Raw genomic sequence first — 230686 nt, forward strand, 5'->3', positions numbered from 1 at the left:
CTGTCGCCACGATCCTGGGCGTGCCGCTCGGCACCTTCATCGGCCAGCATCTCGGCTGGCGCGCCACCTTCTGGGCGGTCGCCGGCATCGGCCTCGTCGCGCTCGCCATCATCGCTACCCTCGTGCCGCGCGATGACACGCCGATCGAGGTGAGCGACTGGCGGGCCGACCTCGCCGCGATCCTGCGGTTGCCGGTTCTGCTCGGCCTCGCGACCACCGTTCTCGGCTATGCCGGTGTCTTCGCCGTCTTCACCTATATCGCGCCGATGCTGACGCGGATCAGCGGCTTCCCGGAGGCCGCGGTGTCGCCGATCCTGCTCGTCTTCGGCGGCGGGCTCGTCGCCGGCAATCTCCTCGGCGGCAAACTGGCCGATCGCTCGCTGGTGCCGACGGTGTTCGCGACCCTCGTCGCACTTGGCCTGGTGCTGATGTTGATGTCGCCCGGCCTCGCCTCGCCGATCGCCGCGGTCGTGCTGGTCGGCCTGCTCGGCGCGGCGGCCTTCGCGACCGTCGCCCCTTGCAGATGTGGGTGCTGTCGAAGACCGAAGGCGCCGGCCAGAGCCTCGCCTCGTCGTTCAACATCGCCGCCTTCAACCTCGGCAACGCCATCGGCGCCTGGGTGGGCGGCCTCGTCATCGATCACGGTCCCGGCCTTGCCGCCGTGCCGCTCACGGCCGCGCTGTTCCCGCTCGCCGCGATCCTCGTCGCCGGGCTCGCGGTCGCGCAAGACCGTAGCCTGCAGCGCGCGCCCTGCTGAAACGCTTGCCCCTCCAGCCCACGAAAGGACATCCCATGGAAACGCGCCTTCTCGGCCGCTCCGGCCTCAAGGTCCCGGTCCTCAGCTTCGGTGCCGGCACCTTCGGCGGCTCGGGCCCCCTCTTCGCCAACTGGGGCACCAGCGATGCCGTCGAGGCACGACTCCTCGTCGACATCTGCCTCGAGGCGGGCGTCAATCTCTTCGATACGGCCGACGTCTATTCGAACGGCGCATCAGAGGAAGTGCTCGGCGCGGCGATCAAGGGCCGGCGCGACGCGGTGCTGATCTCCACCAAGACCGGCCTGCCGATGGGCGACGGGCCGAACGACGCCGGCACCTCGCGCCTTCGCCTCACCCGTTCGGTCGAGGCGGCGCTGTCGCGGCTCGGCACTGACTACATCGATCTTCTGCAACTCCATGCCTTCGACGCCGGAACGCCGGTCGAGGAGGTTCTCTCGACGCTCGATGCGCTCGTGCGGGCCGGCAAGGTCCGTTACGTCGGCGTGTCGAACTTCGCCGGCTGGCAGATCATGAAGTCGCTCGCGGTCGCCGAAGCGCAAGGCTGGCCGCGTTATGTCGCCCATCAGGTCTACTATTCACTCGTTGGCCGCGACTACGAATGGGATCTGATGCCGCTCGGCGCCGATCAGGGTGTCGGCGCGCTCGTCTGGAGCCCGCTCGGTTGGGGACGGCTGACCGGCAAGATCCGGCGCGACGTGGCCCTGCCGGAAGGCAGCCGGCTGCACGAGACCGCCCAGTTCGGGCCGCCGGTCGACGAGGAACGGCTCTACCGTGTGATCGACATTCTCGACGACCTGGCCAGCGAGACCGGCAAGGCCGTACCGCAGATCGCGCTCAACTGGCTGATCCAGCGTCCGACGGTGTCGTCGGTCATCATCGGCGCGCGCAATGAAGCTCAGCTCCGCCAGAACCTGGGAGCCGTCGGCTGGGTGCTGACGCCGGACCAGATCGCCCGGCTCGACGCGGCGAGCACCGTGATGCCGCCCTACCCACACTTTCCGTATCGGATCCAGGACGGCTTTGCCCGACGCAATCCGCCGATCGTCAGTTGATGAAGGCGGAGACCTTCACGGTCGAAGGATCGATCCCAGCACCGCGCGGCTTGGGGCGGGGGGCGAGATCTGACGAGCCGAAAAGCGCCGCGTGTCGGGGACCGGCGCCTGACGCGGGGCACCGAATGTACATCGACTGCGCAAGCGACAGGCCAAGGCAAAACTCCCGAAGGTCCGGCGAGCGCGGCATAGGATTAGATCGCGCGTGCCGGATTTTCGAGATTTCAGCTAGTTATGAGGATGTGGCGATCGTTCGCGAAACGCTGCGAACGATCGTCTTTCATTCCCACTCGATTGTGCCCGGCGGCTTCGACGTCACGTCGTAGACCACACGGTTGACGCCGCGGACCTCGTTGATGATGCGGGTCGCGGCGCGGCCGAGGAAGTCCATGTCGAAGTGGAAGAAGTCCGCCGTCATGCCGTCGACCGAGGTCACGGCGCGCAGCGCCAGCACGTGCTCGTAGGTGCGGCCGTCGCCCATCACGCCGACGGTCTGCACCGGCAGAAGCACCGCGAAGGCCTGCCAGATCGCGTCGTAGAGACCGGCCTTGCGGATCTCGTCCAGATAGATCGCGTCGGCGCGGCGCAGGATGTCGAGCTTTTCGCGGGTCACACCGCCGGGGCAGCGGATCGCCAGGCCCGGGCCCGGGAACGGATGCCGGCCGACGAAGATCTCCGGCAGACCGAGTTCGCGGCCGAGGGCGCGGACCTCGTCCTTGAACAGCTCGCGCAGCGGCTCGACCAGCTTCAGCTTCATGTGGTCCGGCAGGCCGCCGACGTTGTGGTGCGACTTGATCGTCACCGACGGGCCGCCGACCGCGGAGACGCTCTCGATCACGTCCGGATAGAGCGTGCCCTGCGCGAGGAAGCCCGCGCCGCCGATCTTGGCCGCCTCGGCATCGAAGACCTCGATGAACAGGCGCCCGATCGTCTTGCGCTTCTTCTCCGGGTCGGTCTCGCCCTCGAGCGCGGTCAGGAACGTCTCGCTCGCGTCCACGTGGACGAGCGGGATGTTGTAATGGTTGCGGAACAGGCCGACGACCTGCTCGGCCTCGTTCATGCGCATTAAGCCGTGGTCGACGAAGATGCAGGTGAGCTGGTCGCCGATCGCCTCGTGGATCAGCACCGCCGCAACCGCCGAATCGACGCCGCCGGAGAGGCCGCAGATCACCTTCTCCGACCCGACCTGCGCGCGGATCTTCGCCTTCATCTCCTCGCGGAACGCCGCCATCGTCCAGTCGCCCGGCAGGCCGGCGACGTGATGGACGAAGTTCGAGATCAGCTTGGCGCCGTCCGGCGTATGCACCACCTCGGGGTGGAACATCACGCCGTAGAACTTGCGCTTCTCGTCGGCGATGTAGGCGTAGGGCGCGTTCTCGGAGGTGCCGATCACCTCGAAGCCCTTCGGCGGCCGGATCACGCGGTCGCCGTGGCTCATCCAGACCTGATGCCGGGTGCCGGCGTCCCACAGGCCGTCGGTCAGCGAGGTCTTGCCGGCGACCGTCACATAGGCGCGGCCGAATTCACGGTGGTCGGCGCTCTCGATCTCGCCGCCGAGCTGCTCGACCATGCACATCTGGCCGTAGCAGATGCCGAGCATCGGCACGCCGGCCTCGAACAGCGCCTGCGGCGCGCGCGGGCTGTTCGCCTCGGTGGTCGAGGCGGGACCGCCCGACAGGATGATCGCCTTGGGGCGCATCCGCTCGAAGGCCTCGCCGGCCTTCTGATAGGGCACGATCTCCGAGTAGACGCCGCACTCGCGCACGCGGCGCGCGATGAGCTGAGTGAACTGGGAGCCGAAGTCGACGATGAGGACGGTGTTCGTGTGCATGGGCGGGATTTACGGGAGTTGCGCGCCGGAGGCAAGGCGCCGGAACCCACCATTCCCGCCATTCTGGCCATGGCCGCTCTGCACCGGCCGCGTCTCCGAGCCGTGCCGTGAAGAGCGGCCGTGTCCGCGCTAGGCCATGCCGCGGCTCAGTTGCCCGACTTCGGCGGTCGCATCATGAGCACCCAGCGGTAGGGCTTGCCCTCGACGCCCCAGATCCGGCGCGCCAGCACGATCGGGCGCTCGATCAGGCCCGGTCCGAAGCGCTCCCTCGCCAGCGTCTGGCAGCGGTCTCCCGAGGCGCAGCAGACGATCGCCAGCCCTTCGCGATCGACGCGTCCGGGCGTGATCCAGGGCGAGCGGGCGTAGTCGAGTTCGACCATCTCCGACACCGGGCTCTTCGTATAGAAGACCACCGGATGCGCGTTGGAATCGAGGCCGCCGACCAGCCTCAGCGGTGTGCCGGTGGTCTCGGTCCAGATCCGACCGACCTCCTCGGCGAGCTCGCGCTCGGGCTTGAACAGGATCTTGCCTTGGGTCAACGCCTGCACGCCGTAGATCGCCGGCGTCGAGGCGATCAGCCCGGCGTAATAGATCACGACGATCGCGACCAGCCGGCGCAGGTTCACGTCGGCATCGACGATGCCGGGCACCGACAGGATCGCCCAGACGCTCAGGAACCAGAGCGGCAGCCCCCAGACCGACGAGAGTTCGGCCTTGGCGACGATGCCGAGGCCATAGGCGGCCAGGAACGGCACGATCCAGAGCACCAGCATCGCGCGGCGCGACGGATCGGCGAAGGAGAACACCTCCTTCAACGCGGCCCGTTTCTCGCGCGGCAGGATCGCCAGGATGGCCAGCAGCATCGGCAGCTGCCAGGCGAGCTGCGACAGCGGGAACTTCACGATGTAGAGCAGATAGCGCCCGGTCGTCGCTGCCCGGTGCTCGCCGGCATAGGCGAAGGGACCGAAATCGTGGTGGAACAGCCACCACAGATGCGGCCCGAACACCGCGAGGCCCGCGATCACCACGGCCACCGCCGCGGGCGACAGCAGGATGCGCCAGCGGTCCGGCCGCATCAGCACCACCACGGCGGCGGCGATCAGCAGCACGCCGGAGAAGTACTTGCCCATCATCGCCAGACCGGCGAGGACGCCGACCAGCGCACCGTTCACGATGGTCGGCCGCTCGATCGCCTTCAGGAAGACGAAGGCGAACCAGGGCCAGATCGCGAGCAGGATCGAATTGGCGTTGAACTTGATCGCCATGAAGCCGTAGAGCGGCGTGATGGCGAGCAGCAGGACCGATGCGATGCGGCGCGCGCCGCGATCGTAGAGGCCGACCAGCATATAGACGCCGAGCAGGCCGATCGCGGTATTCACCGCCGAAAGCAGGAAATAGGCCCAGTCCGCGCGCGGCAGGATCGTGAACCACGCGGCCGTCACCCAGGCGAACAGCGGCGGATGCTTGAAGTAGCCGAGCTGCCACTCGCGGCCCCAGGCGAAATTCTCCGCCATGTCGCCGGAGGTCGACAGGTTCTCCTGGGTCAGGACGGGGTAGATCGTCCAGACGAAGACGTGCGCCAGCAGCGCCACGGTGATCAGCGTGGTCGGGGACAGGCGTCCCAAGACCTCGCCGATCCGGAGTTCGAACCGTCGGAACGCGTCCGCAAATCTGTCAGTACCGGCCGTTTCGCTCAAACGCAATTATCACTCCGCCAACACCAAAACGGCCCGCGCGCGCCCCCGCGGCGACCGTACCATGCACTGGTGTTCGTCGATGCCGTCCGCGCCGCCTTCGGCCAACGGCTTTCCGCAACGCCCTCCCCCGAGGACGCGTCCGAGGGAATATACGATAGGCCACGGAAAGCAATGGCGCGCCTCACGATCGGCTCGGTATTTCAGGCATAAAGCGTCGAAGATGCGTGGAGACGCGCACGGCCGTGCGACACCGGTCCCAATTCGAGATCCTGGGACCAGCGCCCCCTTGATCAGCGCCCCCGTGATCAGGACGCGCGCTGCATCACGGCGGCGAAGAAGCCGTCGGTCCCCGAGCTCGCCGGCGAGAACCGCAGGACCGGACCGGGCGCGCCGTCCCGGCGCACGAAGCGGCCGAGGCGCTCCGCCGTCGCCGCATCGCTCGCCGCGATCCGCTCGAGCGGTTCGCCGAGGGCGAAGTCCGCGTGCCGTTCGAGGAAGGCGGCGACGCGGTCCTCGTCCTCCTCCGGCAGGATCGAACAGGTCACGTAGACGAGCCGACCGCCGGGCGCGACATGGCGGGCGGCCGTGTCGAGCACCTCGTCCTGCTCGCGCATGCGCATCTCGAGCGCATTGGGACGCAGCCGCCACTTGGCGTCCGGCCGGCGGCGCCAGGTGCCGGTACCGGTGCAGGGCGCATCGACGAGGACGAGATCCATGCGATCGCGCAGGTCGGCGAGCACGTCGTCGCGGCCGGGCGGACGCAACTGGATGTTGCGGGCCCCGGCGCGGCGGATACGATCGAGGATGTCGCCGAAGCGGCGCTTTCGGCGTCGTAGGCGTAGATCTGGCCCCGGTTCTCCATCAGCGCGGCGAAGGCGAGCGTCTTGCCGCCGGCACCGGCGCAGAGGTCGAGCACCTGCTCGTCGGGCGCGGGCGCGGCGATCAGGGCGGCGAGCTGCGAGCCCTCGTCCTGGATCTCGACCAGGCCCTTCAGATAGGCGAGCTCGTTCTCGACATTCGGCACCTTCGCAGCGCCCGTGCCGACCGCGACGCGCAGGCCGAGCGGCGACAGCGGCGTCGGCTCGGTACCGATGTCGGCGAGATCGGCGAGCGCCTTCTTGCGCGAACCGCGCAGCGTGTTGACGCGCAGATCGATCGGCGCGCGCGCGGCGAGCGCCGCCCCTCCTCCGCGGCACGATCGCCGAACGCGCGTTCGAACGAGGCCGTCAGCCACTCGGGGAAGTCGCCGCGCACGTGCACGGGCAGATCGGCCGCGAGATCAGCGCCGAGGCCGGCGCGCTCCGTATCGCTCAACGGCTCCGGCGCGTGCGGTTCGGCGAGCGCGGCTTCGAGACCGGCAACGCCCTTGCCCCAGGCGAGCGTGTACGCCGCCAGCGCCAGCGCGCGCGGCGTCTCGGCGCCGAGGCGGGCCGCGTAGCTCGCGCGGTGGCGCAACGCGTCATGGACGAGATTGCCGATCGCGGTCCGGTCGCCGGAGCCGGCGAAACGGTGCGACAGGCCCCAGTCCTTGAGGGCGTCGTTGACCGGCCGGTGCCGGGTCTCGATGTCGGCCAGAACCTCGATCGCCGCCTGGATGCGGCCGCCGTCGCGCATGATGGGCCTTCAGAACAGTCCGTTGGAAAGAATGGCGATCGCGAGCATCGCCAGCATCGCGATCAGCACCGCGACGCCGACCAGGAACGAGCCGCCGCGCAGCGGCAGCGTGTTGCGGCCGGTGTGGATGCGGTTATGGACGACGCGCGTCGCCACATAGATCCAGGCCAGCACCGCGAAGGGCAGGCTCGCGGCCTTGATCAACAGCGCGAGCAGCGCCAGCGCGTAGAACAGCACCGGCGTCTCGAACTGGTTGGCGAAGTTGTTCTGCACCTTGCGGACGTCGTCGGGCCAGCCCGACGAGTCCAGCAGCAGATTGCCCCTCGCCCGTCTGCCCTTGTAGGCGTCGTAACGCCGGGCGCCGAGCTGGAACAGCACCAGGATCGTCACGAGCACCTGCGCGAGCAGCGCGAGGGCGAGAAGCTTCTCCGCAAAGGTCATCGACCGTTCGCCCTCAGACGTTCGAGGGGTAGTTCGGGCTCTCGCGCGTGATGGTCACGTCATGGACGTGGCTCTCGCGCAGGCCGGCACCCGAAATGCGCACGAAGCGCGCCTTCTCGGACAGTTCGGCGACCGTGTGGGCGCCGACGTAGCCCATGGCGGCCTTGAGGCCGCCGGCGAGCTGGTGCAGCACCGCGGCGAGCGGGCCCTTGTAGGGCACTTGGCCCTCGATGCCCTCCGGCACGAGCTTCAGCTGGTCGCGCACTTCCGCCTGGAAGTAGCGGTCGGCCGAGCCGCGCGCCATGGCGCCGATCGAGCCCATGCCACGGTAGGCCTTGTAGCTGCGGCCCTGGTGCAGATAGACCTCGCCGGGGCTTTCTTCCGTACCGGCGAGCAGCGACCCGACCATGGCGATCGAGGCGCCGGCGGCGAGCGCCTTGGCGAGATCGCCCGAATACTTGATGCCGCCGTCGGCGACGATCGGGATGCCGGCGTCCTGCGCCGCCTCGACTGCATCCAGGATGGCGGTCAGCTGCGGCACGCCGACGCCGGCGACAACGCGGGTGGTGCAGATCGAGCCCGGGCCGATGCCGACCTTGACCGCATCGGCACCGGCGTCGATCAGCGCCTTGGTGCCGTCGGCGGTCGCGACGTTGCCGGCGACCACCTGCACGGTGTTCGACAGGCGCTTGACGCGGCCGACCATGTCGAGCACGCGCTGCGAATGGCCATGGGCGGTATCGACCACCAGGAGGTCGACGCCGGCGTCGATCAGGCGCTCGGCGCGCTCGAAGCCCGAATCGCCGACCGTGGTCGCCGCGGCGGCGCGCAGCCGCCCCTGCGCGTCCTTGGAGGCATTCGGGTTGAGCTGCGCCTTCTCCATGTCCTTGACGGTGATGAGGCCGATGCAGCGATACTGATCGTCGACGACGATCAGCTTCTCGATGCGGTGCTTGTGCAGCAGTTGCTTGGCCTCGGCCTGGCTGACCGTCTCGCGCACCGTGATCAGGTTCTCGCGCGTCATCAGCTCATAGACGCGCTGCTCCGGGTTGGAGGCGAAGCGGACGTCGCGGTTGGTCAGGATGCCGACCAGGCGGCCGAGGTGGTAGCCGCCGGTGCCGCCGCCGTCGACGACCGGGATGCCCGAGATCCGGTAGGCCTTCATCAGCGACAGTGCGTCGGCGAGGGTGGCATCCGGGCCGATCACGACCGGGTTCACGACCATGCCGCTCTCGAACTTCTTGACCTGGCGGACCTGCTCGGCCTGCTCTTCCGGCGTGAAGTTGCGGTGGATGACGCCGATGCCGCCGGCCTGCGCCATGGCGATGGCGAGGCGGGCCTCGGTCACTGTGTCCATGGCGGCGGAGATGATCGGCAGGTTGAGCTCGATCTCGCGCGTGACCCGCGACCGGAGATCGGTCTCGCCGGGCAGCACCTCCGAGTGGCCCGGCAGCAGCAGCACGTCGTCGAAGGTGAGCGCCTCGCGGCCCGTCCGAGGTTCGTAGAAGACCGGCATCGCCAACTCCCGCTGGTTCGAAAATGAGAAAGAAGGCCCTGTCCGCGGATCGGCTTTCCGGTCCGGCGGGGGTCTCATGGGATCGCTTATGAGTTGGCGCGGGTCAGTAACACGGAAATGTCGGTAGGGGAAGGGTCGGCCGGCCGTCCCCGAATGCATGGCGGCAGCGCAATGAGATCGGCACTGTCGGGAGGGGGCGCCTCACACCCCCTGCCCGATCGTATCCGCCATTTCCGCGCCGCGCCGGCCGAGCGGGCGCGGGCGGCCCTCGGTCGAGTCGCGGGCGGTCTGATGCTCGAGTTCGGAATTGAGTTCGGCGCCGATCAGCACCACCGTCACCGACAGCCAGACCCAGGTCATGAAGGCGATTGCCGCGCCGAGCGAGCCATAGGTCTCGTCGAAGCGGCCGAAATGCGCCGCGTAGTACGAGAACCCCATCGACAGCGCGACCCATAGCACCGAAGCGAGCGCGCTGCCCCAGCTCACCCAGCGCCATTTGGCGCGGCGGCGGCTCGGGCCGAAGCGGTACAGGAAGGCGAGCAGGGTCGCGACCACCGCGAACAGGATCGGCCAGCGGCCGAGCCGGATCAGCGTCTCGGTCCAGGGGCCGAGCCAGAGCCGATCGAGCACCAGCGGCAGCGCGACCACCGTGGCGATCGACACCGCCGCAAACACGATGCCGGCCAGCGTGAACACGAGCGATTCGAGGTTCAGCATGACGAGCGAGCGCTTCTCGTCCTCCTCGTAGACGACGTTCAGCGCCTCGAACATCGCCTTGATGCCGGCATTGGCGCTCCACAGCGACAGGACGAGCGACAGCGCGAAGGCCAGCGACAAGGTCGAATTGCCCTTCTCGGCGACACGCGTTACCTGCGCCCCGAGCACGTCGAGCGCACCGCCGGGCAGGATCCAGTCGAGCGAGGCGACATGGGAGGCGACCGTCGCACGGTCGGCGAACAGGCCGTAGATCGACACCATCGCCGCGATGGCCGGGAACACCGCCAGCGTGACGTAGAAGGTCACGGCGGCGGCCTGGGTCAGGACGTGGTCGCCGAGGAACTCGTTCCAGGTGCGCCAGAGCACGTCCTTCCACCCGGTTGGCGGGATCTCGTGGGGCGCCTCGGCCTCGCGGCCGCGCCCGGCCTCTGCCATCCGGGCGATATCGGCGGCGTCGGGACCGGAAATGCAGCGCGACGCGCCGCCGGAGGGCGCGGGGCGAAGGCGGGTGTGGGGCACGACTACGGAACCGTCGCGCCGGCGGCCGGCGAGCGACAGCGAGACCAGCGCGAGCGCGCCGAGGGCGAGGAGCGCCAGCACGTCGGAATTCGGATCGAGGCCACGGCGCGGTGCTGGCATGAGTTCCCCCTCGGCTACGGTCGGAGGGGGAAACGGAGACGCTGCGGCAGGGTTCCAGATCGACCGTCACGCGCTGTGGAGCAACGTCGCCGGAGCGCCGAGGAACGCGATCACGCCAGAAGCTCGGTCTCGACACCCAGTGCCGGCCCTGCGTCGGCCAATCGCCGATCGAGGGTCGAGACCCGCGCACCGTGATCCGATGCGGTTGCGAGATGGAGCGCATCGCCGGCCCTGAGGCCGAGACCGTGCTGATCGACGAAACGGGCCGCCGTGCGGAAGTGGCCGCCGGTCACCGGCAGGACGATCAGACTCTCCTGGACCAGCCGATGGAACATGGACAGCGCGGCGGCGCGCTGGGCCACGTCGATCTGCCCGGTTCTCAGTTTCAAGGCGAAGGCGGACGACAGTTCGGTGATGGTCCAGTCGCTGATCAGCAACGACGCATCCTGCGCGGCCAGCCAGTCATGGACGAATGCAGTCCGCGCCTCGTTCGAAAGCGCGGCGACCAGGACCGACGTGTCGAGGTAGCTCATCAGTAGCGGTCGCCGTCGCGCAGGGCGCGCACCAGATCGGCCGCGTCCTCCTGCTGACGCGGCATCGCTGCGGCGAGGGCCCGCAATCCGCCGATGTCGATCGGCTTGCGCGGCCCGACCGCCGCAACCAGACGCGCGATCGGCTTGCCGCGGCGGGTGATGTCGATTTCGTCGCCGGCTTCGACCCGGTCGACAAGTTCGCTCAGATGAGCCTTGGCGTCCGCCAGTGTGATCGCTGCCATGCCGCGCTCCTGACCATCTATATGGTCATATAAGCACGAGGAGGGACGAAATTCCACTTGAGCAGTTACCGATGCCGGGGCTTGCCGGTCGGGGCGTACGAAGAGCGCGCTACTCGTCGCCGTCCTCCGCCGCCTCCACCTGCACACCCCGAAACCCCCGCGCCACCACATACATCTCGACGCTCTCCTGCCTCGACGACGGCGGCTTCACATGGGCGACGCTCGCGTAGTCGCGCTTCAGGCCGGCGAGCAGTTCGTTCTCGGTGCCGCCACGAAACACCTTGGCGACGAAGGAGCCGCCGGGGCGCAGGACCTCGCGGGCGAATTCGGCTGCGACCTCGCAGAGGTGGATCGTGCGCAGGTGGTCGGTCTTGTGATGGCCGGTCGTCGGTGCCGCCATGTCGGAAAGCACCACGTCGGCCTTCTCGCCCTGCAGCGCGTCGAACAGCACCTGCGGCGCGTCCTCGTCGAGGAAGTCCTTCTTCAGGATGATCACGCCGGGGATCGGGTCGACGTCGAGATAGTCGATGCCGACCACGCGCGGATTGCCGTCGGCCGACTTCACGCGCTCGGCCGCGACCTGGCACCAGCCGCCCGGCGCGCAGCCGAGGTCGACGACGCGCTGGCCGGGCTTGAGGAGCTTGTACTTGTCGTCCATCTCGATGAGCTTGAACGCGGCGCGGCTGCGCCAGCCCTCGCGCCGGGCGCGGGCGACATAGGGGTCGTTCAGGTGGCGCTGCAGCCAGCGCGTCGAGGACGCGGTCCGCTTCTTGGCGGTCTTCACGCGCACCTTGAGCTGGCGGGGCGCTCCGCCGCCGCCGGATTTGTCGGTCATCGATCCACTCCGGTCATCGCCTGATCCGGCCGTCCGCGATCATCAGTTCGGTGAGAATGCCCTCGCGCAGACCTCTATCCGCGACCCGCAGCCGTTCGCAACGCCAACGGCGGCGGATCGCTTCCAGAATCGCACAGCCCGCGAGCACCAGATCGGCACGATCGGCGCCGATGCAAGGGTTGGCGACGCGGTCGTCGAAGCTCATGCCGAGCAGGAGGTCGATCATCTCGCCGACCTCGTCGTCATGCAGCCAGGTGCCGTCGACGCGGCGGCGATCGTAGCGCTTCAGGCCGAGGTGCACGCCGGCGAGCGTCGTCACCGTGCCCGAAGTGCCGAGCATGTGGTACTCGCCGCCGGCGATCGCCGCGGCGAGCGGCTCCCAGTCGGCGAGCGCGGCCAGATGGCTCTCGACGTCGTCGACCATGGCCTCGAACACGGTCGGATCGACCGAAACGCCGCCATGGCGCTCCGACAGCGTCACCACGCCGAGCGGCAGCGAGGTCCAGGCCCGGATGTGCCGGGTCGGGTCGCCGCCGCGCCGGGCCTCGGCGAAATCGAGCCAGACCAGTTCCGACGAGCCCCCGCCGATGTCGAACAGCACGACGCCGTCGGCGTCCCAGTCGACGAGGCTGGCGCAGCCGGCGACCGCGAGGCGCGCCTCGGTCTCGCGCGACAGCACCTCGAGCTCGAGGCCGGTCTCCTCGACGACGCGTTCGAGGAAATCGGCGCCGTTCTCGGCGATGCGGCAGGCCTCGGTCGCGACCAGCCGAGCGCGTTCGACGCCGCGGGCGTCGAGCTTGGCGCGGCAGATGCGCAGCGCCTCGACCGCGCGATCCATCGCCGCGTCGGAGAGACGACCGGTCATCGACACGCCCTCCCCGAGCCGGACGATGCGCGAAAACGCGTCGACCACGCGAAAGCTGCGATGCACCGGCTCGGCGATCAGCAGGCGGCAGTTGTTGGTGCCGAGATCGAGCGCGGCATAGAGCGGCGTCGAGGCGCCGCGCGGCTCGGCGGCGCCCGACCGCGACGGCGGATGGGAGCGTTCGGCCTGCGCCGCGTGAGCCCTCCGTGGAGCGGTGGCGTCGCCGCGCCGGTCGCCGGACGGTCCACTCGAAGACCCCTCGTAGCTGCGCCCTGAAGGCTGGGCGCCACGGGAACCGCGCCAGGGCCCGCGATCGGAGCCACCTCTATCGTGGCCCCCGCGATCCGCCCCCCGCGATCGGCAGCACCGCGATCAACCGCGCCGGCCGCACCGCGACCCTTCTGTCCCGGGCCGGCGTCGCCGTGAGGTGCCGCGCCCGAACGGTCGGCGGCGCGGGCGTCGTGTCGGTGATCGCCCGTCCGGACATTCGGTTTGCGCTGGTGTCTGTCGCGATCGTCATCACGCGCGTCGACGCCCCGGCCCGCCTGTTGCGACGACGGCGAAGCGCGCCCGTGATGAGGCGTGTTCACGGCGCGCTGGGGCGATGTCCTTGCGTCGTCGACGCCGGTCTCCGGACGCGTGGATTGAGGGCGCACCGAATCGGGGCGTGCCGAGTCCGGGCGCGCCGTATCGGAGCGGCCGCCCTTGACGTCGGGCGGTCGCCGATCCGCGCCGGAACGGTCCGAGCCTCCGCGGTCCGGACTCCCACGGTCCAGACCCGAGCGATCAGAACCAGTGCGCTCCGAGCCCTGACGGTCCGAGCCCTGACGCTCCGAGCCCTTACGCTCCGCGGCAGCCCGCTCCGAAGCCTTGCGTTCGGAGGCCAGCCGTTCGGGAGCGGGACGATCCGGAACCGAAGCCCAACGTTTACGTTTGCCCCGCCGTTTGCGCCGGCGGTGCTTGCCGGGCGCATCGGTCGATCCGGCCGGGGCACGACGATCCGCGACCGGCGGATCGTCACCTTGCCGAGCCAATGAGATGTCTCCGCGCCGGCGGCGCTTGATCGAGCGCGCGGCGCTTTAGAGTTCGAGTTGAGTCGATAGTAACAGCCGCCGGTCAGCTTACAAGGACCAATTGCTCCGTCGCGGAAGCCCTTCCAGGCATCGAAGAGCGCCCTGAAGGGGCTCATTTCAACGCGCGCGTCCAGAACAGCACCGCCGCCACGACCGCGACGAGCCCGCAGGCGATCGCGAAGCGGGTCCACAGCGTACGCGCCGCGTCGGGCTGGTGGAGAGGCGCGCGCGGCGGCTCGGCGCCCCCGCTCGGATGCAATCGTGCTTCGCTCGCGACCGGCACCTCGGCCGGTTCAAGCGCTTCCACCTCCATGACGCGCGGTCGCCTCCCAAGCAGCGCGGTGTCACCGGTCCGCTCCGCGTCGAGCGGGACCGCGATCGTTCCGGCGTAGTCGCCGAGCGGCACGGTCGTCGGCCGGTCGAGCCGCGCGCGATCCGGCGGCAGGTCGCGCTCGACCACGCGCACCAGGATGACGGAGGTATTGTCCTGCCGCTCGCGGCCCGCCGCCTCGACCGCGTCGAGCAGCGCGGCGACGATCCGCTCCGGCGGCTCGTCGCGATGCGCCTCGACGACGGCGCCGATCGTCGAATCGTCGAGCGTCTTCAACCCGTCGCTCGCCAGCAGCACGACGTCGCCGGGCGCGAGCGGATGGAAGCCGTCGAATTCCTCGAAATGGTCGAGCGGCTGACCGAGCAGCGCATGGAAGAGCTGGTTGCGGCGCCGGTCGGAGGCGGCGGCCTTGCGATCGATCAGCCCGCGCGCCGCCTGTTCGTCGAGATAAGCGCCGAAGGAATGGTCCTCGTTCAACCGTTCGAGCCGGCCGTCGCGAAAGAGATGCAGGCCGGAATCGCCGATCGAGACCCAGCCGAGCCCCGCATCGGTCATGACCGCGCCAACCAGCGTCGAGCCCATGCCGCCGAGTTCGGGGCGCGTCTCCGCCGCCTCGCGCAGCACGCCGTTGGCGCGTTCGAGCGCGGCGTCGAGCCGTGCGCCCCACTCGCCGACGGGCTGGGCGACCGCTTCGAGAAACGACTTCGAGACCAGATTGCTGGCGATCCGGCCGCCGACATGGCCGCCCATGCCGTCCGCCACCACCGTCACCAGCGAGGCGGCGATGCCGGCCCGGGCGAGTTCGCCGCCGGAGGCCCCCGCCCCGGCCGGACCGGGAACGAGAATGTCGACGGTGTCCTCCTGCGCGGAGCGACGACCCTGGATCTGGCCGGATGCGAACTCGAACAGCAACGTCCTCCCTCCGGCATCCGGGGCCCGACGGCCCTTCTCGCGCGATCCGCTGCACCGCCCCCACCGGGAACACCGGTCGCGCGACACTAGAACAGGAACCGTTCCGGTGGAAACACCTCAACGGCGTTTCCCCGCTCGCCGGTTTTGCCCCGACGGTCTTGCTTCCTTCCGCCGGACCGTTGCCGAACACGGGCGCGGGCGCCGTGTCGGGACGGACCCGCGGTGGAAATTTCGCTACGTCATCGTTTCCGCAGCATTGCGGGGCGGCGCGGCTCGTGCCATCCCCTTTCGGGAAACCACGAGGCCGCCGGATACGGACCCGGCGGCGCGGGTTCCATGCGACAGGCCGCCCCGCCGACGGGGCGGCGCGCCGAGGGTCGGGGATGCAGGACCGGAAATACCCGTTCGCGCTCCCGATCGGGACCGACATCAGCGGCTACGAGATCGAGCGGGTCATCGGCGCCGGCGGATTCGGCATCACCTATCGCGCGACCAATCCGGTCACCGGCGCCACGGTCGCGATCAAGGAGTTCTTCCCGCAGGGCCTCGCCAGCCGCGACGGCGAGACCGTGATCCTGCACGGCGACGTCTCCGAGGGATCCTACGAAGTCGCGCTGCAGAAGTTCCAGCAGGAAGCCGCCAAGCTCACCTCGAAATACCGGCACCCGCACATCGTGCAGGGCATCAATTTCCTGCGCGACAACAACACCGCCTATTTCGTCATGGACTTCGTGCCGGGCCTCGCGTTCGACCGCTGGCTGAACGCGCTCGGGCGGCCGCCGACGGAGGCAGAGCTTCGGGCCGCGACCGATCCGGTGCTCGACGCGGTCGACTACATCCACCGGCGCGACGGCATGCACCGCGACCTGACGCCGAAGAACATCATGATCCGCGACGACGGCCGGCCGGTGCTGGTCGATTTCGGCGCGAGCGGCGACGGGCTCGATGTCGAGCGGCATTCGGGCTCCTTCGCGCAGCCGAACTACGCGCCGCCCGAGCAGATCGCCTATGACGACGGCCGCATGCAGGGCCGGCACACCGATATCTTCTCGCTCGGCGGCGTGCTCTATCGTGCGGTGGCCGGCAAGCCGCCGGCCAAGCCGATGAAGCGGTCGCACGACACCGCGCTCGGCGGCCGCGAGGCCGATCCATATGTGCCGGCAGCGACCGCCGCGATCGATGCGAGCCTCTATACGCCGCGCTTTCTCGCCGGCATCGACCGGGCGCTGCGGCTCGATCCGAAGGACCGGCCACAGTCCATCCCCGACCTGCGCCAGGCACTCGGCTGGGACGACGACGATCGCACGGTGCAGGTCGAGCTGCCCACCGTGATGGTCGCCGCCGCAAGGCCGGATCCGGTCCGCGGCTCGGCCGGCGTGTCGGAGAGCCGGGCCACAGGCGCGGGCACGGGCACGGGCACGGGCAGCACCGCCGGTCCCCATGCCGGTTCGCAGGGCACGACCGCGGGGAGCGGCATGCGGGGACTCACCGGCAGCGGCACGCCCGCCGGCGATGCCGATGCGGAGCATACGCTCGCCCCGGTCGACGCCCCCGTCGCCACCACGACGGCGCTCCGGCGCGGTCGCCTCGCGGCCTGGGCCGCGGCGGCGCTGATCGGTCTTGCGGTCGCCGGCGGTGGCGTCTGGTACGGGCTCCAGCGCGCCGATCGCGGCGTCGAGCGCGCCAAGGAGCCGGAGATCCTCTCCGCCGACGCGGCCAAGAAGGCGCCCGCAAATCCGCCCATGGTGGTCGCGGCCGCGCCGGCGCCCGCCACTCCGCCGCAACCCGCTCCAGCGGCGCCTTCCGCGCCCGCCGCAGCGTCGACACCGTCCCCTGTCCCGCCCGCCCCCGCGACTACCGCAGCCGGGGCGCCTGCCGGCGCTCCGCAGGCAGCGGGCACCGCCCCCTCCCCCACCGAGGCGACAGCCGCCCCGTCGGCCGATGCGGCAAAGTCGGGTCCGGTCGCGCCCGCCTCGCCCTGGCGGCGGCTCGACGGCTTTGCGTTGAGCGGCGGCACGATCGCCGAGACCCCGGTCTCCGGCGACGACGACACGCCGTGCCGCGCGATCTGCGCCAAGGACGCCGCCTGTCTCGGCTTCACGCTCGCGCATGCGGTCTGCACGACCGCCGCCACGCCGGCCACGCTCGTGCCCGCGCCCGGCCGCAGCGCCGTGATCCGGACCGATACGGCAGCGGGCGAGGCCCTGCTCGGCGGCTTCGATCGCGCGTCCGGCCGGCTCGGCGACTTCCGTCGCGTAGAGGGTGTGGCGCTGCCGGGCGGCACGTTGGTGCCGGCGGCGACCGAACCCGAGGCCTGCGGTTTCGCCTGCGCCGGCGATCCGCTTTGCCGGGCCTGGAGCTTCGACACGGCACGGTCCGAATGCCGCGCGCATTATCTGATCCGTACCGGCGATGCCGAGAGCCGGCCGGGGCGGATCGCCGGCGTCGAGGACATGAACCAGACGCTGGTGCCGGCGCTGCTCAAGGCGGCGGTCGCCCGCGGCCGGGCCGTGACCGGCTTCGAGGATTTCGCGCTCGGCGGCGTGGTGATCGGCCGCGACGACAACAGCGATCGCGACCGCTGTCGTGCTGAATGCCTCGGCGACCGCGCCTGCGTCGCCGCCACGCTCGATCATGGCCTGTGCGAACGGTTCTCGCGCGTCGATGACGTGATCGCGCGGTCGGGGGCGGAGACCATGGTCGATGCCCGCGAGACGGCACTCGCCGGCCGGATCGAGGCGCTGCGCGCCAAGGGCCGCAAGGGCGAGGCCGACTTCCTCGCCGGCTTCGATCTCGCGGGAACCCCGCTCGCCGAGGATCGCACCCGCGAGGCGGTGACGGTCGCGGCGTGCCAGCAGCTCTGTCGCGACGCGAGCGCCTGCGTCGGCTACGCCTTCGGCGACCAGGAGCGGCAATGCACGCTGTTCTCGGCGGTCAGCGACGCCCTGCCGGATCCGGCCCGCTCCTCGGGCGTGTTCCGCGGCCTCGCCGCCGCTGTCGCCGACACCGCGCGGCAGAGGCTCGTGCAGTCGGAGGCGACGCGCGCCAACTACCGGGACCTGCCGCCGGATTGCGCGCCGGCGGGCATCGAGACGACCGTGGCGCTGGCCGGTCGGCCGACGCCGGAGCAATGCGCCTTCCTGTGCCGGTCCGCGGCCGACTGCCAGGGCTACATCTTCGACGGCGGCGACCGGTCCTGCCGGCTGGTCGCCGGTGTGACCCGCGCCAGGCACCGGCCGCTCACCCATGCGGGACTGTTCGACCCGATCGGCCGCCGGGTCGGCGAACTCGCCGCCCAATGCGGACCGTCGCGACCGCCGGCCGAACGCGCGCTCATCACCCCGCCGCCCGGCCCTGCCGGTCCGCCCGGACAACCGCCCCACGGCGCAGGTCCGGGTGGGCCGGGCGCCGAGTGCGACCGGCTGGCCGGCTATCTCTACGACCCGTCGCTGCCCCGCGACCTGCGCGCACACGAGTACGAGCTGATCGATCCGGAACGCGCGATCCCGGCCTGCGAGGCGGCGGTCCAGAAGCTGCCGAACGTCGAGCGCTTCAAGGTCCAGCTCGCGCGGGCCCTGCAGCGCGGGGCCAAGGCCACCGCGGCGCGCGCGATGCTCAAGGAGAGCGCCGACCGCGGCTATGCCCCGGCGGCCTTCGCCTTCGCGGTCATGGCCGAGAACGGCAGTGGCGGCGACGAGGATCCGGGCGTGGCGGAGACCTATTTCCGCAAGGCGCTCGACGGCGGCGTCGAGCGCGCGGCCCTGGGGCTTGGCGTGCTCTACGCGACCGTGGCGCAGTTCCAGAGCACCGTGCCGGAGACCCGGATCATCGAGCTGTTGACGCGGGCGGCGACGGGCGGCGACGGCCTCGCCATGTACCGGCTCGGCACGCTCTACGATCGCGGGCGGCTCTACAAGCGCACCATGCCGGCCGACAAGGCCAAGGCCGAAGACTGGTATCGGCGCGCCAACGCGGTGTTCATGCGCGACGCCGAGCACCGCGACATCGCCGCCTTGCGGTTCCTGAGCTTCCAGTACGATTTCGGCCGTGGCACGCCACAGAACACCGATCTCGCCGTGCGCACGCTCCTCGACTACTTGTCGGTGCTGTTCGGCCCGCAGAACGCCAACGCCCGCAAGCGCGGCTCGATCGGCGACTTTTCGTTCGACGACTGGTCGCTCGACACGCGCAAGGGCATGCAGGCCTTCCTCAAGACCGCCGCCGGGCTGGAGGACGAGTTGGACGGCAAAGTCGGACCGAAGACCCGCGAGGCGCTGGAGCGCTGGCTCGGCCTGCGCTGAACGGCGCGCGGCGCGCCGATCCCGTCCGAACGGACGATGCCGGCCGGCAACAATCTCACCCGGCCGCACCCCAGTCGAAGCCCGGTCCGCAGAAGGCGACGAACACCAGCGTGGTCGCGCCGATGCGGATCTCGTCGCGATCGGCGAGATCGCGGGCATCGGAGAGCAGGCGGCCGTTGACGCGCACCAGTTCGCGGCGCTTGCCGTCCTCGATGACGAAGCCGCGAGTCTCGTCGTCGTAGACGATGTAGGCGTGGCCGGACGGCGCGATGGCCGGGTCGCCGAAGTCGAGCCGGACCGTCGCCGCCTCGGACGAGCCGAGATTGTTGCGCCCCGGCCCGAGCGCGCGGAAGGCGCCGCGCCCCGGCCCCTTGGTCACAACCAGCCAGGCGACCACCGGCTCGGGCTCGACCTCGTTCGGCACCGAGGGCGGGGCCGGCGCCGGGGCAGATGCAGGCGCTTCGGGGTCCAGCACAACCGCCTCGGGCTCGGGCACGGGCTCAGGCGTGACGGGCGCGGGGCCCGACACATCGCCAGACTCGGTCGTTGCGGATGCGGATGCGGCTATCTCCGGCTCGACACGCGGCGGTGCTGCCGCGGCTGGCGCAGCCTGCACGGCTTCCGGAAGCGCGGGCGCGATCGGTGCTTGGTCGTCCGGGGTGCTTTCGAGATCGACGCTTTCGGATGCGGTGCTTTCTACAGCCGCACTAACGACTGAGGCCGGCTCCGCCGACACGGGCTCTTCAGACGCAAGCGCCGACGCCGGTTCTGCCTCGGCCTCGACGGCGACCGGCGGATCGGCTGGCAGAACGAGACGCGTCGCGACGCCGCCGGGGCCGACCGCGCGGGTCGGCCGCAGGTCCGCGGCCTCGTCGGGCTCGGCAATCGACGAAACCCCGCGCGGCGGGAACGGCGGCGCCGGCACGCGGCGGCGCGGCATCACCGCGGTCGGCCCCTCGTCGGCCGTATCGGCCTCCGGCGCAGATCCGGTGCCGGTCGCCTCGCCGAAGGACCGCGGCACGAAGCGCGTCTCTTCGTTGTCCGGCGTCGCAATCTCGAGATGCGGGATGCGTCGGTCGAACGGCGACAGGCGGGGCGGCGGGGCAGCGACCGGTGCGGGGCCGGCGGTTGCCGACGACGCAGCCGGACCCGAGGCGCGATCGTCCTGCGCGCGCGCACCCGGCGCCGCCGGCTCGGCGCGGCGCGGCATCGCCCGGGTCGGTTCGAGATCCTCGGGCGCAAGGCCGCCCGCGGGCTCGCGCGGCGCCGGACGCTCGGGCTCGGCGGCCGGCGCGCGCCGCACCGGCGGCTCCATGACGGGTCGCGAGCGCACCGGCGGCGCGATCTCGCCGGCGGCCGGCCGCTTGACCAGCCGGGTGATCTCGACGTCCGGATCCTCGGGGCGCCGCTTGTCGGACGGGGTCTCGACCTTGTCGTCGGGCATTGCGGGAAGGCTCCCTCCGGTTTCCGGATGTTCGGCGGCGGCGATCGCCCGATGCCGCGCCGCTTTTCATGGAATGACGGGCCGGTCGCCGCAGCGGTCGCCGCGCGGCGCCGGCCGGTCAGGCGTAGACGAAGCGGAACTTCACTTCGCCGAGTTCGACCAGATCGCCGTCGGCGAGACGCTGCTTCTCGACGAAGGCACCGTTGACGATCACACCGTTCGAGGTCTGCCGGTTGCGCGTGATGTCGGCGATCGAGAAGCGGCCGTCCGGCTCGCGCGTGATCACGGCATGATGACGGTGGACGCTGTCGTTGACGAAACGGATGTCGTTGTCGGAATGGCGGCCGATGCGCGTCGCCGCCGAGACGATCGGCCGGCGCGCGCCGTCGAGCGTGTCGAGGAAGGCGAGCGCCTTCTCCGGATGGCGCGCCCGGAGCGCGTACCAGACGCCGGCGCCGGCGCCGATCAGCGCCAGGACCAGCACGCCTGCGAGCAGGACGCGCTCCTTCTCCCAGAAGCCGCCGGTCGCCGGAGCCGCGGGGCCGCCGGACGGGACCGGGCCGGTGCCCGCCTCCGCCTTGCCGGCGTCAGCGCCGGGCGGCGGGATGACGTCGGCCTGCACGATGCCGGTCGCGCTGCGGCCGCCCTCGAACTGCACCGTCAACAGGTAGCGGCCGCGCGGCGACGATTTGTCGAGCGGAAAGGTCGCGGTACCGCCGCTGTCGAGATATTGCGAGAAGCGCGTGACCGTCTCCTCGTCGAAGCGGCCGGTCTGCGGATTGGTCTCCCAATAGGTACCGCCGGTATCCTCGGCGAGCTTGCGGAAAGCGGCGAGTTCGGGCTGATCCTGCTTCTCGCGATAGCCGAGCGCGACGACGACGGCCTTGGCCTCCTTCGCCGCCGCGACCAGATCCGCGGCGGTCGCGCTCGTGTCGTCGGAGCGCCCGTCGGAGGCGATCACCAGGATGCGCCGCTCGGCCTGGGCGAGGCCGAGCAGCTTCGCCGCGTCGACGCCGAAGCGGTAGAGCTCGCTCGACTGGCCTTCCGGCCTGACGACGCCGGTCGCGCGGACGGTCTCCTCGCGGGTGGCGCCGATCTGGGCGATGGTATCGAGACGGTCGGAGAAGGCGCCGAAGCCGAAGCGGTCGTTCGGGCCGGAGAGCCGCGCCGCCTCGAGCAGGCGCGCGGCGTCGGCGATCGAGGGCGTCAGCGTCTTGACCCGGCGGGTCGAGCGATCGACCAGATAGTAGACGGCCGAGCTCTTGCCCACCGTGGTGAAGCCGAGGAAATTCGCCTCCTGCGCCGCGCCCACGCCCTCCTTGGAGGCCTGCACGTGGACGATCCGGCCACCGGCCAGCGGCCCGAACTCGCAGATCGCGTGCGGCAGATTGTCGAGATTGGCGATCAGACACTGCGGCTGGAACGAAGGCAGATCCTCCGCCGCGACCGGTCCGACGGCGCCGGCCCACACGGCCGCGCCGGCGAAAATATACGTCGCTATGCCCCGCATCGTCCTCATCCGTTCCGACCGGCCCGCTGATGCCGTACCGATCTCTGTTCCATCGTCATCGTGTCTATCTCGAACGCCGGCTCGTCGTCGATGCCAGCCTCCGCCGCCTATTTATCACACCCGGCGAGCGGCGCGCCGCACAGGCGGCACACGCCGCGCCCGTCGGGATTGAGCCCCCGGCAGGACGGGATCTCGCACAGGATGACACCGGCGTCTTTCGGTCTGATTTCGATCCGGTGCCGATCGATTTCAATGAGGTCGAAGGGTTCGAGCGCCAGCGCGGTCTGGCTCAGCACGCTGCGATCGAGCATGAGCGGGTGGCCGGCGGGGTTCGAGACCACCGCACAGCAAGGTTCACCGGCGTCGAGGTAGAATACGAGCGCAAGCCGGCCGGCGAAGCGCTCTTGATCATAGGCGGCGAGTTCAGCGACCGGTTCCAGGATCATGCGCCCATCGGCGCGCTCGGTCGCGACGATGGAGCGGCCCGGCGCCAGGACCTCGAAGGCGGTCTCGCCGCCGCCGCGGCTCGCGAAGCCGAGGCCGACGACCGGTGCCGCGACCAGCGCGAGTTCGGTATCGAAGATCCGCACGGTCTGGCCCGGCGCGAGCACGACGCGCTCCTCGGCGCCGAGCGAACGGCCGTCCACGACCGTCGCCTTCGGGTTGCTCGCGCGGTTGATCAGCACGATCCGGCCGTCCTCCTCGACCAGTTCGAGATGGACGCGCGAGATCGCACGGTTTTCCGGATCGAGCTGCACACCGCAGTCGGCGCCGCGGCCGACCTTCAGCGGCAATGCGTGGATTTCGCAGGAACGCTCGGCCAGCCGGGGATTGACGACTTCGAGGGCGACGGTCGGCATGAAGGTTCAACAATCCGGGCTGACGGTGGCGACGAGTGTGCGTCGGGGCTCCGGCGCGCGTCAAGAATCGGCGCCGGCTCCGAACCTGATCGCGATTATCGCATCCTCCCCCGACGAATGCTGAAGCGGCCGTTCATCTCCGCGCCAGAAACGCGCCGCCCCCCGATCGGCGGGGACACCATTCAGAGACCGCGATCATCTTGACATTTTTAAATAGACGATCGCCAACTTTCGATTGCATGCCTTTCTCTATGGTACTCACCAGGCGTGGGCGAGAGATATTCCCTAGGGGAATTTCCCCCAGTATCATCTATTTCCAAGGCATATGCTTCGTATTTCAACGAAGCTAACCGCCGCGTTTACGAATCTTTATATCAGAAATATCAGCATTCCCTTGCGGCTCGATTCTAACCATGAAAACAGAAACCCCGCCGTGGAGGAATGGATGTCGTTCGCCAATCTGAAGGTCCGCACCAAGCTGCTCCTCCTCGTTGGGCCCAGATCAACGAGATCCAGGGTGCGACCGACGACTCGACCAAAGTCATCGCCACGATCGCCTCGACCATCGGCCAGATGAACGCGCTCGCCACCTCGATCGCCTCGGCGGTCGAGGAACAGGGCACCGCCACGGCCGAGATCGCGCGCAACGTCCAGGAGGCGGCGCGCGGCACCGCCGAGGTGTCGCTGAACATCACCGGCGTCACGCGGGCGGCGCAGGATTCCTCCGGCGCCTCGGTCTCGATCCTCGAACAGGCAGGCGACGTGCGCACCCGCGCCGAGCGCCTGCGCCAAGAGATATCCGGCTTCCTCAGCACGATCCGCGCCGCCTGATCCCTGGCACCTGCGGTCGTCTGATGAACCGGAACACCGGCGGCCCCGATCCCATCATCGGGGCCGTTCGGATTCCTGACCTTTCGAAAGACCTCGGGGCTCGGCCAACTCCGCTTGTGGCACGGCGCGGAACTTGCCGCTAAGCTCACGCCCGTCGCTGCGGTTCGCCGATGCTGAATCGGATCCGCCGCGACGCTTGCTCAACGATCTGTCCGGTTCGGGCCGCGCGCGACGCGGGGCTGCCGCCGGTCCCTGCCCGAGAGAGGCGATGCTCCGGAACGTCTCGTGCCTTCGCCCGTCGCGCCTCGCCCGTCGTGCGGCGCAGCCTGCCGTCCTCGCTCTCGCCCTGCTGGCCGTGGCGCCGGCGCACGCCGACGACCGGTCCGACCTCAAGGCGCTGGTCGCGGCCATGACGGTCGAGGAGAAGCTCGCGCTCGTGCGCGGGGCGCCGGACCCGGAGAACCTCGGCGGCGCCGGCTATCTGCCCGGCGTGCCGCGGCTCGGCATTCCGCCGCTGCGCTCGGCCGACGGGCCGGCCGGCATCGAGGTTCGCACCGAGGCGACCGCCCTGCCCGCGCCGGAGGCGGTTGCGGCCACGTTCGATCCCGCGCTGGCGGAGGCCTATGGCGGCGTGCTCGGTCGCGAGGCGCGGGCGCTCGGCATGGATGTCGTGCTGGCGCCGCACGTCAATATCGCGCGACTGCCGGTGTTTCATCGGGTGAAGGACGAGCATGGCGAGGACCCACTGCTCGCCGCCCGCATGGGTGCGGCCGAGATCCGCGGCATCCAGGCCGCCGGCGCCATGGCGGAAGTGAAGCATCTCGCCGCCAACGATCAGTTCCGCGGCCAGGACGTCTACGATTTCCGCATTCCCGAGCGCGCGCTCGCCGAGATCCACCTGCCGCCGTTCGAGGCCGCGGTGCGCGAGGCCGGCGTCGCCTCGGTGATGTGCGCCTATAACAGGGTCAACGGTCCTTTCTCCTGCGCGCAGAAGGAGTTGATGACCGGCTTCCTGCGCAAGCGCTGGGGGTTCGACGGGTTCGTCACCTCCGACTGGAACGGTGCCCGCTCCTTCGCGCTCGATGCCGGGCTCGATGTCGAGATGCCGGGCACCTACACGCCGTCCTGGTACGGCCGGCTGGCGGCCAAGAGCGCCCGCGACCCCGCCGCCTCCGCCAGGCTCGATCGCGCCGTGCTGCGCGTGCTCGGCCAGATGAAGCGCTTCGGCCTGCTCTCCGGCGCCTCGCCCACCGGCGGCACGGCCGTCGTGCCGCCGCGCCCGGTGCTCGAATTCGAAGCGGGCGCGGCCGTCGCGCGCAAGGTTGCGACCGCGGGCGCGGTGCTGCTCAAGAACGACGGCCTGCTGCCGATCGAGCCGGCCGAGACGCCGAAGACGGTGCTCCTGGTCGGACCAACCGCCGAGCGCCTCGCCGCCGGAGCCGGCGTCGAGCGCGCCTACGGCGTCAAGGCGCGCATGGTATCGCCGTTGGAGGCGCTGAAGGCGGCGCCGCCGGCCGGCTGGACCGTCGATCATCGCGTCGGCATCGATCTCGAAGGCACCGTCATCCCGACCGAGCACCTGAGCTGGACCGACGAGGAGGACGGCACGGCGCAGGGCGCGCAGGGCCACGGGCTCGTGCGCATGCCGACCAGCGATCCGAACGCCGAGGCCGACATCGACGCGACGCTCGACTTTACCGGCGGGCGGGCGCTTCCCGAAGGCAGCGATCTCACCTGGGCCGGGCTGATGACGGTACCGGAAACCGGGATCTATGACCTGATGCTCGAGATCGGCGGCGGCAGCGGCCGCATCCAGCTCGGCGAGCGGATCGTCGCCTCGGCCCGGATCGGTGCCAACGGCGGCGTGGTCTGGCCCTGGACCGGCATCGTCACAACCCGCGAGGGGCTCGACATCACGACGCTGCGCGTCAAACTCATCGCCGGCCACTCCTATCAGGTGAAGCTCTTCGCCAAGGCGCAGGAGCACATCCGGCTCTCGGTGCGCTTCGCCTGGGTCACCCCGGCGGCGCGCGCGGCGCATCTGGCGAGCGCCATCGCCGCCGCGCACAAGGCCGACCGCGTCGTCGTGTTCGCGCATGAGGACGGCCAGCCACCGGACCGTGAAACTCTGGCGCTGCCGGTCGACCAGGACGCGCTGATCCGCGCGCTCGCCGAAGCGAACCCGAACCTCGCGGTCGTGGTCACGGCCGGCCGGCCGGTGACCATGCCTTGGATCGACAAGGTCAAGGCCGTGCTGCTCGGCTGGTATCCGGGCCAGGAGGGCGGCGCGGCGCTCGCCGATCTGCTGACCGGCCGCGCCGAGCCGGGCGGCCGGCTGCCGCTGACCTTCCCCACGACCGATGACCAGACGCCGGCACGCGGCCATCCGGAGCGCTATCAGGGGCACGACGAGATCGTCGACTATTCCGAGGGGCTCGAGGTCGGCTACCGCTGGTACGACGCGCAAGGCGAGACGCCGCTGTTCCCGTTCGGCCACGGGCTCGGCTACACGCGGTTCTCCTGGCGCGATCCGCTGGTGGTGGCGGACGGCGACGGCGCGGTCGCGATCGTCACGGTGAAGAACGAGGGCGCGCGCGCCGGGTCGGACGTCGTGCAGGTCTATCTCGGCCGCGCGGCCGGTGCCGCGCCGGGCACGCCGCCGAAGGCACTGGCCGGCTTCACGCGCGTCCGGCTCGAGGCCGGCGCGGAGACGCGCGTGGCGGTGAAGCTCGCCCCGCGCGCCTTCGAGAGCTGGTCGGAGAAGGACCACGCCTGGCGGCGGGAGTCCGACGAGCGCCGCGTGCTGATCGCCGCCTCGTCGCGCGACATCCGCTTCGACCTGCCCTTGCGGCCGGCGACGACGGCGCAGACGGGCAACTGAGGGAGAGCACGCGGAAAGAAGGCGGAGCGGGCCCCGCCGCCTTCCCTTGCCTCGGGGCGCCGCTCAGGCAGCCAGCAGACGGCCGAGCGTCGCGGCGAAGCGTGCGGCGACGGCGTCGCGGTCGCGGTGGCGACCGTCGGCGACCACGCGCTCGCCCCGGACATAGACGCAGTCGACCAGCCGGTTGCCGGCCGCGAACACCCAGGCGTCGAGCGGCGCGTCGCCAACGCTCGCGGGATGGCGCGGATCATCGGCGCGGAGCGTGACGAGATCGGCCGAGGTGCCGACCATGAGGCCGGCCGCGGCGCCGGGCGTCAGCGCGGCGGTGCCGCCGGCGAGCGCCTGATCGAACAAGGTCCGGCCGGTCGAAGCGCCGGCACTCGCGATCACGTTGCGGGCACGATGGGCGAGGCGCTGGGAATATTCGAACTGCCTGAGTTCCGCGCCGACGCCGATTTCGACGTTCGAATCCGAGCCGATGCCCCAGGCACCGCCGGCCGCGACGAAGTCCGCGCCCGCGAAGATACCGTCGCCGAGGTTCGATTCCGTGATCGGGCAGAGGCCGGCGACGGCGCCCGTAGCGGCCATGCCGGCGACTTCGCTCGCATCCATATGGGTCGCGTGGATCAGGCACCAGCGGCGATCGACGGGCGCATGATCGAGCAGCCAGGCGACCGGCCGGGCGCCGGACCATGCGACGCAGTCTTCAACCTCCCGCACCTGCTCGGCGATGTGGATGTGGATCGGGCCATCGCCGGCGAGCGGGATCGTGGCGGCGAGTTCATCGGGTGTCACGGCGCGCAGCGAGTGCGGCGCGATGCCGGTGACGGCGCCGGGCACGCGCGCGGCGGCAGCGCGGGCGCCGTCGAGAAGTCGGGCATAGCGCTCGACATCGTTGATGAAGCGGCGCTGCCCTTCGGCCGGCGCGCCGCCGCCGAAGCCCGAGCGGGCGTAGAGCACCGGCAGCAGCGTCAGGCCGATGCCGGTCGCCGATGCGGCAGAAGCGATGCGCTCGGCCATCTCGGCAATGTTGGCATAGGGCCGGCCGTCGCGGTCGTGGTGCAGATAGTGGAACTCGCCGACGCGGGTGAAGCCCGCCTCCAGCATCTCGACATAGAGTTCGGCGGCGACCGCCTCGACGTCGTCCGGGCTCATAGTCAGCGCGAAGCGATACATGAGCTCGCGCCAGCTCCAGAAACTGTCGGCGGTCGGGCCGCGGGTCTCGGTCAGACCGGCCATGGCGCGCTGGAAGGCATGGCTGTGCAAGTTCGGCATGCCGGGGACGGCGATCGCGTGCCGCACATCCGCCGGCCCCGGCGCGGTGCCGGTCTCGATGCCGGCGATCCGGCCCTCGGCGATCGTCAGACGCACCGCGTCGCGCCAGCCCTCGGGCAGCAGCGCCCGGTCGAAGAACAGTGTCACCATGGTCTCGAACCACCTCGGAATCGCGGGCCGATGTTAGCCTGCGCGGCGTGGCGGGTGCGAGAGCCGGGGCGAAAATCCCCGCCGGTCCGCCTTCCCGACCGCTTGCGCGCCTGATGATTATGTCTATACTTATTCATATCCGATGACCAGCCCGATCGACGCGGGCCGTCATTGCACCAGGGTGATTCCATGACCGATCAGGCCCCGACCGATCTCGCCCCGACCGCGCCTGCTCCGCGCCGGATCTGGCGCAACGCGCGGCTCGCGACGATGCGCGCCGACCGGCCTGGGCTCGGCATCGTCGAGCGCGGCGCGATCGTCGCCGACCATGGCCTGATCGCCTATGCCGGTCCCGAGGCCGATCTGCCGTCGGATCTCGTCCGCGGCGGCGAGATCATCGATTGCGACGGCCGCTGGATCACGCCTGGGCTGATCGACTGCCACACCCATCTCGTCCATGGAGGCGACCGCGCCAACGAATTCGAGCTGCGGCTGAAGGGCGCCAGCTACGAGGAGATCGCGCGCGCCGGCGGCGGCATCGTCTCATCGGTCGCGGCGACGCGCGCGGCCTCGGAGGACGAGCTCGTTCGCCAGACCCTGCCGCGGCTCGACGCGCTGATCGCCGAGGGTGTCACGACCGTCGAGATCAAGTCCGGCTACGGCCTCGACACCGCGAGCGAACTGAAGTCGCTGCGCGCCGCCCGCGCGCTCGAGAAGGTCCGCGACGTGGCGATCGCCACGACCTTTCTCGGCGCCCATGCGCTGCCGCCGGAAGCCCAGGGCGACAAGGCGGCCTACATCGACCTGATCGTGCGTGACATGCTGCCGGCGGTCGCGGCCGAATGGCTCGCAGACGCGGTCGACGGTTTCTGCGAGGGCATCGCCTTCTCGCCCGATGAGATCGCACGCGTATTCGATGCCGCGAAGGGCTTCGGCCTGCCGGTCAAGCTGCATGCCGACCAGTTGTCGAACCTCGGCGGTGCGGCGCTGGCCGCGCGCTATGGTGCGCTGTCGGCCGACCATCTCGAACACACCGACGAAGCGGGAGCGGCGGCGATGGCGGCGGCCGGCACGGTCGCGGTGATCCTGCCGGGCGCGTTCTACTTCATCCGCGAGACCAAGCGGCCGCCGATCGAGCTGTTCCGCGCCCACGGCGTGCCGATGGCGGTCGCGACCGACTGCAATCCCGGCACCTCGCCGCTGACCTCGCTGCTTCTGACCATGAACATGGCCGCGACGCTGTTCCGCATGACCGTCGAGGAATGTCTCCTCGGCGTCACGCGCGAGGCGGCGCGCGCGCTCGGACGGCTCGGCGAGATCGGCACGATCGAGCCCGGCAAGGCCTGCGATCTGGCGATCTGGGACATCGAGCGGCCGGCCGAACTCGTCTATCGCATGGGCTTCAATCCGCTCCATGCGCGCATCCGGAGGGGACGATGACCACCACCATAACGATCGTGCCGGGCGCCGTGCCGCTCGCCGACTGGCGCGCGATCTGGCGCGGCGCGCCGATCGCGCTCGATCCGGCCGCGCGCCCGAAGATCGAGAGGAGCGCCGAGGCCGTGCGCCGGATCCTCGCCAAGGGCGAGCCGGTCTACGGCATCAACACCGGCTTCGGAAAGCTCGCGAGCGTCCGGATCGGCGACGCCGATCTCGGCACGCTCCAGCGCAACATCGTGCTCAGCCACGCAGCGGGCGTCGGCGCGCCGCTCAGCCGCCCGATCACGCGGCTCATGATGGTGCTGAAGCTCGCGAGCCTCGCGCAAGGCGCCTCCGGCGTGCGGCCGGAGACGCTGGATCTCCTGGAGGCGATGATCGCGCGGGATCTGATCCCGGTCGTGCCGTCTCAGGGCTCGGTCGGAGCCTCGGGCGACCTCGCGCCGCTGTCGCACATGACCGCGACCATGATCGGCGTCGGCGAGATCTTTATGCATGGTGCACGCCTGCCGGCAGCCGAGGCGCTCGCCGCGGCGGGCCTGAAGCCGATCGTGCTCGGCGCCAAGGAAGGGCTGGCGCTGCTGAACGGCACGCAGTTCTCGACCGCCAATGCGCTCGCAGGCCTGTTCGAGGCCGAGCGGCTGTTCCAGTCGGCGCTGATCGCCGGCGCCCTGTCGACCGACGCGGCGCGCGGCTCCGACACACCGTTCGATCCGCGCATCCATGCGCTGCGCAAGCATCGCGGCCAGATCGCGGTCGCCGATGCACTGCGCGGCCTGATGGCCGGCAGTGCGATCCGTGCTTCGCATCGGGTCGACGATCCGCGCGTGCAGGACCCCTACTGCCTGCGCTGCCAGCCGCAGGTGATGGGCGCCGCCCTCGACGTGCTCCGGCAGGCGGCCGAGACGCTGGAGACCGAGGCGAACGGCGTCTCCGACAATCCGCTGATCTTCGCCGAGGACGGCGAGGCGCTGTCGGGCGGCAACTTCCACGCCGAACCGGTCGCCTTCGCCGCCGACATGATCGCCATGGCGGTCTGCGAGATCGGTTCGATCTCCGAGCGGCGCATCGCCATGCTGGTCGATCCGGCGCTGTCGGGCATTCCGGCGTTCCTGACGCCGAAGCCGGGGCTCAACTCCGGCTTCATGATCCCGCAGGTGACCGCCGCCGCGCTCGTCTCCGAGAACAAGCAGATGGCGCATCCGGCGAGCGTCGACTCGATCCCGACCTCGGCCAACCAGGAGGATCACGTCTCCATGGCCGCGCATGGCGCGCGCCGCTTGGCCGCCATGGTCGAGAACGCGCTCAATGTGGTGGCGATCGAACTCCTCGCCGCTGCGCAGGGCTGCGACTTCCATGCGCCGCTCGCCTCGAGCCCGGCGCTGGAGGCTGTGCGGGGGCTCGTACGCGCCGAGGTTCCGCACCTCGACGACGATCGGCATTTCCATCCGGATCTGGTCGCCGCCGCCGACATGATCCGCTCCGGCGCGGTCGTCGCCGCGGCTGGTGCGAGCGCCCTGCCCGGCCTCGACCCTTCACGCACGCAGGGAGCCGCCGCATGAGCGCCCGTCCCGACTGGCTGAGCGTCACGCGCGGCGAGGCGCCGCTTCTGGTCTCCATCCCTCACACCGGCACGCTCATTCCGGAACCGATCGAAGCGCGGCTCGTGTCGCCCTGGCTCGCCCGCAAGGACGCGGACTGGTGGATCGACCGGCTCTACGGTTTTGCCGCCGATCTCGGCGCGACGGTCGTTCACACGGCGATCTCGCGCACGGTGATCGACGTCAACCGCGATCCCTCCGGCGTCTCGCTCTATCCGGGTCAGGCGACCACCGAACTCTGCCCGACCACGACCTTCGACGGCGAGGCGCTCTACCGGCCCGGCGCCGAGCCGAGCGCGGAAGAGATCGCCGAACGGCGCCGGATCTGGTTCGACCCCTATCACGCCGCTCTGGCCGCAGAGGTCGCGCGGCTGAAGGCGCGCCATCCGGCGATCGTCGTCTACGACTGTCATTCGATCCGCTCGGTGATCCCGCGCCTGTTCGACGGCGAACTGCCGCAGTTCAACATCGGCACCAATTCGGGCGCGGCCTGCGCGGTCGACTTGACCGCGCGTGTCGAGGCGATCTGCGCGGCGTCGGGCCTTTCGCATGTGACCAACGGCCGGTTCAAGGGCGGCTTCATCACCCGTAGCCTCGGACGCCCTGAGGCCGGCGTGCACGCGATCCAGATGGAGCTCGCCTGTCGCGGCTACATGGCCGATCCGGCCGGCGCCCTCGATCCCGACACCTGGCCCGCGCCGTGGGATCCGGCATTCGCCGCGCCGATCGCGGTCGATCTCGAACGCATCCTGCAGTCCGCCCTCGATTTCGCCTCTTGCCTCCGCCCGGAGTGACCCCGATGACCCGTATCGACAACGCCCGTTCGATCCGCGCGCCGCGCGGCACCGATCTCAACACCAAGAGCTGGCTGACCGAAGCGCCGCTCCGGATGCTGATGAACAATCTCGACGCCGAGGTCGCCGAGCGGCCGGGCGAGCTGGTCGTCTACGGCGGCATCGGCCGCGCGGCGCGCGACTGGGAGAGCTTCGATCGCATCGTCGAGACGCTGAAGCGGCTCGAGGCCGACCAGACGCTGCTGGTGCAGTCCGGCAAGCCCGTCGGTGTATTCCGCACGCATGCGGATGCGCCGCGCGTGATCCTGGCGAACTCTAACCTCGTGCCGCGCTGGGCGACCTGGGAGCACTTCCACGAGCTCGATCGCAAGGGGCTCATGATGTACGGCCAGATGACCGCCGGGTCCTGGATCTACATCGGCAGCCAGGGCATCGTGCAGGGCACCTACGAGACCTTCGTGGAGGTCGGTCGGCGCCATTACGGCGGCGACCTCGCCGGCCGCTGGATCCTGACCGCCGGTCTCGGCGGCATGGGCGGCGCGCAGCCGCTCGCCGCGACCATGGCCGGCGCCTCCTGCCTCGCGGTCGAGTGCCAGCCGTCGCGCATCGAGATGCGGCTGAAGACGCGCTACCTCGACGTCCAGGCCAAGGATCTCGACGAGGCGCTGGCGATCATCGAACAGTCCTGCCGGGACAAGAAGCCGATCTCGGTCGGCCTCCTCGGCAACGCCGCCGATGTCTTCCCCGAACTGGTCCGCCGCGGCATCCGCCCGGATGCCGTCACCGACCAGACCTCGGCGCATGATCCGATCAACGGCTACCTGCCCAAGGGCTGGACGCTCGCCGACTGGGAGGCGAAGCGCGAGAGCGATCCGAAGGCGGTCGACAAGGCGGCGCGGGCGTCGATGGCGACCCATGTCCGCGCCATGCTCGACTTCCATAAGATGGGCGTGCCGACGCTCGACTACGGCAACAACATCCGACAGATGGCCAAGGAAGAGGGCGTCGCCGACGCGTTCGACTTCCCCGGCTTCGTCCCGGCCTATATCCGGCCGCTGTTCTGCCGCGGCATCGGGCCGTTCCGCTGGGCGGCGCTGTCGGGCGATCCGGAGGACATTTATCGCACCGACCAGAAGGTCAAGGAGCTGATCCCCGACGACAAGCACCTGCACAACTGGCTCGACATGGCGCGCGAGCGCATCGCGTTCCAGGGCCTGCCGGCGCGCATCTGCTGGGTCGGCCTCGGCCAGCGGCACCGGCTCGGGCTCGCCTTCAACGAGATGGTGCGCAAGGGCGAACTCAAGGCGCCGATCGTCATCGGCCGCGATCATCTCGATTCCGGTTCGGTCGCCTCGCCGAACCGCGAGACCGAAGCCATGCAGGACGGATCGGATGCCGTCTCCGACTGGCCGCTGCTCAACGCGCTGCTGAATTGTGCCTCGGGCGCGACCTGGGTGTCGCTGCACCACGGCGGCGGCGTCGGCATGGGCTTCTCGCAGCATTCCGGCATGGTGATCTGCTGCGACGGCACCGAGGCGGCGGATCGGCGGCTCGAGCGCGTGCTCTGGAACGACCCGGCGACCGGCGTCATGCGCCACGCCGACGCCGGCTACGACATCGCGATCGACTGCGCGCGCGAGCACCAGCTCGACCTGCCGGGCATCCTCGGATGACCGGCGTCCGCCTGCTCCGCGCCACCGATCGCGCGCCGAAACCGTGGAAGAACGGCGGCGGCGTGACCACGGACGTGCTGGTCCGGCCCGAAGGGGCCGGACTGGACGATTTCGAGGCGCGGATCAGCATCGCGGAAGTGGCGGCGTCCGGGCCGTTCTCGGTGTTCCCCGGCATCGATCGCTCGACCGCGATCCTCGCCGGGGCCGGCATGGACCTGATGGTCGGCGACGCCGCGCCGGCGCGGCTCGCGCCCGGTGGCGCGCCGCATCGCTATCCGGGCGACGTGCCGACCAGCGCGACGCTGGTTGCGGGGCCGATCACCGATCTCAATGTCATGACCCGGCGCGGCGTCGTCGCTCATGAGATGCGCCGCATCGCGCTCGCACCGGGTTCGGTCGCGCCGTTCGATCTCGCCGATGCGGCGATGCTGTGGCAGAGCGGCGATGGCGTGATCGAGACGCCGGGAGGGACCGTCACGCCCGCCCCGCTCGATGCGATCACCTGCGCGACGCCGGGGCGCTGGCGTGTGACGACCACGACCGACGTCGTGCTGTTCGTGATCGGGTTCGTCCGCCGGACGTGAGCTTGGCCACCCGCAGCGGCCACGCTCGCAGCGGACGCCGATCTCAGCGTGATCCGGCTGTCGACGGCGTGAACCGCGCGACCAGCGTCTGGCGATCACCCGGATACCAGAGCTTCACCGCCGTGATCGACTGGTCCGAGCGCCAGGTCTGGCGCTCAACCACCAGACAGGCCATGCCGGCCGGAATATCCAGCAGGTCGGCGATGCGGGCGTCGGCGCTGGCGGCGGAGATCCGATGTTCGGCGCCGTGCCAGGGCTCGTGACGCAGGAGCCAGGTGCCCGGCGGCTCGGTCGAGAAATCGGTGGTCGCGGCTTCCGGCACGGTCGACAGCGCGATCACGCGGTTCTCAATCGCGTAGGGCCGGCCCTCGGCGAAATGCCGGCATTCGAGCGCCAGCACGGGCGCGCCCGGCTCCAGCCCGAGCATCTCGGCATCGGCGCGGGTCGCCTTGCGTTGCCGGCGCGAAAGGAGTTCGTAGGCATAGGCCTCGCCGCGCGCCTGCACCTCGGCGCGCACGTCGGGGATCTCCATCACCGCCGACTGCGCCACCGGCCGGCGCACGAAGCTGCCGGCGCGGCGGCGGCGCTCGATCAGGCCGGCCTCGACCAGGCTCGACATGACCTTGTTCACGGTCATGCGCGCGCAGCCATATTCGGCCATCAGCTCATGCTCGTAGGGCAGCCGGTCGCCCGGCTTCCATTCGCCCGAGACGATGCGGCCCTCGATGTCGGAGCGGATGCGCTGGTGGAGCGCCACGTCCTTCAGACGCGGCGCCGGTGCGGACGCGGTCAATGCCCATTCTCCCGAGCCGCCGGGCGATAGCCGCCGGCCGCCGATCGCGCGATGCGACCGGCCGGATCGAGGCCCTTTCGCGGTTCCGCGCAACGATCAACCTAGGCAGCACCACAGGAGTCGGCAAGCCGCGCGATGTCACGCATGCCGGCACCGCGGCCCGCACGCGCAGCCCGCCCTCACCGTCCCGAAACAGCGCCGCGACCGGTGCTCACGCCACCTTGTGGCAGGCCACCGCACGCCCCGGCGCGACCTCGCGCAGTTCCGGCCGGACCGAGCGGCAATGCTGATCGGCGAGCGGGCAGCGCGGGTGGAAGTGGCAGCCGGTCGGCGGCGACACCGGTGACGGCGGTTCGCCCTCCTGAAAACTCATCGCCACCGCGCGTGCCGGATCGGGCTCCGGCGAGGAAACCTTGAGCAGCTTGGTATAGGGGTGCAGCGGATCGACGAAGATCTCCGGCACCGGGCCGCTCTCGACCACGCGGCCGAGATACATGACGACGACGCGCTGGCAGAAGTAGCGCACGACGCCGAGGTCGTGGGAGATGAACACGAAGGCGAGGTTGCGCTCGCGCCGCAGCGTCTCGAGCAGCTTCAGGATCTGCGCCTGCACCGAGACGTCGAGTGCCGAGACCGGCTCGTCGGCGAAGATCAGGTCCGGCCCGAGCGCGAGCGCGCGGGCGATGCCGATACGTTGGCGCTGGCCGCCGGAGAACTCGTGCGGATAGCGGTCGAGCGCCGACTGCGGCAGGCCGACCTCGTCGAGCAGCTTGCCCACTTTGGCGCGCACGTCCGAGCGCGTCGCGAGCCCGTGCACGCGCAGCGGCTCGCCGATGGCGTCGATGATGTGCTGGCGGCCGTCGAGCGACGAGGCCGGGTCCTGAAACACCATCTGCATGCGTCGGCGCAGGAGCCGCAGGTCGCGCTTGAGGCGCCGAGCACATCGGCGCCGTCGAAGGTCACGGCGCCGCCGTCGGCCTCCTGCAGGCGCAGCGCGACGCGCGCGACCGTCGACTTGCCGCAGCCGGACTCGCCGACGACGCCGAGCGCCTCGCCTCGGCCGACCTGAAACGACACGCCGTCGAGCGCGCGCACCTCGGCCTTCTTGGGGATCGGCCAGCCGCGACGGACGATGTAAGTCTTGCGCAGGCCGTCGACATCGAGAAGCGGCTTGTCGGTCATGCGGCGGTCCTCGCCCAGCAGCGCACCAGATGGGAGGGATCGCCGGCGACCGGCGTCAGCGGCGGCAACGTCTTGCAGCGGTCGTGCACGAGCGGACAGCGCGAGGCGAAGCGGCAACCGGCCGGCATGTCGACGAGCGGCGGCACCTGGCCGGGGATCGGCTGCAACGGTTCGGTGCTCTCGATGCGCGGCATGGCGGCGAGCAGCGCGGTCGAATAGGGATGCGAGGGCCGCGCGAAAAAGGCGTCCACGGGGCCGCTCTCGACCACATCGCCGCCGTACATGACCATGACCCGGTCGGCGACCGAGGCGACCACGCCGAGATTGTGCGTGATCAGCAGCAGCGCGAGGCCTTCCTTCTCCTGGAGGTCGGCCATCAGCGCCAGCACCTGCGCCTGGATGGTCACGTCGAGCGCGGTCGTCGGCTCGTCGGCGATCAGCACCTTCGGATGACAGGCGAGCGCGAGCGCGATCATCACGCGCTGGCGCATGCCGCCGGAGAACTGGTGCGGATAGGCGTCGAGCCGCTCGGCCGCCGCCGGCACGCGCACCAGTTCGAGCAGCTCGCGCGCCCGCTCGCGCGCCTGCCGCTTGGAAAGGCCGCGGTGTAGGATCAGGCTCTCGGCGATTTGGTAGCCGATCGGCAGCACCGGATTGAGCGAGGTCATCGGCTCCTGGAACACCATGCCGATCCGGTCGCCGCGCATTGCCTCGCGCGTCGCCTCGTCGGCCGCGGTCATGTCGACGCCGTCGACGACGATGCGGCCGCGGGTCACCCGGCCGATCGGCGGCAGAAGGCCCATGACCGACAGCGCGGTCAGGCTCTTGCCGCAACCGGATTCACCGACGAGCGCAAGCGTTTCCTTCGGCCGGACCTCGAAGCCGATGCCGCGCACGGCCTCGTACCAGGCGTCCCCGACCTTGATCGAGGTGGTCAGGTCCTCGACGACGAGCGCCGGCGTCGCCCCGGCATCCACGGACGGCTGTTTCATCGCTGCGGTATCGGTCATTGCGGCGCCCTCGGATCGCTGGCGTCGCGCAGGCCGTCGCCGATCAGGTTGAGGCCGATCATCACGATCAGGATCGCGAGGCTCGGGAAGATCGACATCCAGGGCGCGTCGAGCAGGTTGTCGAAGCCCTCGCGCACGATACCGCCCCAGGTCGCGGTCGGCGGCGGCACCGAAAGGCCGATGAAGGCAAGCGTCGATTCCGTGCGGATCGCCGAGGCGAGCCAGAGCGAGGCCATGACGACCAGCTCGTCGAGGATGTTCGGCAGCACGTGCAGGAACATGATGCGCAGGTCGGAATAGCCGAGCGCCCGGCAGGCATCGACGAAGTCGCGTTCGCGCATGGTCAGCGTCGAGCCGCGCGCCATGCGGATGAAGGCCGGCACGGCGGTCACCGCGATGGCGATGATCAGGTTGGTCAGCGAGGCGCCGAGCACGGCGACGAGCAGCAGGCCCATGATCAGCTGCGGGAAGGACAACAGCACGTCGGTGATCGCCACGACGATGCGATCGACGATGCCGCCGTAGTAGCCCGAGACGAGGCCGATCACCGTGCCGACCACGACGCCGAGCAGCGTCGCGACGAAACCGACATAGAGCGAGATGCGCGAGCCCCAGAGCACGCGCGAGAGCACGTCGCGGCCGAAGGCGTCGGTGCCGAACCAGTGGGTGGTGCTCGGCTCGGCGAGCACGAGCAGCACGTCCTGATCGTCGGGTCCGAAGGGCGCGATCCAGGGCGCGGCGATCGCGGCGGCGATCATGACGACCACCACGACGATGCCGAGAAGCAGACCGCCGGAGCGGGTCGCGCGGGCGAACGCGCCGCGGCGGGCCGGCTTCGAAGTGGCGGGCGTCGGCGTGGTGGGTGGGGCGGCGGGTGCGGTCGCGCTCATGAGGTCTTCACCCGCGGGTCGACGAGGCCATAGGTCAGGTCGGTCAAGATGTTGGCGAGCACGATGGCGAAGGCCGAGACGACCATGAGCCCCTGCAGCAGCGAATAGTCGCGCTGATTGAGCGCGGTGACGATCAGCTTGCCGATGCCCGGCCGGTTGAACACGATCTCGGTCAGCACGGCATTGCCGATCAGCACGCCGAGATAGAGGCCGACGACCGTGACGATCGGCACCAGCACGTTGCGGAAGGCGTGGCGCCAGACCACGGTCCGGTACGGCAGGCCCTTGGCGCGGGCGGTGCGGATGTAATCCTCGCCGAGCGCCTTCAGCATGCCGGAGCGCGTGACGCGCGTGACGTAGGCGACCATCAGCAGACCGAGGTTCAGCGACGGCAGCACGAGCGCGTTGAGCCGCCCCCAGAAGTCGCCCTCCTTGGCGATCGAGATGACCGGGAACCAGCGCAGTTCGACCGCGAAGGCGATCAGCAGCAGGATGCCGGAGACGAAGGCCGGGAACGACACGCCGGCGAGCGAGAAGATGCGGGCGAACCAGTCGGCGAAGCCGTTGCGGTTCATCGCCGCGAGCACGCCGAGCGGCACGCCGAGCACCGTGCCGACGACCAGCGCGGCGAGCGTCAGTTCGATCGTGTAGGGCAGGACGGCGAGCACGTCGGTGGTGATCGGGCGGTTGGTCGAGAGCGAGCGGCCGAGGTCGCCGTGCAGGATCTGGCCCATGAAGTCGACGTACTGCATCAGGATCGGCTTGCCGAGGCCGAGCTTTTCGCGCAGTTCCGCGCGCGCCGCCTCGGAGGCCTGATCGCCGAGGATGGCGATGGTCGGGTCGCCGGGCACGACCCGGACCAGCACGAAGACCGTGGTCAGCACGGCCCACAGGGTCGGGATCGCGAGCAGCAGCCGCTTCAGCACGAAACGCAGCATCGAATGCCTCGTCGGGAGGGCCGGAAGATCCGGGGCGGAACCGGAGCGGGGGAACGGGCGGCGCGGACGCCGACCTCGAACGGGGAGACGGGCGGCGCGGACGCCGCCCGGGATCTGAGGGACGTCGCCGGCGGATGCACCACCGGCTCGCCGTCACTTCTTGGTGGTCGCCTCGGTGATCACCGGGCCGAGATGGATCGCGGCCTTGAAGGTGTAGCCGTAGTCGACGTTGTCGTGGCGGGCCCAGACCTGCAACTGTTCGAACAGCGGCACGGCACAGACGTCGTCGACGATCTTCTGCTGCGCGGTCGCCCACAGCTCCTTCTGCTTGGCGGCGTCGGTCGAGATCGCGGCGTCGTCGATCTCCTTGTCGGCCACGCTGCAGTGCGAGAAGTTGGTGACCGCCGTCGGCGTACCGACGATCGCGCGCGAGTGGAAGAACTGCTTCAGGTAGACGTCGGCGACGGGGAAGCGCGCGGCCGAATAGTAGTTGGCTTCCGACAGGTCCTTGCGGATCTGCGCATGCCACGACTGATGGTCGACCACTTCCATCTTCATGTCGATGCCGGCCTGCTTCAGCTGCGCCTGCACGATCTGCATCGAGTTCAGCATGGTCGGCAGGCTGGTCTGGATGACCTTGAGCTCGAGGCCGTTCGGATAGCCGGCCTCGGCTAGCAGCGCCTTGGCCTTGGCGACGTCATGCGGGTAGAGCTTGGCGTTGTAGGTGCCGAGATAGCCGACCGGCACGACCGACACCGGCGGAATGGCCGTCGCGGCGCCCTTGAAACCGACGATCTGCTTGCTGTCGATCGCCATGGCGATCGCCTTGCGCACGCGGATGTCGTCGAACGGCTTCTTCGACTGGTTGACGAACAGGAGCGCCAGCTCGGACGGCTGCACGACCTCGACGGCGATGCCCTTCTCCTTCTGGAAGCGCTCGACCCAGCGCTGGTCCTGGCGGCCGTAGACGACGTCGAGTTCGCCCGAGGTGAAGGCGAGATCGCGCGCTGCGTCGGCCGGGATGAAGCGGTAGAGGATCTTGTCGATCTTCGGCGCGCCGCGGAAATAGGCCTTGTTGGCGACCAGCGTCAGGCTCTCGTTCGACTTGTAGTCGGCGATCGCGAACGGTCCGGTGCCGACCGGCTTGATCTTGAAATCGGCGCCGAGGGCTTCGGCCGCCTTTTTCGAGACGATGTTGCCGCCATGATAGTTGGCGACGATGCCGAGCAGCGCCGGGATCGGCTGCTTCAGCACGATCTTGACCGTGTAGGGGTCCACAGCGTCGATCGAGGCGACCGGCGCATAGTCCGAGGCGAAGGAGGAGGTCTTGCTGTCGGCGGCGCGCTTCAGCGAGTAGACCACGTCCTCGGAGGTCATCTCGCCCCAGTCACCATGGAACTTCACGCCCTTGCGCAGGTGGAAGGTCCAGGTCAGGCCGTCGGCCGACTTGTCCCAGCTCTCGGCGAGATCCGGCTCGAGCTCCTCGAGGCTCGCAGAGCCCGGCTTGAAGCGGACGAGGCCGTTGAACATCCAGGAGACCACCGGCTTGTCCTGAGTGGTGGTCGCGCGGTGCGGGTCCAGCTGGCCGACATCGGCCGCGGCCATGCCGACGGTCAGCACCGTCTCGGCCGCCGCCGGGCCGAAGCCGGCGGCGAGCAGCGCCAGGGCCGTGGTCGCGGCAAGGATGTGTCGCTTCATCGTGGTGCTCTCCTCTCGTTATCGCGACCGTCGAGCGGTCGATCTTGCCCTCGCGCGGGAGGGGGTTCAGGGGATTGCGAAGCTCTTATGCCGAGGGCGGGAGGGCCCCCCGCCTGTCGGTGTTATCGATACGTTAGATCAGTGTTCGACATGCGTCACGGCCTCTCCGGGGCCGCCGGCCCAATCCTTGAAGCGCGTGATCGCGAAGGGCGCGATCGGGCTCTCTGTCCGGCCGTCCAGCACCAGTTCGGCGAGGATCATGCCGATCGCGGGCCCGAGTTGGAAACCGTGGCCGGAGAAACCGAACGCGTGGACCAGACCCGGCGTGGTCGACGACGGGCCGACGACCGGAATGTGATCCGGCATCTGGCCGTCGATGCCGCTCCAGCTGCGGATCACCTGCGCCTCGACGAGGCCCGGCACCAGATGCAGGGTCCGCGCCATGCCGCCGAGCGACTGCTCCGTCACCGGCCGCGCGAGGTCGGTCGCAGCGTCGCGCCATCCCGAGCCGCCGCCGAAAATGACATTGCCGCGCCGGATCTGGCGGACATAGACGTCGCCGCCGACGACGCCGATCGAGCGCTCGACGAAGTAAGGCAGCGGCTCGGTGACGAGCATGTTCGGCATCAGCGGCGAGACCGGCACCGGCTCGCCGAAGGCCGAGGCGACGAGACCGCCACCGGCGCCGGCGGCGTTGACCAGATAACGGGCATGGACCGTCACGCCCGCGGCCTCGACCACGAAGCCGTCGGCGGTCCTGGTCGCGCCGGTAACCGGCGTGTGCTCGCGCACGTCGACGCCGAGGCGGCGGGCGAGCCGGGCGTAGGCCGGGCCGACCAGCCGCGGGTTCGCCTGCCCGTCGGTCGGCGACAGCGAGGCGCCGACCACGCGCTCGCCGAGCCAGGGCAGCGCGTCATGCACCGCGTTCGGGCCGAGCATAGTCAGGTCGAGGCCCCATTCGCGCGCAGTCTCGGCGTAGCGCTCGAGTTCGGCGAGATCGGCTTCCGAACGCGCGAGCTTGATATGGCCGGTCGCCTCGAACTCGACGTCCTCGCCGAGGAATTTCGACAGCCCGTCCCAGAGCTTGCGTGAGCGCGCCGAGAGCGGCAGCTCGACGAACTCGCGGCCCTGCTGGCGCACGCCGCCGAAGTTGACGCCGCTCGCGCCCGCGCCGCACAGGCGCTTCTCCATCAGCACGACCGACAGGCCGGCCTTCTTCAGCGTAACGGCTGCGGACAGTGCCGCGACGCCGCCGCCGACGATCGCCACATCCGCCCGCACTGGGCCCGTCACGGTCGGGGCCGTCACGATCGCGCTCATCGGATCGCCTCCCGGATCGGGATCGGTTTGACCGGCGGATTGCCGCGCAGCCGGCCGACTGTCGCGACCTCGGCACCGCGCGCTGCCGCGAGCAGTTCCGCCGCCGCCTGGCCGCAGACGCGGCCCTGGCAGCGACCCATGCCAATGCGCGACAGCGCCTTCAGCCGGTTCATCTCATGAGCGTCGCGCCCGGTGGCGGTCGAACGCAGCAGGCCGACCGTGACACCCTCGCAGCGGCACACGATCTCGTCGTCCGATACCGCCGCGAGCAGGTGCGCCGGGAACGGATAGGCGCGTTCGAGCGCGGCCCGGAACCGCGCCTGCCGGGCGAGCCGGGCGTCGAGCCGGGCCACGCGCGCGGCATCGACCGGACGGCCCAGGTCCTGAAGCAGCGCCAGCGCGGCGCGTTCGCCCTGCAGCTCGGCCGCATCGGCGCCGCCGATGCCGGCACCGTCGCCGGCGACATAGACATCCGGCCGACTGGTGCGGCCGCTTTGATCGCGCTCCGGGATCCATTGGCGAGTCGTCGGCTCGAACCGCAGCTTCACGCCGGCGAGGTCGGCGAGCTGGCATTCGCTGCGCAGGCCGAACGAGGCGCCGACCGCGTCACAGGCGACCCGGTGTTCGCGACCCTTGGCATCCTGCCAGACGAGCGACGTCACCCTGCCCTCGCCTTCGACCCGGATCGCTCGCACGCCACTCACGATCCGCCGGCCGGCGAGCGCGTTCCGCGCCGTGTACCAGAGCCCCTTGGCGAGCGTCGCCGGCTCGTTCATGAGCCCCGGCAGCGCAGCGACCTTGGCGCCGAACGGCGTCACGTCGAGCGCGGCGACCACGGTCGCGCCGGCCTTCAGATATTGATGCACGACCAGCGGCAACAACGGTCCGGCGCCGACCAGCGCGACGCGCCGGCCGATCGCGGCGCCCTGCGCCTTCAACGCGATCTGGGCCGCGCCGAGCGTAAAGACGCCCGGCAGCGTCCAGCCCGGAAATGGCAGCACGCGGTCCATCGCGCCGGTGGCGAGCACGAGGCGATCGAAGTCGAGCGTCTCGAAGCCGCGCGCGGTCTTCAGATCCAGCCGGTCGCCGCCGATGTTCCAGACCAGCGTCTCGGGGCGGTAGTCGATGCTTTCCCCGAGCGCCGGCACCAGCGCATGCAGCACACGCGCCTTCGGCGCCTCGAGGCCATAGAGCGCTTCGGCCGGCCGTTCGGCCCCCGGGGGCGGCTGGCGATAGATCTGGCCGCCGGGGCGCGCCGCCTCGTCGATCAGCACGGGGCGCAAGCCGGCGGCGGCGAGGGTTTCGACCGCGCGCAAGCCCGCCGGGCCGGCGCCGACCACGGCGATCACCGGATCGTCGCCGTTCCGCCCAGCCGGTAGACCATGCTCGCTATGGCCATGCGCGTTCACGGGCGGCCTCCCGCGGTCTTCGCGGTCACCACCGCCATGCCCGGCTCGACCAGCACCGTGCAAGCGCGCAGGCGCCGGCCGTCGGCGAGGTCGACCCAGCAATCCTGGCAACCGCCCATCAGGCAGAAGCCGGCGCGCATCGCGTCGCCGAACTCGAAGCGCCGCACGGCGCCGCGGTTGACCAGGATGGCGGTGATCAGCAGGTCGCCGGCGCGCGCCGTCACCGGCTCGCCATCGATCGTGAAGGCGATCGGCGCGGCATCGGCGCGCGCGAGACGGCTGAATTGCGAGGCGGAGAGATCGGACGGCAGATCGGTCACAGCATATGCTCGTAGCGGCAATTGACGAGGAGTTCCGCGATCGCGGCGGTGTTGGGCAGGTCGACGACGGTGCCGACCAGACGGGCGAGGTCTTCCGGCCGCGTCATCGCCTCAGGGGCGATGTCGGGCACGCCGGCGGTCAGGTCGGTCGCGACATAGCCGGGGCAGAGCGCGGTGGCGCGGATGCCGTGCTCCCAGCCGAGCCGGCGCACGGCATGGGTCAGCGCGACCAGCGCGTGCTTGGCCATCTGGTAGCCGGCGTTGAGGCCCATGACGCGCTTGCCGGACAGCGAGGCGACGTTGACGACACGGCCCGCGCCGCTCGCCTTCAGCGCCGGCAGCGCGGCGCGAATGAGCAGGAACGGCGCCTTGACGTCGATCGCGAACAGCCGGTCCAGTTCCTCGACCGCGCCGTCCTCCAGACCGACGAAGGGCGCGATGCCGGCATTGTTGACCAGAACGTCGATGCGGCCGAAGCGGGCGAGCGTCGCGGCGACCCAGGCCTCGGCGGCGGCGGGATCGGCGGCATCGTAAGGCGCGACGAGCAGGTCGTCGGCGTCCGGGCCGAACACGGCGGCGGCAGCCTCGGGACGGCGGACGCCGAGCGACAAGGCATAGCCCCGGTCGCGCAGCTCGCGGGCAATGGCCGCGCCGATGCCGCGCGTCGCCCCCGACACCATCGCCACCCTGCGCTCACCGGCCATCACGCCCGCTCCGCTTCATGCCGCACCCCTTCATGACGGGGAGATGACCGCATTCGCCGACGCCGGAGTCAACAGCCACTTTCGCCATGCGAAAGAAAGTTGCCTCAAATTTCGATATACGATATTTGCCCAAAGTGCGATCAGACCGAATTCCGGATGAAGAAATGAGCAAGGACGCTGCTACGAGCCAGTCCGCAGCCGCAACGAGCCTGCAACGCGGTCTGCGCGTGCTGCGCTGTCTCGGCGGCGCGCCGGCCGAGGGCATGCGGCTCTCCGACCTCGCCAATGCGGCCGGCGAGACCGAGGCGACGACGCATCGGCTACTGAAGTCGCTGGTCGCCGAGGGTTTCGCGGAACGGACGCGCGACCGGCGCTACCGGGTCGGGCTCGACTTCTTCACGCTGGCAGCGACGGCGGAAAACACCAACAATCTGCGCGACATCTGCCGGCCGGCCCTGATCCGTCTCTCGGCGACCCTCAACGACACGGTGTTCCTGCTCGTGCGCAGCGGCTTTCACGCGGTCTGCCTCGACCGCGCCGATGGCCCGTTCCCGATCCGCAGCTTCACCGGCGACATCGGCGGGCGCATCCCGCTCGGGATCGGCCAGGGTTCGACCGTCATTCTCGCGCTCCTGCCCGAGGACGAGCGCGAGGAGGTGATCCGGTTCAACCTGCCGCGGCTCATCGACATGGGGCCGATCGACGAGGTCTTCCTGCGGACCGAGATCGAGAAGGTGCTGACGCACGGCTACTCGGCATCCGAGACCGGCATCCTGCCGGGCATGACCGGCGTCGCGGTGCCGATCTTCGACACCAACGGCCATGTCGTCGCCGCGCTGTCTATCGGCACGCTGTCGGAGCGCCTGACGCCGGCGCGGCGGGACAAGGTGGTCGAACTGCTGCGCAAGGAGGCCGAGGCGATCGGGCGGCGCGTCTCGCCGTTCGATCGCGCGCTGCGCCATCCGGCACGCTGGCTCGGCGGCGTGCGCGCGCCGGGCGGGTGACAGGCTGCCTGCGGACACAAAAAAGACGGCCCCGTTCGGGGGCCGTCCAGTTTCGCGCGGGTCGGCGACGCCGCCTTGGGAGCATGATGGACCCGTCAGCGGCTCTTGCGCCGGCGGAGTTGGTCGAAATAGACGATCACGATGATCAGGCCACCGGTGATGATGTACTGCCAGAACGAGTTCACGTTCAGCAGGTTGGCGCCGTTGCGAATGGTCGCCAGGATGAAGGCGCCGAGCAGCGGGCCCCAGATCGTGCCGACCGCGCCGAACAGCGAGGTGCCGCCGATCACCGAGGAGGCGATCGCCTGCAGTTCCCAGCCGTTGGCCTGGGTGGCATTGCCGGTGCCGGTGCGCGAGGCGAGCATCACCCCGACGATCGCCGCGCAGAGCGCCGACAGGATATAGGCCTGATAGATCACGCGATTGACGTTGACGCCCGACAGCCGCGCGGCCTCGGCGTTCGATCCGACCGCGAACAGGTAGCGGCCGTACTTGCTCATGTGCAGGTAGATGAAGCCCGGCACCGCGACCAGCACGACGATCCAGAACAGGTTCGGCACGCCGAGGAAATCGCCGCGCGAGAAGGTCGTGAACACGTCGTGGGTGATGTTGATGGTCGAACCGTTGGTGATCAGGAGCCCCGCGCCCTGCAGCGCGGTCAGCGTCGCCAGCGTGACGATGAAGGGCGGCAGGCCCATCCTCACGATGCCGAAGGCATGGAACGCGCCGATCAGGCCGCCGACGCCGAGCGTCAGGAGGATCGAGAGCCAGATCGGCACCTCGTTCTCGATCAAGAGCGCGCAGATCACGGTCGCGAAGCCGACGATCGAGCCGACCGACAGGTCGATGCCCGCGGTGATGATCACGAAGGTCTGGCCGACCGCGAGGATCGCGATCATCGCGCCCTGGCGGGCGAGGTTCGACAGGTTGTTCGGCGTCGCGAAGGTGTTGGTCGCGATCGCCAGCGCCACGAACATCGCGACCAGCACCAGCACCAGCGACAGGCCGAGCAGGTTGTGGAAGCCGAGCCCGCGCTTCGCGCCGATCCGGACCGGACCGCCGTCCCCCGCCTTGGGGCTCGTGGCTTGTGCGCTCATCGGGCAGATCTCCTCATCAGTCTTTCATCGCGGGGTCGGCGTCTTGCGGCGGACGTCAGACGCCGATCGCTTCGCTCAGGATCTGTTCGTGGGATGCGGTCTTGTGGCCGTGGGTCGCGACCTGCCGGCCGGCGCGGAAGACATGGAACTCGTCGGCGAGCTCATAGACTTCCGGCAGATAGGACGAGATCAGGATGATGCCGGCGCCGGCATCGAGCAGCGCCGAGAACAGCCGGTAGATCTCCGCCTTGGTGCCGACGTCGACACCGACCGTCGGCTCGTCGAAGATGAAAAGCTTGGCGCCGTGATTGAGCCACTTGCCGATCACGATCTTCTGCTGGTTGCCGCCCGACAGGCTCGAGGCCGGCGCGCCGCGGTGCGCGGTCTTGATGCGCAGGTCGCGGATCTGGCGATCGGCCTGGTCGCGCTCGTCGCGCCCGGAGATGGTCACGCCGTTGGACAAGCGGTGATAGACGGGCAGGTTCAGATTGTGGCCGACCGACAGGTTGAGGCACAGGCCCTGATCGCGCCGGCTCTCGGGCGCGAGCGCGATGCCGAGCGCGATCGCGTCGCGCTCGCTGCGGATCTTGACCGGCTTGCCCTCCCACAGGATCTCGCCGGACGAGACCGGATGGCGGCCGAACACGGTCGTCACGAATTCGCTGCGGCCGGCGCCGATCAGGCCGTAGAGGCCGACGATCTGGCCGGCATGGACGGTCAGCGACACGTCCTCGAAGCCGCGACCCGACAGGTGGCGCGTCTCGAGGATCGGCGCGCCCTTGTCGAAGGCGTCCTTGTGATAGACCTGCTCGATCGAGCGGTTGATCATCATGGTGATCAGCTCGGCCTCGTCGGTCGCGCCGATGTCGCGGGTGCCGACGAGTTGGCCGTCGCGCAGGACCGAGACGCGGTCGGCGAGCTCGAACACCTCTTCCATGCGATGGCTGATGTAGACGATCGTGACGCCTTCGGCCTTCAGGCGATCGATCAGCGCGAAGAGCTGCGCCGCTTCCTGCCGGGTCAGATAGGCGGTCGGCTCGTCGAAGATCAGGAAGCGCGTGCCGCGCGTCGCCGCGCGCGCGGTCGCGATGAGCTGCTGCTGGCCGATGGTCAGCTCGGAGAGCTTGACGTGGGCCGGCAGGCGGAAGCCGAGATCATCGAGGATCTTCTGCGCATCCTCGACCATGCGGCGCTGGCGCATGAGCCCGTAGTTCGTCTTCTCGTCGCCGAGGAACATGTTCGCCGCGACGCTCAGGTGCGGGCAGAGCACGACCTCCTGATGCACGGCGTTGATGCCGAGCGCGATCGCCTCGTGCGGGCTCGCCAGTGCGACCGGCCGGCCTTCCCAGCGGATTTCGCCGCCCGAGCGGACATAGACGCCGGTCAGGAGCTTGATCAGTGTCGACTTGCCCGCGCCGTTCTCGCCGACGATGGCGTGGACCTCGCCAGACCGGAACGTCAGATCGACATGCTTCAGCGCATGCGTGCCGGCGAAGCGCTTGTCGAGGCCGCGCAGTTCCAGGATCGGCGCGGTCTCGACCGCGGCGGCCGCCGGCCGGTCCATGACGTCGGTTGCGCTCATTGTGGTCCGCTCCTCGGGGCCCGTTTGGGCCGCATATCGGCTTCGGCGCCGGCCTGTCGGCAACCGGACGAGCGGCCGGCGGTGCTCGACCGCCGGCCGTCGGGATCGCAGGCTCAGGCGATCACTTCACCTTCGGATTCAAGAGCTCCTGCGACCGGGCGTCCTTCATGTTCGCGGTCGTGATCAGGTTGGCGCCGGTATCGACGAAGGGGGCGACCTTCTCGCCCTTGGAGGCGGCATAGGCGGTCTTGACGCCGTCATAGCCCATGCGGAACGGATCCTGGACCACGAGGGCCGAGATCACGCCGTCGCCGAGGAACTTCACCAGCTTGTCGTCGCTGTCGAAGCCGACCAGCTTGACCTTGTCCTGCGCCTTGTTCTCGGCCACGGCCTGACCGGCGCCCTGCGCCTGGATCAGGTTCGAGGCGAAGATGCCGCGCAGGTTCGGGAAGGCGGTCAGAAGGTCGGTGGTGATGTTCAGGCCACCGTTGGCCGTGCCGTCGGAGACCTTGTCGGCGACGAGCTTGAGGCCCGGATACTTGGCCGCGAGCTGCTCCTTGAAGCCCTTGGCGCGCTCGTCGAGCGAGCCGACACCCGGAAGGTGGGTGATCAGGGCGACTTCGCCCTCGGCCTTGCCGTACTTGGCGGTGATCGCCGCGGCGAGACCGTCGGCGGCGATGCGGCCGCCCTGGACGTTGTCGGTGGTCAGGAACGAGGTGAAGGCCTTGGAATCCGCGGCGCTATCGATGCCGATGATCTTGACCGACTTGGCGGCCTCGTCGATCGGCTTGCCGAGCGCGGCGCGCTGGGTCGGCGAGATCACGATCGCGGCCGGCTTGCCGGCGACGGCGTTCTCGAGGATCGAGATCTGGCCGTTGATGTCGGCCTCGGACTGCGCGCCGAGTTCCGGCACGTTGACGCCGAGTTCCTTGCCGGCCTTGCGGGCGCCGGCCAGCACGATCTGCCAATAGAAGGACGTGGTGTCCTTGACGATGATCGGGATCGTCTCGCCGGCGGCGCGCGCCGGGACGGTGGTGCCGAGACCGGCGACGGCGAGCACGGCCGCGCCCGCCAGAAGGCCGACACTGCGCCGGGTGAACGTCTCTTTTCCGAGCTTCATGAGTGCTTCCTTCCCTTTTGACCGGCGTCGTTCTTGTGGGTCTCGTTCCGAGGCGGTCCGCGCCGACGACCGTCCGGATGGATGCCGCCGGCCCCGCTCGGGGGTCGCGACGGCGAGAATGCATCGAGATGAAGGGGATCGGATCGCGCGGCTCACGGCGACGGCCGATGCTCGGCATCGGCTGCGTTCTGGTCCACTCACCGCACCGGCTTCGCGCCGGCTCGGCATGCCCGCAATCCATCGCCAGCGCCGGCCCGGACCTCTACCGTCCTGCCAGTCGCTCGCATGCGTCTGCCACGCAGACGCCACAGCGGCCTCCCTTCCGCCTCACGGCACGGCGGTCGTTCGTCGACCGTCCCATTCGCCGTCCGTCGCTTGCCGCGACGGCTGAAAAAAGAGCGTACTTTCCATTCCGCGTCAATTCAGAATTTTTATTCCTTTTTGACGCCGGCAAGCGTGCAAGGCGGTCGTCTCGCCACCGCGGAACCCCGCCTGCATACTTACATGCTAGCATTCTCATTCAAGAACGCTGCCGATGCAAGCCCCCGGACGCCCGCGCGGGACATGCGATTTTGGGCGAGAGCGATATCGAAATCGATATGCCCACACAGACCGACAGGGGTGGAAGGCCGACAAGAGGGCGAGGAGAGCGGCAGGTACGGCACCTCTTTTTTCTCAATCGGGGCCAACTTTCGGATGAACGTTGCCGATCACAGCGCTTCATCCGGATCGAAACGGTGGATTTTTCTGCCTATCCAATGCAGATGTTGTCTTGCAGAGCGCCCGGATCGTCTCGCTGCCATGCCTCAGCGGGCATCGGCCATTCGCGAAAGACGTTTGTGCGCGCGCGTTCGCGGGACTAGAGCAATCGGCCTCCCGGACGCGGCAGCAGGCCGCCGTGAATACGAGTATCCCCCGATGACCTCCTCCAGCAATTCGATGCCGCCGGTCAATTCCGCGCGGCGCGTGCTGTCGGCGAGCCTGATCGGCACCACGATCGAGTTCTTCGACTTCTACATCTACGCCACAGCTTCAGTGATCGTGTTCCCGAAGCTGTTCTTCCCGGCCTCCGATCCAACCTCGGCGGTGCTGCAGTCCTTCGCAACCTTCTCGATCGCCTTCTTCGCACGCCCGCTCGGCGCCGCGCTGTTCGGCCACTTCGGCGACCGCGTCGGCCGCAAGGCGACGCTGGTCGCGGCGCTGATGACCATGGGCCTGTCGACGATCCTGATCGGCCTCCTGCCGACCTACGCCTCCGTCGGCGTGCTGGCGCCGATCCTGCTCGCGGCCTGCCGCTTCGGCCAGGGCCTCGGCCTCGGCGGCGAATGGGGTGGCGCGGTGCTGCTCGCGACCGAGAACGCCCCGCCCGGCAAGCGGGCCTGGTACGGCATGTTCCCGCAGCTCGGCGCGCCGATCGGCTTCATCTGCTCGAACGGCGGCTTCCTCCTGATGGCGGCGCTGCTGACCGACCAGCAGTTCCTCGCCTGGGGCTGGCGCATCCCGTTCATCGCTTCCTCGCTCTTGGTGATCGTCGGCCTGTGGGTGCGGCTGAAACTAACCGAGACGCCGGACTTCCAGCGCGCCGTCGCGCGCCAGGAGCGGGTCGAGGTGCCGATCGGCAAGGTGTTCGCCGAGCACAAGGCGCTGCTGGCGCTCGGCACGCTCGGCGCGACCGCGACCTTCGTGCTGTTCTATCTGATGACGGTGTTCGCACTGAACTGGGGCACCACGGCGCTGCACTACACCAAGTCGGAGTTCCTGCCCCTGCAGCTCGTCGGCGTGGTGTTCTTCGGCCTGACCATCCCGCTGTCGGCCATCGTCGCGGACCGGATCGGCTATGTGCGCACGCTGATCCTGACCACGGCCGGCATCGTCGTGTTCGGCCTCGCGCTCGGCGCCATCTTCGGCGCCGGAACGACGACCGGCGTGCTCGCCTTCCTCGTCATCGGCTTCGCGCTGATGGGCTTCACCTACGGCCCGCTCGGCACGGCGCTCGCCGAGCCGTTCCCGACCGCGGTGCGCTACACCGGCGCTTCGCTCGCCTTCAACCTCGCCGGCATCCTGGGTGCCTCGCTCGCGCCCTACATCGCCACGACGCTCGCCACGAGCTACGGCCTCGCGGCTGTCGGCTGGTATCTGGCCGGCGCCGCGGCACTGACATTGCTGGCGCTGCTGGCGATGAACCGCGGCGACGACCGCGCCGCCACTTTCGTGCCGGACGAGGTCGTCTGAGCCAAAGGTGCCGCATCGAAACGCGCCTGCCCGAGCCGCCGTCCGAGACCGGACGGCGGCTCTTCTTTTTTGCCCTGGCCGAACTGATATCTTTGTCGATCTTCACTTTTCCCTGGAACCAACCGGCCACCCCGGCGTTGAAACGCGAACATTCTGCAGGGGGGCAGGAATGGGAACGGGTGGAATCCACGTCGACGGCGGCACGCGACGGCGCGCGCGTCGGTGTTTTCGCGTTTCAAGGCCCCTGGTCTCGCCTCGCGTCTCATGGATGAACGGTCGCGAGGTCGGCGGCCGATGAGCAACGGGACGGAAGGCAAGACCCCGGCAGACGGCGGCACTGGCGACGGCGGCACTGGCGACAGCTACGGCGGCGCTCCCGACATCCCGCAGATCCCCGAGCGCAGCGACAGCAACGGGCCGGACACGGCGCCGGCATCCCCCTCCGAAGCGCATACCCGCACGCCGATCGATCCCGATGCCCGGACCAACCGGTTCCTCGCCGGCGGCGGTGAACTCGGCGCGCTGATCCGCTCCTATCCCTGGGGCGAGACTCCCCTCGGCCCGCCGATGGACTGGCCGCAGAGCCTGAAGACCGCCGTCCGCATCATGCTGACCTCGCGCCAGCCGATCTGGATCGGCTGGGGCAAGGAACTGACCTATCTCTACAACGACGCCTACAAGTCGATCATCGGCGGCAAGCACCCGTGGGCGCTCGGCAAGGCGACCTCCGAGGTCTGGCGCGAGATCTGGCCCGAGATCGGCCCGATGCTGGCGACCGCGCTCGGCGGCGTCGAGGGCACCTATGTCGAGGAGCAGCTCCTGATCATGGAGCGCAACGGCTATCCGGAGGAGACCTACTACACCTTCTCCTATAGCCCGATCCCCGACGATCAGGGTGAGCCGAGCGGCATCATCTGCGCCAATTCCGACGACACCGCGCGCGTCATCGGCGACCGCCAGCTGAGTTCCTTGCGCGAACTCGCGGCGCGCACCGTCGATTCGCGCAACTGGCGAGAGGCCTGCGAACGCGGCATGGCCGCGCTCGCGACCAACCCGCACGATCTGCCTTTCGCCCTGCTCTACGTCTCCGATCCGCCCGGCGGCGACCGGCTCGAACTCGCCGGCCTCACGGGTCTCCATCCCGGACATGCCGCCGCGCCCGCGGTGCTGCACGACGACCACGTCTGGCCCCTCGCCCACGCCATGCAATCGGCCGAGACGATCGTGGTCGAGGATCTGGCGCAGCATTTCCCCGACGGGCTGCCGCAGGGCCCTGGCCGCAGGCGCCGAGCCGGGCCGTGCTGCTCCGGCTGCCCGTGACCGGCGAGGCCGGGCGCTCGGGCGTGCTGGTCGTCGGCCTCAACCCGTTCCGCCTGCTCGACGAGGGCTACCGTGGCTTCCTCGGGCTCGTCGTCGGCCAGATTGCCGCCGCGGTCGCCAGCGCCGACGCCTACGAGGAGGAACGCCGCCGTGCCGAGGCGCTGGCCGAGATCGACCGTGCGAAGACGGCATTCTTCTCCAATGTCAGCCACGAGTTCCGCACGCCGTTGACCCTGATGCTCGGCCCGCTCGACGATGTGCTCGCCGACGCCACGGTCTCAGGTGCCGTGCGCCAGAGCCTCGAACAGGCGCAGCGCAACGGCGGGCGGCTGCTCCGGCTCGTCAACAGTCTGCTCGACTTCTCCCGCATCGAGGCCGGCCGCGTCCGCGCGAGCTTCCAGCCGACCGATCTCGCCGCCTTCTCCGCCGAGATCGCCTCGACGTTCGAATCCGCCATGGCCAAGGCCGGGCTCGGCTTCGAGGTCGTCTGCACGGCGCTGCCGGAGCCGGTCTGGGTCGATCGCGAGATGTGGGAGAAGGTGCTGCTGAACCTCGTCTCCAACGCCTTCAAGTTCACGCTCGACGGCGATGTCGAGGTTCGGGTGAAGGTCTCCGACGACGGCAAGGCGGCGGAGACGATCGTCGCCGATACCGGCATCGGCATTCCGGAACACGAGCTGCCGCGTCTGTTCGAGCGCTTCCATCGCGTCGCCGGCGCCAAGGGGCGCAGCTTCGAGGGCAGCGGCATCGGCCTCGCCCTCGTCCACGAGCTGATCAAGCTGCACGGCGGCACCATCGACGCCACCAGCGCGCCGGGGGTCGGCACGATCTTCACGATCCGCCTGCCGTTCGGCCACCGCCACCTGCCGCCCGAGCAGGTCTACGACACGGCCGAACCGGCGGCCCCGGTGCGGGCCAACATCTTCGTCGAAGAAGCGCTGCAATGGCTGCCCGGCGCCGAGGCGAACGCGTCGGATCTCGAACTGGAGTCCACGGTCGGCGTCGCCGGTCCAATCGTGCCGGTCGGGCGCGGCAAGTCGATCCTGCTCGCCGACGACAATGCCGACATGCGGGCCTACGTGGCCCGGCTGCTGCGCGAGCAGGGCTACGCCGTGACCGCTGTCGAGAACGGCGCCCTCGCCTTCGCCGCGGCACGGACGAAGATGCCGGACCTGATCCTGACCGACGTCATGATGCCGGAAATGGACGGCTTCGAGTTGCTCAAGGCCGTACGCGGCAACCCGGCGCTCAGCGCCACGCCCGTGGTCATGCTCTCGGCGCGCGCCGGCGAGGAAGCCAAGGTCGAAGGCCTCGAAGCGGGCGCCGACGACTACCTGACCAAGCCCTTCGTCGCGCGCGAGCTGCTCGCGCGCGTCAACGCCAACATCCAGCTCGCCGACATGCGGCGGGAGGCCAACCGGGCGATCTTCCAGAGCGAGCAGCGCTACCTGCTCACGCAGGATCGCCTGTCGCTGGCGCTCTCGACCGGCCGGGTCGGCGTGTTCGAATGGGATACCGAAGAAGATCGCCTGATCGTTCTCGGGCCGCTCGCGCGATCCTTCGGTGTCCCCCCGGACGAGGCGGCCGGCGGCTTGCCGCTGTCGACCTTCCTCTCCGGGATCCATCCGGACGACCGTGATCCGGTCGTCGCCCTGCTCGCAGCCGCGATCGAGGCCGAAGGCGCGTACGAGGCGACCTACCGGACACTCGGCGACGCGGCCGAGCGGATCATCCTGGCGCGCGGTCGCATCGGGCGCACCGCGGCCGGACGCCTGCACATGGCCGGTGCGCTGATCGACGTCACCGAGGAGAAACAGGCCGAGGCCGAGAGCCGGCGCCGGCAGGTGGCGCTCGAAGAGCAGACCCATGCGCTCGAAGTGCTGAACCAGGCCGCCGCGGCGGTTTCCGGCGATCTCGACCTCGAACGGCTGGTCCAGACCGTCACGGACGCGGGCGTCGAGCTGACCGGCGCGGAGTTCGGCGCGTTCTTCTACAATCTGACCGGTCCCGAGGGCGACCGCTACACGCTTTATACGCTCTCCGGCGCATCGCGCGAGGCCTTCGCGCGCTTTCCCATGCCACGTAAGACCGCGGTGTTCGAGCCGACCTTCGAGGGCCTCGGCGTGGTGCGCTCGGCCGACATCACGGCCGATCCGCGCTATGGCCGGAGTGCGCCGCATTTCGGCATGCCGCGGGATCACTTGCCGGTGCGCAGCTATCTGGCGGTGCCGGTCAAGTCGCGCGACGGCAAGGTGCTCGGCGGGCTGATGTTCGGTCATTCGCGCCCGGACGTGTTCGGCGCGGCGGCGGAGAGCCGCATCATCGGTCTGGCGAGCCAGGCGGCGATCGCGATGGACAACGCGGCACTATTCGCCGCCGTCCAGCGCGAGCTCGCCGAACGCCGGCGCGCGGAAGAGCAGCTCCAGGCGCTGAACTCCGGCCTCGAGGAGAAGATCGCCGAGGAGATCGACCGCCGCATGCGCGCCGAGGAGGCGCTCCGGCAGGCGCAGAAGATGGAGGCGATCGGCCAGCTCACCGGCGGCGTCGCCCACGACTTCAACAACCTCCTGACCGTGATCATCGGCGGGCTCGACACGATCCGCCGCAGCAAGCCCGGCGACGAGGCGCGCATCCAGCGCGCCGTCGACATGGCGATCAAGGGCGCTCAACGTGCGGCGAGCCTGACCAGCCGTCTGCTCGCCTTCTCGCGCCGGCAGCCGCTCGATCCGAAGCCGCTCGATCTCAACCTCCTGGTCCGCGACATGACGGACCTCTTGCACCGGACACTCGGCGAACAGATCGAACTCGAAGGCGTGCTGGCGCCCCGACTCTGGCCGGTGGAGGTCGACCAGAACCAGCTCGAGAGCGCGATCCTGAACCTCGCCGTCAACGCCCGCGACGCCATGCCCGAGGGCGGCAAGCTCACCATCGAGACCGCCAACACGGCGCTCGACGAGAGCTACGTCGCGCTCGATTCCGAGGTGATCCCGGGTCAGTACGTGGTGGTCTGCGTCAGCGATACCGGCACCGGCATGTCGAAGGACGTGCTCGCCAAGGTGTTCGAGCCGTTCTTCACGACCAAGGAGGTCGGCCGCGGCACCGGGCTCGGCCTCAGCATGGTCTACGGCTTCGTCAAGCAGTCGGGCGGCCACATCACGATCTACAGCGAGGAAGGGCACGGCACGACGGTGAAGCTCTATTTCCCGCGCTATACCGGCAAGGAACAGAGCGGCGTGGAGGTGCCGGAGGCGACGATTCCGCGCGGCAGCGTCGGCGAGGTCGTGCTGCTGGTCGAGGACAACGAGGACGTCCGCGCCTACAGCGCCATGATCCTGCGCGAACTCGGCTACGCGGTGCTCGAGGTCGAGCATGCCGAGCCGGCGCTCGCGATCCTCAAGATGGAACAGCGGATCGATCTCCTGTTCACCGACGTGGTGCTGCCGGGCAAGAGCGGCCGCGAGCTTGCCGAGGCCGCGCTGGCGCTCCGGCCGAAGCTGAAGATCCTGTTCACGACCGGATATTCGCGCAACGCCATCGTCCACCACGGCCGGCTCGACGCGGGCGTCAATCTGATCTCGAAGCCCTTCACCTACGAACAGCTCGCCACCCGCGTCCGCGATCTGCTCGACCAGCCCTGAGCCGGCACCGCTCCGGTCCGCCGCCCTCTCGCCCGCTCCGCGCGGCGCGAGAGCGGGTGCAATTGCGCGCGCGAGCCTCTATCAAGGGCTCGGTTGGACCACGGCCGGGGAGCGCGCACTTGAGGACCGGACAGCGATGACGACAAAGGCGATCCTGATCGCGCTCGGCGTGGTCGCCGCGCTCTATGTCCTGGTCGGCCTGGCGATGTTCTTCGGCCAGCGGCACCTCTTGTTCCACCCGGCGCGCGAGACTGTCAGGCCCGAAGAGGTCGGTCTGGCGGAGACCGAAGACCTCGACGTCATGACGCAAGACGGCGAGCGGCTGCGTGGCTGGTGGCTCAAGGGCGAGGGCGACCGGGTCGCGCTGTTCTTCCACGGCAATGCCGGCTCGCTCGCCAACCGGGCCGCGCGGCTCGAGCATCTGCGATCGCTCGGTCTGTCGGTGCTGGCGATCGACTATCGCGGCTATGGCCGCTCGACCGGTACGCCGAGCGAAGCCGGCCTCCTGCGCGACGCGGCCGCCGCTCGCGCCCTCGCCGCCGCGCGCGGCTTCGACGACTGCCGGATGCTCTACGTCGGCGAGAGCCTCGGGAGCGGCGTCGCGCTCGCGCTGGCGCGCGCGCATCCGCCCGCCGGCGTGCTGCTCGACTCGGCCTATTCCGCGATCGTCGACATCGCGGCGGATCTCTATCCCTATCTGCCGGTCCGCCTGCTCATGCGCGACCGGTTCGATGCGGCGGCGTCCCTGCGCGCCGGGATCACGGCGCCGATCCTGATGCTCCACGGCGCGGACGACGAGGTCGTGCCGCTCGCCTATGCCCGACGGCTCGCCGCCGCCGGCGGCGCGAATGTCCGGCTGGCCGAGATCGCGGGCGCCGACCACATCGTGCTCGACACGCCGGAGGGCGATCGTCTCGCCCGCGACTGGCTCGCGGCGCTGCCGAGCCCGCAGAAGTGCCCGGCCAAGCCGATCGACACGCGGGCTCCGTAACGGCGCGACAGCACCGCCCACGCGCCACAGAAGTAAAGAATACGTCAACGCGGCGGCGTCGTGGTTTACGACTTATCAATACACAAAGTATTCCAAGCTTCCAATTAACCCGAAATAAACGATGATCCTATTCTCTGACCGGTGACAAAGCGGAGTACGCACGGCTGGCCTCGTTCTTGGACGATCGGCCATGGAGGTTTCGGTGCGGTTTGCGGGTCCCAGTCGAGAGTACCGGACCGGACGGGCGGAGCGATCCGTGGGCGCGTCGACCGCCGATCCGCGCCCCGTCGCGCCTCCCGTTTCGCCTTCCTCCGTGCTCGCGCGCGCCTCCCGTCTGGGCGGCCGGCTCTGCGCGGCAGTGCTGATCCTCGGCTGCGCGCCCCGGCCGGCCGGCGCCGACGACACGTTTCGCGCGGCGATCCAGCAGGCGATGCGCGACAATCCGACGATCTCGATCGACGACCAGCGTCAGGCGCTCGCCAAGGCGCAGATGCGCGGCGCGATCGACGCCTTCATGCCGACCGTGGCGATCGTCGGCGAACGCATCATCGACAGCAAGATCCGCTACAAGCCGGACATCCCGGTGCCGACCACGGGCGTCGACACGACCGCCCGGCGCGAGCCGAACATCACCGGCATCCAGGCGACGCTGCCGCTCTTCGACGGCTTCAAGCGCTGGAACGATCTCCAGGCGACGATCAAGAAGGTCGACGCCGGCCGGTATCTGTCGGTGGAGGCGCGCCAGCAGGCGCTGCTCGAAACCATCACCGCCTATCTGACCGTGGTGCGCGACCGCGGCATCGTCGAGAGCCGACGCCGCCAGGTCGCGGCCGTCTCCGCAATCGCCGGCCACACCGCCGTGAGCTTCGACACGCAGGACGCCACGCGCTCGGAAGTGGCGACGTCGCGATCGCGCGTCGAGGCGGCGCGGGCCGCGCTCGATCAGGCGCAGGCCGCGCTCGCGGCCTCCGAGATCGAATATGCCCGCATCGTCGGTGCCAAGCCGGGGCGCATGACGCCGCCGCCGCCGCCCGACGTCTTCCTGCCGCGCGATGTCGAGACGTTGCGGCGGCAGCTGCGCGAGGAGAGCCCGCGGCTCGCCGCGTCCCGGCTCAATGCGCAGGCGGCGCGCTACGAGGTCAAGTCGGCCTATGCGGATTTCGCGCCGCGGGTCGACCTGCAATTCACCCACGGTCTCCAGTCCGGTACCGCGCCCGGCTTCGACAGCACGCTCGACACCACGGTCAAGGTGGTCGCGCGCGTGCCGATCTATACGCCGGGCACGTTCCCGCGGCTCGAGGCGGCGCGGGTCGCCAGCAAGCGGGCGGAATACCAGATCGTGGACACCGAACGCCGGTCGCTGTCGTCGGCGGAGGCTCGGTTCACCGAGCGCAAGGGGCTGATTTCGGCGCTCGAACGGGCACGGAAGCGGCTGAGCACGATCCGCGAGGCGGTCGAGGCGCGCAAGATCGAGCAGCAGGCCGGCTTCGGCACGGTGATCGGCCGGCTCGACGCAGAATCCGAGGCGGCGGAAGCCGCGATCAGCGTGCAAAACCTGTCGTTCGAGGCCGATCGCGCCGGCTGGGAGATCGCCGCCGCGCTGGCGCGGATCGGTGACACGCCGGGCGCGACCAGGATCGCCGACGCGGCGGCGCCCCGGAAATAAGCACCTCCACCGCCGTACCGGTTCGGCCCGGGGCGCGACAGGCGCAGCGGTTTGCCGCCGCTCAGGTCGCGTGCGGCGCGCCGATGGGCGCCGATCAGGCCGCGCGCGGCGCGCCGATGGGTCCCGATCAGGCCCCGCGCGGCGCGGCCGGCTCGGCGATCAGGACCAGGGCGGCGACCGTCAGCGCGGGCTTCTCCGCTCCCTCGACCTCGAGCCGTGCGGAGAGCTTGATCGCCCGGCGCTCGGGTCCGACCGACGAGCGGCCGACCAGCGCGAAATGGGCGCGCACCCGCTTGCCCGTCTCGACCGGTCGCAAAAACCGCACGCCGTCGACGCTGAAATTGACCGCGACCCAGTCGGAGGGCAGTCGCACCACCTCGCTCGCGAGGCTCGCCAGCAGCGACAAGGTCAAAAATCCATGCGCGACCGTGCCGCCGAACGGGCCTTCGGCGGCGGCGCGGACCGGGTCGACATGGATGAACTGATGATCCCCGGTCGCCTCCGCGAACAGGTTCACGCGCGGCTGGTCGATCACCTGCCACAGCGACGCGCCGAGCTCGGCGCCGGGCTCGGCCGAGAGCAGATCGACTGCCGTCTCGGATCCGTCGCGCGCACTCATGCCGCGCTCCGCAGGCGCCGGAAGGCGAGCGAGGCGTTGAGCCCGCCGAAGGCGAAGGAGTTCGACAACGCCGCGTCGATGCGCATCGGCCGGGCCGCGCCGGGAATGCAATCGATCGGGCATTCCGGATCGGCTTCGAGGAAGCCGGCCGTCGGCGGCGCCAGATTGTTGCGCATGGCGAGCACCGTCGCGACCGCCTCCAGGCCGCCCGAGGCGCCGAGCGCGTGCCCATGCACACCCTTGGTCGAGGTGGTCGGCGGGCAGGCATCGGCGCCGAACACGGCCCTGAGCGCCTCGACCTCGGCGATGTCGTTGGCGCGCGTGGCGGTGCCGTGCGCGTTGATCCAGTCGATCGCCTGCGGTTCGATCCCGGCCGCCGCGAGCGCGTCGCGCATCGCCGCGGCCATGCCGTCCGGCGAGGGCGCGAACAGGTCGCGGGCATCGGCGCCGGCGGCCCAGCCGGCGAGTTCGATGTCGTCGGCGCGGCCGCGGGCCCGGGCATGCGCCTCGGCTTCCAGAACGATGATGCCGGCGCCTTCCGAGATCATCAGGCCGTCGCGGCCTTGCGAGAACGGCCGGCACACGGTCCGGCTCATCACCTTCATCGCGTCCCAGGCGGTGAGCGTGCCGTGATCGAGCGGCGCCTCCGTGCCGCCGGTCACCGCGACATCCACCACGCCCGCGCGGATCAGTGCCGCCGCCGTGCCGATGGCATGGGCCGATGACGCGCAGGCGCTCGATGTCACGAAACAGGGACCGCGCGCGCCGAAGGCGATCGAGGTCCAACTCGCGGCGCCGCTCGCCATGGCGCGGGCGACCGCGAGCGGGTGCGCGCGCTTTTCTCGGCATAGAGCCGGCGGAACTGCTCATCCATAGACGACAGGCCGCCACCGCCGCAGCCGAGGATGACCGCGACCCGCTCCGGCCGCGCAAACGGCGTCGTGAGCCCGGCATCGGCGAGCGCCTGCCCGGCCGCCGCGACTGCAAAAACGCCCGAGCGGTCGAGCGGCGCCAGCGAGGGCAGCGGCAGATCTCGCGCATGGTCGTCGCCGATGACGGCACCGACCCGAATGCCGGTTCCCGGCGACGAGGCCGCCTCGGCGAAGGCGCCCGTTCCGGCGACGAGGTTCGCCCAGAACGCCTCGACCGAGGTCCCGGCCGAGGACACCACGCCGAGACCGGAGACGACGACGCGGCGCATCACGCCACCGCCAGGTGACGCTTCTTGGCGATCATGGTGGCGAAGTCGCCGATCGTGTGCGGGCGGTCTTCGGTGGTGTTGGCGTTGAAGTCGACCTCGACGCCGAACGTATCCTCGATCTCGAAGATGTATTCGACGACGTCGAAGGAATCGATCCCGGCTTCCTGCAAGGTGGTGGCCGCCGACCAGCCCTCGCCGGACTGCTTGGTGGTGGTGCGGAGCATGTCGATCAGCTTGGCGACGATGGCGTCGACACTGTCGTAGGCCGTGGTCTCGCTCATGATTCCGGCTCCTGTCAGGCGATCCAGCCCCCGACAACCTGCCGGGGCCACGATCGAACTCTGACCATCTCTTAGCATAATTCGCTTAAAACTTGAGTGAATTCCGGAATTTACCTTAACTCGCGGGCGATCTATTGGCGCGATCGTCTTAAATATTCGCATCCCTGCATAAATCCGCGCGACCGCCGTCCCCCTGGCACGGTCCGGATTGCGAACCGACGCCGAAGGTCGATCAGGCCGGTTCGAGCAGTTTCGGCGTCGCCGGCAGTTCGAGCGGGGTGAGCACGCCGTCCTTCAGGCGATAGGCGCGATCGACATAGGCGAGCACGCGCTCGCTGTGGGTGACGAAGATCTTGCCGCCCGGCAGCTTGCACAGGCTCTCCAGCAGATCTTTCTCGGTCGCGGCATCGAGGTTGGCGGTGATCTCGTCGAACAGCATCAGGCGCGGTTGCCGGGCGATCGCGCGCGCGGCGAGCACGCGGCGGCGCTGGCCGGTGGAGAGCAGCGAGTTGTTGTTGGCGACGACGGTCGCCATGCCCTGCGGCAGGGCCTCCATCTCGCCGTCGAGACCGACGATCGACAGCGCCTGGCGGATGCGGTCGATCGGCATCTCCGGATCGAACAGGCTGACGTTCTCGGCGATGGTGGCGGTGAACAGGCCGTCCTCGGCGAAGACGGCGCCGAGATTGGCGCGGAACTCCATCTCGCCGAAGCGGGCGAGCGGCTGGCCGTCGACCAGCATCACGCCGGTCGACGGTTGCGCGATGCTGGCGATGACCTTCAGGAGCGACGATTTTCCCGAGCCGGACTCGCCGACGATCGCGATATGCTCGCGCGCCTCGACATCGATGCGGAGCGAGGCATCGCGCACCACCGGCCGCTCCTCGCGGCCGAACGAGATCGACACATTGCGGATCTCGACGTCGCGGCGGATCGCCTTGCGGATCACCACGGCCTTGGCATTCACCTCCGGCTCGGTCTGGATCACGTCCTCGAGCCGGCGCACGTGCGACTTGATCACGGTCAGGTGCATCAGGTTGGTCGTCAGCGTGTCGACCATGGTGAAGAACGTGCCGCGCAACGCGAAGAACGCGTAGAGCATGCCGATCGTCATCTCGTTGAGCAGCACCGAGGCGACGCCGGCGTAGAGCGTCGCGACCGTGCCGAGCACGACGACCAGATGCACCGCGAGCTGGGTGTCGATCTGCAGACGCCGCGAAACGAAGTCGCGGGCGGCATAGCGCGACAGCTTCTCGAACCAGCGCTGTTCGAACCGGGTCGAGACGTTGTGCGCCTTGATGGTCTGGATGCGATCGAGGCCGTCGAGCAGCACGCTGACCTCCTCGGTCTTGGCGGTCAGCGCCTCGGTGGTCGCCTCGCGCGTACGCCGCAAGAAGGTCGTGCGCAGGCCGATCGCAACGGCGAGCGTGCCGAGCACCATCAGGGTCATCGGCACCGAATAATAGAACATCAGCGCGACGGAGATCGTCGAGACGCCGGCGTCGGCGAGCGACTTGATCATGCCGTCGCTGGCGAAGGCCTTCACCTGCTCGACCGAATTGAGCCGCGTGATGAAATCGCCCGGATGGCGTGCCTCGAAATAGCGCAGGGGCAGCCGCAAGCCGTGGCCGACCACCGAGCGGGTGAACTGCAACTGCATGCCGAGCGAGGATCGCAGGATGATCATGTCGCGCAGCCAGTTGCCGATCGCCTCGAACACCATCAGCGCGGCGAGGCCGATCGCGATGATCGACAGCAGGTCGAGGTCGGACTGCGGCAACACGAAATCGAGCGAGACCTGCAACAGGATCGGCGAGGCGAGCGCGAGCAGGCCGATCGCGATCGAAAGCGACAGGACCTTCCAGAAAGCCGCCCGGAAGCCGCCGGTCGACTTGATCAGATCCCAGAGCGAGAGGCCGTCCTTGGAGACGATCTTCTCGAGCGACACCCGCGGCTCGACCTCGAGCACGACGCCGGAGAAGTGCTTCTCGAAGTCCTTGCGCGAGAACGACCGGCGGCCGACCGCCGGGTCGTGGATCACGTAGCGGCCGCCGGAAATCCGGTCGAGCACGACGTAGTGCCGGCCTTCCCAGTGCAGGATCGCCGGCAGTTTCAGGCCGGCGAGATCGTCGGTGTTCTCGACCGCGAGGCCGCGCGCGTCGAAGCCGAACACGCCGGCGAGGCCGTAGAGCTCGGCGAGCGACATGCCGCCCATGAAGATCGGGTGCACCGATCGCATGTAGGGCAGATCGACGTTGTGGCCGTAGGCGTTGGCGATCATCGCCATGCAGGCGAGGCCGCATTCCTGCTGCTCGGCCTGCAACAGCGTCCGCACGCGCGGCTTGTCGGAGAAGAACGGCAGGCTCATGTGCGGCCCCTCATCGCGAAGATCGGATCGAGCACCCAGTCGATCAGACGGCGTTGCTCGACCACGACGTCGGCGGTCAGGGTCGACCCGATCAGGATCGGGCGCTCCTCGCCATAGGCCGAGATGGTCCGGTCCTCCGGCTCCACCTCGATCAGGAACTTCGATTGCGGCGGCGGACGCGGCCCGGCCTTGGCGAGCGCGAGATCGAGGCCGGGGTTGGCGTCCTCGTCCTTGGGCAGGCTCAGCGGCTGGCGGCCGATCGCGATGATGCGGCCGTATTTCACGCCGAAGGTCTTGTAGGGAAAGGCGTCGTACTTCAGCACGACGCGCTGGCCCATGGTCAGCAGACCCATGGTCTTCGACGGCGCCTGCAGGCCGATCGTGAACGGGGCGTCGGGATCGCCGATCGCCGCGATCGTGTCGCCGACCTTGACCTCCGAGCCCTCGCGCACGTTGATCGCGGCGATCTTGCCCTTGATGCCGACAATCACGTCGACCGAAATCGCGGTCTTAGCCCGCTCGATGCGGCTGTCGAGCTCGGCGAGCGCGCGGGAGAGCTGCGACAGCTCGTTGGCGTTAGCGGTCTTGTTCTGCTGCAGGGTGCGGCGGCGCTCGATCTGGGTGGTGACGACCTGCGTCATCTGCAAGCGCACTTCGAGCAGCTGGCGGGTGTAGTCCTGCTTCACCCGCTCCTGCGCGGTGACGTTGTCGCGGGTGACGTAGCCGACCTTCAGATGGTTCTGCAGCTTGCGGACGATCTCCTCCTGCGAGGCGAGCGCGGTCTTCAGCCCGGCCTCCTGCTTGCGGAGATTGTCGCTGATGCGGCCGAGATTGGCCTCCAGTTCGTCGAGATCCTTGGCGTCGTGCGACATGACCGACTGAAGGTCGGCCATCTGCTTCTTGATGTTGACGCGCTGCTCGTTGAGCGACTGCACCTCGGCCTGCGACAGCGGCGTCGCACCGGTCGAGGTCTGCTGCGGCGTGATCGTGACGATGCGCTGGCCGCTCTCGACGTCGCCGCCCTGCGGGATCCAGACCTTGGTGATGGTGCCGTCGAGCGTCGCGACGATGCGCTGGCTGCCCTTCGAGCCGAGCACGATGCCGCGCATCGTCTCCTGCTTGGCGAAGGTGCCGACCCACAGCGCCACCATCAGGAAGCCGGCGAGCGCGACGAAGAACAGCACCAGAAGGTTCGAGGCGGTGTCGCGTCGGAACTCGATCGACGACGAAAGCTCATGGAGCCCCGTGACCTCGAACCGGTCCATCATGCCGGCGGGCTTCACCGGCCGGCGGCCGATCAGGCGCGCGACGATGTTAGAGATCGGCATGGGCACCGACCTTTCGGAGCGCGGGCGCGCCGCCAGGGGACGGTGCGCGACCGACCCAAGGATAGAACTCCAGGATGCGCGTCCACATGTGCCACTGGGCCGGATCGATTTTCACGAAATCCTCGATCTGGCGCGCCATCGCGGCGGCGAGCGCCCGGCGATCCTCGGGGGTGTTGCTCGCCACCTCGAAAGGCTGGCCAAACACGATCTCGTCGCGGGCGAGCAGCGAGCGGACCGTCATCGGCAGCACGACCGCCTTCAGCATCCGCGCCATGGCGTCGAGGCCGAAGGCGATGGCCGCCTCGTGGCCGAACAGCGAGACCTCCGCCGGCGAACCGTAGCTCTGCGGCAGATCGATCAGCGAGACGACCACGCCGCCCTTGCGGATGAAGCGCATCCCGTCGACGAACTCGGCTTCGTTGCGGGTATTCATGATCCGGACTTCGCTGGCGATCTCGCGCATGCGGTCCATGGCGACATTGTTGCCGGCGAGGTCGTCGCGGGCGCGCAGGACCAGGAGGCGGCGGCCGGCGAAATACTTCCACAGCACGTAGGTGATGCCGAACGGAAACGAGCCCATGTGCATCGGCGCGAGGATCACGACGTCGGCCGAGCCGGCGATCCGCTCGACGAGCGCGGGGTCGCTGACCCGGACGCGCGCGACATCCTCCGTCATCTGCCGGTGCGAGCGGCAGATGCTGGCGTACCACTCCATGATCAGGAGCAGATCCTGGAAATCGTGCTCGAGGGCCATGCGGCGCGCCTCGGCGGTGCCGACCTTCAGGAAGCGCTCGAAAGCGGGTTCGAGATCGAAGCCGACCTGACCGCGCAGCGGCAGCGTGCCGCGCCAGAGCGCGCGCAGGATCACGCGCCGCACCGAAAGCGGCAGCCGAGCCAGGATCTTGACCAGTTCGAGGACACCGTTCATGGGGCGCGCTGCGGTCTTCTGTTCCTCGCTCGGAGGTCGATGGTCTACGCTCGTCCGGCTCCTCGTCACGATCGGGAGCCGGCGGGCGCACGGCGGCGCGAGCGGCAGCCCGTCACGATCGGACGACGCACCCGCCGCCTTGTCGACCGCGCGACTGAACAACCTTACGAGGCATGGTTTAAAAATGGTCTAACCGCCGGTCGCCGCAGGGATCGCGACGGCACGACCGGATCAGTCGGACGACAATTCGGCCGCGACATAGTCGAGCACCGCGCGCAGTGTCGACACGATCTGGTCGACCTCTTCGCGGGTGATGATGAAGGGCGGCGAGACCAGGATCCGGTCGGCGCTCGCCCTGACGATCACGCCGCGCATGATGCAGAAGTTGCGGACGATCATGCCGATGTCGTGCGGCCGCGAGAACCGCGTGCGCGTGGCCTTGTCGATGACGATCTGGACCGCGCCGAGTAGGCCGGTCGAGACCGCCTCCCCGACCATGACATGATCGGCGAGCGAGCCCCAGCGTTCCGCGAAATAGGGGCCGATGTCGTCGCGGATGCGCTCGACCAGCCGCTCCTCCTCGAGGATGCGAAGGTTGGCGAGCGCTGCGGCGGCCGCGACCGGGTGGCCGGAATAGGTGAAGCCGTGATGGAACTGGCCGGCCTGATTGGTCAGCACGTCGGCGACGCGGTCCGCCACGATCACCCCGGCGATCGGCTGGTAGCCGGACGACAGACCCTTGGCGATCACGCAGAAATCCGGAGTGAGACCATAGTGCTGGAAGCCGAACCAGGAGCCGAGGCGACCGAAACCGGTGATCACCTCGTCGACGGCGAGCAGGATGTCGTACTTGCGGCAGATGCGCTGGATCTCGGGCCAGTAGCTCGCGGGCGGCACGATGATGCCGCCGGTGCCCTGAACAGGCTCGGCCACGAAGGCGGCGACGCGCTCCGGACCGAGCTCGAGGATTTTTTCCTCGAGTTCGCGGGCGCGGGCGAGGCCGAATTCCTCCGGGCTGAGATCGCCGCCCTCGACGTACCAGTGGGGCTGACCGATGTGGACGATGCCGGGGATCGGCAGATCGCCCTGCTCGTGCATGTGCTTCATGCCGCCGAGGCTAGCGCCCGCGACGGTGGAGCCGTGATAGGCGTTATGGCGCGCGATGACGATCTTCTTGTCCGGCTGGCCGAGCGTCGCCCAATGGACCCGCGCCATGCGCAGCCAGGTGTCGTTGGCTTCCGAGCCGGAGTTGGTGAAGAAGACGCGCGATAGACCGGGGCCGGCGAGCCGCGCGATCTCGGCGGCGAGGCGCGCGGTCGGCGCGGTCGTGGTGGCGAAGAAGCTGTTGTAGTAGGGCAGCGCGTCCATCTGCGCGACCACCGCTTCGGTGATCTCGCGTCGGCCATAACCGACGTTGACGCACCAGAGGCCGGCGAAGGCGTCGAGATAGCGCTTGCCCTCACCGTCCCAGACATAGACGCCCTCGCCGCGCGTCATCACCCGGACGCCGCCTTCGACGAGTTCTTTCATGTCCGCGAAAGGATGGAGGTGATGGGCCGTGTCGAGGGCGGCCAGATCGCGGATCGGCTCGCGTGAGACTTCCAGCATGGGATCACCTCCCGTTCCGCGTTATGCGGCGCGCCTCGCGGTCGAGACCGGCGCGTTGTGCCGGCACGCGGGACAGAGGCCGCGGGCCTCGCCTCGTCCGCATGGGTTCGGGCGAGACCGTTGTCGGGTCGGGCCGGGCTCGATCCGTGTCGCCCCCGGCCCGACATACCTCGGCATGCACCGAGGACCGTCAGCCTATCAGCTGCACTTGCCGCAGTTCGACGGCTTCGGGGCGCACGGCGACGGAGCCGGGCCGCCCTTGTCACGACCGCACGGGCCACCGCCGCCAGCGAGCTGCTTCAGGGCGTCGAGCTTGAGTTCCTTCATTTTCCTATCTCCTCTGGAGACGACCCCACTCCCGGGCCGACGAGAAACAACTCCCATTTCACGGGACGTTTTGCAATGAATTGAGTCAATTAATACTAACAGGGACAATAGAGTTAACGAATAAGCAAGGTATTTAACTTTTTGAATTTAACAAGAGCCAACGAACATCGATCGACAATGGCGCGCCAGACGGCGGAGAGCCGGCGGCTTGAGTTCGGGCGCGTCGACAAGCGCAGCCGCATCCGGCGCGCAACGTGGCGCTGGCGCCACGGAAATCCCCAAGCCGAGAAGCGGAGCAGGTCTCGCGTTCCCCGTTCAACCCGCTGCCAAGCCGCAGCCCAACCCGCTGTGCAGGGGGCGGCCATATCGGGTCGGGCCGGGTTCGATCGATGTCGATCCCGGCCCGACGAGCCTCAGCGAACGCCGAGGACCCTCAGCTTATCAGCTGCACTTGCCGCAGTGCGACGGCTTCGGGGCGCACGGCGCGGGAGCGCAGCCGTTGGTGCCGCCGGCGATCTTCTTCATGGTGTCGAGCTTGAGAACCTTCATCGTCTTATCTCCTCTGGAGACGATCCCCACTCCTAGGGCCGTCGAGATATACCAATCACTTCATGTCGCAATTTTCAATGAATAGATTCAATCAACGAAGCCAAAGAACGGAACATTAACAGAACTTTAAGAAATATATCTTCATCGAAGCGATAAATACTGTCAAACATCGATTTACTACGAGAAATAACAGGGGTGGACGAATTTCATTCCGATCCTCGAGCCAAAATGAGAAATCGCATCCGGACTGCAACGGCATGATGGCGCCCTGGCCGCGAACCGCTCGCACATCCGCACGCCGGCGGGAGATCTTTTGCTGAACATATTACGTAGGGGAGCTTGCGATTTGTATACATGGCGGGGCGAGGTTCGAGACATCGCGCGCGCACCTGTCCGAGCCGCCGCCATGAGACGAATTGGGCGTTTTCGCCGAACCGGACCGGAACCGCACCTCGATTTCGGGGCGAGCGACAGGCCTGCCGAGGTGCGCCCTTTCGTCGCCGTCCACGGTACCTCTGCCATCCAGGGCGAAATGACAGCCCGGAAGCGCCCGGTGTCGCTCGCGGCCGAAACCGTGTATCCGAACAGGAAACGACGATTTGCCGGGGGACCATTCATGCCGCAGATGCGCGCGCCGATCCTGATCACCGGACGGGGGATCGTCTCCTGCCTCGGCCTCGACGTGGAGCAGATGGCCGCGCGCATCCTCGCCGGCGAGGGGGCGATCCGGCCGGTCGGCGAGCGCTTGACCTCGCAGCGCTTCACCATGGGTGCGCCGGTCGACGACTTCGTGCCGGCCGACCATTTCGACACGCGGTCGGTGCGGACGCTCGACCGCTTCGCGCAATATGCCGCCGTGGCCGGGCGCAATGCCTGGGCGGAGGCCGGCGGCGCACAGGCCGGCCATGCACCGGAGCGCATCGGCGTGGTGGTCGGGACGGCGTCGGCCGGGATCGACATCCTCGACGACGGGTTCGAGCGGATCTTCGTCGGCGGCGGCCGACCCTCGCCGCTCACCATCCCGATGACCATGGGCAATGCGGCCGCAAGCCGGATCGCGCGGGAGATCGCGCGCGCGGCCCGGTCTTCGGCGTCACCGGCGCCTGCGCCTCGGCCGGCCAGGCGATCCTGATGGGCGCCATGCTGATCCGCGCCGATGTCGCCGACGTCGTCGTGGTCGGCGGTGCCGACGCGATCTTCAACGAGCACTACCTGCGCGCCTGGGACGTGCTCCGGGTCGTGTCGCCCGACCAGTGCCGGCCGTTCTCGACCGGCCGCTCGGGGCTCGTGCTCGGCGAAGGCGCCGGCATGCTGGTGCTTTCGAGCGCGAGGCGCACGCACAGGCGCGCGGCGCGGCCTCGTTCGGACGCTATCTCGGCGGCGCATCGAGCTGCGACGCCGGCGACCTGCTCGCCCCGATCCGACCGGCATGGCGACGGCGATCCGGCTCGCGCTCGCCGATGCCCGTCTCGATCCTGCCGCTGTCGATTACGTCAATGCCCACGGCACGGGCACGGCTGCCAACGACGTCGCCGAAGCGGCGGCGCTGAAGGCCGTGCTCGGCCCGGATCTCGGCGGCGCGTCGGTCTCCTCGACCAAGTCGCAGATCGGCCACGCCATGGGTGCCTCGGGCGCGCTGGAGGCGATCGTGACGCTCGCGGCGCTGCAGGCCGGGATCGTGCCACCGACGCTCGGCTTTCTCGGCGTCGATCCCGAGATCGGCTTCGAACCGACGCCGAACGTGCCGCGCCCGCGCGCGATGGAGATCGCGCTGTCGAACTCATTCGCCTTCGGCGGCCTCAACGTGTCGCTGGCGTTCGGGCGCTGAACGGCGGCGGCGCCGGCCCGTGAGTCGTGCCGGCAAGCCGACATTGTCGGGGCCGGTGGGTCGGATTTCCGACAAGCGACACATGGTCGCCGCCGACTAAATCCATTAAAATCAAAGCGATATGGACTCTGGCACAGTGTCTGCTATTCGGAAGGTCTCAGTTCCTTCCTCTGGAGTAGCACCTATGCTCGGTATCGGCGACAAGCTCCCCTCCTTCGAAATCACCGGCGTGAAGCCGGGCTTCAACAACCACGTCGAAGGCGGCGCGTCGGCCTTCGAGGCGATCACGGAAGCGAGCTTCCCCGGCAAGTGGAAGATCATCTTCTTCTACCCGAAGGACTTCACCTTCGTGTGCCCGACCGAGATCGCCGAGTTCGCGCGTCTCGCCCAGGACTTCGAGGACCGCGACGCGGTCGTGCTCGGCGGCTCGACCGACAACGAGTTCGTCAAGCTCGCCTGGCGCCGCGAGCACAAGGACCTGAACAAGCTGCCGATCTGGCAGTTCGCCGACACCAAGGGTGATCTGGTCGACGGCCTCGGCATCCGTTCGCCGGCCGGTGTGGCCTACCGCTACACGTTCATCGTCGACCCGGACAACACGATCCAGCACGTCTACGCGACCAACCTCAACGTCGGCCGCAACCCGAAGGACACGCTGCGCGTCCTCGACGCGCTGCAGACCGACGAGCTGTGCCCGTGCAACCGCGAAGTCGGCGGCGACACGCTGAAGGCGGCCTGATCCGACGCGGGAGCGGGGCCGCAAGCTCCGCTCCCGCGCTTCCTCTTTCGTGAGACGCGGCGCCGCGAGACCTCTCGGGCGGCCCGCGCAACCCAGCTTTCCGGAGCCGCCATGACCATCGCGTCGCTGAAGAGCCGCCTGCCGGCCTTCGCCAAGGACGTCAGCCTGAACCTGTCCTCGATCGGCGAGGACGACAGCCTGACCGCGCAGCAGAAATACGGCCTCATGGTCGCCTGCGGCCACGCGACCCGCAATCCGGACGTCGCCCAGGCGATGGAGGCGGAAGCCGCACCGCATCTGGCGCCGGTCGCGCTCGACGCCGCGCGAGCCGCCGCCACGATCATGGCGATGAACAACATCTACTACCGCTTCCTGCACCTCGCCTCGAACGAGGAATACAAGTCCATGCCGGCGCGGCTCCGGATGAACGTCATCGGCAAGCCGGGCGTCGACAAGGTCGACTTCGAGCTCTGGTCGCTGGCGGTCTCGGCGATCAACGGTTGCGGCATGTGCATCGACAGCCACGAGAAGGTGCTGCGCGAACACGGCGTGCCGGCCTCGGCGGTGCAGACCGCCGTGCGCTTCGCGGCGGTGATCCAGTCGGCCGCGGTGGCGCTCGAGGCCGCCGCCATCCAGGTGCAACACGCCGCCGAGTGAGGCTTCGGATCGAGAGGAGGTCGCCATGGGCGAGATCGGGTACCCTGCGGAAGCGCGTTGCCCGGTCCCCCATGGGACCGTCCTGGCCGACCATCCCGCCGCCACGCCGCGCCCGGACGCCGGCGACGATCCGGCCGCGGTGCCGGCCCGCCGGCGCACCGTGGTCGTGACCGGCGCGAGCCGCGGCATCGGGCACGCGATCGTCAAGCGCTTCGCCGAGGACGGCTGGCGCATAGTCACCTGCTCGCGGCAGCCGTTCGACAAGGTGCGCTGCCCCTGGGAGGCCGGCCCCGAGGATCATGTCCAGATCGACCTCGGCGACCGCATGAAGCTCGCCGACGCGGTGGCCGAGATCCGCAGCCGGCTCGGCGGCGCGCCGCTCGATGCGCTCGTCAACAATGCCGGCATCTCGCCAAAGGGCCCCGAGGGCGAGCGGCTCAACTCGCTGACCACGCCGGACATGCTCTGGATGGGCGTGTTCCACGTCAATTTCCTCGCGCCGCTGCTGCTCGCGCGCGGCCTGTTCGAGGAACTGAAGGCGGCGCGCGGCGCGATCGTCAACATCACGTCGGTGGTCGGTTCGCGCGTGCATCCCTTCGCCGGCACGGCCTACGCGACCTCGAAGGCGGCACTCTCGGCGCTGACACGCGAAATGGCGGCTGATTTTGCGCCACACGGCATCCGTGTGAATGCGATCGCCCCCGGCGAGATCGTCACCGACATCCTGTCGCCGGGCACGGAGGAGCGATTCGTGCCGCTCATCCCCATGAAACGTCTCGGCAAACCGGAAGAAGTCGCCGCCGTCGTCGCCTTCCTGTGCTCGGAGGCGGCGAGCTACGTGACCGGCGAGGAGATCAACATCAACGGCGGTCAATTGCTTTAAAGTCCGAGTTATACGTGAATACCCGATACGTAATCTATTTTAGATGCAGTCCATTTGAGCAAGACGGCTCACCTTTGACGCGAATTCGCGCAAGACAGCACAGGATTTCAATGGCAGCCTGATTTCAGCAAAGACTTCACTTGTCGTTCCGCAAGGTTCCGAAGCGACCGCCCCGACCCGACCGCGGCCTCTTCTGGATCCGGATCTTTTGACTGCCCGGTCAAGACTGTCCATCGCGCGCCTGATACGCGCGGCGGATGACGGCCGGCTTACGTGCGACAGGGAGACCGGCCATGGCTGCCGCCGCGACTCTCGTTTCCGACTACCGTCGTTCAGACGCCGTGATCCCGCCGCAGCGCCAGCATCCGAGTTCGGACGTGGCGCTGCTCGGCATCTACGAGATCTCCAAGATCCTCAACGCGCCCGCGCCGCTGCAACGGACGCTGGCGAGCGTCGTCAACGTGCTGAGCTCGTTCATGCAGATGCGGCTCGGCATGATCGTGATCGTCGACCCTGAGGGCGATCCGGAGATCGTCGCGACCGCCGGCTGGGCCGGCGACATCAAGGGCCGGCCGATCGAGACCCTGCCGCAAGCGGTGATCGACCGGCTGATCGCCACCCAGACGCCGATGGTGGTGCAGGACATCGCGCGCGAGCCGATGTTCGCCTCGGTGGTCGACCTGATCACCCGCGGCCTGACCTCGGGCGACCGCGGCGACCGCGTGTCGTTCCTCGGCGTGCCGATCAAGGCCGACGACCGGGTGATCGGCACGCTGTCGATCGACCGGGTCTGGGACGGCGCGACGTCGTTCCGCTTCGACGAGGACCTGCGGTTCCTGACCATGGTCGCGAACCTGGTCGGCCAGACGGTGCGGCTGCACACGATCCTCGCCGCCGATCGGCAGCGCCTGCTCGACGAGCGACACCAGCTCGAAAAAGCGCTCGGCCAGGAGCTGGCCGAAAAGGGCCGGCTGCCGACGCCGAAGATCATGGGCATCGTCGGCGAGAGCCAGCCGCTCAAGAGGGTTCTGGAGACGATCGCCATCGTCGCCAAGTCGAACTCGACCGTGCTGCTGCGCGGCGAGAGCGGCACCGGCAAGGAGCTGTTCGCCCGCGCCATCCACGATCTCTCGGCGCGCAAGGGCAAGCCCTTCGTCAAGCTCAACTGCGCCGCACTGCCGGAGAGCGTGCTCGAGAGCGAGCTCTTCGGCCACGAGAAGGGCTCGTTCACCGGCGCAGTCGGCCAGCGGGCCGGCCGGTTCGAGAGCGCGCACGGCGGTACGCTGTTCCTCGACGAGATCGGCGAGATCTCGCCGAACTTCCAGGCCAAGCTCCTGCGCGTGCTGCAGGAGGGCGAGTTCGAGCGCGTCGGCGGCAATCGCACGCTGAAGGTGGACGTGCGGCTAATCTGCGCGACCAACAAGAACCTCGAGGAGGCCGTCACGCGCGGCGAATTCCGAGCCGACCTCTACTATCGCATCAATGTCGTACCGGTGGCGCTGCCTCCCTTGCGCGAACGCCCGGGCGACATCCCCCTGCTCGCCCGCGCGTTCCTGGAGCGCTTCAACGGCGAGAACCATCGCAAGATGTCGATCACGACGAGCGCGATCGAGACGCTGAAGCGCTGCAATTTCCCCGGCAACGTCCGCGAGCTGGAGAACTGCATCCGCCGCACCGCGACGCTCGCCCGCGGCGACACGATCGTGCGCGACGACTTCGCCTGTGCAAGCGGCAACTGCCTCTCGGCGCTGCTCTGGACCGGCAGTTCGCGCAAGGCCGGGCATGGCACCGACCCGCTCGGCGAGCTCGCCGCCGGTCGCGCCGTGACCGCTTCGGTGGGTGCGGCCGTACACGGCGGCGGCCGGCCGATCGGTGGCGCGGCGGGCTCGTCCTTCTCGCCGGCACCGTTCGGCGCGGCGATGCCTGAGGCTGCGCCTGTCCCTGCAAGCTACGCAGCGCCGGCGGTGTCCGCGCCGTTCATGCCCGAGCCGGTCGCGCACGCCGCGCCCGGTGGGACAGCGGCGCGCGCCGACGGGCTCTGCGAGCATGCCGACAGCCCCACCTGCCCGCGCAACGAGTCGCGGCTAACAGAAAAGGATCGGCTGATCGATGCCATGGAGCGGGCCGGCTGGGTTCAGGCGAAAGCGGCGCGCGTGCTCGGCATCACGCCGCGCCAGATCGGCTACGCGCTGAAGAAGCACGGCATCGAACTGAAGCGGTTCTGATCGAGGCGACCTCGGCCGAGACGGCTCTGGCCGAGGCGGTTCGGCACCCTACCCGATCTCCCGAACCAACCGACCTGCGAGGGGCGCCGTCAGGCGCCCCTTTTCGCGTCGGGGCTCCGCGCAGGCCCTGGCGCTTGCGCCCAGGTCCGCTGCCGCACCTCCCGCTTGCCTGCCGGATCGGAAAGCCCTATGACAGTGGTCAAGTTTTTTGACCACTCACGCGATCCGCGCATCCGCCCGTCCGGGAGCCCCATCATGATCATCTCGTCCGCCTCGGATTACCGCGAGGCCGCGCGCCGCAAGCTGCCGCGCTTCCTGTTCGACTACATCGACGGCGGCGCCTACGCCGAGGCGACGCTCCGGGCCAATGTCGACGACCTCAAGTCGATCGCGCTGCGCCAGCGCGTCCTGAAGAACGTCGCGGACCTGAGCCTGGAGACGTCGCTGTTCGGCGAGGCGCTGGCCCTGCCGGTGCTGCTCAGCCCAGTCGGGCTCACCGGCATGTTCGCCCGACGTGGCGAGGTGCAGGCGGTCAAGGCGGCGACCGCGAAGGGCGTGCCGCTGATCCTGTCGACCGTGTCGGTCTGCCCGATCGAGGAGGTCGTCGCCGCGACCGATCGCCCGATCTGGTTCCAGCTCTATGTGCTGAAGGACCGCGGCTTCATGAAGAACGCGCTCGACCGCGCCATGGCGGCGGGCGTCACCAAGCTCGTGTTCACCGTCGACATGCCGACACCGGGCGCGCGCTACCGCGACGCCCATTCCGGCATGTCCGGCCGGTTCGGGCCGCAGCGGCGCATCCTGCAGGCGATGCTGAAGCCCGCGTGGGCGATCGATGTCGGCCTGCTCGGCCGGCCGCACGATCTCGGCAACGTGTCGAAATACCTCGGCAAGCCGATCGCACTCGAGGACTACATCGGCTGGCTCGCCAAGAATTTCGATCCGTCGATCGGCTGGGCCGATCTCGCCTGGATCCGCGACTACTGGAAGGGCGAGATCATCCTGAAGGGCATCCTCGATGCCGAGGATGCGCGCGAGGCGGTCGCCTTCGGCGCCGACGGCATCGTGGTGTCGAACCACGGCGGCCGGCAGCTCGACGGCGTGCCTTCGACGGTGAAGGCGCTGCCGGGCATCGTCGATGCGGTCGGCTCGAACCTCACCGTGCTGGTCGACGGCGGCATCCGCTCCGGCCTCGACGTCGTGCGCATGCTGGCGCTCGGCGCCAAGGGCTGCCTCATCGGCCGCGCGCCGACCTATGCGCTGGCGACCGCCGGCCAGGCCGGCGTCGAGAACCTGCTCGACATCTTCGCCAAGGAAATGCGCGTGGCCATGACGCTGACCGGCGTCACGAGCGTCGCGCAGATCGATCGGTCGATCCTGGTGGGCTGAGGCCCGATTCTCCGCTCACCCCGGCCGAAGCGGCGACCGGGGCCTGCCGGCGTCAGGCGAAGGCGCCGCGCGCCATCTCGCGCGCATGATCGCGGATATCGGCCGGCCAGCCTGCGACGAGGTCGTCGAAACGATCCTTGTCGCCGGCGAACAACGCACGCGTCGCCTCTTCGTAGTGCGGCAGGTCGCCCGCGATCGCCGACAGGAACCGGCTGGTCGCCTCGCGGATGCGGCGAACCATGTCGTCCCATTCGCTCGCCTTGCGCGCCTGATCGACCAGTTTTCGAAGCGCCACCGACGCCCCGCCCGGCTGCGCGGCGAGCCAATCCCAATGCCGCGGCAACAGCGTCACCTCGCGCGCCACGACGCCGAGCTTTGGGCGACCACGCCCGGCGGGAGCGGCGGTCGCCGGAGCACCCTGCCCTTCGTCTTCGGTCGAGGCTGCCGGCTCGGTCGCGACCGGCGCATAGCGCGCCGCGATCTCGGCCTCCGAGCCGCGCAGATCGAGATCGATCTGGCCGCCGGTCTTGTCGTCGAAGACGAGCGCCATGGGCTGGATGGACCCGAGCGCCTTCAACGCAAGCGCGACCTCGGCGGCCGATCCGGACGCGATCCGGCGGGGGCCGGAGAAGGCGGTGATGTGAGACTGGGACGTCATTGGGAACCTCGCATGGTTGCGAGGTTTTTATCCGGGTATTTTACCCGTGTCAATTTTATCCGGATAATTTTAAAATCCGCGTGTACCCTTTCCTCGGCTCTCGACTTCGCCGGCAATCGCCTCTTCGACGAACCTGTTCAGGCTGACGCCGCGGCGAGCGGCGGCGGCGGCGGCTCGGGCGTGGAGGTCGGGCGACAGCCGCACATTGAAGCGACCCGAATACGGGTGCTGCGGCTCGCGACCGAGCTTGGCGCAGGTCGCGAGATAATCGTCGACCGCCTCCTCGAACGCCGCCTTCAGTTCGACGACGCTCTCGCCATGAAAGCCGACCACATCATTGATGCCCGTCACCCGTCCGACGAAGACGCCGTCCTCGGAATCGAAATCGACGCGGGCGACGTAACCCTTGTAGGCCATGGTGTTCACGCTGGGTCTCCTTCGGGCGCAATCCCGCATTTCTCCAGGAATTCGCGCGCATCCCGAACCTGATAGCGCTTCGCCTCCTTCTCCGGGTGAGGCCGATGGAAGGTCGCGACCACATCATGCAGCACGAACCGGACGCGCGAGCCGCTGCCTTCAATCACATCGGCGCCGAGGGCGACGAACAACGCTTCGATGTCCGCCCACGCCAAGGTGGCGGATATCGGCGTTCGAAAGACGGCCAGCAAGGTTCGCCGATGGCGCGCGTCATGACCTCTCAGTACCACACCTCAGTACCAAACGAAACAGCCGACCCCTCGCGGAGCCGGCCGTCTATCGTCGTCGAGGCCTGTCGCCCTCTCAGGGCGCCCCCTCACCGCGTGAGGTCGAACGAGTAATCCGTCTCGCCCGGGATGATGGTGTCGTCGTCGAGCTTGTCGAACACCTTGTCGAGCAGCGCCGTCAGCACGCGCAGACCACCCTGGTAGCCCATGAGCGGGAAGCGGTGGTGGTGGTGGCGGTCGAAGACCGGGAAGGTCAGACGCAGCAGCGGCGTGCCGGTATCACGCTCGAGGTACTTGCCGTAGGAATTGCCGATCAGCATGTCGACCGGCTCGGTGAACAGCAGCGAGCGCAGATGCCACAGGTCCTTGCCAGCCCAGACCTTGGCTTCCTTGCCGAAGGGCGAGGCGTCGAGCATGGCGCGCATCTCTTCTTCCCAATGCTTGGTGCCGTTGGTCGCCAGGCAGTGGATCGGCTCGCCGCCGGTCTCCATGACGAAGCGGGCCATGGCCTGGACGAAGTCCGGATCGCCATAGATCGCGTATTTCTTGCCGTGCAGCCAGCTCTGGCTGTCCGCCATCGCGTCGATCAGCCGGCCGCGCTCCAGGCGGATCGCCTCCGGGATCACCTTGCCCGAGAGCGCGGAGATCTTCATCAGGAGTTCGTCGGTGGCGCGGATGCCGAGCGGGTAGTGGAACGAGGCCGTCTCCTGGCCCTTTTCCTTCGCGAACTCGAGCGTCTTGCGCGTGTTCCAATGCTGCAGCGAGATCGTGCCCTTGGCGTCGAGCGCGGCCTTGACGTCGTCGAGCTTGGTGCCGCCGTCGAACATGCGGAACTCGCCGTCGGAGGGCGTGTCGAACTGGTCGGAGGCATCGCCGAGGATCGTGTAGTCGACGCCCATCAGGTCGAGCAGGCGCTTCAGCTCGCGGTTGTTGCCGACGCAGAAGCCGTCGAAGCCCGGGATGATGTTGATCTTCGAGCCTTCGGTGCGGACGGCGTCCTTCCAGAAGTGCTCGAGGATGCCTTTCACCGCGTTGTCGTAGCCGTCGACGTGGCTACCGACGAAGGCCGGGGTGTGGGCGAAGGGCACGTCGAATTCCTGCGGCACCGAGCCCTTGTCCTTCGCCGTCTGGATGAAGGAATGCAGGTCGTCACCGATGACCTCGGCCATGCAGGTGGTCGAGACCGCGATCATCTTCGGCGCGTAGAGCGAATAGGTGTTGGCGAGGCCATCGACCATGTTGTTGAGGCCGCCGAACACCGCCGCGTCCTCGGTCATCGACGAGGAGACGGCCGAGCACGGCTCCTTGAAATGGCGCGACAGGTGCGAGCGGTAGTAGGCGACGCAGCCCTGCGAACCGTGGACGAAACTCATGGTCTTCTCGAAGCCGGCGGCGGCGAACACCGCGCCGAGCGGCTGACAGGCCTTGGCCGGGTTCACGACGAGGGCCTCGCGGGCGAGGTTCTTCTCGCGGTACTCCCAGGACTTGGTGTACTCGCCCTGTTCGGCGACCTGGGCGTCGGGGACGCCGCATTCGAAGAGCTTCTTCTTGTTGGCGAGCATCTCCTTGTATTCCGGCTCGCGGAACAAGGGCGCGTGGTCGAGCACGTGATCTGCGGACTGCGGCATGACTGGTCACCTCGCTCGCCCGGGCCGCGCCATACGGCGGCACTGTCGGGCTTTCTGGTTCAGGTCAGTCGGGCACGGCCGTGCCCGGTCGCGCGGCGCCGGGGCGCCGCGGCGGTTGGTCGGTCATCGGGTGTCGTGAGCCGGGAGTGGCCGGCGCCTCACGCGCCGGCCGGGGTCTTCACTCGGCCGCGGCGGCGTAGGCCGGCTCATCCAGCCAGGGCGCGTCGAACAGATCCCAGACGGGATTGTTGATCGCCAGGTCCATGTCGCGGGCGAAGATCGCGAAGCCGTCGTAGCCGTGGTACGGGCCGGAATAGTCCCAGGAGTGCATCTGACGGAACGGGATGCCCATCTTCTGCACCGGGTACTTCTCCTTGATGCCCGAGCCGACCAGATCCGGACGGATCTTCTCGATGAACTTCTCGAGCTCGTAGCCGGTGACGTCGTCGTAGATCAGCGTGCCCTTCTTCACATAGTGACCGGTGCGCTGATAGTCGTCGCCGTGACCGAACTCGTAGCCGGTGCCGGCGATCTCCATCCCTAAATCCTCGTAGGCGGTGATCACGTGCCGGGGGCGCAGGCCGCCGACGTAGAGCATCACCTTCTTGCCTTCGAGGCGCGGACGGTACTTCGCGACGATCGCATCGACGAGCGGACGGTACTTGGCGATGACGGCTTCGGTCTTCTCCTCGATCTCCGGTCCGAAGTGCTTGGCGATCTTGCGCATGGAGGCTTCGATCTGCGAGGGACCGAAGAAGTTGTACTCCATCCAGGACACGCCATACTTCTCTTCCATGTGCCGGCAGATGTAGTTCATCGACCGATAGCAATGGATGAGGTTGAGCTTGGCCTTCGGCGCGCGCTCGATCTCGGCGAGGGTGGCATCGCCGGACCAGTTGCCGACCACGCGCAGACCCATCTCCTCGAGCAGGATGCGCGAGGCCCAGGCGTCACCGCCGATGTTGTAGTCGCCGATGACGTTGACGTCGTAGGGGCCGGTCTCCCACTCGGTCTCCTTCTTGTCGAAGACCCAGTCGCGGATCGCGTCGTTGGCGATGTGGTGGCCGAGCGACTGCGACACGCCGCGGAAGCCCTCGCAACGCACCGGCACGATGGTCGTGTCGTGCTCCTTGGCCTTCTTCTTCGACACCGCCTCGATGTCGTCGCCGATCAGGCCGATCGGGCATTCCGACTGCACCGAGATGCCGTTGGCGAGCGGGAACAGGGTCTCGATCTCGTCGATGACCTTCTCCAGCTTCTTGTCACCGCCGAACACGATGTCACGCTCCTGGAAGTCGGAGGTGAACTGCATCGTGACGAAGGTGTCGATGCCGGTCTTGCCGATGTAGTAGTTGCGGCGCTGCGACCACGAATACTGACCGCAACCGACCGGGCCGTGGCTGATGTGGACCATGTCCTTGATCGGACCCCACACCACACCCTTGGAACCGGCGTAGGCGCAGCCGCGGATCGTCATCACGCCCGGGATCGACTTGATGTTCGACTTGACGTCGCACTCGGTGAGATGCTGGATCTCGCCGTGTTCCTCGTCCTCGCCGGCGGGCGTGGCCACCGAGAGGTGCTTCTTGCGCCGCTTGGCGAACTTGTCGGGATACTGCGACAGGACTTCCTCGATGACTTTCTCGTGGAGCGCGCTGTCGTTCTCGTAATCGAGGCTCATGGGGGTCCCCCTCGCATCTCGGAGCTTTGGATCCGTCCCGCCGCCCCGCCGGGGTCAAGGCCCGGCGCGGCGGACGGAGCGGTGGACGGGTCAGTGCGCCGCGGCGGCGAGGGCGGCCGCCTTGGCGGCTTCCTTGGCCTGCAGCTCGGCGAGGGCCTGCTCGTCGGTCTTCATGATGCCGAAGGCGAGCAGCATGTCCTCGAGCTCTTCCATGGAGATCGGCGCCGGGATCGTGCCCTTGCCCGAGTTCGCATGGATCTTGTTCGCAAGCTGGCGGTACTCCTGCGCCTGCTGGCTGTCAGGGGCGTACTGGATCACGGTCTGCTTGCGGAGCTCGGCGTGCTGCACGATGTTGTCGCGCGGCACGAAGTGGATCAGCTTGGTGTTGATCCGCGCGGCCAGCGCCTCGGCGAGGTCGAGCTCGCGGTCGGTCTGGCGCTCGTTGCAGATCAGTCCGCCCAGGCGCACGCCGCCCGAGTGTGCATACTTCAGAATACCCTTGGCGATGTTGTTGGCGGCATAGAGCGCCATCATCTCGCCGGACATGACGATGTAGATCTCCTGGGCCTTGTTCTCGCGGATCGGCATCGCGAAGCCGCCGCAGACGACGTCGCCGAGCACGTCGTAGGACACGTAGTCCACGTCGTCATAGGCGCCGTTCTCTTCCAGGAAGTTGATCGCGGTGATGACGCCGCGACCGGCGCAGCCGACGCCCGGCTCCGGGCCACCGGACTCGACGCACTTGATGCCGTTGTAGCCGATCTTGAGCACGTCCTCGAGTTCGAGGTCCTCGACCGAGCCCTGCTCGGCCGCCAGGTGCAGGACGGTGTCCTGGGCCTTGGCGTTGAGGATGAGGCGGGTCGAGTCCGCCTTCGGGTCGCAGCCGACGATCAGGATCTTCTGACCGAGCTCGACCAGGGCGGCGAGCGTGTTCTGGGAGGTGGTCGACTTGCCGATGCCGCCCTTCCCGTAGAATGCGATCTGGCGCAGAGCTGCCATTGTGATGTCCCTTTCCCTCTCGTCGCCGGATCTTTCGACCGGCTTCGAAAACTCACCGGCAGCCCGCGGCCGCCTGACGGAAAGGGGAATTTCAAGAGCCGTGCCAAGTCGTGATTTCTGATTTTTCTCCAATATTTTCAGATATTTATATCGTGAGCGCCGACCTGTCCGGCTTCGACGCACCCGTGTCGCGACAACGACAATTCGCGACAGGATGTTGGCAAGAGGGAGTGAAGGCCCCGCCCTTACTGCGTCCTATCAGGCGCGATCAGTGCCAGCGCCGGAAAGCTCGTCTCGTAGCGCCGCCGATCCCGCGTGAGCAGCGGCACCCCCATGACGAGCGCATGAGCGCCGATGAAGAAATCCGGCAGGACGCCGGTGCGACGACCGCCGCGCCGGCGGTAGTCCATGTGGGCCTTCGACGCGAGGAAGAGCGCTTCGCGCGGGACGTCGGACCATTCCAGCCCGAGGGTCTCGACGAAACTGTCCAGCGCCTCGAGAGTCGGATAGCTGGCGCCCAGCTCCGCGTAGACGATCGGATTGAGAAGCAGTGGGCCGCGAACCGCGACGACTTCCAATTGGCGTTGCGACCAGTCGGCCCAAACCGGATCGCTCTGCGCCAGATCCAGCAATACACTGGTGTCGACGAGGGTCACGTCAGTCCTCGGGGCGCAACAGCTTCATGATCTCGTCGGTGGACATGCCGGTCTTCAACGTGCCGCGAACTTTGGCGAAGCGGCTCCGGGCCGGGGGCAGCGGCGCCTCGGCATTGACGAGCCGGACGTAGCCTTCGGCGTCCAACTCGAAGCTGACCTTGTCGCCGGGATGGAGACCGAGCCGCTCCCGTACGCGCTTGGGGATCGTCACCTGGCCCTTGCTGGTCACCGTGGACATCATCGCACCTCGTATTACGTCGCCCGAAAAGGTAATACCGCGGGCTCCGGCGATCAACAACCCTTGACGGAAAACGGCGGCGAAGCTGGGCTTCGCCGCCGTTTTCCGTCATCGACAAAGATGCGCCGCTGCGCGGTAGGATGCGGGATGCGGTCAGGGCGTCGCATCCGCCCCCGCCGCCGCCCTCGCCGGATCACCCGACCAGCAGATCCGTCACCGCGCCGAGGGGCAGGTCGATCGCGACGATGTCGTGGTCGGCGAGGAACTTCAGCTCGTTGCGCGTCAGGCGCTCGCGATCGACCACCGCGTAGTGCGGCCCCTTCGAGCGCTTGAGAATCTGGCGCGCGTAGGTGCGCAACATCTGGTCGTGGAACCGACAGCCGAGGAAGACGAAGCCGCGCGGCGTGCGGCGGTGCTTCACGGCGGCCGGGATCGGCGACTGGATGTCGATCTCGGTCAGGACCTCCACATAATCGCTGTCGGCGACGAGGAAGTTTTTGGCCGGGCGCACGCCGCCATGCGGGGCGTAGAGCACCGTCTTCGCCGCATCCGCCGCTTCCGGCGCGACCTCGGCGCCGGCGGCGTCGTAGGCCTTGGTCCAGATATCGCGGAACTCGCCGGCACGGGTCACACCCTGGATCTCGACGACGTCGGTCCGACCGCCCTCCCGGAGCGCTGTCGCCAGCGCGCCGTCGTACCAGGTGTCGACCAGCATCGACAGCGGCAGGCCGGCCAGGAACCGGTGCAACCGGTTCGGCGCGACGGGCGCGGCGAAGATCTCGGCCATCCAGGCCTGCAGCGTCCTGCGATGCCGCCGGCTCTCGATGAACTGGGCGACCGACCACATCGAGGTGCGGATCTTCGACGGCGCCGGGGCGCGCTTGTGCAGTTCGGCCGCAACCGCCTCGGGCGTCGCCGGCACCGGCGGCTCGGTCTCCAGACCGATCGCGCCGGGGCCGAGATAAGGCACGAGTTCGTCGGCGAGGAGACCGGCGCGCATGGCCGCGACCGCCGCGCGGGCGGCGTCGCCGGACAGGATGTCGGACGAGCTCGCGGATGGGGCGGCAGCGGGCGCAATGCCTGAGACGATCGTCATGATCACTCCTCCTCGCCGAGCTTCTTGGCGTTGACCGTGATCGGCAGGCGCGTGTCGGCCGGCATATCGGGCAGGATCAGCGTCCAGCCGTTCTTGAGCTTGACCGATCCGCCCCAGAGCGTGTCGCGCTCGGTCTCGACGATCGGTTCCTCGAGATCCTTCTTCGGCACATAGGCCGAAAGCCCCTTCTCGCTGCGGCGGATCATGACTTTCATCGGGCGGCTCCTTCGCTCGCGCCGGCCGCGACGGCGGCGGGCTTTTTCGTTTCCACCGGCGGCTTGTCGAGGCTGACCAGTTCCTTGGCGCGCATGCCGACGATCGTGCCGCGATCGACCCATTCGACGGCGTAGATGTAGAACTGCTGGAGGAAGGTGCCGATGTCGCGCACGTAGCCGACATCGCCCTTCACGACCAGGATCTCGCCGATGTCCTTGCCGCGATAGGTGCCGTCGTTCTTGACGTATTTGGTCGAGCGGACCTTCTCGCCGGGCATGAACACCGGCGGCCGGCGCGTCTCGATTTCCTGTTCGGTGCCGAGGCCCATCAGCTTTCTCCCGCTTCGGTTGGGTCGGTGTCGTCCTGAGGCTCGGCTGCGGCGGCCGCGAGCGCCTCGCCGAGGCGGGCGAGCGCGACTTCGCGCACCGTCGCGTCCGGATCGTCGGCGAGCCGCTCGACCAACGCCGGCGTCAGCCGTTCCGCGCAGGTGAAGCGGACGCGAAAGTCCTCGTCGTCGGTCATCAGCACCAGCCGCTCCGGCGGCAGGCGCTCGGCGACCGCGACCCGCACCAGCGGGTCCGGATCGTTCACCATGGCCGGGAGGTAGTAGTCCGGCACGCGCCGGGCGACCTCGCGCCGGACCGATGGATCGAGATCGCGCGCGAGCCGGATCAGCAGCGCCGGCTCGGCACGCCGCGCGGCCGCGAGCCGGACCGTGTAGTCCGGATCGTCGAACAGCACCGCCAGGCTCTCGCCGGTCAGCCGCATGGCGAGCGCGATGCGCACGCGCGGCTCGGGGTCTTGCACCAACGCCTTGACGCGCGCGAGCGGCAGCCTGAGCGCCACCATGGCCCGGACATCGGGCTCCGGGTCATTGAGCAGCGCGGTCAGCCGGAACGGCGTCGCGTAGCGGGCCGCCAGCGTGCGGACCTCGAAATAGGGATGATCGAGGTAGCGCTCGGCGTTGTCCGGATTGGCCGCGAAGAAGCGGTCGATCCTGCGGCCGCGCCGGTCCTTTACGCAGGCGCGGCCGAACTCGCACTTGCCCACGGCCCGGGTCTCCTCGTGCGGGCAGTCCGCACAGGAGACCGGGTTGCCGAGCCAGTCGAGCGGCGCATCGTCGATCTCGGGCGCCGCGGCCGCCGCGCCGGCGCCGCCATCGGTCTTGGGCATCGGGGTCCCTCCCTCGCCACCGTGACGGGCGGCTCAGGCCGCCTTCACGCAGGTGTTCGGCACCGGGCAGACGTTGGCGCACTGCTGGGTGTCGAAGGCACCCTCGCACTCGGTGCACTTCTTGGCATCGATGATGTAGGTCTCGCCCTTGAACTTGATCGCCGCCGAGGGGCACTCGAACTCGCAGGCGCCGCAGGCGGTGCACTGGGACGCGATGATCTTGAAAGCCATGGGGTCTTCTCCTGCTTGAGCTGAAGGCCGGTCGGGCGGCCGGTGGAGCCGGCGGGCCTTGACGCCCGCCGGGAACGGGTAGGATCAGGCGACGGCGGCTTCGAGCGCGCGGCCGAAGCGGGCGGCGTAGAGGCTGCCGATCGCGGCCTCGATGTAGTCGAGCGCGTAGGCGTCGGTCGCCTCGATGCCGGCGGCGGTCAGCATGTCCTTCGGGCATTCGCCGATCTTCGAGCAGAGCACGACCTCGACGCCTTCGAGCGCCGCGATCACGCCGTCGAGGGTCGCGTCTTCGCCGAAGCCGCCCATGCAGTAGTTCTCGACCTTGCGATGGCCGACGAAGGTGATGCCCTTCGCGTTGGCCTCGTAGACCTGGAACTCCTTGGCGTGACCGAAGTGCTCGTTGACGCGGCCGCCGCCCTTGGTCGCGACCGCGACCAGCAGCGCGGCGCCTTCAGCCGCAGCATCGCCCGCGACATCCTTGACCTCGGCGACCGCCGCCTTCTTGGCCTCGACGTGATCGCCGCGCTCCTTGGCGACGATCTCGCGATAGGCGGCGCGCTTGGCCGGATCGTAGGCGACCGCCTCAGGCAGCTGGTCGAGCGTGAACTCCTGGCCGCGGTCCTCGCCGAGCAGGCCGACCGCGTCGGCGCGGCACTGGCGGCAGTGCCGCATCAGCTTGGCACCGCCGTCGAGCTTGTTCTGCAGGGCCTTCAGCTCCATCGCGGTCGGGCCGCGCTGGCCGGTCAGGCCGTAGTGCGTGCCATGCGCCGGATCGGAGATCAGCGGCATGACATTGTGCAGGAATGCGCCGCGCTCCTTGACCCACCGGTTGACCTCGACCAGATGCTCGTCGTTGATCCCGGGGATCATCACCGAGTTGATCTTGGTCAGGATGCCGCGCGCGGTCAGCATCTCGAGCCCGAGCATCTGCCGCTCGTGCAGGATCTTGGCCGCCTCGACGCCGTGCCAGCGCTTGTGCTGGTAGAAGATCCAGGGATAGATCTTCGCGCCGATCTCAGGGTCGACCATGTTGATGGTGATCGTCACGTGATCGACGTTCATCTCCGCCAGTTCGTCGACATGGTCCGGCAGCGCCAGACCGTTGGTCGAGATGCAGAGCTTGATGTCCGGGATCTCCTTGGCGATCTCGGTGAAGGTCGCCTTGGACTTCTTCCAGTCGTAGCAGGCGTCGCCGGGGCCGGCGATGCCGAGCACGGAGAGCTGCGGCACCTCGTTGGCGACCGTGATCACCTTGCGCTTGGCCTGATCGGGCGTCAGCTTCTCGGAGACCACGCCGGGGCGGCTCTCGTTCGCGCAATCGTACTTGCGGTTGCAGTAATTGCACTGGATGTTGCAGGCCGGCGCCACCGCGACATGCATGCGGGCAAAATAGTGGTGCGCCTCTTCGGAATAGCAGGGGTGGTCCTTGATCCGCTCCCAGACATCCGCATCCATGTCGTCGGGCTTGGCGGACGAGCCGCAGGAGGACGAAGAACAGCCGCCGGACGTGGCAGCCTTCTGAAGCGCATCGACGTCGATCGGCTGGACCAGACTGTCGAGCGAGATCATCACGGGCTGGTTCATGTGAGCACTCCCCTCTGAGTGTGTCGGGGAGCAGGATCGCAAACCGCATGCCAGAATTTTTCTTCTTTAAATTCAGTCTCTTACGAAACGCATGTTGCGCTGCGACACCAATCCGACACGGGCGTGTCGGGATGGCGACAAGGCGGCTGCGGCCTCGAGCGCGATTGCGCGAGGGCCCGACCCGGCCTTACTCATGGACAGGATGCAAGCGCGCGGGTGCCGGCCGGTCGGCGCGAGGGGGAGCCTGATGATCGTTCGCGAACGTCCCAGCTTCGTTCGGCTGTTCTTCATCCTGCGCGGATCGATCATCCAGCGCATCTTCCCGCAGGTGGCGCTGGTCATGGCGCTGACGGGGGCGATCGTCTGGGCGCATGCGGTGAAGCCCGGCCTCGTGCCGGCCTTCGACGGCGCGCCCTTCGCGCTGATCGGCATCGCGCTGTCGATCTTCCTCGGCTTCCGCAACAACGCCTGCTACGACCGCTGGTGGGAAGCGCGCAAGCATTGGGGCCATCTGGTCTCGGTGAGCCGCGATCTGGCGCGCCGGAGCCTGCTGATCGAGGTGCGGCGGCCAAGCGGCCAGGCGGCCCGCGCAAGACTGCTGCGGCTCGCGATCGGTTTCGCGCATGCGCTGGTCGAACATGTCCGCCCTTCGACCGCCACCACAGCGCAGGGCGGGACGGCGCTCGCCTACCTGCCCGAGCCTGAACGCGCGGGCTTCGGCACCAGCCGCAACCCGCCGGACTTCATCCTGCGCCTGATCGGCCGCGAGCTCGCCGCGCTCCGGGCCGACGACACACTCTCCGACATCGAATTCGGCCTGTTCGACGCGGGCCTCGACCAGATGGCCGGCGTGCTCGCCGCCTGCGAGCGCCTGCGCACGACGCCGATCCCGTTCGGCTACACGCTGCTCCTGCACCGCACGGCCTATCTGTTCTGTTTCCTGCTGCCGCTCGGCTTCGCCGACGTGCTCGGCTGGGGCACCCCGGTCATGACCGGGCTCGTCGCCTACACGTTCTTCGGCCTCGATGCGCTCGGCGACGAGCTCGAAGAGCCGTTCGGCACGCTGCCCAACGACCTGCCGATCCACGCCATCGCGACGACGATCGAGATCAATCTGCGCGAGGCGCTGGGCGAGACCGGCCTGCCGGCGCTGCCGCAGCCGGTCGATCACGTGCTGCTCTGAAGCCCGGTTTGCGGCGCCGGACAGACGGCGTCCGGTTTCCGACAATGGCGTGTCGGATGCCCCGCGCCGCCCGATCGCCCGCCATCAACCTTCTGATGTTCTGAGTATTTTTTCCCTGGCACATCGCTTGCTGAACGATCCCCGAACCCGTCGCGTCATCGATCGGAGGGGATCGGCATGTCGCTCACGAGCCGCATCCAGGACGTCTTCAACGAACCCGCCTGCGACAAGAACCAGGCCAAAGACGCCAAGGCGAAGAAGAAGGGCTGTTCGAAGCCGCTGACGCCCGGCGCGGCCGCCGGCGGCTGCGCCTTCGACGGCGCCAAGATCGCGCTGCAGCCGATCACCGACGTCGCGCATCTGATCCATGCGCCGCTCGCCTGCGAGGGCAATTCCTGGGACAACCGCGGCGCCGGCTCGTCGGGCTCCGACCTGTGGCGCCGGTCGTTCACCACCGACCTGACCGAGCTCGACGTGGTCATGGGCCAGGGCGAGCGCAAGCTGTTCAAGGCGATCCGCGAGATCGTCGAGGCGCACGCGCCGCCGGCGATCTTCGTCTATTCGACCTGCGTGACCGCGCTGATCGGCGACGATATCGAGGCCGTCTGCAAACGCGCCGGCGAGAAGTTCGGCCTGCCGGTCGTGCCGGTCAACGCGCCCGGCTTCGTCGGCTCCAAGAACCTCGGCAACAAGCTCGCCGGCGAGGCGCTGCTCGATCACGTGATCGGCACGGTCGAGCCGGACGACGCCTCGCCGCTCGACATCAACATCCTCGGCGAATTCAACCTCTCCGGCGAGTTCTGGATGGTGAAGCCGCTCCTCGAGAAGCTCGGCATGCGCGTGCGTGCCTGCATCCCGGGCGATGCGCGCTATCTGGACGTCGCCGCCGCGCACACCGCGCGGGCGACGATGATGGTCTGCTCGACGGCGCTCATCAATCTCGCCCGCAAGATGGAGGAGCGCTGGGGCATCCCGTTCTTCGAGGGCTCGTTCTACGGTGTCTCCGATACCTCCAACGCGCTGCGCCAGCTCGTGCGGCTGCTGGTCGCGCGCGGCGCCGAGCCCGCGCTTCTCGATCGCACCGAAGCCTTGATCGCCGAGGAGGAAGCGCGCGTCTGGCGCCGGCTCGCGGCGTTCCGCCCGCGGCTCGAGGGCAAGCGCGTGCTGCTCAACACCGGCGGGGTGAAATCGTGGTCCGTGGTCGCGGCCCTGCAGGAGGCGGGGCTCGAGATCGTCGGCACCTCGACCAAGAAGTCGACCGACGAGGACAAGGAGCGCATCAAGCAGCTTCTGAAAGACGAGAAGCACGCCTTCGACAGCATGGCGCCGCGCGATCTCTACGCGCTGCTCGCCTCCAACAAGGCCGACATCATGCTGTCGGGCGGCCGAACCCAGTTCATCGCGCTCAAGGCCAAGATGCCCTGGCTCGACATCAACCAGGAGCGCCACCACCCCTACGCCGGCTACGACGGCATGGTCGAACTGGTACGCCAGATCGACATCGCGCTCAGCAACCCGATCTGGGACCAGGTGCGCGAACCGGCCCCGTGGGACGCCGACGGCCGGATCGCGGCCAACGATCTCGGCCCCGATCTCGTCACCCCCCTGCTCGTCACGACCGTCAGGCGCAAGGTCGCCCAGACGGTCGCCGACGATGTCTCCCCCGCTGTCGCGGCGACCCGGCGAAAATTCGCCGGGACGGTCGCCGACGACATGGGCGAATGCTGAAGGAGACGCGCGACATGGCCACGGTTCTTCCGGTCTCCAAGGCGGCGGCGGTCAATCCGCTGAAATCCTCGCAGCCGCTCGGCGCCGCCTTCGCCTATCTCGGCGTCGACGGCGCGATCCCGCTGTTTCATGGCAGCCAGGGCTGCACCTCCTTCGCGCTCGTGCTGTTCGTGCGCCATTTCAAGGAGACCATTCCGCTCCAGACCACCGCGATCGACGAGGTCGCGACCATTCTGGGCGGCGCGGATCACCTCGAAGAGGCGATCCTGAACCTCAAGACGCGCACCAAGCCGAAGCTGATCGGCATCGCGACCACGGCGCTGGTCGAGACGCGCGGCGAGGATTTCGCCGGCGATCTCGCGGTGATCAAGGCGCGGCGCGCCGAGGCCCTGGACGGCACCGAGGTGGTGCTCGCGCAGACGCCGGACTTCGACGGCGCCATCGAGGAGGGCTGGACCAAGGCGGTCCTCGCCATGATCGAGGGCATCACCGACCGGACGCCGGCGCGGACCGTCGAGCGCGACCGCGTCAACATCCTGCCCGGCTGGCATCTGACCGTCGGCGACATCGAGCATATCCGCGAGATGGTCGAGGCATTCGGGCTGCATCCGGTGATCCTGCCCGATGTCTCCGGCGCGCTCGACGGCACCGTGCCCGACCGCTGGATCCCGACCACCTATGGCGGCACCGCGATCGAGGACATCCGCACGCTCGGCGACGCGCGCCACACGATCGCGATCGGCGAACACATGCGCGCGCCGGCGGCGAAGATCCAGGAGCTGACCGGAATCGAGTACTCGCTGTTCCGGCAGCTGACCGGCCTGAAGAGCGTCGACCGCTTCGTCACCATGCTGGCCGAGATCTCCGGCCGGCCGGTGCCGGCGAAAATCCGACGCCAGCGTGCGCAGGCGCAGGACGCGCTGCTCGACGGGCATTTCCATTTCGGGGGCAAGCGTGTCGCGATCGCCGCCGAACCGGACCATCTCTATGCGCTGTCGAGCTTCTTTCTCGGCATGGGCGCCGACATCCACTGCGCGGTGACGACGACCGGCTCGTCGAAGATCCTCGAGCATGTGCCCTGCGACACCGTGCAGGTCGGCGATCTCGGCGACCTGGAACGGCTCGCCGAGGGCGCGGACCTGATCGTCACCCACAGCCACGGGCGGCAGGCGGCCGAGCGGCTCGGCATCCCGCATTTCCGCGTCGGCTTCCCGATCTTCGACCGGCTCGGCAGCCAGCACCGCGTCGCGGTCGGCTATCGCGGCACGCGCGATCTCATCTTCGAAGTCTCCAACATCTTCCAGGCGGCGCGGCGCGAGCCGACGCCGGAAAGCCTCGATCCGTTCCGCAACCGGGAGAACGACCATGAGCGCCGTCAGACGTCTGCAACTCGTGACCACTGACGAGCCGAGCGGGCCGGAACGTCCGGCCGGCGCGGTCAGGATCGCGATCGCGACGCGCGACATGAAGGGGCTCAACGCCCATTTCGGCTCGGCGCCGAAATTCGCGATCTACGACGTCACCAAGGACGGCGCGACCTTCGTCGGCGCGATCGCCTTCGACGACACGTCGGACGAGAGCGGCGCGCACAAGACCGACGGCGAGGACAAGATCGGCCCGAAGGTCGAGGCGCTGACCGGCTGTCACCTGCTGTTCTGCCTGGCGATCGGCGGCCCTTCGGCCGCCAAGGTGGTCTCGGCCAAGATCCATCCGATCAAGGTGCCGCAGCCCTCGCCGATCGAGGAGGTACTGGAACGCACCCGCGCCATGCTCGCCGGCTCGCCGCCGCCGTGGCTGCGCAAGGTGCTGGCCGAGGCCGGCATCGGCGCCGCGAAGCCGAGTTTCGAAGACGACTGAGAGAAGGATCCGCCATGACCACCGCGACACTCGACCATCCGACCGGGCTCGACGCGCCCTTCGTGAAGACCCTCGTCCGGCTGGTCCGGGCCGAGGACAGCTACGGCACCTGGGAGGGGCGGTCCGACGCGGACCTGCTGCGCGACTTCATCGTCACCAAGGAGCAGCGCCGCGAGATCCCGATCATCGGCGATCCGGACCCGGACGTGCTGTGGCGGCTGGAGAAGTTCTATGCCGCGGTCGGCCTCGACATCGAGCGCGTCAGCGGCCGGATCGCATCGCCGATGATGAAGATGAGCCACGAAGGCTTCGGCCGCGTGCTGCTGACCACCGGCCGCTTGGTCGTCGTGTCGAAGACGCTGCGCGACGTACATCGCTTCGGCTTCGAGACCTTCGAGAAGCTCGGCGAGGCCGGCGGCAAGCTGGTCGCCGAGGCGGCCGAGTGGATCGCCAAGAACCCCGATCTCGCCGACGCCTGACCGTCCACCCGAACCCGCCCGGAGCGAAACCCATGTCCGACATCGACGCGCTCAAGGCCGAGCTGAAAAAGCTCTCGGCCAAGGCGACCAACGCCAAGATGAACCTGCACGACCTCTCCGAGGATCTGCCGGTCAACTGGACGACGATCATGCAGGTCGCCCAGGCGACCTATGACGCCTTCGCCGCGCTCGACGCGGCGCGCGCCAAGCTCAAGGAACTGGAGAGCGCGTGATGAGCTACACGACCCGCGACGGCTCCACCTGGATGCCGGAATATCTGGTCTCGATCGACGGTGGCACCTGCATCGGCTGCGGCCGCTGCTACAAGGTCTGCTCGCGCGACGTGATGCACCTGCACGGCGTCGACGACGAGGGCGAGGTGCTCGGCAAGGTGATCGAGGGCGAGGACGACGACTTCGACGGCGAGCTCAACCGCATGATCATGATCGTCGACAACGCCGGCGCCTGCATCGGCTGCGGCGCCTGCGCGCGCGTCTGCCCGAAGAACTGCCAGAGCCACGTCGCCGCCGACAGACTAGCGGCCTGAGGCCTCTCTCCGAGAGACAGCTCCAAACGAAACGGGCCGGCGATCAGCGATCGCCGGCCCTTGTGCTGATCGAAGCCGAACCAGCAGCCGCTCACCCCACCTTGACCGGCCGGCGCGCGTCGGCGGCGGCTGCCGCCGCACGCCTCGCCTCCTGGAGGTAGATCGCGGCGCGGCGGCCATCGGTCTCGGCCCACCAGTCGCGCAGCACGCGCAAGCGGCAGGCGAGCAGCGTGCCGATGCCGCCGGTGAAGCGCAGCCAGGGTTCGACCGCCGGCCGCTTGATCGATGTCAGCACCGGCAGGCCGGCGGCGACCGCGGCGCCGAACTCGGAGCGGAGCCCGTGACCGGCCATCTCCTGCTTGGAGAATTTCGAGATCATCACCAGGTCGACACGCGCATCGACGGCACGGCCGATGCGCGCGGAGGCATCGGCGAGCGCGGCGGAATCGAGCGTGCAGGAGGTCGCGCCGGGCCCCAACTTCTGCTTGATCGGGAACACGTCGCCGGTCATCAGGTCGAGCACGCGGATCTGCCCCGGCTCGGTGTCCTCGTCGGGCGGCAATTGCACGATGCCGCCGATGCGGCGCCCGGCGGCGCGCAGCTCGTCGGCGAAGAAGCACATCAGATGGTCGACCGCGACGCCGTCGTCATAGACGAGCGCGGCGAGTTCGAAGGCATCGACCATGTCGGGTACACCGCGATCATCTCCGGTCTGCATCGGCCGTTCCTCCGCCGGGCCCCGTTCGGGGCATCATCCTGTCGTCAGTCGTCGTTCGGGTCGTTTTGTCGGGTCTCCGACAAGAGCGCGCGGCAAGACCGGCGCCCGACGATCCTCCGCAAGAGCCGGGCCAAAGCCAAGCCCGAAACGCTAGTAGGAACAACGTATGGCGACGGGGAGCCATGCCTCATACGATATGGCTCGGAGACAAGGGACGGCCTAGAAATTGCTCGTCCCGATCCGGAAGGCCGCGCCTGTCCCTCCCCCTCCGCGCGGCCGTAGAGGAGAACCGACACATGAAGCTTTCCGCCCGCAACATCCTGAAGGGCAAGGTCGCCGCCATCACCACCGGCGCGACGACCACCATCGTCAAGATCGAGATCGCCGAAGGCTTCGTGATCTCCTCCTCGATCACCAACGAGGCGGCCAAGGATCTCGGCCTCGCCGTCGGCGGCGAGGCCTATGCGGTGATCAAGTCCTCCGACGTGATCATCGGCGTGCCGTGATCTCGGCTTCCGACATCGAGCGTCTGATCGCCGAGGATGTTCCCTCCGGCGATCTGACCACCGAGGCGCTGGGCATCGCACGATGCCCGGCGCGCATGATTTTCATGGCGCGCAGGACGATGGTCGCCGCCGGCATCGATGTCGCGGTCAGGATCCTCAACGCGGCCGGCGGCGAAGCGAACGCGATCGTGGTCGACGGCTTCCGCGCCACGCCCGGCACGCCGCTGCTCGATGCGCAAGGGTCGGCCGGCGCGCTCCACCGCAGCTGGAAGGTCGCGCAGACGCTGATCGAGATCGCCTCGGGCATCGCGACCGCGACCGGCGAAGTGCTGGATGCCGCCCGCGCCGCCTATCCGGCCGCACGCGTCGCCTGCACGCGCAAGACCATGCCCGGCGCCCGGCTCCTGTCGCAGCTCGCCGTGCGCGCGGGCGGCGGCATCCTGCATCGGCATGGGCTGTCGGAGACGATCCTGGTCTTCGCCGAACACCGCGCGTTCCTCCCCGACCTGACACTCGCCGAGATCGCGACGCGCCTGCGGATCGAGCAGCCGGAGAAGACGCTCGCCATCGAGGTCGGTGACGTCACCGAAGCGATCGCCGCCGCCGAGGCCGGCTTCGACACGATCCAGCTCGAGAAGTTCACGCCCGGCGAGGTCGAAACCGTGGCGACCGCCTTCGCCACGGCCGGGCTGACCGCGACCATCGCGGCGGCCGGCGGCATCAGCCCCGAGAACGCCGGATCTTATGTCCGCGCCGGCGCCAAGCTGCTGGTGACGTCCTGGCCCTACACGGCGCGGCCGCGCGACGTCGCGGTCACACTCGGGCCGCGCTGACCGACACCGCAGCGGGCGCGCCCCGAGCGCCGGCGCCACCTTCGGATCAATACGGACGCCGCTGCCGCGGCTCCGCTTCGGCACGACGCTTGCGAAATCGTCCTCATGCTCCGCGCCCCGACACCACTTGGTCGGGGACACGACAACGAGGACGACGCCATGTTCGCCTTCCACTACGCCACGCTGCGCGCCGCACAATGGCCGCCCCGCGACGAAGCCGTCGCCTTCGATACCCATGTGCTCGCCTGCGCGCTCGCCCAGGCGCTCGAGGCTTTGCAGATCGACGGCACGCCGGTCACCGTGTCGCTCGGCCTGCCGAAGGACGCGATCATCGACGTGCTGAACGCCTATTTCCCGGTGACGCCACGCGCCGGCTTCGCGCTCGACATGGCGCCGGCACCGATCGTCGACATGGAGGAAGGGCTGCTGCGCGACCTGCTGCTCGATCACCGTGCGCCGGCGCCGAGCGCGAGCCCGCTGGTCGCGACCTGGCTCGCCTCGATCGTGTCGCGGCGCGCGATGCAGGACGATCACCTCTGGCAGGATCTCGGCCTGTTCGAACGCGCCGAGCTCGGCCGGCTGCTCGCCCGGCATTTTCCGAACCTGCATGCGGGCAACATCCGCAACATGCGCTGGAAGAAGTACTTCTATCGCCGGCTCTGCGAAGCCGAGGGCTTCACGCTCTGCACGGCGCCGAGCTGCGCGGTCTGCACCGACTTCGGCGACTGTTTCGGCGACGAGGACGGCATGAGCCGGCTCGCGCTCGCCCGCCGCGAACAGGCGATCGCTGCAGCCTGAGGCTCCCCGAACAGATCGGCGCGGGCCGATCGGCCACAGGCCCGACCAAAGCGCCGCAGGCGGCGAGAACCCTGTGGGTAGGCGGCCGAGGCTGGACCCGGGCGCGCGACTCGGCTGCTATGGTGGCTCGTTCATCGGACGCGCGTGTCGGCCGCCGGGCCTCGGGTCCGGCGCGGCCAGATGTTGCGGATCGACAGCGTTGGAGCGGAAGCAGGACGGCATGCGCGTCGGCATCGACCTCGGCAAGACGACGGCGGGCGAACCGCTGGAGATGGATCTCGAGGAACTGCTCTCGACCCGCCTCCTGATCCAGGGCAATTCCGGCTCGGGCAAGTCGCATCTGTTGCGCCGGCTCCTGGAGCAGTCCGCGCCCTGGGTGCAGCAGGCGATCATCGATCCGGAGGGCGACTTCGTCTCCTTCGCCGAGCGCTACGGTCATGTCGTGGTCGACGCCGGCCGCTCCTTCGACGAGCTGACCCGCATCGCCGGCCGCATCCGCAAGCATCGCGCCTCGGCCGTGCTCGACCTCGAAGGTCTCGATGCCGAAGAGCAGATGCTGTGTTCGGCGGCGTTTCTGAACGGGCTGTTCGACGCCGACCGCGACTCGTGGTTCCCGATGCTGATCGCGGTCGACGAGGCGCAGTTGTTCGCCCCCGCCGTCGGCGGCGAGGTTTCCGACGAGGCGCGCAAGGCCTCGCTCGGCGCAATGACCAATCTGATGTGCCGTGGCCGCAAGCGCGGCCTCGCCGGCATCATTGCGACGCAGCGCCTCGCCAAGCTCGCCAAGAACGTCGCGGCGGAAGCGTCGAACTTCCTGATGGGCCGCACCTTTCTCGACATCGACATGGCGCGCGCCTCCGACCTCCTCGGTCTGGAGCGCCGGCAGGCCGAGCAGTTCCGCGATCTGAAGACCGGCCAGTTCGTCGCTCTCGGCCCGGCACTGACACGTCGGCCGACCGAGGTGCGCGTCGGCACGGTCGAGACCGCCGCGCGCAGCGGCCGGCCGTCGCTGGTGCCGCTGCCGGAGACCGGCCCTGAACAGCTCGCCGACCTGATCTTCGTCGCCGACAAGGACGTGCCGCCGGCGCCCGCCCCTGCCCCCCGGCCGCAACCGCTACGCACCAGCGAGGTCTTGCAGAAGATCTCATCGAGCCGGCCGCAGATCGTGCGCGCCGAGGAGCCGGAAGATACCCGGACCGAGGACGAGAAGCAGGCGATCCTCGACCAGATCTTCGCCGAGATCCTCGCCGATCCGGAGGTCGCGTTCCGGCCGGTGCCGCTCGTATACCAGGACTTCCTGTTCCACTGCCGGATGAAGAAGCTCGGCGACTACGGCACCGACATGTCGAGCTTCCGCCGCCGCCTCGCCATCGCGCGGGCCGGCGTCGAGGCCGATGGCGGCGACGACGATTGGCAGGCGGTGATCGGCATGGCCGAGAGCCTGCCGGAGGAGATGCAGGGCGTGTTCCTGATGCTCGCCCGCGCGGCACGCGACGAGGAGCCCTGCCCGACCGACGAGGCGCTGGCGCGCGCCTACGGCAGCCACTCGCCCTCGCGCGGCCGCTGGCTGCTCACCTACATGGCCGAACAGGGCCACATCGTCTGCGACGCCGACTTCCGGGGCTTGCGGACGGTGTTGATCGCGGGCGTCGGCTGGCGCACGGCGCCGAACGGGCCGAAGGGTGCGATCCCGCAACGGCCGACGCGGTTGTCGCGGCGGTTTGCGGAGTAAGGGGCGGACGTTCTCGATCTCGGCCAAGCGGCGGTCTGCTGCCTACCAGACCCGCGGGGCCACACCATCGAAGATCGTATCCGCGGAGATGATCCGCGCCTTGAAGCGCTTGGCCGTGACCGCGAGCATGCGGTCGAACGGATCGCGGTGAGACCAAATCAGCCGCCCGGCATCGAGACAGATATCCGCATCGAGTGGCACCAGCTTGCAATTCTGTTCGCGGATAATATCGGCGAGATCGTCGATGCGGCCATCCATTTCGGGCCATTTACCGATCCGAACCTTTTGGGCGATCTCGAAAAACGAAACGGCGCTGACATAGACCACGGACGCGCGGGCGAGCGCCCCGGCGGCTGCATCGGGCAGGGCCTCGGGTTGATTGAAGCTCCAAGCCCATGCATGCGTATCGAGAAGCACTGCGCTCACGAGCGCCCTTCCCAAAGGTCCAGATCGGCAGGGTCCATCGGTTCGAGGAAATCCGGGACCTCGCCATATTGACCTTTTCGAACGCCGAACTTGAAAGTTCCGCGCTCGATCGGCACCAGGCGAACGACAGGATCGTCGCCCTTCGCGATCACGATCTCTTCGCCCGCCAGAGCGGCATCGATCAGTTTCGACAGATTGGTCTTCGCGGCGTGTACCGTGACCTGACGCATGGCACTGTGCTCCGCTCTCGATCACAAACAATGACCCTACTTAGTCAAGATAGCTAACCCATCGCCATGTCGCAATCCCGACCCTTGTCGGATTCGGCACAATCCGACAATCCAATTATCTATTTGTAAAATCTATAAATTCTGCCCTGGCACGCCCCATGCAAAACCCGTCTCGGACATTCCAACCGAGAGGGGTTCGACCATGATCCAGCTCACCGAGAACGCCGTCGCCGCGGTCAGGACCGCGATCTCCCGTGCGCCTGCGCCGGCCGAGGGCCTGCGCATCATGGTGCAGACCGGCGGCTGCGCCGGCTTCAAGTACATGATGGGCCTCGAAAGCACGACGCGCGAGGGCGATGTCGTGATCGACATGGACGGCGTGAAGCTGTTCGTCGACGAGAGCTCGCAGCCGCACGTGGCGGGCATGACGGTCGACTTCGTCACCGGCCTGGAGAGCTCGGGCTTCGTGTTCGACAACCCGAACGCCTCGTCGAAGTGCTCCTGCGGCAAGTCGTTCTCCTGACGCCGCCGACACGACACTCCGGCCGCCGGCGCCTCCTCACCCCCGACCTTCGCCGGCGGCCCCTTTCTCATCCCGCGCCTTGAGCCTCGCGTTTCCCAGGAGAGCCGTCCATGTGGGACTACACGGACAAAGTGAAGGACTACTTCTTCAACCCGAAGAACGCCGGCGTGCTCGCGGAGGCGAACGCGGTCGGCGAGGTCGGGGCGATCTCCTGCGGCGACGCCTTGAAGCTGATGCTGAAGGTCGATCCCACGACCGAGATCATCGAGGAGGCCCGCTTCCAGACCTTCGGCTGCGGCTCGGCGATCGCGTCGTCCTCGGCGCTGACCGAGATCGTGATCGGCAAGACCATCTCGGAAGCGCTGGCGCTGACCAATCAGGACATCGCCGACTTCCTCGGCGGCCTGCCGCCGGAGAAGATGCACTGCTCGGTGATGGGCTACGAGGCGCTGCAGGCCGCGGTCGCCAACTACCGCGGCGAGGAGTGGCACGACGACCATGAGGAAGGTGCGCTCGTCTGCAAGTGCTTCGGCGTCGACGAGGGCATGATCGAGCGGGCGGTGCGGGTCAACAAGCTGACCACGCCCGAGCAGGTCACCTTCTACACCAAGGCCGGCGGCGGCTGCCTGACCTGCTTCGACGCGATCGAGCAGGTGCTGGCGCGCGTCAACGAGGCGATGGTCGACGAGGGCCTGATCACGGCGGAAGCCGCCTATCGGGTCGGGTCGGTCGACCCGCGCGCGATGAAGGCCAAGCAGCAGCCGAAGGAACTTCGCCAGCCCAAGATCGACATCGATCAGGTGATGGCGGCCCGTCCGACCGCCTCGGCGACGCCGGAGGGCGCCAGCCCGAAGCGCACCATCTCGATCCTGCCGGAACGCGCGCCGTCCACGCTGCCGCCGATCTCCGGCCCGCGCCCGGCGGCGCCGGTCGCATCCCCGCTCGCACCGTCGAAGCCGGCCGCGCCGAAGATGACGACGCTGCAGAAGATCAAGGCCATCGAGGCCGCGATCGAGCAGCTCCGGCCGTTCCTCAAGGCCGACGGCGGCGACTGCGAGCTGGTCGACGTCGACGGCGACACCGTCCAGGTCAAGCTCTCCGGCGCCTGCGTCGGCTGCCAGATGGCGAGTGTCACGATCTCCGGCGTGCGTGAACGCCTGATCGAGAAGCTCGGCATCCCGCTCAAGGTCGTTCCGGTCTGATCCGTCGAGGAGATCCTGCCCATGAAACCCGTCTATCTCGACAACAACGCCACGACCAAGGTCGACCCGGACGTGCTCGCGGCCATGCTGCCGTTCTTCACCGAGCAGTTCGGCAACCCGTCCTCGATGCACGCCTTCGGGTCGAGCGTCGGCGGCGCCGTCAAGCGCGCGCGCCAGCAGGTGCAGGCGCTGCTCGGCGCCGAATTCGACCATGAGATCGTGTTCACCTCCGGCGGCACGGAGAGCGACAATTCCGCGATCCTGTCGGCGCTCGAGGCGATGCCCGACCGCAACGAGATCATCACCTCGGCGGTCGAGCATCCGGCGATCCTGACCCTTGCTGCGCATCTCGAAAAGACGCGCGGTACCAAGGTCCACATCATCCCGGTCGACACGAAGGGTCGCCTGGACCGCGACGCCTATCGCGCGGCGCTGTCGCCCAACGTGGCGATCGTCTCGATCATGTGGGCGAACAACGAGACCGGCACCCTGTTCCCGGTCGCCGAGCTCGCCGAGGAGGCCAAGGCCGTCGGCGCGCTGTTCCACACCGACGCGGTGCAGGCGGTCGGCAAGATCCCGATCGATCTCAAGGCGACCGCGATCGACATGCTGTCGCTGTCCGGCCACAAGCTGCACGGGCCGAAGGGCATCGGCGCGCTCTATGTGAAGCGCGGCGTGCGGTTCCGGTCGCTGATCAAGGGCGGCCAGCAGGAGCGCAACCGGCGCGGTGGCACCGAGAACACGCCCGGCATCGTCGGGCTCGGCAAGGCGGCCGAACTCGCCGGCGCCCACATGCATGACGAAATCACGCGGGTCGCCGCGTTGCGCGACCGGCTCGAGAAGGGCCTGCTCCAGCGCATCCCGGCGACCTTCATCACCGGCGACGTCGACAATCGGCTGCCCAACACCTGCAACATCGCCTGCGAGTACATCGAGGGCGAAGCGATCCTGCTGCTCCTGAACCGCGCCGGCATCGCCGCCTCGTCGGGTTCGGCCTGCACGTCCGGATCGCTCGAGCCGAGCCATGTTCTGCGCGCGATGAGCGTGCCCTACACGGCCGCGCACGGCGCGACGCGGTTCTCGTTCTCGCGCGACAACACCGACGAGGACGTCGACCGGGTGATCGAGGCGATGCCGCCGATCATCGCGCAGCTCAGGGCCCTGTCGCCGTTCTGGCAGGGCGACGGCGCCGCGCCGGCCGAGTTCAAGCCCGTCTACGCGTGATGTCCGAGCCGGAGCGACGAGCCATGTCCCCTGCCGATCCGACCACCCCCGATCCGAGCCGTTCCGATCCGGCGGTGGATCTGCCGCTCGTCGCGCTCAACGACACGACGCTACGTGACGGCGAGCAGGCGCCCGGCGTCGCGTTTCGGCCGGACGAGAAGGTGTCGCTCGCGCTGGCACTCGACGGCTGCGGCGTCGCCGAGATCGAAGCCGGCACGCCGGCGATGGGCGGCGACGAGGTGGCGGCGATCCGCGCGATCGCCGGGCTCGGGCTCAAGGCGCGCGTGATCGCCTGGTGCCGGATGACGGAAGCGGATCTGAAGACCGCGGCAGCGACGGGTGTGACGGCGGTCAACCTGTCGATCCCGATGTCCGAGCTGCAGCTTTCCGCCAAGCTCGGCATCGGGCGCGACGAAGCGTTGGCGCGGATCCGTCGGCTGGTGCCGATGGCGCGCGACATGGGGCTCGAGGTCGCGGTCGGCGGCGAGGACGCCTCGCGCGCCGACCCGGATCACCTGGTCCGCGTCGCCGAAGCCGCGCAAGCGTCGGGCGCGTTCCGGCTCCGGATCGCCGACACGGTCGGCATCCTCGATCCGGTCTCGACCGCCGCGCTCGTCGGCCGGATCACGGCCGCGACCGATCTCGCGATCGAGTTCCACGGCCACGACGATCTCGGCCTCGCCACCGCCAACAGCCTCGCCGCGGTCCGGGCCGGCGCGCGGCACCTCTCCGTCACCGTCGGCGGGCTCGGCGAGCGGGCCGGCAACGCGCCGCTCGAGGAGGTCGCCGTTGCCCTACCCCGGCTCGGGCTCGGGCGCACGGCCGTCGATCCGAAGACGCTGATGGGGCTCGCCCATGCGGTCGCGCATGCCGCCGGCCGCGTCGTGCCGCCGGGCAAGGCGATCGTCGGCCGCGACGTGTTCACGCACGAATCCGGCATCCATGTCGCCGCCCTGCTCGACCGGCCCGAGACCTATCAGGGGCTCGATCCGGAGACGCTCGGACGCAAGCACCGGATCGTGGTCGGCAAGCACTCGGGCTCCAAGGCGATCGCGCACATGCTCGACAGCCTCGGCTATCAGGCGGAGCCCGACATCATCCCCGTGCTGGTCGGCCTCGTGCGCCACCGCGCGGTCGCCGACAAGGCTCCGATCGCATCCGAAGAATTCGAGCGGCTCATCGGCGAGGCGCTCGACTTTCTCGATCCGGATCGCACCCACGCGCATGTCCACTGAGGAGCGACCAGAGGAGGACCGGACGATGACAGACCTCTCGACCGCGGACCTGTCGCCCTCCCCGGCCCTGGCCGGGTCATCGCCGGCGCGGCGTTCGGTGTTCGCAGCGATCGCCGAGGACGTCGCCTGCGTGAAGTCGCGCGATCCGGCGGCGCGCGGCACGCTGGAGATCTGGCTGACCTATCCCGGCGTGCATGCGATCGTCTGGCATAGGCTCGCCAACCGGCTGTGGCGCGGGCATTTCCGGTTTTCGGCGCGGTTCCTGTCCTGGCTCGGGCGCTTCCTGACCAATGTCGACATCCATCCGGGCGCGACGATCGGCCGGCGCTTTTTCATCGACCACGGCGCAGGCGTCGTGATCGGCGAAACAGCCGAGATCGGTGACGACGTCACGCTCTATCACGGTGTGACGCTCGGCGGCGTGTCCTGGTCCGGCGGCAAACGGCATCCGACGCTGCAATCGGGCGTGCTGGTCGGCGCCGGAGCAAAAATCCTCGGGCCGATCACGGTGGGCGCCGGCGCACGGATCGGCGCCAATTCGGTCGTCATCGAAGACGTTCCGCCGGCCATGACCGTGGTCGGGATCCCGGGTCGGATCGTCAAGCCGGAGGCGGGACGCCGCAAGCTCGGCGACGGCCGCATCGACCTCGAGCACCACCTGATGCCCGACCCGGTCGGCGAGGCGATCGCCTCGCTGGTCGACCGGATCGACTTCCTGGAGGTGCGGCTCGCGCATCTCCAAGCCAAGTTCAAGGGCGAGGCGGCGCCATCCGATCCGCCCCATAGCGATACAAACGAGGAGACCGCGCCATGAGCTGTTCGCTGGACGACAAGCCGATCGACGTCGCCGATATCCTGAACCGCCTGAAGAAGCTCTCGGCGGCCGAGGAGTTCTTCGTCACGCTCGGCGTCAGCTTCGATCCGAAGATCCTGTCCGTCGCGCGGCTGCACATCATGAAGCGGATGGGCGAATACCTGAAGACCGAGGACTTCGACGGCCTGCCCGACTCGATCGTCGCCGCACGCGCCAAGGCGACCCTGCAGCGCGCCTATACCGACTTCGAGAATTCCTCGCCGCTGCGCCAGCGGGTGTTCCAGGTGCTCAAGGATCACGATCCGGACCGCCCGGTGCCGCCGAAGACGGCCTTCGTCGCGCTCGACGACATTCTGGCGCCGCTGCCGAAGGGGTGAGCGCCGACCTCACCGCGGGAACGTCACACCTCGAAGTCCATGATGCTGCTCTTGTGCACGATCGCAGCGATACGAACACCATAATCGGTGGTTCGATAAAAGATGACGTGCGCCCCATGCTCGTGACGGCGCACGTCGAGGCCCACACCCTTGGCCAGACGCCCCATTTTCGGACCGCTCGCCAGTAGCCCGAACGTATGCTCGAGATCGGCCAGATAGCTCTCCGCCTGACGCGACCCGAACGCCTCGATCCCAAACAGGAAGATATCGAGCAGGTCGTTGCGAGCGCGTTCGGTGAGCCGAAAGCTAGCCATTCGCACGCCCCTTCCCGGCTATGATCCGACGCCCTTCGGCGATGACGTCCTTCACGCTGTCTACGCTGTCCGGCCCTTCGAGCGACTCCTCCACGATCCGCCGCAGATCCTCGATCGTCAGTTTGGGGTGATCGTGCCTCGCCCGGTCGCGCCGGATCAGATCGCGGACGTAGTCGCTGGCGCTCGCGTAGTCGCCGGTCTCGACCTGGGCCTCGACCCAGTCCTTCAGCGGGTCGGGAAGCGAAATCGTCATCGTCGCCATGGTGGCCTCCTCGGGTTGGCATCGAGGATAGCCGCTTGTGAATTTTTCACAAGAATTCACAAGACCACCGGCACGAACAGGGACGACGATCCGCCGACGCGATCCGACACGACGTGTCTGTCGGCTTTCGAACAAGGCCGCGACAGCCACAGGCAGGCACACGACGCCGATCAAATTTCCCCTTTTCTGTCAAATACATGATCGGCGTGCCGCGACTTGGCACGGCGGATGAATATCACCTGCCGACCGGCGCACCCGCGCCACGCAAACTTCGGGAGGGACGCGCCCATGCACATCGTCGTCTGCATCAAGCAGGTTCCGGACTCGGCCCAGATCCGCGTCCATCCTGTCACCAACACGATCATGCGTCAGGGCGTGCCGACCATCATCAACCCCTACGACCTGTTCGCGCTCGAAGAGGCGCTGCGCCTGCGCGACCGGCTCGGCGGCGAGGTCACGGTGCTGACCATGGGGCCGCCAACCGCCGAGGACAGCCTGCGCAAGGCGCTGACCTACGGCGCCGACCGCGCCGTGCTGCTCACCGACCGGTTCTTCGCCGGTTCGGACACGCTGGCGACCTCCTTCGCTCTCGCCTCGGCGATCGGCAAGATCGCCGAGACCTTCGGGGCGCCGGACATCATCTTCGCCGGCAAGCAGACCATCGACGGCGACACCGCGCAGGTCGGCCCCGGCATCGCCAAGCGGCTCGATCTCTTGCAGCTCACCTATGTGTCGAAGATCGGCGCCGTCGATCCGGACAGCCGCCGCATCGAGGTCGAGCGGCGCGCCGAGGGCGGCACACAGGTGCTCGCCACGCGGCTCCCCTGCCTCGTCACCATGCTGGAAGGCTCCAACGAGATGCGCCGCGGCACCATGGCCGACGCACTCCGTGCGGCCCGCGCCGAGATCGTCACCTGGAGCGCCAAGGACGCCGGCATCGAGGACATCACCAAATGCGGCCTGCGCGGCTCGCCGACCGTGGTGAAGCGCGTGTTCGCGCCGGCGGCGCGCTCGGAGAAGGCCACGCAAATCGAGATCAAGCCGACCGGCCGCGAAACCGCCGACGACCTGATCGCGGCGCTGTTCACCCGGCTGCCGAAGCTCGAAGCCGAGCTGATCGCCAACCAGACCGCCTGACCTGAACCGGAGGAGAGACCGATGTCGGACGCCCCGAAGCCCGCCGCCAATCCCGCCGCCGGATCGCGAGCCGGCATGAAGAAGGAGCTCCCCGAGCACTTCAAGGCCTACAAGCACGTCTGGGTATTCATCGAGGTCGAGCGCGGCCAGGTGCATCCGGTCTCGTTCGAACTGTTGGGCGAAGGCCGCAAGCTCGCCGACAAGCTCGGCGTCGAACTCGCCGGCGTCGTGCTCGGCCCGCCGGGCGAGGCGACGCGCGCGGCAGTCGCCGAAAGCTTCGCCTACGGTGCCGATCTCGCCTATCTCGTTGAAGATCCGCTGCTCGCCGACTATCGCAACGAGCCGTTCTCGAAGGGCCTGACCGATCTGGTCAACACCTACAAGCCCGAGATCCTGCTCCTGGGCGCGACCACGCTCGGCCGCGATCTCGCCGGCTCGGTCGCCACCACGCTGCTGACCGGCCTCACCGCCGACTGTACCGAGCTCGCGGTCGATGCCGACGGCTCGCTCGCCGCGACCCGGCCGACCTTCGGCGGCTCGCTGCTCTGCACGATCTACACGCTGAACTTCCGGCCGCAGATGGCGACGATCCGGCCGCGCGTCATGGCGATGCCGGAGCGCACCGACAAGCCGGTCGGCCGCGTGATCACCCACCCGCTCGGCCTGGTCGAGGCCGATATCGTCACCAAGATCCTGTCGTTCCTGCCGGATCGCGACGCGGGCAAATCGTCGCTCGCCTATGCCGACGTCGTGGTCGCCGGCGGCATGGGCCTTGGGGCGGCGGAGAATTTCCAGCTCGTGAAGACGCTGGCTGCGACGCTCGGCGCCGAATTCGGCTGCTCGCGACCGGTGGTGCAGAAGGGCTGGATGCCGGCCGAGCGGCAGATCGGCCAGACCGGCAAGACGATCCGGCCGAAGCTCTACATCGCGGCCGGCATTTCCGGTGCCATCCAGCACCGCGTCGGCGTCGAGGGCGCGGATCTGATCGTGGCGATCAACACGGACAGGAACGCGCCGATCTTCGACTTCGCCCATGTCGGGCTGGTCACCGACGCGATCCGGTTCCTGCCGGCGCTGACCGAGGCCTTCGCCCGGCGCCTGAGCCCCCACAACCGCGACAAGCTCGCCGGCTGAGCCCGCGAACCGCTCCCGAGGAGAGATGCCATGATCGAGGAAAAGTTCGACGCCATCGTGGTCGGCGCGGGCATGTCCGGCAACGCCGCCGCCTATACGCTCGCCTCGCGCGGCCTGAAGGTGCTCCAGCTCGAGCGCGGCGAATATGCCGGCTCGAAGAACGTCCAGGGCGCCATCATGTACGCCGACATGCTGGAGAAGATCGTCCCGAACTTCCGTGAGGACGCGCCGCTCGAACGCCACATCGTCGAGCAGCGGTTCTGGATGATGGACGACACGTCGCACACCGGCATGCACTACCGGTCGGACGACTTCAACAACGACCGGCCGAACCGCTACACGATCGTGCGCGCCCAGTTCGACAAGTGGTTCTCGCGCAAGGTGCGCGAGGCTGGCGCGACGGTGCTGACCGAGACGACCGTTACCGAGCTGGTGCAGGACGCCTATGGCAAGGTGATCGGCGTGCGCACCGACCGGCGCGGCGGCCAGATCCATGCCGATGTCGTCGTGCTCGCCGAGGGCGTCAACGGCCTGCTCGGCAGCCGCGCGGGTCTGCGCAAGACGCCGGCGCCGGAGACCGTCGCACTCGCGGTCAAGGAGATGCACTTCCTGCCCGAGGAGACGATCGCCCAGCGCTTCAACCTCAAGGGCGACGAGGGCTGCGTGATCGAGGCCGCCGGCACGATCTCGCGCGGGATGACCGGGCTGGCCTTCCTCTATACCAACCGCGAGTCGATCTCGGTCGGCATCGGCTGCCTAGTCTCCGATTTCGCACGCGAGATGGAGAGCCCCTACGCGCTGCTCGAGGCGTTCAAGCAGCACCCGTCGGTCCGCCCGCTGCTCGAAGGCTCGGAGGTCAAGGAATACGCGGCCCATCTGATCCCCGAGGGCGGCTACCGGGCGATCCCGGAGCTCTGCGGCGACGGCTGGGTCATGGTGGGTGATGCGGCGCAGCTCAACAACGCCATCCATCGCGAGGGCTCGAACCTGGCGATGACCTCCGGCCGGATCGCCGCGGAAGCGATCTTCCAGGTCAAGAGCCGGCGCGACCCGATGACGAAAGAAAACCTGCAGCTCTACAAGAAGATGCTGGACGAGAGCTTCGTCATCAAGGACCTGAAGAAATACAAGGACATGCCGAACCTGCTCCATACCAATTCGGCGAATTTCTTCATGACCTATCCGCAGCTCGTTTCCAAGGCGGCGCAGAGCTTCCTGCATGTCGACGGGACGCCGAAGCTCGAGAAGGAAAAGGAGACCACCCGCGCCTTCATCAAGGCCCGGACGCGTCTCGGCCTGATCGGCGACGCCTTCCGCCTCGCGCTCGCCTGGCGCTGACCGGGCCCATCCATCTCACCTTCGGGAGGAACCCATGAATGCGATCGTGAAGCCGGAAACCGACGTTCGCGTCGAGGACAAGCTGTTCCAGAACCGCTACCAGGTCGATGCCGGGCGGCCGCACATCAAGGTGGCTCCGCACGACAAGCCGAGCGCGTCGCTCCTGGCGCTGACGCGGGTCTGCCCGGCCAAGTGCTACGAGCAGAACGACCGCGGTCAGGTCGAGATCACCGCCGACGGCTGCATGGAATGCGGCACCTGCCGCGTGCTGTGCGAGGCCTCGGGCGAGATCGAGTGGAACTACCCGCGCGGCGGCTACGGCGTGCTGTTCAAGTTCGGCTGAGCGCGGCACGATGGGACTTCGGCGCGGCCGACGATGCCGCGCCGAACGCATGGCACCCCTGCAGATATTTCAGTCCGCTCTTTTCCCTTGGCGTCAACCGGTCGCGAATTCGCCCGCAAACGCCCACATTGGACCGCGACAAGGGGGGTAGCCACGCCCCCGGCGGTGGGCCGCAGCCTGGACTGCGGGAACAGAACCCGACGCATGCGCGATATATGTGCAGCGCCGTCCGGGCCACGTAATGGTCACGAAACGTAAACTACATACGTTGCTCGCCCGCCCACCCAGTCCCCCCGTTGTCGGATCGGCGTCGACCATCCGACCGAGTCGCGACCACGATGAAGTCACCGACCGCACGTCAGATCGCCGCTCTGCCCATCCGTCTCGGGACGGACGGAGAGATCGAGATCGCCCTCGTGACCTCGCGTGAGACCCGCCGCTGGATCGTGCCGAAGGGCTGGCCCATGAAGGGCCTGAAGCCTTACGAGGCGGCAGCGATCGAGGCGAAGGAAGAGGCGGGACTGGTCGGCGAGATCGAGAAGAAGAAGCTCGGTTCGTATCAGTATTTCAAGCGCAGGGATCAGCGGTTCGACCTCTGCGAGGTCGACCTCTACAAGCTCTGGGTCAAGACCGAGCTTGAGGACTACCGTGAAAAGGACCAGCGGACGGTCCGCTGGGTCAATCGGCGCGAGGCGCTGGCGGCGATCGAAGAGGTCGGCCTGCGCGATCTGGTCGAACGCCTCGGCACGGCCGGCTCGATCCTGCCGGTCAGGAAGCGGAAGAAGGCTGCGGCCGAAGGCGAGACAGGCACGGCCGAGCACGCCGAAGCGACGCCGCGCAAGAAGCCGAAGCCGATCAAGGCGAAGCGCACGTCGCCGCCGAAATCGAAGCGCAAGCGCGCGCGCAGCGAGCCGGTCGAGACGCCCGCCCACGCCGCCAACTGACGACATCTCGCGGCCGGGCTCGGCGCCGGACCCGGGGTCCGACGCCGATACCGTGCGAGGTCGGCGCTTCAGCCCTCGGCGAGCAGGCCGAACGGCGTGTCGGCCGTCTGCCCGGCCTCGGTGCGCAGCGCCCTGCGATCCAACACCTTGAACCGCGTGTGGTGCCGGATCTCGATCAGCCGGCGCTTGGCCAGCACGTTGAGGTTCCGGCTGACGGTCTCGAGCACCAGGCCGAGCCAATCGGCGAGGTCCTGGCGCGTCATCGGGCATTCGAAGCCGTCGCCGCGGTCGCCGATCACCTGTTCGAGGCGCAGCACGGCGGCGCTGACCCGCTCCATCGCGGTACGCCGTCCGAGCAGCAGCGCCTGGCAATGCTGGCGCGACAGCGAACAGGCCGCAAGGTCGAGCACGCGTGCGGTGCCGTCGGCATCGCTCGCCAACTCCGGCCAGCGCAGGCTGCGGATGCGGGTCGCGGTCAGGGCCTCGGCCGTGCAGTCGTGCCGGGCGCCGCGCGCGAGGCCGAAGGCATCACCGCGTCCGAGCACATCGACGATCTGGCGGCGGCCATCGTCGGTCCAGCGTGTCAGCGTCACGCAGCCTTCGACGACTTCGAGAATGTCCCGCGCCGGATCGCCCTCGCGGACGATCACCGCATGCGGCAGGTAGCACCGCACCGGGGGATGGACAGAGGGGGCCGCGAAAACGGCACGCTGGATCTCGGCGGCGGATCGCGCGAGATCGCCGCCGACCGCGGGAGGCGGCAGGGCATCGACGATACGAAGCATCGGTCGGGTCTTTCGCTCGCATGAACGGACGCGGGCGGCCGCAGTCACGCCGCCGGGCAGTCCGGAATCGGGTAAGGGCTCGCGCGCCAACGCGCTCGGGCCCTGCGATATGCGACAAGGTTGCCTGTGTTCAGGCGCCACTTCAGGCGTCGATTTTCAGACAACGGTGCGAGCGAGGGGCGGTCCGCGCGACAGCGGCGCATCGACCTCGGACAGGTCGTCCCGTCCGGCCGGCTGCGGCAACCAGGTCGATAGGGTCAGGACGATCGGCAGGACCGGGGGCAGCTCGATCGCCTCGGGCGCGCCGGTCAACAGGCAGACCGAGCAGAGCTCGCCGGGGTGGTGCGAGGCGAAGGCGGCCGTGTCCTTGCGCACGCACAGGGTCGGCACGATGCCGCCGGGCAGTTCGTACTCGGCCGCGACCGGCGCGGGCGTCAGGTCGATGCCGACAGAAACATGCGCGAAGCCGATCGTGACGGCGACCAGCGCGAACAGCGCCAGACACAGCCTTCGACATCCGTTCGATCGCAGCGCAGCATGCATGTCGCCATGCTTACGACGCCCCGCGCGCTAGTCAATCCGCGCGATGACGCAGCGGTGGTACGGCCTGACCTGCCTCAGGCGCAGGCCTGGAGCGCCGGCAGGCCGTCACCGAAGGTGATCGCCCGCTCGATCGGCGGCAGCCCCGCTGCAAAGGCGCGCACCACCAGGCGCCCCTGCGCCGCCGGCGCGATCTTGAGATCGCGCGCCGGATCGAAGGCGGCCATGGTCGCGCCGGCGAGCCGGACCGCGAGCATGCGTCGATTGAGTGCGCGCGCAGCAGTCACGCGGTCGGGCACCGCATCCGGATCCGAGATACCGGAAAAGCCGTCGATCAGCGCTCCCGACACGGCCTCGCGTTCGCTCGGCACGCCGTCGATCTCGACCACGAGCCGAAACACGCGAGTCGGCCAGGACCGTGCCAGATCGCCGGCGATTTCCGCGGCCGAACGCCTGATCTCCGCCATCGACATCATCGCACGTCCAGGCACGCCATCGACGGTCGAGCCGTCGACAGCGGTCGCGGGGGCGGCGAAGGAGCGGAACGGAATGTTCGACATAGCGGATTGCCTTCCAGTTTCCCGGACTGTATATTCGCTATATTGGACGAATGCAACCGATCCGAGGCTCGCGACCGCATGGGACTGGAAAAGATCGCCGACCCTTCCGCCGCGCCGGCGATCGGCCCCGCGCTGCAGGGCCATCGCAAGGCGCGCGGGCTGACGCTCGAGCAGCTCGCAGGCCTGTCGGGCGTGTCGAAGTCGATGCTGTCGGAGATCGAGCGTGGCCGGGCGAACCCGACCTTCGCGGTGCTCTGGAGTCTGACGCGCGCGCTCGGCGTCGCCTTCGACGAACTGGTCGACGGACGCGTGCCGAGCGATCCGGAACCGATCGAGGTGGTGCCGGCCGAGCATCTGCCACTGATCAACAGCCCGGACGGCGCCTGTCGGCTGAAGATCCTGAGCCCGCCGCATCTCGCCGGCTCGACCGAATGGTACGAGATCGAGATCGCGCCCGGCGGCCGACATGTGAGCGGCGCCCATGCCAAGGGCGCGATCGAGCATTTCGCCGTGATCGAGGGCCGCTTCGAGGTCGGCAGTGGTGCCGCGCGGCGGACGATCGGCGCCGGAGAAGTCGCGCGCTATCCCGCCGACGTGCCGCATGAGCTCGCCAACGCGGGGGCCGGCCCGGCGAAAGGCATGCTCATCGTGCTGTTCCGCTGACCCCCATCACAACCGCCCCTACCGCCCGCGCGGCGGCGCCCCTACCCATCCTCTACACCCGGCGCCGCGGCGCGCCGGCTTCCCTGGAGAGCAAAAGACCATGACCACCCTGCACGAGGGCTATTTCACCGCCGGCCTCGACGCCGATCCCGAACTCGCGGTCGCGATCCGCGGCGAGCTCGAGCGTCAGCGTGACGGCATCGAGCTGATCGCCTCCGAAAACCTCGTGTCCCGGCTCGTCCTGGAAGCCCAGGGCTCGGTGCTGACCAACAAGACCGTCGAGGGCAAGCCGCACGCGCGCTACTACGGCGGCGCGGAATTCGCCGACACGATCGAGGCGCTGGCGGTCGCCCGCGCCAAGCAGGTGTTCGGCGCCGCCTTCGCGAACGTGCAGCCGCACTCCGGCTCGAATGCCAATGCCGGCGTGTTCCTCGGCCTCCTGAAGCTCGGCGACACGATCCTGTCGATGGACACTGCCGCCGGCGGCCACATCAGCCACGGCCACCCGGCGACGCTGACCGGCCGCGACTACACCATCGTCCGCTACGGTGTTTCGCGCGAGACCGAGCGCATCGATCTCGACCAGGTCCGCGATCTCGCCAAGGCCCATGCGCCGCGCCTGATCGTCGCCGGCGGCTCGGCCTATCCGCGCGCGATCGACTTCGCGGGTCTGCGCGCCATCGCCGACGAGGTCGGCGCGCTATTCATGGTCGACATGGCGCATTTCGCCGGCCTCGTCGCCACGGGCCTGCATCCGCACCCGTTCCCGCACGCCCATGTCGTCACCACCACGACCTACAAATCCCTGCGCGGCGCGCGCGGCGGTCTGGCGCTCTGGAACGATCCGGCGCTGTCCGACCGGATCGATTACGGCATCTTCCCCGGCGTGCAGGGCTCGGTGATGCTGCACGCCGTCGCGGGCAAGGCGGCCTGCCTCGGCGAGGCGCTCCGGCCGGAGTTCGCGGCCTACAATCGCGCCGTCGTCGACAATGCCGCGACGCTCGCCGAGACGCTCGCGGCGGCCGGCATCCGGCTGGTCGCCGGCGGCACCGACACGGGCCTGATGCTGGTCGATCTCTCGAACCGCGGCGTGACCGGCGATGTCGCGGCCAAGGCGCTCGAGAAGGCCGGTCTCGCGGTCAACAAGAACCTGATCCCGTTCGATCCGCGCCCGCCGGAGGCCCCCTCGGGGCTCCGGCTGTCGAGCAACGCCGGGACCGCGCGTGGCTTCGGACGCGAAGAATTCCGCCGCATCGCCGGGTTCATCGACCGGGTGATCGCCAACCCCGCAGACGAGGCCCTGCTCGGCGCGATCCACGCCGAGGTGACGGAGCTGTGCCGGCGGTTCCCGATCTACGCCGGGCTCTGACCGCCAGACCCGAAATGCAGTTGCGGCGGCCGTGGGGCGACCCCGAGCCGCCGCCCTTTGTGAGGCTTACGCTAAGTCATTATTGGGAATTCAAGCGAATCCGCCAAGCTTAGGCTATCCGCGCTTTTACGGCTGCCCCAAATCGATCCGTTCCAAGTATCCATAAAAACGGGCAATTCCGCAATTTCCAACGCACTCGATACAGATCCGGCACTCTGAATTTCATGAGATCTCCATATGGTGTCTGTGTAATTTCTAAAAATGCACACCGTATTGGACGCTAGTCTTTCCTCGACGACGGGAACGTGTCATGCTGTTGCCGTCGTCGACGGGTGTTCGCGCACCCGTCGACGCGAGGAGGACGGATGAAACATGTGCTCGGGCTCTATCGCATCTGCCGGTCCGAGCGTCGCCCAATCGGTTATGTCGCGGCACTGATCATCGTGGCTGCGGCGACCGTCCTGCGCTTCGCGCTGCAGGCCGAGGCGCCGCCCAACCTCCGCTTCGTCCTCTATTACCCCGCGATCCTGATCACCGGAGCGCTGTTCGGGATCGGCCCGGGCCTGCTCGCCCTCGCCCTCTCAGTGGCGGCGATCTGGTTCTTCTTTATCGGCGACCCTGCGGCCTTCGAGGCCCTGAGCGTCTCCGAAGAGACCGCGATGGTCATGTTCGTCGCCGCCAACCTGCTGCATCTTCTCGTCACGGGACTGCTGCGCGCCGCGACCGACGAATCGCGGGCCGCCATGGAACGGGCGAGCGACGCCGAGCGGCGGCTCACCATGGCGCTGGCGGCGGGGCGCATGGGCACGGTCTCCTACGATTGCCGGATGCTGGTCGGCAGCTGGTCGGCGACCGCGGCACAGATCTTCGGTCACCCGCCGGTCGAGCGCGCCGCAACCGTCGCGGACTGGCGCGCGCTGATCGTGCCGGAGGACTGGCCACGCGCCGAGGCCGTGCTGTTCCGCGCGATCGCGTCGGTCGACCGGTTCTACGCCGGCGAGTTCCGCGTGCGCCGTTCCGACGGCGCGATCCGGACCGTCGATTTCTCAGGCTCCGTGATCGCCGACGACCGCGGTCTGGCGCTCGGCATGGAAGGCGTCGTGGTCGACGTCACCGATCGGGTCGAGCAGCGTCGGCGGATCGAGGAGCTGGCCGACGATCTGGCGCGCAGCGAGGAGCGACTGCGAATCGCCGCCAACAGCGCGCAGATCGGCACCTGGGACTGGAACCCGGTCGAGAACACCCGAACCTGGTCGGACGAGTTCCGGGCGATCCTCGGTGCGCGGCCCGATCAGCCGGCCGATCCGATCTGGTTCGGCGAGCGCATCCACCCCGCCGACCGCGAGCGCGTGATCGCCGACCATACCGCGGCCATGGCGGTCGACGGCCCCGGCCGGCACGACAACGCCTTCCGCATCATACGCGCCGACGATGGCGCGATCCGGCATGTGGTGGTGCGCGGCCGCGTGATCCGCGACACCGAGGGCCGGGTCGTCCGCGCGATCGGCACCATGATCGACGCGACCGAGATCAAGAGCGCCGAACTCGCCATCGCGCGGAGCCGCGACCGCGTGGCGGTCGCGACCGCCGCCGCCGGGCTCGGCGTGTTCGAATATTCCGCACGCCATCCGGACGGCGTCTGGGAGAACGAGCGGCTCTACGAGATCTTCGGCCGCGATCCGGCGCGCGGGCCGATCCCGCTCGAGGAGATCCGTCGCGAGGTGGTCATCGCGGAGGATCGCGCCGGCTTCGAGGCGATGGCCGCCGAGGCGGCGCGCGGCGGCGAATTCCGCTTCCAGTTCCGGTTCCGGCATCCGAGCGAGGGGGTTCGGCGTGTCGAAGTGGTCGGCCGCGGCTCGCACGATGCCGACGGCCTCCGGATCGTGGTCGGCACGGTCAAGGACATCACCGAACGCCACAATGCCGAAGAACGTCAGCATATGCTGATCAACGAACTGAACCACCGCGTGAAGAACGTGCTGGCGACGGTACAGGCGATCGCGGTCGCGACCATGCGCGGCAATCCGGTGCTGCCGGATTTCCAGGGCCGGCTCGGCTCGCTGGCCGTCGCCAACGACATTCTCACGCGCGAGAACTGGGAGCGCGCCGACATCCGCTCGCTCGCGGAGGAAGTGCTCGCCCCCTATCGCCGTCCCGACGGCTCGGGCACCACGATCGAGGGGCCGGCGGTCACCCTCGGCGCACGCGGCGCGCTGGCAATCGCGATGACCTTGCACGAACTGGCCACCAACGCGGCCAAGTATGGCGCCCTCTCGGTGCCGGAAGGCCGTGTCGTCGTGCTCTGGACGCTGACGCCCGACGGCGGGCACCACAGGCTGCTCGTCACCTGGCGCGAGAGCGGCGGGCCGCCGGTCTCGGTACCGACCCGCCGCGGCTTCGGATCGCGGCTGATGGAGCGCATGCTGGCCCAGGAGATGGGCGGCTCGATCGAGATCGAATATGCGCCGACCGGTCTGCATGCCACGATCGTGCTGGCCCTCGGCACCACACCGGCCGAAGCCGCGCGGCGTGACGGCCATACCGTGGACGCTCCCCGGAGCCGCAGACGCCGCCGCTGCGCGCGGCGGTGCCGAGCCTGAAGCTCGTCAGCAGCAACACGCCCGGCGCCTGATCCGCCCACGCTGGCGCTGCCGTCCTACCCCTCGCCCCGACATGCCTTTCGCCCCGACATGCCCTTCGCACCGCGCCCCACCCGGGACGCGGCCGCGAGGGTGTGCGCATGGGTGTGGCACACGGCGGACCGGGACGGCGCACATGGTTGAGAATGTCTCAATCACTCAAAAGTCCGCCCGGAGTTAAACCCTCCTGAAACCATGTTCAATTGCTGACGTTTGGAGATTTACCGAGATCGAACACTTGAGGCGTTTCATGTCCCGCGACATTCGAACCCGTCGTGGTGGGAGTATTCGCATGACCGACCGCATTCGCGCTCTCCTCAAGGACCGTAATCTGGTTCCGTTCAATATCGACAGCATCGCGGACGATGCCGACCTCTACGAGGCCGGCCTCACCTCCTTCGGCTCGGTCCAGCTGATGCTCGGCCTCGAGGAAGCCTTCGACATCGAATTCCCGGAACGGATGCTGACGCGCCGGACCTTCGCGACGATCGCCGCGATCTCTGCCGCGGTCGACGAACTCGCCAGCGAGAAGGTCTGAACGCCATGGTCGTCATGGAAACCAACATCACCGCCGAGGCGGCCGACAGCCGGATGCGGCGGGTCGCGGCCGAGGTGGCCGCCAAGGCCGCCGATGCGGTCGACAAGGAAGGCCGGTTTCCGACCGAGACCTTCGACGCGCTGAAGCGCGAGCGCCTGCTCGGCGTGATGATCCCGCCCGAGTTCGGCGGCGAAGGCCTGTCGGTCGGCGAAGTCGCGGAGCTCTGCGCCATTCTCGGCGGCGCCTGCGGCTCGTCGGCGCTGATCTACGCCATGCACAACATCAAGGTGTCGAGCTTCGTGACCCATGGTCGCGACAGCGCCTGGCACCGCGACTACATGCGCAAGATCGCCGAGGATCAGCTGCTGATCGGCTCGGCGACGACCGAATACGGCATCGGCGGCGACCTCCGGAACTCGATCTGCGCGGTCGAGGTCCAGGGCGACCGCTTTACGCTGACCAAGGAGGCCAACTGCATCTCCTACGGGCTGCAGTCGGACGCGATCCTCGTCACCTGCCGGCGTTCGCCGGAGGCGGCGAGCTCGGATCAGGTCATGGTCTGCGTGCGCCGCGAGGACTGCACGCTCGACCAGACGACCACCTGGGACACGCTCGGCATGCGCGGAACCAACTCGGTCGGCTTCACGCTCAAGTCGGCCGGCAACGCGGCGCAGATCTTCCCGCATCCGTTCTCGGAGATCGCGGCGCAGTCCATGCTGTCGATGACCCACATCCTGTGGGCCGGCGCCTGGTACGGCATCGCGGCCGACGCGGTCGCCCGCGCGCAGGCCTTCGTCAAGGCCGCCGCCAAGAAGACCCCGGGCCAGCTGCCGCCGGGCGCGCTGCGCCTCGCCGAGGTCGTGGCCATGCTTCAGGAGATGAAGGGCTGCGTCAACGCGCGCATCGAGCGCTACGAGGCGGTCAAGGACGATGCCGACGCGCTCTCCTCGATGAGCTTCGCGGCCGACATCAACAACCTGAAGATCTCGGCCTCGGAGCTCGGCATGCGCGTCGTCGAGCACGCGCTGCTGATCACCGGCCTGCCCGGCTACCGGAACGATACGCCGTTCAGCGTCGCCCGGCACATGCGCGACATCCTGTCGGCGCGGATCATGATCTCCAACGACCGCATCCTCTCCAACACGTCGAACCTGCTGCTCGCCGGCCGCTTCGACAAGAGCCTCAGGAGCTGACCCCATGGACGCCAAGGTGACTGCCGGGCCGGCCGCGAAGGCCCTTCTCGACGATCTGTTCGCCAACGGCCTGCTCTTCCCGAGCGGCGTCGACGGGCTCTACGGCCGCTCCGGCACCTTCGAGGAGGTGATCGAGCGCTTCGAGGCCGCCGTCTCCAAGCTCGGCGACGTCGACAATGCCGAGCGCATCCACTTCCCGCCCGGCATGGCGCGCGCCACGCTGGAGAAGTCGGGGTATCTCAAGAGCTTCCCGCAGCTCGCCGGCTGCGTGCACTCGTTCATGGGCGGCGAGGCCGAGCACGCGCAGCTGCTCGCCAAGATCACCGCCGGCGACGACTGGAGCGAGCTCCAGGACGCCACCGACGTCTGCCTGACGCCGGCCGCCTGCTACCCGCTCTATCCGACCGTCGCCGCCCGCGGCGCGCTTCCGGAAGAAGGTAAGCTGTTCGACCTCAAGTCCTACTGCTTCCGCCACGAGCCGAGCCAGGATCCGGCGCGCATGCAGCTGTTCCGCATGCGCGAATACGTCCGCATCGGCACGCCGGAGCAGGTGCAGAGCTTCCGCAGGAGCTGGCTCGAGCGCGGCCAGGGCCTGATCAACTCGCTCGGCCTGCCCTGCCACGTCGATCTCGCCAACGATCCGTTCTTCGGCCGTGCCGGCAAGATGCTCGCCAACAACCAGCGCGACTCGGGCCTCAAGTTCGAGCTGCTCATCCCGATCACCTCGGAGGAGAAGCCGACCGCCTGCCTGTCGTTCAACTACCACCAGGACCACTTCGGCTCGCTGTGGAAGCTGCAGTTCGCCGACGGCACGCCGGCCCATTCGGGCTGCGTCGGCTTCGGCCTGGAGCGCGTCGCGATCGCGCTGTTCAAGCACCATGGCCCCGATCCGAAGCGCTGGCCGGCGGCGGTGCGCAAGGTTCTGTGGGGCTGAGCCGATGATGGCCAACGCGACCGTGATTCCAGGCCTCGATCCCGCGTCCTACCGGCCCCATGCGCTGCATGGGGCGACGCGAATCTGGCCGGAGACGAACTGCTCGGTCGACCTCACGATCGAGGTCGTCCATGCACTCGGGGGCGACCCGACGGCCGCGCTCGGCTTCACCGTGACCCAGGATTTCGAGGGCGACCAGTTCACCTTCTTCAAGGTGCCGCAGGCCGACCTCGAGACGCTCTTCGGCGTGGAGACCTGCGAACTGTCGGTGTTCGACGATCTCGGCGCCCATGTCGCGCTCCAGATCGAGCGCGGCCGGCTGCCGCTGGTCGAGGTCGATGCGTTCTTCCTGCCCGACACGCGCGATGTTTCGTATCGCACCGCGCATTCCAAGACGACGATCGGCATCAACCGCATCGACGTCGCGGCGCGCCGGATCGAGTACTTCCACAACGCCGGCTTCTTCGCTCTCTCAGGCGAGGACTTCGACGGGATCTTCGGCGTGCCGGGTTCGCGCGAGCACCAGGGGCTGCCGCTCTTCCCCTATACCGAATATCTGAAGGTGCGCCCCGATCGTGCGCCCCGCGACATCCGCGCGACCGCGCGCGGGCTGCTCGTCCGGCATCTCGCGCGCCGGCCGGTCGGCAATCCGATCCGCGCCTATGCCGAGGCCTTCCCGCCCATGCCGCGGATCTCGCGACCCGCGCGCCGACCTATTTCCACACCTACGCCTTCAACACGATGCGCATGGTGGGCTCGAACTTCGAGCTGCTCGCCGCGCATCTCGACTGGCTCGACGAGCCGGGATTGGCAGAGCCGCGCGCCGCGGCGATCAAGATCGCCGAGGACGCCAAGGCCGCGCAGTTCAAGCTCGCGCGCGCCATGGCGCGGCAGAAGTTCGAGCCGGTTCTGGAGGCGATCGGCGTGATGGCCGGTTCGTGGGACGCCGCCATGGCCGGGCTCGACGCCTGGGCCGCGGGTGCGGAGACCGCGCGGCGGCTTGAGGGCCGCGCATCGTCGCCGCCGCCTGGCTCGCTCACCGCAGTGTTCCGCTAACCGCCGTGGTCTACGCTCGCGTGGACGGCCCCCGCCGTCTTTGCCCTGCCGGGACGGCCCCGCCGTCCACGCCCCGCCGGACAGCTCGCACCCCATGGCCCAGATCCTCGCCCAGACCTCGCAGATCGTGACGCCGCTCGACGCGGGTTGGCGCGTCGCCGTCGTCCCGGCCGGAGCCTGGGATCGCGCGACCGCCCTCGCCGCACGGGATACCGACGCCTTCGTTCCCGCACCGGTGCCCGGCACGGTCGCCGCCGCGCTGATGGCTGCCGGCCGCTACGATCCGGCGCAGCCGACGCCGCTCCATGACAAGGACGCCTGGTACGTCACCACGCTCGACGCCGGGCCGTGCCGACTGGTGTTCGAGGGGCTGGCGACCTTCGCCGAGGTGTTCCTCGACGGCGAGACGATCCTGGCCTCGACCGGCATGTTCGAGGCGCATGCGATCGACGTCGCACCGCGCGCCGGCGCCGTGCTCGCGATCCGCTTCGCGAGCCTCGATGCCGCGCTGGAGCCGCTGAAGGGTCCCCGGGCGAAGTGGCGCCCGCAGATGATCCCCAACCAGAAGCTCCGGCTCGTTCGCACCACGCTGCTCGGGCACATGCCGGGCTGGTGCCCGGAGGTGCATGCCGTCGGCCCATGGCGGTCGATCCTGCGCATCGACCGCCGCCCCGAGGCAGCGCCGGTGCGGATCGACCACGCCGACCTGCGCGCGACGCGCGACGGCACGACCGGCACGCTGAGCTTCGACATCACCGGCGACTGGCCGGAAGGCGCGACCGCGACACTCTCCTGCGGCGGCGCTTTCGTCACGCTGTCGACCGAGGCCGGCCGCGTCGCCGGCCGGCTCGAGATCCCCGACGTCGCGCCCTGGTGGCCGCGGACGCACGGGACGCCGACGTTGCACGAGGTGCGGCTGGAGATCGCCGGCACGATCGCCGATCTCGGCCGCGTCGGGTTCCGGACGATTACCATCGACCACGGGCCGGACGGGCGCCGCTTCGATCTTCTCGTCAACGGCGTCCGCATCTTCTGCCGCGGCGCGGTCTGGACCGACGCCGATCTGGTGCGCCTGCCGGGCGACCGGGCGAGCCTCGAACCGGAGTTCGACCGGCTCGCGGCCGCGCACGTGAACATGGTCCGCGTCGGCGGCACCATGGCCTACCAGGGCCGCGCCTTCCACGACCTCTGCGACGAGCGCGGCATCCTGGTATTCCAGGATCTGATGTTCGCGAACTTCGACTACCCGGCTGCCGATCCGACGTTCCTCGCCCAATGCGAGACGGAGGTGCGCGAGTTGCTCGACCGGTTGCAGACCTCGCCGTCGCTGGCGATCCTCTGCGGCGGCAGCGAGGTGCAGCAGCAGGCCGCCATGCTCGGCCTGCCGGCGCGGGCCCTCGCCTCCGACCTGTTCGACCGGCTGGTGGCGGAGATCGTCGCGGCGATCCGGCCGGACGTTGCATACATTCCGTCGTCGCCGTACGGCGGCGAACTGCCGTTCGTCGCCGATTGCGGCGTCACGCATTACTACGGCGTCGGGGCCTACGAGCGGCCGCTCGAGGACGCGCGTCGCGCCAATGTCACCTTCGCGGCCGAGTGCCTCGCCTTTGCGAACGTCCCCGACGAGACGACGCTCGCGCGGCATCTCGCCGTCCCGGCCGTGCACGACCCGCGCTGGAAGGCGCGCGTACCGCGCGATCTCGGCGCCTCCTGGGACTTTGAAGACACGCGCGATCACTATCTCGGCCGCGTCTTCGGCCTCGATCCCGCGCGCCTGCGCCGCGAGGATCCGGCGCGCTATCTCGACGCCTCGCGCGCGGTCGTCGCCGAAGTGATCGAGCGCACCTTCGACGAATGGCGCCGGCCGGGCTCGCCGACGGCCGGCGCGTTGGTCTGGAACTGGAAAGACTTCCTGCCCGGCGCCGGCTGGGGCGTCACCGATGCGACCGGGCGACCGAAGTCCGCGTGGTACGCGATGCGCCGGGCCTTCGCGCCCTTGCGCATCATCCTCATGGACGAAGGCGTCAACGGGCTGCACGTGCATGTCGTCAACGATCGCCCGACGCCGGTCGCGGGGCGGCTGTCGCTCGCCTGTCTCAAGGACGGGGCGACGGTCGTCGTGCGCGGCGAACGCGACGTCGAGGTGCCGGCCCGCGGTTCGATCACGCTCCGCGCGACCGAGCTGTTCGGCGCGTTCTTCGACGCCACCTACGCCTATCGCTTCGGACCGCCCGGCCACGACCTCACGGTCGCGCGGCTGACCGCGCCGACGGAGGCCGGTGCGGCGCCCGAAACCGCGCCCCTTCTCGCCGAAGCGGTGCAAGTCCCGCGCTGGCCGACCGAGCGCACGGCCGTCGGCCTCGCCGCGCGGGTCGATCGCGATGCGGAGGGCTGGTTCGTCGCGGTCTCGGCCGCCCGTGCGGCCCTCCATGTCCATGTCGCCGACGACACCCGCGTGCCGCTCGACGACGGGTTCGCCGTCGTGCCCGGCCGCGAGACGATCGTGCGGTTCTTCGAAGGCGCAGATCCGGACGCACGCCCGGCCGGTACGATCCGCGCGCTGAACGGCCTCGCCCCCGCACGCTACTGACATCGCATCCCGTTGCGGCAGCTCGCCAATCGCGTGTCGCTGCAATTTGGACTGGCACGCTCCCTGCTTTGACCAAACGGTCCATGCCGCATTGCCGAGATGGCGAGGCGCGGAATGGGCAAGGCACGGGGAGAGCCACCGATGAGTATCTTCGCCAAGGACACATCCTACACGGACGCCGACCACAAGGCCGACGTGTCCGTCCTCCACTCGCTCGGCTACGCGCAGGAGCTCGAGCGGCGGATGAGCACCTTCTCGAATTTCGCGATCTCGTTCTCGATCATCTGCATCCTGTCCGGCGGCATCAACTCGCTGGCGCAGGGCATCGCGGGCGCCGGCGGCGCGGCCATTGGCATCGGCTGGCCGCTCGGCTGCCTGATCTCGGGCGTGTTCGCCATCGCCATGGGCCAGATCGCCTCGGCGTTTCCGACCGCCGGCGGCCTCTATCACTGGAGCTCGATCCTCGGCAACCGCTTCACCGGCTGGCTGACCGCTTGGCTCAACCTGCTCGGCCTCATCACCGTGCTCGGCGCGATCAACGTCGGCACCTGGGGCTTCTTCGCCGGCTCGATTGCGCCATGGTTCGACATCGTGACCGATACGACGACCGCGGCCGGCTTCCGCAACCAGATCGTCTTCGTCGCCGTGATCACCTTCGCGCAGGCGCTGGTCAATCACTTCGGCATCAAGACCACCGCCAAGCTGACCGACTTCTCCGGCTACCTGATCTTCGCGACCGCGATCGTGCTGACGCTCGCGCTGTTCGCCTTCGCGGCGCATTGGGACATCAGCCGGCTCTGGACCTTTGCCAATTATTCGGGCGACCCGACGCTTAATGCGGCGAACGAACTGAAGGGCGATCCGATCTGGCCGAACAAGGTCTCGGGCCTGATGGTGTTCCTGCTCGGCCTGCTTCTCCCGATCTACACGATCACCGGCTACGACGCCTCCGCCCACACGGCGGAAGAGACCCACAAGGCCGCGCTCGCCGCGCCGCGCGGCATGGTGTCGTCGGTACTGTGGTCATCGGTGTTCGGGTACCTCATGCTGGTCGCCTTCGTGCTGGCGATCCCGAACATGGACGATGCCGCCAAGCAGGGCTGGAACGTGTTCTTCTGGACGCTCGACGGCACGCTGCCGGTCTGGCTCAAGAACGTGCTCTATGTCGCGATCTTCGTCTCGCAGTTGCTGTGCGGGCTCGCGACCGTCACCTCGGCCTCGCGCATGATGTACGCCTTCGCGCGCGACGGCGGCCTGCCGTTCTCGTCGGTCCTGAAGAAGGTCTCGGCCAGCCATCGCACGCCGGCGGCAGCGATCTGGACCGCGTCGGTGGCGGCCGTGCTGTTCGTCTGGGGCGCCTCGATGATCACGATCCAGGGCGCCTCGGCCTATTCGATCGTCGTCTCCTGCACGGTGATCTTCATCTTCTTCTCCTTCGCGGTGCCGATCTCGCTCGCGGTGCTCGCCTATGGCGACACCTGGACCAAGATGGGCCCGTGGGATCTCGGCAAGCCGCTGTTCTGCCTGTTCGGCATCCTGTCGGTGATCGCGGCGATCTTCATCTTCTTCGTCGGCGTGCAGCCGCCGAACGACTGGGCGCTGGTGATCACCGTCGGCTTCGTCGTGCTGGCCGGGCTGATCTGGAAGCTGTTCGAGGAGAAGCGGTTCCAGGGTCCGCCGATCGGCGACATGATCGAGAAGCGCAAGGGCGAGATCGCCGCCGCCGAGCAGGCGGTCGGCGAGGCGCCCGCGACCGGCGGCCTGCCCGAGACGGCGTGAGCCATCCGCCGCGGCCCGCTCGCCTCCCAAACGACAACGGCGGCACCCGAGGGTGCCGCCGTTGTCATATCTCGGTACCGTTCTCAGTGCCCGTGGTCCGGACCGATCGAAGCCGGGGCGCCGTCGCGCCCTGCCCGCGTCAGTGCTTGCGCTCGACCTGGGAGACGTCGCGCACCGCGCCCTTGGCGGCCGAGGTGGTCATCGCCGCGTAGGCGCGCAGCGCGGCCGAGACCTTGCGCGGGCGCTCCCGCGCCGGCTTCCAGGCGTCGATGCCTTTGGCCTCCATCGCGGCGCGGCGGGCGGCCAGGACATCGTCGGCGACCAGCAGTTCGATCTTGCGGTTCGGGATGTCGATCAGGATGCGATCACCCTCCTCGACGAGGCCGATGGTGCCGCCCTCCGCCGCTTCCGGCGAGACGTGGCCGATCGACAGGCCCGAGGTGCCGCCCGAGAAACGGCCGTCGGTGACCAGCGCGCAGGCCTTCCCCAGGCCCTTCGACTTGATGTAGCTGGTCGGGTAGAGCATCTCCTGCATGCCGGGGCCGCCCTTCGGGCCCTCGTAGCGGATGAGCACCACGTCGCCGGCTTCGACCTTGCCGCCGAGGATGCCGCCGACCGCTGCGTCCTGGCTCTCGAACAGCTTCACCGGGCCCTCGAAGCGCAGGATCGAGGCATCGACGCCGGCCGTCTTCACGATGCAGCCGTCCTCGGCGAGGTTGCCGTAGAGCACGGCGAGGCCGCCGTCCTTGGAGAAGGCGTTGTCGACCGAGCGGATCACGCCCGACTTGCGATCGGTGTCGAGCTCTTCCCAGCGCGCGGCCTGGCTGAACGCGACTTCGGTACGCACACCGCCCGGCGCCGCCTTGTAGAACTCGCGCACGCTCTCGGCATTCGACCGCGTGATGTCCCAGCGCTCGATCGCCTGGGCGAGCGTCGGGGCATGGACGGTCTTGGCGTCGCCGGCGACGAGGCCGCCGCGGGCGAGCTCGCCGAGGATGCCGACGATGCCGCCGGCGCGGTGGACGTCCTCCATGTGCACGTCCGCCACGGCCGGGGCGACCTTGCACAGCACCGGCACACGACGCGACAGCCGGTCGATGTCGGCCATGGTGAAGTTCACGCCGGCCTCGTGGGCGGCGGCGAGCAGATGCAGCACGGTGTTGGTCGAGCCGCCCATGGCGATGTCGAGCGTCATCGCGTTCTCGAACGCTTCAAAGGTCGCGATCGCGCGCGGCAGAACACTGGCGTCGTCCTGCTCGTAATAGCGCTTGGCGAGGTCGACGATCAGATGGCCGGCCTCGACGAACAGGCGCTGGCGATCGGCGTGGGTGGCGAGCGTCGAGCCGTTGCCGGGCAGCGACAGACCGAGCGCCTCGGTCAGGCAGTTCATCGAATTGGCCGTGAACATGCCCGAGCACGAGCCGCAGGTCGGGCAGGACGCCTTCTCGATCGCGTCGACCTCGTCATCGGAATAGCTGTCGTCGGCGGCGGCGACCATGGCGTCGACGAGGTCGAGCGCCTTGATCTTGCCGCGCAGGTTGACCTTGCCGGCCTCCATCGGGCCGCCCGAGACGAACACGGTCGGGATGTTGATGCGCAGCGCCGCCATCAGCATGCCGGGGGTGATCTTGTCGCAGTTCGAGATGCAGACCATGGCGTCGGCGCAGTGCGCATTGACCATGTACTCGACGCTGTCGGCGATCAGGTCGCGCGAGGGCAGCGAATAGAGCATGCCGTCGTGGCCCATCGCGATGCCGTCGTCGACGGCGATCGTGTTGAACTCCTTGGCGACACCGCCGGCCTTCTCGATCTCGCGCGCGACGAGCTGGCCGAGGTCCTTCAGATGGACGTGGCCGGGCACGAACTGCGTGAAGGAGTTGACCACCGCGATGATCGGCTTGCCGAAATCGCCGTCCTTCATGCCGGTCGCGCGCCAGAGGCCGCGGGCGCCGGCCATGTTGCGGCCGTGGGTGGTGGTACGGGAGCGGTAAGCGGGCATCGGTCGTTCCTCGGGCGCGGCGGCCGAAAGCCGCTCGTTCTTTCGCGTGGATGTCACATAGCGTCTTGGCGGCACAATGGCGAGGGGGAAGGCCGCGGGAGCGGCCATGTCGCAGCGCGGGGGCGAGGACGGGCCGCGGCGCAATTGTTGCTCTTTTGTTCTCAATCTGCGAGAGTAACACCGTCTGCCGGCGTGGCCCGTGGGAATCGGCTAGGGTCGCCCGGCATCGGCGGGCGATCCGGCTTCGGGCACCTGCAATGAACGCGGCAAGGACGACGGCAGCAAGAGAACCCTCGAGAATGGATTGGTCGACGGAACAGGATGCGGCGCTCGTGTCGATCGCGCGCTGGCTGAAGGAGAAACCGGCCGACAAGCAGGTCTTCCGGCTGTTCGGCTTCGCCGGCACCGGCAAGACCACGCTGGCGCGGCATCTCGCGGCCGGCATCGACGGCGACGTCTGCTTCGGCGCCTTCACCGGCAAGGCGGCGCTGGTCATGCGCCAGAAGGGCTGCGACGGCGCCTCGACCATCCATTCGATGATCTACCGGCCGAAGCGCAAGAGCGAGGACGACGAGGGCGAGGACGAGGAGAGCTTCTCCTTCGCGATCAACCGGCATTCCGACGTCTCGAAAGCGTCGCTGATCGTCATCGACGAGTGCTCGATGGTGGACGAGGAGCTCGGCAAGGACCTGCTGTCGTTCGGCAAGCCGACGCTGGTGCTCGGCGACCCGGCGCAGCTGCCGCCGGTCAAGGGCGGCGGCTTCTTCACCGACGCCGAACCGGACGTGATGCTGACGCAGGTCCACCGGCAGGCGGCCGACAATCCGATCGTGCGCATGTCGATGGAGATCCGCGCTGGCGGTACGCTCGACTATGGCAGCTATGGCGAGAGCCGCGTCATCCGCCGCAAGGAGATCGACGCCGAGCGGATTCTCGGCGCCGATCAGGTGCTGGTCGGCCTGAACAAGACCCGCAAGGCCTACAACACCCGGATCCGCGAGCTGCGCGGCTATACCAACCCCACGCCGGAAGTCGGCGAGAAGCTGGTCTGCCTGCGCAACGACAAGACGCGCGGCCTGCAGAACGGCGGCATCTTCCGGGTCACGCGCGTCAAGGATCCGAAGAGCGGCTTCCTGAAGTTCGACGTGCAGCCGGACGAAGTGCTCGAGAAGTCGCGCATCCATGTCTCGGTCCTGCCGGCCTTCTTCGAAGGTGGCGAGGAGGCGTTGCCGTTCCAGCTGAAGCGCAAGTCGGACGAATTCGACTATGGCTATGCGATGACCGTGCACAAGGCGCAAGGATCTCAGTGGGACGACCTGGTGCTGTTCGACGAGAGCTTTGCTTTCCGCGAACATAGATCGCGCTGGCTCTACACGGGCGTCACGCGGGCGGCCGAGCGTATCACCATCGTGATGTGACCACGCCCCGCACGGCATTTGCGCGTGCTGCAGCGCACAGCACGGTATACTGGAATTCTACAATTTTATCAGACAACTCGACCAACCGGATCTTAACCTTCGCCTTCTAGGGTTCGCGATGGTGGTGTGTGTTCCCTCGCTGGGGCGGTCTGAATGTTCGCGAGAGTCGGCGGTCGTATGAAGCTCGGCATGCGGTTCATCCTGGTGATCGGGGTGGCCATGGCGCTGATGGGCGCCGGCACGCTGTTCGCCGCCTATCAGTTCCGCAACGCGATCTTCGAGGCCAAGGACGGCCAGGCGCGCAGCATCGCCGAGGCGGCCTCCGCCGTGGTGGCGCGCGTCCGGGCCGACGCCCAGGCCGCCGGCATCCCCGAGGCGGAAGCGAAGCGCCAGGCGCTCGCGGCGATCGGCGCTATGACCTTCGGCGGCGACAACTACGTCTTCGTGTTCGACTACGACGGCGTGGCGCTCGCCTGGGGCAAGAACCTCGACAAGATCGGCAAGAACCAGATCGCCGCGCTGGACGGCAACGGCAAGGCCTATCTGAAGGCGCTGATCGAGCGCGCCCGGGCCGGCGGCGGCTTCGAAAGCTATGCGGTCGAGGTGCCGGGCAAGGGCCGGCTCGCCAAAACCAGCTTCGTGATCGGCGACGGCACCTGGAAATGGGCGATCGGCAGCGGCGTCTACACCGGCGAGGTCGACGTCATGGTGCTCTGGACGCTGGTGGTCATCGCCGCCGCCTGCGTTCCCTGCCTTGCGGCCTTCCTGGCCCTCGCCTATGCGCTGTCGTCGGGCGTGACGCGGCCGCTTGCGGCACTCGACCGCTCGATCGGCCGCATGGCCGGCGGCGAGCTCGCGACCGATGTCCCCGGCACCGACCGTCAGGACGAGGTCGGTGGTATCGCGCGGGCCGTCGAAGTGTTCCGCCAGAAGCTGATCGAGCGCGACGAGCTGAAGCGCGAGGAGGAGCGCCGCGCGGCCGAGCGGCAGGCGCAGGCCGCGCAGATGGCCGCGGCGATCGAGCGGTTCCGGCACGAAGCCGATGCCGTGCTCGGCTTCGTGCGCCAGACCTCGTCCGAGATGGCCTCGACGGCGGCCGAACTGACCCAGGTCGCCGACCACAATCGCGCTTCGGCCGGCGCGGCTGAGGAACAGTCGGCGCGCGACGCCGAGAATGTCAGCGCCGTCGCCGGCGCGACCGAGGAGCTCTCGGCCACGGTTCGCGAAGTCGGCGAACAGATCCATCAAGCCGGCCGGACCACGGCCGAAGGCGCCGAGCTCGGCCGGCAGGCGCGCGGCAGCGTCGAGGCGCTGGCCCAGAGCGCCGAACGGATCGGCGCGATCGTCGACCTGATCCGCGCCATCGCCGACCAGACCAATCTGCTCGCGCTCAATGCCACGATCGAAGCGGCACGGGCGGGAGAGGCCGGCCGCGGCTTCGCCATCGTCGCCTCCGAGGTGAAGGCGCTCGCGACCCAGACCACCAAGGCGACCGAGGAGATCGCCGCCAACGTCACCGCGATCCAGGAGGCGACACGCGAGGCGGTCGGCCAGATCGCCACGGTGACGGAGACGCTCGGCCAGATCGAGCAGGCCTCCACCGCGATCGCGGGCGCGGTCGAGGAACAAGCGGTGACGACCGGCGAGATCTCCGCGCGCGCCTCCGATGTCGCGCGTGGCACCGCCGATCTCAGCTCGATGATCGGCGAGGTCAGCTCGTCGGCGACCGAGACGACCAGCATGGCGCGCAAGGTCGCGGAAGTGGCCGGCAGCCTGCGCGAGGCGGCGCACCGGCTCGACGGCCGCATCCAGGAGTTCCTGAAGGACGTCGCCGCCTGACGCTGCCAAACCGCAGCCTGTCTCCGCCGCGGAGCCCGGCGCTCCTTCATCGCCAGACGAAAGTTCGCACGCGAGAGTCGAAAAAGGCCCGCAAGCCGTTCGGATTGCGGGCCTTTGTCATGCGCGAACGGCTTCGCGCGAGATGCGAGATGAAGCTCAGGCCGGCTTGTGGTGGGCGTGCCAGTGCCAGGCGATGTCGATCCGGCGCGGGCACCAGACATGCTCGTGCGAGAGCACGTAGTCGACGAAGCGCTGCAGCGCGGCGAGACGCCCCGGCCGACCAACGAGCCGGCAGTGCAGGCCGATCGACAGCATCTTCGCGCCGGTCTCGCCCTCGGCATAGAGCACGTCGAAACTGTCCTTCAGGTAGTTGAAGAACTGGTCGCCGGCATTGAAGCCCTGCGGTGTCGCGAAGCGCATGTCGTTGCTGTCGAGCGTGTAGGGAATGACGAGGTGCGGGCTCGCGGTGCCGTCGACCCAATAGGGCAGATCGTCGGCGTAGCTGTCGGAATCGTAGAGGAAGCCGCCCTCCTCGATCACCAGCTTGCGCGTGTGCTCTGAGGCCCGGCCCGTGTACCAGCCGAGCGGGCGCGACCCGGTCACCTCGGTATGGATGCGGATCGCCTCGGCCATGTGCCGGCGCTCCTCCTCCTCGGTGAAGTCCTTGTATTCGATCCACTTGAGGCCGTGGCTGGCGATCTCCCAGTCGGCCTCCTTCATGGCGGCGACCGCGTCCGGATTGCGCTGCAGCGCCGTCGCGACCCCGTAGACCGTGACCGGGACGGCGCGCGAGGTGAACAGCCGCCACAGGCGCCAGAAGCCGGCGCGCGAGCCGTATTCGTAGATCGACTCCATGTTCATGTGGCGCTGGCCCGGCCAGGCCTGCGCGCCGACGATCTCCGACAGGAACGCTTCCGAGGCCGCGTCGCCATGGAGGATGCAGTTCTCGCCGCCCTCCTCGTAGTTGATGACGAACTGCACCGCGATGCGCGCGCCGCCCGGCCAGCGCGGATCGGGCGGATTACGCCCGTAGCCGATCAGGTCGCGCGGATAGGTCGGATCAGCCATCGCGTTCGTCCTCGTCGCAAGGCGACCGCGCGGCGGTCGCGTTGGGGGCAGCGCCTGCGGCCACCACGAGGCGACGCGCGAAAGCACATTCGAGGAGGCTGATACTCCGATTCAGCTCGAACGAACACCGCCTTCACGAAGCGATTCAGAGCGAGCGGGATTCCATCGGCTTCGCAAGGGCTTACACCGTCCCCCTACTGCGCCGGATCGTGTCGCTCACGTGGTGATTCCGGAGCTTCGCACAGCGATTCACCCGCGCGCGACGCGGACCCGGGCGAGCGTGGGCTCGCGGGTGCCGCTCGGCGGATCGTCGTCATCGTCGCGCGGCAGGGTCATGATCGCCGCCCCCATCGCGACGCTGCACATGGTGACGAGGAAGCCGAACAGCAGCAGCAGCACCGGGATCCAGGGCTCGTCGGAGGTCAGGATCAGCGTGCGCAGGTGCGCGGTGTCGGTGGCTATGACCAGCACAACCAACATAGCTGCGACAGCAGCGCCGATCGCGGCGTTGATGGCGAGCAGTCGTAACAGCGGATCGGGGGCGCGGCGACGAGAGGGTGAGGACGGAGGCTCGATCATGGGTTCGGTTCCGGGTCCCGGCGTGGGGTGATCAACCGACCATCGTCACGCGTCGATTACAGATGCGCCCTCAACGTGGCTGCCGCCAAACGGTTCGGTCTGATCGGCGGACCGGCTCCGGTCGGCGACCGGAACCGCAGACGGAGCCACGGCGTTGCTCCGCTACCATGCTCGCTCTCCCACCATGCCCGATCCGCCGGGACCGCGCGCTCCGGATCTTTCCGGAGGCGGGGCCGGAAGACCGAAACTGGCGGAGATACCCGAATCGTCCGATCGTCATGCTTGGAGACAATCCAGACGTTGGCGGTCCTGACGGAGACCGATCGGGACGGGTGGCGATCGGGGCAAGCCCGAATAGGTGGCCCGCCCGCCACGGTTAACAAGGCGTTAAGGGTCGCGATCCAGAATGGATCTCTGGGCGCGCCCGCCAGAGCGCGTACGGCAGGACAAGGCGGATCAACCGCCATGACGGAGAGCTTGCGTGTAGGACGAAACGAGGAGCGTGACATGCGCGGAAATGCCGAGGCCGGACGAACCGTCTCCCATCCCCTCGCGGGATCCGAACTCGAGTTTTCGATCGCCGAGATGCGCGCCCTGCTCGCCCGCACGCGACCCGCCAGCGACGCCGAAGCGCTCCGCGCGCTGCGCCATGCCTTCCCCGCCGCCACGCTCGAACAGCGCGTCGCCGCCATGAGCGGCCGAGCGCGCTGACCGCCGCGCACGGCCGGAAGAGGCGTCAGACGCCCTCGACCGGCCCGGTCGCCACCTCCTCGGTCGCCACCTGCCCGGTTGCCACCTGCTCGGTCGCTGCCGGCTGATGCGCGGCCTCGAGCCGCTTGAACAGTCGCCAGCCGAACGGGATGTAGCCGAGATAGATCACCGTCACGATCGACAGGATCGGCAGCGGATAGGTCACGAGCGCCGCGATCACCAGCACGAAGACGATCGACATCGGGATCACCCGTTCGCGCGGGATGCGCGCGCCGATCTTCTTGCCGGAGAAGGTCGGGATGGTCGACACCATCATGAAGGCGATGAACACCATGTAGATCGCGACGATCACCGTGGTCGGGCGCCCCATCGGGAAAGTGACCCACTCCGAAAGGTAGAGCGGCAGCAGCACGGTGATGGCGCCGGCCGGGGCCGGCATGCCGGTGAAGAAGTTCGCGTGCCAGTCGGGCTTCGGCACGTCGCTCATCACATTGAAACGGGCGAGGCGGAGCGCGCAGGCGATCGCATAGGCGAGGACCGCGAGCCAGCCGAAGGACGGCACGTCGCGCAGCGTCCAGATGTAGAGCAGGAGCCCCGGCACCACGCCGAAATTGACGAAGTCCGCCAGACTGTCGAGCTCGGCGCCGAAACGGGAGGTGCCCTTCAGCCAGCGCGCGACGCGGCCGTCGACCGCGTCGAGCAGCGCGGCGAGCACCACCGCGGCGATCGCCCACAGGAAGCGCCCCTCGAGCGCCATGCGGATCGCGGTCAGCCCGCGCAGAGCGCGAGCAGCGTGACCATGTTGGGCAGCACCACCCGGAACGGGACCGAGCGGATGCGCCGGAAGCGGCGGCCGGTGCGGACGGACTGGTGATCGACGGGCGGGAACAGTTCGCTCATGACGTCATCTCGGAAGCGCCGGCCGGGGCCCGGCCGGCGGCGGAAATCAGCTCACCCGCATGATCAGGCTCGCCTGACCGGGCCGCGACAGGTCGGCGACCACCGTCTCGCCGGCGACCGTGGTCTGGCCGACCGCGACCAGCGGCACCGTGCCGGCCGGCAGGTAGACGTCGAGGCGCGAGCCGAAGCGGATCATGCCGAAGCGTTCACCGGGCTTCAGTTCCTCGCCCTCCTTCGACCAGCACACGATGCGGCGCGCGACCAGGCCAGCGATCTGCACGACCGCGATGTGCTGGTCGCCGGCGGCGATCACCAGGCCGTTGCGCTCGTTGTCGTCGCTGGCCTTGTCGAGTTCGGCGTTGAGGAACTTGCCCGGCTTGTAGGCGATACGCTCGATGCGGCCGCCGACGGGCGCGCGGTTCACGTGGCAATTGAACACGTTCATGAAGATCGAGACGCGCATCAGCGCCTCGTCCGGCATGCCGAGCTCGCGCGGCGGCACGGCGGGGCCGACGTAGGAGACGCGGCCGTCGGCGGGCGCGACGACGAGCCCGTAGCCGATCGGCGTCACGCGCACCGGATCACGGAAGAACAGCACGACCCAGAGCGTCAGGCCGAAGAAGATCCAGAACAGCGGCGGAAACAGCCAGGCGACGACCAGCGTCGCGGCGGCAGCGATGCCGATGAAGGGATAGCCTTCGCGGTTCACCGGCGGGATCGTCTTGGTGATCGTGTCGAGAAGTGAGGACATGGGGCGCTCGGCACTCGTCTGTTGGGGCTCGGGATCCGGATCCCGCGGGCTCCGGCGTCGGCGGCCGCCTCGGACGGCGGCAGATCCCGCCTCGCCGCCGCGACAGGCGGCGGTCCGGCGAGGGCCGACGGTCACGAAGGGTCGATCAAGACCCGTCCAGGCTCCAGGAGATGTCGCACGGATCGGCGCGGGAGAAAAGCACCCGCGTTTCGCGGATGCGAGAAAGCGTGCCCCGCGAAGACCGCCAGGGCACGCGCAAGGGCGCGTTCAACGCGCGCGGCGTTCCCAGCCCAGACGCTCGGCGAGCTGCTGGATCGCCGCGACGCTCGCCAGATAGAGGCTGGTCGCCAGCAGGCCGAGACCGACCGCATGCGGCGGATCGAGGCGGGTGGCGAGCGCGATGCCGGCAAACAGGAACCAGGCGAGCGTGACAGCCAGCGTCAGCGGCCGCCAGCGCTCGACGCGCACCGGATGCACGAAGGCGATCGGCAGGAAGGTCAGGATCGCGAGCAGCACAGTCACGCCGACGATGACCTCGACGGAGGGCCGGAACACGAAGAACAGGAACACCACGCCGTTCCAGACCGCGGGGAAGCCGCGGAAGGCGTTGTTCTTCATCTTCATGCGCGTGTCGGCGAAATAGAGCGCGCTCGTGAACACGATGATGCCGGCCAGAGCCAGCGCGACCCAATCGGCCGCGAAGCCGCCGGTGGCGAGCGCGAAGGCCGGCAGGAAGACGTAGGTCACGTAGTCGACCACGAAGTCGAGCGCCGCGCCCGAGATGGTCGGCAGGTTGCGCTCGACCGCGAAGCGGCGGGCGAGCGGGCCGTCGACGCCGTCGACGAACAGCGCGATGCCGAGCCAGGCGAAGAAGGCCTGCCAGTCGAGCCGATACGCCGCCACGGCGGCCAGCATCGCCAGCACGATGCCGCTCGCCGTGAAGGCGTGGACGCCGAGGGAAATCAGCGTCGTCTGGTTCTTGGTCAGGGTCGTCGGGTGGTTCACTCGCCCTCTCCAGGGTCCCTCGTCGACAGGGGCCCGCCAAGCGCGGGCGCGCGCGGCGAGGATCCTCATCCGGGAATCGTCCCATGCCGACCGACGCTCGGCCCTGTCACGGGTTCGTCACCATAACGGAAATGCGACAGCGCGCAAAGATGTCCGCGCTGTCGCTCCCCGGAATGTGCGGCCCACGATCTTTGTTCCACGCTGCGGGTGCAGCGTGGGATCGTCGTCAGAGCCGGATGTTCAGCCCCTCGTGCGCGACGACGCGCGCGACCGCCGGCCGGTCCAGCAGCCGGGCCGTGTGCTCGCGCCAGTTCGGGAACAGCACCGGCATGTCGAAGCCGGCGCCGAAGCCGAAATTGTAGAACACGAGCAGATAGATGTCGGCGATCGAGTAGCCGCCGGGCACCGCCCAGTCGCGGCCGTCGCCGAGCAGACTGTCGACGTAGGCGTAGTTCTCGTGCAGATCCGCCCGGCCCTTCTCCTGCAGGGCCGGGAACATCGCCTCGTCGGTGACGAAACGCGCCGAGCGGCGGATGCGCGCGTAGTTCGAGGCATGGATGGTCGCCAGCCAGTTCAACCATTCGACCACGCGCGCCTCGGCGATCGGATGGCTCGGCATCAAGCCGGCGTCCGGATGGGTGCGGGCGAGATAGATCATGATCGCACTCGCCTCGGTCAGCAGGTCCTCGGCGCCGCCGATCCGCCCCGGCACGCCCGACAGCGCCGGCACGCGACCCTTGGGGTTCTTCGCCTTCCAGTCGGCCGTCACCGTATCGACGCCCGCCTTGACCAGCACCAGCTCATAGGGCTCGCCGATCTCCTCGAGCACGACATGGGGCGCCAGCGCGCAGGTGCCGGGCGAATAGTAGAGTGTATGCATGGAGGTCCCTCCCCTCGTTCGGGCAGCGACGGTAGCGGGCCGGACGGCTGGGGCCAAGAGCACGATCCGCCGAGCCGGGTCGCGATCGGCGCGCCGCTCGCGTCATCACGCGGACACGAACACCGCCGCACCGGCATCGACGCTCCTGCCAGCGAGCAGCGTGCATGGATGCCAACCCAAAACCTGGACGTTTAATCCTCAAAGCTCTACCGTGGACCGACTGGGGAGGCGACCACCATGGCGGACCGGCAATCGACGCATTGGATCGTGTGTTGCGACGGCACCTGGAACACGATCGACGACCTGACCGGCGACGTACCGACGCCGACGAATGTGGTGCGCCTGTGGAACTGCCTCGCCCCGACGAGCCCGGACGGCGAGGACCAGCGGGTCTATTATCACCCCGGCGTCGGCACCAACGGCTGGCTCGACCGCCTGCTCGGCGGCGCCACCGGCGCGGGCCTGTCGAAGAACGTCAAGAGCGCCTACAAGTGGCTCGCCGAGCACTGGCGGCCCGGCGACAAGATCTGGCTGTTCGGCTTCAGCCGCGGCGCCTTCACCGCGCGCAGCGTCGGCGGCATGATCGCCAAATGCGGGCTCGTCGATCTCGAAGGCATGAAGCCGGACGCGGTCTGGCAGGCGGTCGACACGGTGTTCGCGCGCTACCGCGCCTTCACCGATCCGGCGCATCCGCCGAAGATCGGCGCGGATCTCGAATACATCGGCGTCGCGCCGGGTCAGTCGTCGTTCCGCTCGGTGCCGATCCATTTCATCGGCGTCTGGGACACGGTCGGCTCGCTCGGGATTCCCGACGACTGGGGCGTGGTCGACCTGCTGTTCGACCGGCCCAAGCGCTACCGTTTCCACGACACCGAACTGTCGCCGGTCTGCACGCATGCGCGCCACGCGATCGCGCTCGACGAGCGGCGACAGACCTTTCTGCCGACGCTCTGGACCAAAATCCCGCCCGGACCGACGGTCAAGCAGGTCTGGTTCCCCGGCGCGCATTGCGACGTCGGCGGCGGGTATGTGAACAAGGGTCTGTCCGACCGCACGCTCGACTGGATGATCGGCGAGGCCAAGGACGCTGGGCTCGGCTTCGATCCGATGATGACCGTGCAGATCGTCCAGCGCGGCTTCCAGGACGTGCTGCACAATTCGGCGACCGGCGTGTTCGCCAAGATGAAGACCTGCCCCCGCGCGGCACCGATCGTCGATCCGCTCAGCCAGACGGCGGACGTGCTCGACCAGAGCGCGCTCGCCCGGCAGGCGCGGCCGCCGATCGCACAATACCCCTACCGGCCGACGCGCACGGTCGCGCCGGGGGCCGCGGCGAAAGTCACGGTCTCGGCACGCGAGCACTGGGTCAATACCGGGATCTTTCTCCAGAAGGGGCGCCGCTACACCCTCACGGCCGAGGGTGAATGGCGCGACGCCAGCATCCCGGCCGGGCCTGACGGCATCCATCCGGGCTTTCGCGTCGCCAAGCTCGGCTATGCGGTCGCCTGGGTGTTCGAACAGGCGCAGGCGGTGTTCCGCTTCGCAACCCGCCGCTACCGCGCGCAGGCGCCGTTCGCGCGGCGGTTTCCGGAACATCCGTGGTTCATGCTGATGGGGGTGATCGCCAACGAAGCCCCGGTCCCCGACACGGTGCCGCCGAAACAGGCCGAGGCGGCGCGCGACAAGGCGCCGTTGCCGCATCAGGTATTTCCGATCGGCTCCAGCGCCACGGTCGCACCGAACGCCGACGGCTATCTCTATGTGTTCGCCAACGACGCCTGGGGGTTCTACGAGAACAATTCGGGCCGGATCGAGATGACGGTCTCCGGCTGACGCCAACCGGTCGGGGCCGATCGAACGGCCCTGACCAGTGGGGGCATCACTCGGCCGGGACTTCCTCGCCGGCACGGGCGCCACGGACCGCGAGGCCGAGCTTGTCGTTCTCGACCGTCTCGCGCAGGCGCTCGCGCGCCTCGTCGACGGCGCGCTGACGCTCCCACATCGAAGCGTAGAGACCGCCCTCGGCCAGCAGGTCCTCGTGCTTGCCGCGCTCGACCACCACGCCCTGCTGCAAGACCAGGATTTCGTCGGCGCCGACCACGGTCGACAGACGATGGGCGATGACCAGCGTGGTGCGGTTCTTCGAGACCTGATCGAGCGCGGACTGGATCTCGCGCTCGGTGTGGGTGTCGAGCGCCGAGGTCGCCTCGTCGAGCATCAGGATCGGCGGCGCCTTCAGGATCGTACGGGCGATCGCAACGCGCTGCTTCTCGCCGCCGGAAAGTTTTAGCCCGCGCTCGCCGACCTCGGTATCGTAGCCCTTCGGCAGGCGCTCGATGAACTCGCCGATCTGCGCCATGCGCGCGGCCTCGCGCACCTCCTCCTCGGTCGCGCCCTGGCGGCCGTAGCGGATGTTGTATGCAACGGTGTCGTTGAACAGCACCGTGTCCTGCGGAACCATGCCGATCGCTGCGCGCAGCGAGGTCTGCTGGATGTCGCGGATGTCCTGGCCGTCGATCAGGATCCGGCCGGCGCTCACATCGTAGAAGCGGAACAGGAGCCGCGAGATGGTCGACTTGCCGGCGCCCGACGGGCCGACGATCGCGACGGTCTTGCCGGCCGGCACCTCGAACGAGACGCCCTTCAGGATCTCGCGCTCGGGGTCGTAGTGGAAATGCACGTCCTCGAAGCGCACCGTCGCCTCACGGATGGCGAGCGGCGGCGCGCCGGGCTTGTCGGTGACCTCGGCCGGCACATCGAGCACGGCGAACATCGCCTCGATATCGGCGAGACCCTGCTTGATCTCGCGGTAGAGCGTGCCGATGAAGTTCAGCGGGATCGACAGCTGCATCATCAGCGCATTGATCATCACCAGATGACCGACGCTCTGCTCGCCCTTCAGGATCGCATGCGCTGAGAGCGCCATGGTCGCGGCCATGCCGAGCGTGAAGATCACGGCCTGACCCATGTTGAGCCAGGCGAGCGAGGTGTAGGTCTTGGTCGCGGCGACCGCGTACTTGTCCATCGCGCGGTCGTAGCGGCGGGACTCCATCTGCTCGGCGGTGAAGTACTTCACCGTCTCATAGTTCAGCAGCGAATCGACCGCCTTCGACATGGAATCGGTATCGGCGTCGTTCATGTCGCGGCGGATGTTGATCCGCCAGTCCGATGCCTTGACCGAGAACCAGACATAGGCCCAGACGGTGACGCCCATCACCGCGACGTACATCCAGTCGAATTCCCAGGCGATGACCACCGCCATCAGCGCGAATTCAACGATGGTCGGGGCGCCGGCGAGGATCGTCATGCGCACGATCGTCTCGATACCCTTCGCGCCGCGCTCGACCACCCGCGTCAGGCCGCCGGTGCGGCGGGAGAGGTGGAAGCGCAGCGACAGGTCGTGCAGATGGCGGAAGGTGAGGCTCGCGAGTTCGCGCACCGCATGCTGGCCGACCGCCGCGAACAGGCCGTCGCGGAGCTGGTTGAAGCCGTTGGCGACGATGCGCATGAGGCCGTAGCCGATGACCAGGAACATCGGCACAGACAGCCACTGCAAGGTGGTCGGCTGGGTCGCGCCTTGGGCGACGGCATCGGGGGCGAGCGCGTCGGTCGCCCATTTGAAGAAGTAGGGCAGCAGGATCGTCGCGACCTTGCCGGCCAGCATCGCGAGCAGCGCCCAGACGACCTGCCGCTTCAGGTCCGGCCGCGAGGCCGGCCAGAGATGCGGCCAGAGATTCTTCAGGGTCTGGAGCGTCTGGCCCTCGTCGGCGGAGATGCGCGGTCCGGCCTTGGCGGTCGCTGGAGGCATGAAGCGAGGCTTTCGAGAACGGCGGGCGCCGCGCCGGTCGCAACGGCTCGGATCGGCGCGGGCATGGAAGAGGCATTCGGATCGGGAACACCTCATATAGGCACGAATTTCAGGACGAAAGTGCCGAGAAGCCGCAAATCCTGGAAACACAGTGTCGCCGGCCGATCAAAGCTGCCGTGCGGAACAGCGCCGCAGTGCACGCACGCCGGCTTGACGGGCCGGGGACCGCCTGCCAAACCTCGGCCCATGACCGACATTCGATCCCTCTGCATCTATTGCGGTTCCGGCCACGGCAACGATCCGGTGTTCACGGAAACCGCCGAAGCGCTCGGCCACCTGCTCGCGGCCGAAAACATCCGTCTCGTCTATGGCGGCGGCTCCGTCGGCCTGATGGGAACGGTCGCGCGCGCCGCGCTCGCCAAGGGCGGCCAGGTTACGGGCATCATCCCGCAGTTCCTGGTCGATCGCGAGGTGATGCTGCCCGAGGTCAGCGAACTGATCGTCACGCTCGACATGCACGAGCGCAAGCGGCTGATGTTCGAGCATTCCGACGCCTTCGTGGCGCTGCCCGGCGGCATCGGCACGCTCGAAGAGGTCGTCGAGCAGATGACCTGGGCGCAGCTCGGCCGGCACAAGAAGCCGGTGATGCTCGCCAACATCAACGGCTTCTGGGATCCGCTCGTCTCGCTGTTCGAGCACATGTCGGCGAGCGCCTTCATCCGGCCGGGCTTCGAACTGTCCTACGGGGTCGCGACCTCGGTCGACCAGATCCTGCCGAAGATCCGCAAGCGGGTCGCGCAGATCCAGGCGCTCGAGGACGCCCGCCCCAAGACCGACGCGGTCCCGCTCGAGCGGCTCTGAGCCGCCCGGACGGGATCCGCATCCGTCACAAGGATCAGGCGGCGAACTGCTTCTCGACCGCCTTGTGGTCCTGTGCCCAGGCCGCGCCGACCGAGGCCGACATCGGATCCGGGAAGATATCCTCGCGACCCTCGACGACGCCGGCGAGGATCGCGCGGGCGACCTCGGCCGGGCTCGTCTTCTGCATTGGGATCTCGGCCGCCATGTCGGTATCGACCGGGCCCGGGAACACCGAATGGAAGGCGATCGCCTTGGCCGCGAGTTCGGCCCGCAGCGCCTGGCCGAACGACCACAGCGCGGCCTTCGAGGCGGCATAGCCCGACAGCGACGGCATGCTCGCCAGCGAGACGATCGAGGCGATGTTGACCACCGCGCCGCCGCCGTTGCCGGCGATCACCGGCGCGAGCGCGCGGGTGGTGCGGATCGGGCCGTAGAAATTCACCGCGAAATTGCGCTCGATCGCCGCGATCGGCATGTCGAGCGGCGAGCCGAAGTCGAGCACGCCGGCATTGTTGATCAGCAGGTTGACGTCAGGCGCGATCGAGGCGAGCCGCGCGACCGCATCGGCATCGGTGACGTCGAGCGTGAGCGGCACGATCCGGCCCGGCGCCGAGGCGGCGAGCGCATCGAGTGCAGTGCGGTCGCGGCCGGCGGCATAGACCTTCGTGGCGCCACCGGCGACCAGCGCTTCGACAAGGGCGCGACCGATGCCGCGGTTGGCGCCGGTGACCAGCGCGACGGATTGGGTGATCTGCATGGCTTCATCCTCCAGTTCGTGGGGTGAGCCTTGGGTATTCGGCTTCCGTCACGCAAAAAATGGCCAGGCTCGTGCTACACTCGTGCACAAATCGCACGAATGAGGACGCAATGGATCTCGACGGCCTGAAGCTCCTGCTCGAAGTGGCGCGGCGCGGCAGTTTCGCGGCGGTGGCGCGTGACCGGGGCACCGAGCCCTCGACCGTGTCGCGGGCGGTCGCCGAGGTCGAGCGCGCGCTCGGCTTCCGGGTGTTCCACCGCACCACGCGACGTCTGTCGCCGACCGAGGCCGGCACGATGTTCCTCGAACGCGCGACCGGCTCGATCGAGACGCTTCGAGGCGGCGGCCGAGGAAGGCCGCGCGGTCACGGCCGAGCCGGCCGGCGAACTGCGCCTGACCGCCTCGGTCGCCTTCGGCGTGAAGTGGCTGCTGCCGCGACTCGCCGCGTTCCGGGCGGCCTATCCGCGCGTGACGCTCGACCTCATCATCACCGACGAGCGTGTCGACATGGTGCGCGACCGGGTCGATCTGGCGATCCGGCTGGCGCCGAGCATCGATGCGGACGTCGTCTGCACGCGGCTGATGCCGATGCGCTACCGGGTCTGCGCCAGCCCCGGATACCTCGCGCGGCATGGATCGCTGGACGGGCCGCAGGCGCTCGCGACGCGCGACTGCGTGCTGTTCTCGCTGCCGGAATTCCGGTCGCGCTGGCTGTTCCGGCGCCACGACGGCGCGGGCGGCATCCTGTCGGTGCCGATCTCGGGCAGCGTGGTGATTTCCAACGCGCTGTCGGTCTACGAGGCGGCGAAGCTCGGGCTCGGCCCCGCATTGCTGGTCGACTGGGTGGCCGCGCCCGATCTCGCCGCCGGGCGGCTCGTCGACCTGTTGCCGGACTACGAAGCCTCTGCCAGCAACTTCGACACCGCCGCCTGGCTGCTCTACCCGAGCCGGAGCTACCTGCCGCAGAAGGTCCGGGTCATGATCGATTTTCTGCGCCAGCCGGCCGCGGCAGCCTGAGCGGCGCCGCGACCTCACGCGGAGCGCCGGCCCTCGTCACCCGAGCTTACGGCAATGGAAGGCCGAGGTCCGGTACGGGAATGCCACCACCTCCTTGCCTGCCAGCGCCGGATGGGTATCGACGATGGCGCGGATCGCGCCGATGATCTCGGCCTGAACCTCAGGAGATGCGGCCGCGATGAAGCTCGTCGAGCGGAGCCGATCGACCACGACCGTCTCGACCGGCCCGACCTGCGGATTGTCGAAACGGGCCTCCTCCAGCGCCGAGAAGCCCTCGGCCGGGAACACCTTGCGCCACGCGCCCGAGGCATAGCGCGGCGCGTCACCCTGATAGCGGTCGATCACCGCGGTCAGCGCCGCGACCCAAGCGACGCTCTCGTCGCGGACGTTCCAGACCAGGCCGAGCACGCCGCCGGGCTTCAGCACGCGGCGGATCTCGGCGAGCGCGGCTTCGGTCGCGAACCAGTGGAACGCCTGCGCGCAGACGACCGCATCGACCGAGGCATCGGCGAGCGGCATCGCCTCGGCTGTGCCCTCCAGCGCCTCGACGCCCGGATGGGCCGCGGCGAGCTTCGCCCGCATGGCGGCGACCGGCTCGATCGCGGTCACGCTGGCACCGGTCTCGACCAGGCGGCCGGTGAACTTGCCGGTGCCGGCGCCGAGATCGACGGCGCGCCGGTCCGGGCCGAGACCGAGCGTGTGCTTCAGCCAGCCATCGAGGGCCGCCGGGTATTCCGGACGCGCCGCGGCATAGGTATCGGCGGCGGCTTGAAAGCCCGCGGCTGCAGCGGCATGGACCATGGTTTCCTCCCTTCTGCGACGCACCCTTCGTCCGGCGGCCTCGCCCCCGGCGGCATGAGGCGACCATGGACCCGCCGTCCTGTCGCGGGCGTGACCGGCCCGTCCCGGTGCCGGGCGCCCTGCCATGCGGCCGGCTCGGGTTGACCGGCGCGCGCCACCACGGCCATGGTGCGCGCTCCGCCGTGCGTTCACGCCGGCCCTGCCCTCCTTGCCGCGTTTTTTCTCCATGCCCGCTCTCATCGCGCTCGCCGCGGCCGCCTTTCTGTCGACCATGGTGCTCCGCATGCCGGAGCCGCTCGTGCCGCAGCTCGCGCATGACTTCGGCGTGCTGCCGTCGGAGGTCGCGTGGCTGACCACCGCCTATGCCGTGCCTTACGCGCTGTTCCAGCTCGTGTTCGGGCCGCTCGGCGACCGGTTCGGCAAGACGCTGGTGGTGCGCTCGGCGCTGATCGCGCTGTCGCTCCTGATCATGGCCTATGCGCTGGCGCCGAGCTTCCCGGTGCTGATCGCGACGCGCTTCGTCTCGGGCGCCTTCGGCGGCGCGATCATCCCGCTCGGCCTCGCCACGATCGGCGACACGATCGCGCTCGAACGGCGGCAGGTCGCGATCTCGCGCTTCATGCTCGCGGTCGTGATGGGCCAGATCGCCGGCAGCTTCGTCACCGGCCTCGTCGCCGAGGTGGTGCCCTGGCACGGGATCGCGATCGGCTACGGCGCGATCGGGCTCGGTGTCGCGGTCGTGCTGTTCCTGGTGCCGAGTTCGACCACGCGCTCCGCCGAGCCGCTGACGATCGGCGGCGCGCTCGCCCGCTATGCGACGATCCTCAAGCGCCCGCAGGCGCAGGTGCTGCTCACGATCGTGTTCGTCGAGGGCATGTTCATCTTCTCCGTCGTGCCCTACGTGGCGCCGTATCTGACCGAGATCCGGAAATTCTCGTCGAGCTCGATCGGCGCGGTGACGGCCTCGTTCGGGCTCGGCGGCGCGGCGTTCAGCCTGACGACGGCGCTTCTGCTGCGCCTGCTCGGCGGCTACGGCATGATCGCGGCCGGCGGCTTCGTCGCGGCTGTCGCGGCGGTGCTGATCCCGCTCGACGTGCCGCTCGTCGCCTACGCCGGCTTCCTGTTCCTGCTCGGCTTCGCCTTCTATCTGATCCACACCAACCTGCAGACCCGCGCGACCGAGATCGCGCCCGAGGCCCGCGGCTCGGCGCTGGCGACCTTCGCCTGCTCGCTGTTCCTCGGCACCGGCCTCGGCCCGGCGCTGATGGGTCAGGTGATCCGCGGTGTCGGCTATGCGGAAGGCTTCTACATCGCGGCCGTGCTGCTCGCGGCATTCGGCGTGGTCGCGGCGCTGTCGATGCGGGCGATCGAGCGGATCCGCTGAGGATCGGTCGATCGTTCAGGCGGCGAGGCGGTCGATCGGCCGCTCCGAGACCAGCCGGCCGAGCCAGACGAAGGCGAGGACGCCGAGGGCGCCGAGCCCGATCAGAACCGCGATCGCGGCGGCCGCGCCGATCCCGTCGGCGATCGCCGCCACCGCGAAAGGCGCCAGCGCGCTGACCACGATGCGCACCGAGGAGATCACCCCGAGCCGGCTCGCGTAGCCGAACGGGCCCCAGACCGCGAGCGGCACCGTGCCGCGCGCGATGCTGACGATGCCCGATCCGGCGCCATAGAGCACCGCGAAGGCGACGAGCGCGATCGGATCGCCGCCGCCGAGGATCAGGATCGCGAGCCCTGCGACCACCATCGCGCTCGACAGCGTGCCGAGCGTGACCGGCGACAGGTTGTTGCCGCCGAGCATGTTGATCAGCCGCGAGGCGACCTGTGCCGGGCCGAAGATCATGCCGACCGACACCGCCGCCTCGCGCGCGATGCCGAGGCTGCCGAGCAGCGGCACCAATTGCGCGAGCAGGCCCGTCAGCGTGAAGCCGCCGAGCGTGAAGCCGACGATGACCAGCATGAGCACCAGCGGGCGCCGCTCGCGGGTCTCCGCCTCCGCATTCGGGCCCGGATCGGGTCGCGGCGCGGTGGCAACGGCCGGCGCCGAGGAGACGATCGGCCCGGTCTCGGCCACCCGCGCGCGACGGCGAGCGCCGACGATGACGAGGTGCAGCGGCGCGGCGACCAGCGCGTTGAGCGCCGCATAGACGAACAAGACCGTGCGCCAATCGAAGGCGCCGGCGAGCTTGGCGGTCAACGGCCAGAACAGCGTCGAGGCGAAGCCGGCAATCAGGGTCAGGTGCGTGATGGCGCGCCGCGCGGTCGGGCCCGCGAGTTCGACCAGCGCAGCGAAAGCGGTCTCGTAGAGCACGAAGCCCGAGGCGATCTGGGTGGCGATCAGCGCCGTGGCGAAGCCGACCGGTCCGCTCGCGGAGGCCAGCGCGGCGAGCGACAGGGCGGCGGCGAACGATCCCGCCACCAGCACGCGGTCGGGCCCGAACCGGTCCGACGCGCGTCCTGACCAGGGCGCAAAGAGGCCGCAGGCGAGCAGCCCGGCCGAGAACGCGCCGTACATCCAGCCGTGCGACAGCCCGAGATCGGCGCCGATCGTGTCAGAGAGCACCCCATAGGCATAGTAGAGCGTGCCGTAGCCGATGATCTGGGTCACGCCGAGCGCAGCGACCACGAGGGCGAGCCTCCGGCCCGAGAGCGTCGTCGCGCGGGCGATGATCATGCCGAGGGACCGACCGCCACGCCGGGTTCGCGCTCGGCAAACCAGCCGTCGAGCAGCAGCGCGGCGAGCGCGCCGGCGATCTGCGCGAGGACGAACATCGGCACATCCGCCGGCGCGATGCCGGCGAAGGTCGGCGTGAAGGCGCGCGCGAGCGTCACGGCCGGGTTGGCGAAGGAGGTCGAGGCGGTGAACCAGTAGGCCGCGGTGATGTAGAGCGCGACAGCGGTCGGGATCGCCGACGAGCGGGCGCGCACGAGCCTGAGGATCGTGAACAGGAGCCCGAAGGTCGCGACGACCTCGGCGATCCACAGCGGAGCGCCGGTGCGGGCCGTGGTCGAGGCCGCCAGCAGCGGCAAGCCGAACATGGCATGGGCCAGCGCCGTTCCGGCAATACCGCCGAGGCCCTGCGCCGCGATGCGGGCGAGCGCCCCACGCGCGTCATGGGTGCCGCGGAGCCAGCCGGCCATGGTCACGACCGGATTGAACTCGGCCCCGGAGATCGGCGCGAACACCGAGATCAGCACATAGAGCCCGGCGCCGGTTGCGAGCGCATTGGCGAGCAGCGCCAGCCCGACGTTTCCGCCGGCCAGCCGCTCGGCCATGATGCCCGAGCCGACCACGACTGCGACCAGCAGCGCCGTGCCGAGCGCCTCGGCGACCAAGACACGGGCGGCGAGCCCGGTATCGTTGCGGCTGATGGCCCCGCTCACAGCGTGATCCTCCGGCTCATGACCGTTGCCGAAGCCGGGCAGAGGTCGGCGAGCTGTCGCGTCGCGGCGATCGCCGGCGGCAGCGCCTCGCGCGCGATCGGCTTGAAGCCGCAGGCGGCGAAGAACGGCGCGGCGTCGCGGGTCGCGAGATAGGCGCGGGTCGCGCCGCGATCGAAGGCGCGGCGCATCAACAGCGCCACCAGATTGCGGCCGATCCGGGTGCCGCGCGCAGGCGGCTCGACCACGATCGAGCGCAGCAGCGCGTCCGCGCCATGGATCTCGAAGCCGCCCCATCCTACCGTCGCGCCGTCGAGGGTTCGATAGCGGAAGAAACTGCGGCCGGGCTCGGCGATGTCTTCGATGTGGAGGCCGGCGGCCTGCAGCGGCGCGGCGATTTCGGCCGCGCCGACCGGCTCGTCCTTCAGGTACGGCGCGTCGTCGTCCTTGGTCAGGCGCTCGCGCGGCGCGTCGATCAGGTCGAGCACGACGTCGGAGGGACGGCACAGCCGGACGCCGGCCGGGGCGACGACGATCGGCCGGTTGATCAGGATCGGGTGCTCGGCGATCGCCGCCAGGATCTCCGCGTCCGTGATGCCAGCTCGGCCGAGATCGAGCGCCTCGAAGGGCGTGCCCTTCTCGCGCAGCAGCGCCTTGAGCGGCAGGCCCATGCGCGCCGCGAAGTCGACCAGTTCGGCGCCGCTCGGCGGCGTCGTCAGATACTCGATCACGCGCGGCTCGGGACCGGCGCGGCGCAGCAGCGCCAGGACGTTCGACGACGTGCCGCAGGCGGGGTTGTGGTAGATCGTGATTGCGGTCACCGGCTCACCTCCGTGGCGAGCCCGGAGGCGCCTTCGAGCCGGCCGATACCGTCGAGGCGGTTGCGAAGCGTCATCCGATCGAGGCTGCCGACCGGAAGCGCGACGAACGCCGAGATTCGATTGCGCAGATACCGGAACGCCTGCACGAACGCCGCCTCCTTCTGGATGTCGGTGCCCTCGACCGCGGCAGGGTCCTCGATGCCCCAATGGGCCGTCATCGGCTGCCCCGGCCAGACCGGGCACGTCTCTCCCGCCGCAGAATCACAGACCGTGAAAACGAAGTCCATGACCGGCGCGCCCGGGCCGGCGAATTCTTCCCAGCTCTTCGAGCGCATGCCCGCGACCGGGAAGTCGTAACTTTCGAGAACCCGAAGCGCGATCGGGTTGACCGTCCCCTTCGGCTGGCTTCCGGCCGAAAAAGCCTGGAAACGCCCTTCGCCGAGCTTGGTGAGCAGACTCTCGGCGAGAATCGAGCGCGCGGAGTTGCCCGTGCAAAGGAAGAGTACGTTGTATCGGTCCGCCATGCTTGTGCCCTCGCTGCTCGTTCTGCTTCCCGGTTTCGGCTCGGCCGGCGCACAGCGCGCGGCGCCTCCGCAGCAATCCTCGTCGAGAAACGCCGTCAGAGCGGCGACCCGAGCACGGTCGGCGCGGTAGACGATCTGTCGGCTGTAGCGTTCGCTGCGCACGAGCGCGGCCCGCGAGAGCACCGCGAGATGGCTCGACATCGTGTTGTGCGGAACGCCGAGCCGGCGCGCGATCTCACCGGCGGGAAGGCCCTCCGGTTCGTAGCGCACCAGCAGCCGGTAGACCTCCAGCCGGGTGGTCTGCGCCAGCGCAGACAGCGCTTCGATGACGTCCTCATTTTCCATATGTCGAGACTAGTGGACATATGGACATTTGTAAACAGGCGACAGGTTCCCGCCGACGCGGTCGCATGCGCCAGAAATAGCGATTTACTCCGCGGCCGCCGCCGTCGTGATGCCGAGCACCGGGGCGCCGGCCTTCAGGAGCTTGTAGACGACCGAGTCCATCAGCGCCTGGAACGAGGCGTCGATGATGTTCTCCGAGACGCCGACCGTGAACCACCTGTTGTCCTGGCCGTCCTTCGATTCGATCAGCACGCGGGTGGTCGCCCCCGTGCCGCCGTTGAGGATACGGACCTTGAAGTCGACCAGTTCGAGGTCGGCGATGAACGGCTGATACTGGCCCAGATCCTTGCGCAACGCGGCGTCGAGCGCGTTGACCGGACCGTTGCCCTCCGCCGCCGAAAGCAGCACGTCGTCGCCGACGGCGAGCTTCACGGTCGCCTCGGAGACGGTCATCAGCTCGCCGCGCGCGTTGTAGCGCCGCTCGACCGTGACGCGGAAGCGCTTGACCTTGAAGAACTCCGGCACCTCGCCGAGCGTGCGGCGGGCGAGCAGTTCGAGCGAGGCGTCGGCCGCTTCATAGGAGAAGCCCTCCGCCTCGCGGCGCTTCACTTCCGCCAGTAGCGTATCGAGCCGCGGATCGTCCTTGCGCACCTCGATGCCGAAGCGGGCGAGCTCGGCGAGCAGGTTCGACTTGCCGGCCTGGTCGGAGACCAGCACGCGGCGGCGGTTGCCGACGCTCTCGGGCGCAATGTGCTCGTAGGTCTTGGGGTCCTTGACCAGCGCCGAGGCATGGATGCCGGCCTTGGTCGCGAAGGCCGAGGTGCCGACATAGGGCGCATGCCGGTTCGGCGCGCGATTGAGCAGCTCGTCGAAGGCATGCGAGAGCTGGGTCAGGTCGCGCAGCGCATCCTCCGAGACGCCGATCTCGAAGCGATCGGCGAATTCCGGCTTCAGCTTCAGCGTCGGGATGATCGACACGAGGTTGGCGTTGCCGCAGCGCTCGCCGATGCCGTTGAGCGTGCCCTGGATCTGGCGTACCCCGGCCCGCACGGCGGCGAGCGAATTGGCGACCGCCTGCTCGGTGTCGTTATGGGCATGGATGCCGAGGAAGTCGCCGGGAACGACCGCCGTCACACGGGCGACGATGGCCTCGATCTCGTGCGGCAGCGTCCCGCCATTGGTGTCGCACAGCACGACCCAGCGCGCGCCGGCCGCCCGCGCGGTCCGCGCGCAGGCGAGCGCGTAGTCCGGATTGGCCTTGAAGCCGTCGAAGAAGTGCTCGCAGTCGACCATCACCTCGCGGCCGCGCGCGACCGCCGCCTCGACCGACAGGCGGATGCCGTCGAGGTTCTCCTCGAGCGTGGTGCCGAGGGCGAAGGTGACGTGATAGTCCCACGACTTGGCGACGAAGCAGATCGCGTCCGCCTCCGCCGCGAGCAGCGTCGCCAGGCCCGGATCGTTCGAGACCGAGACGCCCGGCCGCTTGGTCATGCCAAAGGCGGTGAACTTCGCTCGGCTCGTCCGCTTCTCGGCGAAGAAGGCGGTGTCGGTCGGGTTGGCGCCCGGATAGCCGCCCTCGACGTAGTCGATGCCGAGACGGTCGATCAGGCCGGCGATCGTGACCTTGTCGGAGAGCGTGAAGTCGACACCGCTCGTCTGCGCGCCGTCGCGCAGCGTGGTGTCGAACAGATAGACGCGCTGCTTGTCACTGCTCATCATGCCCTGCCCGGCTCACCGGCCTGTTGCCTTGCGCGACCTTCGTTCAGGCCAGCGCCTTCTTCATTGTCGTGTTGGAGAGCCACTGGCCCTCGACCGGCACCATGCTGCGTTCCTGCGGCACATATCCGCGCGCGCGAAAGAACCCTTCGGCCGTGTCGCTCGCCTTGACCGTGATCGCCGCCGAGCCGCGGCCCTTGGCCAGCCGCTCCAGCGCATCGACGAGTGTCGCGCCGGCGCCGCGGCCGGCGAAGTCCGGATGAACATAGAGCATGTCGAGCGTCTCGTTGCCGACCAGCGAGGCAAAGCCGGCCGGCCGGCCCTTGGCGAGCGCGACCAGCGTCGTCGCCTTGGCCAACCGCTTGGCGAAAGCGGCGGCGTTCTCGACCAGCGAGATCCAGGCGAGGCGCTGGTCCTCGTCGTAATCGTCCTGCGTCAGCCCCTCGATCGATTGCGCGACGAGTTCGCGCAGGGGATCGACATCGGCGGGCAGCAAGGGACGAAGGGGAAAGGCTTCGCGCATCAGTGCGTCCTCTCGTCCGGGGTGGTTTGACCCGGACCGCGATCGGTGTCGTGGTCCGGATGCTGGTAGGAGACGATCGTCGCCTGGAACGCCATCGACTTCGCCTCGTTCTCGGGCGGGCGGCCCGGCAGGTCGGCAAGATCGTGGAACCAGGGCATGCGAGCCTCGACACCGACCTGGATGGTCGGCGGGATCGCGGCCGGATCGTCGAAGGCACCGATGGCGATCTCGATGCCGCCGTCGCGGCGACCATCGACCTCATAGGTGAGCGGCGTGCCGCAATCGGCGCAAAAGCCACGCTCGATCTTGTTCGAGGAGCGGAACCGCTTCGGCGCACCGCGTGTCCAGGTCAGGCCATACGCCGATACCAGCGGCCCGAAGAATGAGCCGAACGCCTTCTGGCACATGCGGCAATGGCAGATCGACGCCCGGCCGAGCGAGGTGCAGGCGAAACGCACGGCGCCGCACTGGCAGCCGCCGGTGATGCGGGTGGTGGTCATCGCGTGTCTCCCTGGCTCGATTGCGGCTGTTGGCGGAGATCGGTCGGGATCGAAGGATCGACCTCGGCGACAATCGCAGGCTTCAGGTCGTAGCGTGCAGCCACGGCCTCCAGCGCCTCGACCGCGTCGACATTGATGCCCCATTCGGCGATCACACGCGCGAAAGCCCGTGTCGTCATGAGCGTGACCGGATAGTCGGCCTCCATGAACAGGCTGGCGACCTTGCGATCCTCGTAGACGACCACAGCCGCGCCGGGATGTGCTGGCATCCAGCCGTCGATGAACTCGCGGACGGCGAGCTCGCCGGCATTGCGCAGAGCCTGCTTCAGGACGAGGTCCTCGTCCGCTGTCCGATGCTTCGCGCGCAAGGTCTCGACACCGATGCCGATGGCCGTGCGCGCCGGCCAGATCGCATCGCCCATGCGCACGATCCAGTCAGCAACATCAGATGCAAACGGCTTCGAGACGTCGCCGCAGACTTCGTCGACGACACGGTCGACCAGCACGATGCGCCGGTTCAGACCGCGCAGCGTATCGAGCAGCCCGGCGGCCGCCAGTCGGATCAATGGCCCGGCGTCCGCGACGACGATCGGCTGGCGGTCCGCCGGGGTCATCATCACCCGACCTCCCAGGTGGTCCGGATCTCGCCGGTCGCGGGATCCTTGCTGTCCTTCAGCACCACGCCCATGGCCGCGAGTTCGTCGCGGATGCGGTCGCTCTCGGCGAAGTCGCGGGCCTTGCGGGCGGCGAGGCGGGCGGCGACGAGCGTGTCGACCTTGGCCGCATCGACGCCGGCGGCTTCCTTCTTGCGCGCCGCCCAGGCGTCTGCGGTCTCCGACAGGAAGCCGAGGAAGCGCAGCGAACCGACCAGGGTCGCGCGCGCATCGTCGCCGCCGGCGCGCTGCGCCTGGTTGCGCAGCGCGTGCAGCTCGGCGATCGCCTTCGGCGTGTTGAGGTCGTCGGACAGCGCCTCGACCACCCGGCTCGACGGCTTGTAGTCCGAGGCATCGGCCGCGAACCAGTACCAGTCGTCGAGCGTCTTGCGGCTCTCCTCCAGCCCCTTGACCGTCCAGTCGATCGGCTGGCGATAGTGCGTGCGCAGCATGTTGAAGCGCAGCACCTCGCCCGGCCAGTCGGCGAGCAACTCGTTGATGGTGACGAAGTTGCCGGTCGACTTCGACATCTTCTCGCCTTCGACCTGCAGGAAGCCGTTGTGCATCCAGACCTGCGCCATGATCTCGCGACCGAAGGCCGAGCAGGACTGCGCGATCTCGTTCTCGTGGTGCGGGAACACGAGGTCGATGCCGCCGCCATGAATGTCGAAGGTCTCGCCGAGGTGCTTCCAGCTCATCGCCGAGCACTCGATATGCCAGCCCGGCCGGCCGCGACCCCAGGGGCTGTCCCAGCCCGGCTCGGCGTCCGACGACGGCTTCCAGAGCACGAAGTCCATCGGATCGCGCTTGTAGGGCGCGACCTCGACGCGGGCGCCGGCGACCATGTCGTCGAGCGTGCGGCGGGCGAGCTTGCCGTAGTCCTTGTCGGCCGGCACGTGGAACAGCACATGGCCCTCGGCCGCATAGGCAAAGCCGCCCGCGATCAGCTTCTCGATGATCGCGATCATCTCGGCAATGTGCTCGGTGGCGCGCGGCGTCACGGTCGGACGCAGGCAGTTCAGCGCCGCGACGTCGGCCTCGAACTGCTTATAGGTCTTGTCCGTCAGGTCGCGGATCGCCTCGACCGGCGCCACACCGGGATAATCGCGGGCGGCGCGCGCGTTGATCTTGTCGTCCACGTCGGTGATGTTGCGCACATAGGTGACGTGATCGGCGCCATAGACCTGCCGCAGCAGGCGATAGAGCACGTCGAACACGATCACCGGCCGGGCATTGCCGATGTGGGCATAGTCATAGACCGTCGGGCCGCAGACGTAGAGGCGCACGTTCTTCGGGTCGAGCGGACGGAAGTCGTCCTTCTCACGAGTGAGCGTGTTGTAGAGCCTCAGAACCACGTGCGTATTCTCCCATGCCTGCTGGCCGGGGCTCGCTCATCTGGTCTCTCGGGAGGGCAGACGGGACCGGGCCAGCGTTTCAGCTAGCCGCAAATGATGATGGCGATCGTCTGGATCGCAAAAGTCATCGTGTCGGTCGTCATGGCTTCGGGTGTGATGGATTTCGAGGGCAGCGTCAAGGGCGAAAGCGGTTAGGGCGACAGCGGGCAGGACGAAGGCCGGCGATGGCCACCTGCGTGGACGCCCGGCCGCGCCGACGCCAGCTTCAAGGACGTCGGCGCCCATTCGATGGACGGCGCCGTCCCGCTCACTTCACGAAGTCCCCGCACTTCTCCGTCGCCGTGTCGCCACCCCAGGGCATGATCGGCACGCTCGACGTTGAGTTCTTGGGGCTGCCTTCGACGAGCTTGTCGGAATAGACCATGTAGACGAGCACGTTGCGCTTGGCGTCGCAGCCGCGGACGATCTGCATCTTCTTGAAGAACAGCGACCGGCGCTGGCGGAACATGTCGCCGCCCTGCTCGACCTTGGCCTTGAACTTGATCGGACCGATCTGCCGGCAGGCGAGCGAAATGTCCGAGACCTCCTCCGCAACGCCGAACATGCCGGCGACGCCGCCCTTCTCCGGCACGGTGAAGTGGCAGGCCACGCCCTCGACCTCCGGGTCGTCGATACCGTAGACCGCGAGCTTGTGATCGGGGGTCAGCAGCTTGAACACGGTCGAGCGCTTGAAGATCAGGTCCGGCTCCTCGGCGCGCGCCGCCGGGCTCGCGGCGGTGAGCATGCCCGCGAGGGCGGCGAACGCGAGAATCGCGTGGCGTTTCGACATCGAGCGGTCTCCCCGGATCGCAACCGCCCCTCACCCGAACACGGGCGCGCGGACGATCCCCGCTCCGATGTAGGCGCCCGAGCGCTGCAGCGCGAGAGGCGACGACCGCGTATAGTCCCGTCCAACGGCGGTCGGCGACGCATCGAATCATGCTTAACGATTTCCGAAGGGCTGGCTGTCACTCTGGTGTCAGCCCGTCCGGGCGGTGCCCACAGACGTCGCGCGGGCCACTGGTCCCTCGAGGTCGCGGCCCTCGCGACGCGCGGCTTGAGGCGCGGGAAGCCGCCCTATATTCCAGACGCGACCAAGACGATTGAGAGTGCGGAACGACGATGCGAGCGAACGCGGCACGATCGGACACGCGAGCGGCGGGGCGAACGCTCCGCTGCACGGTCGTGCGCGCCGGGGCGTTGCTCGTCGCGCTCGCCGCTCCGGCGATGGCGATCGAACCCGAGGCCTGCAACGCGCTGCGCGGCCGGTTGGCTGCGCTCGACAAGGCCGGCACCTCGGAAGCCTCGCAGTGGGGCGAGGCGATCCAGAAGCAGCGCGAGGCGTTCGAACGCGGGCGCGCCCAGTACGAGCGCTATTGCAGTCCGTCGCTGTTCGGCGGCGGCCCCGATCCGCGCTGCCCGGCGATCACGCAGCGCAATGCCGAGATGCAGCGCAATCTCGCCCAGCTGGAAAAGCGCTATCAGCGGATGGGCGCGGCCGGCCCGCGCGCCGAGCGGCTGAACGTACTCGCGTCGCTGAAGGCCTACGGCTGCACCGATCCGCGGCAGGCGCCGGTCGACCAGCGGCAGGCCGCCGACACGCGCGGCACCGTCACGGCGCGCTGGGGCGCCGACAACGGTGCGCCACTGTCGGCGGGAGGCCCGACCACGCGACCGGCGCCGGCCGGACGATATGCGGTGCCCGGCGGGACGTCCGACGGGCGCACCATCGTGCTGCAGGGTCCGAACGGTCCGACGCTCTATCGCGAGGACAACGGCCGGCTGATCCCGCTCGGCCCCGCGGCGGTTGCCAGCGCCGCGCCGCAGGCGAGCCAGCCGACCGGGCTGTTCGGCGCCTTGTTCGGCAGCGCGAACGACGCAACGCCGCCGGGCGTCGCCACGCGCAGCGAAGCCACATTGGCCGAGCCGAGCACCGACATGCCCGAGGGCGAGCTGCCGAGCGAGGGCGGCGCCTATCGCACGCTCTGCGTCCGCACCTGCGACGGCTACTATTTCCCGATCTCCTACGCGACCAGCCGCGCCCGCTTCGCGACCGACGCGCGCGTCTGCCAAGCGATGTGCCCCGGCACCGAAACGCGGCTGTTCGTCCACCGCAATCCGGGCGAGGACAGCGAACAGGCGATCTCGGCCGATGGCGAGGGTATCCCCTACACCCGGCTGCCGAACGCCATGCGCTATCGCCGCGAGGTCGTGTCCGGCTGTGCCTGCGGGCGCGCCGACCCGACGCTGCTGCCGGCGTCGATCGACAGCGACCCGACCGTGAAGCGGCGCTCCGTCGAGGTCGGCGACCTGCGTCCGGAGCTGCCGTTGCCGCGCCCACGGCCGCGCGCGGACGACGATCCGGATACGGAATGGAACCGCGCCAACGGCTTCGTGCCGCGCGCGATCGATCCGACGCCGGTCGAGGCGGCCGCTCCCCCAGGCCCCTACCCCGAGGCGGGCGGCGCGGCTCCTGCGAACGCGTCCGTTGGTGCGGGTTCTGGACCGCGTAAGGTCAGGGTAGTCGGGCCAAAGTATTTCGCCGGCCAATAAGCGGCAGCAGCCGCTTCAATTCCGGACCGTGATCGAGGCCGGTCAAAGCCTGCCGGAGCGGCATGAACAGCGCCCGGCCCTTTCGGCCGGTCGCGGCACCGACGATCTTGGTCCAGGTGCCCCAGGTCGTCTCGTCCCACGGCTCCTCGGGCAATAAGGCCTTGGCAGCGCCCAGGAAGTCGACATCCTCGGCCGCGACGACCGGCTCGATCGGGCCTTCGACCACCCGCCACCACAGCGCCGCGTCGACGACCTTGGCGAGATTGTCGCGCACCGCGAACCAGAATGCCTCGCCGCCGCCGATACCGAGCGCGGCGAGACGATCGGCGACGGTGGCGTGATCGAGCTTGTGCACGAGCCGGGCGTTGAGCGCGTCGAGCTCGTGCGGATCGAATTTGGCGGTCGAGCGCGAGACATGCGCGAGATCGACATGGGCGGCGAGTTCGTCGAGGTTTCGATAGGCATGCACCTCATCGGAGGTGCCGGTCAGCACAGCGATCGAAGCCACCGCCATTGCCTCATAGCCGTCACGACGCAGCGTGCGGAGGGACAGCGCGCCGCTGCGCTTCGAGAACGCCTCGCCCGCCGTGGTCGCCAAGAGGTTCGCATGGGCGAACACCGGCACGGCGCCGCCGAGCGCCTGAATGATCGCGATCTGGACGCCGGTGTTGGTGACGTGATCCTCGCCGCGGATCACATGGGTGATGCCCATCTCGATGTCATCGACGACCGAGGGCAACGTATAGAGGTAGGTGCCGTCCTCGCGGACCAGGATCGGGTCGGAGAGCGAGGTCGTCTCGACGCGCTCCTCGCCGCGGACCAGATCGGTCCAGGACACGGGCGCGCCGTCGAGCTTGAAGCGCCAGTGCGGCTTGCGGCCGGCGGCTTCGAGCGCGGCCCGCTCGGCATCGCTCAGCGCCAGCGCGGCGCGATCGTAGATCGGCGGCAGGCCGCGGGCGCGCTGACGCGCGCGGCGGCGTTCGAGTTCGTCGGCGGTCTCGTAGCAGGGGTAGAGCCGGCCATTGGCCTTGAGCGTCTCGACCGCCGCATCATAGAGCGCCGTCCGTTCCGACTGGCGGTGCAGCTCGTGCGGCGTGATGCCGAGCCAGGCCAGGTCCTCGCCGATCGCGAGCCGATACTCGTCGCGGCAGCGTTCGACATCGGTATCGTCGATGCGCAACACGAATTGGCCGCCATGGCTCAGGGCAAACAGCCAGTTGAGCAGCGCGGGGCGCGCATTGCCGATATGGAGATAGCCGGTCGGCGACGGAGCGAAACGGACTTTGACGGTCATGCCGGGCTTTTAAACGCAGGCCGCGCGGCGGGGAAGCGAAAAGCCGATGTCGCCTCGGCGCCGCAGCCGGTGGCGTCTCGCGGTGCGCGTTGGAATTGCGACGCGGCGATGCTATCTTACCGGAGTGAGGGACGGGCTCTCGCCCGCCCCTCCGTCTTATGATGCGAATTGGACCCGGAAAGTCAGCTGCCAGGCCGTCCGGGTCCTCTTCACCTCGATAAGGATGGCGAACGGTTTCCACCGCATGGCCATTCCCTCCGGTTGATCGGCGAGGCCGTCGCCTCGGTTGGGGTGGCCCATCGCCCCGAATGCGCCCCTGGCGAGCGCAAGCTGCTTTTGCCGATCACGCGAGCGATGCTACCTGCACGCTACGGAGTTGCAACTTTCGGACGAAATTCAAACCCGCGAGATGTCGGTGTCGAACCGCGCATAGCCGTTCGAGCGGTCGCGGCGACTGACCGGCGTCGGCGCCCCCGGCCTCAAAAATCGACCAGATCCCGCCGCGGCGCCTTCTGCCCCGCAGGCGTGTCGAACACGACCGGCGTGCCCGGATCGCGAAAGCCGTTGGTGATCGGGTAGCGGCGATCGCGGCCGAAGTTGCGGCGGGTCAGCTTGACGCCCGGTGCGGCCTGGCGACGCTTGTATTCGGCGATGTAGAGCAGCCGCTCGATCCGGCGCACCGTCGCCTCCTCGTAGCCGGCGGCGACGATCTCGGCGACGCTGCGCTCGTCCTCGACCAGCGCCTCGAGGATCGCGTCGAGCGCATCGTAGGGCGGCAGCGAATCCTGGTCGGTCTGGTTCTCGCGCAGTTCCGCGCTCGGCGCCTTGGTCAGGATGCGATCGGGGATCACCTCGCCGGCGGTCCCGAGCGCGTCCGGCGGCACATGCGCGTTGCGCCAGCGGCAGAGCGCGTAGACCTCGCCCTTGTAGAGATCCTTGATCGGATTGAAGCCGCCATTCATGTCGCCGTAGAGCGTGGCGTAACCGACCGACATCTCCGACTTGTTGCCGGTGGTCAGCACCATCGGGCCGAACTTGTTGGAGATCGCCATCAGGATCGTGCCGCGCGCACGCGACTGAAGGTTTTCTTCCGTGATGTCCGGCGCGCGACCCTCGAAGACCGGCGTGAGCAGCGCGTTGAAGCCTTCGACGGCCGGCGCGATCGGCACCACGTCGTAGCGGATGCCGAGCGCTTCGGCGCAGGCGCGCGCATCCTCCAGGCTCTCCGTCGAGGTGTAGCGGTAGGGCAGCATCACGGCGTGGACGCGCTCGGGACCGAGCGCGTCGACCGCCATCGCCGCGACCAGCGCGGAATCGACGCCGCCCGACAGGCCGAACACCACGCCCGGAAACCGGTTCTTGTTCACATAGTCGCGCAGGCCCAGGACGCAGGCGGCGTAGTCGGCCGCGTCGCCCTCAACGATCGAGGCACGCGGACCCGGCACGATGCGCCAGCCGCCGGACGCGCGTTCCAGCGTCACCGTCGAAAAGTCCTCGCGGAACGACGGCATCTGCAGCGCCAGCGCGCCGTTCGGATCGAGCGCGAAAGAGGCGCCGTCGAAGACCAGTTCGTCCTGACCACCGACACGGTTCAGGTAGATCAGCGGCAGGCCCGTCTCGGTCACGCGCGCGACCGAGACATTGAAGCGCTCGTCCATGACGCCGCGCCGATAGGGCGAGCCGTTCGGCACCAGCAGGAACTCGCCGCCGGTCTCATGGATGCATTCGGTCGGCTCCGGCCCCCAGATGTCCTCGCAGATCGGCACGCCGATCCGGACGCCGCGAAACGCGATCGGACCCGGCAGCGGGCCGGGCGTGAACACGCGCTTTTCGTCGAAGACGCCGTAGTTCGGCAGGTCGACCTTGTAGCGGACGGTCTCGACCTTGCCGCCGTCGAGCAGCGCGACGGCATTATAGAGCTTGTCGCCGTCGCGCCAGGGCGTGCCGATCAGCACGGCCGGCCCCCCATCGGCGGTGTCGGCCGCGAGTTCCGCGACCGCGCGCATGCAGGCGGCCTGGAAGGCCGGCTTCAGCACGAGATCCTCCGGCGGGTAGCCGGCGATGTGCAGCTCGGGCAGGAGCAGCAGGTCCGCGCCGGCCTCGGCCGCACGGGCGCGGGCGGCGCGGGCCGTCTTCAGGTTGGCGGCGACGTCGCCGACGAGCGCGTCGACTTGGGCGAGGGCGATGACGAGACGGTCGGTCATGGCACCGGTTTATCGCGAGTTCGGACCTCGGACAACGTCATGATCCGGCAGCAGATCCGCTCCGGGCTCCGGGCTCAGCCGAACCGGTAGGCGTCGAGCGCCAGCACGCCGTACTGATGCGAGTGATGCACGCGCTCCACCGCGCCGAGGCCGCCGGCGCCGAGCGCGACGAACAGCGGCAGCAGGTGCTCGTCGGTCGGATGGTTGCGCTCGGCCTCCGGGGCACGGGCGCGATAGTCCAGCAAAGCCTCGAGATCGCCGGCCAGGATCCGCTCATGCATCCAGTCGGCAAAGGCCGAAACCCAGACCGGAACGGGGTCGTTCTCAGGCCGCATGCCGCCGGCGCGGAACACCTCGCGCAGATTGTGGGTCAGCGAACCCGAGCCGATTACCAGGATGTCCTCCATCCCGAGCGTCGCCAGCGCCCGACCGACGGCATAGTGATGCGCGGGATCGCGGTTGGGCTGGATGGAGAGCTGCACGACCGGCACATCGGCATCCGGATAGAGGAGCTTCAGCGGCACCCAGGTGCCGTGGTCGTAACCGCGGTTGCGCGCGATCGCCGGGGCGATGCCGGCCGCGTCGAGAAGCCCGGCCACCTTGACCGCGACCAGCGGATCGCCGGGCGCCGGATAGACGATTTCGTAGAGTTCCGGCTCGAAACCACCGAAGTCGTAGATCATGCCCGGCTGCTCATCGACGATCACGGTCGGTCGGCCGGACGGGAAATGCGCCGAGGCGATCACGATCGCACGCGGCTTGCCGAGGGCCGCGCCATAGCCGGCGAGGAAATCGCGGGCTTGGGAATTGCGAATGATCAGGTTCGGCGCGCCATGGGAGACGAACAGGGCTGGCATTGACATCGAACGGCTCCGAAGGCTCCCTCGCGGCGCGGGGCATGGCCGCGCAAGGCATGGCCGCGCCAAGAGACTGCAGGGCCGGAACCCGGTCAATCCCGCAAGACGGCCACGCAGCGTTCACGGCGGCCGAACGATCGCGGGTGGCCGCCTTGCCGAACAGGCCGTTGCAGCAGCGAACCGGCCGTGGTTCCCTCGGCGTCCTTCCAAACTCTCCGACGGAGCTCTCCCGTGCGATCCGACATCTCGGCCCAGGCGATCGCGGTCGGCGTGCTCGCCGCCTTCGTCGGCTTCGCCAGTTCCTTCGCGGTCGTGCTCAAGGGACTGACCGCGATCGGCGCGACGCCGGCCGAGGCGGCGTCGGGATTGATGGCGCTCTCGATCGGCATGGTGATCGGCTGCATCGGCCTGTCGCTCTGGACGCGCATGCCGATCAGCGCCGCGTGGTCGACGCCCGGCGCGGCCCTGCTCGCGGCGACGCCGGCGATCGAGGGCGGATTCGCCGCCGCGGTCGGCGCGTTCCTGGTTGCCGGCGGGCTGATCGTGATCGCGGGGCTGTGGCGGCCGCTCGGCCGCGCCGTGGCGTCGATCCCCGCCTCGCTCGCCAATGCGATGCTGGCCGGGGTCCTGCTCAATCTCTGCCTCGCGCCCGTGAAGGCCGTGCAGCAGAACCCGGCCTTCGGTCTCGCGATCGTCGGTACCTGGCTCGCGGTCGCCCAATGGAAGCGGCTCTGGGCGGTGCCGGCTGCGGCGCTGGTGACACTCGCGCTGATCGTCGCCTCGGCGAAGATCGCCCCCGGCGCCTTCGACCAGATCTGGCCGACCCCGGTGTTGGTCACGCCGCAGTTCACCCTGCCGGCGCTGATCGGCATCGCGCTGCCGCTGTTCATCGTCACGATGGCCTCGCAGAACATCCCCGGCGTCGCCGTGCTGGCGGTGCACGGCTATCGGCCGGATCCAGGGCGGCTGTTCTGGTCGACCGGGCTCCTGACCGTGCTGGTCGCCCCGTTCGGCGGCCATGCGATGAACCTTGCAGCGATCACGGCGGCGCTCTGCGCCAATCCCGATGCGCATCCGGACCCGAAACGCCGCTATTGGGCCACGATCGCGAGCGGCGTGACCTATCTGCCGCTCGCCCTTGCGGCGGGCGCGGCGACCGCCTTCGTCGCCGCGACGCCGCCGATCCTGATCGAGGCCGTCGCCGGCCTCGCCCTGCTCGGCTCGTTCGGATCGGCCCTGCTCGGGGCCGTGACGGAGGTGAAGGACCGCGAGGCGGCCGTCGTGACGTTCCTGGTCACGGCCTCTGGCCTGTCGTTCTTCGGCATCGGCGGCGCGTTCTGGGGTCTCGTCGCAGGCGGTGGCGTGCTGGCGCTGATCCGCTGGCGCGCGGCCCGGAGCACCCCCTGAACCGCACATTCGGATCACGCGGCATGCCGCCGGCCGTGCTCGCCCGAACGCGCCGCGCCCGAACCCGAAACGAAAACGGCGGCCCGGAGGCCGCCGCGATCGATTGTCCGTTGTTCCGAACCGGCCGGGCGGATCACTCCGCCGCGGCGAGAAGCGCGCTCGGACGCGAGGCGCGATCCTTCTTCAGCTCGGTCGCGATCAGGAAAGCGAGCTCCAGCGCCTGACGGGCGTTGAGGCGCGGATCGCAGAGCGTGTCGTACTGGTTGCCGAGGTCGGTCTCCTGGATGGCGACCGCGCCGCCGAGGCACTCGGTGACGTTCTTGCCGGTCATCTCCAGATGCACGCCGCCGGCGTAGCTGCCTTCGGCCCGGTGGATCTCGAAGAAGGTCTGCACCTCCTCGAGGATCCGATTGAACGGCCGGGTCTTGTGGCCGGTCGAGGAGGTGATCGTGTTGCCGTGCATCGGGTCGCACGACCAGATCACCTTGCGGCCCTCGCGCTCGACCGCGCGGATCAGCCCCGGCAGGTGCTTGCCGACCTTGTCGGAGCCGAAGCGCGCGATCAGCGTCAGCCGACCGGCCTTGTCCTCCGGGTTCAGCACGTCGATCAGGCGCAGCAGCGCATCGGGCTCGAGCGACGGGCCGCACTTGAGGCCGATCGGGTTCCGGATGCCGCGGAAGTACTCGACATGGGCATGATCGAGCTGGCGCGTGCGATCACCGATCCAGACCATATGCGCGGAGGTGTCGTACCAGCCGCCCTGCACCGAGTCCTCGCGGGTCAGCGCCTCCTCGTAAGGCAGCAGCAGTGCCTCGTGGCTCGTGTAGAAATGCACGCCCTGGAGCTGCTGGGCGGTCTCCGCGGAAATGCCGCAGGCCGCCATGAACTCGAGCGCCTCGGTGATGCGCTCGGCCACCTCCTTGTAATGCTCCGCGACGGGGCTGTCGGCGAGAGCATCCACCATCCAACGGTGCACGCGTTCGAGCTTGGCGTAGCCGCCGGTCGCGAAGCCGCGCAAGAGGTTCAGGGTCGCCGCCGACTGGCGGTAGACCATGCGCATGCGGTTCGGGTCCGGAATGCGGCTCTCGGGCGTGAACTCGAAGCCGTTGATGATATCGCCGCGGTAGGCCGGCAGTTCGACGTCGCCCCGCTTCTCGACGTTCGACGAGCGCGGCTTGGCGAACTGGCCGGCGATGCGGCCGATCTTCACCACCGGCAGCGCCGCCGAATAGGTCAGCGCCACCGACATCGACAGGAACACCTTGAAGAAGTCGCGAATGTTGTCGGCCGAGTGCTCGGCGAAGCTCTCGGCGCAGTCGCCGCCCTGCAGGAGAAACGCCCGGCGCTCGGCCACGTCGCCGAGCGCGCGCTCGAGCTTGCGGACCTCGTCGGCAATCACCAGCGGCGGCCAGGTGCGCAGATCCTCCTCGACGGCCGCGAGACGCGCGGCGTCCGGATACTCGGGGACCTGCACGATCGGCTTGGCGCGCCAGCTGTCCGGCCGCCAGGATTCGAGGCGTCCCGCTTCGCTCCTCCGGTCGTTCGCGCCCAGCTTCTCGATCATCGCTTCCACTCCAATAGCCCGGCACCAGCGCCGCGCTCAAACGAAGGGGGCGTTATACACGTGCGCGTGGTTCGATGCCACTCCGGAAGGCGACCACCGCCAGCGCGGCCTCACGCCCCTTGGACTACACCCTCAAGACGACACAACCGACAGCACGGGGTGCGACGTAAATTCACAACGTTGCGGGACTAAAATAACAGTCGAATTTACCGAATCCCGTTGAAAACCAACATAATATCAGCAATCCTGCTCAAGCATGACGTGTTGCGCGGAACCGTTACCGACTCGTCGGTTCGAATACTGCTCAATATAGCCATGTAGTGAAGCACCCCTGATGATTAGACATCGCCGGGGGTGCCGCGTCGTTGGGGTCGACGCGTCTAAAAAATGGGTTGAACCATGCTATCATACCGGACGACGTCGGAGGACTCCGGCGGGCAACCTTACGTGAAGAAGGCCGACACGGCCTATCTTTGGCTTCGGGACGAAATTCTTTCCTTCCGGATGGAACCCGGCGCCTTCATCGACAAGACCGAAATCTGCAAGCGGCTCCAGATCTCGAAGCAGCCGGTCACCGCGGCGGTGACCCGGCTCGAACAGGAGGGACTGGTCGAGATCTTCCCGCAGCGCGGATCCTATGTCGCCCGTCTGCGGCTGTCGCAGATGAAGGAGGCCGTCTTCATTCGCTATGCCCTTGAAATGGCTGCCGCCTTCGAGGTCAGCGAGAAGAATGCCGAGGTCATCGTTCAGCAGCTCCGCAGCAATCTCGCAGAACAGCGCGCCGCTCTCGACGCGCTCGACACGGCGCTGTTCCGGGAGCTCGATATCGAGTTCCATCGCGTGATCGGTCACGGTGTCGAAATGGGCACCGTCGCGGCCCAGGTCGAAATCGGCCTCGCCATCGGTCGGCGCTGCCTCGGCGTCATTCCCGACGACATGAGCCTGTTCGAACGTGCCTATCGCGAGCATGCGCGCATCGTCGAGGCGCTCTCGGTCTCGGACGGCGCCTCGGCCGCCCGCGAGCTGAACGCGCATCGGCTGACCATGCAGAAGGCGGTCCAGGCCTTCGCGGACGAACGTCCCGAACTGTTCCTGAACTGAGAAACAAGACCGCGCGGAGAGCCGATCCCCGCGCGGTCTCGCATTGGCAAAGTCGCCGGCGCCAGATCTCTCCCCCGCAGATCTGGCGTCCCGCCCTTGAGCAAGACCGATCCGCCCTGCCGCTCAATCGCAGCCGGGCAGAAGGCCGCGCGCGACAAGATCGGCGCGCAGGCGCTCCGGGTCGACGAACAGATGGCCCGCGATGCCGAGACGGTGCGCTGCCTCGATGTTGTCGGGACGATCGTCGATGAAGAACAGCCGTTCCGGCGCGGCGCCGATCCGATCGATCAGCACCTGGTAGATTTCGGGCTCCGGCTTGGCGAGCTTCTCGTCCCCCGACACGACGATGTCACGGAACCGGCCGAGAAAGCCGAATTTCTCCCGGGCCAGCACGAAGGTCTCCGCAGACCAGTTGGTCAGCGCGTAGAGCGGCACGCCGCGCGCATCGAGCTCCTCGAGCAGCGCGACCGTGCCGTCGATCAGGCCCGGAATCATTTCGTCCCAGCGGTCGCGATAGGCGCGGATCTCGGCCTCGTAGCGCGGATGGCGGCCGATCGCCTCGGCGATGGCCTCGGCCCAGGTGCGGCCACGATCCTGCTGCCAGTTCCAGTCGTGATGGCAGACCTCGGCGAGGAAACGCTCCATCTCCGCCTCGTCGGCGAAGAGCTTGCGGTAGAGAAAGCGCGGATCCCAGCGGATCAGCACGTTACCGAGATCGAAGACCACGATGTCGGGCCGGACCTCGGCAACGGGACGGGTGACGGTGGACGGAGCGGTTGCGGGCGCATGCATCGGCGGACGGATCCCCTCAGATCGTGATCTGCGCCCCGAGATCGACCACGCGGCCCGGCGGGATCTGGTAGTATTCCGCCGGGTCGGCCTGGTTGCGGTAGAGGAAGATGAACAGACCGCGGAACCAGCTCCACAGGCCGCCCTCCTCGCCCTCGACCAGATGGGCGCGACTGACGAAATAGCTCAAGTCCTTCTTGTCGATATGAACGCCGCGCGCGGCGAGCGCCTTCACGGCCGCCGGCACGTCCGGCGTCTCCATGAAGCCGAACTTCACGCGCGCGAAGGCGAGAGCCTGATTGTCGGCGAGCGTGTCGAGCGTCATGCGGCTCGCCTCGTCGACCCAGGGCGTGTCGGCCGTCTCGATATAGAGGAACACGATCTGCTGATGGCAGCACTTGTTGTGCTTCAGATTGTGCAGGAAGGCGCGCGGGGCGAGCGTCGGGTCTTCCATCAGGTAGATCGCGGTGCCGCGCACGTGCTCGACGCGCGGGCTGCGCAGGGCGGAGAGCGCGATCTTGATCGGCACGCCCTCGTGGCGCCGGCGCGCGACCAGCCGCACGCGGCCCATGCGCCAGGACGCCATCACCACGACGAGCAGCAGACCGATCACCAGCGGCAGCCAGGCGCCGTGCACCACCTTGGTCACGCAAGCCAGGAAGAACGACACGTCGAAGGTCATGAAGAACACGACCGTCGGGATCGCCATCCAGACCGTCCATTTCCAGACGCCGCGCGCGACCATGTAGGCGAGCAGCGAGGTGACGACCATGGTGCCGGTGACGGCGAAACCATAGGCCTCGGCGAGCTTCTCGGAGGCCTGGAAGGTCAGGACGACCGTGATCACCGCCACGAACAGGAGCAGGTTGATCGACGGCACATAGACCTGCCCGCGTTCCTCGGCGGAGGTGTGGCGCGTCTCGGTGCGCGGCCAGAAGCCGAGGTGGGCGGCCTGATGGGTGACCGCGAAGGCGCCCGAGATCACCGCCTGACTGGCGATGACGGTCGCGACCATGGCGAGCACGACCAGCGCCGGCTGCAGCTCCGGCGTGATCATGTGGAAGAAGCTGTCGCGCGTACCGACCGCCGGGTCGCGCAGCGCGTGAGCGCCCTGCCCCAGATAGTTCAGGATCAGCGCCGGCGCGACGATGAAGGCGAAGGCACGCCGCACGGCGTCGCGGCCGACATGACCCATGTCGGCGTAGAGCGCCTCGGCGCCGGTCACCGACAGGACCACCACCGCGAGGATCGCGAAGGGCCCCGGCCCTGCCTCGCGCAGATAGGCGAGGCCGTAGCGCGGATCGAGCGCGGCGATCACGTCCGGATAGCGCACGATCTCCTTGACGCCGAGGACGGCGAGCAGGCCGAACCAGACCAGCATGATCGGTCCGAACCAGCCGCCGACCTTGGAAGCGCCGCCGCGTTGCACGGCGAACAGCGTGGTCAGGATCAGGAGCGCCAGCGGCAGCACGGCGCCGTGCAGGCCGGGCGCGGCGACCGAGAGGCCCTCGACCGCCGACAGCACCGAGATCGCCGGCGTGATCACCGCGTCGCCATAGAACAGCGAGGCGCCGACAATGCCGAGCACGGCGACGAGGCCAGCGAGTTTCGGCGCCGACTTGGAGGCCAACGCCATCAGCGCAAAGATGCCGCCTTCGCCCTTGTTGTCGGCGCGCATGATGAAGATCGCGTACCAGACACCCACGACGATCACGAGCGACCACGTCACCAGCGACAGAAAGCCGAGCACGTCGGCGGCGACCGGCCGGACCACCCCGGTCTTGAAAGCGGTGTCGAGCGTGTAGATCGGGCTCGTGCCGATGTCGCCGAACACGATGCCGAGCGCGGCCAGCACGCCGGTGTGCGAACCGGCATGGGTCGGGGCCGGAGCCGGCAGCGGCGGCGCGGGCTGGGCCTTGTCGGCGGAGATCTCGAACGGAAAATCGTCGGTGGTATCGGCCATGTCTGTCGTGCGCTCCGGCGCGGGCGTCCGGGCCGGCCCTCTCGGCCGGCATCTTCCGTTCGGTGGTCTTAAGCGTTGAATGTTCGGGTCGGGTTCGGTCGGTGCGATGTCTCGGCTGCGATGTCTCGGCTGCGGCATCTCGGCTGCGGCGTCGCGCCCCATCCGGTCGCCCGTCCACCACGGGTCAGCCATCCCCCTCGCCGGCCCGAAACTCCGGCGTTCAAAGCCCCTCAGTGGCGCGCAAATTAGCCGCGCGTCACCTGGAGGTCAAATCCGCGCGGCTCCGCATCCGGGGGAACGGATGCACGGGGAAACCGGCTCCGGTTCGGCCGGATCAGACCCGCGCGGCCACGCGCTCGGTCGGCGTCCGCATGGTGACGAGCTCCTCGGCCGCGCTCGGATGCAGGGCCATGGTGGCGTCGAAATCGGCCTTGGTCGCGCCCATTCGCATCGCGATCGCAACGAGCTGGACCATTTCGGCGGCATCCGGACCGACGACATGCACGCCGAGCACGCGGTCGGTCGCAGCATCGACGAGGATCTTCATCAGCATGCGCTCGTCGCGGCCGGCCAGGGTCATTCGCATCGGCCGGAAGCTCGCCCGATAGACGTCGTAGGCGCGGCCGGTCGCCGCGACATCGTCCTCCGAGGCGCCGACGGTGCCGACCTCGGGGGTCGAGAACACCGCGGTCGGGATCAGCTCGTAATCGACCGAGACCGGCTTGCCGCCGAACACCGTGTCGGCGAAGGCATGGCCTTCGCGGATCGCGACCGGGGTCAGGTTGACGCGATCGGTCACGTCACCGACCGCGTAGATCGACGGCACGCTCGTCTGCGAATAGGCATCGACGATCACCGCGCCGCGCGCGTTCAGCGCCACGCCGGCCTTGTCGAGGCCGAGCCCGCCGGTCGCCGGCGAGCGGCCGATCGCCAGCATGACCTGATCGGCGGCGACGGTCTCGCCGCCCGAAAGCAAGACCTTCAGCCCGTCCGCAGTCTTCTCGACGTTGGTGAACTTCTGGCCGAGCACGATGCGGACGCCGGCCTTCTCGATCTCGGCGGAGAGATGGGTTCGGATATCCTTGTCGAAACCGCGCAGGATCTGTTCCTGACGGCGGTAGACGAGCGTGGTGTCGACGCCGAGGCGGGCGAAGACGCAGGCGAACTCGACGGCGATGTAGCCGCCCCCGCCGATGACGATGCGCCGCGGCAGACGCTCCAGGTGGAACACCTCGTTGGAGGTGATCGTGTGCTCGATGCCGGGCAGCGTGCGGTCGATCTCGGGGCGGCCGCCGGTCGCGACCAGGATCCGGCCGGCCGTGACGACCCGGTCCTCACCGATCAGGCGGACCGCGTTCGGGCCCTCGATCTCGGCGCGGGTGCGCAGGATCTCGACCCCGGCGCGGTTCAGGTTGGCCGCATAGGCGGCCTCGAGCCGGGCGATCTCCTTGTCCTTGTTGGCAATGAGCGTCGTCCAGTCGAAATGCTTGCCCTCGACCGTCCAGCCGAAGCCGGCGGCGTCGGCGAAGTCGTCGGCGAAGCGCGAGGCATAGACGAACAGCTTCTTCGGCACGCAGCCGCGGATCACGCAGGTGCCGCCGACGCGGTATTCCTCGGCGATGGCGACCTTGGCGCCGTAGCCGGCCGCGATGCGCGCCGCACGCACGCCGCCCGAACCGGCGCCGATGACGAAGAGATCGTAGTCGAAGCTCATGACGTCCCTCTCGACGCAAACGCGCGCTCCGACGGTGCCGGAGCGCGCCCTGTCTCACCCATGCCGCTCTCGCGCCGCCGGGACCTGCGCGGCCCGGTCTTCAGCTTCAGAGCTTGTAGCCGCGCTTGGTCATCTCTTCGCGGACGCGGTTGAGCATGTCCTGCGAGATGGCGTTCTGCCAGACGCCGACCGCGGCGGTCGTGAAGCGCACGATGCCGGGGGTCTCCTTGTTGAGCTTCTGGCCGACCGGCGAATTGTAGAACTTGGCGATGTCGTCGAGCTCGGCCTTCGAGAAGCGCACGGCCCAGATCTCCTGGACCTGACGGTCGAGCTCGGGACGGCGCGCGGCGAGCTCGAGGGCGATCTTGTTGACCACTTCCTCGATCTGGTTCGACAGGCTCGGATTGGTGCGGACGAGGTTCTGCTTGGTGCGCAGCGCCACGTCGATCAGCACGTTGTCGAAGCCCTCGTTGACCTTCGCCGCGGCGATCGCCGCCTGGGCAGCCGCCAGATGCTCCTTGGTGAACTCCGGCGTCGGCGCATTGGCGCCGGTGGCGGGAGCCTGAGCGGGCTGGGTCTGCGCCGGTTTGGTCTGGGCCATCGCGGACTGGGCCATCACGCCGGTCGAAACCGCGGCGAGCAGGCTCGCGGCGGCGAGGCGGGTGGCGAGCGAACGGATCATCGGAAGTCTCCCGTATGAACGGTCAGGGATGGAGGGTTTCGATCTGGTCCAGGCCGGCGACCACGGCGGCGGTCGCGAGACCGATGAACAGGCCGTGTTCGACCACACCCGGAATGGTGGCGAGTGCTTCGGCCAGTGCCTTTGGATCCGGAATCCGGCGAAATGATGCATCGAGAATATAGTGGCCGCCGTCGGTCAGATAAGGGGCGCCGTCGCGGCCCTGCCGCAGCGCCAGCGGACCGGCGAGGCCGAGGTCGGCGGCGATGCGCTCGATCTTGAGCCGGGTCGAGCCGAGGCCGAAGGGAACCACCTCGATCGGCAGCGGGAAGGCGCCGACGGTCTCGACCACCTTCGACTTGTCGGCGATCACGATCATGCGCGCGGAGGCCGCCGCGACGATCTTCTCGCGCAGCAGCGCACCACCGCCGCCCTTGACCAGCACGAGGCCGGGGCCGATCTCGTCGGCGCCGTCGATGGTCAGGTCGAGCTCGGGTAGCGTGTCGAGCGTTTCCAGGCGAATGCCGAGCGAGCCGGCGAGCGCGGCGGTCCGCTCGGAGGTGGGGACGCCGACGACATCGAGGCCGGCGGCCACGCGGGCGCCGAGCAGCTTCACGAACTCATCGGCGGTCGACCCGGTGCCGAGACCGAGCTTCATGCCGGGCTCGACATGGGCGAGCGCGGCTTCCGCGGAACGACGCTTCATCTCGACGCTCATGTCGGCGACGAACTCCTGTCCATGCAGATCGCGCTCGCGATCCGAAACACCCGGACGGCGGCGTCGCGAAGCCGCGCCGCGCTCGTCCGAAACGGCCGGCTTTCCATACATGATGGCATCGGGGCCGCGCCAGTCCCCATCGGCGCCACGACCACGGCGGAAACCTCGGTCCGGGGCGCGTGCAAATGCCCAATCCGCGCGTGCAAATCCTTGAACGGCGGGGGCCTGGGCCGAGATCAGTAAAATTCTGGATGATCTTTCTGGAATTCCAGAAATATATAAGCCGCTGAAAACGCATTCCGATCGGTGATTATCCAATCATTAAATAATTTAAAGAACCCTTCACGAGGCGCCATTGGTCATGCGGTCAACTCGATGCTCGGTCTGTTCAAGAAATCACCCTCGCCTGCCCTGGGCGAAGATGCCGGCGCGGCATTGGCGACCGGCTCGGACGTCGCGAAATCCGATGTGGAAGCGGACACCGGCGGCGCCGACAATCTCGCCCGCCTCGTCGACCTGATCGAAAACGACCTGAAACGCACCTCGAACCGCCTCGAAGCGATCGGGCACGGCGTGCACGAGCGCGTCGCGGAGAACATTGCGCTGATCTCCACCATCCAGCGCGACACCGCGACGCTGGTCGACGAGACCCGTGCCGCGCTCGACAACACCACGCGGCTCAGTGCCCGATTCGGTGATCTTTCGCGCGCGAGCGAGGCGATCGGCGAGCGCGCCGAGGCGTCGGGTGCGTTGGTCGACAGTGCCGACCAGATGGCCGAGCGCGCCACCCGCTCGATGGAGGATCTCGCCCGCGCCGTCGATCAGATCGAGCGCGTGATCTCGATGATCTCGGACGTGGCCGGGCAGACCAATCTGCTCGCGCTCAACGCCACGATCGAGGCGGCACGCGCCGGCGAAGCCGGCCGCGGCTTCGCGGTCGTGGCCGCCGAGGTCAAGTCCTTGTCGGTAGAGACCCGCAAGGCGACCGAAGAAATCGCCGCGACGCTGCGCGACCTGCGCGCCACCGCACGCGCCAACTCGGACGCCGTCGGCGAGATCGTCGATGTCGTCGCGCGGATCCGACCGGTGTTCCAGGAAGTATCCGACGCGGTCGGCGGCCAGATCGCCGCAACGCGCGAACTCGCCTCGGGCGCCAGCGAGACCTCGCGATTCGCCGAGGAGGTCGCCGCGCGCGCCGGCGCGATCTCGCAGGCGACCGTGTCGGCCTCGTCGATCGCGGGCGCGGTCGAGACCGCCGCCGACACGATGAACGGCAGCATCGCCGAGATCTCGCGTCTGCTGGTCACCGTCCTGCGCCAGGCGCCGCAGGCCGACCGCCGCCGGCACGACCGGTGGCCGGTCGAAATGCCGGGCACGCTCACCGTCGCCGGCACGAGCGTGCCGGTCCGCACCGTCGACCTGTCGCTCGGCGGCGTGCTGGTCAAGGCCGACCGCGACCCGGGCCTCTCGATCGGTGCGGCCGGACGCGTCGACCTCTCCGGCATGGGCGGCATCGACGTCCGCCTCGTCGCCAAGAGCCCGCTCGGCCTGCATCTCGCCTTCCGCGACGGGCAAACCGAGGCCGTCGCCCGGGTCGCCGAGCGGATCGCCCGGACCGAGGCCGACTATCGGCCGCTGATCGAACGCGCCCAGCGCGGCGCCGCCCAGGTCCGGGAGGCGATCGAGGCCGCGCTCGCGAGCGGCCGCCTCTCGGCCGAAGCCCTGTTCGACTGCACCTACACGCCGATCGAGGGCACCGATCCGCTGCAGTACGAGACCCGCAGCCTCGCCGCGCTCGAGCGTCTGCTGCCGCCGATCCAGGAGCCGCTGGTCGCGGAGGATCCGCGCATGGCTTTCGCCGCGGCGGTCGACATCAACGCCTATCTGCCGGTGCACAATCGCATCTACTCGCAGCCGCAGCGCCCCGGCGAGACGGCGTGGAACGCTGCCAACGCGCGCAACAAGCGGATCTTTGACGACCGCACCGGCCTGATCGCGGCGCGCAACACCCGGCCCTTCGTCGTGCAGAGCTATCCGCGCGATCTCGGCGGCGGCAATATCGTCATGGTCCGCGAGATCGACGTGCCGCTGACATTCGGCGGCCGGCACTGGGGCGGCTTCCGCACCGCGTACCGGCTCTGAGCGCGGCGCGGTTGCGAGGATGACATCGGACGGCTAGAGCAGGCGCGACCGGCTTTCTCCCGGCCGGACTTGGCCTGTTTCGCCCTGGAGCCCGCCGATATGGAGCCCGCCCGATGCCGCATGACGCCGTCCGCCCCCTGCTCGTCTTCGATCTCGACGGGACGCTGGTCGATTCCGCGCTCGACTTGATGGGCACGCTCAATGCGCTGCTGGTGCGCGAAGGGCTCTTGCCGGTGCCGGTCGAAGCGGTCGGGCGGATGGTCGGGCTCGGGGCGCGGGTACTGATCGAGCGGGGCCTGCGCGCCAACGGCGTCGAGCCGGAGCCGGCGCGCGTCGATCGGCTGTTCGCCGACTTCCTGGTCCACTACGGCGACAATATCGCCGTCTCGACCCGGCCCTATCCGGGCGTCGAGGCGGCGCTCGACCGCTTCGCGGCGGCCGGCTGGCGCTTCGCGATCTGCACCAACAAGCCCGAGGCGCTGTCGTTCAAGCTGCTCGACGCGCTCGGGCTGACCAGCCGCTTCGACGCGGTCTGCGGCGGTGACACCTTCCCGGTCCGCAAGCCCGATGCCGCGCATCTGACCGGCACGATCGCGCGGGTCCGCGGCGAGACCGCCGGCACGGCGCGCGCGATCATGGTCGGCGACTCCCATGCCGACGTCGCGGCGGCGCGCAACGCCGCCGTGCCGGTGGTCGGCGTCAGCTTCGGCTATACCGACAAGCCGATGGCCGAACTCGGCCCGGACGTCGTCATCGACCATTTCGACGCGCTGTGGGACGCGGTCGCCGGGCTCGAGAAGCGCGAGATCGGGCGGGCGTGACGCCCACCCTCCTCTCGGGACGTCTCACTTCACGACGAACTTGCCGACCATGCCCTTGTCCTTCAGCCCGTCGACCCACCACTCGTAGGTGCCGGTCTTCACGGGCGTGAAGTTGACTTCGATCGTGCCCTGATCGTCGAACTCGAGCCAGGCGGGCGGACCGGCCATGTGGATCTCGAGCTTGTTCACGACGATCTGGTCGACCCAGACCGAGCGGAAGAAGCCCGGCGCCATGAACTTGTATTCCTTCTCGCCCTTGGCGGTGATGTTCAGCCGGTAGCCCTTGCCGGTCTCCAACTCGATCGTCTGGCCCGAGACGGCATAATCGTTCTGCTTGCCGTCGCCGAGTTCGATCGCCGGGAGCGCGGTGCGCCCCTTCATCAGATCGCCGGCGGCATGCGCGGGCGCGGCGCCGACCATCGGCAGCGCGAGCGCCATGAGGGCGAGCGCGGCACAGCGGGTCGCGAGGGCGTGGGACAGTCGCATCGGCGTTCCTCCTGACGGTTCGATCGAACCGTCGCCTTGTTGGCCTATTGCCAGATGACCAGAACCTGACAGACGGGCCACAGAGTGCCGGAGGCACGGCCCGCGTCAAGGCCGCGGGCCGGGATTTCTTCTCATAAGATATTGATAAAAATGGGCAATGTCAGTCAGACCGCCAAGCCACGCGCCCGGGCGATCTCGGCCTTCATCCGGCCGATCACCGCGGCATAATCCGCCTCGCCATAAATGGCGCTGCCCGCCACGAAGGTGTCGACGCCGGCTGCCGCAATGGCGCCGATGTTGTCGACCTTGACGCCGCCATCGATCTCGAGCCGGATCGGCCGGCCACTGTCGTCGATCAGGCGGCGCACGGCCTTCGCCTTGTCGAGCACCGACGGGATGAAGGCCTGGCCGCCGAAGCCCGGATTGACCGACATGAGCAGGATCATGTCGAGCCGGTCCATGACCCAGTCGAGGACGCCGAGCGGCGTGCCAGGATTGAGCACGAGACCGGCCTTGCAGCCCTTCTTGGCGATCAGGTCGAGCGAGCGGTCGACGTGCTCGGAGGCTTCGGGATGGAAGGTGATCAGGTCCGCCCCGGCATCGGCGAAGGCCTCGATCATGGCATCGACCGGCTTCACCATCAGATGCACGTCGATCGGCGCCTTGGTGACGGGCCGGATCGCCTTCAGGACCAGCGGCCCGATGGTGAGGTTCGGGACGTAGTGGTTGTCCATCACGTCGAAGTGGATCCACTCCGCGCCGGCCTCGATCACGGCCTCCACCTCGGCGCCCAGACGCGCGAAATCGGCCGACAGGATCGAGGGGGCGATAACGGGATCGAACATGGACAGTGTCACTCGGGCAGCGGGCCGGCTGCGGGATCCGCGGGCTCGGCCGGTTGGTGGGCCCGCCAGAGGGCGAGCAGGTCGGTGACGGCGACGCCGTCGATGGTCATGCCGTCATAGCGGCCGCCGGAGAAGGCCGTGCCGGCCAGGTTCACGTCCGAGACACGCCAGCCGGACATGTTGGCGTTCGAAATCCGCCAACCGGCGCAGTTCACGTCGTCGAGCGTCGTGCCGGCCAGATTCACGTTGTGGAACGTGCAGCCGGAGATGTTGACGTCGTCGAACTGCGAGCCGGACAGGTCCGACTTGGTGACGGCGAGCACTTCCTTGGTGCGATCCAGCTTCAGCATGCGTCCGCTCCCGATCTGCTCTCCCGGCAAGGATCGGCCGCACCGTGTCACGGCGGTCGGTCCCGGACAAGCCGTCCGGACCGGCCGCCGCGAGTGGATCAGTTCACGATCTGCTTCAGCGAGCCGTCGCTGTAGCGCTTGGCCATCTCGCCGAGGTCGAGTGACTTGATCTTGCCGGCCTGGCCGGCGGTGCCGAACGCCTCGAAGCGCGCGACGCAGACCTTGGTCATCGCCTTGATGCCCTCGGAGAGATACTTGCGCGGATCGAACTCGGCCGGGTTGGTCGCCATGACGCGGCGGATCGCGGCGGTCATGGCGAGGCGCAGATCGGTGTCGATGTTGACCTTGCGCACGCCGTGCTTGATGCCCTCCTGGATCTCCTCGACCGGCACGCCGTAGGTCTCCTTGAGATCGCCGCCATACTCGCGGATCTCGGCGAGCAGCTCCTGCGGCACCGACGACGAGCCGTGCATCACCAGATGGGTGTTCGGGATGCGGGCGTGGATCTCCTTGATGCGGGAGATCGCCAGGATGTCGCCGGAGGGCTTCTTGGTGAACTTGTAGGCGCCGTGCGAGGTGCCGATCGCGATCGCGAGCGCGTCCACCTGGGTCGCCTTGACGAAGTCGGCGGCCTGCTGCGGGTCGGTCAGCAGCTGCTCGCGGGTCATGGTGCCCTCGGCGCCGTGGCCGTCCTCCTTGTCGCCCTTCATGGTCTCGAGGCTGCCGAGCACGCCGAGCTCACCCTCGACCGAGACGCCGGCCGCATGGGCCTTCTCGACCACGGTGCGGGTCACGTCGACATTGTACTCGTAGCTCGCGACCGACTTGCCGTCGGCCTCGAGCGAGCCGTCCATCATCACCGAGGTGAAGCCGTTGTCGATCGCCGAGAAGCAGACCGGCGGGGCGGCGCCGTGGTCGAGGTGCATGACGATCGGGATGTCCGGATAGGTCTCGATCGCACCCTGGATCATGTGCCGCAGGAAGTGGTCGCCGGCGTACTTCCGGGCGCCGGCCGAGGCCTGCAGGATGACCGGCGACTTGGTCTGGTTCGCGGCCTCCATGATGGCCCGCACCTGCTCCAGATTGTTCACGTTGAAGGCCGGCAGGCCGTAGCCGTTCTCGGCGGCGTGATCGAGCAACTGGCGCATGGATACGAGCGGCATCAGGCAGTCTCCTGTCGTCGGTTTCAAAAGGGAGTAGTCGGAACGTGTGACAAGGCTCTAACGCTTCATCCCACCCGAAAACAAGACCGAGCGTGTGCCCTGCGGCAGATTTTCCGTGGCGAATTCGTGTTTAGCGTCAATGGAGTGGAAGATGTTGCAGGCGCGAAAGAGATGGCGCCACCCGGATTATGTCGCAAACTGCGAAAGGCGTACGATCTCGATCGTCTTAGGGGTCCGCATCGTGCGATCGTTCGAAAGCAGCAGATCGCACCCCGCCTCGACCGCGGTCGCGACGTGGACGGCGTCAGGCGTCTTCAAGCCGAACTCGGCCCTGTAAAGGCTACCGCGCACATAGGTTTCGCGAGTCGTAGGGCACAGCCGAAAAGCGCCGCTCTCCTCGACAAACTGCCGATAGAGCAAGACAAGGTCCGAGCGTCCCTCCCTGAATAGCGGGACCAGCAACTCGCAAAGCGTGAGCTCGCTCGTTACAATCTCAGTTTCGCCCGCCACGATGGCATCTCTTATGTCAAACAACGCTGTTCGATAAGCAGAGAAACCTTCCAGAAGATAGATGAACACCACCGTATCGAAATAGACGCGAGCGCCGCGAAGACGGGATCTCAATCCCATTGCCTGCGCTCGGTCTCGATATAATCGTCAACGTCCTGTGACGTTCTGAATACGCCCCGACCAGCCCCGATGTACGTCGTGATATCGGGACTGACCGAGTATGCCGGTGGAGCAGCCTCTTCCAAGCCGGCGGGGGCAGCCTCGCGTGCCGCCTCCCGCGGCAGCCCGATCTCGAAGGGAATCCGTTCGTCCACGGCGATGCGGGTCAGCAACATGCGGATCGCGTCGGAGACGGTCAGCCCCATCCCGCCGAGAACCGCCGCAGCCTGCTCCTTGATCTCCGGGTCGACCCGAACCTGCACCAGAGCATTGTGCGCCATGGCGGATCACTCCTCTTCTGCGCGCAATGTAATGCATCTGCATGACAGAAGGAAGAGTCCTCCTGAAACGCGAACGCCGCGGAGAGTGTCCGCGGCGTTCCAACCCGTGTTGCTCTCGAGCCGAAGCCCGCCTCACACCAGCGCCTTCACCGCCTCGACGACCTTGTCGACCGTCAGGCCGAAGTGCAGGTAGAGCGCCTTTTCCGGCGCCGATTCACCGAAGCTGTCGATGCCGATCACCTTGCCGGTGCGGCCGACGTACTTGTACCAGCCGCCGGTCGCGCCGGCCTCGATCGCCACGGTCGGCAGCGACGCCGGCAGGACCGCGTCCTGCCAGGCGGCGTCCTGGCGGTCGAAGACGTTGGTCGACGGCATCGACACGACGCGGGTCGGCACGCCGGCAGCAGTCAACGCGGCGGCCGCCTCGACCGCGATCTTCACTTCCGAGCCGGTCGCGACCACGGCCGCCTTCGGCGCCTCGGCCGGCTCGACCAGCACGTAGCCGCCGCGGGCGATCTCGCCGAGCTTCGCCGCATCGCGAGCCTGCGTCGGCAGGCCCTGGCGCGACAGGGCCAGCGCCGAGGGGCCGTCCTTGCGCGACACCGCCGAGGTCCAGGCGACCAGCGTCTCGGTCGCGTCGCAGGGGCGCCAGTAGTCGAGGTTCGGGATCAGGCGCAGCGCCCAATGATGCTCGATCGGCTGATGGGTCGGGCCGTCCTCGCCGAGGCCGATGCTGTCGTGCGTGTAGACGTTGACGACGCGCTGCTTCATCAGCGCCGACATGCGCACCGCGTTGCGGGCGTAGTCGGAGAAGACCAGGAAGGTCGCGACGAAGGGCAGGAAACCGCCGTGCAGCGCGATGCCGTTGGCGATCGCGGTCATGCCGAACTCGCGCACGCCGTAGAGCACGGTGTTGCCGGCCGGATCGCGCGAGATCGGCAGCGTGCCCTTGAAGTTGGTCAGGTTGGAATGCGTCAGGTCGGCCGAGCCGCCGAGGAATTCCGGCAGGAGCGGCGCCAGGATGTTGAGCGCGTTCTGGCTGGCCTTGCGGGTCGCGATCGCCTCGCCCTTCTCCTGCACCTCCGCGAGCGCGGCGGCGAGCGTCGCGTCGAAGTCGGCCGGCAGGTCGCCGGCCATGCGACGGGTGAACTCGGCCGCGAGCTCCGGGTACTCGGCCGCGTAGGCCGCGAAGGTCTTCTCCCATGCGGCTTGCGCGGCGCCGCCACGGGCCTTCTGGTCCCAGGCGGCGTAGACGTCGGCCGGAACCTCGAAGGGCGCGTGGGTCCAGTTCAGGATTTCGCGCGTCTTGGCGATCTCGTCGGCGCCCAGCGGCGCGCCGTGGGCGTCCTGGTGACCGGCCTTGGTCGGCGCGCCCTTGCCGATCACGGTGCGGGCGCAGATCAGCGACGGCTTGTCGGTGACGGCGGCGGCCTCGGCCATCGCCTTGTCGAGCGCCTCGATGTCATGGCCGTCGACGCCGCGCACCACGTGCCAGCCGTAGGCCTCGAAGCGGGCCGGCGTGTCGTCGGCGAACCACTCGCCGACCTTGCCGTCGATCGAGATGCCGTTGTCGTCGTAGATCACGTTGAGCTTGCCGAGGCCGAGCGTGCCGGCGAGCGAGGCGACCTCGTGGGAGATGCCCTCCATCAGGCAGCCGTCGCCGACATAGACCCAGGTCTTGTGGTCGACGATCGTGTGACCCGGACGATTGAACTGCGCAGCGAGCGTGCGCTCGGCAATGGCGAAGCCGACGGCATTGGCGATGCCCTGGCCGAGCGGACCGGTGGTGGTCTCGACACCCGGCGTATAGCCGACCTCCGGGTGGCCCGGGGTCTTCGAATGGAGCTGCCGGAAGCGCTTCAGTTCCTCGATCGGCAGGTCGTAGCCGGTCAGATGCAGGAGCGCATAGACCAGCATCGAGCCGTGGCCGTTCGACATGACGAAGCGGTCGCGGTCCGGCCAGCGCGGGTCGGCCGGGTTGTGCTTCAGATACTGGCGCCACAGCACCGCGGAAATCTCGGCCATGCCCATCGGCGCGCCGGGATGGCCCGACTTCGCCTGTTCGACGGCATCCATGGCGAGCGCGCGGATCGCGGCCGTGACCGGCCAGGTCAGGTCGTTCGAGAGGGGCTTGGTCATCGTCCTATCGTCTCCGGTCGGCCCGTCCGCGCACGGGTCCTCGATTTTTCGCGGCATTCTCCGACCACGGCAGGCCAAGGATGTCCAGCGAAAATTCCGCTCGGCCGGTCGGCCCGCGCGGCATGCCCGCACCCGGACCGGGCGGCGACAGGCCTCGCCCGAGAAGGCGACCAAGGGCGCGCAAACGCAAGAAGGCCGGCGGAAGCCGCCGGCCTTCTCTCATCTCGAGGATCGGATCGTCGGAGCCGATCGGAGGATCAGTTCACGACCACGACACGGGCGCCGACCTGAACGCGCTCGTAGAGATCGGCGACGTCCTCGTTGGTCATGCGGAAACAGCCCGACGACACGGCCTGACCGATGGTCCAGGGCTCGTTGGAGCCGTGGATGCGGTAATAGGTCGAGCCGATGTACATGGCGCGGGCGCCGAGCGGATTGTCCGGGCCGCCCGGCATGTAGGCCGGCAGGCCCGGCTGGCGGACGCGCATCTGCGGCGGCGGGGTCCAGCCCGGCCACTCGGCCTTGCGGGTCACCGAGTGGGCGCCCTGCCAGGTGAAGCCCGGGCGGCCGACGCCGATGCCGTAGCGCAGCGCGGTGCCGTCGCCGAGCACCAGATAGAGGCGACGCTCGGCGGTGTTGATGACGATCGTGCCCTTCGAGTACTTGCCCTTGAACTCGACCACTTCCTTCGGGATGGGCGTGTAGTTGCGGCCGGGAACCGTCCCGCCCGACGAGGGCGGCGTCACGCCCGGCCCCTCGACGGCGTTACCCATGGCGTCGTAACGAACCATAACCGCCGGATTGTAGAACGCCTGCGCCGTGGTCGACGCAACGATCACACCCGACACCAGCGCAGCCGCCGCCAGCATCGACCTCTTCATACCCGCGCCCTTTCCAGATATCGCTTCGAATCAGATCAGCCGGTCTCAAGCCCGGCACCCGCGCCATATTGTTGGCCGGGTTCAGAGGAGGCAAGCGCGACCTGCCGTTCCTTTGCCCAACATCGGTCGTCTTTGTTTCCCTGTTGTGACTTCGCAACGCCACCCCGCGTGGCGCTTCACCCGCGAAAGCTGTGGCCAGACAATTGCCGCGATGAACAAATGTTCATACCTTCCCTATCGGCAGCAATAACAAATCCGGCAGCGACCCATAACGTTTTAAATTCGGATACGTCGCCATTTCAGTAGAATTCGGCAATCTCGACCGGGCTTAATGAATGCCTTACCGACCGCGGATACGATGCTGGACGTCTGCAGACCGAGCGCTGTAGAGGGAAACATTCCCGCAGGGAGCCGAGGAAAGCGGATGTTGGACAAGCTGGAGGCGATCGCGCGACAGCACTCTCCCGAGAAGCGGGGCGAGTTGCTGCTGGCGATTACCGACGTCGTGATCCGGCATGGGCTCGGCAGCCCCGAGCTCGAGAGCGCCTATGCCGATATCGTCCGCACGCTCCTGAAGGTCGCGAGCGACGACGACAAGAGCAACTTCGCGCGCCGCGTGGCGCCTCACAACGTGCTGCCGCACGATCTGGCCATGTCGCTCGCGCAGGACGAACTCGAGGTCGCACGCGACATCCTGCGGCTGTCGCCGAAGCTCGGCGAGAACGAGCTCGTCGCCATCGTCAAGAACAATCCCGACGACTATCGCCTCGCCGTCGCGCAGCGCGAGACCTTGACCGCGAGCGTGACCAGCCTGCTGGTCGAGCTCGGCGGATTGCCCGTCAAACGCGCGGTCGGCCGCAACCACGGCGCCAAGATCACCGCGGCGATGATGGCCAAGCTGGTCGCGCTCGCCGACAGCGACGAGGCGCTGTGTCAGGCGCTGGCCCAACGCATGGACGTGCCGCCGGACCTCGCCGAGAAGCTGGTGCAGTCGGTGGCGCGGCTGGTCAAGGCGCGCATGGTGGCCGGCCTTCGACCCAAGGTGGAGCCTGTCGAGGCGGCCCCCGCCCCGGAGGTTCGCAGCCTGTCGATCAAGGAGCTCCAGGCCGCCGTTGCATCGGGCAAGATGACAGTCGATCAGGCGATCACCACCATGGCCGAGGAGGACCGCACCAACGATCTCGCCGCCTTCATCGCCCAGCACGCCGGGCTCGACGACATGCAGGTGATGCGCGTCCTGGTGCGCGCCGACGCGGCCGGCATCGTGATGGTGATCCGCGGTCTCGGGCTCTCGGCCGAGACCTGGGCCAAGGTCGTGGCGCTGCGCGCGCGCCGGCTCAAGCTGTCGCAGACGCAGATCCGCTTCGAGCGCGAGGACTTCGTCAAGCTCGAGGAAGAGAAGGCGAAGACCACCCTCGACGAGTTCCGGCATCGCAAGGTCGCCGGCATGCGCTGAGGCGCGTCGCACCGGTTCCCCCGCCCGCTCCTGAACTCTCCCCCGCCCGACATGCGAAGGCCGGGCGCGCTGTCGCGGCCCGGCCCTCGGTTTTCGTAGGCTTCGATCCGGCCGCTCAGCCGAGGTTCAGTTCCTTGAAGAAGTCGTTGCCCTTGTCGTCGACGACGATGAAGGCCGGGAAATCGACGACGTCGATCTTCCACACCGCTTCCATGCCGAGCTCGGGGAATTCGACCACTTCGACCTTCTTGATGCAGTCCTGGGCGAGACGCGCGGCCGGGCCGCCGATCGAGCCGAGGTAGAAACCGCCGTGCTTCTTGCAGGCGTCGCGCACCGCGGCCGAGCGGTTGCCCTTGGCCAGCATCACCATCGAGCCGCCGAAGGACTGGAACTGGTCGACGTAACTGTCCATGCGGCCGGCGGTGGTCGGGCCGAACGAACCGGAGGCGTAGCCCTCCGGGGTCTTGGCCGGACCGGCGTAGTAGATCGGGTGGTTCTTGAAATAGTCCGGCATCGGGCCGCCGGCCTCGAGCCGCTCGCGGATCTTGGCGTGGGCGAGGTCGCGGGCGACGATCAGCGAGCCGGTCAGCGACAGGCGCGTCTTGATCGGATGGCGCGACAGTTCGGCGAGGATCTCGGGCATCGGACGGTCGAGGTCGACCTTGACGACGCCGGTCGACAGGCTCGCCTCGTCGACCTCGGGCAGGAACCGCGCCGGATTGTGCTCGAGCTCCTCGACGAACACGCCTTCGGCGGTGATCTTGCCGAGCGCCTGGCGGTCGGCCGAGCACGAGACGCCCATGCCGATCGGCAGCGAGGCGCCGTGGCGCGGCAGCCGGATGACCCGGACGTCGTGGCAGAAGTACTTGCCGCCGAACTGCGCGCCGACGCCGAGCTGCTGGGTCAGCAGATGGATCTTGGCTTCCATCTCGAGGTCGCGGAACGCGTGACCGAGTTCCGAACCCTTGGTCGGCAGACCGTCGAGGTAGCGCGCCGAGGCGAGCTTGACCGTCTTGAGGTTCTGTTCGGCCGAGGTGCCGCCGATCACGATGGCGAGGTGGTAGGGCGGACACGCGGCGGTGCCGAGCGTCAGGATTTTCTCCTTCAGGAACGCGATCATGCGCTCCTCGGTCAGCAGCGACGGCGTCGCCTGGAACAGGAACGTCTTGTTGGCCGAGCCGCCGCCCTTGGCCATGAACAGGAACTTGTAGGCGCTCTCACCCTCGGCCGCGATGTCGATCTGCGCCGGCAGGTTGGTGCGCGTGTTCTTCTCCTCGAACATCGACAGCGGTGCGAGCTGCGAATAGCGCAGGTTCTTCCTGAAATACGCGTCGCGGATGCCCTCCCCGATCGCCTGCTCGTCGTCGCCGTCGGTCCAGACCAGGCGGCCCTTCTTGGCGCTGACGATCGCGGTGCCGGTGTCCTGGCACATCGGCAGGATGCCGCCGGCGGAGATGTTGGCGTTCTTCAGGAGGTCGTAGGCGACGAACTTGTCGTTGTCGGTCGCCTCCGGGTCGTCGAGGATCTTGGCGAGCTGGGCGAGATGCCCCGGACGCAGGAGATGGTTGATGTCGGCCATCGCCGTCTCGGCGAGGAGCCGCAGCGCCTCGCGCTTGACGATCAGCACGTCCTGTCCCTGGAAGCGGTCGACCGAGACATGGTCGGCGGAGAGCTTGCGCCAGGGCGTCGCGTCGTGGCCGAGCGGGAACAGGCTCGTGTGGACGTAAGGCGGGCTCTCGTGGATCGTCATGGCTCGGGTCCTCGCGGGATGGCGGCCGGCGCGGATCGGGGTGGCGCGCGGCGGGCGACTTGCAGCGTCGGCCGATCATCGCGGACGCCGCTCTTTCGTTATCGGGTTCGCAAGCCTCGTCCGGTCGGCGGGACCGCCGACCGGGCCTTGCTGCAGGCGCCCTTTTACGGCGAAGCATCCGGTGCGCCAACCCGTCCTTGCGACGAATGCGCGGCATGGGGGATCGGGCGTACCGGATCCGTTCCGAATTTCTTCATGCCTGCCGCAGCGTTCCCGCGAATCGGCCTGACATTCCGGTTGCGCGGCATCAATGCACAGCGGAACGAAGCGCGCAGGATCGGCGTTGCGGCTGAGACCGCCGGAGATGTCGTGTCCCGACGGTCCCTCATTCAGGGCGAAAGATCGCAGCCGAGGGTTCCCGCAGCGCGGGATCCGCAATGCGGGGCCACGACGCACCTCGCCCCATCAGCCTGCGGCCCGGATCAGATACAGAGGAGAGCAGCGATGGCAGAGCAGATCGGAGCGGAAGCGGCGGCGGCCGGCCGTCGGCAGGCCGAAGACGCGATGAACGTCGGTGGCGATTTCCTGCGCCAGGCGACCGCCTTCTGGCAGAAGGCGGCGCAGTCGGCCGCGGAGGGCGGCAATCAGGAAGTGGTCGAGCGGCTTCGCGAGATGTCGCGCGAGACGATCGCCTTCATCGAGGACCGCATGCAGAAGGACATGGCGATCGCGAGCCGGATCGCCGCGGCCAAGAGCCCGGCGGACCTGATGACGATCCAGATGGACTTCCTCCAGACGCTGATCGCCGACTACAACCGACAGGCCGTCCGTGTCGCGGAAGAAGCCGGCCGGGCGATGAGCGGCTTTGCGACGCGCTGGCCGAACGGCGCGGATGTGCCCACGCCCAAGCCGTCAAAGACGCCCGGCGGACCGCACTGAGCACCCGACGGCGCTCGTTACAACGCGAAAGCCCCGGCGAGCGATCGCCGGGGCTTTGCCGTTCGGCCCGTCGGAGCAGGTCGGTTCGGAGCCGGTCAGTTCGGGGCCGGTCAGTAGCGTCGCATGTAGGAACAGTTCTTCACGATGCCGACAAAGGGGTCGCCGAAGGCGCGGTTCGAGCATTCGATGCCGCGCGGACCGACATTGCGCTCGAAATAGTTGCTGCCGGCGCCGTAGCGGACGCGCGTCGGATAGGGCACCGAGCAGTAGCCCCCTCGACCGCGCAGCGCGCCCAGTCGCCGCGCGGCGGCGACGGCGGGCCGTCGTCGCGGGCCAGGAACAGGCAAATCTTGCGAATGCCGTAGGCCGGATCGCCGAAGGTCCGGTTGTTGCACGCAATGCCGCCGCCGTTCACGCGACGCTCGACGACATTGTTGTTGGCTCCGTAGCGCACGATGGTCGGATAGGGGACGCGGCAATAGCCGTCCTCCTGCGCACACCGCACCCAGCGGCCACCGCCGGGCCGATCGAACTGGGCCGCGGCCGGCGTGGCCAAGGCCACGATTGCTGCCGCGCCGGCGGCGACCGCAACGGACGCCTTCTTGAAATCGAACATGATCTTTCCCCACCGCCCGAACAATCAGGCTCCGGCCGTCGCTTCGACGACGGGCCGGGTCCCAGGGCCGCGGCTGGAGACTGTCACAGAAGGACAGGACCGCAAAGGGGGCAGCACGTTGAATCCCACGGTGGTTTCCGCGCTGCCGGGCTGCGGGGAGATCGTGGAGCTTACGGCTGGAGCACGTAAGCGCCGGGCGCCGGCCCGAGCGGATGCAGGCCCTTGTCCGCGGCCCCCATCGCCGGCGGCGCGACCGGCGCACCGGAGCGCGCGCCGAGCCAGTCGAACCAGGCGAGCCACCACGAGCCCTCCTGAACCGCCGCCTTGGCATGCCACTCGTCGGGCGCGAGATAGGGGTCGGCCGCGCGCTTGGTCGCCAGCCGGTAGCTGCGATGGCGATGTCCCGGCTCGGAGACGATGCCGGCGTTGTGGCCGCCGGTCGTCAGCGCGAAGGTCACCTCCGTGTCGCCGATCAGGTTGATCTTGTGCACCGAGCGCCAGGGCGCGACATGGTCGGTCTCGGTGCCGACCGCGAAGATCGGACAGGCGATGTCCTCGATCGCCACGGCGACGCCGTCGACCCGGTAGCGGCCCTCGGCGAGGTCGTTGTCGAGGAACAGGCCCTTCAGGTATTCCGCGTGCATGCGATAGGGCATGCGCGTCGCATCGGCGTTCCAGGCGAGCAGGTCGTTCAGCTTCTGCTTCTCGCCGAGCAGGAACTCCCGGACCATGCGCGACCAGACCAGATCCTGCGACCGCAGCATCTGGAAGGCGCCGGCCATCTGCTTGGTGTCGAGGTAGCCACGCTCCCACATCATGTCTTCGAGGAAGGTGAGCTGGCTCTCGTCGATGAACAGCATGAGCTCGCCGGCCTCGTGGAAGTCCGTCTGCGCGGCGAGCAGCGTCAGCGAGGCGAGGCGATCGGGCGCCCGGCGGGCGAGCGCGGCGGCCTCGATCGACATCAGCGTGCCGCCAAGGCAATAGCCGACGGCGTGGACCGGCCGGCCCGGCAGGATCGCGTCGATGACCTGTAGCGCGGTCTCCGGGCCGAGCTTGCGATAGTCCTCGAGCCCGAGATCGCGGTCGTTCTCGTCCGGGTTCTTCCAGGAGATCATGAAGACAGTGAAGCCCTGGTCGACCAGATGGCGGACCAGCGAATTCTGCGGCGACAGATCGAGAATGTAGTACTTCATGATCCAGGCCGGCACGATCAGCACCGGCTCGGGCCGGACCTTGCCGGTCTTCGGGGTATACTGGATCAGCTCGATCAGCCGGTTGCGGAACACCACCTCGCCTTCGGTAACGGCGACGGTCTCGCCGGGCACGAAGGCTTCGGCGCCTTCGGCCGGCTGCTTGGCGAGCGAACGGCTGATCTCGGCGGCGGCGTTGATCGCGCCGCGCAACAGATTGGCGCCGCCCTGCTGCGCCGTTGCCTGGATCACCTCCGGATTGGTGAGGGCGAAGTTCGACGGCGACAGCATGTCGAGGAGCTGGCGGGCGGCGAATTCGACCACGCGCTCATGATGGGCGGTGACGCCGCGCACGTCGGTCGTCGCCTCGCGCCACCACTGTTCCGCCATCAGGAAGCCCTGCGCGAACACGTTGAACGGCGGCTTGTGCCAGTCCTCGGCCCGGAAGCGGCTGTCGTTGGGCGCGGGCTCCAGGCAGAAGGTCTCGCCGTTGACGCCCGAGAAGCACTCGGTGGCGTAGCGGGCGAATTCCGCGCTCTTGCGCAGCGCGGATTCGACCAGCGTCGCCGCCTTGCCGGGCGAGGCGCTCAAGTGCAGGGCCCAGTCCAGGTAAGCGAGCGTCAGCGCGCTCGGGCTCAGGCCCTGCGTCACGCGCGCGATGGCGGCATGGGTCGCGCGATCGACCACCTCGGCGACGGCATGGGCGGCGTAGCTCTCCGGGCGCGGGATGAGCAGATGCAGCGGCAGCGCCGGGAGGCGCTGCGCGGCACATGGGCATGCGGCACTGCGGGCTGGACCGCATGCGGCGACACCTGGACCAGCGCGGCGCCCGGATCGGTCGGCTCGATCGTGTCGGCCACGTCAATGGCGGGCTTCGCCGGCACGGGGGCCGCCGGGGGCACGGGAGCCGTCGCCGCCGGGACACCCTCCAACGGGGCGGTCACGACGGCCGGCGCGGCCTCGGGGGCGGCGATCTCGGGGCGGCGATCTCGGGCTCGGACGATGTCCGGGACGCCGATGCGGCGCCCTGCCCCTTCACGGCTTCGTCCTTGGTGGCCTGCGCCTTGGCGCGTCCGACCGTCCTGCCGCCCGTGGGAACCTTGACCATCGCACGTCTCCCTCAGAGATCCGCCTCATGCTGCGGTGCATGATAGACGACGTGGATGGCGATCCCATGATCGGGATCAAGGGAGAGCCGGCTCAGGATCGTCCTCGATCGGCGGCTTCAGCGCCTCCCAGCGGTCGAGGAACGCCTCGACCGACAGCGCGCGGAAATCCGGGACCGCGCGGCGCAGGTCGCGGTGCTCCCAGTCCCACCAGCCGAGCCGGAGCAGACGATCGGCGATCTCGGGCGGAAAACGGTCGCGGATCGGGCGTGCCGGATTACCGCCGACGATCTGGTAGGGCGCGACATCCTTGGTGACGACCGAGCCTGCCGCGACCACCGCGCCGGTGCCGATCGTGCGGCCGGGCAGCACGATCGCGGCACGGCCGATCCACACATCATGACCGATGGTGACGCGGTCCTCGCGACGCCGATCGAACACCGCGATCTCGTCGGGCACGTCCTCGAAATACTGCCAGGAGCGATAGGTGAAATGCGCCTGCGCGGCGCGTTCCATCGGGTGATTGCCTGGATTGATGCCGGCGAGCGCTGCGATCGAGACGAACTTGCCGATCGTCGCATAGACGATCTCGGCGTCGTTGACGGCATAGGAATAGTCGCCGAAATCGGTCTCGATCACGGTCGTGCGCGCGCCGATCTTGACGAACTTGCCGAAGCGGCTGTCGCGCACGACGGCGGTCTCGTGGACGAGCGGTTTGGCGCCGAGCCGCTTCTTGCGCACATGCGCCGGCAGGTCGCGATCGTCGTGGGCGGCCACGGCTCAGGCTCCGGAGGCGCGCGGCAGTTCGGGCAGGAAGCGCCGGCCCTCCGCGGCCAGGAAGTCGATCAGCGCGCGCGGCGCCGGCAGGAGACGCCGGTCGGCACGGTGGACGACGAACCATTTGCGCCGGATCGGCAGGCCCTTGACGTCGAGGGCGACCAGACGGCCGTCGCCGATCTCGGCCGCGATCGTGTGCGCCGAGATGAACGAGATGCCGAGGCCGGCGATCACCGCCTGTTTCAGCGTCTCGTTCGAGCCGATCTCCATGGCGATCTCGGGGGCGACGCCGTTCTGGGCGAAGAAGCGCTCCATCAGGATGCGCGTGCCGGAGCCGGGCTCGCGCACGAGGAAGCGTTCGCGCAAGAGTTCGCTCGGCTCGATCGCGGCCGTGCGCGCCAGCGGATGGTCGGGCGCGGCGATCACGACATGCGGGTTGTCGCCGAGTTCGAAGCGGTCGAGGTCGATGTCCTCGGGCGGCCGGCCCATGATCGCGAGATCGACGGCATTGCCGGCGAGCGCCTCGAGAATGTCGCGGCGATTGCCGACCACGAGCTTCAGCTCGATGGTCGGATAGGCCTTGGCGAAGGCGCCGAGCGCCTTGGGCGCGAAATACTTGGCGGTCGAGATGACGCCGACCGTGGCCCGGCCGCGCGCGGCGCCCTTCAGCGCCTCGATACGGTCGGCGCAGCGCGCCAGCGCCGCCTCGACGCCCATCGCCGCCGTGCGGAGTTCCTCGCCGGCCTCGGTCGGGCGCACGCCGTCGGCGCCGCGCTCGAGGATCGGCAGGCCGATCGCCTCTTCGAGCTGGCGCATGGCGATGGTGATCGCCGGCGGCGTCACCGCCGTGGCCTCCGCAGCACCGGCGAAGGAGCCGGTGTCGAGAACGGCCAGGAAGGCGCGCAACTGTTTCAGCGTGACGTTCGGTGTCATCGGCCTTCGATCGTTGCCCGCCGGCGCGAGGATCGCGCGGCGTTCAGATCCTCCTTGCTGACGCGGCTCGGGCCCGAGATCAAGAGCGGTGCGCCCGATTGTCCCGGCTTCGGTGCCGCCGATCCCCTGCGCAGTCGTGCGCCTCGGCCCGAAGATCGAGACGGCCCTCCGCCGGCCCGTCCTTGGTCTCGGCCGTCCGATGGGCCGCTCCGGCGCGGCGAACCGCGACGGCCCGACGTCCACGCGACACCGGCCGCGTCCTCATCGGCGCCACGGCAGCTTCGTCGAGGTCATCAGGGGCAAGGACGGTGAGCAGCACAAGGCACAACATATAAGACATCTGCGATGTGATCAGGAACTCGACCGTCAGCCAGAAGCCGACCCAGAGCGAATAGTCGTTCAGCCGCAAGATCAACAGCAGCGCGACGACGATCAGCAGCGACATGATCGCGAGTACACGCAGGCTGAGGAAGCAGAACAGGAACACGCCACTGACAGCCGAGAATACGAGGAACAGAAACTGTGCCACGGGTTGCCTCCTATTGCTCGACGTTTACGAGTGCCCACACTCGTCAAAACTCCGAATAACCCCTCATCCCATGACCACCATAATACCATTACGCGCTCACCGTTCCAGTATAGCCACTAGATATTGATGTGGAAATCCTACGATTTTTCCAAGCGGACGTCGCGTCGCTACGGGAAATATCTAGTTAAGACTTCATTTTTCGCGAGATTTTATCGACTTCGACATGGATCCCGTTTACCCGCCGGTAACCGCGGCAGGCGCTACGCGACAATTTTGCCACTTCGAAAGACCGCCGAAGCAGGGCACACTTCGTGCCCAAACGAAGCAGTGGGCTGCACGTCGCACGTGCGCCCGGGAGGGGGCATGCCGACCGCCGGACCCAAGGCGCCGCCCGAGTATCCGATCCTCGATCTCGGCGAGGACGTCTTCGCCGACGACGACGGCTTCCCGGCAGGAGCGAGCGGCAGAGCTGCGCCAGAGCCGCGGCCGGCGCCGCGGGCGGCCATCGTCCGCGACCTGCCACAGGATCCGCCCCGACCGGTCGCCGTTCCTCTGGCCGAACCGGCCCTGTCGAGAACGACAGACACCGCTCCGCCGGTTCCCGCCCCGACCGCCCTCGACCTCAAGGCGCTCTATCGCGACAGTGATGTCGACCGGATCCTCGCCGAGCTCGATGCCGAGCTCGTCGGGCTGGAACCGGTCAAGCGGCGCATCCGCGAGCTGGTCGCCTTTCTGCTCGTCGCCAGGGCGCGCGAGCAGATGGGCCTCGCGGTACAGCCGCCGACGCTGCACATGTGCTTTTCGGGCAATCCCGGCACCGGCAAGACCACCGTCGCGCTCCGGATGGCGGGCATCCTGCACCGGCTCGGCTTCATCCGCCGCGGCCACCTGGTCTCGGTCACGCGTGATGATCTGGTCGGGCAGTACATCGGCCATACCGCGCCGAAGACGCGCGAGGTCCTGAAGCGCGCGATGGGCGGCGTCCTGTTCATCGACGAGGCGTACTACCTCTACCGGCCGGAGAACGAGAAGGACTACGGCCAGGAGGCGATCGAGATCCTGCTGCAGGTCATGGAGAACCAGCGCGACGACCTCGTCGTCATCCTCGCCGGCTACGGCTCGCGCATGGATACCTTCTTCGCCGCCAATCCGGGCTTCCGCTCGCGCGTCGCCCACCACATCGACTTCCCCGACTATTCCGACGACGAGCTGTTCGACATTGCCCACCGGCTCGCCGGCACCGAGGGCTATCGGTTCAGCCCGGAGGCCGACGAGGCGCTGCGCGCCTACATCGTCCGGCGCAAGACGCAGCCGAATTTCGCCAACGGCCGATCGATCCGCAACGCGATCGACCGGGTGCGGCTCCGGCAGGCGATGCGGCTGTTCGAGAGCCCCGGTCTCGTCGACCGTGAGCAGTTGCAGACTATCGAGGCTTCCGACATCCGGGCAAGCCGCGTCTTCACGATGTGAGCGAAGACGTGTAGGCATCGCATCCGGTTTGTCTGGAGGTCGAGAACATGACTACGAAGAGCCTGGACGCCTACCTCGGCGCATGGGCCGGCGCGGATGCCGGCAGGATCGCGGTGGCCCGCACGATCGGCGCCATTGCCGAGGCCGGCCGCGAGATCGCCTATCTCGTCGCCGAAGGGCCGCTGGCCGGCGATCTCGCCGCGGCGGTCACCAACAATGTCCAGGGCGAGGTTCAGAAGCACCTCGACAAGCACTCCAACGACAGCCTGATGGCCGCGCTGAAGCAGGCGCCGATCGCGGCCCTCGCCTCCGAGGAACTCGACCACCCGTATGTGGTCGATCCTTCCGCCGGGCTCCTGGTCGCGCTCGATCCGCTCGACGGCTCGTCGAACATCGACACCAACGTCTCGATCGGCACGATCTTCTCGATCATGCCGCATATCACGGGCAAGAACCCGGCGACCCACGACGCCTTCCTGATCCCCGGCCACCGCCAGCTCGCGGCCGGCTACGTGCTCTACGGCCCGCAGACCTCGCTGATCCTGACGGTCGGTGCCGGCACGGTCGGCTTCACGCTCGACCGGCGCTCCGGCACCTTCTTCCTGACCGCCAAGCAGGTGGCGATCAAGGAGAAGACCAAGGAGTGGGCGATCAACGCCTCCAACCAGCGCCAGTGGGACGACGAGATCCGCTCCTACATCGGCGAGTGCCTCGCAGGCACGGACGGCCCGCGCGGCGAGGACACCAACATGCGCTGGGTCGGCAGCCTCGTCGCCGACTGCCATCGCATCCTGGTGCGCGGCGGCGTGTTCCTCTATCCGGCCGACAAGCGCAAGGGCTATACCGAGGGCCGGCTCCGGCTCATGTACGAGGCCAATCCGATCGCCATGGTGGTCGAGCAGGCCGGCGGCCGCGCGATCACCGGCCGCGAGCGCATCCTCGACATTCAGCCGACTGCGCTGCACCAGCGCATCCCGCTGATCTTCGGCTCGACGACCGAGATCGAGCGGATCGAGCGCCACTATGCCGAGCCGACGGCCGGCGAGGCGCCGCTGTTCGGCAAGCGCGGCCTGTTCCGCGAGTGAGGTTCGCCTGAAGCCGGCGGTGACGGGACCGCCGGCTCCGGGATAAGCGAGGCGGCCACGCCTCGCGTGAGGAAGATGGCCGGCGCGCAGGCCAGGCGGCCGGCGCGGCGACAGACGGCGGTCCGGCGCCCGCCGCAGGTTCTATTGGGGGCGCCGCATGTCGGCCAAGCATCCGATCATCTCGGTGACGGGCTCGTCAGGGGCCGGGACCACCTCGGTCCGGCACACGTTCGAGTATATTTTCGGCCGCGAGGAAATCGCCGCCGTCTACATCGAGGGCGACGCGTTCCACCGCTACGACCGGGCGACGATGCGGCGCGTCATGGCCGACGAGGCGGCGCGCGGCAACATGAACTTCAGCCATTTCGGCCCGGAGGCGAACCTGCTCGACGAGCTCGAGACGGTGTTCCGCGACTACGGCCGCGACGGCTCGGGCCGCACGCGCCGCTACGTCCACGACGAGCGCGAGGCCGCGCTGCACGGCCGGCCGGTCGGCACCTTCACCGACTGGGAAGCGTTCCCGGCCGGTTCGGACCTGTTGTTCTACGAGGGCCTGCACGGCTGCGCGGTCACCGACCGCGTCAACATCGCCCGCCATGCCGATCTCAAGATCGGCGTCGTGCCGGTGCTCAATCTCGAGTGGATCCAGAAGATCCACCGCGACCGCTCGGTGCGCGGCTATTCGACCGAGGCGGTGATGGACACGATCCTCCGGCGCATGCCGGACTACGTGCATTACATCTGCCCGCAATTCACCGAGACCGACATCAACTTCCAGCGCGTACCGACCGTCGACACCTCGAACCCGTTCATCGCGCGCTGGATCCCGACGCCGGACGAGAGCATGGTCGTGATCCGGTTCAAGAACCCGCGCGGTATCGACTTCCCGTATCTGATCTCGATGCTGCACGACAGTTTCATGAGCCGCGCCAACTCGATCGTGATCCCGGGCGCGAAGCTCGACCTCGCCATGCAGCTGATCCTGACGCCGCTGATCCTGAAGCTGATCGAGAAGAAGCAGCGGGCACGGTGAGCGCGGGAGCGCGCTGTCTCAGATCCGGATCGTGCCTTCCATCACGTCGACCGAGCGGCCGCCGATGCGGACCGTGTCGGGCCGACCGGCCCGGAGCGCCACGCGCGCCTCGATGCGGCATGGCCGCCCCATGTCGACGCCCTGTGCGAAGGTCGCGCGCCACTCGCCGTCGATGATTCCAGCGCGGCTCGCGAGCAACGCCGAGATGGCGCCGGTTGCACTGCCCGTCGCCGGATCCTCTGGCAAACCGTCGAAGGGGGCGAACATCCGCGCGGAAACATCGGCGCCACCGTCGGCCGCGCCGCAATCCCTTGTGTAGACATAGATCGAGTCGGCGCCGTCGCGCGGCAGGCTGCGCGTGATCGCGTCGAGCACCGGCTTGGCGCGCGCCAGCGCCGCGCGGGAGGCGAGTTCGGCGACCACGAAGGGCAGACCGACCGAGGCGACCATGGGCGGGTGCACCGTGGTCGCGACGTCGGCCGGGTCGAGGCCGAGACAGGCGGCGATCTCGTCGACGGACCAGATCGCCGGCGTGGTCAGCGGCTCGGGCGCGGTCAGTTCGGTCCGGAGCACCGTCCCATCCACATCGCGGTCGACGCCGATCCGGACGAGACCGGCCTTCTCCTCGAAGACCAGTTCATCGGCGTCCGCGTAATCCGGCATCGCGGCGAGCACATGCGCGGTGCCGATGTTCGGATGGCCGGCAAAGGGCACCTCCAGGGCCGGCGTGAAGATCCGCACCCGCGCCGTGTGGTCCGGACACGCGGGCGAGAGGACGAAGCTTGTCTCGGAATAATTGAACTCGCGGGCGATGCGCTGCATCGCCTCGTCCGACAGCCCGTCGGCACCGAGCACGACGGCGAGCGGGTTGCCGCAGAAGCGCGTGTCGGTGAAGACGTCGACGGTGCGATAGGCGAGCTTCATCGACCCTTCCCCGTGCTTCCGATGCACGCGATGCCCGCTCAGCGCCGCGCGTCGCGAGAAAGACCCTTCGCCTCGAGCGCGGCGAGATACTCGCCCCAGATCGTCTCGCGCTCGCGGCCGAGCTTCTGCAGATAGCCCCAGCCGAAGATGCCCGAGGAGTGCAGATCGTCGAAGGTCAGGCGCACGGCGTAATTGCCGACCGGCTCGACCGCGACGATGGTCACGTCGCGCTTGCCGGGCACGGTCTTGCGCTCGGCCGGCGAATGGCCCTGGACCTCGGCCGAGGGGCTTTCCACGCGCAGGTACTCGGCCGCGAGCTCGTGGCTCTCGCCGTCCTCGAAGGTCACGACCAGCGTGCGGCGGTCCTTGGTCAGGCGGATTTCGGTCGGCCAGGGCGTGGCGGTCATGATCGGCTCTCTGGAACAAGGCCCGAACGGAGTGAAGCGCTCCGATCAGAAATGCCTTGCGTTGGCGGGACAGACGAGACGGCATCCGGACGCCGCTCGCGAACTGTGCAGATGACATAGGGCACCCGCGCCGGAAGCGCAAAGCGCCGCCTCGCCCCACGCCGCGCGCAGGTACGCCGCACATAGGGAGCGGCTGCGCCGCTCGGCCGCCATGACGGTTCCTTGACGGGAGGGCGGGCTTCTCCCATCTTCGCCGACATGTCACGCGACGGCGCCTCTGGCAGGCGCGCGGCGCGGGACCATATGAGGCGGACGACCAGAATCCGTTCGGGACAGGCGCCCGAGGAAACGCGAGAGTGGCGAGCATGGCATTCGACAGTCCGAACGATCGGGGCCCCGGCTTCGGCGGGGCACGCGAGACCGCCGCGGCGCCGCTCGTCGATCCGTTCGGCCGCGCGATCTCGTATCTGCGCGTCTCGGTCACCGATCGGTGCGACTTCCGCTGCGTCTATTGCATGGCCGAGGACATGACGTTCCTGCCGAAGCGGGACGTGCTCAGCCTCGAGGAACTCGACCGGCTCTGCTCGGCCTTCATCGCGCGCGGCACGCGGCGGCTCCGGCTGACCGGCGGCGAGCCCCTGGTGCGCAAGGACATCATGACGCTGGTGCGCTCGCTGTCGCGCCATCTTCAGACCGGCGCGCTCGACGAACTGACGCTGACCACCAACGGCTCCCAGCTCGCCCGCTACGCCGCCGAGCTGAAGGACGCCGGTGTCGAGCGCATCAACGTGTCGCTCGATACGCTCGATCCCGACCGGTTCAAGGCGATCACGCGCTGGGGCGATTTCAACAAAGTGATGGCCGGCATCGACGCGGCTCAGGCCGCCGGCATCCATGTGAAGCTCAACGCAGTGGCACTGAAGGGCGTCAACGAGGACGAGATCGAGACGATGATCCGCTTCGCCCACGGGCGCGGCATGGACATCACGCTGATCGAGACCATGCCGCTCGGCGACATCGACGGCGACCGCACCGACCAGTACCTGCCGTTGTCCGTCGTCCGCGCCCGGCTGATGGACCGGTTCACGATGACCGACGACGCACACAAGACCGGCGGCCCGGCGCGCTATGTCCGCGTCGCGGAGACCGGCGGCCGGCTCGGCTTCATCACGCCGATGACGCATAATTTCTGCGAGAGCTGCAACCGGGTGCGCGTGACCTGCACCGGCACGCTCTACATGTGCCTCGGCCAGGACGACGCCGCCGACCTGCGCAAGCCGCTGCGCGCCTCCGAGAGCGACGAGGCGCTCAATGCCGCCATCGAGGAGGCGATCTCGCGCAAGCCGAAGGGGCATGACTTCATCATCGACCGCCGCACGGCGCGCCCCGCCGTCGCACGACACATGAGCGTTACGGGCGGCTGAGAGGCTCGACGGCAGACGCTGAAACCGCGTCCGAACCCGGCGCTCCGGCGGACGGCACGGCGGAAGCGCCGCCGTGCGAAACCGGATCTTCATGTCCGGCGTTGTCTGCTCGTCTGCCGCCCGGCGCCGCTCCCGCCGGGTCTCATGAAGGACCTGCCCATGCCGTCTCGCGTCTTCCCGCGTCTTCGTCTTCTCGCAGCCGCCGTCGTGGCGCTCTTCGCCAGCGGCGCCTTCGAGGCGGCCCCGGCCTCGGCGGCCGAGCCGTGCTGCGTGCACCACACCGCCGGCTACCGGCACGTCCGGCATCACCATGGCCGGCATCACCACGCCTGGCACCACCACCGCGCCTACCGCGCCGGTTTCGGCGACAGCTATTGGCGCACCGGCTACGGCAATCTGCGCTATCAGTATCCGTGGGTGCGCTGGTGCTCGACGAGCCCGATGAAGCCGGCCGGCTACTGACGCGGCAGACGTCCCGCCGCAACCACGGCCGGCGCCGCGGCGGTCAGAACCCGAAGGGGATGGCGCCGCGCCGCCCGAACAGCAGCTTGCCGACGTTCGGGAGCTGAAGGTCGTGCCGGCGGGCCGGCGGTTCCTCGACCGGGATGATGCGGCGTTTCTGCACGGTGCGGACCGGATCGGTGCGACCGTCATCCGCGCGCGCGGTGTCCGCCCTCACCGGCTCGGTCCGGTTCGCCTCGCCCTTGCCGCCGTCCGGGATCGCCGTCGGCGGCACTCTGGCGATGGTCTGTTCGACCGGCACCGAGATGCAGGTCTGGGCGCCGGTGGCCCCGGTGGCGAGGCTCGTCGCGAGATAGAGCCGCACCAGCGTGTCGTCGTCCGCCTCGGCGCGATCGAGCCCTTCCTGCCAGCGCCGCGATCATCGACGCCCGCATCGGTTCCTTGAAGCGGCCGTCCAACTCGGCCGGGCGATCGCCGGCGATCAGCGCCTGCACGAGCCGGACCCGCTCCGGATCGCGGCTCGGCAGGAGGCCGGGATCGAACGCGGGGCTCGCGGCGCAGAGCCGGGCCGGACCTTGAGTCCGCGGAAACGTCAGGCTCAGGGTCTGCGGATTGGCCGAGCCGCCTTCGAGGCTGGCGAAATCGATCGAGCAGAGCGCGCCGCCGGCCAGCCCCACGCAGGTCCACGGGCCGTTCGCCGCGCCGAAGCGCGCGCCGGCCGCCTCGATGCGCACCACCGCGCGGCGCGGGTCCGTGCTCGACCGGCGCAGCGTCGTCTCCAAACGGATGCCACACCGGGTCTCGGCCCGACAGGTCTCGACCGGCACCAAGCGCAGGTCGAGCACCGGATCGGCCGCCGCGGTCAGCGCCGTCGGCGCGGGCAGCGGCAGGCTCGGCTTGGGCAGGTCGGGCGCCACGACGGCGCCGAGCGGGCAATCGGCGAGCGGCAGACGGCCGACCGCCTCGCGATAGGCTTCGCCGTCCTTGCGACGGGCGTCGGCAGCAACCCGCTCGGCGACGAGCGCATCGAGGCGCGCCTTCGGCGTCTTGGCATCCCGCCGCGCCTCGTCGAGCCGGGCGACCACCGCATCGACCCGCTGGGCGGCTTCGGCGACATAGCGCTCGGCGGCGCGGCCGATCCGCTCGCGGTCCGCGCGACAGACCGGTCCCGTCGGCAGCGCCGGCGGCTCGAGCAGCGCGGCCGGCAGGGCGACTTCCGCGCCGGGCAGATCAGACGCGGCCTGCGCCGGCCGAACACAGGCGAGCGCCAGCACCGCGGCGACGAGCGCCGTCGCCCGGCGTCCTCGCCGGCTGCCGTTCCCTGCGCGCACCGCAACCACCATTCCGCTCCCGGCCTCGCCTGCGACGGCCCGCGACCGCGGGCACCTTCCCGCCAATCTACCCATCCAAGCCTCGAACCGCACCTGAATAGTGTGGCGGCTTCAGGTCCGCATCGCGCTTGCGCCTCCATTCAATCGATCCAATGGCGCATGGGCTCGTTGCGGCGCGGGCGGATTGCGGGGCCGGAGGCGAGCGGCTAGGGTCCGCGCCGCGCGGGCGAGCACGGACGATGACGGCTCCCGGGCATCCGGATCCGAGCCATGACCGCGCCGACGCACGCCTCTTCCGACAATACCCGCGGCATCCTGGCGATGAACGTCGCCATGTTCGGCTTCATCAGCAACGACACCTGCGTGAAGATCGCCATGGAGGCGCTGCCGCTCGGCGAGATCATGTTCGTGCGCGGTATCGTAGCCACCACGATCCTGCTCGGCTTCGCGACCGCGGCGGGCGCGTGGGGCCGGTGGCGGCGGCTGATCCATCCGCTGATGGGCCTGCGCCTCGTCGGCGAGATCGGCGCGACGCTGTTCTACCTGACCGCGCTTGCCCATATGCCGATCGGCAATGTCTCGGCGATCTTCCAGGCGACACCGCTCGCCATGACCGCCGGCGCGGCGCTCGTGTTCAAGGAGCCGGTCGGCTGGCGACGCTGGGCGGCGATTGCCGCCGGGTTCGGCGGCGTGTTGATCATCGTGCGGCCGGGCATGGAGGGGTTCAACGCCTACGCCATGCTGATCCTCGCCGCGGTCGTCTGTGTGGTGGTCCGCGACCTGGCGACCTCCCGGATCCCCGCCGCTGTGCCGACCTCGCTCGTCACCGGCATCACGGCCCTGATCGTCACGCTCACCGGGGCGGCGCTGTTTCCGTTCGAAGCGACCTTCTCGGCGATCTCCGATTGGCGCCCGCTCGACCTCCGGCTGCTCGCGGTGTTGATCGGCGCGGGCGTGTTCCTGCTCGTCGGCTATGTCACGCTGATCTTCGCCATGCGCTGGGGCGAGATGTCGGTGATCGCGCCGTTCCGCTACATGCTGCTGGTCTGGTCCTTCGTCTACGGCATCACGCTGTTCGGCGATCGTCCGGACGCCGCGACCATGATCGGCGCGGCGATCGTCGTCGGCTCGGGCCTCTATACCGTCCATCGCGAAAGGGTCCGGCGCCTCGCGGCCGCGCGCGCCGCGGCGTCACTGCCGGGCGCGGGCTGAGCGGTCAAAATTTGGGCGCGGGTCTCCTCCGCGCGCCGCGCATGCCTCTAGGAAGGTTGAAAAACCCTTGCTATAGGAAGCGGATAAGCGTGACGGCCAAACCCTTCGAACGACAAGAGGGGGTGGCGGTCGCCCAAGGGAGGACACGGGAGTGAAGGCTCTCCTCACATTTTCGCGCGCGGTCGACCAGATCAACACGCGCGTCGGACAATGGCTCAGCTGGCTGATCGTGGTCGCCGTGCTGGTGTCGACCACCAACGCGATCATCCGCAAGCTCTTCGACGCGTCGTCGAACTCCTGGCTCGAGCTGCAATGGGTGCTGTTCGGCGCCGTGTTCCTGCTCTGCTCGCCCTGGACCCTGATCCAGAACGAACACATCCGCATCGACATCGTGAACCAGCTTCTGCCGCGCGCCACGCGCAACTGGATCGACCTGATCGGCCACGTGCTGTTCCTGCTGCCGATGGCGCTGGTGATGACCTACACGTCGATCAATTTCTTCAGCCGCTCCTATGCCGCGAACGAGCAGTCCTTCTCCGCGGGCGGCCTGCCGCAGTGGCCGGCGAAGTTCCTGATCCTGCTCGGCTTCGCGGTGCTGACGGTCCAGGCCCTGTCCGAGATCGTCAAGCGTGTCGCGATCATGACCGGCGATCTCGAGGACACCCACGGCGGCGGCGGCCATCACGCCTCGGCCGAAGCCGAGGCCGAGCGCCTGCTGGCGGTTGCGAAGGCCGAAGCCGAGCGTCGCTGACGCGATCCCGCTTCCGATTTCACGGCGCCCCGCCCGGCGGGGCCCCTCGTTCTTCTCCGAGCGTCCGGATCCTTTGCCATGGCCGTCTTCATCGCCCACAACATCGCGCCGATCATGTTCGCGTCGCTGGTGGTGTTCCTGCTTCTCGGATACCCGGTGGCCTTCTCGCTGGCGGCTTGCGGTCTGTTCTATTTCATCGTCGGCGTCGAGCTGGCGCCGCTGTCGGCCGGCTCGATCAACCTGAGCTGGCCGCTCCTGCAGACGCTGCCCGAACGCATCTACGGCGTCATGAACAATGACGTGCTGCTGGCGATCCCGTTCTTCACCTTCATGGGGCTCGTGCTCGAACGATCGGGCATGGCCGAGGATCTGCTCGACACGATCGGCCAGCTGTTCGGCGGCGTGCGCGGCGGCCTCGCCTATGCGGTGATCTTCGTAGGCGCGCTGCTCGCCGCGACCACGGGCGTCGTCGCCGCGTCGGTCATCTCGATGGGCCTGATCTCGCTGCCGATCATGCTGCGCTACGGCTACGACCGCCGGGTCGCCTCGGGCGTCATCGCGGCCTCCGGCACGCTCGCGCAGATCATTCCGCCGTCGCTGGTGCTGATCGTCATGGCCGACCAGCTCGGCGCCGACGTCGGCGCCATGTACGAGGGCGCCTTCGTGCCGGGCCTCGTGCTCTCCGGCCTCTATGCCTTCTTCGTGTTCCTGACCACGATCTTCGCGCCCAAGGCCGTCCCCGGCCTGCCGCCGGAGGCGATCGGCTTCCAGGAACCGAACCCGGCCTTCGCCTCCAAGCTCGGCCGCATCAACGCGATCCTGCTGATCGCCGGCCTCGTCGCCTTCGTCGGCTGGTACGGTCCGGCGATCTGGAAGAGCATTCACGACGGCTTCACCATGGGGACGGCGGGCGGCTATGTTTCGGCGGGCCTGGAAGTGCTGGTCGTGATCTTCGCGCTTCGGCTCCTGTCGATCTTCATCCGCGTGCTGGCGACCGGCGACGATCGTCGCGGCCTCCTGTCGCTGATGACGCTCGTGGTCGTCGCCGGTGTGGTCGGCGTCGCTGTGGTCCAGCGTGCCGGCATCAAGGACGGCGCGGACTTCGTGATCCTGTCCATGTCGGTCGGCGTGACGTTCTCCTTCGTCGTCGCCTGCATCAACTGGCTGTCCAACCGGCTCACCGGCTTCCGCTTCCTGTCGCTGCTCGCCCAGCAGGTCACCTTCGTCATGGTGCCGCCGTTGGCGCTGATCTTCCTCGTGCTCGGCACGATCTTCATCGGCATCGCGACTCCGACCGAAGGCGGCGCCATGGGCGCGTCGGGCGCCATGCTGCTCGCTTTCGCCAAGCGGATGATCGACCGAGACCCGAGCCGGTTCAATTTCACCATCGTTCGGCAGGCGGCCGAGTCGACCGCCAAGCTCTCCGCCTTCGTGGTGTTCATCCTGGTCGGCGCGCGCATATTCTCGCTGACCTTCTACGGGGTGAACGGCCACGTCTGGGTCGAGGAATACTTGCGTGCGCTGCCCGGCGGCCTCTACGGCTTCCTGATCGTCGTCAACCTCGCGGTGTTCCTGCTCGCGTTCTTCCTCGATTTCTTCGAGCTCGCCTTCATCGTGATCCCGCTCCTCAAACCGGCGGCGGAAAAGATCTTCATGATGGATCCGCAGGCGTTGGCAATCGCGCATTCTTTCGGGCTCAACACGCCCGAGGATATCGCCAAGACCATGATCATCTGGTTCGGCATCATGCTCGGCGTGAACATGCAGACCTCGTTCATGCACCCGCCGTTCGGCTTCGCACTGTTCTACCTGCGTTCGGTCGCCCCGAAGGCGCCCTACAAGGACAAGGTCACGGGCCGCACGATGGAGCCAGTCCGCACCGGACAGATCTACTGGGGTGCCGTGCCCTTCGTGATCATCCAGCTCATCATGGTGGCGCTGGTGATGGCGCTGCCGGGCCTCGTCATGTCACCGAAGCCGGTCGTCAACGTCGAGGACCAGAAGAAGGCGCTCGAGCAGTTCAACAACATCCCCGGCCTCGACAACATGCAGCTCGACCTGGCGCCGCCGAAGTTCAACTGATGCGGACGGCGGGGCGTCGCCGTCCCGCCCACCACGGCCCAAACAAAAAGGCCCGGCGTCTCCGCCGGGCCTTTCTCGTTCTTGCGTGTCGCTCGGATCAGCCGCGGCGCGACGCGATCATGAAGCGGTCGTAGCCGAACTCGGCGATCTGCCACCACAGATACTCGTCGTTGCGGAAGGCGATGACCGCGTCGTGGAGCTTCTTGAACTCGGCGTTCTCCTTGGAGATCTCCGCGTAGAGCTCGTTGGCGGCCTTGAGCGAGGCCTCCATCACGTCCTGCGGGAACGGATGCAGCTGGGCGCCCGACTGCACCAGACGCTTGATCGCCGGCGGGTTGACCGCGTCGTACTTGGCCTGCATGTCGACGTTGGCGTAGGCCGCCGCGGTCTTCAGAATGCTCTGATAGTGCTTCGGCAGTTCGTTGAACTTGGCCTGGTTGATGAAGAAGTGCAGCGCGGCGCCGCCCTCCCACCAGCCCGGATAATAGTAGTGCGGCGCGACCTTGTAGAAGCCGAGCTTCTCGTCGTCATACGGTCCGACCCACTCGGCCGCGTCGATCGTGCCCTTCTCGAGCGCCGGATAGATGTCGCCGCCGGCGATCTGCTGCGGCACGGCGCCGAGCTTGGCCAGCACACGGCCGCCGATGCCGCCGATGCGCATCTTCAGGCCCTGGATGTCGGCGACCGACTTGATCTCCTTGCGGAACCAGCCGCCCATCTGCGTGCCGGTGTTGCCGCCCGGTAGGCCGACGAAGCCGTACTTGGCATAGAACGCGTTCAGCAGGTCGTTGCCGCCGCCATAATAGAACCAGGCATTGAGCTGGCGGCCGTTGAGGCCGAACGGCGCCGCGGTGCCCCAGCAGAACGCCGGATCCTTGCCGACGTAATAGTAGGAGCAGGTGTGGCACATCTCGAGCGTGCCGCTGGTCACCGCGTCGGCCGCCTGCAGGCCCGGGACCAGTTCGCCGGCCGCGAAGACCTGGATCTGGAAATTGCCCTCGGTCGCTTCGGCGACCGCCTTCGACAGCGCCTCGGCGCCGCCGTAGATGGTGTCGAGCGACTTCGGGAAGCTCGAGGTCAGGCGCCAGTTCACCTTCGGGTTCGACTGGGCGATCGCCGGGGTGGCGAGCGTCGAAGCAGTGGCGACCGCGCCGACCGCTCCGGCGGATTTCATGAACTGACGACGTTTCATGGGACATCTCCTCCGGTGGGCTTCTTGTCGCCGTCCCCGCCGTTTCGCAAGGACGACGCCCTGACCATTTATAGACAAGAATTGCCGTGTCCCGGCAAGCGCATAACCTGAGCAGCGACGCCGCCGAGTAACGCGATATACGCATATCTAGCATGCATTTTTCACGGATCCAAGACATTCCCCGTGACTTGGCCGCTACAGTGCGGTCAGGCCGGCGTCAGGCCGCACCGGTTCGGCCCGGGTCCGCTTTCCCCAACGTTCCGATGGCGCGCTCGGCGGCCGCGAGATCCTCGGGCGTGTTGACGTTGAAGAACGGGTCGACGCCTTCCGCCGCCTCGAAGGGCACGAAGACATGGCGATGACGTGCGATCCAGGCGAGCAGCGCCCGCGCTGCGCCGGCGCGGAGGTCGCGGTCGAGCCCATCGGCGAGTTCGACCGGATAGGCCGCCACGGCCTGATGGGTCGCGCCCGCATGGGCGGCGACGGCGATGGTGCCCGGAGCCGCATCGGCGAGTGCGGCGGCAAAGCGGGACACGAGATCGCGCGGCAGGAACGGCGTATCCCCCGCCGCCGAGACGACCCAGCGCGCGGTCGGCCGATTGTCCCGGGCCCAGGCGAGACCGGCGAGGACGCCGGCGAGCGGCCCCGGATGACCGGCAACCGTATCGGCCACGACGGGCAGGCCGTAGTCCGCGAACCGCTCGGGCGCGCCGTTGGCATTGAGCACCAGCGCGCCGACCTGCGGCGCCAGCCGCTCGATCACATGATCGAGCATCGGCCGGCCGGCGATCGGCAGCAGCGGCTTGTCGCCGCCGCCCATGCGCCGGGCGAGGCCGCCGGCGAGCACCACGCCAACGAATGCGCCGCGCAGGACCGCCTCCGTCAGTAGAGTGAAAACGCGAAATATTTCCGCGTGATCCGCTCATGCGTCCCATCACGGACGATATCGGAGATCGCCTTGTCGAGCTGCGCTTTGAGATCCTTGTCCTCCTTACGGAGGGCGATGCCGACGCCCTCGCCGAAGTAGCGCGCGTCCTTGATCTCCGGCAGCACGAACCGGCAGCAGTCGGCCGTCGCGCCGCGCTCGAGCCAATCGTAGAGCGTGACGCTGTCGCCGAGAACGCCGTCGAGACGGCCGGCGGCGAGGTCCGCCGCCGCCGCGGCTTCGGTCGGGTAGGTCTTCACCGTGGCGCCTTTCGGAGCGAACTGGTCGCGCAGATAGATCGCATAGGTCGTGTTCGCCTGGACACCGATGCTGCGGCCCTTCCAGAGCGCGGGGTCGGAGCCCGTGGCAGCGTCCTTGCCCGCGAGCAGGACCACGGGCTTGTCGTAGTACTTGGCCGTGAAATCGACCGTGCGCCTGCGCTCGTCGGTGATCGCCATCGAGGCGGCGATCGCATCGATCTTCTTGGCCAGCAGCGCCGGGATCAGCGCGTCCCAGTCGAGCACCACGAACTCGCACTCGGCCTTCATGCGATCGCAGAGCGCGCGGGCGACATCGATGTCGAAGCCCTGCAAGGCGCGATCGTCGCCGAGACCGTTGAACGGCGGGTAGTCGCCGGCCGCAGCGAAGCGGATCTTCTTCCACTCGCGGGCGTCGGCCGGCACCGGCGCGACCGCCACGCCGACGACGGCGGCGACGAGCAGGGCGAGGGCGGCGAGAAGGCGCGGCATGGGACGATGCTCTCCCCGGAGATCGACGAAGGACGGCGTTTAACGACAGGCTACAGGCGACAGGCGGCCAATGCCGTCTGCGATAGCACGTTTCGCCGGCCGACACCCGTCTCCGCCGGCTTGCGAGCACGGCCGTCGCCAGCCCCCGGCGGCCTTCCGCGATGGCGTCGAGAGGCCGGACCAATTTCGAAAATTTTACGCGAAATTTCCTTTGTTTGTTCGATCAAATTTATCCGTTGTCCCGCGATTGTCGCCATGGAGGTTGGATCATGTCCGGTGTTTCGAGACGTGCCTTGCTTGGCGCTGCAGTCGCTGCGTTCGCCGCGCGCCCGTTCCGGGCAGCGCGCGCCGCAGAACGTCCGGCCGTGACCTTCGTCAACCCCGGCAAGACTGGTGAAGTGTTCTGGGACATGGTCTCGGCGACCATGCGCGCAGCCGCCGCACAGCTCGACATCGACCTCGAAATCCTGACCGCCGAGCGCGACCGGATCCGCATGCGCGACCTAGGCGTCGCGGCGGCATCGCGGGCGACGCGTCCCGACTACCTGATCGTCGTCAACGAGGATCTCGCTGCGACCGACATCGTGATCGCAGCGGAACGCCATGGCGTCGCCACGCTGGTCGTCTCGAACCCGCTGACGCCCGAGCAGGAAGCGGAGGTGTCCCGCACCGGTTCGGCATCGGCCGATCCGACCAGCTACAGGATCGGCAGCCTGCTGCCCGATCACGCCGGCGCCGGCGCCCGAATGGGCGCGGCGCTGGTGGCCGCGGCGCGCCGGCTCGGCCTCGCCGACCGCGACGGCCGCATCCACATGCTCGCGATCGGCGGCAATGACGTGACGCCGGCGAGCGTGCAGCGTCTCACGGGCCTTCGTCGCGCCCTCGCCGGCACGCCGGACGTGACGCTGGACCGGATCGTCAATGCCGAATGGAACGGCGCGCAGGCGGAGGCGATCACCCGCGGCTATCTCGAATGGAGCCGCCGTGCCGGCACCCGACCGGGGGCGATCTGGGCCGCCAACGACCCGATGGCGCTCGGCGCCCTCGCCGCACTGGAAGAGACCGGCCGCATCGGCGGCAAGGACTGCGTCGTCGCCGGCCTGAACTGGTCCCGGCTGGCGATCGAGAGCATCAAGACCGGCCGGATGGTGATGACCGACGGCGGCCACTTCTTTCTGGGAGGCTTCGCGATCGTCATGGTGCGCGACCATTACGACGGCTCGCGCGCGCCCGCGCCGAGCCGCATCGTCCAATGCGCCATGGCGCCGCTCGACGCCGAAAGCGTGCGCCGCTACGAGGCGGCCTTTCCGCGAGACCAGTTCGACAATGTCGATTTCAACCGGTTCCGACGCAACGACGGTGCGGGCTCGTCCTACGCCTTCGACGTGGCGACGGTGTTCTCGAGCCTGAAGTCCGGCGGGGGGCTCTGATGGGCGTGTTCGCATCGGCCATGCAGAGGCTCGAGGCGCTGAAGCGCCAGCCGCGGTTCCCGTTCCAGTGGAAACGCTCGTATCAGACCTTTTTCATGGCCGTGACGCTGCCAGTGCTGGTGGCCCTGAACGTCGCCTCCGCCTTCGTGACGGGCTACAAGCTCCACGGCATCATCGACGAGGAGATCGTCGGCAAGGTTCAGGCCTATCGCAACACGCTGCCCGGCCAGATCGGCGAACCGATGTGGTCGTTCCGCTACGACCGTGTCGAGATGGCGCTCGGCCGCTATGCCATGGATCCGGACGTCATCTCGATCACGGTGCGCGACGACAGCGGTGCCGAGGTCGCGTCGATCAAAGGCCCCGCACAGTTCGAAAACGTCGAGCGGATCGTCGATCCCATCGGGTACGAGAACGGCAATGTCAGCCGGTCGGTCGGCACGATCGAATACGCCTTCTCCCACCGGCGCTCGAACGACCAGATCCTCTATCGCACCATCGAAATGTCGGGCCTGCGCCTCTCGATAGCGTTCATTTTCATCGCAGCGATCATCTACCTGAACCGCGCCAAGGTTGTGAAACCGCTGTCCAAGCTCGAAAAGGCCATGGCCGAGAGCGAGGCGGACGGCACGAAGCATCTGGTCGCGTGGTCGTCCGACGACGAGGTCGGCCGCACCATCGCGGCCTTCAACAACATGCAGCGCCGGCTGGAGGAAGCCGAGCGGCGCCGGCAGGAGACGAACGCGCGCCTCGACCGTCTCTACAACGGCACGCCGGCGCTGCTGCATTCGGTCGACCGCTACGGCGTGCTGGTGCACGTATCGGAATATTGGCTGATCGAGACGGGCTACGCCCGCGAAGAGGTGATCGGGCGTCCGCTCGACGAATTCCTGACCGCCGAGAGCGCGCTCGCCTATCATCGGCGCATCCTGCCGCGGTTCCTGGAAACCGGGATCACCGACGACGAGCCGTTGCGGCTCGTCTGCCGGTCGGGTGCGGTCAAGGACGTGCTGCTCGCCGAGATCGTCGACGAGGCCGCCCCCGAGGGCGCATTGTCGCTGTCGGTGATGACCGACATCTCGGAGATCAAGGCGGCGGAGCGCGAACTGCACCGGATCGCCTGGATCGATCCGGTCAGCGATCTCTACAATCGCCGCGGCTTCCTCGATGCGGTCGACGACCAGATCGCCGCGCTGCAGGAGCGCACGGAAGAGGCGCTGGTCTTCTATCTCGACCTCGATCGGTTCAAGCGGGTCAACGACACGTTTGGACATGCGGCCGGCGACCAGTTGCTCAGGGCGATCGGCACGCGGCTCAAGACGACCTTCGGCGCTCAGGCCCTTGTCGGCCGGCTCGGCGGCGACGAATTCGCCGCCTTCGTACCGGCCGCGACGCTCGAGGCGGACATCTGCACCGTGGTCGGTCGGGCGCTCGACGGCATCCGGGCGCCGGTCGAGATCGATTCGATCACGATCGAGCCCTCGGGCAGCATCGGCGTCGCGCGCTACCCGGTCGACGGACGGTCGGCGGAGGATCTGCTGCTCGCCGCCGACATCGCGCTCTACCGGGCGAAGAACGACGGCCGCGACCGCGCCTACACCTTCGACCATGGCCTCGCCGCCGAGGTCGCGCAGCGGCGCGCGCGGGAGACCGACGTGCGCCAGGGCATTGCACACGGCTGGTTCGAATTGTTCATCCAACCGATCGTCCGGCTCGCCGACGGCAGAATCGTCGGTGGCGAGGCGCTGGTGCGGCTCAGGCACCCGGAAAAGGGCTTGATCTCGCCGGGCGAGTTCATCCCGGCGGCCGAAGAGACCGGACTGATCCGGCCGCTCGGACGCCTGATCCTCAGCGAAGCGGTGCGCAAGATCCCGGCGCTCGCGGCGGCGAACGGCGGCAGTTTCTACCTGTCGGTCAATCTGTCAGGTAGCCAAGTTACGGACACGCTGCCGGAATATCTCGAGCAGCTGTTGACCGAGAACGGCGTGCCGGCCTCGCAGCTCGTGCTCGAGATCATGGAAACCGCGCTGCTCGACGACGCCGAGAAGGTCAACCGCATCCTGTCGCGCGTCTCCGCGCTCGGCATCCGCTTCGCGCTCGACGATTTCGGCACCGGCTTCTCGTCGCTCAACTATGTGAACCGCTTCCCCGTCGACATCATCAAGATCGACCGGTCGTTCACCCGCCGGCTGACCGAGGATTCCCACGAGGCGGCCCGTGTCCGCGCACTCGTGACGACCTCGGTCACGCTCGGCCGAGAGCTCGGCCTCGGCCTCGTCGCCGAAGGCATCGAGCAGGCCGCGGAATTCGATCGCAGCGTGGAGCTCGGTATGGAATATGGCCAGGGCTACCTTTTCTCGCCGCCGCTGCCGCATGACGCCTTCCTAGAGCTCGCCCGCGCGAACGCCGGAGCGCGAACCGAGGCCCCGCCCGCCGCGCGAGCGATGTCGGCCTGATACGCCCTGGATTGCAGTAATCCCCCTTCTCACCATTCAGAATTGCGCCGCCGCGCGATCTGCGGAAAGATGGCCTGCTCGCAAGGGAGGGTCACGCCGTGCCGCAGGACAGCCAGCGCCAGATCGCCATCGACGACCTACGTCCGACCCAGCTCAGCGTCGGATACATCGAGGTCGACAAGCGCGTCGCCAAGATCAAGGCGATGAGCCCGGACAAGCTCGAGGCCTATCTCGACAAGAAGGCCGTGCCGGTCGTCAAGGGACCGGATCATGAGTATTACCTCACCGACCACCATCACCTGTGCTGCGCGCTGATCAAGGCCGGACAGAAGTCGGTTCGGATCGGCGAGGTGCGCGACTATTCGGATGTGGCCAAGGACGGCTTCTGGCCGAAGATGCGCGCCGACGGCTTCTGCTGGCCGATCGACGAGCACGGCAATCTTCGCCCCTATGCCGCGATCCCGCGTCGCTTCGAGGACATGACCAACAACGTCTGGCGCGACCTCGCGCGCGAGGTGCGCGACGTCGCCTTCACCGACGAGGATACGCCGTTCCAGGAGTTCATGTGGGGCGACTATTTCCGCACCTTCATGAGCGAGCGGCTGATCGGGCTCGCCTGGGATGCGGCCGTCGAGCTGGCGACCAAGGTCGCCGCGCTCGACGAGGCGCAGGACCTGCCCGGCTACGTCGGCAGTGCAGCCGGGGATCGCAAGAAGGTGCGCCAGCTCGCCAAGGACCGCGGTCTCGACCGCGAAGACAGCGACAGCTGAGGACGCCCGAGGCTTCTACCGGCGGATCGGTGTCGCGGCGCGGGGCTTCCCGTGCGCCACGCCGCCCCGATCTCTGCCTCAGCCGCCCTTCTCGGGCTGGGGCTTCTCGACCGGCACGAACTGCAGCGGCAGCGCCGTCGTGTACTTGATCTGCTCCATCGCGAAGGACGACGAGACGTCGGCGATCTCGATCTTGGCGATCAGCTTCTTGTAGAAGGCGTCATAGGCCTCGATGTCGGGCACGACCACGCGCAGCAGGTAGTCGACCTGGCCGGCCATGCGGTAGAACTCGGCCACCTCCGGCATCTGGCTGACCACCTCGGCGAAGCGCTTCAGCCAGTCGTCCGAGTGCTGGTTGGTGGTGATCGCCACGAAGGCGGTCACCTTGGCGTTGACCTGCTTGGGGTCGAGCACCGCGACCCGGCGCTGGATCACGCCGTCCTCCTCGAGCTTCTGGATGCGGCGCCAGCACGGGGTCGTCGACAGACCGACCCGCCGGCCGATCTCGGCGACGGGCACGGTGCAGTCCTCCTGGAGGATCTGGAGGATCTTGCGGTCGATACGGTCGATCATGCGGCACCTCGGCCCGAAGGCGGATCTTGAAGCTCTCGGGGCATTATTTTCCCGATTTCAGGCTCAAGTGGTGCGTCTGATTTCGCTCAAGGTCAAGCGTCTGCGCTGATATAAGAACGATTTTCCCTCAGCCCCCGCCATCCGCGCCAACGGAGATCAGTTCCCGCACCCTTGCGCGCAAAGCCGGTACGAGTTCGACCTCGAACCAGGGATTCCGTTTGAGCCAGCCGGAGTTGCGCCAGGACGGATGCGGCATCGGCAGCACGGCCGGACTGGCATCCCGGCCGAGGATCGCACGCCAGTCGGCGACGACATCGGAGACCGCACCGACCGCACCGAGGTGCCAGCGCTGGGCATGGGCCCCGATCGCCAGCACCAGCTCGACCCGCGGCATCGCCGCCAGCACCCGCGCGCGCCAGGCCGGCGCGCATTCCTTGCGCGGCGGCAGATCGCCGCCATGGGCGTCGAGGCCGGGAAAGCAGAAGCCCATCGGCACGATGGCGATCCGGCCCACGTCGTAGAACTCGTCGTCGGTGACCCCGAGCCACGCGCGCAGGCGATCGCCGGACGGATCGGTGAAGGGCGTGCCCGAGGCATGCACGCGGGTGCCGGGGGCCTGCCCGGCGATCAGCAGCCGCGCGGTCGTCGAGGCGCGCAGCACCGGCCGCGGCTCATGCGGCAGCGGTCTGCCGCGCGGATGCTCGACGCAGATCCGGCAGGCGCCGGCCGCGGCGACCAATGCGGCGAGATCCTCGGCCTCGGACGATGCGGGTGGGACGGACAACGGCGTCACCACGCAAACTCCGGATCGACATCGCCGCGCTTGGCCTTTCGGAAATCCTGCGGCCAGTCGAAGCCGCCGGCCCACAGGCCGCGGCGCGCGGCATGCGCCTCGGCTTCCTCCGCCGTGTAGCCGCCGTAGGCGACGGCCCAGCCGTCGCGGACCATGGCGGCGTTGAGCTCGACCGCGCCGGCACGGCAGACGGCGAGCAGACGGTGGTACTTGTCGCGCTTGCGACTCGCACAAGCGACCGGCCGATCTCCGATCAGGCCCGCGAGATGGCGCTTGGCCTCGGCACCACAGGGGTATGGCGCGTTCGCCTGCACGCAGGTCTGATCGAGCTCAGGCGCATCGATGCCGAGGAGCCGGATCCGCTCGCCGTCGATGAGGAGGCTGTCGCCATCGGAGACATGGACACGGCCGTCGATGCGGGTTTCCGGGCGAAACACATCGAGGCCGGGCAGCCGCGCGCGATGATGCGTGACGACGTAGAGGCCGGTCGCCACCAGACCGATCAGCGCCCAGGCAAAGCGCGATCCGCCGACGCCGAAGCGGCGCCGGCCGATGCCGGATGTCCCCGACGGGACAGTCCGGCGTCGAAAATTTAACCGAATTCCTGAGCCGGACATTAAGCGTTCCATGGCTATGGTGCCTTCCGGAGCGGGACGGCTCCGAAAGGCACGGCTGGTGCGGTTCAGATCCCAGGCTGAATCGGCCGCCGAAGCACACTCTAGAGCGAATTCCGGCCGGCGCGTGTCCGGCATGGATCGCCAGCATCGCAGACGGGTGGTTCGACCGAACCACTGGTGGGGACATCCGGCGTTCAGACGGCCGGAGACGAGGGACGAGGGATCTCGAGCGTGACGGAAGTCGCCGTCAGCCCCGGCGCGGACAAGACCGCGATCAACGCCCGCCGCGCCGAGCGGCGGCGGCAGGTCGCGCGCACGGTTCGCGATCTCCGCGAGAAACTCGCCGAGAGCGAGGGCGTCAAGCCGCAATTCGACTACGAACTGATGGTCGCGCATGCGACCCATCGGGTGCAGGCCGCGTTCTGGATCATCGGCCTCGTGCTGGTGATCGCGCTCGTCGGGAGCATGTGGACCGACAAGATGCTGATCGGCAGCTGGGTGGCGCTGGTCCTGTCGGCGCATCTGGTCGCGGTCATGTTCGCGCGCCGGTTCCTCAGCCTGGAGCGGCACGCGGTACGGCTCGCCGGCTGGCGCGGCCGGTTCGCGGCCGCCGACGCGCTGTTCGGTCTCACCTTCGCGCTGCTCTATCTGCTGCCCGCGACGCCGACCATCGCGACCGACGTCTTCCAGTTCTCCACCATGCTGATCGTGGTGGCGGTGACGGCGATGCTGGCCGCCAACGTGCCGGCGGCGATGCTCGCCGTGTCGATGCCGGTCACGGCGACGACGGGGGCGAGCTTCCTGATGCGCGGGCTTGCCGAGTCGGACCACGGCATCTCCTATCCCTTCATCATCTCGGTGATGGCGGTGGTGGCGCAGGGCTTCTTCATCCTGCTCGGCTACCGGCTGTTCCACGCCTCGCTCGGTGCCATCCAGGCGCGGGAGGAGAAGGACGCGCTGATCGCCGAGCTCGAGCAGGCCAATGCCATCTCCGACGAGAGCCGGCGCAAGGCGGAGGAGGCGAACTACGCCAAGAGCCGCTTCCTCGCCACGATGAGCCACGAGCTCCGGACGCCGCTCAACGCCATTCTCGGCTTCTCGGAGGTGATGCAGACCGAGATGCTCGGGCCGATCGGCAACGAGATCTACAAGGGCTACATCGACGACATCCACAATTCCGGCCGGCACCTGCTCGGGCTGATCAACGAGATTCTCGACCTGTCGCGCATCGAAGCCGGCCGCTACGAGCTCAACGAAGAGGCGGTCACGCTGCCCTATGTGGTCGAGGACTGCGCGCACATGATCGCGCTCCGGGCCCGCGCCAAGGGCCTGACCATCGTCGAGCACTACGAGGAGAGCCTGCCGAAGATCTGGGCCGACGAGCGCGCCGTGCGCCAGATCGTGCTCAACATCCTGTCCAACGCCGTGAAGTTCACGCCGCAGGGCGGCACGATCGCCGTCAAGGTCGGCTGGACGGCGGGCGGCGGCCAGTATGTCTCGATCCGCGACAACGGACCGGGCATCCCGGAAGAGGAGATCCCGGTCGTGCTGTCCGCCTTCGGCCAGGGCTCGATCGCGATCAAGTCGGCCGAACAGGGCACCGGCCTCGGCCTCAACATCGTGCAGGCGCTCGTGCAGATGCACGGCGGCAGCTTCGACCTCAAGAGCAAGCTGCGCGAAGGCACCGAGGTGACCTTCACCATGCCGAAGTCGCGCGTCATGGAGATCATGCCGCGGCTCGACGAGCGCCCGCAGCGCCCGGCCGAGACCGAGGCGCCCGCCGGGCCCGGCCGCGCCCGGTCGCGAGCCAGGAGATGCTCGACGCGATGCGCCGGCAGCTCGAACAGGCGCGTGACGCACTCGGCCAGGGGCGCGGCGACGACACCCGCGCCGTCGCCGAAGCCGGCCGCTGAGGGCACATACGGGAGAGCGGCCGCCTTTCGCGGCAAGACCGGCCCACACACATGCGAAAGCCCGGATCGCTCCGGGCTTTCGGCGTTTCCTGACGGTGCGTGTTCGATCAGGCGGCGGCGCCGGGGACGAAGCGGCCGTCGGTCTGGTCGAGACGGCGGCGGATCTGGGTCACGACCATGGAGTCGTCCGGCACGCAGTTCTCGTAGGTGAGGTATTCGCCGGCCTTGATCGGCTTCAGCACCTTGGCCTTCTCGGCGAGGCCGAGCGGCAGGGCGCCGGCGGCGCGCGCTTCCGACCAGTTCATCGCGAAGCCGCGATAGTCGGTCTCGCCGATCTTGCCGAGGCTCGCGCCGGCGCTCAGATCCTGCTTGGCGACCGCGATCGCCTCGGCAACCGGATAGTCGACCGGCTCCATGTCCGGGCGCTTGTAGAGCACGGCGCGGGCGGCCGACAGCGGCACCTCGAGGCTGGTCAGGTGATACGGGCGCAGCAGCGAGAAATACGGGCCCTTGCCGACCTTGAGGTCGATCATGCGCTCGAGCACGCGCGGGTGGCGCGTCTCGACCACGATGAACACGCCCGGCGCGACGCCCTTGCCGATCGAATAATCGACGACGCCCTTGTTGTTCAGCACGCCGCCGTCGGCCTTCGGGATCAGGACGTGAGCCAGCTCCTCGCGGGTCGCGGCCGGGCCGTGCATGCCGGGGACGTCGATCTTGAGGCCGGTCGCGTTGGCGATCGCGACCATCTCGATCATGGTCTTCGAGCCATCGACGAACTCGACCAGCATGCGCGGGTTCATGTTGCGGGCGAGCGCCTCGGCCTCGTATTCGGCCGGCATGGCGTCGAACTTCAGCGGGTTGTTCTTGCCCTTGCCGGCGGCGACGATGTCCATGCCGAGCGACTTGGCGAAGGCGATCAGTTCCAGCGTGCAGGCCGGCTCGTCGCCGGCGGCGCCGGTGTAGACCACGCCGGCCTTCTTGGCCTCTTCCTTGAGGAAGCGGCCGATGGTGATGTCGGCCTCGACGTTGAGCATGACGACGTGCTTGCCGTTCTTCATCGCCTCGAGCGCGAACAGCGTGCCGATGTTCGGGTTGCCGGTGGCGTCGATCACGACGTCGATGCGGCCGGCGGCGGCGAGCGCGTTGAGATCGTCGGTGATGGCGAGCTTGCCCGCCTCGATCGCCTTGTCGATGGCGCTCGCGGACGAGGCGTTGACGATGTCGTCGCTCGCGTGGCCGGCGAGCAGCGCCGCGTCGCGGGCCGCTTCGGTGCGGATCTCGGAGATCGCGCCGATGCGGATGCCCGGCATCAGCGCAACCTGCACGACGATATCCGTGCCCATCTGACCCGCGCCGGCGAGACCGACGGTGATCGGCCCGTGCTTCTCGGCCCGTTCCAGGAGTTCGGCGACAAGATGCGACATCGGATTTTCTCCTCGTGTTCCTCACCGGCTTCGCGCGGGTCGTGGAGCGGGTTCTATCCCGGTTCGTCCGGCGCGGCGATTGTGAACATTGTCTATGACACAGAGACAAATGTTTCAAGTTCGGAGTTGCACCGGTCCGTCGGGTCGGTGGCTCGCCCCTCCCCGGCCCGGCGGATCCGCGTGGATACCGCGAGCGGGGGCGACGCATTTCGGCAAACAAAAAGGGCGCCGGTCGGGCGCCCTTTCGCGATCTGCAGGCCGGCGACGATCTCACGCCGCGAGGCGCTCGGCCACCATCTGCGACAGCTTGGCGAGGTCCTTGGCGAACAGGCGGATGCCCTCGGCGAGCTTCTCGGTCGCCATGGCGTCCTCGTTCATCATCCAGCGGAACGCCTTCTCGTCCATGACGAGTTTCGCCGGCGTCGCGCGGGCCGCATCGGGGGCGAGACGGCGCTCGACCGGGCCGGTCTCCTTGTCCAGCGCCTCGAGAAGCGCCGGCGACACGGTCATCCGGTCGCAACCGGCGAGCGCCAGCACCTCGCCGGTGGACCGGAACGAGGCGGCCATGACAACGGTCTGGATGTCGTGCGCCTTGTAGTAGTCGTAGATGCCGCGCACCGACAGGACGCCCGGATCTTCATCCGGCGTGAAGGTGCGGCCCTCGGCCTTGACGTGCCAGTCCAGGATGCGGCCGACAAAAGGCGAGATCAGGAACACGCCCGCATCCGCGCAGGCGACCGCCTGGGCGAGCGAGAACAGCAGCGTCAGATTGCAGTCGATGCCCTCGCGCTGCAGGATCTCGGCGGCGCGGATGCCTTCCCAGGTCGAGGCGATCTTGACCAGGATGCGCTCGCGGCCGATGCCGCGCGCCTCATAGGCCGCGATCACCGCACGCGCCTTCTCGACCGTCGCACCGGTATCGAAAGAGAGATCGGCATCGACCTCGGTCGAGACGCGGCCGGGCACCAGCTTGGTCAGCTCGGCGCCGACGCTGACCGCCAGCCGGTCGCAGACGGCGCGACGCACCGCTTCCGCCGAGCCCGACGCCTTGCGCCCCCAGGCGACCGCCTCCTCGACCATCGGCTCATAGGCCGGCAAGGCCACGGCCTTGAGCACCAGCGTCGGGTTGGTCGTGCAATCGACCGGCTTGAAGGTGCGGATCGCGTCCACGTCGCCGGTATCGGCGACCACCGTGGTCATGGAACGCAGGAGATCGAGCTTGGAGGTGGTGGGCAAGGAGGTCATGGCAAGGTCTACTCCGGAAACGGACGGACGTTGTCTAACCCACCTCGACGGAACCGACGAGTCCCCATTTCAGAAAGAAACGCCATTTTCGGCATTTCTTTCGCATAACAGCCCATACATGTGTTCCCGCGACCAACGTGGTGCCTGGCACTCTCAGTCGCGGCGGAAGCCGCGGGTCAGTGCCGTCATGGTGTGGTGATTCGGGCAGTAGGCCTCGCTCTTCTCGAGCGCGGTGCCTTCGTCGAAGTCGTGCATGCAATTGGCTTTCGCCTGGCAGCGCGTGCATGCCGCCTGCATGTCGCGCAGCACCCCCGGGAGCCGCTCGGCGATGAGATCGAGGTCCAGCCCCTTGACCTCGGCCATGCGCTCCATGAGCCGTAACCCGCCGGGGCCGTGACCGGCGAGCTCGACGAGATCGGGGCCGGTGAGGCTCAGGTCGCGCGCCATATGGGCGAGTTCGACCGGATCGACGGCGGCGAGCTCGTCGAGCGACGCCAGCACCTGTCGTCGCTCGCGCCACCACTCGACCACCCGTTCCGCCACAGAATTCAGCGTCGAATCGTGATGCGACATGTCCCGTCCCTCCTTGTCAGAGAAAAGGCACGGGCCGACCCGCGATGTCGTTGAGAAACATCAAATAAGACGACAAACGGCTGCAATTTTGCAGCAAGCCGGGCGCTTCAGAGCATCTCGAGCATGGCGCGCGCGGTCTCGGAATCGACGCCGAGCGCGTTGACGATCCTGCCGGAACAGGCCGCGCGCAGCGCCGAGGCCTTGTCCGGACCGGTCGCGACCGCGAAGCGCAGCGGCGCGCGCGCCAGGCCGTCGAGGCCGATCGACAGTGTGCGGCGGTCGAACTCGGTCGAGACGACCTTGCCTTCGGCATCGAAGAACCGGCCACAGACCGTGCCGATGGCACCGCGGGCGCGGATGCGGTCGATAAAGCTCGGATCGATGACGCCATGGCGGAACACGGTCGCGCGCGGCGACAGCGTGCCGATGCCGACCAGCGCGATCGACATGCGCTTCATCAGGTCGAACACGGTCTTCACCGCGCTCGTCTCGCGCAGGTGCTGCGCCGAGACGTCGTCCTCGACGATCGCCGGCACCGGCAGCTGCCAGGCACGCCCGCCGAGCCCCGCCGCCAGCGCGCGACAGACTTCGCTCGAATGGCTCGGGATCTGCGGCGCGCCGACGCCGCCGATCAGCGACACGACGTCGACATCCGACGACCGCGCACGGCGCATGGCGGCCGCGACCGCCGCGACCGTGTCGCCGTCCGACACGCCGATCACCGCGCCGGGCGCGATCCGCTCCTCGATCGCGCGGGCGACGGCCTTGCCGAGCAGGTCGTAGGGACTTTCTTCCGGCCCGCGCGGCTGCACGACGATGGCGGTGTCGAGATCGAAGCGGCGGACCAGGCGGCGCTCGGTCTCGAAATCGCGCAGGCCATAGGGTGTGATCTGGATTTCGACGAAGCCTAAGTCCATCGCCGCCTTGAGCGCGCGCGACACGGTCGATTCCGAGATGCCGAGCACGCGGGCGATCTCGTTCTGGGGCAGGCGCTGGTCGTAACGCATGCGCGCGATCTGAAGGATGATCTCGTCGTCGCGGCGGTTACGGGCCATGATTCTCGCGCACTCGTGAAATGTCTTTTCGGTGACTACCACATCGCGCGCCCCGGCGCGAGACGGGCCGCCGCAGCGGGACCGGCCGGCATGCAGGCGCGCGCGGCGCAGGTCGGGGACGTCGCAAAATAGACAAGGACGCTGCCCAAGTTGACCGTGCCCGTCGCGCGTCCGGCCCCGCGCGCGGACGGCCGGAGGAGATCCCCATGCGTTCGCCGACGCCGCGTCCGTCTCTCGCGCCGATCCTTCGACGATCGCCGCCGCGCCCGTGTTTTGCCCTCGCCATCGCCGCGACACTGGCGCTCGTACCGATCGCGCCGCCCGCCTTCGCCGCCGAGACACCGGCCGGCCAGGGCGCGAATGGCCAGGGTGCGAACGGCCAGGGTGCGCCGCAGGTCGCCAACCCCGTTGAAGACTTCAACCGCACGCTCGGCGACGTGAAGCGCAACCTCGGTTCGCTGACCGGCCGGATCGAGCAGTCGACGCGCGAGATCGAGAAGCAGACCGCGCCCGACGCCGCCAAGAAGGATCTGGCCGAGCTGCAGGCGCTGATCGCCGAGGCGCTCGGCGCCGTGTCGGACAATGGCGCGGTCGCCACGCTGGGTCAGAAGGTGATCGACTATTCGCGCGCCAAGCAGCGCCAGATCGAGGCCGAGACGCGCTTCTCGGCCGAGGAGCGGCAATATCTGCTCGGCGAATGGAACCGGATCGGCACCGAAGCCAAGAAGGCGACCGACGATCTCACCAATGCACGCGGCGAATTCACGAAACTCCTGAAGACCGTGCAGACGCGCAGCGACTACATCGAAGAACTGCAGGCGCTCAACAACGCCGAGCAGATGCTGCAGGTGATCCGCCGCCTCGCCGACGACATCCGCAACGCCTCCTCGGCGCTCAAGGGTTTTATTCAGGCCGTCACGCCGCCCGAGCCGGGGACGTGAGGCGATTTGCGCGCCGCGGGTCCGGGGCCGGCGCACCGGCGGCGGCTTCCGGCGGCCGATGTCGCGGCCGCGATGCCGGTTCGGCCGAGGGCGGGGTCCGCGCGGCGCGGGCGGACCATGGCCGGAGCGCCGGCGCGGCCGAAGGTTCCGGCGCGCTTTCGCGTCGGCGCGTCTCGGGCTAGAGCACGGATGTGAACTTGGCGGATGACGGAATGACGGCCGAGCCCCTCACGGACGCGATCCGATCGCGGCATGATCGTCCCCGGTACGGTCGCCCCCGGTACTGTCCCCCGGGCGCGGCGCCCGCGCGCGGGCCGCGGCGCCGGCGCTCGCGGCGGCGCTCGCCATCGCGCTCGGCGGCTGCCAGCTCACCGACGAGACCGGCTTCGTCGAAGTCAAACGCCAGTTCGCCCCACCGCCCACGGGCGTCTTCCGCCTCAACGGCGAAGACATCCCCGGCATCGCCACCGCCGGCCCCGCCGCAACCACGGTCGTCCGCCAGAAGACCGGCGCGATGCGCATCGACTTCATACGCGACGGCCAAGTCTACGCCTTGTGCCGGTTCGATCTCCGGAAGAACCGGATCGTGACGGTGACACTTTATTTGGAAGCGCGGGAGATCAGGTGCGGGGTGGCGGGGTAGGTCCGAGGTATCAACTTGCAATGGCAGATTCCGACGCACAGCCGCAGCAGCACCGACCCTCCCTTGCTCAAAAATCGTCCCAGCTCCAACTACAATGGCGATATGTGCACCGGACGGCATCTCGTTGACGCGAGCGCCCCCTACGATAGAATGCCAATTAAATACCAACTCAAGGCAGCACGCCATGGGACAGATAAAACCTGAAGTCGAATCCGGCCACCTTTTACAATTCCCGCAAGAGCGTCGACTGTTGCGTCCATTTCTGACTTGCTTCGATATAACCTGGGCAAAACAACATAGAGCATACAACACCGATCTATCGATATACTTTTTAAGCCCAGAACGATTTATTAAGGAACAATTTGGATTTGACCAAGAGATTATTCTTGCTATTTCTCACTATAAATCAATCCAACCACGTTCCATTCAAGCCATCGACTCAGCTATCGACAGCAGCCCGGCAAAGGGGCGTGTTGATCAATGGCTATTCTTTATTATTACAAATGATCCCGATGGCGTAGCATGGATTACCGAGTACAGATCTAAAAACCCACAATCCCGAATCCCAATCGCCTTACAGTGGGACGAGGTATCAGATGCAAGCGATAGCTGGTACTTACGAAACAAGCTTGCCGCCCAGCTATTCGCCAGAGACTTATTCGACTACAAACTTCCAATCGACTCCGATTTGTTTTTCTTTGGACGAGACGCCGTAGTAGCTGAATTTATCGACGCCACTAAACAATCTCAAAATCGCGGCCTATTTGGGCTACGAAAAACCGGCAAGACCTCGATATTATTTAAAATAAAGAGATTAAGCGAGCGCGACGCAATTTCCACCTTCTACTACGATTGCAAGGCCCCATCTATTCGAAATCTCAAATGGAGCGAACTTTTGTCAAAAATTGTGAAAGATATAAATGAACAATTTCGAATACCCCCCAATAAAAAGAGCACCCACCCCTCGGATGATTTCACATATTCGGTCAAGATAGCATCAAAGCAAAAGAAACTTTGCCTCATATTTGACGAGATTGAATATATATCACCACTCTCGACCCTTGATACACACTGGAAGACTGACTTCATTCCCTTCTGGCAAACACTGTGGGCGACCCAGAGCGAGCATCGCCAACTTTCATTTATAATCGCCGGTGTAAATCCAAGCTGTGCCGAAATAGATACGCTAGATGGCGTTCAAAACCCAATGTTTGGAATCGTGAAAACACAATATCTAATCGGATTCAAGGAATCCGAACTACGATCTATGTTGCTTTATTTTGGAAAACGAATGGGGCTAAAATTTGATGAGAATAGTGTTCGTTATTTGTTTACTAGGTACGGCGGACATCCACTCCTAACGCGCATGGCCTGCTCCCATTACAACAATCATCTTCTCTCAATTAAATCGGAACGGCCAATTACAATAAATCAGGAACAGCTACGTCTCTCGGAGAACGAGCGGGATGAAGAGATTGTGTTTTATTGTAAACATATTGTATCAGAATTGAAGCAATTTTATCCTATTGAATATGAAATGCTGGAAATGCTTTCGTCCGGAAACCTTGTAGACTTCCTGTATTTAGCTCAGGAGCCTGAATATACGCGCCATCTCCGAGGCTATGGACTCCTAGAGTTTTCGAACAGATTGAGGCCATCACTTAAAATTCCTGTAGTTAGCAAGTACATCTTAAGCGAGACAGCTCGCGAACGTGGAGCCTCATCTGGAAAATACGTCGTTCAAACCAAACGCAGAGAGGAATGGCTTCAAGGTCGACTGAAAAGCATTACTCAGGAAATGCGTACACTGGAAAAAGTCCGCGAAAATGCGAATTTGCCACATATATATGGGCCTCACTCGTATCCAGAGGCGGAAAAATTTTGCAATTGCAAACTTGTAACTGATGAAGCGGAATTTTTTACCTTCATAAACTCGGCAAATAGATCGCTCGTCGAGCCGATTGATAACTTCGGGAAAAAGTCCCATGATCCGCAATACTTCTGGTCAACATTTAAGAAAGCGTATCCAGATCTATGGCGCGCGCTAGCACGGATAAAAATATACAGGAACAATGCTGTCCACTCGGATATGAACAACTCCGCGCAACACCTATACCAAGCTTTCATTCAGGAGGACTTAGACGAAAGATCCATCGACAGGATAGACGATCCGTACTTTCGCCTACAACAAGCAGTTCTCGACGGCTTGGTAATAGCAATTCAGTACGAACTAGTACGCTATAGTTGATCGATACGGATCACCGCCCCCGTCGCTTCCCTTTCCCTCGGCTCCCCGCCGTCCCCGCCGCCGTGCTCGGCGGCGGGCGCTTCGGCAGGTCGCCCGTGCCCATCGGCACTTCCGTCCGGCCGACCGTCATCTCGTCGAGCGAATTCTTGCGGGCCCGGCTCGGCGGCAGGTTCGCCGCGGCGCCGTATTTGCGTTCGCCGCCGAAGCCGCCGGTGGCGTCGTCGAGGGCGCTCTGGCGGGTGATCGGGTCGTCGGAGACGAGCAGGTCGGTCTCGCGCAGACGCTTCACCTCGTCGCGCAGGCGCGCGGCGGTCTCGAATTCGAGGTTGGCGGCCGCGTCGCGCATGCGCTTTTCGAGGTCGGCGATGTGGGCCGCCAGATTGTGGCCGACCAGATGGCCGTCCTCGGCGAAGCCGGCGTCGACCGTGACGTGGTCCTGCTCGTAGACCGAGCCGAGAATGTCGGAGATCTGGCGCTTGATCGTCTCCGGCGTGATGCCGTGTTCCTTGTTGTAGGCCTGCTGCTTCTCGCGGCGCCGGTTGGTCTCGGCGATGGCGCGCTCCATCGAGCCGGTCATGCCGTCGGCATAGAGGATCACGCGGCCGTCGACGTTGCGCGCCGCGCGGCCGATGGTCTGAATCAGCGAGGTCTCCGAGCGGAGAAAGCCCTCCTTGTCGGCATCGAGGATCGCGACCAGCGCGCATTCCGGAATGTCGAGGCCCTCGCGCAGCAGGTTGATGCCGATCAGCACGTCGAAGGCGCCGAGGCGCAGGTCGCGGATGATCTCGATGCGCTCGAGCGTCTCGACGTCGGAATGCATGTAGCGTACACGCACGCCGTGCTCGTGCAGGTATTCGGTCAGGTCCTCGGCCATGCGCTTGGTCAGGGTGGTGACCAGCGAGCGATAGCCGCGCGCCGCGACCTGGCGCACCTCGTCGAGCAGGTCTTCGACCTGCTTGGTGGCCGGGCGGATCTCGATCTCGGGATCGATCAGGCCGGTCGGGCGGATCACCTGCTCGGCGAAGACGCCGCCGGCCTCCTCCATCTCCCATGAACTCGGCGTCGCCGAGACCGCGATGGTCTGCGGCCGCATGGCGTTCCATTCCTCGAAGCGCAGCGGCCGGTTGTCCATGCAGGACGGCAGGCGGAAGCCGTATTCGGCCAGCGTCGCCTTGCGGCGGAAGTCGCCGCGATACATGCCGCCGATCTGCGGGATGGTGACGTGGCTCTCGTCGGCGAAGACCAGCGCGTTGTCGGGCAGGTATTCGAACAGCGTCGGCGGCGGTTCGCCGGGCCGGCGGCCGGTCAGATAGCGCGAGTAGTTCTCGATGCCGGCGCAGGAACCGGTCGCCTCGAGCATTTCGAGATCGAAGGTCGTGCGCTGGTCGAGCCGCTGCATCTCGAGCAGGCGGCCGGCCTGCTCGAGCTCGACCAGCCGATGCTTGAGCTCGGACTTGATCGACTGGATCGCCTGCTGCAGCGTCGGCTTGGGCGTCACATAGTGCGAGTTGGCGTAGACCTTCACGAACTTCAGGTTCTGGGTCTTCTGGCCGGTCAGCGGGTCGAACTCGACGATCGACTCGACCTCGTCGCCGAACAGGCTGATCCGCCAGGCGCGATCCTCCAAGTGGGCCGGAAAGATTTCGACCGTATCGCCGCGGACGCGAAAGTTGCCGCGCTGGAACGCCGCGTCGTTGCGCTTGTATTGCAGCGCGACGAGGTCGGCGAGCAGCTGGCGCTGGTCCAGCCGCTCGCCGACCTCGATGCCGAAGGTCATGGCGGTGTAGGTCTCGACCGAGCCGATACCGTAGATGCAGGACACCGAGGCGACGATGATGACGTCGTCGCGTTCGAGCAGGGCACGCGTCGCGGCGTGGCGCATGCGGTCGATCTGCTCGTTAATGGAAGATTCCTTCTCGATGTAGGTATCCGAACGCGGGACGTAGGCCTCCGGCTGGTAATAGTCGTAGTAGGAGACGAAATACTCGACCGCGTTGTTCGGGAAGAAGCTCTTGAACTCGCCATAGAGCTGGGCGGCCAGCGTCTTGTTCGGCGCGAGCACCAGCGCCGGGCGCTGGGTGCGCGCGATCACCTGCGCCATGGTGAAGGTCTTGCCGGAGCCGGTGACGCCGAGCAGCACCTGCATGCGCTCGTCGCGCTCGACGCCCTCGACCAGTTCGGCGATGGCGGTCGGCTGGTCGCCGCGCGGCTCGTACTCGGACACGAGCTCGAAGCGGATGCCGCCTTCGGACTTCTGCGGCCGTTCGGGCCGATGCGGGGTCCAGAGCTTGCCGTCCTTGAACAGCGGATTGCCGCTCTCGATCAGCGCCTTCAGCGCCTCGACGGTCGCTGTGGCGCCGCCCTTGGGCATGGCCTGCGCCTCTTCGAGCGTCAGGTCCAGGCCGGCGATCGGATTGAGGCCGCTGCGCACCCGCTCCTTCGGCGAGGCGGCGCCGTCGGCGCCGCGACCGCGGCCCGCGGGGCGCGCCTTGTCGGCCGGCTTCTCGGCCTTGGCCGCCTTGGCTGCCTTCGCCGGCTTCTCGGCCATGGCCTCGACCGAGATCTCGCGCGCCCAGTCGCCGATCGAGCCGGAGAGCGGCACCGCGCCGACATCGTAGCCGGCTTGCGGCGCCTCGCCGAAGCCCGGCGGATGCGGATCGGCACCGCTGTCGGTCAGACCGGTGCGCGCGGGGTCTCCCACGGCGCCTCGCCACCGAGATCGGCGTCGGACGCCGGTTCGGCGGCTGCGGAGGCGTCGAGATGGGCGGTGAGCGGACCGCGCCGACGCGACGCGGAGCCAGGGGTCTTCGGAGTACGGGCCATGAACGGAATATGGCCCGAGTCCGGGGATGGGAAAAGGGGTCAAGGGTGCAAGGCGCTTTTCAAAATTGCTTGCACCGGGTCCCCTTTGATTGCCGTGCATCCGAAGACAATCGGCGTAACATGCTTGCATGCCCTCCCTCTCCCCGCCATGATCCGCGCCCGAACGGCGCCGCTTCGGCACGAGCGCCGCGCCAGGAAACGCGAGGCAGGAGAAGAACATGACGACGGGCAGCCGGCTCAAGGGCAAGACGGCGGTGATCACGGCCGCGGCGCAGGGCATGGGCCGGGCGGCGGCGCTCGCCTTCGCGGTCGAGGGCGCGCGGGTGATCGCGACCGACATCGCGCTCGACAAGATGGCCGATCTCGCCGGCGTGCCGGGCATCGAGACCGAGCGGCTCGACGTCACCGATCCGGCCGCGATCGCCGCCTTCGCGGCCGCGCATCCGGACGTCAACGTGCTGTTCAACTGCGCGGGCTTCGTCCACAACGGCACGATCCTCGACTGCACCGAGGACGAGTTCGACTTCGCCGTTTCGCTCAACGTCCGCTCGATGTACCGGCTGACCAGGGCGCTGCTGCCGGCGATGATCGCGCGCGGCGGCGGCTCGATCATCAACATGGCCTCGGTCGCCTCGTCGATCATCGGCGCGCCGAACCGCTTCATCTACGGCACGACCAAGGCCGCGGTGATCGGCTTGACCAAGTCGATCGCGGCCGATTTCGTCGCCAAGGGCATCCGCTGCAACGCGATCTGCCCCGGCACGATCGAGAGCCCGTCGCTGGAGGACCGCATGCGCGCGCTCGGCGATTATGACGAGGCGCGCAAGATGTTCCTGGCGCGCCAGCCGATGGGGCGGCTCGGACGGCCGGAGGAGGTCGCCATGCTGGTCGTCTACCTCGCCAGCGACGAATCCTCGCTGACCACGGGCCACGCCCACGTCATCGACGGCGGCTGGACCAACACCTGACCGTCCCCGCTTCGCGCCCACGCCGCCCACGGACATCGGCCGTGACCGATCGGCGCGGGTCGCGCCCTCGCCTTCCGACGCCGGCCGTGGCAATGCTGCGCGGCCGCTCTCCGAACCGGGATCACCTGGCCATGCTGCGTTCCGAACTCAACGAGATCATCCGCGCCGGCGAAGACTTCATCGCCTCGTTCGGCTTCAAGATGCCGCCGTTCGCGGCCTGGTCGCCGGCCGACTGGCGCGCCAACAAGGACCGCGCCGGCGCGATCATCGGCCCGCGGCTCGGCTGGGACATCACCGACTACGGTTTCGGCAGCTTCACCAAGAAGGGGCTCCTGCTGTTCACCGTGCGCAACGGCACGCTGGACAACCTCAAGCGCGGCACCGGCATGGTCTACGCCGAGAAGATCATGATCAGCCGCGCCAATCAGCTGACGCCGATGCATTGGCACAAGATGAAGACCGAGGACATCATCGTCCGCGGCGGCGCGCCGCTCGAGGTGAAGCTCTACAATGTCGCCGCCGACGGCGTCTCGATCGACCGCGAACGCCCTGTGACGGTGATGTGCGACGGCCTCGCCCGCACGGTCGCCCCCGGCGGCACCGTGGTGCTGGAGCCCGGCGAGAGCATCACGCTCGAACCCGGCCAGGCGCACGCCTTCTGGGGCAAGGACGGCGACTGCCTGATCGGCGAGGTGTCGACCGTCAACGACGACGAGACCGACAACTACTTCCTCGAACCGGTCAGCCGCTTCCCGAGCGTGGAAGAGGAGGCCGAGGCGTATCGGCTGATCGTGCCGGATTATAAGGGGTTGTGAGGGACTTCGGGTCGAGCGGCGCGATCCGTCGAACGATCCGTCACCCGAGCGAACGCTACCGAAACGGCCGCTGCGGCGTTAGATCCACACGAGGATCAACGCAGCCGGAGCCGCCGTCATGCCGCAACTCGTCGATGGAAAGTGGGAGACGTCCGACGTCGCCGCCTCGGAGATGAAGGGCGGGGCGTTTCATCGCGAGGCGACCAAGTTCCGGTCGTGGATCACCGCCGACGGGCGTCCCGGGCCGGACGGACAGCCGGGGCTGCCGGCGGAGGCCGGGCGGTATCGGCTCTATGTCGCCTATATCTGCCCGTGGGCGAGCCGGACGCTGATCTGGCGGGCGCTGAAGGGGCTCGACGACGTGATACCGATCACGGTCGTCAATCCGATCCTCGGCGACGACGGCTGGACCTTCCTGGAGCCGGACGGCACGTCGCGCGAACCGCTCTACGGCGCGAACTTCCTCTGGCAGATCTACACGCGCGCGGCACCGACCTACACTGGCAAAGTCTCGGTGCCGGTACTCTGGGACGCGCGCGAGGAGCGCATCGTCAACAACGAGTCCTCCGAGATCATCCGGATGCTCAATTCGGCCTTCGACGGCCTCACCGGCAACCGGCTCGACCTCTATCCGGCCGATCTGGCGCCGACCATCGACGCCTGGAACGCGCGCATCTACGACGACGTCAACAACGGCGTCTACAAGGCCGGCTTCGCCAAGACGCAAGCCGCCTATGAGGCCGCCTTCGACCGGCTGTTCGCCGCGCTCGACGATCTGGAGGCGCATCTCGCCACGCATCGCTACATCGCCGGCGAGTGGCTGACCGAGGCGGATTTCCGGCTGTTCGTGACGCTGATCCGCTTCGACGCCGCCTATCACGGCGCCTTCAAGTGCAATCTGCGCCGGATCGTCGACTATCCGGCGCTGTCGAACTATCTGCGCGAGCTCTACCAGTATCCGGGCATCGCCGAGACCGTGAACATCGACCACATCAAGACCGGATACTATTCGCTCCGGCACATCAACCCGACCATGATCGTGCCGAAGGGCCCGGCACTCGACTTCGGCGCGCCCCACGATCGTGGCGCCCTGCCCGGCCGCGGCATTCGCGTGCGCGAAGGCTGAGGCCGGGCCGCCCGCACCGATCGCCCCGGCTCAGAAGCGCGCGAAGGCGGCTTCGAGCCGGGCGAGGAAGGCCTTGGCCTTGTCGTCGGTCATCCGGTCCATGTCGTGCAGGGTCATCATCCGGAACGAGGCGCCGCGGGCGACGAAGTTCATGATGCCGCGCTTCAGGAGCTTGCGCACCGGATCGCCCATCCAGAGCCGCGCCACCCACCAGGGCGAGCCGGTCGAGGAGACGACCCACAGCGCGCCGATGTGATCGAGCTTGGGGATCAGCCGGCCGCCCGCGCGGTCGTGCTCGAAGGCGACACCAGGGGCGAAGACGCGATCGAAAAAGCCCTTCATGATCGCCGGCATGGCGAACCACCATTGCGGAAAAATCAGCACCAGCTTTTCGGCCGCGCGCAGGCGCTCGACATAGCCGGTCACGTCCGCGCCCGGCTGATAGGGCTGCGCAAAGTACGCGCGCCGCTCGGCCGCGGTCAGGCGCGGGTCGAAGCCGTCGCGGTAGAGGTCGATCACGTCGACCTCGTCCTTGCGGCGCTCGAGCACCGCGCGCACGCGGCTCAGCGCCGCCTTGGCGAAGCTGTCGTCGAGGGGATGGGCGACCACGATCAGGACACGCAAGAGCACCTCCGAGGCGATGCCGAACGAAGAGCGGATCAACCCGGATCGGCGTCGGCCGTTCCGGTCTCGATCCTCGAAGCCGCGTCCGGCAAGGGGCCGACCAGCATGGTCTGTTCGACAAAATCGGCAATCGTTTGAATATCGTCGAGGTGAAACAGCGGCAGACCGCTCGCGTCGGTGCCGACGTGGCCGGGCTCGGCTGTGTCGCAGGCGATCGCGAGGATCGTCGGGTCGCCGGGGGCGAGCGCGGCGTCGCGTGAGGCGCCGGCGCGACGCACTTCGAGCTTCGGGAAGGGTTCGGTCTTGTAGCCCTCGACGATAACCAGGTCGACGGTCGCGAGCCTGGCGGCGATGTCGCCGAGCGGCGGGGCGCATCGCCGCGCAGCTCGCGCATCACCGCCCAGCGCCGGCCGCCGACCAGCGCGACCTCGACCGCGCCGGCCTCGCGATGCCGATGGCTGTCGCGGCCGGGCTCGTCGATATCGACGTCGTGGTGGGCGTGCTTGATGGTCGAGATCCGCCGGCCGCGGCGGGTCAGTTCGGCGACCAGACGCTCGACCAGTGTGGTCTTGCCGGCGTTCTTCCAGCCGATGACACCGAACAGGCGGTTTTGCGCCGTCATGCCGAGCGGTCCGAGACAGGCAGGTGGGCGCCCGGCGGCAGCGAACAGACGCGGGTCACGCGATGCGATCCGGGTTGGCGTAGAGCGTGAAGCGGCCCTCGCGCGCGAAGGCGGCGAGGCCGACGCCGGCCTCCTCGGCGAAGCGGATCGCCAGCGCCGTCGGCGCGGAGACCGAGGCGATCAGCGGCGCGCCGAGCGCGGCGGTCTTGTGCACCATCTCGTAGGAGCAGCGGCTCGACACCACGACGAAGCCTGCACCGGCATCGATCCCGGCCCGCGCGATCGCGCCGGCGAGCTTGTCGAGCGCGTTGTGACGGCCCACGTCCTCGCGCACGAGCAGGATCTCGCCCTCCGCCGAGGCGAAGCCCGCGGCATGGACGGCGCCGACCTCGCCGTTCAGGATCTGCCGCTCCGGCAGGATCCGCATGGCGCGGAACACGGCCTCCGCCGCGAAGCAGGCCGATCCGCCGACGCGCGCGATCGGACGCAGCGCCTCGGCGATGCTGTCGACGCCGCACAGGCCGCAGCCGGTGCGGCCGGCGAGATTGCGCTGGCGCGCGCGCAGCGCCGCGAAGCGCTCGGCCGCCACACTGAGCCGCAACTCGAAGCCGGTCGGCAGCGCCTCGACTTCGACGTCGTAGAGCTCGTCGGCGGTCGTGAGCAGCCCCTCGGTCAGCGAGAAACCGAGCGCAAAGTCCTCCAGATCGGCCGGCGAGGCCATCATCACCGCGTAGGAGAGGCCGTTGTAGACCAGCGCGATCGGCTCCTCGCGCGCGACGATCTCCTCGCGCGTCTCGGCGCCGCCCGCGGTGATCCGCCGTGCGGCGACCGCCAAGGAGCAGGAGGCGGCGCTCTGGGCCGGATCAGCCACGGAAGGGGCTCGGCTCACAACCTGGGGCGCAGCTTGGAACGTGACTTGAATAGGGGCGGACCCGGACATGACGCTTCCCGTTCTTGCCGTTTCTCGAAGGGGATACCGCTCACCCCTCCGGGCTTGCGCGAGTTTAGCCCGGAATGCCTGGCCCGTCAGCCGCTCCATACCGGACCGTTGCAGGTATGCAATCGATGCGAGCGAGCGGCCTGCGCTATCGAAAACAACAGAGCGTCGATCAATTTTCTGCCAGCATCCACAGGATTTACTCATCGTTAAATCGGTGCACTCGGGGGCATTAACTGGCGATTCACGTCGTTAATCGAGAGCCGCTTCACAACGACGGCTTCCGATCCCATAGATCAAGCGCATCACGTTTCCACGGATACCTGAGGCGGGACCATGCTCCGCGCGTTCATTAAGAATAAGGCGGGCAATGTCGGGATCACCTTCGCCCTGGCGGTGGTTCCGCTGGTGATGGCGGCCGGCGCGACCGTCGACTATAGCGCGGCGTCGGCGCAGCATGATCGAGCGCAGCAGGCGCTCGACCGAGCGGCGCTCGCGGCCGGCAAAGACCTCGGGCTCGTGTCCCATGCGGTAATCGAGACGAACCTGCGCCGCTACTTCGCGGACTTCTACCAGCCGCCGAACGGCACCACCGCGTCTGTGACCCAGATCACCATCGACGACGCATCGGGCAAGGTCAGCGCAGCAGGCGACATCACCACCAAGACCGCGTTCCTCGCCATCGCGTCGATCCCCGAACTGGTCTCGAGCCTCGCCTCCGAAGTGGTGGTCGGCTCCGCCGATCTCGATGTCGTTCTGGTGCTCGACACGACCGGATCGATGCAGGGCTCCAAGCTCTCCACGCTGCAATCGGCGGCCAAGGACCTGGTCGACGTGCTGCTCGGCATGAACACGAAGACGAGCGTCACCGACCGCGTGCAGGTCGGGATCGTGCCGTTCGCCGCCGCGGTCAACGTCGGGCCGCAGTTCGGGCCGGTCTATGCCGGCACGACGCGCACGTCGAAGGGAACCGGCGCGGGCTGGCTCGACGTCAACACCCAGTCGCCGATCCATACCGAAAACTGGAGCAGCGGCCTCACGGACAACCGCTTCGATCTGTTCGCGGCGCTTGCCGCCGCCAATCCGTCCAAGGCGGCACAGCTGAGCTGGGCCGGATGCGTGGAGTCGCGCCCCTATCCGCACAGCGTTCACGACACACCGGCGACGAATGGCGATCCGAAGTCCTGGTTCGTGCCGATGTTCGCGCCGGACGAGGCGAACTATTACAGCTACTGGTGGAACTACAGCAGTCAGTATTTCGACAACACTTATCTCAGCGACAACGGCAGCCAATGCTCCGGTAACGTCTCCTATTCGACGGTCGGCGGCATTCAATCGGCGCAGGGTCGCACCTGCAAATACAAGCAGAATACCCGCCTCTACGGATCGACCTTCGACGGCGGCTTCGGGCCGAACTACTCCTGCACCTCGAAGCCGATCCTGGCGATGACCCGTGACAAATCCACGCTCTACAACACCATCAACAGCCTGGTTGCGGCCGGCAACACCAACATCCACGAAGGCGTGATGTGGGGCTGGCGGGCACTGTCGCCGGAGGCGCCGTTCACGGAGGGCCGCACCGGCACGAAGCTGCGCCCGGTGCGGCGGATCATGATCGTCATGACCGACGGCGAGAACACCTACAACACCGACACGACCTTCAACGCCTCGACCTACGCCGCCTACGGCTATGTCGCCAAGGGCCGGCTCGGCACGACGTCGAACAGCAGTTCGACGATCAAGGCCAGGCAGGACGCGCTGACCGCCGAGGCCTGCAGCAACGCCAAGGGCGAGGGCGGCATCACGGTCTATACGGTGGGCTTCACCGTCACTGCGGCCGACACGATCCAGATGCTCGAGACCTGCGCGAGCGGCTCGAGCTACTTCTTCAAGGCCGACAACAATGCCGCTCTGGTCGCCGCCTTCCAGGCGATCGGCAACCAGATCACCCAGTTGCGCGTCGCGCAGTGAGCCCGCGTCCGGCCCCCGGGCACGGGACCGGTTTCGGGGGGCTCACTCGATGACGATGCGCGGCGCCGGGCGGCCGACCGTGCCGCTGTCGAGCTGGCGCCAGACCTTGTCGGCGATCTCGCGATAGAGCCGGGCATGGACGCCGTCCGGTTCGGTCACGACGATCGGCAGGCCGGCGTCGGCGCGCTCGCGGATCGGCATGGCGAGCGGCACCTCGCCGAGGAACGGCACGCCGAGCTTCACCGCCTCGTCGCGGGCGCCGCCATGGGCGAAGATGTCATGGCGCGTGCCGCAGTTCGGGCAGACGAAATAGCTCATGTTCTCGATCACGCCGAGGATCGGCACACCGACCTTCTCGAACATGCCGACACCGCGACGGGCGTCGATGAGCGCGAGATCCTGCGGCGTCGAGACGATCACCGCGCCGGCGAGCGGCACCTGCTGGGCCATGGTCAGTTGCGCGTCGCCGGTGCCGGGCGGCATGTCGACGACGAGTACGTCGAGCGTGCCCCAATCGACCTCGCGCAGCATCTGGGTGATGGCGCTCATCACCATCGGCCCACGCCAGATCATCGGCGTCTCCTCGTCGACGAGGAAGCCGATCGACATGACCGCGACCCCGTAGCCGTCGAGCGGCTCGAGGATGCGGCCGGACTTCAGCTTCGGCTTGCCCTTCAGCGAGAACAGCTTCGGCATCGACGGGCCGTAGATGTCGGCGTCGAGCACGCCGACCTTGAGGCCGAGCGCCTGCAGGCCGAGCGCCAGATTGGACGCCGTCGTCGACTTGCCGACGCCACCCTTGCCCGAGGCGACCGCGATGATGTGCTTCACGCCCGGCAGTCCGGGCTTGGCAGTCTGCTGCGGACCGGGCGCGGGGCGAGCCGCCGGCGCAGCAGCCGGAGCCGCAGCGCCGCCCTTGGCGTCGGCCGTCAGCGAGACGACCGCGCCCTCGACGCCGGGGATCGCCTTGACCGCGTCCTCGGCCGCCTTGCGCAGCGGCTCCAGAGCGCCGGCGCGGGCCGGATCGACGGCGATCGAGAAATAGACCTTCGAACCGTGGACGACGATCTCGGACAGGACGCCGCTCGCGGCGAGCGGCGTGCGGCCATCCGGGCCGGGGATGCGCGCAAGCCGCTCCAGGACGTTTTCGCGAGTAACGGACATGAGGCTCGGCTCCTGACGGTCGGGGCGCGCGTCGATCGCGCGGGCAAGCGGGGATAGGCTGGTTCCTTCTCCCCGCGCGA

At 68.3% G+C, this 230686-nt stretch carries 205 protein-coding genes and 9 pseudogenes (1 of these 214 only partly in view); 89 read left to right on the plus strand and 125 right to left on the minus strand.

Features of this window, described 5'->3' with window-relative positions; genetic code table 11:
- Both ABS361_10925 and ABS361_10930 read left to right on the plus strand, forming a co-directional pair.
- Nucleotides 1-757: pseudogene (locus tag ABS361_10925) on the plus strand (MFS transporter) (it extends 409 nt beyond the left edge of the window).
- A 35-nt stretch (nt 758-792) separates the two neighbouring features.
- The gene (locus ABS361_10930; GenBank protein XBY46674.1) at nt 793-1830 is read left to right on the plus strand and encodes an aldo/keto reductase; all 1038 of its coding nucleotides are present in this window, start codon (nt 793-795) and stop codon (nt 1828-1830) included.
- A gap of 280 nt (nt 1831-2110) precedes the next feature.
- Here ABS361_10930 and guaA read toward each other — a convergent pair whose 3' ends face one another.
- From guaA to ABS361_10985, 11 genes and pseudogenes are all read right to left on the minus strand, one after another.
- A complete protein-coding gene (guaA, locus tag ABS361_10935; GenBank protein ID XBY46675.1) occupies nt 2111-3661 on the minus strand; it encodes a glutamine-hydrolyzing GMP synthase in 1551 nt (516 codons plus the stop codon).
- A 146-nt stretch (nt 3662-3807) separates the two neighbouring features.
- Nucleotides 3808-5286 (minus strand): glycosyltransferase family 39 protein, encoded by a 1479-nt coding sequence (locus ABS361_10940; protein XBY46676.1) that lies wholly within the window; start codon nt 5284-5286, stop codon nt 3808-3810.
- A 377-nt stretch (nt 5287-5663) separates the two neighbouring features.
- Nucleotides 5664-6972, minus strand: a pseudogene (locus tag ABS361_10945) (RsmB/NOP family class I SAM-dependent RNA methyltransferase).
- A 9-nt stretch (nt 6973-6981) separates the two neighbouring features.
- The gene (locus ABS361_10950) at nt 6982-7413 is read right to left on the minus strand and encodes an MAPEG family protein (protein ID XBY46677.1); all 432 of its coding nucleotides are present in this window, start codon (nt 7411-7413) and stop codon (nt 6982-6984) included.
- 13 nt (nt 7414-7426) lie between these two features.
- Nucleotides 7427-8929, minus strand: coding sequence for an IMP dehydrogenase (gene guaB, locus ABS361_10955; GenBank protein XBY46678.1), 1503 nt, complete (start codon nt 8927-8929; stop codon nt 7427-7429).
- Nucleotides 8930-9130: 201 nt separating this feature from the next.
- Nucleotides 9131-10285, minus strand: coding sequence for a YihY/virulence factor BrkB family protein (locus ABS361_10960; protein ID XBY46679.1), 1155 nt, complete (start codon nt 10283-10285; stop codon nt 9131-9133).
- Nucleotides 10286-10395: 110 nt separating this feature from the next.
- A complete protein-coding gene (locus ABS361_10965) occupies nt 10396-10818 on the minus strand; it encodes a type II toxin-antitoxin system VapC family toxin (GenBank protein XBY46680.1) in 423 nt (140 codons plus the stop codon).
- Nucleotides 10818-11060 (minus strand): type II toxin-antitoxin system prevent-host-death family antitoxin, encoded by a 243-nt coding sequence (locus ABS361_10970; protein XBY46681.1) that lies wholly within the window; start codon nt 11058-11060, stop codon nt 10818-10820. The genes ABS361_10965 and ABS361_10970 overlap by 1 nt, the downstream gene beginning before the upstream one ends.
- Before the next feature lie 109 nt (nt 11061-11169).
- Nucleotides 11170-11895 carry an RlmE family RNA methyltransferase gene (locus ABS361_10975; GenBank protein ID XBY46682.1) on the minus strand — a complete coding sequence of 242 codons (726 nt, stop codon included), beginning with the start codon at nt 11893-11895 and terminating at the stop codon, nt 11170-11172.
- Between the two features lie 13 nt (nt 11896-11908).
- Nucleotides 11909-12886, minus strand: a pseudogene (locus ABS361_10980) (Ppx/GppA phosphatase family protein).
- A gap of 1059 nt (nt 12887-13945) precedes the next feature.
- Nucleotides 13946-15076 carry a protein phosphatase 2C domain-containing protein gene (locus ABS361_10985; protein XBY46683.1) on the minus strand — a complete coding sequence of 377 codons (1131 nt, stop codon included), beginning with the start codon at nt 15074-15076 and terminating at the stop codon, nt 13946-13948.
- A gap of 383 nt (nt 15077-15459) precedes the next feature.
- On the opposite strand from ABS361_10985, the gene ABS361_10990 reads away from it, so the two are divergent.
- A complete protein-coding gene (locus ABS361_10990) occupies nt 15460-19377 on the plus strand; it encodes a PAN domain-containing protein (GenBank protein XBY46684.1) in 3918 nt (1305 codons plus the stop codon).
- 55 nt (nt 19378-19432) lie between these two features.
- Here the strand turns inward: ABS361_10990 and ABS361_10995 are convergent, their stop codons facing one another.
- The 3 genes from ABS361_10995 to ABS361_11005 all read right to left on the minus strand — a co-directional run bounded on the left by ABS361_10995 (nt 19433) and on the right by ABS361_11005 (nt 23191).
- Nucleotides 19433-20821: an FHA domain-containing protein gene (locus tag ABS361_10995; protein XBY46685.1), complete on the minus strand. Its 1389-nt coding sequence runs from the start codon at nt 20819-20821 to the stop codon at nt 19433-19435.
- A 118-nt stretch (nt 20822-20939) separates the two neighbouring features.
- Complete coding sequence (locus ABS361_11000; protein XBY46686.1) at nt 20940-22331, minus strand: FHA domain-containing protein; 1392 nt, start codon at nt 22329-22331, stop codon at nt 20940-20942.
- A gap of 107 nt (nt 22332-22438) precedes the next feature.
- A complete protein-coding gene (locus ABS361_11005) occupies nt 22439-23191 on the minus strand; it encodes an FHA domain-containing protein (GenBank protein ID XBY46687.1) in 753 nt (250 codons plus the stop codon).
- 441 nt (nt 23192-23632) lie between these two features.
- On the opposite strand from ABS361_11005, the gene ABS361_11010 reads away from it, so the two are divergent.
- Together ABS361_11010 and ABS361_11015 are read left to right on the plus strand one after the other, a co-directional pair.
- The gene (locus ABS361_11010) at nt 23633-24022 is read left to right on the plus strand and encodes a hypothetical protein (protein XBY46688.1); all 390 of its coding nucleotides are present in this window, start codon (nt 23633-23635) and stop codon (nt 24020-24022) included.
- 268 nt (nt 24023-24290) lie between these two features.
- Entirely contained in the window at nt 24291-26903 is a 2613-nt protein-coding gene (locus ABS361_11015; GenBank protein ID XBY46689.1) for a glycoside hydrolase family 3 C-terminal domain-containing protein, read from the plus strand.
- Nucleotides 26904-26966: 63 nt separating this feature from the next.
- Here the strand turns inward: ABS361_11015 and ABS361_11020 are convergent, their stop codons facing one another.
- The gene (locus ABS361_11020; GenBank protein XBY46690.1) at nt 26967-28328 is read right to left on the minus strand and encodes a formimidoylglutamate deiminase; all 1362 of its coding nucleotides are present in this window, start codon (nt 28326-28328) and stop codon (nt 26967-26969) included.
- A gap of 189 nt (nt 28329-28517) precedes the next feature.
- On the opposite strand from ABS361_11020, the gene hutI reads away from it, so the two are divergent.
- The 5 genes from hutI to ABS361_11045 are packed head-to-tail and all read left to right on the plus strand — an operon-like array spanning nt 28518 to nt 34417.
- A complete protein-coding gene (gene hutI, locus ABS361_11025; protein ID XBY46691.1) occupies nt 28518-29768 on the plus strand; it encodes an imidazolonepropionase in 1251 nt (416 codons plus the stop codon).
- Nucleotides 29765-31327: a histidine ammonia-lyase gene (gene hutH / locus ABS361_11030; GenBank protein ID XBY46692.1), complete on the plus strand. Its 1563-nt coding sequence runs from the start codon at nt 29765-29767 to the stop codon at nt 31325-31327. Before hutI ends, hutH begins: the two co-directional genes overlap by 4 nt.
- A complete protein-coding gene (hutG, locus tag ABS361_11035) occupies nt 31324-32160 on the plus strand; it encodes an N-formylglutamate deformylase (GenBank protein ID XBY46693.1) in 837 nt (278 codons plus the stop codon). The genes hutH and hutG overlap by 4 nt, the downstream gene beginning before the upstream one ends.
- A gap of 5 nt (nt 32161-32165) precedes the next feature.
- Nucleotides 32166-33833, plus strand: a complete 1668-nt coding sequence (gene hutU, locus ABS361_11040; GenBank protein XBY46694.1) for a urocanate hydratase — start codon at nt 32166-32168, stop codon at nt 33831-33833.
- Nucleotides 33830-34417, plus strand: coding sequence for a HutD family protein (locus ABS361_11045; protein XBY46695.1), 588 nt, complete (start codon nt 33830-33832; stop codon nt 34415-34417). The genes hutU and ABS361_11045 overlap by 4 nt, the downstream gene beginning before the upstream one ends.
- Nucleotides 34418-34460: 43 nt before the next feature.
- Here the strand turns inward: ABS361_11045 and hutC are convergent, their stop codons facing one another.
- The 11 genes and pseudogenes from hutC to ABS361_11100 form a co-directional block, all read right to left on the minus strand.
- Nucleotides 34461-35210: a histidine utilization repressor gene (gene hutC / locus ABS361_11050; GenBank protein ID XBY46696.1), complete on the minus strand. Its 750-nt coding sequence runs from the start codon at nt 35208-35210 to the stop codon at nt 34461-34463.
- 211 nt (nt 35211-35421) lie between these two features.
- Nucleotides 35422-36102, minus strand: a complete 681-nt coding sequence (locus ABS361_11055) for an ABC transporter ATP-binding protein (GenBank protein ID XBY46697.1) — start codon at nt 36100-36102, stop codon at nt 35422-35424.
- Between the two features lie 101 nt (nt 36103-36203).
- Nucleotides 36204-36392: pseudogene (locus ABS361_11060) on the minus strand (ATP-binding cassette domain-containing protein).
- A complete protein-coding gene (locus tag ABS361_11065) occupies nt 36389-37402 on the minus strand; it encodes an ABC transporter ATP-binding protein (protein XBY46698.1) in 1014 nt (337 codons plus the stop codon). Before ABS361_11065 ends, ABS361_11060 begins: the two are co-directional and overlap by 4 nt.
- Nucleotides 37399-38292 carry an ABC transporter permease gene (locus ABS361_11070; protein XBY46699.1) on the minus strand — a complete coding sequence of 298 codons (894 nt, stop codon included), beginning with the start codon at nt 38290-38292 and terminating at the stop codon, nt 37399-37401. Before ABS361_11070 ends, ABS361_11065 begins: the two co-directional genes overlap by 4 nt.
- Complete coding sequence (locus tag ABS361_11075) at nt 38289-39230, minus strand: ABC transporter permease (protein XBY46700.1); 942 nt, start codon at nt 39228-39230, stop codon at nt 38289-38291. Before ABS361_11075 ends, ABS361_11070 begins: the two co-directional genes overlap by 4 nt.
- A 153-nt stretch (nt 39231-39383) precedes the next feature.
- Nucleotides 39384-40928, minus strand: a complete 1545-nt coding sequence (locus ABS361_11080; protein XBY46701.1) for an ABC transporter substrate-binding protein — start codon at nt 40926-40928, stop codon at nt 39384-39386.
- Between the two features lie 138 nt (nt 40929-41066).
- Nucleotides 41067-42248 carry an FAD-binding oxidoreductase gene (locus ABS361_11085; GenBank protein XBY46702.1) on the minus strand — a complete coding sequence of 394 codons (1182 nt, stop codon included), beginning with the start codon at nt 42246-42248 and terminating at the stop codon, nt 41067-41069.
- Nucleotides 42245-43657 carry an FAD-dependent oxidoreductase gene (locus ABS361_11090; GenBank protein ID XBY46703.1) on the minus strand — a complete coding sequence of 471 codons (1413 nt, stop codon included), beginning with the start codon at nt 43655-43657 and terminating at the stop codon, nt 42245-42247. The genes ABS361_11085 and ABS361_11090 overlap by 4 nt, the downstream gene beginning before the upstream one ends.
- Entirely contained in the window at nt 43654-43977 is a 324-nt protein-coding gene (locus ABS361_11095) for a (2Fe-2S)-binding protein (protein ID XBY46704.1), read from the minus strand. Before ABS361_11095 ends, ABS361_11090 begins: the two co-directional genes overlap by 4 nt.
- On the minus strand, nt 43974-44681 hold the full coding sequence (locus tag ABS361_11100) for an SDR family NAD(P)-dependent oxidoreductase (GenBank protein XBY46705.1): 708 nt from the start codon (nt 44679-44681) through the stop codon (nt 43974-43976). Before ABS361_11100 ends, ABS361_11095 begins: the two co-directional genes overlap by 4 nt.
- Nucleotides 44682-44845: 164 nt before the next feature.
- Between ABS361_11100 and ABS361_11105 the strand changes: the two genes are divergently transcribed.
- Nucleotides 44846-45685 (plus strand): IclR family transcriptional regulator, encoded by an 840-nt coding sequence (locus ABS361_11105; protein ID XBY46706.1) that lies wholly within the window; start codon nt 44846-44848, stop codon nt 45683-45685.
- 95 nt (nt 45686-45780) lie between these two features.
- Here the strand turns inward: ABS361_11105 and ABS361_11110 are convergent, their stop codons facing one another.
- The 3 genes from ABS361_11110 to ABS361_11120 form a co-directional block, all read right to left on the minus strand.
- Nucleotides 45781-46782 carry an ABC transporter permease gene (locus ABS361_11110; GenBank protein XBY46707.1) on the minus strand — a complete coding sequence of 334 codons (1002 nt, stop codon included), beginning with the start codon at nt 46780-46782 and terminating at the stop codon, nt 45781-45783.
- A gap of 55 nt (nt 46783-46837) precedes the next feature.
- Nucleotides 46838-48364 (minus strand): sugar ABC transporter ATP-binding protein, encoded by a 1527-nt coding sequence (locus ABS361_11115; protein XBY46708.1) that lies wholly within the window; start codon nt 48362-48364, stop codon nt 46838-46840.
- Nucleotides 48365-48485: 121 nt separating this feature from the next.
- Nucleotides 48486-49484 (minus strand): ABC transporter substrate-binding protein, encoded by a 999-nt coding sequence (locus ABS361_11120; protein XBY46709.1) that lies wholly within the window; start codon nt 49482-49484, stop codon nt 48486-48488.
- A gap of 918 nt (nt 49485-50402) precedes the next feature.
- Here ABS361_11120 and ABS361_11125 point away from each other — a divergent pair.
- The 5 genes from ABS361_11125 to ABS361_11145 all read left to right on the plus strand — a co-directional run bounded on the left by ABS361_11125 (nt 50403) and on the right by ABS361_11145 (nt 59331).
- Entirely contained in the window at nt 50403-51716 is a 1314-nt protein-coding gene (locus tag ABS361_11125; GenBank protein XBY46710.1) for an MFS transporter, read from the plus strand.
- A gap of 294 nt (nt 51717-52010) precedes the next feature.
- Nucleotides 52011-53036 carry a hypothetical protein gene (locus ABS361_11130; protein ID XBY46711.1) on the plus strand — a complete coding sequence of 342 codons (1026 nt, stop codon included), beginning with the start codon at nt 52011-52013 and terminating at the stop codon, nt 53034-53036.
- The gene (locus ABS361_11135) at nt 53015-56674 is read left to right on the plus strand and encodes an ATP-binding protein (GenBank protein ID XBY46712.1); all 3660 of its coding nucleotides are present in this window, start codon (nt 53015-53017) and stop codon (nt 56672-56674) included. Before ABS361_11130 ends, ABS361_11135 begins: the two co-directional genes overlap by 22 nt.
- A 136-nt stretch (nt 56675-56810) precedes the next feature.
- The gene (locus ABS361_11140; protein ID XBY46713.1) at nt 56811-57665 is read left to right on the plus strand and encodes an alpha/beta hydrolase; all 855 of its coding nucleotides are present in this window, start codon (nt 56811-56813) and stop codon (nt 57663-57665) included.
- Nucleotides 57666-57921: 256 nt separating this feature from the next.
- Nucleotides 57922-59331, plus strand: coding sequence for a TolC family protein (locus tag ABS361_11145; protein ID XBY46714.1), 1410 nt, complete (start codon nt 57922-57924; stop codon nt 59329-59331).
- 127 nt (nt 59332-59458) lie between these two features.
- Here the strand turns inward: ABS361_11145 and ABS361_11150 are convergent, their stop codons facing one another.
- From ABS361_11150 to ABS361_11190, 9 genes are all read right to left on the minus strand, one after another.
- Nucleotides 59459-59950 carry a MaoC/PaaZ C-terminal domain-containing protein gene (locus ABS361_11150; protein ID XBY46715.1) on the minus strand — a complete coding sequence of 164 codons (492 nt, stop codon included), beginning with the start codon at nt 59948-59950 and terminating at the stop codon, nt 59459-59461.
- Complete coding sequence (locus ABS361_11155; GenBank protein ID XBY46716.1) at nt 59947-60756, minus strand: beta-ketoacyl synthase N-terminal-like domain-containing protein; 810 nt, start codon at nt 60754-60756, stop codon at nt 59947-59949. Before ABS361_11155 ends, ABS361_11150 begins: the two co-directional genes overlap by 4 nt.
- Nucleotides 60693-61151, minus strand: coding sequence for a beta-ketoacyl synthase N-terminal-like domain-containing protein (locus ABS361_11160; protein ID XBY46717.1), 459 nt, complete (start codon nt 61149-61151; stop codon nt 60693-60695). Before ABS361_11160 ends, ABS361_11155 begins: the two co-directional genes overlap by 64 nt.
- Nucleotides 61151-61432, minus strand: a complete 282-nt coding sequence (locus ABS361_11165) for an acyl carrier protein (protein ID XBY46718.1) — start codon at nt 61430-61432, stop codon at nt 61151-61153. Before ABS361_11165 ends, ABS361_11160 begins: the two co-directional genes overlap by 1 nt.
- A 232-nt stretch (nt 61433-61664) precedes the next feature.
- Nucleotides 61665-63800, minus strand: a complete 2136-nt coding sequence (locus ABS361_11170) for a peptidase domain-containing ABC transporter (protein XBY46719.1) — start codon at nt 63798-63800, stop codon at nt 61665-61667.
- Nucleotides 63797-65128 carry an HlyD family efflux transporter periplasmic adaptor subunit gene (locus ABS361_11175; protein XBY46720.1) on the minus strand — a complete coding sequence of 444 codons (1332 nt, stop codon included), beginning with the start codon at nt 65126-65128 and terminating at the stop codon, nt 63797-63799. The genes ABS361_11170 and ABS361_11175 overlap by 4 nt, the downstream gene beginning before the upstream one ends.
- On the minus strand, nt 65115-66056 hold the full coding sequence (locus ABS361_11180) for a hypothetical protein (protein XBY46721.1): 942 nt from the start codon (nt 66054-66056) through the stop codon (nt 65115-65117). The genes ABS361_11175 and ABS361_11180 overlap by 14 nt, the downstream gene beginning before the upstream one ends.
- A gap of 231 nt (nt 66057-66287) precedes the next feature.
- The gene (locus ABS361_11185; protein ID XBY46722.1) at nt 66288-67664 is read right to left on the minus strand and encodes an aspartate aminotransferase family protein; all 1377 of its coding nucleotides are present in this window, start codon (nt 67662-67664) and stop codon (nt 66288-66290) included.
- A gap of 198 nt (nt 67665-67862) precedes the next feature.
- Nucleotides 67863-67991 carry a hypothetical protein gene (locus ABS361_11190; protein XBY46723.1) on the minus strand — a complete coding sequence of 43 codons (129 nt, stop codon included), beginning with the start codon at nt 67989-67991 and terminating at the stop codon, nt 67863-67865.
- An 895-nt stretch (nt 67992-68886) separates the two neighbouring features.
- Here ABS361_11190 and ABS361_11195 point away from each other — a divergent pair.
- The 8 genes and pseudogenes from ABS361_11195 (at nt 68887) to lldD (ending at nt 76261) form a co-directional block, all read left to right on the plus strand.
- Nucleotides 68887-69672 carry a beta-ketoacyl synthase N-terminal-like domain-containing protein gene (locus tag ABS361_11195; protein ID XBY46724.1) on the plus strand — a complete coding sequence of 262 codons (786 nt, stop codon included), beginning with the start codon at nt 68887-68889 and terminating at the stop codon, nt 69670-69672.
- Nucleotides 69672-69809: pseudogene (locus tag ABS361_11200) on the plus strand (beta-ketoacyl synthase N-terminal-like domain-containing protein). Before ABS361_11195 ends, ABS361_11200 begins: the two are co-directional and overlap by 1 nt.
- A gap of 121 nt (nt 69810-69930) precedes the next feature.
- Complete coding sequence (locus ABS361_11205) at nt 69931-70368, plus strand: hypothetical protein (protein ID XBY46876.1); 438 nt, start codon at nt 69931-69933, stop codon at nt 70366-70368.
- A 184-nt stretch (nt 70369-70552) separates the two neighbouring features.
- Complete coding sequence (locus tag ABS361_11210) at nt 70553-71107, plus strand: peroxiredoxin (protein XBY46725.1); 555 nt, start codon at nt 70553-70555, stop codon at nt 71105-71107.
- Between the two features lie 111 nt (nt 71108-71218).
- Entirely contained in the window at nt 71219-71764 is a 546-nt protein-coding gene (locus tag ABS361_11215; GenBank protein XBY46726.1) for a carboxymuconolactone decarboxylase family protein, read from the plus strand.
- 25 nt (nt 71765-71789) lie between these two features.
- On the plus strand, nt 71790-72647 hold the full coding sequence (locus ABS361_11220; GenBank protein ID XBY46727.1) for an SDR family oxidoreductase: 858 nt from the start codon (nt 71790-71792) through the stop codon (nt 72645-72647).
- A gap of 293 nt (nt 72648-72940) precedes the next feature.
- Nucleotides 72941-74872: a nif-specific transcriptional activator NifA gene (gene nifA, locus ABS361_11225; protein ID XBY46728.1), complete on the plus strand. Its 1932-nt coding sequence runs from the start codon at nt 72941-72943 to the stop codon at nt 74870-74872.
- A gap of 255 nt (nt 74873-75127) precedes the next feature.
- Nucleotides 75128-76261, plus strand: coding sequence for an FMN-dependent L-lactate dehydrogenase LldD (gene lldD, locus ABS361_11230; protein XBY46729.1), 1134 nt, complete (start codon nt 75128-75130; stop codon nt 76259-76261).
- Between the two features lie 52 nt (nt 76262-76313).
- Here lldD and ABS361_11235 read toward each other — a convergent pair whose 3' ends face one another.
- From ABS361_11235 to nifB, 14 genes are all read right to left on the minus strand, one after another.
- Nucleotides 76314-76919, minus strand: a complete 606-nt coding sequence (locus ABS361_11235; GenBank protein ID XBY46730.1) for a DUF2239 family protein — start codon at nt 76917-76919, stop codon at nt 76314-76316.
- A gap of 69 nt (nt 76920-76988) precedes the next feature.
- Nucleotides 76989-77345 (minus strand): type II toxin-antitoxin system HicB family antitoxin, encoded by a 357-nt coding sequence (locus tag ABS361_11240; GenBank protein XBY46731.1) that lies wholly within the window; start codon nt 77343-77345, stop codon nt 76989-76991.
- On the minus strand, nt 77342-77551 hold the full coding sequence (locus ABS361_11245; GenBank protein ID XBY46732.1) for a type II toxin-antitoxin system HicA family toxin: 210 nt from the start codon (nt 77549-77551) through the stop codon (nt 77342-77344). The genes ABS361_11240 and ABS361_11245 overlap by 4 nt, the downstream gene beginning before the upstream one ends.
- Nucleotides 77552-77712: 161 nt before the next feature.
- A complete protein-coding gene (nifK, locus tag ABS361_11250; GenBank protein XBY46733.1) occupies nt 77713-79251 on the minus strand; it encodes a nitrogenase molybdenum-iron protein subunit beta in 1539 nt (512 codons plus the stop codon).
- A 178-nt stretch (nt 79252-79429) separates the two neighbouring features.
- Nucleotides 79430-80932, minus strand: a complete 1503-nt coding sequence (gene nifD, locus ABS361_11255; GenBank protein ID XBY46734.1) for a nitrogenase molybdenum-iron protein alpha chain — start codon at nt 80930-80932, stop codon at nt 79430-79432.
- Between the two features lie 90 nt (nt 80933-81022).
- On the minus strand, nt 81023-81931 hold the full coding sequence (nifH, locus tag ABS361_11260; GenBank protein XBY46735.1) for a nitrogenase iron protein: 909 nt from the start codon (nt 81929-81931) through the stop codon (nt 81023-81025).
- Nucleotides 81932-82176: 245 nt separating this feature from the next.
- Nucleotides 82177-82587, minus strand: coding sequence for a type II toxin-antitoxin system VapC family toxin (locus tag ABS361_11265; protein XBY46736.1), 411 nt, complete (start codon nt 82585-82587; stop codon nt 82177-82179).
- A gap of 1 nt (nt 82588) precedes the next feature.
- Nucleotides 82589-82828, minus strand: a complete 240-nt coding sequence (locus ABS361_11270) for a type II toxin-antitoxin system PrlF family antitoxin (GenBank protein ID XBY46737.1) — start codon at nt 82826-82828, stop codon at nt 82589-82591.
- A 190-nt stretch (nt 82829-83018) separates the two neighbouring features.
- Complete coding sequence (locus ABS361_11275) at nt 83019-83825, minus strand: SIR2 family protein (protein XBY46877.1); 807 nt, start codon at nt 83823-83825, stop codon at nt 83019-83021.
- Nucleotides 83826-83923: 98 nt separating this feature from the next.
- On the minus strand, nt 83924-84136 hold the full coding sequence (gene nifT / locus ABS361_11280; protein XBY46738.1) for a putative nitrogen fixation protein NifT: 213 nt from the start codon (nt 84134-84136) through the stop codon (nt 83924-83926).
- Nucleotides 84133-84465, minus strand: coding sequence for a nitrogen fixation protein NifZ (locus ABS361_11285; protein ID XBY46739.1), 333 nt, complete (start codon nt 84463-84465; stop codon nt 84133-84135). Before ABS361_11285 ends, nifT begins: the two co-directional genes overlap by 4 nt.
- Nucleotides 84465-85310 carry a 4Fe4S-binding leucine-rich repeat protein gene (locus tag ABS361_11290; protein ID XBY46740.1) on the minus strand — a complete coding sequence of 282 codons (846 nt, stop codon included), beginning with the start codon at nt 85308-85310 and terminating at the stop codon, nt 84465-84467. The genes ABS361_11285 and ABS361_11290 overlap by 1 nt, the downstream gene beginning before the upstream one ends.
- A 33-nt stretch (nt 85311-85343) precedes the next feature.
- Nucleotides 85344-85541 carry a 4Fe-4S dicluster domain-containing protein gene (locus tag ABS361_11295; GenBank protein XBY46741.1) on the minus strand — a complete coding sequence of 66 codons (198 nt, stop codon included), beginning with the start codon at nt 85539-85541 and terminating at the stop codon, nt 85344-85346.
- An 84-nt stretch (nt 85542-85625) separates the two neighbouring features.
- The gene (gene nifB / locus ABS361_11300; GenBank protein ID XBY46742.1) at nt 85626-87125 is read right to left on the minus strand and encodes a nitrogenase cofactor biosynthesis protein NifB; all 1500 of its coding nucleotides are present in this window, start codon (nt 87123-87125) and stop codon (nt 85626-85628) included.
- A gap of 247 nt (nt 87126-87372) precedes the next feature.
- Here nifB and ABS361_11305 point away from each other — a divergent pair, with 247 nt between their 5' ends.
- The 7 genes from ABS361_11305 (at nt 87373) to fdxB (ending at nt 92919) form a co-directional block, all read left to right on the plus strand.
- Nucleotides 87373-88308, plus strand: coding sequence for a bestrophin family protein (locus tag ABS361_11305; GenBank protein ID XBY46743.1), 936 nt, complete (start codon nt 87373-87375; stop codon nt 88306-88308).
- A 177-nt stretch (nt 88309-88485) separates the two neighbouring features.
- Nucleotides 88486-90036, plus strand: a complete 1551-nt coding sequence (nifE, locus tag ABS361_11310; protein XBY46744.1) for a nitrogenase iron-molybdenum cofactor biosynthesis protein NifE — start codon at nt 88486-88488, stop codon at nt 90034-90036.
- Nucleotides 90037-90050: 14 nt separating this feature from the next.
- Nucleotides 90051-91439, plus strand: a complete 1389-nt coding sequence (nifN, locus tag ABS361_11315) for a nitrogenase iron-molybdenum cofactor biosynthesis protein NifN (GenBank protein XBY46745.1) — start codon at nt 90051-90053, stop codon at nt 91437-91439.
- A complete protein-coding gene (nifX, locus tag ABS361_11320; protein ID XBY46746.1) occupies nt 91402-91893 on the plus strand; it encodes a nitrogen fixation protein NifX in 492 nt (163 codons plus the stop codon). Before nifN ends, nifX begins: the two co-directional genes overlap by 38 nt.
- 14 nt (nt 91894-91907) lie before the next feature.
- Complete coding sequence (locus ABS361_11325; GenBank protein ID XBY46747.1) at nt 91908-92372, plus strand: NifX-associated nitrogen fixation protein; 465 nt, start codon at nt 91908-91910, stop codon at nt 92370-92372.
- Nucleotides 92373-92404: 32 nt separating this feature from the next.
- On the plus strand, nt 92405-92605 hold the full coding sequence (locus tag ABS361_11330; GenBank protein ID XBY46748.1) for a CCE_0567 family metalloprotein: 201 nt from the start codon (nt 92405-92407) through the stop codon (nt 92603-92605).
- Nucleotides 92605-92919: a ferredoxin III, nif-specific gene (gene fdxB, locus ABS361_11335; protein ID XBY46749.1), complete on the plus strand. Its 315-nt coding sequence runs from the start codon at nt 92605-92607 to the stop codon at nt 92917-92919. The genes ABS361_11330 and fdxB overlap by 1 nt, the downstream gene beginning before the upstream one ends.
- Nucleotides 92920-93010: 91 nt before the next feature.
- Here fdxB and ABS361_11340 read toward each other — a convergent pair whose 3' ends face one another.
- A complete protein-coding gene (locus tag ABS361_11340) occupies nt 93011-93637 on the minus strand; it encodes a DUF2478 domain-containing protein (GenBank protein ID XBY46750.1) in 627 nt (208 codons plus the stop codon).
- A gap of 296 nt (nt 93638-93933) precedes the next feature.
- Between ABS361_11340 and ABS361_11345 the strand changes: the two genes are divergently transcribed.
- From ABS361_11345 to ABS361_11360, 4 genes are all read left to right on the plus strand, one after another.
- Entirely contained in the window at nt 93934-94143 is a 210-nt protein-coding gene (locus ABS361_11345) for a TOBE domain-containing protein (GenBank protein ID XBY46751.1), read from the plus strand.
- Complete coding sequence (gene modD, locus ABS361_11350) at nt 94140-94976, plus strand: ModD protein (GenBank protein ID XBY46752.1); 837 nt, start codon at nt 94140-94142, stop codon at nt 94974-94976. Before ABS361_11345 ends, modD begins: the two co-directional genes overlap by 4 nt.
- A gap of 159 nt (nt 94977-95135) precedes the next feature.
- A complete protein-coding gene (locus ABS361_11355; protein ID XBY46753.1) occupies nt 95136-95774 on the plus strand; it encodes a nitrogen fixation protein NifQ in 639 nt (212 codons plus the stop codon).
- A gap of 220 nt (nt 95775-95994) precedes the next feature.
- Nucleotides 95995-97506 (plus strand): ATP-binding protein, encoded by a 1512-nt coding sequence (locus ABS361_11360; protein XBY46754.1) that lies wholly within the window; start codon nt 95995-95997, stop codon nt 97504-97506.
- 42 nt (nt 97507-97548) lie between these two features.
- Here the strand turns inward: ABS361_11360 and ABS361_11365 are convergent, their stop codons facing one another.
- Both ABS361_11365 and ABS361_11370 read right to left on the minus strand, forming a co-directional pair.
- Nucleotides 97549-97932: a type II toxin-antitoxin system VapC family toxin gene (locus ABS361_11365; protein XBY46755.1), complete on the minus strand. Its 384-nt coding sequence runs from the start codon at nt 97930-97932 to the stop codon at nt 97549-97551.
- Nucleotides 97929-98162, minus strand: coding sequence for a type II toxin-antitoxin system prevent-host-death family antitoxin (locus ABS361_11370; protein XBY46756.1), 234 nt, complete (start codon nt 98160-98162; stop codon nt 97929-97931). Before ABS361_11370 ends, ABS361_11365 begins: the two co-directional genes overlap by 4 nt.
- A gap of 202 nt (nt 98163-98364) precedes the next feature.
- On the opposite strand from ABS361_11370, the gene ABS361_11375 reads away from it, so the two are divergent.
- The 6 genes from ABS361_11375 to nifW all read left to right on the plus strand — a co-directional run bounded on the left by ABS361_11375 (nt 98365) and on the right by nifW (nt 103537).
- Nucleotides 98365-98685: an iron-sulfur cluster assembly accessory protein gene (locus ABS361_11375; GenBank protein XBY46757.1), complete on the plus strand. Its 321-nt coding sequence runs from the start codon at nt 98365-98367 to the stop codon at nt 98683-98685.
- A gap of 110 nt (nt 98686-98795) precedes the next feature.
- Nucleotides 98796-99887, plus strand: a complete 1092-nt coding sequence (gene nifU / locus ABS361_11380) for a Fe-S cluster assembly protein NifU (GenBank protein XBY46758.1) — start codon at nt 98796-98798, stop codon at nt 99885-99887.
- Nucleotides 99888-99908: 21 nt separating this feature from the next.
- Nucleotides 99909-101111: a cysteine desulfurase NifS gene (gene nifS / locus ABS361_11385; protein ID XBY46759.1), complete on the plus strand. Its 1203-nt coding sequence runs from the start codon at nt 99909-99911 to the stop codon at nt 101109-101111.
- A 23-nt stretch (nt 101112-101134) separates the two neighbouring features.
- Nucleotides 101135-102346 (plus strand): homocitrate synthase, encoded by a 1212-nt coding sequence (nifV, locus tag ABS361_11390; protein ID XBY46760.1) that lies wholly within the window; start codon nt 101135-101137, stop codon nt 102344-102346.
- A gap of 25 nt (nt 102347-102371) precedes the next feature.
- The gene (gene cysE, locus ABS361_11395; protein XBY46761.1) at nt 102372-103160 is read left to right on the plus strand and encodes a serine O-acetyltransferase; all 789 of its coding nucleotides are present in this window, start codon (nt 102372-102374) and stop codon (nt 103158-103160) included.
- A complete protein-coding gene (nifW, locus tag ABS361_11400) occupies nt 103157-103537 on the plus strand; it encodes a nitrogenase stabilizing/protective protein NifW (GenBank protein XBY46762.1) in 381 nt (126 codons plus the stop codon). The genes cysE and nifW overlap by 4 nt, the downstream gene beginning before the upstream one ends.
- A gap of 23 nt (nt 103538-103560) precedes the next feature.
- Here nifW and ABS361_11405 read toward each other — a convergent pair whose 3' ends face one another.
- Together ABS361_11405 and ABS361_11410 are read right to left on the minus strand one after the other, a co-directional pair.
- The gene (locus tag ABS361_11405) at nt 103561-103851 is read right to left on the minus strand and encodes a type II toxin-antitoxin system RelE/ParE family toxin (GenBank protein XBY46763.1); all 291 of its coding nucleotides are present in this window, start codon (nt 103849-103851) and stop codon (nt 103561-103563) included.
- The gene (locus ABS361_11410) at nt 103844-104113 is read right to left on the minus strand and encodes a type II toxin-antitoxin system ParD family antitoxin (protein ID XBY46764.1); all 270 of its coding nucleotides are present in this window, start codon (nt 104111-104113) and stop codon (nt 103844-103846) included. Before ABS361_11410 ends, ABS361_11405 begins: the two co-directional genes overlap by 8 nt.
- 288 nt (nt 104114-104401) lie before the next feature.
- Here ABS361_11410 and ABS361_11415 point away from each other — a divergent pair, with 288 nt between their 5' ends.
- From ABS361_11415 to ABS361_11435, 5 genes are all read left to right on the plus strand, one after another.
- Nucleotides 104402-105250, plus strand: coding sequence for an electron transfer flavoprotein subunit beta/FixA family protein (locus ABS361_11415; protein ID XBY42736.1), 849 nt, complete (start codon nt 104402-104404; stop codon nt 105248-105250).
- Nucleotides 105251-105271: 21 nt separating this feature from the next.
- Nucleotides 105272-106384, plus strand: coding sequence for an electron transfer flavoprotein subunit alpha/FixB family protein (locus ABS361_11420; protein XBY42737.1), 1113 nt, complete (start codon nt 105272-105274; stop codon nt 106382-106384).
- Nucleotides 106385-106414: 30 nt separating this feature from the next.
- On the plus strand, nt 106415-107722 hold the full coding sequence (locus ABS361_11425; protein XBY42738.1) for an FAD-dependent oxidoreductase: 1308 nt from the start codon (nt 106415-106417) through the stop codon (nt 107720-107722).
- Nucleotides 107723-107756: 34 nt separating this feature from the next.
- A complete protein-coding gene (locus tag ABS361_11430; GenBank protein ID XBY42739.1) occupies nt 107757-108065 on the plus strand; it encodes a ferredoxin family protein in 309 nt (102 codons plus the stop codon).
- Between the two features lie 338 nt (nt 108066-108403).
- Nucleotides 108404-109009 carry an NUDIX hydrolase gene (locus tag ABS361_11435; protein ID XBY42740.1) on the plus strand — a complete coding sequence of 202 codons (606 nt, stop codon included), beginning with the start codon at nt 108404-108406 and terminating at the stop codon, nt 109007-109009.
- Between the two features lie 68 nt (nt 109010-109077).
- On the opposite strand, the gene ABS361_11440 is transcribed toward ABS361_11435, so the two are convergent.
- From ABS361_11440 to ABS361_11450, 3 genes are all read right to left on the minus strand, one after another.
- Nucleotides 109078-109794: a helix-turn-helix domain-containing protein gene (locus ABS361_11440; GenBank protein XBY42741.1), complete on the minus strand. Its 717-nt coding sequence runs from the start codon at nt 109792-109794 to the stop codon at nt 109078-109080.
- A gap of 156 nt (nt 109795-109950) precedes the next feature.
- Nucleotides 109951-110337 carry a hypothetical protein gene (locus tag ABS361_11445; protein XBY42742.1) on the minus strand — a complete coding sequence of 129 codons (387 nt, stop codon included), beginning with the start codon at nt 110335-110337 and terminating at the stop codon, nt 109951-109953.
- A gap of 74 nt (nt 110338-110411) precedes the next feature.
- Nucleotides 110412-110894, minus strand: a complete 483-nt coding sequence (locus ABS361_11450) for a hypothetical protein (GenBank protein XBY42743.1) — start codon at nt 110892-110894, stop codon at nt 110412-110414.
- 78 nt (nt 110895-110972) lie between these two features.
- Here ABS361_11450 and ABS361_11455 point away from each other — a divergent pair, with 78 nt between their 5' ends.
- The 9 genes and pseudogenes from ABS361_11455 to ABS361_11495 all read left to right on the plus strand — a co-directional run bounded on the left by ABS361_11455 (nt 110973) and on the right by ABS361_11495 (nt 123655).
- Entirely contained in the window at nt 110973-111557 is a 585-nt protein-coding gene (locus tag ABS361_11455; protein XBY42744.1) for an XRE family transcriptional regulator, read from the plus strand.
- 100 nt (nt 111558-111657) lie between these two features.
- Nucleotides 111658-112926: a serine hydroxymethyltransferase gene (gene glyA / locus ABS361_11460; protein ID XBY42745.1), complete on the plus strand. Its 1269-nt coding sequence runs from the start codon at nt 111658-111660 to the stop codon at nt 112924-112926.
- A gap of 365 nt (nt 112927-113291) precedes the next feature.
- The gene (locus ABS361_11465; GenBank protein XBY42746.1) at nt 113292-115526 is read left to right on the plus strand and encodes a PAS domain-containing protein; all 2235 of its coding nucleotides are present in this window, start codon (nt 113292-113294) and stop codon (nt 115524-115526) included.
- Nucleotides 115527-115857: 331 nt separating this feature from the next.
- Nucleotides 115858-116103 carry an acyl carrier protein gene (locus tag ABS361_11470; GenBank protein XBY42747.1) on the plus strand — a complete coding sequence of 82 codons (246 nt, stop codon included), beginning with the start codon at nt 115858-115860 and terminating at the stop codon, nt 116101-116103.
- A 14-nt stretch (nt 116104-116117) separates the two neighbouring features.
- Nucleotides 116118-117296, plus strand: coding sequence for an acyl-CoA dehydrogenase family protein (locus tag ABS361_11475; GenBank protein XBY46878.1), 1179 nt, complete (start codon nt 116118-116120; stop codon nt 117294-117296).
- 4 nt (nt 117297-117300) lie between these two features.
- The gene (locus ABS361_11480) at nt 117301-118230 is read left to right on the plus strand and encodes an amino acid--[acyl-carrier-protein] ligase (GenBank protein XBY42748.1); all 930 of its coding nucleotides are present in this window, start codon (nt 117301-117303) and stop codon (nt 118228-118230) included.
- Nucleotides 118175-119286 (plus strand): annotated as a pseudogene (locus ABS361_11485) (DUF1839 family protein). Before ABS361_11480 ends, ABS361_11485 begins: the two are co-directional and overlap by 56 nt.
- A 94-nt stretch (nt 119287-119380) precedes the next feature.
- The gene (locus tag ABS361_11490; GenBank protein ID XBY42749.1) at nt 119381-121876 is read left to right on the plus strand and encodes a glycoside hydrolase family 2 protein; all 2496 of its coding nucleotides are present in this window, start codon (nt 119381-119383) and stop codon (nt 121874-121876) included.
- 141 nt (nt 121877-122017) lie between these two features.
- Entirely contained in the window at nt 122018-123655 is a 1638-nt protein-coding gene (locus ABS361_11495; protein ID XBY42750.1) for an amino acid permease, read from the plus strand.
- A 139-nt stretch (nt 123656-123794) separates the two neighbouring features.
- Here the strand turns inward: ABS361_11495 and ilvD are convergent, their stop codons facing one another.
- Nucleotides 123795-125654: a dihydroxy-acid dehydratase gene (gene ilvD, locus ABS361_11500; protein XBY42751.1), complete on the minus strand. Its 1860-nt coding sequence runs from the start codon at nt 125652-125654 to the stop codon at nt 123795-123797.
- Between the two features lie 299 nt (nt 125655-125953).
- Between ilvD and ABS361_11505 the strand changes: the two genes are divergently transcribed.
- The gene (locus ABS361_11505; GenBank protein ID XBY42752.1) at nt 125954-127072 is read left to right on the plus strand and encodes an AAA family ATPase; all 1119 of its coding nucleotides are present in this window, start codon (nt 125954-125956) and stop codon (nt 127070-127072) included.
- A gap of 153 nt (nt 127073-127225) precedes the next feature.
- Complete coding sequence (locus ABS361_11510) at nt 127226-128911, plus strand: methyl-accepting chemotaxis protein (GenBank protein XBY42753.1); 1686 nt, start codon at nt 127226-127228, stop codon at nt 128909-128911.
- A gap of 156 nt (nt 128912-129067) precedes the next feature.
- Here ABS361_11510 and puuE read toward each other — a convergent pair whose 3' ends face one another.
- Both puuE and ABS361_11520 read right to left on the minus strand, forming a co-directional pair.
- Nucleotides 129068-129979 (minus strand): allantoinase PuuE, encoded by a 912-nt coding sequence (gene puuE, locus ABS361_11515; protein XBY42754.1) that lies wholly within the window; start codon nt 129977-129979, stop codon nt 129068-129070.
- A gap of 249 nt (nt 129980-130228) precedes the next feature.
- Entirely contained in the window at nt 130229-130558 is a 330-nt protein-coding gene (locus ABS361_11520) for a hypothetical protein (GenBank protein XBY42755.1), read from the minus strand.
- A gap of 507 nt (nt 130559-131065) precedes the next feature.
- Between ABS361_11520 and ABS361_11525 the strand changes: the two genes are divergently transcribed.
- Nucleotides 131066-131269 (plus strand): hypothetical protein, encoded by a 204-nt coding sequence (locus ABS361_11525; GenBank protein XBY42756.1) that lies wholly within the window; start codon nt 131066-131068, stop codon nt 131267-131269.
- Between the two features lie 25 nt (nt 131270-131294).
- Here ABS361_11525 and ABS361_11530 read toward each other — a convergent pair whose 3' ends face one another.
- From ABS361_11530 to ABS361_11550, 5 genes are all read right to left on the minus strand, one after another.
- Entirely contained in the window at nt 131295-132026 is a 732-nt protein-coding gene (locus tag ABS361_11530; GenBank protein ID XBY42757.1) for a phosphatidylcholine/phosphatidylserine synthase, read from the minus strand.
- 11 nt (nt 132027-132037) lie between these two features.
- The gene (locus ABS361_11535; GenBank protein XBY42758.1) at nt 132038-132169 is read right to left on the minus strand and encodes a hypothetical protein; all 132 of its coding nucleotides are present in this window, start codon (nt 132167-132169) and stop codon (nt 132038-132040) included.
- 46 nt (nt 132170-132215) lie between these two features.
- Nucleotides 132216-132920, minus strand: a complete 705-nt coding sequence (locus tag ABS361_11540; GenBank protein XBY42759.1) for a phosphatidylserine decarboxylase — start codon at nt 132918-132920, stop codon at nt 132216-132218.
- 267 nt (nt 132921-133187) lie between these two features.
- Complete coding sequence (locus tag ABS361_11545; GenBank protein ID XBY42760.1) at nt 133188-133925, minus strand: phosphatidylcholine/phosphatidylserine synthase; 738 nt, start codon at nt 133923-133925, stop codon at nt 133188-133190.
- A 226-nt stretch (nt 133926-134151) separates the two neighbouring features.
- Entirely contained in the window at nt 134152-134805 is a 654-nt protein-coding gene (locus ABS361_11550; GenBank protein XBY42761.1) for a glutathione S-transferase family protein, read from the minus strand.
- 237 nt (nt 134806-135042) lie between these two features.
- Between ABS361_11550 and ABS361_11555 the strand changes: the two genes are divergently transcribed.
- Entirely contained in the window at nt 135043-136638 is a 1596-nt protein-coding gene (locus ABS361_11555; protein ID XBY42762.1) for a DUF2235 domain-containing protein, read from the plus strand.
- A 46-nt stretch (nt 136639-136684) separates the two neighbouring features.
- On the opposite strand, the gene ABS361_11560 is transcribed toward ABS361_11555, so the two are convergent.
- The gene (locus ABS361_11560; GenBank protein XBY42763.1) at nt 136685-138613 is read right to left on the minus strand and encodes an ABC transporter ATP-binding protein/permease; all 1929 of its coding nucleotides are present in this window, start codon (nt 138611-138613) and stop codon (nt 136685-136687) included.
- 246 nt (nt 138614-138859) lie between these two features.
- Between ABS361_11560 and ABS361_11565 the strand changes: the two genes are divergently transcribed.
- The gene (locus ABS361_11565; protein XBY42764.1) at nt 138860-139474 is read left to right on the plus strand and encodes a TIGR00730 family Rossman fold protein; all 615 of its coding nucleotides are present in this window, start codon (nt 138860-138862) and stop codon (nt 139472-139474) included.
- 34 nt (nt 139475-139508) lie between these two features.
- Here the strand turns inward: ABS361_11565 and ABS361_11570 are convergent, their stop codons facing one another.
- On the minus strand, nt 139509-140231 hold the full coding sequence (locus ABS361_11570) for an SDR family oxidoreductase (protein ID XBY42765.1): 723 nt from the start codon (nt 140229-140231) through the stop codon (nt 139509-139511).
- A gap of 110 nt (nt 140232-140341) precedes the next feature.
- On the opposite strand from ABS361_11570, the pseudogene ABS361_11575 reads away from it, so the two are divergent.
- Nucleotides 140342-140464: pseudogene (locus tag ABS361_11575) on the plus strand (LysR family transcriptional regulator).
- A gap of 184 nt (nt 140465-140648) precedes the next feature.
- Nucleotides 140649-141248 carry a substrate binding domain-containing protein gene (locus ABS361_11580; GenBank protein ID XBY42766.1) on the plus strand — a complete coding sequence of 200 codons (600 nt, stop codon included), beginning with the start codon at nt 140649-140651 and terminating at the stop codon, nt 141246-141248.
- 36 nt (nt 141249-141284) lie between these two features.
- Here the strand turns inward: ABS361_11580 and ABS361_11585 are convergent, their stop codons facing one another.
- Nucleotides 141285-142049, minus strand: a complete 765-nt coding sequence (locus tag ABS361_11585; protein ID XBY42767.1) for a methyltransferase domain-containing protein — start codon at nt 142047-142049, stop codon at nt 141285-141287.
- Between the two features lie 226 nt (nt 142050-142275).
- Between ABS361_11585 and ABS361_11590 the strand changes: the two genes are divergently transcribed.
- On the plus strand, nt 142276-143433 hold the full coding sequence (locus tag ABS361_11590; GenBank protein ID XBY42768.1) for an MFS transporter: 1158 nt from the start codon (nt 142276-142278) through the stop codon (nt 143431-143433).
- Nucleotides 143434-143448: 15 nt separating this feature from the next.
- Here the strand turns inward: ABS361_11590 and ABS361_11595 are convergent, their stop codons facing one another.
- From ABS361_11595 to ABS361_11645, 11 genes and pseudogenes are all read right to left on the minus strand, one after another.
- Nucleotides 143449-144726 carry an MFS transporter gene (locus ABS361_11595; protein ID XBY42769.1) on the minus strand — a complete coding sequence of 426 codons (1278 nt, stop codon included), beginning with the start codon at nt 144724-144726 and terminating at the stop codon, nt 143449-143451.
- The gene (locus ABS361_11600) at nt 144723-145436 is read right to left on the minus strand and encodes an MIP/aquaporin family protein (protein XBY42770.1); all 714 of its coding nucleotides are present in this window, start codon (nt 145434-145436) and stop codon (nt 144723-144725) included. Before ABS361_11600 ends, ABS361_11595 begins: the two co-directional genes overlap by 4 nt.
- Entirely contained in the window at nt 145433-146254 is an 822-nt protein-coding gene (arsN2, locus tag ABS361_11605; GenBank protein XBY42771.1) for an arsenic resistance N-acetyltransferase ArsN2, read from the minus strand. The genes ABS361_11600 and arsN2 overlap by 4 nt, the downstream gene beginning before the upstream one ends.
- On the minus strand, nt 146251-146778 hold the full coding sequence (locus ABS361_11610) for an arsenate reductase ArsC (protein ID XBY46879.1): 528 nt from the start codon (nt 146776-146778) through the stop codon (nt 146251-146253). Before ABS361_11610 ends, arsN2 begins: the two co-directional genes overlap by 4 nt.
- Before the next feature lie 108 nt (nt 146779-146886).
- Nucleotides 146887-147123, minus strand: a pseudogene (locus tag ABS361_11615) (metalloregulator ArsR/SmtB family transcription factor).
- An 84-nt stretch (nt 147124-147207) separates the two neighbouring features.
- A complete protein-coding gene (cimA, locus tag ABS361_11620; protein XBY42772.1) occupies nt 147208-148839 on the minus strand; it encodes a citramalate synthase in 1632 nt (543 codons plus the stop codon).
- Nucleotides 148840-148885: 46 nt separating this feature from the next.
- The gene (locus tag ABS361_11625; protein ID XBY42773.1) at nt 148886-149362 is read right to left on the minus strand and encodes a GNAT family N-acetyltransferase; all 477 of its coding nucleotides are present in this window, start codon (nt 149360-149362) and stop codon (nt 148886-148888) included.
- The gene (locus ABS361_11630; protein XBY42774.1) at nt 149362-149862 is read right to left on the minus strand and encodes a GFA family protein; all 501 of its coding nucleotides are present in this window, start codon (nt 149860-149862) and stop codon (nt 149362-149364) included. Before ABS361_11630 ends, ABS361_11625 begins: the two co-directional genes overlap by 1 nt.
- The gene (locus tag ABS361_11635; GenBank protein ID XBY42775.1) at nt 149859-150479 is read right to left on the minus strand and encodes a hypothetical protein; all 621 of its coding nucleotides are present in this window, start codon (nt 150477-150479) and stop codon (nt 149859-149861) included. The genes ABS361_11630 and ABS361_11635 overlap by 4 nt, the downstream gene beginning before the upstream one ends.
- Complete coding sequence (gene cysS, locus ABS361_11640) at nt 150479-151870, minus strand: cysteine--tRNA ligase (protein ID XBY42776.1); 1392 nt, start codon at nt 151868-151870, stop codon at nt 150479-150481. Before cysS ends, ABS361_11635 begins: the two co-directional genes overlap by 1 nt.
- A 307-nt stretch (nt 151871-152177) precedes the next feature.
- Nucleotides 152178-152654: a CreA family protein gene (locus ABS361_11645; protein ID XBY46880.1), complete on the minus strand. Its 477-nt coding sequence runs from the start codon at nt 152652-152654 to the stop codon at nt 152178-152180.
- A gap of 377 nt (nt 152655-153031) precedes the next feature.
- On the opposite strand from ABS361_11645, the gene ABS361_11650 reads away from it, so the two are divergent.
- Entirely contained in the window at nt 153032-154462 is a 1431-nt protein-coding gene (locus ABS361_11650; GenBank protein ID XBY42777.1) for a DUF2865 domain-containing protein, read from the plus strand.
- Here the strand turns inward: ABS361_11650 and gltX are convergent.
- The 3 genes from gltX to ABS361_11665 all read right to left on the minus strand — a co-directional run bounded on the left by gltX (nt 154425) and on the right by ABS361_11665 (nt 158823).
- Nucleotides 154425-155756, minus strand: coding sequence for a glutamate--tRNA ligase (gene gltX, locus ABS361_11655; GenBank protein ID XBY42778.1), 1332 nt, complete (start codon nt 155754-155756; stop codon nt 154425-154427). The genes ABS361_11650 and gltX overlap by 38 nt on opposite strands.
- A 479-nt stretch (nt 155757-156235) precedes the next feature.
- Complete coding sequence (locus ABS361_11660) at nt 156236-157960, minus strand: NAD+ synthase (GenBank protein XBY42779.1); 1725 nt, start codon at nt 157958-157960, stop codon at nt 156236-156238.
- Nucleotides 157961-158034: 74 nt separating this feature from the next.
- A complete protein-coding gene (locus tag ABS361_11665; protein XBY42780.1) occupies nt 158035-158823 on the minus strand; it encodes a class III extradiol ring-cleavage dioxygenase in 789 nt (262 codons plus the stop codon).
- A gap of 180 nt (nt 158824-159003) precedes the next feature.
- Here ABS361_11665 and ABS361_11670 point away from each other — a divergent pair, with 180 nt between their 5' ends.
- Nucleotides 159004-160224 carry a benzoate/H(+) symporter BenE family transporter gene (locus ABS361_11670; GenBank protein ID XBY42781.1) on the plus strand — a complete coding sequence of 407 codons (1221 nt, stop codon included), beginning with the start codon at nt 159004-159006 and terminating at the stop codon, nt 160222-160224.
- A 133-nt stretch (nt 160225-160357) separates the two neighbouring features.
- On the opposite strand, the gene ABS361_11675 is transcribed toward ABS361_11670, so the two are convergent.
- Nucleotides 160358-161788, minus strand: a complete 1431-nt coding sequence (locus ABS361_11675) for a class II 3-deoxy-7-phosphoheptulonate synthase (protein XBY42782.1) — start codon at nt 161786-161788, stop codon at nt 160358-160360.
- Nucleotides 161789-162187: 399 nt separating this feature from the next.
- Between ABS361_11675 and ABS361_11680 the strand changes: the two genes are divergently transcribed.
- Nucleotides 162188-162889: a GntR family transcriptional regulator gene (locus ABS361_11680; GenBank protein ID XBY42783.1), complete on the plus strand. Its 702-nt coding sequence runs from the start codon at nt 162188-162190 to the stop codon at nt 162887-162889.
- Nucleotides 162890-163012: 123 nt separating this feature from the next.
- Here the strand turns inward: ABS361_11680 and ABS361_11685 are convergent, their stop codons facing one another.
- From ABS361_11685 to rpiA, 5 genes are all read right to left on the minus strand, one after another.
- Complete coding sequence (locus ABS361_11685; GenBank protein ID XBY42784.1) at nt 163013-163681, minus strand: HAD family phosphatase; 669 nt, start codon at nt 163679-163681, stop codon at nt 163013-163015.
- A 16-nt stretch (nt 163682-163697) separates the two neighbouring features.
- Nucleotides 163698-165641: a KUP/HAK/KT family potassium transporter gene (locus ABS361_11690; protein ID XBY42785.1), complete on the minus strand. Its 1944-nt coding sequence runs from the start codon at nt 165639-165641 to the stop codon at nt 163698-163700.
- 334 nt (nt 165642-165975) lie between these two features.
- Nucleotides 165976-167355: a glutathione-disulfide reductase gene (gor, locus tag ABS361_11695; protein XBY42786.1), complete on the minus strand. Its 1380-nt coding sequence runs from the start codon at nt 167353-167355 to the stop codon at nt 165976-165978.
- 106 nt (nt 167356-167461) lie between these two features.
- Nucleotides 167462-168037, minus strand: a complete 576-nt coding sequence (locus tag ABS361_11700) for a DUF2059 domain-containing protein (GenBank protein XBY42787.1) — start codon at nt 168035-168037, stop codon at nt 167462-167464.
- A 22-nt stretch (nt 168038-168059) separates the two neighbouring features.
- Nucleotides 168060-168752, minus strand: coding sequence for a ribose-5-phosphate isomerase RpiA (gene rpiA, locus ABS361_11705; GenBank protein XBY46881.1), 693 nt, complete (start codon nt 168750-168752; stop codon nt 168060-168062).
- Between the two features lie 306 nt (nt 168753-169058).
- On the opposite strand from rpiA, the gene ABS361_11710 reads away from it, so the two are divergent.
- Nucleotides 169059-170894, plus strand: coding sequence for a methyl-accepting chemotaxis protein (locus tag ABS361_11710; protein XBY42788.1), 1836 nt, complete (start codon nt 169059-169061; stop codon nt 170892-170894).
- A gap of 113 nt (nt 170895-171007) precedes the next feature.
- Nucleotides 171008-171715 (plus strand): phosphoglycolate phosphatase, encoded by a 708-nt coding sequence (gph, locus tag ABS361_11715; GenBank protein ID XBY42789.1) that lies wholly within the window; start codon nt 171008-171010, stop codon nt 171713-171715.
- Between the two features lie 24 nt (nt 171716-171739).
- Here the strand turns inward: gph and ABS361_11720 are convergent, their stop codons facing one another.
- The 8 genes from ABS361_11720 to ABS361_11755 form a co-directional block, all read right to left on the minus strand.
- The gene (locus ABS361_11720; protein ID XBY42790.1) at nt 171740-172201 is read right to left on the minus strand and encodes a hypothetical protein; all 462 of its coding nucleotides are present in this window, start codon (nt 172199-172201) and stop codon (nt 171740-171742) included.
- A 164-nt stretch (nt 172202-172365) separates the two neighbouring features.
- A complete protein-coding gene (gene rpe / locus ABS361_11725; protein XBY42791.1) occupies nt 172366-173046 on the minus strand; it encodes a ribulose-phosphate 3-epimerase in 681 nt (226 codons plus the stop codon).
- Nucleotides 173047-173054: 8 nt separating this feature from the next.
- Nucleotides 173055-173396, minus strand: coding sequence for a pentapeptide repeat-containing protein (locus tag ABS361_11730; GenBank protein XBY42792.1), 342 nt, complete (start codon nt 173394-173396; stop codon nt 173055-173057).
- Nucleotides 173397-173494: 98 nt separating this feature from the next.
- Nucleotides 173495-174559, minus strand: a complete 1065-nt coding sequence (gene fba, locus ABS361_11735; protein ID XBY42793.1) for a class II fructose-bisphosphate aldolase — start codon at nt 174557-174559, stop codon at nt 173495-173497.
- Between the two features lie 186 nt (nt 174560-174745).
- Nucleotides 174746-175189, minus strand: a complete 444-nt coding sequence (locus ABS361_11740; protein ID XBY42794.1) for a type II toxin-antitoxin system VapC family toxin — start codon at nt 175187-175189, stop codon at nt 174746-174748.
- Nucleotides 175180-175509, minus strand: coding sequence for a type II toxin-antitoxin system RelB/DinJ family antitoxin (locus ABS361_11745; GenBank protein XBY42795.1), 330 nt, complete (start codon nt 175507-175509; stop codon nt 175180-175182). Before ABS361_11745 ends, ABS361_11740 begins: the two co-directional genes overlap by 10 nt.
- 132 nt (nt 175510-175641) lie before the next feature.
- Nucleotides 175642-177648, minus strand: a complete 2007-nt coding sequence (gene tkt / locus ABS361_11750; GenBank protein ID XBY42796.1) for a transketolase — start codon at nt 177646-177648, stop codon at nt 175642-175644.
- Between the two features lie 257 nt (nt 177649-177905).
- Nucleotides 177906-178529, minus strand: a complete 624-nt coding sequence (locus ABS361_11755) for a L,D-transpeptidase (protein XBY42797.1) — start codon at nt 178527-178529, stop codon at nt 177906-177908.
- Between the two features lie 424 nt (nt 178530-178953).
- On the opposite strand from ABS361_11755, the gene ABS361_11760 reads away from it, so the two are divergent.
- Nucleotides 178954-179985 (plus strand): DUF2336 domain-containing protein, encoded by a 1032-nt coding sequence (locus tag ABS361_11760; GenBank protein ID XBY42798.1) that lies wholly within the window; start codon nt 178954-178956, stop codon nt 179983-179985.
- A 115-nt stretch (nt 179986-180100) separates the two neighbouring features.
- Here the strand turns inward: ABS361_11760 and ABS361_11765 are convergent, their stop codons facing one another.
- Complete coding sequence (locus tag ABS361_11765; GenBank protein ID XBY42799.1) at nt 180101-181735, minus strand: fumarate hydratase; 1635 nt, start codon at nt 181733-181735, stop codon at nt 180101-180103.
- Nucleotides 181736-182239: 504 nt separating this feature from the next.
- On the opposite strand from ABS361_11765, the gene ABS361_11770 reads away from it, so the two are divergent.
- Nucleotides 182240-182674 carry a phasin family protein gene (locus tag ABS361_11770; GenBank protein XBY42800.1) on the plus strand — a complete coding sequence of 145 codons (435 nt, stop codon included), beginning with the start codon at nt 182240-182242 and terminating at the stop codon, nt 182672-182674.
- Nucleotides 182675-182813: 139 nt separating this feature from the next.
- Here the strand turns inward: ABS361_11770 and ABS361_11775 are convergent, their stop codons facing one another.
- The 5 genes from ABS361_11775 to ABS361_11795 all read right to left on the minus strand — a co-directional run bounded on the left by ABS361_11775 (nt 182814) and on the right by ABS361_11795 (nt 187825).
- The gene (locus ABS361_11775) at nt 182814-183290 is read right to left on the minus strand and encodes a hypothetical protein (GenBank protein ID XBY42801.1); all 477 of its coding nucleotides are present in this window, start codon (nt 183288-183290) and stop codon (nt 182814-182816) included.
- Nucleotides 183291-183460: 170 nt separating this feature from the next.
- On the minus strand, nt 183461-185167 hold the full coding sequence (locus tag ABS361_11780; protein XBY42802.1) for an alpha/beta fold hydrolase: 1707 nt from the start codon (nt 185165-185167) through the stop codon (nt 183461-183463).
- Nucleotides 185168-185664: 497 nt separating this feature from the next.
- A complete protein-coding gene (locus ABS361_11785; protein ID XBY42803.1) occupies nt 185665-186363 on the minus strand; it encodes a chloramphenicol acetyltransferase in 699 nt (232 codons plus the stop codon).
- 3 nt (nt 186364-186366) lie between these two features.
- Nucleotides 186367-187296 carry a LysR family transcriptional regulator gene (locus ABS361_11790; GenBank protein XBY42804.1) on the minus strand — a complete coding sequence of 310 codons (930 nt, stop codon included), beginning with the start codon at nt 187294-187296 and terminating at the stop codon, nt 186367-186369.
- Between the two features lie 79 nt (nt 187297-187375).
- Nucleotides 187376-187825 (minus strand): hypothetical protein, encoded by a 450-nt coding sequence (locus tag ABS361_11795; GenBank protein ID XBY42805.1) that lies wholly within the window; start codon nt 187823-187825, stop codon nt 187376-187378.
- Nucleotides 187826-188188: 363 nt separating this feature from the next.
- Here ABS361_11795 and cbbX point away from each other — a divergent pair, with 363 nt between their 5' ends.
- The 3 genes from cbbX to ABS361_11810 all read left to right on the plus strand — a co-directional run bounded on the left by cbbX (nt 188189) and on the right by ABS361_11810 (nt 191413).
- Nucleotides 188189-189295, plus strand: a complete 1107-nt coding sequence (cbbX, locus tag ABS361_11800; GenBank protein XBY42806.1) for a CbbX protein — start codon at nt 188189-188191, stop codon at nt 189293-189295.
- 47 nt (nt 189296-189342) lie between these two features.
- Nucleotides 189343-190380 carry a class 1 fructose-bisphosphatase gene (locus ABS361_11805; protein XBY42807.1) on the plus strand — a complete coding sequence of 346 codons (1038 nt, stop codon included), beginning with the start codon at nt 189343-189345 and terminating at the stop codon, nt 190378-190380.
- A gap of 157 nt (nt 190381-190537) precedes the next feature.
- Nucleotides 190538-191413: a phosphoribulokinase gene (locus tag ABS361_11810; protein ID XBY42808.1), complete on the plus strand. Its 876-nt coding sequence runs from the start codon at nt 190538-190540 to the stop codon at nt 191411-191413.
- An 18-nt stretch (nt 191414-191431) separates the two neighbouring features.
- On the opposite strand, the gene ABS361_11815 is transcribed toward ABS361_11810, so the two are convergent.
- Both ABS361_11815 and ABS361_11820 read right to left on the minus strand, forming a co-directional pair.
- Entirely contained in the window at nt 191432-192337 is a 906-nt protein-coding gene (locus ABS361_11815) for a PhzF family phenazine biosynthesis protein (protein ID XBY42809.1), read from the minus strand.
- A 38-nt stretch (nt 192338-192375) separates the two neighbouring features.
- Nucleotides 192376-192744: a DUF971 domain-containing protein gene (locus tag ABS361_11820; GenBank protein ID XBY42810.1), complete on the minus strand. Its 369-nt coding sequence runs from the start codon at nt 192742-192744 to the stop codon at nt 192376-192378.
- Between the two features lie 365 nt (nt 192745-193109).
- Here ABS361_11820 and moaA point away from each other — a divergent pair, with 365 nt between their 5' ends.
- Together moaA and ABS361_11830 are read left to right on the plus strand one after the other, a co-directional pair.
- Nucleotides 193110-194168: a GTP 3',8-cyclase MoaA gene (gene moaA / locus ABS361_11825; protein ID XBY42811.1), complete on the plus strand. Its 1059-nt coding sequence runs from the start codon at nt 193110-193112 to the stop codon at nt 194166-194168.
- Between the two features lie 159 nt (nt 194169-194327).
- A complete protein-coding gene (locus tag ABS361_11830) occupies nt 194328-194630 on the plus strand; it encodes a hypothetical protein (protein ID XBY42812.1) in 303 nt (100 codons plus the stop codon).
- Between the two features lie 43 nt (nt 194631-194673).
- Here ABS361_11830 and ABS361_11835 read toward each other — a convergent pair whose 3' ends face one another.
- Nucleotides 194674-194847: a hypothetical protein gene (locus tag ABS361_11835; protein XBY42813.1), complete on the minus strand. Its 174-nt coding sequence runs from the start codon at nt 194845-194847 to the stop codon at nt 194674-194676.
- The gene (locus tag ABS361_11840; GenBank protein ID XBY42814.1) at nt 194819-196054 is read right to left on the minus strand and encodes a hypothetical protein; all 1236 of its coding nucleotides are present in this window, start codon (nt 196052-196054) and stop codon (nt 194819-194821) included. The genes ABS361_11835 and ABS361_11840 overlap by 29 nt, the downstream gene beginning before the upstream one ends.
- A 177-nt stretch (nt 196055-196231) precedes the next feature.
- On the opposite strand from ABS361_11840, the gene ABS361_11845 reads away from it, so the two are divergent.
- The 3 genes from ABS361_11845 (at nt 196232) to ABS361_11855 (ending at nt 200006) form a co-directional block, all read left to right on the plus strand.
- A complete protein-coding gene (locus ABS361_11845; GenBank protein ID XBY42815.1) occupies nt 196232-197173 on the plus strand; it encodes a DMT family transporter in 942 nt (313 codons plus the stop codon).
- A gap of 151 nt (nt 197174-197324) precedes the next feature.
- The gene (locus ABS361_11850; GenBank protein ID XBY42816.1) at nt 197325-197924 is read left to right on the plus strand and encodes a TRAP transporter small permease subunit; all 600 of its coding nucleotides are present in this window, start codon (nt 197325-197327) and stop codon (nt 197922-197924) included.
- A gap of 78 nt (nt 197925-198002) precedes the next feature.
- A complete protein-coding gene (locus tag ABS361_11855; GenBank protein XBY42817.1) occupies nt 198003-200006 on the plus strand; it encodes a TRAP transporter large permease subunit in 2004 nt (667 codons plus the stop codon).
- A 97-nt stretch (nt 200007-200103) separates the two neighbouring features.
- On the opposite strand, the gene ABS361_11860 is transcribed toward ABS361_11855, so the two are convergent.
- From ABS361_11860 to ABS361_11870, 3 genes are all read right to left on the minus strand, one after another.
- Nucleotides 200104-201198: a TRAP transporter substrate-binding protein gene (locus tag ABS361_11860; protein ID XBY42818.1), complete on the minus strand. Its 1095-nt coding sequence runs from the start codon at nt 201196-201198 to the stop codon at nt 200104-200106.
- 217 nt (nt 201199-201415) lie between these two features.
- Entirely contained in the window at nt 201416-202048 is a 633-nt protein-coding gene (mobA, locus tag ABS361_11865) for a molybdenum cofactor guanylyltransferase MobA (GenBank protein ID XBY42819.1), read from the minus strand.
- 32 nt (nt 202049-202080) lie between these two features.
- The gene (locus tag ABS361_11870) at nt 202081-202872 is read right to left on the minus strand and encodes a transporter substrate-binding domain-containing protein (GenBank protein ID XBY42820.1); all 792 of its coding nucleotides are present in this window, start codon (nt 202870-202872) and stop codon (nt 202081-202083) included.
- 161 nt (nt 202873-203033) lie between these two features.
- Between ABS361_11870 and ABS361_11875 the strand changes: the two genes are divergently transcribed.
- From ABS361_11875 to ABS361_11885, 3 genes are all read left to right on the plus strand, one after another.
- Nucleotides 203034-204302 carry an ABC transporter substrate-binding protein gene (locus tag ABS361_11875; protein XBY42821.1) on the plus strand — a complete coding sequence of 423 codons (1269 nt, stop codon included), beginning with the start codon at nt 203034-203036 and terminating at the stop codon, nt 204300-204302.
- Nucleotides 204302-206758 carry an EAL domain-containing protein gene (locus ABS361_11880; protein XBY42822.1) on the plus strand — a complete coding sequence of 819 codons (2457 nt, stop codon included), beginning with the start codon at nt 204302-204304 and terminating at the stop codon, nt 206756-206758. Before ABS361_11875 ends, ABS361_11880 begins: the two co-directional genes overlap by 1 nt.
- 98 nt (nt 206759-206856) lie before the next feature.
- Nucleotides 206857-207528 (plus strand): ParB-like protein, encoded by a 672-nt coding sequence (locus ABS361_11885; GenBank protein ID XBY42823.1) that lies wholly within the window; start codon nt 206857-206859, stop codon nt 207526-207528.
- Nucleotides 207529-207606: 78 nt separating this feature from the next.
- Here ABS361_11885 and ABS361_11890 read toward each other — a convergent pair whose 3' ends face one another.
- From ABS361_11890 to ABS361_11900, 3 genes are all read right to left on the minus strand, one after another.
- Entirely contained in the window at nt 207607-208098 is a 492-nt protein-coding gene (locus tag ABS361_11890; GenBank protein ID XBY46882.1) for an Lrp/AsnC family transcriptional regulator, read from the minus strand.
- A gap of 130 nt (nt 208099-208228) precedes the next feature.
- Complete coding sequence (locus ABS361_11895; GenBank protein ID XBY46883.1) at nt 208229-208840, minus strand: uracil-DNA glycosylase family protein; 612 nt, start codon at nt 208838-208840, stop codon at nt 208229-208231.
- Nucleotides 208841-208890: 50 nt separating this feature from the next.
- The gene (locus tag ABS361_11900; GenBank protein XBY42824.1) at nt 208891-209523 is read right to left on the minus strand and encodes a thermonuclease family protein; all 633 of its coding nucleotides are present in this window, start codon (nt 209521-209523) and stop codon (nt 208891-208893) included.
- Nucleotides 209524-209742: 219 nt separating this feature from the next.
- Between ABS361_11900 and ABS361_11905 the strand changes: the two genes are divergently transcribed.
- Nucleotides 209743-211635, plus strand: coding sequence for an ATP-binding protein (locus tag ABS361_11905; protein ID XBY42825.1), 1893 nt, complete (start codon nt 209743-209745; stop codon nt 211633-211635).
- On the opposite strand, the gene ABS361_11910 is transcribed toward ABS361_11905, so the two are convergent.
- From ABS361_11910 to ABS361_11925, 4 genes are all read right to left on the minus strand, one after another.
- Nucleotides 211532-212851 carry a homoserine dehydrogenase gene (locus tag ABS361_11910; protein ID XBY42826.1) on the minus strand — a complete coding sequence of 440 codons (1320 nt, stop codon included), beginning with the start codon at nt 212849-212851 and terminating at the stop codon, nt 211532-211534. The two genes, ABS361_11905 and ABS361_11910, sit on opposite strands and share 104 nt — an antisense overlap.
- Before the next feature lie 270 nt (nt 212852-213121).
- Nucleotides 213122-214096: a transaldolase gene (gene tal, locus ABS361_11915; GenBank protein ID XBY42827.1), complete on the minus strand. Its 975-nt coding sequence runs from the start codon at nt 214094-214096 to the stop codon at nt 213122-213124.
- A gap of 153 nt (nt 214097-214249) precedes the next feature.
- Nucleotides 214250-214669: a DUF6455 family protein gene (locus tag ABS361_11920; GenBank protein XBY42828.1), complete on the minus strand. Its 420-nt coding sequence runs from the start codon at nt 214667-214669 to the stop codon at nt 214250-214252.
- A 107-nt stretch (nt 214670-214776) separates the two neighbouring features.
- Nucleotides 214777-215724, minus strand: coding sequence for a sugar-binding domain-containing protein (locus ABS361_11925; GenBank protein ID XBY42829.1), 948 nt, complete (start codon nt 215722-215724; stop codon nt 214777-214779).
- Between the two features lie 206 nt (nt 215725-215930).
- On the opposite strand from ABS361_11925, the gene ABS361_11930 reads away from it, so the two are divergent.
- A complete protein-coding gene (locus ABS361_11930) occupies nt 215931-216665 on the plus strand; it encodes a hypothetical protein (protein XBY42830.1) in 735 nt (244 codons plus the stop codon).
- Nucleotides 216666-216843: 178 nt separating this feature from the next.
- Here ABS361_11930 and ABS361_11935 read toward each other — a convergent pair whose 3' ends face one another.
- A complete protein-coding gene (locus tag ABS361_11935) occupies nt 216844-217209 on the minus strand; it encodes a hypothetical protein (protein ID XBY42831.1) in 366 nt (121 codons plus the stop codon).
- Nucleotides 217210-217492: 283 nt separating this feature from the next.
- Here ABS361_11935 and ABS361_11940 point away from each other — a divergent pair, with 283 nt between their 5' ends.
- Nucleotides 217493-219556 (plus strand): hypothetical protein, encoded by a 2064-nt coding sequence (locus ABS361_11940; protein XBY42832.1) that lies wholly within the window; start codon nt 217493-217495, stop codon nt 219554-219556.
- Nucleotides 219557-219566: 10 nt separating this feature from the next.
- Here the strand turns inward: ABS361_11940 and uvrB are convergent, their stop codons facing one another.
- Entirely contained in the window at nt 219567-222104 is a 2538-nt protein-coding gene (gene uvrB, locus ABS361_11945; protein ID XBY46884.1) for an excinuclease ABC subunit UvrB, read from the minus strand.
- A 493-nt stretch (nt 222105-222597) separates the two neighbouring features.
- Between uvrB and ABS361_11950 the strand changes: the two genes are divergently transcribed.
- The 3 genes from ABS361_11950 to ABS361_11960 all read left to right on the plus strand — a co-directional run bounded on the left by ABS361_11950 (nt 222598) and on the right by ABS361_11960 (nt 225288).
- Entirely contained in the window at nt 222598-223347 is a 750-nt protein-coding gene (locus ABS361_11950) for an SDR family oxidoreductase (GenBank protein ID XBY42833.1), read from the plus strand.
- A 131-nt stretch (nt 223348-223478) separates the two neighbouring features.
- Nucleotides 223479-224162, plus strand: coding sequence for a D-lyxose/D-mannose family sugar isomerase (locus ABS361_11955; protein ID XBY42834.1), 684 nt, complete (start codon nt 223479-223481; stop codon nt 224160-224162).
- 118 nt (nt 224163-224280) lie between these two features.
- The gene (locus tag ABS361_11960; GenBank protein XBY42835.1) at nt 224281-225288 is read left to right on the plus strand and encodes a glutathione S-transferase family protein; all 1008 of its coding nucleotides are present in this window, start codon (nt 224281-224283) and stop codon (nt 225286-225288) included.
- A gap of 30 nt (nt 225289-225318) precedes the next feature.
- On the opposite strand, the gene ABS361_11965 is transcribed toward ABS361_11960, so the two are convergent.
- Nucleotides 225319-225912: an NAD(P)H-dependent oxidoreductase gene (locus ABS361_11965; GenBank protein ID XBY42836.1), complete on the minus strand. Its 594-nt coding sequence runs from the start codon at nt 225910-225912 to the stop codon at nt 225319-225321.
- A gap of 35 nt (nt 225913-225947) precedes the next feature.
- Nucleotides 225948-226474: pseudogene (gene mobB / locus ABS361_11970) on the minus strand (molybdopterin-guanine dinucleotide biosynthesis protein B).
- On the opposite strand from mobB, the gene ABS361_11975 reads away from it, so the two are divergent.
- Nucleotides 226367-226624: a hypothetical protein gene (locus tag ABS361_11975; GenBank protein ID XBY47001.1), complete on the plus strand. Its 258-nt coding sequence runs from the start codon at nt 226367-226369 to the stop codon at nt 226622-226624. The pseudogene mobB and the gene ABS361_11975 overlap by 108 nt on opposite strands.
- On the opposite strand, the gene fdhD is transcribed toward ABS361_11975, so the two are convergent.
- Nucleotides 226590-227405 (minus strand): formate dehydrogenase accessory sulfurtransferase FdhD, encoded by an 816-nt coding sequence (gene fdhD, locus ABS361_11980; GenBank protein XBY42837.1) that lies wholly within the window; start codon nt 227403-227405, stop codon nt 226590-226592. The two genes, ABS361_11975 and fdhD, sit on opposite strands and share 35 nt — an antisense overlap.
- Before the next feature lie 402 nt (nt 227406-227807).
- Between fdhD and ABS361_11985 the strand changes: the two genes are divergently transcribed.
- A complete protein-coding gene (locus ABS361_11985) occupies nt 227808-229442 on the plus strand; it encodes a TadE/TadG family type IV pilus assembly protein (GenBank protein XBY42838.1) in 1635 nt (544 codons plus the stop codon).
- Between the two features lie 42 nt (nt 229443-229484).
- Here the strand turns inward: ABS361_11985 and ABS361_11990 are convergent, their stop codons facing one another.
- Nucleotides 229485-230606: an Mrp/NBP35 family ATP-binding protein gene (locus ABS361_11990; protein XBY42839.1), complete on the minus strand. Its 1122-nt coding sequence runs from the start codon at nt 230604-230606 to the stop codon at nt 229485-229487.
- Nucleotides 230607-230686 lie beyond the last annotated feature (80 nt).

This window comes from Ancalomicrobiaceae bacterium S20 (assembly GCA_040269895.1).
In the GTDB taxonomy this organism is placed as follows: Bacteria; Pseudomonadota; Alphaproteobacteria; order Rhizobiales; family Ancalomicrobiaceae; genus Methyloraptor; species Methyloraptor flagellatus.

Bases quoted from the DNA above. Each gene is read 5' to 3' on its own strand.
- ABS361_11755 (XBY42797.1), bottom strand. From the start codon at position 178,529: ATGAAGAGGTCGATGCTGGCGGCGGCTGCGCTGGTGTCGGGTGTGATC.
- uvrB (XBY46884.1), bottom strand. From the start codon at position 222,104: ATGGCCGAGAAGCCGGCGAAGGCAGCCAAGGCGGCCAAGGCCGAGAAG.
- ABS361_11740 (XBY42794.1), bottom strand. From the start codon at position 175,189: ATGGGATTGAGATCCCGTCTTCGCGGCGCTCGCGTCTATTTCGATACG.
- ABS361_11530 (XBY42757.1), bottom strand. From the start codon at position 132,026: ATGGCGCTCGAGGGGCGCTTCCTGTGGGCGATCGCCGCGGTGGTGCTC.
- ABS361_11560 (XBY42763.1), bottom strand. From the start codon at position 138,613: ATGCCTCCAGCGACCGCCAAGGCCGGACCGCGCATCTCCGCCGACGAG.
- ABS361_11770 (XBY42800.1), top strand. From the start codon at position 182,240: ATGGCAGAGCAGATCGGAGCGGAAGCGGCGGCGGCCGGCCGTCGGCAG.
- ABS361_11290 (XBY46740.1), bottom strand. From the start codon at position 85,310: ATGCCCAAGACCGATGGCGGCGCCGGCGCGGCGGCCGCGGCGCCCGAG.
- ABS361_11340 (XBY46750.1), bottom strand. From the start codon at position 93,637: ATGCAGACCGGAGATGATCGCGGTGTACCCGACATGGTCGATGCCTTC.
- ABS361_11775 (XBY42801.1), bottom strand. From the start codon at position 183,290: ATGTTCGATTTCAAGAAGGCGTCCGTTGCGGTCGCCGCCGGCGCGGCA.
- hutH (XBY46692.1), top strand. From the start codon at position 29,765: ATGACCACCACCATAACGATCGTGCCGGGCGCCGTGCCGCTCGCCGAC.
- nifK (XBY46733.1), bottom strand. From the start codon at position 79,251: ATGCCGCAGTCCGCAGATCACGTGCTCGACCACGCGCCCTTGTTCCGC.
- guaB (XBY46678.1), bottom strand. From the start codon at position 8,929: ATGCCGGTCTTCTACGAACCTCGGACGGGCCGCGAGGCGCTCACCTTC.
- gph (XBY42789.1), top strand. From the start codon at position 171,008: ATGCCGCATGACGCCGTCCGCCCCCTGCTCGTCTTCGATCTCGACGGG.
- nifX (XBY46746.1), top strand. From the start codon at position 91,402: ATGAGCGCCGTCAGACGTCTGCAACTCGTGACCACTGACGAGCCGAGC.
- ABS361_11470 (XBY42747.1), top strand. From the start codon at position 115,858: ATGACCGACCGCATTCGCGCTCTCCTCAAGGACCGTAATCTGGTTCCG.
- ABS361_11445 (XBY42742.1), bottom strand. From the start codon at position 110,337: ATGCATGCTGCGCTGCGATCGAACGGATGTCGAAGGCTGTGTCTGGCG.
- cbbX (XBY42806.1), top strand. From the start codon at position 188,189: ATGCCGACCGCCGGACCCAAGGCGCCGCCCGAGTATCCGATCCTCGAT.
- ABS361_11375 (XBY46757.1), top strand. From the start codon at position 98,365: ATGATCCAGCTCACCGAGAACGCCGTCGCCGCGGTCAGGACCGCGATC.
- ABS361_11015 (XBY46689.1), top strand. From the start codon at position 24,291: ATGCTCCGGAACGTCTCGTGCCTTCGCCCGTCGCGCCTCGCCCGTCGT.
- ABS361_11760 (XBY42798.1), top strand. From the start codon at position 178,954: ATGTTGGACAAGCTGGAGGCGATCGCGCGACAGCACTCTCCCGAGAAG.
- ABS361_11450 (XBY42743.1), bottom strand. From the start codon at position 110,894: ATGTCGAACATTCCGTTCCGCTCCTTCGCCGCCCCCGCGACCGCTGTC.
- ABS361_11505 (XBY42752.1), top strand. From the start codon at position 125,954: ATGGATTGGTCGACGGAACAGGATGCGGCGCTCGTGTCGATCGCGCGC.
- ABS361_11765 (XBY42799.1), bottom strand. From the start codon at position 181,735: ATGACGATCCACGAGAGCCCGCCTTACGTCCACACGAGCCTGTTCCCG.
- ABS361_11540 (XBY42759.1), bottom strand. From the start codon at position 132,920: ATGTCCTCACTTCTCGACACGATCACCAAGACGATCCCGCCGGTGAAC.
- ABS361_11295 (XBY46741.1), bottom strand. From the start codon at position 85,541: ATGGCTTTCAAGATCATCGCGTCCCAGTGCACCGCCTGCGGCGCCTGC.
- nifS (XBY46759.1), top strand. From the start codon at position 99,909: ATGAAACCCGTCTATCTCGACAACAACGCCACGACCAAGGTCGACCCG.
- ABS361_11185 (XBY46722.1), bottom strand. From the start codon at position 67,664: ATGCTGGAAGTCTCACGCGAGCCGATCCGCGATCTGGCCGCCCTCGAC.
- ABS361_11590 (XBY42768.1), top strand. From the start codon at position 142,276: ATGCCCGCTCTCATCGCGCTCGCCGCGGCCGCCTTTCTGTCGACCATG.
- ABS361_11730 (XBY42792.1), bottom strand. From the start codon at position 173,396: ATGCTGAAGCTGGATCGCACCAAGGAAGTGCTCGCCGTCACCAAGTCG.
- ABS361_11805 (XBY42807.1), top strand. From the start codon at position 189,343: ATGACTACGAAGAGCCTGGACGCCTACCTCGGCGCATGGGCCGGCGCG.
- ABS361_11045 (XBY46695.1), top strand. From the start codon at position 33,830: ATGACCGGCGTCCGCCTGCTCCGCGCCACCGATCGCGCGCCGAAACCG.
- ABS361_11160 (XBY46717.1), bottom strand. From the start codon at position 61,151: ATGCGCCGCGTCGTCGTCTCCGGTCTCGGCGTGGTGTCCTCGGCCGGG.
- ABS361_11055 (XBY46697.1), bottom strand. From the start codon at position 36,102: ATGGTGTTTCAGGACCCGGCCTCGTCGCTCGACGGCCGCCAGCACATC.
- ABS361_10995 (XBY46685.1), bottom strand. From the start codon at position 20,821: ATGCCCGACGACAAGGTCGAGACCCCGTCCGACAAGCGGCGCCCCGAG.
- cysE (XBY46761.1), top strand. From the start codon at position 102,372: ATGACAGACCTCTCGACCGCGGACCTGTCGCCCTCCCCGGCCCTGGCC.
- guaA (XBY46675.1), bottom strand. From the start codon at position 3,661: ATGCACACGAACACCGTCCTCATCGTCGACTTCGGCTCCCAGTTCACT.
- ABS361_11110 (XBY46707.1), bottom strand. From the start codon at position 46,782: ATGAGCGCACAAGCCACGAGCCCCAAGGCGGGGGACGGCGGTCCGGTC.
- hutG (XBY46693.1), top strand. From the start codon at position 31,324: ATGAGCGCCCGTCCCGACTGGCTGAGCGTCACGCGCGGCGAGGCGCCG.
- ABS361_11975 (XBY47001.1), top strand. From the start codon at position 226,367: ATGGCTGTCGCGGCCGGGCTCGTCGATATCGACGTCGTGGTGGGCGTG.
- fdxB (XBY46749.1), top strand. From the start codon at position 92,605: ATGAGCTACACGACCCGCGACGGCTCCACCTGGATGCCGGAATATCTG.
- ABS361_11210 (XBY46725.1), top strand. From the start codon at position 70,553: ATGCTCGGTATCGGCGACAAGCTCCCCTCCTTCGAAATCACCGGCGTG.
- ABS361_11005 (XBY46687.1), bottom strand. From the start codon at position 23,191: ATGCCGACCGTCGCCCTCGAAGTCGTCAATCCCCGGCTGGCCGAGCGT.
- nifW (XBY46762.1), top strand. From the start codon at position 103,157: ATGAGCTGTTCGCTGGACGACAAGCCGATCGACGTCGCCGATATCCTG.
- ABS361_11190 (XBY46723.1), bottom strand. From the start codon at position 67,991: ATGAAGGAACTCAAGCTCGACGCCCTGAAGCAGCTCGCTGGCGGCGGT.
- ABS361_11085 (XBY46702.1), bottom strand. From the start codon at position 42,248: ATGAGCGCGATCGTGACGGCCCCGACCGTGACGGGCCCAGTGCGGGCG.
- ABS361_11925 (XBY42829.1), bottom strand. From the start codon at position 215,724: ATGGCCCGTAACCGCCGCGACGACGAGATCATCCTTCAGATCGCGCGC.
- nifT (XBY46738.1), bottom strand. From the start codon at position 84,136: ATGAAAGTCATGATCCGCCGCAGCGAGAAGGGGCTTTCGGCCTATGTG.
- ABS361_11680 (XBY42783.1), top strand. From the start codon at position 162,188: ATGCTATCATACCGGACGACGTCGGAGGACTCCGGCGGGCAACCTTAC.
- ABS361_11790 (XBY42804.1), bottom strand. From the start codon at position 187,296: ATGACACCGAACGTCACGCTGAAACAGTTGCGCGCCTTCCTGGCCGTT.
- ABS361_11990 (XBY42839.1), bottom strand. From the start codon at position 230,606: ATGTCCGTTACTCGCGAAAACGTCCTGGAGCGGCTTGCGCGCATCCCC.
- ABS361_11100 (XBY46705.1), bottom strand. From the start codon at position 44,681: ATGGCCGGTGAGCGCAGGGTGGCGATGGTGTCGGGGGCGACGCGCGGC.
- ABS361_11930 (XBY42830.1), top strand. From the start codon at position 215,931: ATGCGTTCGCCGACGCCGCGTCCGTCTCTCGCGCCGATCCTTCGACGA.
- ABS361_11830 (XBY42812.1), top strand. From the start codon at position 194,328: ATGCCGTCTCGCGTCTTCCCGCGTCTTCGTCTTCTCGCAGCCGCCGTC.
- ABS361_11080 (XBY46701.1), bottom strand. From the start codon at position 40,928: ATGAAGCGACACATCCTTGCCGCGACCACGGCCCTGGCGCTGCTCGCC.
- ABS361_11675 (XBY42782.1), bottom strand. From the start codon at position 161,788: ATGATCGAGAAGCTGGGCGCGAACGACCGGAGGAGCGAAGCGGGACGC.
- nifH (XBY46735.1), bottom strand. From the start codon at position 81,931: ATGGCAGCTCTGCGCCAGATCGCATTCTACGGGAAGGGCGGCATCGGC.
- nifV (XBY46760.1), top strand. From the start codon at position 101,135: ATGTCCCCTGCCGATCCGACCACCCCCGATCCGAGCCGTTCCGATCCG.
- ABS361_11130 (XBY46711.1), top strand. From the start codon at position 52,011: ATGAGCAACGGGACGGAAGGCAAGACCCCGGCAGACGGCGGCACTGGC.
- ABS361_11020 (XBY46690.1), bottom strand. From the start codon at position 28,328: ATGGTGACACTGTTCTTCGACCGGGCGCTGCTGCCCGAGGGCTGGCGC.
- rpe (XBY42791.1), bottom strand. From the start codon at position 173,046: ATGTTCGATCCCGTTATCGCCCCCTCGATCCTGTCGGCCGATTTCGCG.
- ABS361_11860 (XBY42818.1), bottom strand. From the start codon at position 201,198: ATGAAACGTCGTCAGTTCATGAAATCCGCCGGAGCGGTCGGCGCGGTC.
- ABS361_11920 (XBY42828.1), bottom strand. From the start codon at position 214,669: ATGTCGCATCACGATTCGACGCTGAATTCTGTGGCGGAACGGGTGGTC.
- ABS361_11125 (XBY46710.1), top strand. From the start codon at position 50,403: ATGACCTCCTCCAGCAATTCGATGCCGCCGGTCAATTCCGCGCGGCGC.
- lldD (XBY46729.1), top strand. From the start codon at position 75,128: ATGATCATCTCGTCCGCCTCGGATTACCGCGAGGCCGCGCGCCGCAAG.
- ABS361_11900 (XBY42824.1), bottom strand. From the start codon at position 209,523: ATGGAACGCTTAATGTCCGGCTCAGGAATTCGGTTAAATTTTCGACGC.
- ABS361_11140 (XBY46713.1), top strand. From the start codon at position 56,811: ATGACGACAAAGGCGATCCTGATCGCGCTCGGCGTGGTCGCCGCGCTC.
- ABS361_11410 (XBY46764.1), bottom strand. From the start codon at position 104,113: ATGGCGACGATGACGATTTCGCTTCCCGACCCGCTGAAGGACTGGGTC.
- ABS361_11465 (XBY42746.1), top strand. From the start codon at position 113,292: ATGAAACATGTGCTCGGGCTCTATCGCATCTGCCGGTCCGAGCGTCGC.
- ABS361_11815 (XBY42809.1), bottom strand. From the start codon at position 192,337: ATGAAGCTCGCCTATCGCACCGTCGACGTCTTCACCGACACGCGCTTC.
- moaA (XBY42811.1), top strand. From the start codon at position 193,110: ATGGCATTCGACAGTCCGAACGATCGGGGCCCCGGCTTCGGCGGGGCA.
- ABS361_11215 (XBY46726.1), top strand. From the start codon at position 71,219: ATGACCATCGCGTCGCTGAAGAGCCGCCTGCCGGCCTTCGCCAAGGAC.
- ABS361_11820 (XBY42810.1), bottom strand. From the start codon at position 192,744: ATGACCGCCACGCCCTGGCCGACCGAAATCCGCCTGACCAAGGACCGC.
- ABS361_11525 (XBY42756.1), top strand. From the start codon at position 131,066: ATGCGCGGAAATGCCGAGGCCGGACGAACCGTCTCCCATCCCCTCGCG.
- gltX (XBY42778.1), bottom strand. From the start codon at position 155,756: ATGACCGTCAAAGTCCGTTTCGCTCCGTCGCCGACCGGCTATCTCCAT.
- ABS361_11845 (XBY42815.1), top strand. From the start codon at position 196,232: ATGACCGCGCCGACGCACGCCTCTTCCGACAATACCCGCGGCATCCTG.
- ABS361_11475 (XBY46878.1), top strand. From the start codon at position 116,118: ATGGAAACCAACATCACCGCCGAGGCGGCCGACAGCCGGATGCGGCGG.
- ABS361_11480 (XBY42748.1), top strand. From the start codon at position 117,301: ATGGACGCCAAGGTGACTGCCGGGCCGGCCGCGAAGGCCCTTCTCGAC.
- ABS361_11420 (XBY42737.1), top strand. From the start codon at position 105,272: ATGTCGGACGCCCCGAAGCCCGCCGCCAATCCCGCCGCCGGATCGCGA.
- ABS361_11495 (XBY42750.1), top strand. From the start codon at position 122,018: ATGAGTATCTTCGCCAAGGACACATCCTACACGGACGCCGACCACAAG.
- hutU (XBY46694.1), top strand. From the start codon at position 32,166: ATGACCCGTATCGACAACGCCCGTTCGATCCGCGCGCCGCGCGGCACC.
- gor (XBY42786.1), bottom strand. From the start codon at position 167,355: ATGAGCTTCGACTACGATCTCTTCGTCATCGGCGCCGGTTCGGGCGGC.
- ABS361_11325 (XBY46747.1), top strand. From the start codon at position 91,908: ATGACCACCGCGACACTCGACCATCCGACCGGGCTCGACGCGCCCTTC.
- ABS361_11155 (XBY46716.1), bottom strand. From the start codon at position 60,756: ATGGCGAGCGGCGCCGCGAGTTGGACCTCGATCGCCTTCGGCGCGCGC.
- ABS361_10960 (XBY46679.1), bottom strand. From the start codon at position 10,285: ATGCCAGCACCGCGCCGTGGCCTCGATCCGAATTCCGACGTGCTGGCG.
- nifD (XBY46734.1), bottom strand. From the start codon at position 80,932: ATGAGCCTCGATTACGAGAACGACAGCGCGCTCCACGAGAAAGTCATC.
- ABS361_11645 (XBY46880.1), bottom strand. From the start codon at position 152,654: ATGCTCACCGCCGCGAGCCCGGCGGCGCGCGCCGAGGAGCCGGACCTG.
- ABS361_11690 (XBY42785.1), bottom strand. From the start codon at position 165,641: ATGGCCGATACCACCGACGATTTTCCGTTCGAGATCTCCGCCGACAAG.
- ABS361_11550 (XBY42761.1), bottom strand. From the start codon at position 134,805: ATGCATACACTCTACTATTCGCCCGGCACCTGCGCGCTGGCGCCCCAT.
- ABS361_11940 (XBY42832.1), top strand. From the start codon at position 217,493: ATGGGACAGATAAAACCTGAAGTCGAATCCGGCCACCTTTTACAATTC.
- ABS361_11115 (XBY46708.1), bottom strand. From the start codon at position 48,364: ATGAGCGCAACCGACGTCATGGACCGGCCGGCGGCCGCCGCGGTCGAG.
- ABS361_11700 (XBY42787.1), bottom strand. From the start codon at position 168,037: ATGATCCGTTCGCTCGCCACCCGCCTCGCCGCCGCGAGCCTGCTCGCC.
- ABS361_11880 (XBY42822.1), top strand. From the start codon at position 204,302: ATGGGCGTGTTCGCATCGGCCATGCAGAGGCTCGAGGCGCTGAAGCGC.
- ABS361_11955 (XBY42834.1), top strand. From the start codon at position 223,479: ATGCTGCGTTCCGAACTCAACGAGATCATCCGCGCCGGCGAAGACTTC.
- ABS361_11650 (XBY42777.1), top strand. From the start codon at position 153,032: ATGCGAGCGAACGCGGCACGATCGGACACGCGAGCGGCGGGGCGAACG.
- ABS361_11910 (XBY42826.1), bottom strand. From the start codon at position 212,851: ATGTCGCATCTTGTCGCCGAACTCCTGGAACGGGCCGAGAAGCACGGG.
- ABS361_11875 (XBY42821.1), top strand. From the start codon at position 203,034: ATGGCGTCGAGAGGCCGGACCAATTTCGAAAATTTTACGCGAAATTTC.
- ABS361_11960 (XBY42835.1), top strand. From the start codon at position 224,281: ATGCCGCAACTCGTCGATGGAAAGTGGGAGACGTCCGACGTCGCCGCC.
- ABS361_11490 (XBY42749.1), top strand. From the start codon at position 119,381: ATGGCCCAGATCCTCGCCCAGACCTCGCAGATCGTGACGCCGCTCGAC.
- ABS361_11610 (XBY46879.1), bottom strand. From the start codon at position 146,778: ATGGCGGACCGATACAACGTACTCTTCCTTTGCACGGGCAACTCCGCG.
- ABS361_11745 (XBY42795.1), bottom strand. From the start codon at position 175,509: ATGGCGCACAATGCTCTGGTGCAGGTTCGGGTCGACCCGGAGATCAAG.
- ABS361_10930 (XBY46674.1), top strand. From the start codon at position 793: ATGGAAACGCGCCTTCTCGGCCGCTCCGGCCTCAAGGTCCCGGTCCTC.
- ABS361_11220 (XBY46727.1), top strand. From the start codon at position 71,790: ATGGGCGAGATCGGGTACCCTGCGGAAGCGCGTTGCCCGGTCCCCCAT.
- rpiA (XBY46881.1), bottom strand. From the start codon at position 168,752: ATGAGCGTCGAGATGAAGCGTCGTTCCGCGGAAGCCGCGCTCGCCCAT.
- ABS361_11510 (XBY42753.1), top strand. From the start codon at position 127,226: ATGTTCGCGAGAGTCGGCGGTCGTATGAAGCTCGGCATGCGGTTCATC.
- ABS361_11235 (XBY46730.1), bottom strand. From the start codon at position 76,919: ATGACGTCCCAGTCTCACATCACCGCCTTCTCCGGCCCCCGCCGGATC.
- ABS361_11585 (XBY42767.1), bottom strand. From the start codon at position 142,049: ATGGTCCATGCCGCTGCAGCCGCGGGCTTTCAAGCCGCCGCCGATACC.
- ABS361_11440 (XBY42741.1), bottom strand. From the start codon at position 109,794: ATGCTTCGTATCGTCGATGCCCTGCCGCCTCCCGCGGTCGGCGGCGAT.
- ABS361_11555 (XBY42762.1), top strand. From the start codon at position 135,043: ATGGCGGACCGGCAATCGACGCATTGGATCGTGTGTTGCGACGGCACC.
- ABS361_10970 (XBY46681.1), bottom strand. From the start codon at position 11,060: ATGGCAGCGATCACACTGGCGGACGCCAAGGCTCATCTGAGCGAACTT.
- ABS361_11415 (XBY42736.1), top strand. From the start codon at position 104,402: ATGCACATCGTCGTCTGCATCAAGCAGGTTCCGGACTCGGCCCAGATC.
- ABS361_11810 (XBY42808.1), top strand. From the start codon at position 190,538: ATGTCGGCCAAGCATCCGATCATCTCGGTGACGGGCTCGTCAGGGGCC.
- ABS361_11635 (XBY42775.1), bottom strand. From the start codon at position 150,479: ATGATGACCCCGGCGGACCGCCAGCCGATCGTCGTCGCGGACGCCGGG.
- ABS361_11625 (XBY42773.1), bottom strand. From the start codon at position 149,362: ATGCGCGAAGCCTTTCCCCTTCGTCCCTTGCTGCCCGCCGATGTCGAT.
- ABS361_11120 (XBY46709.1), bottom strand. From the start codon at position 49,484: ATGAAGCTCGGAAAAGAGACGTTCACCCGGCGCAGTGTCGGCCTTCTG.
- ABS361_11070 (XBY46699.1), bottom strand. From the start codon at position 38,292: ATGAGCGCGACCGCACCCGCCGCCCCACCCACCACGCCGACGCCCGCC.
- ilvD (XBY42751.1), bottom strand. From the start codon at position 125,654: ATGCCCGCTTACCGCTCCCGTACCACCACCCACGGCCGCAACATGGCC.
- ABS361_11330 (XBY46748.1), top strand. From the start codon at position 92,405: ATGTCCGACATCGACGCGCTCAAGGCCGAGCTGAAAAAGCTCTCGGCC.
- ABS361_11170 (XBY46719.1), bottom strand. From the start codon at position 63,800: ATGAGCCTGCCGTTCTTCTCCGACAAGCCGCGCGTGCGGACGCTGTTG.
- ABS361_11370 (XBY46756.1), bottom strand. From the start codon at position 98,162: ATGCGTCAGGTCACGGTACACGCCGCGAAGACCAATCTGTCGAAACTG.
- ABS361_11430 (XBY42739.1), top strand. From the start codon at position 107,757: ATGAATGCGATCGTGAAGCCGGAAACCGACGTTCGCGTCGAGGACAAG.
- hutI (XBY46691.1), top strand. From the start codon at position 28,518: ATGACCGATCAGGCCCCGACCGATCTCGCCCCGACCGCGCCTGCTCCG.
- ABS361_11355 (XBY46753.1), top strand. From the start codon at position 95,136: ATGTTCGCCTTCCACTACGCCACGCTGCGCGCCGCACAATGGCCGCCC.
- cimA (XBY42772.1), bottom strand. From the start codon at position 148,839: ATGAGCAGTGACAAGCAGCGCGTCTATCTGTTCGACACCACGCTGCGC.
- tal (XBY42827.1), bottom strand. From the start codon at position 214,096: ATGACCTCCTTGCCCACCACCTCCAAGCTCGATCTCCTGCGTTCCATG.
- ABS361_10965 (XBY46680.1), bottom strand. From the start codon at position 10,818: ATGAGCTACCTCGACACGTCGGTCCTGGTCGCCGCGCTTTCGAACGAG.
- ABS361_11010 (XBY46688.1), top strand. From the start codon at position 23,633: ATGGATGTCGTTCGCCAATCTGAAGGTCCGCACCAAGCTGCTCCTCCT.
- ABS361_11075 (XBY46700.1), bottom strand. From the start codon at position 39,230: ATGCTGCGTTTCGTGCTGAAGCGGCTGCTGCTCGCGATCCCGACCCTG.
- ABS361_11985 (XBY42838.1), top strand. From the start codon at position 227,808: ATGCTCCGCGCGTTCATTAAGAATAAGGCGGGCAATGTCGGGATCACC.
- ABS361_11520 (XBY42755.1), bottom strand. From the start codon at position 130,558: ATGATCGAGCCTCCGTCCTCACCCTCTCGTCGCCGCGCCCCCGATCCG.
- ABS361_11285 (XBY46739.1), bottom strand. From the start codon at position 84,465: ATGGGCCTCGGCACCGAACAGGAAATCGAGACGCGCCGGCCGCCGGTG.
- ABS361_11270 (XBY46737.1), bottom strand. From the start codon at position 82,828: ATGATGTCCACGGTGACCAGCAAGGGCCAGGTGACGATCCCCAAGCGC.
- ABS361_11405 (XBY46763.1), bottom strand. From the start codon at position 103,851: ATGGCTAGCTTTCGGCTCACCGAACGCGCTCGCAACGACCTGCTCGAT.
- ABS361_11660 (XBY42779.1), bottom strand. From the start codon at position 157,960: ATGACCGACCGTCTCGTCATCGCCCTCGCCCAAGTCGACGCGCTCGTC.
- ABS361_11105 (XBY46706.1), top strand. From the start codon at position 44,846: ATGAGCAAGGACGCTGCTACGAGCCAGTCCGCAGCCGCAACGAGCCTG.
- ABS361_11435 (XBY42740.1), top strand. From the start codon at position 108,404: ATGAAGTCACCGACCGCACGTCAGATCGCCGCTCTGCCCATCCGTCTC.
- ABS361_10975 (XBY46682.1), bottom strand. From the start codon at position 11,895: ATGACCGACAAATCCGGCGGCGGCGGAGCGCCCCGCCAGCTCAAGGTG.
- ABS361_11630 (XBY42774.1), bottom strand. From the start codon at position 149,862: ATGACCACCACCCGCATCACCGGCGGCTGCCAGTGCGGCGCCGTGCGT.
- nifE (XBY46744.1), top strand. From the start codon at position 88,486: ATGTCGCTCACGAGCCGCATCCAGGACGTCTTCAACGAACCCGCCTGC.
- ABS361_11165 (XBY46718.1), bottom strand. From the start codon at position 61,432: ATGAGCGAGACCACGGCCTACGACAGTGTCGACGCCATCGTCGCCAAG.
- ABS361_11535 (XBY42758.1), bottom strand. From the start codon at position 132,169: ATGAGCGAACTGTTCCCGCCCGTCGATCACCAGTCCGTCCGCACCGGC.
- ABS361_11425 (XBY42738.1), top strand. From the start codon at position 106,415: ATGATCGAGGAAAAGTTCGACGCCATCGTGGTCGGCGCGGGCATGTCC.
- nifB (XBY46742.1), bottom strand. From the start codon at position 87,125: ATGAACCAGCCCGTGATGATCTCGCTCGACAGTCTGGTCCAGCCGATC.
- nifA (XBY46728.1), top strand. From the start codon at position 72,941: ATGGCTGCCGCCGCGACTCTCGTTTCCGACTACCGTCGTTCAGACGCC.
- puuE (XBY42754.1), bottom strand. From the start codon at position 129,979: ATGGCTGATCCGACCTATCCGCGCGACCTGATCGGCTACGGGCGTAAT.
- tkt (XBY42796.1), bottom strand. From the start codon at position 177,648: ATGACCAAGCCCCTCTCGAACGACCTGACCTGGCCGGTCACGGCCGCG.
- ABS361_11000 (XBY46686.1), bottom strand. From the start codon at position 22,331: ATGCGGGGCATAGCGACGTATATTTTCGCCGGCGCGGCCGTGTGGGCC.
- ABS361_11720 (XBY42790.1), bottom strand. From the start codon at position 172,201: ATGCGACTGTCCCACGCCCTCGCGACCCGCTGTGCCGCGCTCGCCCTC.
- ABS361_11665 (XBY42780.1), bottom strand. From the start codon at position 158,823: ATGTCAATGCCAGCCCTGTTCGTCTCCCATGGCGCGCCGAACCTGATC.
- glyA (XBY42745.1), top strand. From the start codon at position 111,658: ATGACCACCCTGCACGAGGGCTATTTCACCGCCGGCCTCGACGCCGAT.
- ABS361_11180 (XBY46721.1), bottom strand. From the start codon at position 66,056: ATGAACGGTGTCCTCGAACTGGTCAAGATCCTGGCTCGGCTGCCGCTT.
- ABS361_11455 (XBY42744.1), top strand. From the start codon at position 110,973: ATGGGACTGGAAAAGATCGCCGACCCTTCCGCCGCGCCGGCGATCGGC.
- ABS361_11595 (XBY42769.1), bottom strand. From the start codon at position 144,726: ATGATCATCGCCCGCGCGACGACGCTCTCGGGCCGGAGGCTCGCCCTC.
- ABS361_11685 (XBY42784.1), bottom strand. From the start codon at position 163,681: ATGCATGCGCCCGCAACCGCTCCGTCCACCGTCACCCGTCCCGTTGCC.
- ABS361_11275 (XBY46877.1), bottom strand. From the start codon at position 83,825: ATGCGCGCCGGTCTCCTCGCCGACGAACTCGTGCCTTATCTCGGCCCC.
- ABS361_11855 (XBY42817.1), top strand. From the start codon at position 198,003: ATGGCCGTCTTCATCGCCCACAACATCGCGCCGATCATGTTCGCGTCG.
- ABS361_11870 (XBY42820.1), bottom strand. From the start codon at position 202,872: ATGCCGCGCCTTCTCGCCGCCCTCGCCCTGCTCGTCGCCGCCGTCGTC.
- fba (XBY42793.1), bottom strand. From the start codon at position 174,559: ATGCCGCTCGTATCCATGCGCCAGTTGCTCGATCACGCCGCCGAGAAC.
- ABS361_11950 (XBY42833.1), top strand. From the start codon at position 222,598: ATGACGACGGGCAGCCGGCTCAAGGGCAAGACGGCGGTGATCACGGCC.
- ABS361_11065 (XBY46698.1), bottom strand. From the start codon at position 37,402: ATGACCGATACCGCAGCGATGAAACAGCCGTCCGTGGATGCCGGGGCG.
- ABS361_11175 (XBY46720.1), bottom strand. From the start codon at position 65,128: ATGCCGATCTCTAACATCGTCGCGCGCCTGATCGGCCGCCGGCCGGTG.
- ABS361_11345 (XBY46751.1), top strand. From the start codon at position 93,934: ATGAAGCTTTCCGCCCGCAACATCCTGAAGGGCAAGGTCGCCGCCATC.
- ABS361_11305 (XBY46743.1), top strand. From the start codon at position 87,373: ATGATCGTTCGCGAACGTCCCAGCTTCGTTCGGCTGTTCTTCATCCTG.
- ABS361_11360 (XBY46754.1), top strand. From the start codon at position 95,995: ATGCGCGTCGGCATCGACCTCGGCAAGACGACGGCGGGCGAACCGCTG.
- ABS361_10990 (XBY46684.1), top strand. From the start codon at position 15,460: ATGCAGGACCGGAAATACCCGTTCGCGCTCCCGATCGGGACCGACATC.
- ABS361_11565 (XBY42764.1), top strand. From the start codon at position 138,860: ATGACCGACATTCGATCCCTCTGCATCTATTGCGGTTCCGGCCACGGC.
- ABS361_11570 (XBY42765.1), bottom strand. From the start codon at position 140,231: ATGCAGATCACCCAATCCGTCGCGCTGGTCACCGGCGCCAACCGCGGC.
- ABS361_11150 (XBY46715.1), bottom strand. From the start codon at position 59,950: ATGAGTGCGCGCGACGGATCCGAGACGGCAGTCGATCTGCTCTCGGCC.
- nifN (XBY46745.1), top strand. From the start codon at position 90,051: ATGGCCACGGTTCTTCCGGTCTCCAAGGCGGCGGCGGTCAATCCGCTG.
- nifU (XBY46758.1), top strand. From the start codon at position 98,796: ATGTGGGACTACACGGACAAAGTGAAGGACTACTTCTTCAACCCGAAG.
- ABS361_10950 (XBY46677.1), bottom strand. From the start codon at position 7,413: ATGACCTTTGCGGAGAAGCTTCTCGCCCTCGCGCTGCTCGCGCAGGTG.